Annotated in this window: 209 protein-coding genes, 8 pseudogenes and 1 riboswitch (2 of these 218 only partly in view); of the genes and pseudogenes, 107 read left to right on the top strand and 110 right to left on the bottom strand. The window is 70.9% G+C overall.

Annotated features, from left to right (window positions below; all coding sequences use genetic code 11):
* A protein-coding gene (locus tag BLV72_RS39550) for an AMP-binding protein (protein WP_093468469.1) crosses the window boundary here: on the top strand, positions 1-100 show its end. 1,583 nt of this gene lie to the left of the window's left edge; only the last 100 of its 1,683 coding nucleotides appear in the window; its start codon lies off the left edge, out of view; the stop codon is at positions 98-100.
* 11 nt (positions 101-111) lie between these two features.
* Positions 112-2,493, top strand: coding sequence for a bifunctional salicylyl-CoA 5-hydroxylase/oxidoreductase (locus BLV72_RS39545; protein WP_093468468.1), 2,382 nt, complete (start codon positions 112-114; stop codon positions 2,491-2,493).
* A gap of 35 nt (positions 2,494-2,528) precedes the next feature.
* Here BLV72_RS39545 and BLV72_RS39540 read toward each other — a convergent pair whose 3' ends face one another.
* The 12 genes from BLV72_RS39540 to BLV72_RS39480 all read right to left on the bottom strand — a co-directional run bounded on the left by BLV72_RS39540 (position 2,529) and on the right by BLV72_RS39480 (position 15,932).
* Positions 2,529-3,704, bottom strand: a complete 1,176-nt coding sequence (locus tag BLV72_RS39540) for an epoxide hydrolase family protein (RefSeq protein ID WP_093468466.1) — start codon at positions 3,702-3,704, stop codon at positions 2,529-2,531.
* A 75-nt stretch (positions 3,705-3,779) separates the two neighbouring features.
* On the bottom strand, positions 3,780-5,930 hold the full coding sequence (locus BLV72_RS39535; RefSeq protein ID WP_093468465.1) for an acyltransferase family protein: 2,151 nt from the start codon (positions 5,928-5,930) through the stop codon (positions 3,780-3,782).
* A gap of 153 nt (positions 5,931-6,083) precedes the next feature.
* Positions 6,084-7,316: an acyl-CoA dehydrogenase family protein gene (locus tag BLV72_RS39530; protein ID WP_093468463.1), complete on the bottom strand. Its 1,233-nt coding sequence runs from the start codon at positions 7,314-7,316 to the stop codon at positions 6,084-6,086.
* 355 nt (positions 7,317-7,671) lie between these two features.
* On the bottom strand, positions 7,672-8,442 hold the full coding sequence (locus BLV72_RS39520; protein WP_093468462.1) for a crotonase/enoyl-CoA hydratase family protein: 771 nt from the start codon (positions 8,440-8,442) through the stop codon (positions 7,672-7,674).
* Positions 8,443-8,540: 98 nt separating this feature from the next.
* Positions 8,541-9,707, bottom strand: coding sequence for a CaiB/BaiF CoA transferase family protein (locus BLV72_RS39515; RefSeq protein ID WP_167746659.1), 1,167 nt, complete (start codon positions 9,705-9,707; stop codon positions 8,541-8,543).
* Positions 9,708-9,856: 149 nt separating this feature from the next.
* Positions 9,857-10,762, bottom strand: coding sequence for a LysR family transcriptional regulator (locus tag BLV72_RS39510; RefSeq protein ID WP_244321494.1), 906 nt, complete (start codon positions 10,760-10,762; stop codon positions 9,857-9,859).
* A complete protein-coding gene (locus BLV72_RS52245) occupies positions 10,672-11,031 on the bottom strand; it encodes a CGNR zinc finger domain-containing protein (RefSeq protein ID WP_425288558.1) in 360 nt (119 codons plus the stop codon). The genes BLV72_RS39510 and BLV72_RS52245 overlap by 91 nt, the downstream gene beginning before the upstream one ends.
* A gap of 252 nt (positions 11,032-11,283) precedes the next feature.
* Positions 11,284-12,093, bottom strand: a complete 810-nt coding sequence (locus tag BLV72_RS39500) for an ABC transporter ATP-binding protein (RefSeq protein WP_093468457.1) — start codon at positions 12,091-12,093, stop codon at positions 11,284-11,286.
* Positions 12,090-13,103 carry a FecCD family ABC transporter permease gene (locus tag BLV72_RS39495; protein WP_093468456.1) on the bottom strand — a complete coding sequence of 338 codons (1,014 nt, stop codon included), beginning with the start codon at positions 13,101-13,103 and terminating at the stop codon, positions 12,090-12,092. Before BLV72_RS39495 ends, BLV72_RS39500 begins: the two co-directional genes overlap by 4 nt.
* A complete protein-coding gene (locus BLV72_RS39490; protein WP_093470814.1) occupies positions 13,100-14,140 on the bottom strand; it encodes an ABC transporter substrate-binding protein in 1,041 nt (346 codons plus the stop codon). Before BLV72_RS39490 ends, BLV72_RS39495 begins: the two co-directional genes overlap by 4 nt.
* A 63-nt stretch (positions 14,141-14,203) precedes the next feature.
* A riboswitch (cobalamin riboswitch) is annotated at positions 14,204-14,431 on the bottom strand.
* A gap of 45 nt (positions 14,432-14,476) precedes the next feature.
* Positions 14,477-15,400 carry an RNA polymerase sigma-70 factor gene (locus BLV72_RS39485; protein ID WP_093468454.1) on the bottom strand — a complete coding sequence of 308 codons (924 nt, stop codon included), beginning with the start codon at positions 15,398-15,400 and terminating at the stop codon, positions 14,477-14,479.
* A 55-nt stretch (positions 15,401-15,455) separates the two neighbouring features.
* Complete coding sequence (locus BLV72_RS39480; RefSeq protein WP_093468452.1) at positions 15,456-15,932, bottom strand: carboxymuconolactone decarboxylase family protein; 477 nt, start codon at positions 15,930-15,932, stop codon at positions 15,456-15,458.
* Positions 15,933-16,190: 258 nt separating this feature from the next.
* On the opposite strand from BLV72_RS39480, the gene BLV72_RS39475 reads away from it, so the two are divergent.
* From BLV72_RS39475 to BLV72_RS39465, 3 genes are all read left to right on the top strand, one after another.
* Complete coding sequence (locus BLV72_RS39475; protein ID WP_093468451.1) at positions 16,191-16,688, top strand: DUF2165 domain-containing protein; 498 nt, start codon at positions 16,191-16,193, stop codon at positions 16,686-16,688.
* Positions 16,689-16,928: 240 nt separating this feature from the next.
* Entirely contained in the window at positions 16,929-17,879 is a 951-nt protein-coding gene (locus tag BLV72_RS39470; RefSeq protein ID WP_093468449.1) for a DUF1996 domain-containing protein, read from the top strand.
* Between the two features lie 107 nt (positions 17,880-17,986).
* Entirely contained in the window at positions 17,987-18,592 is a 606-nt protein-coding gene (locus BLV72_RS39465) for a DUF305 domain-containing protein (protein WP_093468448.1), read from the top strand.
* A gap of 40 nt (positions 18,593-18,632) precedes the next feature.
* Here BLV72_RS39465 and BLV72_RS39460 read toward each other — a convergent pair whose 3' ends face one another.
* The 3 genes from BLV72_RS39460 to BLV72_RS39450 form a co-directional block, all read right to left on the bottom strand.
* Positions 18,633-20,519, bottom strand: a complete 1,887-nt coding sequence (locus BLV72_RS39460) for a serine/threonine-protein kinase (RefSeq protein WP_093468446.1) — start codon at positions 20,517-20,519, stop codon at positions 18,633-18,635.
* Positions 20,520-20,861: 342 nt separating this feature from the next.
* Positions 20,862-21,644: a polysaccharide lyase family 7 protein gene (locus BLV72_RS39455; RefSeq protein WP_093468444.1), complete on the bottom strand. Its 783-nt coding sequence runs from the start codon at positions 21,642-21,644 to the stop codon at positions 20,862-20,864.
* A 179-nt stretch (positions 21,645-21,823) separates the two neighbouring features.
* The gene (locus BLV72_RS39450; RefSeq protein WP_093468442.1) at positions 21,824-22,618 is read right to left on the bottom strand and encodes an FHA domain-containing protein; all 795 of its coding nucleotides are present in this window, start codon (positions 22,616-22,618) and stop codon (positions 21,824-21,826) included.
* Between the two features lie 279 nt (positions 22,619-22,897).
* Between BLV72_RS39450 and BLV72_RS39445 the strand changes: the two genes are divergently transcribed.
* Entirely contained in the window at positions 22,898-23,323 is a 426-nt protein-coding gene (locus BLV72_RS39445) for a hypothetical protein (RefSeq protein ID WP_093468441.1), read from the top strand.
* A gap of 34 nt (positions 23,324-23,357) precedes the next feature.
* Here the strand turns inward: BLV72_RS39445 and BLV72_RS39440 are convergent.
* Positions 23,358-24,250 (bottom strand): annotated as a pseudogene (locus tag BLV72_RS39440) (helix-turn-helix transcriptional regulator).
* 232 nt (positions 24,251-24,482) lie between these two features.
* Here BLV72_RS39440 and BLV72_RS39435 point away from each other — a divergent pair.
* Positions 24,483-25,517, top strand: coding sequence for a zinc-binding dehydrogenase (locus tag BLV72_RS39435; protein WP_093468439.1), 1,035 nt, complete (start codon positions 24,483-24,485; stop codon positions 25,515-25,517).
* Positions 25,518-25,561: 44 nt separating this feature from the next.
* Entirely contained in the window at positions 25,562-26,539 is a 978-nt protein-coding gene (locus BLV72_RS39430; RefSeq protein WP_093468437.1) for an aldo/keto reductase, read from the top strand.
* Positions 26,540-26,600: 61 nt separating this feature from the next.
* On the opposite strand, the gene BLV72_RS39425 is transcribed toward BLV72_RS39430, so the two are convergent.
* Positions 26,601-27,374: an IclR family transcriptional regulator gene (locus tag BLV72_RS39425; protein ID WP_208905882.1), complete on the bottom strand. Its 774-nt coding sequence runs from the start codon at positions 27,372-27,374 to the stop codon at positions 26,601-26,603.
* A 77-nt stretch (positions 27,375-27,451) separates the two neighbouring features.
* Positions 27,452-28,117, bottom strand: a complete 666-nt coding sequence (locus BLV72_RS39420; protein ID WP_093468435.1) for a TetR/AcrR family transcriptional regulator — start codon at positions 28,115-28,117, stop codon at positions 27,452-27,454.
* Between the two features lie 187 nt (positions 28,118-28,304).
* Here BLV72_RS39420 and BLV72_RS39415 point away from each other — a divergent pair, with 187 nt between their 5' ends.
* Entirely contained in the window at positions 28,305-29,075 is a 771-nt protein-coding gene (locus tag BLV72_RS39415) for an NADPH-dependent F420 reductase (protein WP_093468433.1), read from the top strand.
* 544 nt (positions 29,076-29,619) lie between these two features.
* Here BLV72_RS39415 and BLV72_RS39410 read toward each other — a convergent pair.
* Complete coding sequence (locus BLV72_RS39410) at positions 29,620-30,411, bottom strand: 2-keto-4-pentenoate hydratase (RefSeq protein WP_093468431.1); 792 nt, start codon at positions 30,409-30,411, stop codon at positions 29,620-29,622.
* Between the two features lie 37 nt (positions 30,412-30,448).
* Positions 30,449-31,558 carry an alcohol dehydrogenase catalytic domain-containing protein gene (locus BLV72_RS39405; protein WP_093468429.1) on the bottom strand — a complete coding sequence of 370 codons (1,110 nt, stop codon included), beginning with the start codon at positions 31,556-31,558 and terminating at the stop codon, positions 30,449-30,451.
* A 194-nt stretch (positions 31,559-31,752) separates the two neighbouring features.
* Here BLV72_RS39405 and BLV72_RS39400 point away from each other — a divergent pair, with 194 nt between their 5' ends.
* Entirely contained in the window at positions 31,753-33,189 is a 1,437-nt protein-coding gene (locus BLV72_RS39400) for an aldehyde dehydrogenase (NADP(+)) (RefSeq protein WP_093468427.1), read from the top strand.
* Between the two features lie 132 nt (positions 33,190-33,321).
* Here the strand turns inward: BLV72_RS39400 and BLV72_RS39395 are convergent, their stop codons facing one another.
* On the bottom strand, positions 33,322-34,641 hold the full coding sequence (locus BLV72_RS39395; RefSeq protein ID WP_093468425.1) for an alpha-hydroxy-acid oxidizing protein: 1,320 nt from the start codon (positions 34,639-34,641) through the stop codon (positions 33,322-33,324).
* 184 nt (positions 34,642-34,825) lie between these two features.
* Between BLV72_RS39395 and BLV72_RS39390 the strand changes: the two genes are divergently transcribed.
* The 6 genes from BLV72_RS39390 to BLV72_RS39365 all read left to right on the top strand — a co-directional run bounded on the left by BLV72_RS39390 (position 34,826) and on the right by BLV72_RS39365 (position 40,197).
* On the top strand, positions 34,826-35,599 hold the full coding sequence (locus BLV72_RS39390; RefSeq protein WP_093468423.1) for an SDR family oxidoreductase: 774 nt from the start codon (positions 34,826-34,828) through the stop codon (positions 35,597-35,599).
* 50 nt (positions 35,600-35,649) lie between these two features.
* Positions 35,650-37,047 carry an MFS transporter gene (locus BLV72_RS39385; protein ID WP_093468421.1) on the top strand — a complete coding sequence of 466 codons (1,398 nt, stop codon included), beginning with the start codon at positions 35,650-35,652 and terminating at the stop codon, positions 37,045-37,047.
* 32 nt (positions 37,048-37,079) lie between these two features.
* A complete protein-coding gene (locus BLV72_RS39380; RefSeq protein ID WP_093468419.1) occupies positions 37,080-37,889 on the top strand; it encodes an N-acyl homoserine lactonase family protein in 810 nt (269 codons plus the stop codon).
* Between the two features lie 78 nt (positions 37,890-37,967).
* Positions 37,968-39,245: a hydroxyacid-oxoacid transhydrogenase gene (locus tag BLV72_RS39375; protein WP_244321238.1), complete on the top strand. Its 1,278-nt coding sequence runs from the start codon at positions 37,968-37,970 to the stop codon at positions 39,243-39,245.
* Positions 39,246-39,269: 24 nt separating this feature from the next.
* On the top strand, positions 39,270-39,758 hold the full coding sequence (locus BLV72_RS39370; RefSeq protein ID WP_093468418.1) for an FmdB family zinc ribbon protein: 489 nt from the start codon (positions 39,270-39,272) through the stop codon (positions 39,756-39,758).
* A gap of 88 nt (positions 39,759-39,846) precedes the next feature.
* Entirely contained in the window at positions 39,847-40,197 is a 351-nt protein-coding gene (locus tag BLV72_RS39365; protein WP_208905880.1) for a helix-turn-helix domain-containing protein, read from the top strand.
* A gap of 114 nt (positions 40,198-40,311) precedes the next feature.
* Here BLV72_RS39365 and BLV72_RS39360 read toward each other — a convergent pair whose 3' ends face one another.
* Positions 40,312-41,094, bottom strand: a complete 783-nt coding sequence (locus BLV72_RS39360) for an MFS transporter (protein ID WP_342030706.1) — start codon at positions 41,092-41,094, stop codon at positions 40,312-40,314.
* Positions 41,095-41,333: 239 nt separating this feature from the next.
* Between BLV72_RS39360 and BLV72_RS39355 the strand changes: the two genes are divergently transcribed.
* Genes BLV72_RS39355 through BLV72_RS39335 form a run of 5 tightly spaced genes read left to right on the top strand, consistent with a single transcriptional unit; the run spans position 41,334 to position 46,841 of the window.
* On the top strand, positions 41,334-42,824 hold the full coding sequence (locus tag BLV72_RS39355) for an MFS transporter (RefSeq protein ID WP_167746492.1): 1,491 nt from the start codon (positions 41,334-41,336) through the stop codon (positions 42,822-42,824).
* Entirely contained in the window at positions 42,824-43,768 is a 945-nt protein-coding gene (locus BLV72_RS39350; RefSeq protein WP_093468416.1) for an ABC transporter ATP-binding protein, read from the top strand. Before BLV72_RS39355 ends, BLV72_RS39350 begins: the two co-directional genes overlap by 1 nt.
* Positions 43,765-44,580, top strand: a complete 816-nt coding sequence (locus BLV72_RS39345) for an ABC transporter permease (protein WP_093468414.1) — start codon at positions 43,765-43,767, stop codon at positions 44,578-44,580. Before BLV72_RS39350 ends, BLV72_RS39345 begins: the two co-directional genes overlap by 4 nt.
* Positions 44,581-44,628: 48 nt before the next feature.
* Positions 44,629-45,333 (top strand): response regulator transcription factor, encoded by a 705-nt coding sequence (locus tag BLV72_RS39340; RefSeq protein WP_093468412.1) that lies wholly within the window; start codon positions 44,629-44,631, stop codon positions 45,331-45,333.
* Positions 45,330-46,841, top strand: coding sequence for a HAMP domain-containing sensor histidine kinase (locus tag BLV72_RS39335; RefSeq protein WP_093468410.1), 1,512 nt, complete (start codon positions 45,330-45,332; stop codon positions 46,839-46,841). The genes BLV72_RS39340 and BLV72_RS39335 overlap by 4 nt, the downstream gene beginning before the upstream one ends.
* 47 nt (positions 46,842-46,888) lie before the next feature.
* On the opposite strand, the gene BLV72_RS39330 is transcribed toward BLV72_RS39335, so the two are convergent.
* Positions 46,889-47,803, bottom strand: coding sequence for a VOC family protein (locus tag BLV72_RS39330; RefSeq protein ID WP_093468409.1), 915 nt, complete (start codon positions 47,801-47,803; stop codon positions 46,889-46,891).
* Between the two features lie 237 nt (positions 47,804-48,040).
* On the opposite strand from BLV72_RS39330, the gene BLV72_RS39325 reads away from it, so the two are divergent.
* Positions 48,041-49,168, top strand: coding sequence for an FAD-dependent monooxygenase (locus BLV72_RS39325; RefSeq protein ID WP_244321237.1), 1,128 nt, complete (start codon positions 48,041-48,043; stop codon positions 49,166-49,168).
* 230 nt (positions 49,169-49,398) lie between these two features.
* On the top strand, positions 49,399-49,830 hold the full coding sequence (locus tag BLV72_RS39320; protein WP_244321236.1) for an SDR family NAD(P)-dependent oxidoreductase: 432 nt from the start codon (positions 49,399-49,401) through the stop codon (positions 49,828-49,830).
* A gap of 114 nt (positions 49,831-49,944) precedes the next feature.
* Here the strand turns inward: BLV72_RS39320 and BLV72_RS39315 are convergent, their stop codons facing one another.
* The gene (locus BLV72_RS39315) at positions 49,945-50,475 is read right to left on the bottom strand and encodes a hypothetical protein (protein ID WP_093468407.1); all 531 of its coding nucleotides are present in this window, start codon (positions 50,473-50,475) and stop codon (positions 49,945-49,947) included.
* Between the two features lie 290 nt (positions 50,476-50,765).
* On the opposite strand from BLV72_RS39315, the gene BLV72_RS39310 reads away from it, so the two are divergent.
* Positions 50,766-51,647 (top strand): NAD(P)H-binding protein, encoded by an 882-nt coding sequence (locus BLV72_RS39310; RefSeq protein WP_093468406.1) that lies wholly within the window; start codon positions 50,766-50,768, stop codon positions 51,645-51,647.
* A gap of 70 nt (positions 51,648-51,717) precedes the next feature.
* On the opposite strand, the gene BLV72_RS39305 is transcribed toward BLV72_RS39310, so the two are convergent.
* Positions 51,718-52,065 (bottom strand): RidA family protein, encoded by a 348-nt coding sequence (locus BLV72_RS39305; protein ID WP_093468404.1) that lies wholly within the window; start codon positions 52,063-52,065, stop codon positions 51,718-51,720.
* Between BLV72_RS39305 and BLV72_RS48425 the strand changes: the two genes are divergently transcribed.
* From BLV72_RS48425 to BLV72_RS39285, 4 genes and pseudogenes are all read left to right on the top strand, one after another.
* Positions 52,064-52,720: a hypothetical protein gene (locus BLV72_RS48425; RefSeq protein WP_167746491.1), complete on the top strand. Its 657-nt coding sequence runs from the start codon at positions 52,064-52,066 to the stop codon at positions 52,718-52,720. The two genes, BLV72_RS39305 and BLV72_RS48425, sit on opposite strands and share 2 nt — an antisense overlap.
* A gap of 619 nt (positions 52,721-53,339) precedes the next feature.
* Positions 53,340-54,299 carry a WD40 repeat domain-containing protein gene (locus tag BLV72_RS39295; protein ID WP_093468401.1) on the top strand — a complete coding sequence of 320 codons (960 nt, stop codon included), beginning with the start codon at positions 53,340-53,342 and terminating at the stop codon, positions 54,297-54,299.
* 91 nt (positions 54,300-54,390) lie between these two features.
* On the top strand, positions 54,391-55,803 hold the full coding sequence (locus BLV72_RS39290) for a WD40 repeat domain-containing protein (protein ID WP_143059850.1): 1,413 nt from the start codon (positions 54,391-54,393) through the stop codon (positions 55,801-55,803).
* 323 nt (positions 55,804-56,126) lie between these two features.
* A pseudogene (locus BLV72_RS39285) lies at positions 56,127-57,203 on the top strand (chitinase); the annotation flags it as partial.
* Between the two features lie 64 nt (positions 57,204-57,267).
* Here the strand turns inward: BLV72_RS39285 and BLV72_RS39280 are convergent.
* Complete coding sequence (locus BLV72_RS39280) at positions 57,268-58,218, bottom strand: phosphotransferase (protein ID WP_093468396.1); 951 nt, start codon at positions 58,216-58,218, stop codon at positions 57,268-57,270.
* Between the two features lie 142 nt (positions 58,219-58,360).
* Between BLV72_RS39280 and BLV72_RS39275 the strand changes: the two genes are divergently transcribed.
* The 3 genes from BLV72_RS39275 to BLV72_RS39265 all read left to right on the top strand — a co-directional run bounded on the left by BLV72_RS39275 (position 58,361) and on the right by BLV72_RS39265 (position 60,393).
* A complete protein-coding gene (locus tag BLV72_RS39275) occupies positions 58,361-59,044 on the top strand; it encodes a hypothetical protein (RefSeq protein ID WP_093468395.1) in 684 nt (227 codons plus the stop codon).
* A 205-nt stretch (positions 59,045-59,249) separates the two neighbouring features.
* A complete protein-coding gene (locus BLV72_RS39270; RefSeq protein ID WP_093468393.1) occupies positions 59,250-60,071 on the top strand; it encodes a SigB/SigF/SigG family RNA polymerase sigma factor in 822 nt (273 codons plus the stop codon).
* Positions 60,072-60,162: 91 nt separating this feature from the next.
* Positions 60,163-60,393: a DUF5133 domain-containing protein gene (locus tag BLV72_RS39265; RefSeq protein WP_093468392.1), complete on the top strand. Its 231-nt coding sequence runs from the start codon at positions 60,163-60,165 to the stop codon at positions 60,391-60,393.
* Between the two features lie 114 nt (positions 60,394-60,507).
* On the opposite strand, the gene BLV72_RS39260 is transcribed toward BLV72_RS39265, so the two are convergent.
* Positions 60,508-61,191, bottom strand: coding sequence for a TetR/AcrR family transcriptional regulator (locus BLV72_RS39260; RefSeq protein ID WP_093468390.1), 684 nt, complete (start codon positions 61,189-61,191; stop codon positions 60,508-60,510).
* A 69-nt stretch (positions 61,192-61,260) separates the two neighbouring features.
* Here BLV72_RS39260 and BLV72_RS39255 point away from each other — a divergent pair, with 69 nt between their 5' ends.
* The gene (locus tag BLV72_RS39255; RefSeq protein WP_093468389.1) at positions 61,261-62,133 is read left to right on the top strand and encodes an SDR family NAD(P)-dependent oxidoreductase; all 873 of its coding nucleotides are present in this window, start codon (positions 61,261-61,263) and stop codon (positions 62,131-62,133) included.
* A 70-nt stretch (positions 62,134-62,203) separates the two neighbouring features.
* On the opposite strand, the gene BLV72_RS39250 is transcribed toward BLV72_RS39255, so the two are convergent.
* The 3 genes from BLV72_RS39250 to BLV72_RS39240 form a co-directional block, all read right to left on the bottom strand.
* Positions 62,204-62,773: a TetR/AcrR family transcriptional regulator gene (locus tag BLV72_RS39250; RefSeq protein ID WP_093468387.1), complete on the bottom strand. Its 570-nt coding sequence runs from the start codon at positions 62,771-62,773 to the stop codon at positions 62,204-62,206.
* An 81-nt stretch (positions 62,774-62,854) separates the two neighbouring features.
* On the bottom strand, positions 62,855-64,246 hold the full coding sequence (locus BLV72_RS39245; protein WP_093468386.1) for an amidase: 1,392 nt from the start codon (positions 64,244-64,246) through the stop codon (positions 62,855-62,857).
* Positions 64,233-64,442: a hypothetical protein gene (locus BLV72_RS39240; protein ID WP_014059066.1), complete on the bottom strand. Its 210-nt coding sequence runs from the start codon at positions 64,440-64,442 to the stop codon at positions 64,233-64,235. Before BLV72_RS39240 ends, BLV72_RS39245 begins: the two co-directional genes overlap by 14 nt.
* A 158-nt stretch (positions 64,443-64,600) precedes the next feature.
* Here BLV72_RS39240 and BLV72_RS50625 point away from each other — a divergent pair, with 158 nt between their 5' ends.
* Genes BLV72_RS50625 through BLV72_RS39230 form a run of 3 tightly spaced genes read left to right on the top strand, consistent with a single transcriptional unit; the run spans position 64,601 to position 66,810 of the window.
* The gene (locus tag BLV72_RS50625) at positions 64,601-65,332 is read left to right on the top strand and encodes an MFS transporter (RefSeq protein WP_244321234.1); all 732 of its coding nucleotides are present in this window, start codon (positions 64,601-64,603) and stop codon (positions 65,330-65,332) included.
* Entirely contained in the window at positions 65,215-65,883 is a 669-nt protein-coding gene (locus tag BLV72_RS50620) for an MFS transporter (protein WP_244321532.1), read from the top strand. Before BLV72_RS50625 ends, BLV72_RS50620 begins: the two co-directional genes overlap by 118 nt.
* A gap of 21 nt (positions 65,884-65,904) precedes the next feature.
* Positions 65,905-66,810 (top strand): MBL fold metallo-hydrolase, encoded by a 906-nt coding sequence (locus tag BLV72_RS39230; protein WP_093468384.1) that lies wholly within the window; start codon positions 65,905-65,907, stop codon positions 66,808-66,810.
* A 33-nt stretch (positions 66,811-66,843) separates the two neighbouring features.
* On the opposite strand, the gene BLV72_RS39225 is transcribed toward BLV72_RS39230, so the two are convergent.
* Genes BLV72_RS39225 through glyA form a run of 5 tightly spaced genes read right to left on the bottom strand, consistent with a single transcriptional unit; the run spans position 66,844 to position 73,299 of the window.
* On the bottom strand, positions 66,844-67,500 hold the full coding sequence (locus BLV72_RS39225; protein ID WP_093468383.1) for a sarcosine oxidase subunit gamma: 657 nt from the start codon (positions 67,498-67,500) through the stop codon (positions 66,844-66,846).
* On the bottom strand, positions 67,493-70,408 hold the full coding sequence (locus BLV72_RS39220) for a sarcosine oxidase subunit alpha family protein (RefSeq protein WP_093468382.1): 2,916 nt from the start codon (positions 70,406-70,408) through the stop codon (positions 67,493-67,495). The genes BLV72_RS39225 and BLV72_RS39220 overlap by 8 nt, the downstream gene beginning before the upstream one ends.
* The gene (locus BLV72_RS39215; protein WP_014059071.1) at positions 70,405-70,731 is read right to left on the bottom strand and encodes a sarcosine oxidase subunit delta; all 327 of its coding nucleotides are present in this window, start codon (positions 70,729-70,731) and stop codon (positions 70,405-70,407) included. Before BLV72_RS39215 ends, BLV72_RS39220 begins: the two co-directional genes overlap by 4 nt.
* 10 nt (positions 70,732-70,741) lie before the next feature.
* Positions 70,742-71,962, bottom strand: a complete 1,221-nt coding sequence (locus tag BLV72_RS39210) for a sarcosine oxidase subunit beta family protein (RefSeq protein ID WP_093468380.1) — start codon at positions 71,960-71,962, stop codon at positions 70,742-70,744.
* Positions 71,959-73,299: a serine hydroxymethyltransferase gene (gene glyA / locus BLV72_RS39205; RefSeq protein ID WP_093468379.1), complete on the bottom strand. Its 1,341-nt coding sequence runs from the start codon at positions 73,297-73,299 to the stop codon at positions 71,959-71,961. Before glyA ends, BLV72_RS39210 begins: the two co-directional genes overlap by 4 nt.
* 105 nt (positions 73,300-73,404) lie before the next feature.
* Between glyA and BLV72_RS39200 the strand changes: the two genes are divergently transcribed.
* Positions 73,405-74,073 carry a GntR family transcriptional regulator gene (locus BLV72_RS39200; RefSeq protein ID WP_093468377.1) on the top strand — a complete coding sequence of 223 codons (669 nt, stop codon included), beginning with the start codon at positions 73,405-73,407 and terminating at the stop codon, positions 74,071-74,073.
* 125 nt (positions 74,074-74,198) lie between these two features.
* Here BLV72_RS39200 and BLV72_RS39195 read toward each other — a convergent pair whose 3' ends face one another.
* On the bottom strand, positions 74,199-76,430 hold the full coding sequence (locus tag BLV72_RS39195) for an MMPL family transporter (RefSeq protein ID WP_093468376.1): 2,232 nt from the start codon (positions 76,428-76,430) through the stop codon (positions 74,199-74,201).
* A gap of 243 nt (positions 76,431-76,673) precedes the next feature.
* Here BLV72_RS39195 and BLV72_RS39190 point away from each other — a divergent pair, with 243 nt between their 5' ends.
* The 4 genes from BLV72_RS39190 to BLV72_RS39175 all read left to right on the top strand — a co-directional run bounded on the left by BLV72_RS39190 (position 76,674) and on the right by BLV72_RS39175 (position 81,848).
* Positions 76,674-77,432: a TetR/AcrR family transcriptional regulator gene (locus BLV72_RS39190; protein WP_093468374.1), complete on the top strand. Its 759-nt coding sequence runs from the start codon at positions 76,674-76,676 to the stop codon at positions 77,430-77,432.
* Positions 77,433-77,657: 225 nt separating this feature from the next.
* On the top strand, positions 77,658-78,689 hold the full coding sequence (locus tag BLV72_RS39185) for a chitinase (protein ID WP_093468372.1): 1,032 nt from the start codon (positions 77,658-77,660) through the stop codon (positions 78,687-78,689).
* A gap of 15 nt (positions 78,690-78,704) precedes the next feature.
* Entirely contained in the window at positions 78,705-80,471 is a 1,767-nt protein-coding gene (locus BLV72_RS39180; RefSeq protein WP_093468371.1) for a coagulation factor 5/8 type domain-containing protein, read from the top strand.
* 153 nt (positions 80,472-80,624) lie between these two features.
* Complete coding sequence (locus BLV72_RS39175) at positions 80,625-81,848, top strand: glycoside hydrolase family 88 protein (protein WP_093468369.1); 1,224 nt, start codon at positions 80,625-80,627, stop codon at positions 81,846-81,848.
* Positions 81,849-81,984: 136 nt separating this feature from the next.
* Here the strand turns inward: BLV72_RS39175 and BLV72_RS39170 are convergent, their stop codons facing one another.
* Complete coding sequence (locus BLV72_RS39170) at positions 81,985-82,551, bottom strand: TetR/AcrR family transcriptional regulator (RefSeq protein ID WP_093468368.1); 567 nt, start codon at positions 82,549-82,551, stop codon at positions 81,985-81,987.
* Between the two features lie 84 nt (positions 82,552-82,635).
* On the opposite strand from BLV72_RS39170, the gene BLV72_RS39165 reads away from it, so the two are divergent.
* Positions 82,636-83,565: an SDR family oxidoreductase gene (locus BLV72_RS39165; protein ID WP_093468366.1), complete on the top strand. Its 930-nt coding sequence runs from the start codon at positions 82,636-82,638 to the stop codon at positions 83,563-83,565.
* 228 nt (positions 83,566-83,793) lie between these two features.
* Positions 83,794-85,671 (top strand): propionyl-CoA synthetase, encoded by a 1,878-nt coding sequence (locus BLV72_RS39160; RefSeq protein WP_093468365.1) that lies wholly within the window; start codon positions 83,794-83,796, stop codon positions 85,669-85,671.
* Positions 85,672-85,815: 144 nt separating this feature from the next.
* On the opposite strand, the gene BLV72_RS39155 is transcribed toward BLV72_RS39160, so the two are convergent.
* From BLV72_RS39155 to BLV72_RS39145, 3 genes are all read right to left on the bottom strand, one after another.
* On the bottom strand, positions 85,816-86,574 hold the full coding sequence (locus BLV72_RS39155; RefSeq protein ID WP_093468363.1) for an SDR family NAD(P)-dependent oxidoreductase: 759 nt from the start codon (positions 86,572-86,574) through the stop codon (positions 85,816-85,818).
* A gap of 187 nt (positions 86,575-86,761) precedes the next feature.
* Positions 86,762-87,664 carry an AraC family transcriptional regulator gene (locus BLV72_RS39150; RefSeq protein ID WP_093468362.1) on the bottom strand — a complete coding sequence of 301 codons (903 nt, stop codon included), beginning with the start codon at positions 87,662-87,664 and terminating at the stop codon, positions 86,762-86,764.
* A 354-nt stretch (positions 87,665-88,018) separates the two neighbouring features.
* A complete protein-coding gene (locus BLV72_RS39145; RefSeq protein ID WP_093468360.1) occupies positions 88,019-88,696 on the bottom strand; it encodes a TMEM175 family protein in 678 nt (225 codons plus the stop codon).
* Positions 88,697-88,877: 181 nt separating this feature from the next.
* Between BLV72_RS39145 and BLV72_RS39140 the strand changes: the two genes are divergently transcribed.
* Positions 88,878-89,594 carry a GntR family transcriptional regulator gene (locus BLV72_RS39140; RefSeq protein WP_093468359.1) on the top strand — a complete coding sequence of 239 codons (717 nt, stop codon included), beginning with the start codon at positions 88,878-88,880 and terminating at the stop codon, positions 89,592-89,594.
* Positions 89,595-89,725: 131 nt separating this feature from the next.
* On the opposite strand, the gene BLV72_RS39135 is transcribed toward BLV72_RS39140, so the two are convergent.
* From BLV72_RS39135 to BLV72_RS39105, 7 genes are all read right to left on the bottom strand, one after another.
* A complete protein-coding gene (locus tag BLV72_RS39135) occupies positions 89,726-91,270 on the bottom strand; it encodes a sugar ABC transporter ATP-binding protein (protein WP_093468357.1) in 1,545 nt (514 codons plus the stop codon).
* Positions 91,267-92,343 (bottom strand): ABC transporter permease, encoded by a 1,077-nt coding sequence (locus BLV72_RS39130; RefSeq protein WP_093468356.1) that lies wholly within the window; start codon positions 92,341-92,343, stop codon positions 91,267-91,269. The genes BLV72_RS39135 and BLV72_RS39130 overlap by 4 nt, the downstream gene beginning before the upstream one ends.
* Positions 92,340-93,419 (bottom strand): ABC transporter permease, encoded by a 1,080-nt coding sequence (locus BLV72_RS39125; RefSeq protein WP_093468354.1) that lies wholly within the window; start codon positions 93,417-93,419, stop codon positions 92,340-92,342. Before BLV72_RS39125 ends, BLV72_RS39130 begins: the two co-directional genes overlap by 4 nt.
* Entirely contained in the window at positions 93,416-94,504 is a 1,089-nt protein-coding gene (locus tag BLV72_RS39120; RefSeq protein ID WP_093468353.1) for a mandelate racemase/muconate lactonizing enzyme family protein, read from the bottom strand. Before BLV72_RS39120 ends, BLV72_RS39125 begins: the two co-directional genes overlap by 4 nt.
* A 51-nt stretch (positions 94,505-94,555) precedes the next feature.
* Positions 94,556-95,623, bottom strand: a complete 1,068-nt coding sequence (locus BLV72_RS39115; RefSeq protein WP_425288557.1) for a sugar ABC transporter substrate-binding protein — start codon at positions 95,621-95,623, stop codon at positions 94,556-94,558.
* A gap of 187 nt (positions 95,624-95,810) precedes the next feature.
* The gene (locus BLV72_RS39110; protein WP_093468351.1) at positions 95,811-97,199 is read right to left on the bottom strand and encodes a chitinase; all 1,389 of its coding nucleotides are present in this window, start codon (positions 97,197-97,199) and stop codon (positions 95,811-95,813) included.
* Entirely contained in the window at positions 97,196-98,473 is a 1,278-nt protein-coding gene (locus tag BLV72_RS39105) for a glycoside hydrolase family 16 protein (protein WP_093468350.1), read from the bottom strand. The genes BLV72_RS39110 and BLV72_RS39105 overlap by 4 nt, the downstream gene beginning before the upstream one ends.
* A gap of 312 nt (positions 98,474-98,785) precedes the next feature.
* Between BLV72_RS39105 and BLV72_RS48420 the strand changes: the two genes are divergently transcribed.
* From BLV72_RS48420 to BLV72_RS39095, 3 genes are all read left to right on the top strand, one after another.
* The gene (locus tag BLV72_RS48420; protein ID WP_167746278.1) at positions 98,786-99,022 is read left to right on the top strand and encodes a hypothetical protein; all 237 of its coding nucleotides are present in this window, start codon (positions 98,786-98,788) and stop codon (positions 99,020-99,022) included.
* A gap of 182 nt (positions 99,023-99,204) precedes the next feature.
* Positions 99,205-99,339, top strand: coding sequence for a hypothetical protein (locus tag BLV72_RS51260; protein ID WP_280143039.1), 135 nt, complete (start codon positions 99,205-99,207; stop codon positions 99,337-99,339).
* Between the two features lie 134 nt (positions 99,340-99,473).
* The gene (locus BLV72_RS39095; RefSeq protein WP_093468348.1) at positions 99,474-102,203 is read left to right on the top strand and encodes an FHA domain-containing protein; all 2,730 of its coding nucleotides are present in this window, start codon (positions 99,474-99,476) and stop codon (positions 102,201-102,203) included.
* Positions 102,204-102,210: 7 nt separating this feature from the next.
* Here BLV72_RS39095 and BLV72_RS39090 read toward each other — a convergent pair whose 3' ends face one another.
* Positions 102,211-103,074 carry an SCO6745 family protein gene (locus BLV72_RS39090; RefSeq protein WP_093470808.1) on the bottom strand — a complete coding sequence of 288 codons (864 nt, stop codon included), beginning with the start codon at positions 103,072-103,074 and terminating at the stop codon, positions 102,211-102,213.
* Between the two features lie 14 nt (positions 103,075-103,088).
* Entirely contained in the window at positions 103,089-103,793 is a 705-nt protein-coding gene (locus tag BLV72_RS39085; RefSeq protein WP_093468347.1) for a GntR family transcriptional regulator, read from the bottom strand.
* Positions 103,794-103,941: 148 nt separating this feature from the next.
* Here BLV72_RS39085 and BLV72_RS39080 point away from each other — a divergent pair, with 148 nt between their 5' ends.
* The 4 genes from BLV72_RS39080 to BLV72_RS39065 all read left to right on the top strand — a co-directional run bounded on the left by BLV72_RS39080 (position 103,942) and on the right by BLV72_RS39065 (position 107,059).
* Positions 103,942-104,481 (top strand): YbhB/YbcL family Raf kinase inhibitor-like protein, encoded by a 540-nt coding sequence (locus BLV72_RS39080; protein WP_093468345.1) that lies wholly within the window; start codon positions 103,942-103,944, stop codon positions 104,479-104,481.
* A gap of 111 nt (positions 104,482-104,592) precedes the next feature.
* Positions 104,593-104,937 carry a peptidase inhibitor family I36 protein gene (locus BLV72_RS39075; RefSeq protein WP_014059096.1) on the top strand — a complete coding sequence of 115 codons (345 nt, stop codon included), beginning with the start codon at positions 104,593-104,595 and terminating at the stop codon, positions 104,935-104,937.
* 154 nt (positions 104,938-105,091) lie between these two features.
* Positions 105,092-106,261 carry an aminotransferase gene (locus tag BLV72_RS39070; RefSeq protein ID WP_093468344.1) on the top strand — a complete coding sequence of 390 codons (1,170 nt, stop codon included), beginning with the start codon at positions 105,092-105,094 and terminating at the stop codon, positions 106,259-106,261.
* Positions 106,262-106,372: 111 nt separating this feature from the next.
* Positions 106,373-107,059 (top strand): class I SAM-dependent methyltransferase, encoded by a 687-nt coding sequence (locus BLV72_RS39065; protein ID WP_093468342.1) that lies wholly within the window; start codon positions 106,373-106,375, stop codon positions 107,057-107,059.
* Here the strand turns inward: BLV72_RS39065 and BLV72_RS39060 are convergent.
* The 4 genes from BLV72_RS39060 to BLV72_RS39045 all read right to left on the bottom strand — a co-directional run bounded on the left by BLV72_RS39060 (position 107,052) and on the right by BLV72_RS39045 (position 110,996).
* Positions 107,052-107,657: a hypothetical protein gene (locus BLV72_RS39060; RefSeq protein ID WP_208905871.1), complete on the bottom strand. Its 606-nt coding sequence runs from the start codon at positions 107,655-107,657 to the stop codon at positions 107,052-107,054. The two genes, BLV72_RS39065 and BLV72_RS39060, sit on opposite strands and share 8 nt — an antisense overlap.
* Before the next feature lie 6 nt (positions 107,658-107,663).
* Positions 107,664-108,821 carry a hypothetical protein gene (locus BLV72_RS39055; protein WP_093468341.1) on the bottom strand — a complete coding sequence of 386 codons (1,158 nt, stop codon included), beginning with the start codon at positions 108,819-108,821 and terminating at the stop codon, positions 107,664-107,666.
* A gap of 94 nt (positions 108,822-108,915) precedes the next feature.
* Positions 108,916-109,359, bottom strand: a complete 444-nt coding sequence (locus BLV72_RS39050; protein WP_093468339.1) for a hypothetical protein — start codon at positions 109,357-109,359, stop codon at positions 108,916-108,918.
* On the bottom strand, positions 109,356-110,996 hold the full coding sequence (locus BLV72_RS39045) for a hypothetical protein (protein WP_093470806.1): 1,641 nt from the start codon (positions 110,994-110,996) through the stop codon (positions 109,356-109,358). The genes BLV72_RS39050 and BLV72_RS39045 overlap by 4 nt, the downstream gene beginning before the upstream one ends.
* 341 nt (positions 110,997-111,337) lie before the next feature.
* Here BLV72_RS39045 and BLV72_RS39040 point away from each other — a divergent pair, with 341 nt between their 5' ends.
* The 3 genes from BLV72_RS39040 (at position 111,338) to BLV72_RS39030 (ending at position 113,747) form a co-directional block, all read left to right on the top strand.
* Positions 111,338-112,513: a sensor histidine kinase gene (locus BLV72_RS39040; protein ID WP_208905869.1), complete on the top strand. Its 1,176-nt coding sequence runs from the start codon at positions 111,338-111,340 to the stop codon at positions 112,511-112,513.
* The gene (locus BLV72_RS39035) at positions 112,510-113,232 is read left to right on the top strand and encodes a response regulator (protein WP_093468338.1); all 723 of its coding nucleotides are present in this window, start codon (positions 112,510-112,512) and stop codon (positions 113,230-113,232) included. Before BLV72_RS39040 ends, BLV72_RS39035 begins: the two co-directional genes overlap by 4 nt.
* A 176-nt stretch (positions 113,233-113,408) precedes the next feature.
* Positions 113,409-113,747, top strand: a complete 339-nt coding sequence (locus BLV72_RS39030; RefSeq protein WP_143059849.1) for an alpha/beta hydrolase family protein — start codon at positions 113,409-113,411, stop codon at positions 113,745-113,747.
* Positions 113,748-113,763: 16 nt separating this feature from the next.
* Here the strand turns inward: BLV72_RS39030 and BLV72_RS39025 are convergent, their stop codons facing one another.
* Entirely contained in the window at positions 113,764-114,390 is a 627-nt protein-coding gene (locus BLV72_RS39025) for an NADPH-dependent F420 reductase (RefSeq protein WP_093470804.1), read from the bottom strand.
* Between the two features lie 289 nt (positions 114,391-114,679).
* Here BLV72_RS39025 and BLV72_RS39020 point away from each other — a divergent pair, with 289 nt between their 5' ends.
* Entirely contained in the window at positions 114,680-115,198 is a 519-nt protein-coding gene (locus tag BLV72_RS39020) for a cupin domain-containing protein (protein ID WP_093468335.1), read from the top strand.
* Positions 115,199-115,607: 409 nt separating this feature from the next.
* Positions 115,608-116,576, top strand: coding sequence for a glycoside hydrolase family 16 protein (locus BLV72_RS39015; protein ID WP_093468333.1), 969 nt, complete (start codon positions 115,608-115,610; stop codon positions 116,574-116,576).
* Between the two features lie 86 nt (positions 116,577-116,662).
* On the opposite strand, the gene BLV72_RS39010 is transcribed toward BLV72_RS39015, so the two are convergent.
* The 5 genes from BLV72_RS39010 to BLV72_RS38990 are packed head-to-tail and all read right to left on the bottom strand — an operon-like array spanning position 116,663 to position 122,077.
* Entirely contained in the window at positions 116,663-117,127 is a 465-nt protein-coding gene (locus BLV72_RS39010) for a ribose-5-phosphate isomerase (protein WP_059142953.1), read from the bottom strand.
* On the bottom strand, positions 117,124-118,869 hold the full coding sequence (locus tag BLV72_RS39005) for a dihydroxyacetone kinase family protein (protein WP_093468332.1): 1,746 nt from the start codon (positions 118,867-118,869) through the stop codon (positions 117,124-117,126). Before BLV72_RS39005 ends, BLV72_RS39010 begins: the two co-directional genes overlap by 4 nt.
* Positions 118,866-120,335 (bottom strand): FGGY-family carbohydrate kinase, encoded by a 1,470-nt coding sequence (locus BLV72_RS39000; protein ID WP_093468330.1) that lies wholly within the window; start codon positions 120,333-120,335, stop codon positions 118,866-118,868. The genes BLV72_RS39005 and BLV72_RS39000 overlap by 4 nt, the downstream gene beginning before the upstream one ends.
* A complete protein-coding gene (locus BLV72_RS38995; RefSeq protein ID WP_093468329.1) occupies positions 120,332-121,402 on the bottom strand; it encodes a 2-hydroxyacid dehydrogenase in 1,071 nt (356 codons plus the stop codon). Before BLV72_RS38995 ends, BLV72_RS39000 begins: the two co-directional genes overlap by 4 nt.
* Positions 121,403-121,408: 6 nt before the next feature.
* On the bottom strand, positions 121,409-122,077 hold the full coding sequence (locus tag BLV72_RS38990) for an HAD family hydrolase (protein ID WP_093468327.1): 669 nt from the start codon (positions 122,075-122,077) through the stop codon (positions 121,409-121,411).
* A gap of 192 nt (positions 122,078-122,269) precedes the next feature.
* Between BLV72_RS38990 and BLV72_RS38985 the strand changes: the two genes are divergently transcribed.
* The 3 genes from BLV72_RS38985 (at position 122,270) to BLV72_RS38975 (ending at position 125,434) form a co-directional block, all read left to right on the top strand.
* Positions 122,270-123,058 (top strand): DeoR/GlpR family DNA-binding transcription regulator, encoded by a 789-nt coding sequence (locus BLV72_RS38985; RefSeq protein ID WP_093468326.1) that lies wholly within the window; start codon positions 122,270-122,272, stop codon positions 123,056-123,058.
* A gap of 107 nt (positions 123,059-123,165) precedes the next feature.
* Positions 123,166-124,449: an MFS transporter gene (locus tag BLV72_RS38980; RefSeq protein WP_093468324.1), complete on the top strand. Its 1,284-nt coding sequence runs from the start codon at positions 123,166-123,168 to the stop codon at positions 124,447-124,449.
* Between the two features lie 244 nt (positions 124,450-124,693).
* Positions 124,694-125,434, top strand: a complete 741-nt coding sequence (locus BLV72_RS38975) for an alpha/beta hydrolase (RefSeq protein WP_093468323.1) — start codon at positions 124,694-124,696, stop codon at positions 125,432-125,434.
* 390 nt (positions 125,435-125,824) lie between these two features.
* Here the strand turns inward: BLV72_RS38975 and BLV72_RS52515 are convergent, their stop codons facing one another.
* Positions 125,825-126,070: a DUF7848 domain-containing protein gene (locus BLV72_RS52515; protein ID WP_093468321.1), complete on the bottom strand. Its 246-nt coding sequence runs from the start codon at positions 126,068-126,070 to the stop codon at positions 125,825-125,827.
* Positions 126,071-126,586: 516 nt separating this feature from the next.
* On the opposite strand from BLV72_RS52515, the gene BLV72_RS38965 reads away from it, so the two are divergent.
* Positions 126,587-127,330 (top strand): flavodoxin family protein, encoded by a 744-nt coding sequence (locus tag BLV72_RS38965; RefSeq protein ID WP_093468320.1) that lies wholly within the window; start codon positions 126,587-126,589, stop codon positions 127,328-127,330.
* Positions 127,331-127,394: 64 nt separating this feature from the next.
* Here BLV72_RS38965 and BLV72_RS38960 read toward each other — a convergent pair whose 3' ends face one another.
* Positions 127,395-128,021 (bottom strand): RraA family protein, encoded by a 627-nt coding sequence (locus BLV72_RS38960; RefSeq protein ID WP_093468318.1) that lies wholly within the window; start codon positions 128,019-128,021, stop codon positions 127,395-127,397.
* 243 nt (positions 128,022-128,264) lie between these two features.
* Between BLV72_RS38960 and BLV72_RS38955 the strand changes: the two genes are divergently transcribed.
* From BLV72_RS38955 to BLV72_RS38945, 3 genes are all read left to right on the top strand, one after another.
* Positions 128,265-129,383, top strand: coding sequence for a CE1758 family FMN-dependent luciferase-like monooxygenase (locus BLV72_RS38955; RefSeq protein ID WP_093470803.1), 1,119 nt, complete (start codon positions 128,265-128,267; stop codon positions 129,381-129,383).
* Entirely contained in the window at positions 129,383-130,024 is a 642-nt protein-coding gene (locus BLV72_RS38950; RefSeq protein ID WP_093468317.1) for a CE1759 family FMN reductase, read from the top strand. The genes BLV72_RS38955 and BLV72_RS38950 overlap by 1 nt, the downstream gene beginning before the upstream one ends.
* A gap of 118 nt (positions 130,025-130,142) precedes the next feature.
* Positions 130,143-131,120 (top strand): quinone oxidoreductase family protein, encoded by a 978-nt coding sequence (locus BLV72_RS38945; RefSeq protein WP_093468315.1) that lies wholly within the window; start codon positions 130,143-130,145, stop codon positions 131,118-131,120.
* 198 nt (positions 131,121-131,318) lie between these two features.
* Here BLV72_RS38945 and BLV72_RS38940 read toward each other — a convergent pair whose 3' ends face one another.
* Together BLV72_RS38940 and BLV72_RS38935 are read right to left on the bottom strand one after the other, a co-directional pair.
* Positions 131,319-132,017, bottom strand: coding sequence for a TetR/AcrR family transcriptional regulator (locus BLV72_RS38940; RefSeq protein WP_093468314.1), 699 nt, complete (start codon positions 132,015-132,017; stop codon positions 131,319-131,321).
* Positions 132,018-132,226: 209 nt separating this feature from the next.
* Positions 132,227-132,850, bottom strand: coding sequence for a TetR/AcrR family transcriptional regulator (locus tag BLV72_RS38935; RefSeq protein WP_244321233.1), 624 nt, complete (start codon positions 132,848-132,850; stop codon positions 132,227-132,229).
* A 221-nt stretch (positions 132,851-133,071) separates the two neighbouring features.
* On the opposite strand from BLV72_RS38935, the gene BLV72_RS38930 reads away from it, so the two are divergent.
* Complete coding sequence (locus BLV72_RS38930) at positions 133,072-134,679, top strand: MFS transporter (protein ID WP_093468312.1); 1,608 nt, start codon at positions 133,072-133,074, stop codon at positions 134,677-134,679.
* A 106-nt stretch (positions 134,680-134,785) separates the two neighbouring features.
* On the opposite strand, the pseudogene BLV72_RS38925 reads toward BLV72_RS38930, so the two are convergent.
* Positions 134,786-135,884, bottom strand: a pseudogene (locus BLV72_RS38925) (FAD-dependent monooxygenase).
* 23 nt (positions 135,885-135,907) lie between these two features.
* Between BLV72_RS38925 and BLV72_RS50610 the strand changes: the two are divergent.
* Positions 135,908-136,367: pseudogene (locus BLV72_RS50610) on the top strand (TetR/AcrR family transcriptional regulator); the annotation flags it as partial.
* Positions 136,368-136,426: 59 nt separating this feature from the next.
* Here the strand turns inward: BLV72_RS50610 and BLV72_RS38910 are convergent.
* The 5 genes from BLV72_RS38910 to BLV72_RS38890 all read right to left on the bottom strand — a co-directional run bounded on the left by BLV72_RS38910 (position 136,427) and on the right by BLV72_RS38890 (position 142,678).
* Positions 136,427-137,260, bottom strand: coding sequence for an alpha/beta hydrolase (locus BLV72_RS38910; RefSeq protein ID WP_208905868.1), 834 nt, complete (start codon positions 137,258-137,260; stop codon positions 136,427-136,429).
* A 288-nt stretch (positions 137,261-137,548) separates the two neighbouring features.
* The gene (locus tag BLV72_RS38905; protein ID WP_093468307.1) at positions 137,549-139,471 is read right to left on the bottom strand and encodes an amylo-alpha-1,6-glucosidase; all 1,923 of its coding nucleotides are present in this window, start codon (positions 139,469-139,471) and stop codon (positions 137,549-137,551) included.
* Entirely contained in the window at positions 139,468-140,892 is a 1,425-nt protein-coding gene (locus tag BLV72_RS38900; protein ID WP_425288479.1) for an MGH1-like glycoside hydrolase domain-containing protein, read from the bottom strand. The genes BLV72_RS38905 and BLV72_RS38900 overlap by 4 nt, the downstream gene beginning before the upstream one ends.
* Positions 140,820-141,620: a sugar phosphate isomerase/epimerase family protein gene (locus BLV72_RS38895; RefSeq protein ID WP_093468304.1), complete on the bottom strand. Its 801-nt coding sequence runs from the start codon at positions 141,618-141,620 to the stop codon at positions 140,820-140,822. Before BLV72_RS38895 ends, BLV72_RS38900 begins: the two co-directional genes overlap by 73 nt.
* An 11-nt stretch (positions 141,621-141,631) precedes the next feature.
* A complete protein-coding gene (locus tag BLV72_RS38890; RefSeq protein WP_093468303.1) occupies positions 141,632-142,678 on the bottom strand; it encodes a zinc-dependent alcohol dehydrogenase in 1,047 nt (348 codons plus the stop codon).
* A gap of 125 nt (positions 142,679-142,803) precedes the next feature.
* Between BLV72_RS38890 and BLV72_RS38885 the strand changes: the two genes are divergently transcribed.
* The 5 genes from BLV72_RS38885 to BLV72_RS38865 all read left to right on the top strand — a co-directional run bounded on the left by BLV72_RS38885 (position 142,804) and on the right by BLV72_RS38865 (position 148,369).
* The gene (locus tag BLV72_RS38885; protein WP_093468301.1) at positions 142,804-144,207 is read left to right on the top strand and encodes an ABC transporter substrate-binding protein; all 1,404 of its coding nucleotides are present in this window, start codon (positions 142,804-142,806) and stop codon (positions 144,205-144,207) included.
* Positions 144,208-144,328: 121 nt separating this feature from the next.
* The gene (locus BLV72_RS38880; protein WP_093468300.1) at positions 144,329-145,261 is read left to right on the top strand and encodes a carbohydrate ABC transporter permease; all 933 of its coding nucleotides are present in this window, start codon (positions 144,329-144,331) and stop codon (positions 145,259-145,261) included.
* Complete coding sequence (locus tag BLV72_RS38875) at positions 145,258-146,142, top strand: carbohydrate ABC transporter permease (protein ID WP_093468298.1); 885 nt, start codon at positions 145,258-145,260, stop codon at positions 146,140-146,142. The genes BLV72_RS38880 and BLV72_RS38875 overlap by 4 nt, the downstream gene beginning before the upstream one ends.
* Positions 146,143-146,159: 17 nt before the next feature.
* The gene (locus tag BLV72_RS38870; RefSeq protein ID WP_167746490.1) at positions 146,160-147,359 is read left to right on the top strand and encodes an ROK family transcriptional regulator; all 1,200 of its coding nucleotides are present in this window, start codon (positions 146,160-146,162) and stop codon (positions 147,357-147,359) included.
* A 152-nt stretch (positions 147,360-147,511) separates the two neighbouring features.
* Positions 147,512-148,369 carry a Gfo/Idh/MocA family protein gene (locus tag BLV72_RS38865; protein ID WP_093470801.1) on the top strand — a complete coding sequence of 286 codons (858 nt, stop codon included), beginning with the start codon at positions 147,512-147,514 and terminating at the stop codon, positions 148,367-148,369.
* 41 nt (positions 148,370-148,410) lie between these two features.
* On the opposite strand, the gene BLV72_RS38860 is transcribed toward BLV72_RS38865, so the two are convergent.
* Together BLV72_RS38860 and BLV72_RS38855 are read right to left on the bottom strand one after the other, a co-directional pair.
* Positions 148,411-149,076 (bottom strand): DUF4232 domain-containing protein, encoded by a 666-nt coding sequence (locus tag BLV72_RS38860; RefSeq protein WP_093468295.1) that lies wholly within the window; start codon positions 149,074-149,076, stop codon positions 148,411-148,413.
* Positions 149,077-149,245: 169 nt separating this feature from the next.
* The gene (locus BLV72_RS38855; RefSeq protein WP_093468294.1) at positions 149,246-150,778 is read right to left on the bottom strand and encodes a helix-turn-helix domain-containing protein; all 1,533 of its coding nucleotides are present in this window, start codon (positions 150,776-150,778) and stop codon (positions 149,246-149,248) included.
* 197 nt (positions 150,779-150,975) lie between these two features.
* On the opposite strand from BLV72_RS38855, the gene BLV72_RS38850 reads away from it, so the two are divergent.
* The gene (locus BLV72_RS38850) at positions 150,976-151,659 is read left to right on the top strand and encodes a DUF4232 domain-containing protein (RefSeq protein WP_093468292.1); all 684 of its coding nucleotides are present in this window, start codon (positions 150,976-150,978) and stop codon (positions 151,657-151,659) included.
* Positions 151,660-151,667: 8 nt separating this feature from the next.
* On the opposite strand, the gene BLV72_RS38845 is transcribed toward BLV72_RS38850, so the two are convergent.
* On the bottom strand, positions 151,668-152,360 hold the full coding sequence (locus tag BLV72_RS38845) for a hypothetical protein (protein ID WP_093468291.1): 693 nt from the start codon (positions 152,358-152,360) through the stop codon (positions 151,668-151,670).
* Positions 152,361-152,503: 143 nt separating this feature from the next.
* Between BLV72_RS38845 and BLV72_RS38840 the strand changes: the two genes are divergently transcribed.
* Entirely contained in the window at positions 152,504-153,190 is a 687-nt protein-coding gene (locus BLV72_RS38840; protein ID WP_093468289.1) for a DUF899 domain-containing protein, read from the top strand.
* A gap of 220 nt (positions 153,191-153,410) precedes the next feature.
* On the opposite strand, the gene BLV72_RS38835 is transcribed toward BLV72_RS38840, so the two are convergent.
* Both BLV72_RS38835 and BLV72_RS38830 read right to left on the bottom strand, forming a co-directional pair.
* Positions 153,411-153,893, bottom strand: a complete 483-nt coding sequence (locus BLV72_RS38835) for a hypothetical protein (protein ID WP_208905867.1) — start codon at positions 153,891-153,893, stop codon at positions 153,411-153,413.
* 20 nt (positions 153,894-153,913) lie between these two features.
* Positions 153,914-154,567: a TetR/AcrR family transcriptional regulator gene (locus tag BLV72_RS38830; RefSeq protein WP_093470800.1), complete on the bottom strand. Its 654-nt coding sequence runs from the start codon at positions 154,565-154,567 to the stop codon at positions 153,914-153,916.
* A gap of 224 nt (positions 154,568-154,791) precedes the next feature.
* Here BLV72_RS38830 and BLV72_RS38825 point away from each other — a divergent pair.
* Both BLV72_RS38825 and BLV72_RS38820 read left to right on the top strand, forming a co-directional pair.
* A pseudogene (locus BLV72_RS38825) lies at positions 154,792-156,085 on the top strand (sensor histidine kinase); the annotation flags it as partial.
* Between the two features lie 96 nt (positions 156,086-156,181).
* A complete protein-coding gene (locus BLV72_RS38820) occupies positions 156,182-156,448 on the top strand; it encodes a methyltransferase (protein WP_093468288.1) in 267 nt (88 codons plus the stop codon).
* A gap of 114 nt (positions 156,449-156,562) precedes the next feature.
* On the opposite strand, the gene rph is transcribed toward BLV72_RS38820, so the two are convergent.
* Together rph and BLV72_RS38810 are read right to left on the bottom strand one after the other, a co-directional pair.
* Positions 156,563-159,169: a rifamycin-inactivating phosphotransferase gene (gene rph, locus BLV72_RS38815; RefSeq protein WP_093468286.1), complete on the bottom strand. Its 2,607-nt coding sequence runs from the start codon at positions 159,167-159,169 to the stop codon at positions 156,563-156,565.
* A 352-nt stretch (positions 159,170-159,521) separates the two neighbouring features.
* Positions 159,522-160,043 (bottom strand): hypothetical protein, encoded by a 522-nt coding sequence (locus BLV72_RS38810; RefSeq protein ID WP_244321232.1) that lies wholly within the window; start codon positions 160,041-160,043, stop codon positions 159,522-159,524.
* A 112-nt stretch (positions 160,044-160,155) separates the two neighbouring features.
* Between BLV72_RS38810 and BLV72_RS38805 the strand changes: the two genes are divergently transcribed.
* Positions 160,156-161,676 carry an FAD-dependent oxidoreductase gene (locus tag BLV72_RS38805; protein WP_093468285.1) on the top strand — a complete coding sequence of 507 codons (1,521 nt, stop codon included), beginning with the start codon at positions 160,156-160,158 and terminating at the stop codon, positions 161,674-161,676.
* Positions 161,677-161,728: 52 nt separating this feature from the next.
* On the opposite strand, the gene BLV72_RS38800 is transcribed toward BLV72_RS38805, so the two are convergent.
* From BLV72_RS38800 to BLV72_RS38785, 4 genes are all read right to left on the bottom strand, one after another.
* A complete protein-coding gene (locus BLV72_RS38800) occupies positions 161,729-162,892 on the bottom strand; it encodes an oxygenase MpaB family protein (RefSeq protein WP_093468283.1) in 1,164 nt (387 codons plus the stop codon).
* A gap of 73 nt (positions 162,893-162,965) precedes the next feature.
* Positions 162,966-164,063 (bottom strand): polyprenyl synthetase family protein, encoded by a 1,098-nt coding sequence (locus tag BLV72_RS38795; RefSeq protein ID WP_093468282.1) that lies wholly within the window; start codon positions 164,061-164,063, stop codon positions 162,966-162,968.
* Positions 164,056-164,337, bottom strand: a complete 282-nt coding sequence (locus BLV72_RS38790; RefSeq protein ID WP_093468280.1) for a polyprenyl synthetase — start codon at positions 164,335-164,337, stop codon at positions 164,056-164,058. The genes BLV72_RS38795 and BLV72_RS38790 overlap by 8 nt, the downstream gene beginning before the upstream one ends.
* 171 nt (positions 164,338-164,508) lie before the next feature.
* Positions 164,509-164,874: a PPOX class F420-dependent oxidoreductase gene (locus BLV72_RS38785; RefSeq protein WP_093470799.1), complete on the bottom strand. Its 366-nt coding sequence runs from the start codon at positions 164,872-164,874 to the stop codon at positions 164,509-164,511.
* 10 nt (positions 164,875-164,884) lie between these two features.
* On the opposite strand from BLV72_RS38785, the gene BLV72_RS48415 reads away from it, so the two are divergent.
* Positions 164,885-165,028, top strand: coding sequence for a hypothetical protein (locus tag BLV72_RS48415; RefSeq protein ID WP_167746487.1), 144 nt, complete (start codon positions 164,885-164,887; stop codon positions 165,026-165,028).
* Positions 165,029-165,132: 104 nt separating this feature from the next.
* On the opposite strand, the gene BLV72_RS38780 is transcribed toward BLV72_RS48415, so the two are convergent.
* Together BLV72_RS38780 and BLV72_RS38775 are read right to left on the bottom strand one after the other, a co-directional pair.
* Positions 165,133-166,494 carry an alpha/beta hydrolase family protein gene (locus tag BLV72_RS38780; protein ID WP_425288556.1) on the bottom strand — a complete coding sequence of 454 codons (1,362 nt, stop codon included), beginning with the start codon at positions 166,492-166,494 and terminating at the stop codon, positions 165,133-165,135.
* A 241-nt stretch (positions 166,495-166,735) separates the two neighbouring features.
* The gene (locus tag BLV72_RS38775; protein WP_093470798.1) at positions 166,736-167,740 is read right to left on the bottom strand and encodes a LacI family DNA-binding transcriptional regulator; all 1,005 of its coding nucleotides are present in this window, start codon (positions 167,738-167,740) and stop codon (positions 166,736-166,738) included.
* A 220-nt stretch (positions 167,741-167,960) separates the two neighbouring features.
* Between BLV72_RS38775 and BLV72_RS38770 the strand changes: the two genes are divergently transcribed.
* Positions 167,961-170,945 (top strand): alpha-L-fucosidase, encoded by a 2,985-nt coding sequence (locus BLV72_RS38770; RefSeq protein WP_093468277.1) that lies wholly within the window; start codon positions 167,961-167,963, stop codon positions 170,943-170,945.
* An 11-nt stretch (positions 170,946-170,956) separates the two neighbouring features.
* A complete protein-coding gene (locus BLV72_RS38765; RefSeq protein ID WP_093468276.1) occupies positions 170,957-172,411 on the top strand; it encodes a glycoside hydrolase family 28 protein in 1,455 nt (484 codons plus the stop codon).
* 30 nt (positions 172,412-172,441) lie between these two features.
* Here BLV72_RS38765 and BLV72_RS38760 read toward each other — a convergent pair whose 3' ends face one another.
* Together BLV72_RS38760 and BLV72_RS50605 are read right to left on the bottom strand one after the other, a co-directional pair.
* Entirely contained in the window at positions 172,442-173,062 is a 621-nt protein-coding gene (locus BLV72_RS38760) for an L-threonylcarbamoyladenylate synthase (RefSeq protein WP_093468274.1), read from the bottom strand.
* On the bottom strand, positions 173,031-173,603 hold the full coding sequence (locus BLV72_RS50605; protein ID WP_244321231.1) for a hypothetical protein: 573 nt from the start codon (positions 173,601-173,603) through the stop codon (positions 173,031-173,033). The genes BLV72_RS38760 and BLV72_RS50605 overlap by 32 nt, the downstream gene beginning before the upstream one ends.
* A 209-nt stretch (positions 173,604-173,812) precedes the next feature.
* On the opposite strand from BLV72_RS50605, the gene BLV72_RS38750 reads away from it, so the two are divergent.
* Positions 173,813-174,538 carry an amidohydrolase family protein gene (locus BLV72_RS38750; protein WP_342030705.1) on the top strand — a complete coding sequence of 242 codons (726 nt, stop codon included), beginning with the start codon at positions 173,813-173,815 and terminating at the stop codon, positions 174,536-174,538.
* A gap of 19 nt (positions 174,539-174,557) precedes the next feature.
* Here BLV72_RS38750 and BLV72_RS38745 read toward each other — a convergent pair whose 3' ends face one another.
* Both BLV72_RS38745 and BLV72_RS38740 read right to left on the bottom strand, forming a co-directional pair.
* A complete protein-coding gene (locus tag BLV72_RS38745) occupies positions 174,558-175,622 on the bottom strand; it encodes a threonine ammonia-lyase (RefSeq protein WP_093468273.1) in 1,065 nt (354 codons plus the stop codon).
* Positions 175,623-175,737: 115 nt separating this feature from the next.
* The gene (locus tag BLV72_RS38740) at positions 175,738-176,346 is read right to left on the bottom strand and encodes a TetR/AcrR family transcriptional regulator (RefSeq protein WP_093468271.1); all 609 of its coding nucleotides are present in this window, start codon (positions 176,344-176,346) and stop codon (positions 175,738-175,740) included.
* A 94-nt stretch (positions 176,347-176,440) separates the two neighbouring features.
* On the opposite strand from BLV72_RS38740, the gene BLV72_RS38735 reads away from it, so the two are divergent.
* A complete protein-coding gene (locus BLV72_RS38735) occupies positions 176,441-177,190 on the top strand; it encodes an SDR family NAD(P)-dependent oxidoreductase (protein WP_093468270.1) in 750 nt (249 codons plus the stop codon).
* A gap of 30 nt (positions 177,191-177,220) precedes the next feature.
* On the opposite strand, the gene BLV72_RS47535 is transcribed toward BLV72_RS38735, so the two are convergent.
* Both BLV72_RS47535 and BLV72_RS38725 read right to left on the bottom strand, forming a co-directional pair.
* On the bottom strand, positions 177,221-177,622 hold the full coding sequence (locus tag BLV72_RS47535; RefSeq protein ID WP_143059848.1) for a DUF6328 family protein: 402 nt from the start codon (positions 177,620-177,622) through the stop codon (positions 177,221-177,223).
* Positions 177,623-177,641: 19 nt separating this feature from the next.
* Entirely contained in the window at positions 177,642-178,649 is a 1,008-nt protein-coding gene (locus BLV72_RS38725; RefSeq protein ID WP_093470797.1) for a GlxA family transcriptional regulator, read from the bottom strand.
* A gap of 364 nt (positions 178,650-179,013) precedes the next feature.
* On the opposite strand from BLV72_RS38725, the gene BLV72_RS38720 reads away from it, so the two are divergent.
* The 3 genes from BLV72_RS38720 (at position 179,014) to BLV72_RS38710 (ending at position 181,968) form a co-directional block, all read left to right on the top strand.
* Entirely contained in the window at positions 179,014-179,943 is a 930-nt protein-coding gene (locus BLV72_RS38720) for an NADP-dependent oxidoreductase (protein WP_093470796.1), read from the top strand.
* 130 nt (positions 179,944-180,073) lie between these two features.
* Complete coding sequence (locus tag BLV72_RS38715) at positions 180,074-180,940, top strand: helix-turn-helix transcriptional regulator (RefSeq protein WP_093468267.1); 867 nt, start codon at positions 180,074-180,076, stop codon at positions 180,938-180,940.
* Positions 180,941-180,984: 44 nt separating this feature from the next.
* Positions 180,985-181,968 carry a quinone oxidoreductase family protein gene (locus BLV72_RS38710; protein WP_093468265.1) on the top strand — a complete coding sequence of 328 codons (984 nt, stop codon included), beginning with the start codon at positions 180,985-180,987 and terminating at the stop codon, positions 181,966-181,968.
* Here the strand turns inward: BLV72_RS38710 and BLV72_RS38705 are convergent.
* Entirely contained in the window at positions 181,963-182,955 is a 993-nt protein-coding gene (locus tag BLV72_RS38705; RefSeq protein WP_093468264.1) for an AraC family transcriptional regulator, read from the bottom strand. The genes BLV72_RS38710 and BLV72_RS38705 overlap by 6 nt on opposite strands.
* Before the next feature lie 82 nt (positions 182,956-183,037).
* Here BLV72_RS38705 and BLV72_RS38700 point away from each other — a divergent pair, with 82 nt between their 5' ends.
* From BLV72_RS38700 to BLV72_RS38665, 7 genes and pseudogenes are all read left to right on the top strand, one after another.
* Positions 183,038-183,874 (top strand): NAD(P)H-binding protein, encoded by an 837-nt coding sequence (locus BLV72_RS38700; protein ID WP_093468262.1) that lies wholly within the window; start codon positions 183,038-183,040, stop codon positions 183,872-183,874.
* A 109-nt stretch (positions 183,875-183,983) separates the two neighbouring features.
* Positions 183,984-184,415, top strand: coding sequence for a pyridoxamine 5'-phosphate oxidase family protein (locus BLV72_RS38695; protein WP_093468261.1), 432 nt, complete (start codon positions 183,984-183,986; stop codon positions 184,413-184,415).
* Positions 184,416-184,690: 275 nt separating this feature from the next.
* Positions 184,691-186,037, top strand: coding sequence for an NADP-specific glutamate dehydrogenase (gdhA, locus tag BLV72_RS38685; RefSeq protein ID WP_093468259.1), 1,347 nt, complete (start codon positions 184,691-184,693; stop codon positions 186,035-186,037).
* 100 nt (positions 186,038-186,137) lie between these two features.
* A complete protein-coding gene (locus BLV72_RS38680) occupies positions 186,138-187,133 on the top strand; it encodes an aldo/keto reductase (protein WP_093468258.1) in 996 nt (331 codons plus the stop codon).
* Positions 187,134-187,401: 268 nt separating this feature from the next.
* Positions 187,402-188,289 (top strand): annotated as a pseudogene (locus tag BLV72_RS38675) (ThuA domain-containing protein); the annotation flags it as partial.
* A 320-nt stretch (positions 188,290-188,609) separates the two neighbouring features.
* Positions 188,610-189,395 (top strand): cyclase family protein, encoded by a 786-nt coding sequence (locus BLV72_RS38670; RefSeq protein WP_093468255.1) that lies wholly within the window; start codon positions 188,610-188,612, stop codon positions 189,393-189,395.
* A complete protein-coding gene (locus BLV72_RS38665; protein WP_093468253.1) occupies positions 189,392-191,032 on the top strand; it encodes a thiamine pyrophosphate-binding protein in 1,641 nt (546 codons plus the stop codon). The genes BLV72_RS38670 and BLV72_RS38665 overlap by 4 nt, the downstream gene beginning before the upstream one ends.
* 23 nt (positions 191,033-191,055) lie before the next feature.
* On the opposite strand, the gene BLV72_RS38660 is transcribed toward BLV72_RS38665, so the two are convergent.
* The 6 genes from BLV72_RS38660 to BLV72_RS38635 all read right to left on the bottom strand — a co-directional run bounded on the left by BLV72_RS38660 (position 191,056) and on the right by BLV72_RS38635 (position 195,082).
* Complete coding sequence (locus tag BLV72_RS38660) at positions 191,056-191,295, bottom strand: DUF6411 family protein (RefSeq protein ID WP_093468252.1); 240 nt, start codon at positions 191,293-191,295, stop codon at positions 191,056-191,058.
* 135 nt (positions 191,296-191,430) lie between these two features.
* On the bottom strand, positions 191,431-192,534 hold the full coding sequence (locus tag BLV72_RS38655) for an AI-2E family transporter (RefSeq protein WP_093468250.1): 1,104 nt from the start codon (positions 192,532-192,534) through the stop codon (positions 191,431-191,433).
* A 205-nt stretch (positions 192,535-192,739) separates the two neighbouring features.
* Entirely contained in the window at positions 192,740-193,171 is a 432-nt protein-coding gene (locus BLV72_RS38650) for an SHOCT-like domain-containing protein (protein ID WP_093468249.1), read from the bottom strand.
* Between the two features lie 20 nt (positions 193,172-193,191).
* Positions 193,192-193,452, bottom strand: a complete 261-nt coding sequence (locus BLV72_RS38645; protein WP_093468247.1) for a hypothetical protein — start codon at positions 193,450-193,452, stop codon at positions 193,192-193,194.
* Positions 193,449-193,811 carry a DUF2089 domain-containing protein gene (locus BLV72_RS38640; RefSeq protein ID WP_208905865.1) on the bottom strand — a complete coding sequence of 121 codons (363 nt, stop codon included), beginning with the start codon at positions 193,809-193,811 and terminating at the stop codon, positions 193,449-193,451. The genes BLV72_RS38645 and BLV72_RS38640 overlap by 4 nt, the downstream gene beginning before the upstream one ends.
* Positions 193,812-193,960: 149 nt before the next feature.
* The gene (locus BLV72_RS38635; RefSeq protein WP_093468244.1) at positions 193,961-195,082 is read right to left on the bottom strand and encodes an ABC transporter substrate-binding protein; all 1,122 of its coding nucleotides are present in this window, start codon (positions 195,080-195,082) and stop codon (positions 193,961-193,963) included.
* Positions 195,083-195,255: 173 nt separating this feature from the next.
* Here BLV72_RS38635 and BLV72_RS38630 point away from each other — a divergent pair, with 173 nt between their 5' ends.
* A complete protein-coding gene (locus BLV72_RS38630) occupies positions 195,256-195,870 on the top strand; it encodes a dihydrofolate reductase family protein (RefSeq protein ID WP_093468242.1) in 615 nt (204 codons plus the stop codon).
* Positions 195,871-196,644: 774 nt separating this feature from the next.
* Here BLV72_RS38630 and BLV72_RS38620 read toward each other — a convergent pair.
* Positions 196,645-197,325, bottom strand: a complete 681-nt coding sequence (locus BLV72_RS38620) for a helix-turn-helix domain-containing protein (protein ID WP_208905864.1) — start codon at positions 197,323-197,325, stop codon at positions 196,645-196,647.
* 156 nt (positions 197,326-197,481) lie between these two features.
* Here BLV72_RS38620 and BLV72_RS51660 point away from each other — a divergent pair.
* Positions 197,482-197,610 (top strand): annotated as a pseudogene (locus tag BLV72_RS51660) (NAD(P)-binding domain-containing protein); the annotation flags it as partial.
* A 536-nt stretch (positions 197,611-198,146) separates the two neighbouring features.
* The gene (locus tag BLV72_RS38610) at positions 198,147-198,899 is read left to right on the top strand and encodes a dienelactone hydrolase family protein (protein WP_093468241.1); all 753 of its coding nucleotides are present in this window, start codon (positions 198,147-198,149) and stop codon (positions 198,897-198,899) included.
* Positions 198,900-198,917: 18 nt separating this feature from the next.
* On the opposite strand, the gene BLV72_RS38605 is transcribed toward BLV72_RS38610, so the two are convergent.
* On the bottom strand, positions 198,918-199,139 hold the full coding sequence (locus BLV72_RS38605) for a hypothetical protein (RefSeq protein WP_208905863.1): 222 nt from the start codon (positions 199,137-199,139) through the stop codon (positions 198,918-198,920).
* A gap of 151 nt (positions 199,140-199,290) precedes the next feature.
* Between BLV72_RS38605 and BLV72_RS38600 the strand changes: the two genes are divergently transcribed.
* Complete coding sequence (locus BLV72_RS38600) at positions 199,291-201,438, top strand: hypothetical protein (RefSeq protein ID WP_093468239.1); 2,148 nt, start codon at positions 199,291-199,293, stop codon at positions 201,436-201,438.
* Positions 201,439-201,604: 166 nt separating this feature from the next.
* Here the strand turns inward: BLV72_RS38600 and BLV72_RS38595 are convergent, their stop codons facing one another.
* From BLV72_RS38595 to BLV72_RS38585, 3 genes are all read right to left on the bottom strand, one after another.
* Positions 201,605-203,509, bottom strand: coding sequence for a multicopper oxidase family protein (locus BLV72_RS38595; protein WP_093468238.1), 1,905 nt, complete (start codon positions 203,507-203,509; stop codon positions 201,605-201,607).
* 228 nt (positions 203,510-203,737) lie between these two features.
* Positions 203,738-204,139 carry a VOC family protein gene (locus BLV72_RS38590; RefSeq protein ID WP_093468236.1) on the bottom strand — a complete coding sequence of 134 codons (402 nt, stop codon included), beginning with the start codon at positions 204,137-204,139 and terminating at the stop codon, positions 203,738-203,740.
* Positions 204,140-204,325: 186 nt separating this feature from the next.
* Positions 204,326-205,258: an NADP-dependent oxidoreductase gene (locus BLV72_RS38585; protein WP_093468235.1), complete on the bottom strand. Its 933-nt coding sequence runs from the start codon at positions 205,256-205,258 to the stop codon at positions 204,326-204,328.
* Between the two features lie 231 nt (positions 205,259-205,489).
* Between BLV72_RS38585 and BLV72_RS38580 the strand changes: the two genes are divergently transcribed.
* The 5 genes from BLV72_RS38580 (at position 205,490) to BLV72_RS38560 (ending at position 209,497) form a co-directional block, all read left to right on the top strand.
* Positions 205,490-205,963, top strand: coding sequence for a MarR family winged helix-turn-helix transcriptional regulator (locus BLV72_RS38580; protein ID WP_093468233.1), 474 nt, complete (start codon positions 205,490-205,492; stop codon positions 205,961-205,963).
* 153 nt (positions 205,964-206,116) lie between these two features.
* Positions 206,117-206,965 carry a cupin domain-containing protein gene (locus tag BLV72_RS38575; RefSeq protein WP_093468232.1) on the top strand — a complete coding sequence of 283 codons (849 nt, stop codon included), beginning with the start codon at positions 206,117-206,119 and terminating at the stop codon, positions 206,963-206,965.
* A complete protein-coding gene (locus BLV72_RS38570; RefSeq protein ID WP_280143037.1) occupies positions 206,962-207,714 on the top strand; it encodes an HpcH/HpaI aldolase family protein in 753 nt (250 codons plus the stop codon). Before BLV72_RS38575 ends, BLV72_RS38570 begins: the two co-directional genes overlap by 4 nt.
* Positions 207,711-208,169 carry a nuclear transport factor 2 family protein gene (locus BLV72_RS38565; RefSeq protein ID WP_093468229.1) on the top strand — a complete coding sequence of 153 codons (459 nt, stop codon included), beginning with the start codon at positions 207,711-207,713 and terminating at the stop codon, positions 208,167-208,169. Before BLV72_RS38570 ends, BLV72_RS38565 begins: the two co-directional genes overlap by 4 nt.
* An 89-nt stretch (positions 208,170-208,258) precedes the next feature.
* The gene (locus BLV72_RS38560; protein WP_167746485.1) at positions 208,259-209,497 is read left to right on the top strand and encodes a DUF3500 domain-containing protein; all 1,239 of its coding nucleotides are present in this window, start codon (positions 208,259-208,261) and stop codon (positions 209,495-209,497) included.
* 98 nt (positions 209,498-209,595) lie between these two features.
* Here BLV72_RS38560 and BLV72_RS38555 read toward each other — a convergent pair whose 3' ends face one another.
* The 4 genes from BLV72_RS38555 to BLV72_RS38545 form a co-directional block, all read right to left on the bottom strand.
* Positions 209,596-210,819 carry an acyl-CoA dehydrogenase family protein gene (locus tag BLV72_RS38555; RefSeq protein ID WP_244321230.1) on the bottom strand — a complete coding sequence of 408 codons (1,224 nt, stop codon included), beginning with the start codon at positions 210,817-210,819 and terminating at the stop codon, positions 209,596-209,598.
* 30 nt (positions 210,820-210,849) lie between these two features.
* Complete coding sequence (locus BLV72_RS38550; RefSeq protein WP_093468224.1) at positions 210,850-211,341, bottom strand: flavin reductase family protein; 492 nt, start codon at positions 211,339-211,341, stop codon at positions 210,850-210,852.
* Positions 211,342-211,455: 114 nt separating this feature from the next.
* Positions 211,456-211,593: a hypothetical protein gene (locus BLV72_RS48410; protein WP_167746484.1), complete on the bottom strand. Its 138-nt coding sequence runs from the start codon at positions 211,591-211,593 to the stop codon at positions 211,456-211,458.
* Between the two features lie 51 nt (positions 211,594-211,644).
* Complete coding sequence (locus tag BLV72_RS38545; protein WP_093468223.1) at positions 211,645-212,994, bottom strand: PucR family transcriptional regulator; 1,350 nt, start codon at positions 212,992-212,994, stop codon at positions 211,645-211,647.
* A gap of 219 nt (positions 212,995-213,213) precedes the next feature.
* Between BLV72_RS38545 and BLV72_RS38540 the strand changes: the two genes are divergently transcribed.
* From BLV72_RS38540 to BLV72_RS38530, 3 genes are all read left to right on the top strand, one after another.
* Positions 213,214-214,137: a LysR family transcriptional regulator gene (locus BLV72_RS38540; RefSeq protein ID WP_143059846.1), complete on the top strand. Its 924-nt coding sequence runs from the start codon at positions 213,214-213,216 to the stop codon at positions 214,135-214,137.
* A gap of 155 nt (positions 214,138-214,292) precedes the next feature.
* On the top strand, positions 214,293-214,883 hold the full coding sequence (locus BLV72_RS38535) for a hypothetical protein (protein WP_093468220.1): 591 nt from the start codon (positions 214,293-214,295) through the stop codon (positions 214,881-214,883).
* A gap of 99 nt (positions 214,884-214,982) precedes the next feature.
* Entirely contained in the window at positions 214,983-216,446 is a 1,464-nt protein-coding gene (locus BLV72_RS38530) for an alpha/beta hydrolase (protein WP_093468218.1), read from the top strand.
* Positions 216,447-216,564: 118 nt separating this feature from the next.
* On the opposite strand, the gene BLV72_RS38525 is transcribed toward BLV72_RS38530, so the two are convergent.
* Positions 216,565-217,338: an oxidoreductase gene (locus BLV72_RS38525; RefSeq protein ID WP_093468217.1), complete on the bottom strand. Its 774-nt coding sequence runs from the start codon at positions 217,336-217,338 to the stop codon at positions 216,565-216,567.
* An 80-nt stretch (positions 217,339-217,418) separates the two neighbouring features.
* On the opposite strand from BLV72_RS38525, the pseudogene BLV72_RS38520 reads away from it, so the two are divergent.
* Positions 217,419-217,996, top strand: a pseudogene (locus BLV72_RS38520) (TetR/AcrR family transcriptional regulator).
* Between the two features lie 55 nt (positions 217,997-218,051).
* Here BLV72_RS38520 and BLV72_RS38515 read toward each other — a convergent pair.
* The gene (locus BLV72_RS38515; RefSeq protein ID WP_093468215.1) at positions 218,052-218,864 is read right to left on the bottom strand and encodes a sulfite exporter TauE/SafE family protein; all 813 of its coding nucleotides are present in this window, start codon (positions 218,862-218,864) and stop codon (positions 218,052-218,054) included.
* Positions 218,865-218,966: 102 nt separating this feature from the next.
* On the opposite strand from BLV72_RS38515, the gene BLV72_RS38510 reads away from it, so the two are divergent.
* A complete protein-coding gene (locus BLV72_RS38510) occupies positions 218,967-219,758 on the top strand; it encodes an AraC family transcriptional regulator (RefSeq protein ID WP_093468214.1) in 792 nt (263 codons plus the stop codon).
* 38 nt (positions 219,759-219,796) lie between these two features.
* Here BLV72_RS38510 and BLV72_RS49020 read toward each other — a convergent pair whose 3' ends face one another.
* Both BLV72_RS49020 and BLV72_RS38500 read right to left on the bottom strand, forming a co-directional pair.
* Positions 219,797-219,949, bottom strand: a complete 153-nt coding sequence (locus BLV72_RS49020) for a hypothetical protein (protein ID WP_208905862.1) — start codon at positions 219,947-219,949, stop codon at positions 219,797-219,799.
* Between the two features lie 127 nt (positions 219,950-220,076).
* Entirely contained in the window at positions 220,077-220,907 is an 831-nt protein-coding gene (locus tag BLV72_RS38500; RefSeq protein WP_093468212.1) for an oxidoreductase, read from the bottom strand.
* An 84-nt stretch (positions 220,908-220,991) separates the two neighbouring features.
* Between BLV72_RS38500 and BLV72_RS38495 the strand changes: the two genes are divergently transcribed.
* Positions 220,992-221,519, top strand: a complete 528-nt coding sequence (locus BLV72_RS38495; protein ID WP_244321229.1) for a TetR/AcrR family transcriptional regulator — start codon at positions 220,992-220,994, stop codon at positions 221,517-221,519.
* A gap of 45 nt (positions 221,520-221,564) precedes the next feature.
* Here BLV72_RS38495 and BLV72_RS38490 read toward each other — a convergent pair whose 3' ends face one another.
* Complete coding sequence (locus BLV72_RS38490) at positions 221,565-222,239, bottom strand: GntR family transcriptional regulator (RefSeq protein ID WP_093468209.1); 675 nt, start codon at positions 222,237-222,239, stop codon at positions 221,565-221,567.
* Positions 222,240-222,308: 69 nt separating this feature from the next.
* Here BLV72_RS38490 and BLV72_RS38485 point away from each other — a divergent pair, with 69 nt between their 5' ends.
* Together BLV72_RS38485 and BLV72_RS38480 are read left to right on the top strand one after the other, a co-directional pair.
* Positions 222,309-222,731, top strand: coding sequence for a VOC family protein (locus BLV72_RS38485; RefSeq protein ID WP_093468208.1), 423 nt, complete (start codon positions 222,309-222,311; stop codon positions 222,729-222,731).
* Positions 222,728-223,489 carry an SDR family NAD(P)-dependent oxidoreductase gene (locus tag BLV72_RS38480; protein WP_093468206.1) on the top strand — a complete coding sequence of 254 codons (762 nt, stop codon included), beginning with the start codon at positions 222,728-222,730 and terminating at the stop codon, positions 223,487-223,489. The genes BLV72_RS38485 and BLV72_RS38480 overlap by 4 nt, the downstream gene beginning before the upstream one ends.
* Before the next feature lie 13 nt (positions 223,490-223,502).
* Here BLV72_RS38480 and BLV72_RS38475 read toward each other — a convergent pair whose 3' ends face one another.
* Positions 223,503-223,958 (bottom strand): anthrone oxygenase family protein, encoded by a 456-nt coding sequence (locus BLV72_RS38475; protein WP_093468205.1) that lies wholly within the window; start codon positions 223,956-223,958, stop codon positions 223,503-223,505.
* A 104-nt stretch (positions 223,959-224,062) separates the two neighbouring features.
* On the opposite strand from BLV72_RS38475, the gene BLV72_RS38470 reads away from it, so the two are divergent.
* On the top strand, positions 224,063-224,446 hold the 5' portion of the coding sequence (locus BLV72_RS38470) for a TetR/AcrR family transcriptional regulator (protein WP_093468203.1). It continues 192 nt past the right edge of the window; only the first 384 of its 576 coding nucleotides appear in the window; its start codon is at positions 224,063-224,065; its stop codon lies beyond the right edge, outside the window.

Raw genomic sequence — 224,446 nt, 5'->3', positions numbered from 1 at the left:
GCGCAACACCAGCGGCAAACTGCAGCGTTTCAAGCTGCTGCGCCAGGTGCGCCCGGCCCATGACGACGAGCGGGCCACCGAGGCCGTCGCCGAGAGTTAAGAGGAACCCCCGTGAACATCGCGATCATCGGCGGCGGTCCCGGCGGGCTGTACTTCGCGGCCCTGATGAAACAGCTCGACCCCGCCCACCAGATCACCGTCTGGGAACGCAACGCCCCCGACGACACGTTCGGCTTCGGCGTCGTCTTCTCCGACGAGACGCTCGGCGGCATCGAGAACGCCGACACCACCATCGCCGAGGCCATGGCCCGGCGCTTCGCCCGCTGGACCGACATCGACATCCACTACCGGGGCGAGAGCCACACCGTCGGCGGCCAGGGCTTCGCCGCCATGAGCCGCAAGGAACTGCTCCGCCTGCTCCAGGAGCGCTGCCGCGAGCTCGGCGTCACCCTGCACTTCTCGACCGTCGCGCCGGACACCGAGTGGCTGCGCACGTCGTACGACCTGGTGGTGGGGGCCGACGGGGTCAACTCCTCGGTACGGGCGGCCCACGCGGATGTCTTCCGCCCCTCGCTGGACCGCCGGCACAGCAGGTACATGTGGCTCGGCACGGACCGGGTCTTCGAGGCCTTCCAGTTCTTCGTCGAGCAGACGGAATGGGGGGTCATGCAGGTGCACGGCTACCCCTACTCCGACACCGGCTCCACCTTCATCATCGAGATGCACGAGGACGTCTGGCGGCGGGCCGGCTTCGACGCCACCGACCGGGCCGATGCCGCACCGGGCGCCTCCGACGAGCGGGCCGTCGCGCGCGTCCGCGAGCTCTTCGCCGACGCGCTCGACGGCCACCGGCTGTTCGCCAACAACTCCAAGTGGCTGAACTTCACGACCGTACGCAACGAGCGCTGGCACCACGGCAACCTCGTGCTCATCGGGGACGCCGCCCACACCGCGCACTTCTCCATCGGCTCGGGCACCAAACTGGCGATGGAGGACGCGCTCGCCCTCGCGGCCTGCCTGCACGAACACCCGGACGCCGAAGGGGCGTTGACCGCCTATGAGAGCGAGCGGCGCCCGGTCGTGGAGTCCACCCAGCGGGCGGCGCAGGGCTCACTGGAGTGGTTCGAGAACATCGGGATGTACGCCCACCAGGAACCCACCCAGTTCTGCTTCAACCTGCTCACCCGCTCCCGCCGCATCACCTACGACAACCTGCGCGCCCGCGACCCCGACTTCGCCGACCAGGTCGACACCGCCTTCGCCGCCGCGCAGGGCCTCGACACGGTGGCACCGGCGATGTTCCAGCCCTACCGGCTGGGGCGGCTGGAGCTCAAGAACCGGGTGATCGTCTCGCCGATGGACATGTACTCCGCGGTCGACGGCGTACCCGGCGACTTCCACCTCGTCCACCTCGGGTCCAAGGCCATGGGCGGCGCCGGACTGGTGATGACCGAGATGGTGTGCGTCTCGCCCGAGGGCCGCATCACGCCCGGCTGCACGGGCCTGTGGAACGGTGAGCAGCGCGATTCCTGGCGGCGGATCGTGTCCTACGTCCATGAGCGGAGCACCGCCCGCATCGGCCTCCAGCTCGGCCACTCGGGCCGCAAGGGCTCGACCCGGCTGATGTGGGAGGGCATGGACGAACCGCTGCCGGAGGGCAACTGGGAGACCGTAGGCCCGTCCGCGCTGCCGTACGGCCCCGGCTGCGCGGTGCCGCGCGAGGTCACCCGCGCCGAGATGGACCGGATCGCCGCGGAGTTCGTCGCCGCCGCCCGCCGGGGCGCCGAGGCCGGGTTCGACCTGCTCGAACTGCACTGCGCCCACGGCTACTTGCTGTCCTCCTTCCTCTCGCCGGTCGCCAACCACCGCACCGACGCATACGGCGGCCCGCTGGAGAACCGGCTGCGTTTCCCCCTGGAGGTCTTCGACGCCGTGCGGGAGTCGTGGCCCGAGGAGCGGCCGATGATCGTGCGCATCTCCGCCACCGACTGGGTCCCGGACGGCAACACCGAGCATGACGCCGTCGAGATCGCCCGCGCGTTCATCGCCCACGGGGCGGACGCCATCGACGTGTCCTCCGGGCAGGTCACCAAGGACGAGCGCCCCGCCTTCGGCCGCTCCTACCAGACGCCGTTCGCCGACCGCATCCGCCATGAGGTCGCCGCCGCCACCGGCACCGCCGTCATCGCGGTGGGCGCAATCGCCTCGTACGACGACGTCAACTCCCTGCTGCTGGCGGGCCGCGCCGATCTGTGCGCCGTGGGGCGCACCCATCTGTACGACCCGCACTGGACGCTGCACGCGGCGGCCGAGCAGGAGTACCGGGGGCCGGGCGCCGAGTGGCCGGTGCCGTTCGGCGCGGGCCGCCGCAAGCCCCCCACCGCGCGCACCGACGCCGTACGGCCCCGGCTGTCCCTGCTCCGGTCCGACCCCGCCGACCAGCCCGTCCACCTGCGCTGGATCCCGGCCCCGGAACCGGTGCCCGTCCCCTGACGCGTGGCGTGGCCGGGCGCGGCGACGGAATCCGGTCAGTTCGTCGCCGCCGCCCGGTAGGGGCGGAAGAAGGCGCGCAGCTCCTCCGCGTAGAGCTCGGGCTCCTCGAACGGCGCGAAGTGTCCGCCGCGCTCGGGCTCGGTCACCCGCACGGCGTTCGTCATCCGCTCCAGCCACTCCCGCGGCGGGCGCACGATGTCGCCGCGGAAGAGCGAGAAGCCGGACGGCACCTCGACCCGGCGGGCGAGCTGCGCGGGCGGGATCGCGGCGTTGGCGTGGTACATGCGCATCGACGAGCCGATCGTGCCCGTGAGCCAGTACAGCGTGACGTTCGTGAGGATCTCGTCCTTGGTGAAGCACCGCTCGATATCACCGTCGCAGTCGCTCCACGAACGGAGCTTCTCGACGATCCACGCGGCGAGCCCGACCGGTGAATCGGTGAGCCCGAAGGCGGCGGTCTGCGGCTTGGTGCGGTGCATGGCGGCGTAGGCGCCCTCGGCCGCGCCCCAGGAGGTGATCTCCTCGAACCAGGCGCGCTCCTCGGGCATGAGGTCCGCCGGGTCGCCGGTGAAGACGGGCAGGCCGCCGTCCATGCGGTGCACGGCCACGACCCGGTCGGGGTGGTCGAGCCCGAGGTAGCGGCTCACATGGCTGCCGATGTCCCCGCCCGCCGCGCCGAACCGCTCATAGCCGAGGACGTGCATGAGCTCGGCCCACAGCCCGGCGACGGCGATCGAGTTCAGCGGCGGGCCGGTGGGCCGGTCGGAGTAGCCGAAGCCCGGGATGTCGGGGACGACCACGTCGAACGCGTCGGCGGGGTCGGCGCCGTGCGCGCCGGGGTCGGTGAGCAGCGGGATGACCTTCGCATAGCGCCAGAACGAGTCCGGCCAGCCGTGGCTGAGGACCAGCGGCAGGGCGGGCCCGGCCGGGGCGGTGGCCCGGACGTGTGCGAAGTGGATACCGAGGCCGCCGAGCCGGACGCGGAAGCGGGGCAGCCGGGCGAGCGCCGCCTCCTGCGCCGGCCAGTCGAACTCCTCCGCCCAGTAGGCGACCAGCTCTCGGAGGTAGTCGAGGTCGCTCCCCAGCGACCACCCGGCGTCCTCGGGCGCGTCCGGCCAGCGGGTCGCGCGCAGCCGCGCGCGGAGGTCCTCGAGCTCCGCGGGTGCGGTCTGCGGGGTGAACGGCTCGGGGCGGGGCGGGGCATCCGGCATGGCACGTACCCTACAAGCCGCGCCACGCCCCTCCGCCGACACGCTGAGTAGCTGGTCGCCGGTCACGCTGAGTACCTAGTCGCCGGTCACCCCCAGTTTCCGCAACTCCTGCCGCAGCACCGGAGCCAGCGCCTCGACGTAGGACTCCGCCAGGTGGCTCTCGTCGCGGTAGACGAAGGTGTCGCCCACGGCCACCGGACACCCGCCCGACGGGGGGCACAGCCATGGCTTCGGATCGACCACGGCGGCGCCGGCGCGGCGGGCGCCCTGCCGGTTGGCCTCCCGGCGGGTGGGGTCCTTGATGGCGTCGCGCTGGTCCGGCTCGCAGCCCCGCAGCCGCAGGGGGCGGCTCGCCGCGCACTCGACGGGATCGTCCTTGGGCCACGGGTTGTCGAGCAGTACGGCCACATGGTCCGCGGCGCGGGCCAGTTGCCGGTAGACGCGTTCGTATCCCGCGGCCCACTCCCGCAGCGGGTCCCGCGTCGGCCGCACCGATGTGCCCGCCTCGGAGGAGGAGGCCACGACCAGCATCGGATGCAGCCGCTCGACGCGCTTCAGCGCCTCCTTGCGCCAGGTGTCGCACGCCTCGTACGGCCGGTGGCTGTTGACGATGGTGATGTCCGCGGTCTTGCAGGACGACTTGGTCAGCGACACCAGCTTCCAGCCGTACCGGCGGCTCAGCTTCTCCAGCGCCGGGAACCACTGCGCGGCGTGGGAGTCCCCGTAGAGGACGACGACCTTGTCGGAGGTCCGGTCCCCGTAGACGCAGTCGGGCGACCGGGCGGCGGTGTAGTTGACATGGCAGCTGTCGCGGTAGACGGCCGACCGCTTCTTCTTGATGTCGGTGAGTGGCGGCGTCAGATTGCGCGGCAGGCCGGTGGCGGCCGTGGCGATGAGTCCGGTGAGCCGGGACCGCGGGTCCTGTGCGGTGGCGAGGGTCTCGTTCAGCCCTTGGGCGCGGACGGCGGAGCTGATCGGTGGCGGGAAGGACGTCGCGACGAGGGCGGCGGACACGACGGTGGCCGACAGGCCGAGGCCGAAGGCCACCGCCGCCGCGGGTTTTCGGCGCAGCGGGCCGCGGAACCGGACCGGGTTCTCCACGAGGTGCAGGCTCACCCATGCCGACAACAGGGCGGCGGCGCACAGCGCGAGGTTCAGCCAGGTCCCGGCGGGCCGTCCGAGCGCCGCGGGGCCGATCAGCAGCAGCGGCCAGTGCCACAGATACCAGCCGTACGACAGGTCGCCCACCCATGTCGCGGGGCGCACGGCGAGCAGCCGGGAGGCGGCGGACGCAGACGGGTGGCACCCGTCCGCGATCACCAGCGCCGCGCCCAGCACGGGCAGCAGCGCGAAGTGGCCGGGGAACGGGGTGTCGTCGTCGTACAGCACCGCCGACGCGGCGATGCCGGACAGCCCCAGCCAGGCGCCGACGGCGGACACGCCGCGGGGAAGCCGTGCCAGTGCCCCGGCGCCGAAGGCCAGCAGGCTTCCGGCGCCCAGTTCCCACTGCCGGGTATGCGGGCCGAAGTAGGCCCACGAGGGCGAGGTCTCGGCCACCTGGACGCCCTGGGCGTACGAGACCAGGCACAGGGCGCCCAGCGGCAGCGCGCGCAGCGCAGGCCGCCGGATGAACGTCCAGCTTGCGAGCAGGAGGAGGGGCCACAGGAGGTAGAACTGCTCCTCCACGGACAGCGACCAGAAGTGCTGGAAGGGCGATGGCGCGCTGCCCTCGTTCAGATAGTCGGTGCCCGAGACCGCCAGGTCGATGTTCATCACGTACAGGGCGCCGGCCAGCGCGTCGTGCATGAACTCGGTGTAGCGGATCTTCGAGGCGAAGAGCCGGCAGCCCACCATGGTGACCAGCGCGACCAGGGTCGCGAGCGGGAGGATGCGCACCGCGCGCCGGGCGTAGAAGCGCCGCAGGGACAGCGATCCGGTGTGCTCGGCCTCCTTGAGCAGGCCCGATGTGATGAGGAATCCGGAGATCACGAAGAAGACATCGACCCCGGTGTATCCGCCGGTGACGTACGGGACTCCCGCGTGCGCGAGCACGACCAGCGTGACGGCCAGTCCGCGCAGCCCCTGGATGTCGCGCCGGAGCGCGGCCTTCGGCGTACGGCCGGAGCGGGATACGCGGTGGCCGCGCAGGCGCTGCGGCAGCCCGGTGGCCTGTCGGCCCGGCGCCGTGTCCCGCTGGGGGCGGGAGGCCGTGGGAGTGTGCGTCATACCGTGAACTGTCCGCAGCACAGGGGGTGTTTCTGTGATGCGGAGCACACGCGGCCAGGATGACGGCAGAGCCGTGCGCGGGGAGCACGCCGCGCCGGGCCCCTGTCGAGGGGTCCGGCGCGTGCGGTGGCTCGTCCCGGGCTCGGCCCCGGATCATACGAAGGCGCTCTGCCCGGTGATGGCCTTGCCCACGATGAGCGTGTTCATCTCGCGGGTGCCCTCGAAGGAGTAGATCGCCTCGGCATCGGCGAAGAACCGCGCGATGTCGTAGTCCAGCACGATGCCGTTGCCACCGAAGATCTCCCGGCACCAGGCCACGACCTCGCGCATCCGTGAGGTGACGAACGCCTTCGCGAGCGCGGAGTGTTCATCGCGGAAGATCCCGGCGTCCTGCCGGCGGGCGAGCTGTACCAGCATGCCCCAGCACGCGGTGATGTTGCCGAGGCTTTTCACCAGCAGATCCTGGACCAGCTGGAAACCGGCGATCGGCCGCCCGAACTGCCGACGCTCGGTGGCGTACGCCAGCGCCAGCTCATAGGCGCCGATCATCACGCCCAGGGCCTGCCAGGCCACGCCGCTGCGGGTGGCGCGGAGGATCTCCGCCACATCGCGGAAGGAGTTGACGCGCTGGAGCCGGTTGGCCTCGGGGACCTTGACGTCGGTCAGGGTGATCTCGGCGTTCTCCACGATCCGGAACGCGAGCTTGTTCTCGATCTTGACCGGAGTGAAGCCGGGGCTGCCCTTCTCCACCACGAAGCCCTTGACCTGGTTGTCGGCCTCGTCGCGGGCCCAGACGACCACCAGATCGGCGAAGGTGGCATTGCCGATCCACCGCTTGGCGCCGTTGAGCACCCAGTGCTCACCGTCCCAGCGGGCGGTGGTGCGCATGCCGCCGGCCACGTCGGAGCCGCCGAGCGGCTCGGTCATGGCGAAGGCGCCGATGGTGTCCATCGAGGCCATCGCGGGCAGCCAGCGGTCCCGCTGCCGCTGGTCGCCACCGCGGAAGATGCTGTACATGGCCAGTCCGCTGTGGACGCCGAAGAAGGTGGCGGACGACGCGTCGGTGCGGGTGCACTCCATGGACACCATGCCGACCAGCAGATTGCTGGTGGCGGACAGCGGGTCGCCGTAGCCCTCGTAGGGCAGGCCCGCGAGCCCCAGGCGGCGGAAGACATCGATGAGTTCGCGGGGGAACTCGCCCTTGGCCCAGTACTCGTTGACCAGGGGCTTCACCTCGTCGCGCAGGGCGGCCCTGGCCTTCAGCAGCAGCGTGCGCTCCTCCTCGGGCAGCAGGTTCTCGTAGCCGTAGAAGTCGGCCGTGAGCAGCTCGTCGGGGCGGTCCTCCCCCGGCGGGGCGGGTGTCGGGGCGGGCAGTGTGGTGGTCATCGCGGATTCTCCTCGGTGGTCGGGGGCGCAGTGCGGACAGCACGGCGATCTGCTTGTGTACCTCGGTGACATCGGCGGCGAGCCGGACCCGGTCGGCGAGGCCCCGGACGTCCAGACCCTGCGCGCGGCCAACCGCGTTGCTGCGACCGCCAGTCATGGACGGGCGTGGCCGGGGCCGGCGTCAGATCGGTGATGGGGTGGCTCGCGGAAATCACCTCGCGCACCGGCAGATCCGCCGGCGGGGCCGGCACATGTTCGAAGAGCTGCGGCCGGGCGGGGCCGCTCCGGGCGCGTGCAGGTACTCGCCCCACTCGCCGTCGTAGCGGACCTGGATCGCCAGTCCTCTCTCCGGCCGCTACTTGCCCTGCCAGCGCGGGGCGCGGCGCTCGGCGAAGGCCGTCATGCCCTCCCGCACATCGGCGGACGACTTCAGGGCCGCCATCTCCCACTCCTGCGCGCGGAAGGCATCCGGCTCGGGGACACCGTCGGCGGCGCGGGTGATGCGCTTGACGGCGGCGAGCGCGAGCGGGGCGTTCGCGGCGAGCCGCTCGGCGAGGTGCACGGCGGTGTCGACGGCCGTGCCCGCGGGCACCACCCGGTTGGCGATGCCGAGTGCACCGGCCCGCTCACCGGAGATGGTCTCCCCGGTCAGCAGCAGCTCCATGGCCAGGTGGTACGGGATCCGCTTGGGCAGCCGGATCACACCGCCACCGGCCGCGACCAGGCCCCGGGTGACCTCCGGCAGGCCGAAGGTGGCGTCCTCGGCCGCCACGATGAGGTCGCAGCCGAGCGCGAGCTCGAAGCCACCGCCCAGCGCCCAGCCCTCCACGGCGGCGATCAGGGGCTTGCTGGTCGCGGCCTGGGTCAGCCCGCCGAAGCCACGCCCCGGCACCTCGGGGGACTCACCGGCCAGCGCGGCCTTGAGGTCCATTCCGGCGCTGAAGGTGCCCTCGGCGCCGGTCAGCACCCCGGCGCGCAGCTCGCTCCCGTCCTCCAGCGCGTCGAGGGCGGCGGCGAGTCCGGCGGCGACGGCGGCGTTGACGGCATTGCGCGCCGTGGGCCGGTCGATGGTGATGAGCAGGGTCGAACCGATTCTCTCGGTCCGCACCGGGGGGCGGTTGTCCATGGTGAATGTCCTTGCGTGGTGTCCGACGGGGGTGCGCGGGCGCGACGGGGTGTTGCGGCGCGGATTCGCGTCCGGCGGGGTGTTCCGGCGCGGTGCGCTCAGGAGCGGTCGGCGAGCTCGCGCAGGACCTCGTCCGTGTGCTCGCCGGGCAGCGGGGCGAGCCGCCGTACGGAAGCGGGAGTGGCGGCGAAGCGCACCGGGATGCCGATCGAGCGGGTCGCGCCCTCGCTGGGGTGGTCCACCACATCGAGCAGATGCCCGTCGCGGACGTACGGGTCCTCGGCGGCCCGGTCCAGTTCCAGCACCGCCGCCATGGGGATGCTGTGCTTGGCGCAGACCCGCTCCCACTCGGCGGTGGTCAGGCTCGGCGCGCACTCCTCGATGAGCTCGGTCAGCGGGTCGATGTCGGCGTCGTGGATGGTGTCGCCGTTCACCCGCGGGTCCTCGGCGAGATCGGGGCGGCCCGCGGCGGCGAAGAAGTCCCGGAAGTTGCGCGGGTTGTACGGCATCACGCAGGCGAGGCCGTCCCGGGTGGGCACCGCGCGGTGTCCCCTGGTCATCGACAGCGGGAAGCCGGTGGGGCCGATGGGCGGCTCGAAGGAGTGGCCCGCCAGGTGCTCGACCAGGTTGAAGGCGAGCAGGGTGTCGGTCATCGGGATCTCGATGTACTGCCCGGTCCCGGCCTTGTCACGGTGCACCAGCGCGGCGAGCACCGAGTAGACGATGGTGAGTGCGGAGACCTTGTCGGCGATGATCGTCGGCAGGTAGGCGGGGCTGCCGACGGCCCGGTTCGCCATGTCCACCAGCCCGGACGCCGCCTGCACGGTCTCGTCGTAGGCGGCGTTGCCAGCCCGGTCGGAGTCACTGCGAAAGCCCTGGCCATGGGCGTAGACGAGGCGCGGGTTGCGCGCGGCGATCTGCTCATGGTCCAGGCCGAGGCGGGCCAGCGCACCGGGGCGCATGTTGGTGATCAGCACATCGGCGGTGTCGATGAGCTCCAGCGCCCGCTCGCGGCCGTCGTCCTGCTTGAGGTCCAGCGTGACGCTGCGCTTGTTGCGGTTGACATTGAGGGCGAGCGGCGTCATGCCCGGTGTGGTGCGGTACGGCCCGACCCGTACCCCATCGGCCGGGGACTCGATCTTGATGACATCCGCACCGAGATCACCGAGGATCTGGGCCGCGTACGGCCCCATCACCACGGTGGACAGATCGATCACCCGCACGCCGTCCAACGGACCGGCCGCGTTCTTGGCCGTCATGTCCATCACCACTCCTGTCTCGCGTTCTTCCGTTTCCACCACCGAAACCTAATGGCAGATACACGGAGAGGGAATGATCATGTGACGAAAAGCGGTATGACCACAGCGGTCATACCGTTTTCCTGGATTTTCCGGAAAGGAATTCAAGGAGAATGCTACGCGGACATCGGGTCGGCGAAGATGGCACGTGCCCGGCTGACGAGACCCGCGAGATCAGCCCCGTCCGCCGCCCGGTCCCTGCGGAACAGCAGCCCCGTGACCAGGGAAGGCTCAAAGTCCTCGACGGGCAGGACGACCACGTTGTCCAGCCGGTAGCGGTGCATCGGGCTCTTTTCGGAAAGCATGGTCATCGAAAAGGCGATACCGGTGGAGATCACCTCGGCCGCACCGGAAAAGTCCGCGGCCTTGATCCGAATTCTCTTCTTGACTCCCGCATGATTCAGCCGGGCATCGATTTCCTCGAAATACGCGGGCAGTGCGTCATACGGGGTGGCCGTATAGGACAAGTCCTTGAGATCGTCCAGGGTGATCGAGGTCCGGTCGGCGAACCGGTCGGCCGGCACCGCGGCGCCCAGCCGCTCCCTCATCACCTGGATGACCTCCAGCGCCGGATCGGCCACCGGCAGCCGGGCCAGCGCCAGTGCCAGCCGTCCATCGCGCACCCCGGTGACCAGGTCGGCCGAGGTGCCGGGCCAGCGCCGCAGCTCGAAGACCTCATCGCAGTCCTCTTCGAGCAGCCGGACACGCTCGCGCAGATCCGGGTGGACTCCGGCGGGGATGCCGATCAGCTCCGTGGTGCGACACCGCCGCACGGCCTCGCTCAGCCGCCAGGGAATCGAATTGACGCTGTCGAGCACCTCGCGGGCCATCGGCAGCAGGGCCGTCCCCGCGGGCGTCAGCTCGACCCGGTGAGTCGTCCGCTCGAAGAGCACCTGACCCAGCTCGCGCTCGAGATCCTTGATCCGCTGGCTCAGTGGGGAGGTCGCCATATGGAGCCTGCGCGCCGCCCGGGAGAAGTTGAGTTCTTCCGCGACGGCCACGAAATAGCGCAGGTGCAGCATGTCCACACCCTCAATCTACCTCGCGGTACGGCGCCCTCCGCGCCCTCGCGGCTCCGCCGAGGATCAGGGTCGCGGGCCCTGATCCACCGGACGCGCGTGGCGCCTCCCCGGCATACCGGCGCAGCGTGACAACGGCTTGGTTCAGCCCGATCGGCGGGGCGATAGGCCTGTGTCTTCGTGCGGTTGCCGCATAGCTGTGGCGAGCACCATCTGGCCCGGCCCGGGCGGGAGTTGTCGTAGTGAACCCATTGGCAGTCGGGGGGGCACATCCTGAGCCGGTGCCAGGTCCGGTTCGCCGTGGCGGTCAGGGCGGCCATCACGAGGTGCGCGAGGGCGGTGTGCACGGGATCGGCGGAGACGGTCAGCCGGGCGCCGTGCGCCGCGGTCATGGTGACGTCGAGGAGTAGCCGACCGGGGCAGCGCCGCCGTCCTGGTCATCCTGGCCGTCCTCGTCACCCTGGCGCAGCGCGGCACGGCCGCCGTCGTTCACGCAACCGCTCGGCAGAATACCGTCCGCCGCCTCACGGCTTCGGGGTGCGGCGCAGAAAGCGGATGACCGGGTGGCCCGGATCGTGGGTGACATCGGCCTGGACGTCGTAGACCTGCTTGATCAGGGACGGGGTCAGCACCTGGCCGGGGGTGCCTTCGGCCACGACGTGTCCCTCACGGAGGACGAGCAGGCGGTCGCAGTACATCGCGGCGAGGTTGAGGTCGTGGAGGGCGATCACGGTGGCGATCGGCAGACCGACGACGAGGTCGAGCAGGTCGAGTTGGTGCTGGATGTCGAGGTGGTTGGTCGGCTCGTCGAGCAGCAGCTCGTACGGTTCCTGGGCGAGGGCCCGGGCGATCTGGGCGCGCTGGCGCTCGCCACCGGAGAGGGTGTGCCACGACTGACCGGCCCGGTCGGTCAGTGCGGTGCGCTCCAGGGCGGCGTCGACGGCCCGGATGTCCGTGGCGGTGGACGACGACCAGGCGCGCCGGTGCGGGATCCGGCCCAGCGCCACGACCTCGCGGACAGTCAGTTCGGTCTGGGTGTGGGCGTGCTGTTCGACGGTGGCGATACGGCGGGCCGTGGCGCGTCGGCCGACCCGCGGCAGTGCGCGGCCGTCCAGGGTGACGACTCCGGCGGAGGGGGCGAGGATGCCGGCGAGCAGCCGCAGCAGGGTGGATTTCCCGGAGCCGTTGGGGCCGAGCAGGCCCAGGGTCTCGCCGGGGCGCAGGGCGAGGGTGACGTCGTCGACGATGAGCCGGCCGTCGGCGCGGCGGCTGACGCGGTCCGCGCGGAGTCCGGGTGCCGCGTCCGCGGTGGCGGGGGGAAGGGGGTCGGTCATGTCTTCCTCCGGCCGCGGTAGAGCACGGCGACGAAGGCCGGTACGCCGATGAGGGACGTCACCACGCCCACCGGGACCTCCTGGGGGTCGATCACGGTGCGGGCGGCGGTGTCCACCCACACCAGGAAGATGGCTCCGGCCAGCGCGGTGACCGGCAGGAGGCGGGCGTGGCCGGACCCGGTGAGGGCGCGGGTGGCGTGCGGGAGGACCAATCCGACGAAGCCGATGGCCCCGGCGGAGCTGACCAGGGTCGCGGTGAGCAGCGCGGTCGCGCACAGCAGGACCAGGCGGGTGCGGGCCACGCGGACGCCGAGCGCCGCCGCGGCCTCCTCACCGAAGGCGAACGCGTCCAGGGTGCGGGCGTGTCCGAGACAGACCAGGAGGACGGCGGCCAGGACGACGGCGCACAGCAGCACATCGCTCCAGCCGGCGCCGGTGAGCGAGCCGAGGAGCCAGAACAGCACGGCGCGGGTGGTGTCGGCGTCCGCGGAGGTCAGGACGGTGAACGAGGTCAGCGCGGAGAACAGTTGCATGGCCGCCACCCCGGAGAGCACCACGCGGTCGGTGCTGCCGCCGAGGCTGTGGCTGAGCGCCAGGACCAGCCCGAAGGAGAGCAGCGCGCCGATGAACGCGCCCGCCGACAGCGACACCGCCCCGCCGCCCACGCCGAGGACGACCACGGTGACGGCACCTGTGGAGGCGCCGGAGGACACCCCGAGGACGAAGGGGTCGGCCAGCGGGTTGCGCAGCAGGGACTGCATCACGGCCCCGCAGAGGGCCAGCCCCGCCCCGCACACCGCGGCGAGCAGGGTGCGGGGCATGCGCAGGTTCCACACGATGCCGTCCCGGAGCGGTGGCAACGTGCTCTCGCCCAGGCCGAGATGGGCGGTGACCGCTGCCCAGACGTCGGCCGTGGAGATGTCGGCGGGGCCGATGGTCACGGCGAAGGCGATCGACGCGAAGAGCGCGGCCAGCCCTCCCGCGATCAGCAGCAGGAGGCGGGTGCTCACTTGGCGAGTCCGAAGTGGCGCAGCCCGGCGGCGACCTGCTCGACCCCTTCGACGGTGCGGATGGACGGGTTCATGGCCTGCCCGCTCAGCAGGACGTACCGCTTCTTCTTCACGGCGGTGAGATTGCGGGTGGCGGCGTTGGTCTCCAGGAAACGCATCTTGGCCCTGGCGGTCTCCGCGGTCTGCTGCTTACGCGTGAGATCGCCGAGGACGATGACGTCCGGATCGCGGTCGGCCACGGTCTCCCAGTTGATCTGTGGCCACTCGTCGTGGGTGTCGGAGAAGGCGTTCTTCGCTCCGACGGCCCGGGTGATGGCGCCCGGCGCGCCGCAGCAGCCGCCGAGGTAGGGCGACTGGGAGTTGGCGAACCAGTACATGAGGGAGACGCCGGGGGCGTCCAGCCCCTCGGTGGCCGTACGCACCCGCTGCTTCAACCGCGCGATGAGCTTCTCGCCGCGCTCGTCGACGCCGAACGCGTGGGCCAGGTCGCGTATCTCGGCGTAGACGGTGTCCAGGGTCAGTGGCGTGCTGCGGGAGCCATCGCCACCGCTGTCGGGGTCCCGGCCCGCCGAGCAGTCGGACGGCGAGACATACGTGGGCACGCCCAGCTTCTCGAACTGGTCGCGGGTGGCCACGCCGCCCTTGCCGAGGGTGGAGACGAACGAGGCGGTGACGAAGTCGGGTTCGATGTCCAGTGCCTTCTCGAAGGACGGCGCGTTGTCCGCCAGGCGCGGCACCGTCGCGTTCGCCTTCTCCAGGCCCTTCATCACCGGGTCGGTCCAGGTGGCGGTGCCCACCATGCGGTCGGCGAGGCCGAGGGAGAGCAGGATCTCCGTGGTGCCCTGGTTGAGCGAGAGGGCCCGCTTCGGGGCGGACTTCACCGTGACCTTGTGGCCGCAGTTGTCGATGGTGCGCGGATAGCCCGCACCGGCGGGCTGGGTGGCGTCCGCGCCGTCGTGGCCGGAGCCACCGCACGCGGTGAGCAGGAGGGCGGGGGCGAGCAGGAGGGCCGCGGTACGGCGGGCAGAGCAGAGCACGGGCATGCCTCGGTTGTCGGGGCTCGTACGCGGAGCCTGGCCTACGGACGTCCTCCCCGCCCACGGGGCGCGGAGGTGCCAGCAGGTCTTCGGACTCGGGCTCGTCCGGACGGGGTCCCTTCCCGGTGCTCGTTCGCGGCGGCCTCGCGGCCGTCACGGACTCCTCCCAGTGGTGTCACATGCCCCGCCCGTCCCCCTCACCGCTGCGCGTCAGCTCCGGATTCCCACCGGATTCCCTGGCCTCGGATGTGGCACGACTGGCTCCCCGAGACTATCAAGATCGTCGAACGATCAGGGTGTCGGACCGGTCACGGAGTGGAAGGCCACGTCCCGGGGTCAGTTCGGCCGCCGACGGGCCTGCCTCACCTCGCGGTCGACGGCCCAGGCGTCGCCGACCGGCCCGAGGTGGCCGAGCTTGTCGGGATTGATCACCGCCCGGATGGCCTGAATCCGCCCGTCGAGCACATCGAGGACCAGAGCCTGGAGCACCTTGCCGTCCCGCTCGCGGAAGACCGCGCCGGGCTGGCCGTTGACCTCATGGAGCTCGAAGGACACGTCGATCCGCAGCAGCCAGGGGAAGACCGTGCCCAGCAGCCGGGCCACGTTCTCCGCGCCCATGACGGCCTTGGCCAGCTGCGGGGCCTTGCCGCCGCCGTCCCCGACCAGTTGCACATCGGCGGCCAGCAGATTGCGCAGCGCGCCCACGTCGCCGTCCTTCAGCGCGTCGAAGAACCGCGTGGCCAACTCCTGCCGCTCCCGCCGGTCCGCCTCGAACCGCGGCCGACCGGCCTCCATATGCCGCCGCGCCCGCACCAGCAGCTGGCGGCAGGCCGCCTCCGACCGGCCCACCGCCGTGGCGACCTCGTCGAACCCGAAGGCGAACACCTCCCGCAGTACGAACACCGCCCGCTCCAGCGGGCTGAGCCGCTCCAGCAGCAACAGCGCCGCCATCGACACCGAGTCGGCCAGCTCCACAGCCCGGGCCGGGTCCTGATACGGATCGCTGAGCAGCGGCTCGGGGAACCACGGGCCCACGTACTCCTCCCGTCGCACGCGCGCGGAGCGCAGCACATCGATCGAGATGCGCGTCACCGTGGCCGACAGATAGGCCTTGGTCGACGTGGGCCGGGTCGTCGAGCCGTCGAAGCGCAGCCAGGTCTCCTGCACCGCGTCCTCGGCCTCACTCACACTGCCCAGGATCCGATAGGCGATCGAGAACAGCAGCGGCCGCAGCTCCTCGAACTCCTCGACCTTGTTCACGCCGACTCCCCTCCCCAGGGCCCGTTGCCGATGCGGTTGCCGTCACCGATGCCGGTCAGTGGAACTGCCCGGCCTCGTAGTCACCGGCCGCCGGCTGCTGGGTGATGACGTTCAGCCGGTTCACCATATTCATGAAGGAGACGAGGATCACCAGGGCGGTGAGCTGCTCCTCGTCATAGTGCTTGGCGGCATTCGCCCACGCCTCGTCGCCGACCCCACCGGCCGCGTCCGCGATCCGGGTCCCCTCCTCCGCCAGCGCCAGCGCGGCCCGCTCGGCATCGGTGAAGACGGTGGCCTCCCGCCATACCGCGACCAGGTTCAGCCGCACCGGAGTCTCACCGGCCGCGGTGGCTTCCTTGGTGTGCATGTCGATGCAGACGGCGCAGCCGTTGATCTGACTCACCCGAATCGCCACCAGCTCCTGCGTCGCCGCCGGCAGCGGCGATTCCTTGACCGCCCTGCCCGCCGCCATGACGGGCCTCAGGACCTTGCCGGCGGTCTGGCTGGCGGAGTAGTTCAGTCGCGCGTCCATGGTGTGCTCCTCCGAAGTCGTTCAGTGGCTACACCTCTGAGACGAGGTGGCCCGACCCCCTGTGACATGGACGCATGTGACCCACGTCTCCCCGCCGTCGGCTCAGCTCGGCAGCCGTACGGCGTCCACCACTCGCCCTGATCCGGTCAGTTGTACGCTACGGCTCCCGCACGCTTCATGGTCAGCGGGATCCAACGGGAGACAGAGGTCATCGTGACAGAGCGCACCGGCAGAATACGTTCACCCCGTATCTACGCGATGACCTCGGGGGTGCTCACCGGGACGATCGCGCTGTACATCGCGCTCGTCGCCTTCGGGAACATCACCGACTTCGACAGCAACCAGCAGTTCGTGCGGCATGTCCTGGCGATGGACACCACGTTCAAGGACGAGGACTTGATGTGGCGGGCCATCGATTCCACCGCGCTCCAGGACACCGCCTATGTCGCCATCATCGCCTGGGAGACCCTCGCCGCTCTCGTCCTCCTCGCCGCGACGGCCCTGTGGTTCGCGGGTCCGTCCGCAGACCGCGTCCGCCGCGCCCGGCAGGCCAGCACCGTGGGGCTCTTGATGCTGATGCTGCTGTTCGGCGCCGGGTTCATCGGCATCGGCGGCGAGTGGTTCGCCATGTGGCAGTCGGAGAAGTGGAACGGTCTGGAGGCCGCCACGCGCGTGTTCATGATTTCCGGGATCGTTCTGCTGCTCATTCACCTGCTGCCCTCGGCCGAGCGGACCGATCCAGGCTCCGAGGACTGACCGAGCGGGCGCCGCGGACAAGCTGCCGCGGGCTCTTGCCCTCCTTGCCGCGGACTCCGAGCCCTCTTTGCAGAGGGCTCATGACCGTCCTTGCCGCGGACTCTTGACAGTGACGTGGGCCACCTCTAGCGTCCGCAGCATCGCTCCGAGAGAGCGCTCTCTCGGCCGCCCCGCGTGACCACACCGCTGGGCTCTCTCCCACTCTTTTCGCTCTTCCGTGCGTGCACGGAAAGGAGAGTCATGTCCCCTACACCCCCGCGCTTCCCACCCTTACGGCGTGTCCTCGGCCGCCGGCGAGGTCCCGGCGTCGTCCTCGCCGCCCTCGGCCTCGCCCTGTCCCTGCTCTCCATCGGCCCGGCCAGTGCGCGTGCCGATCTGCGCGCCACCGACACGGCGGGCGCGACGTCGAGCCCGCGGAGCGCCCAGGCGCCGGTGCGCGTCGCGGAGTTCGTCGCCGAGTGCCCGTTCACCCACCGGCTGCCGGACGACCCGATCGTGTTCCCGGGGCTCCCCGGCGCGTCCCATATGCACAGCTTCTTCGGGAACGACTCGACCAACGCGCGCACCGATCTGGCCGCCCTGCAGAGGGGACGGACCAGTTGCAGCCCGACCGTCGACCTGTCGTCGTACTGGACCCCGACCCTCTACGACAACGGCAAAGAGGTCGAGCCCACCGGCACCACCTTCTACTACCTCGGTGAAGGCGTGCGCGACGACGTGATCGCCACCATCAAGCCGCTCCCCCTGGGGCTGCGGATCGTGGCGGGCAACGCCAAGGCCACCGGGGTCGGCGACCCCACGTCCATCGCACGCTGGTCCTGTCTGCACCACGGAGAGGTCAACCCCTCCAAGGACTTCGTGAACTGCCCGGCCGGCTCGATGCTGGAGTCCTACCTCGACTTCCCGCAGTGCTGGAACGGCAAGGACCTGGACTCCCCCGATCACAAGAGTCACATGGCCTACCCGGTCGGCGGCCAGTGCCCGGCGACGCACCCGGTCGCCGTGCCGAAGCTGCGTCAGGTGCTCCGCTATCCGGTCAGCGGCGACCCCGGGCGCTTCAAGCTGGCGTCGGGTGCCGGGTACACCATGCACGGTGACTTCTTCAACGCCTGGCCCGAGGACGAGATGGCCCGGCGGGTGCGTGACTGCATCAACGTGATCATCAAGTGCGGTGCGGACGGCCGTCCCTGACGGAGGCGGAAAGGGCAGGCCAGGCGGCCCGGCAGGGCGACACCGCCGTGCCGGTGGGCGGAGTCCCGTCACCGGGGCTCCGCCCATGCGAGACGAGGGGAGTCGACATGACAGCGGCAACCGTCACACGGCGCACGGTGTCCGTGGCGGCGCTGCTCGCCGCCGCCACGCTGCTCACCGCTGGATGCGGCGACGGGGAACCGCCACGCGAGGCGCGGTCGACGTCGGCCGCGCGGCACCCCGCCACCCGGTCCCCGAGCGGGCAGGCGACATCGGGGACCTTCAACTCCACCGATATCGGCTGGATCCAGCTGATGATCGCGATGGACGACCAGGCGACCCTCCTGCTGAACCTCGTCCCGGGCCACTCTTCCGACGCCGGGGTGGAGAAGTGGGCGAAACCGGTGGCCACCGCCTACCGCGGCGAACTCGTCCAGCTACGAGAACTACTCGCCCGCGCGGGCGTCCCCGACACCAACCCGCACCAGGGGCACGACATGCCCGGCATGGTGACCGAGGACGAACTGCGCATCCTCAAGGGCACCAAGGGCGCCGCCTTCGACGCGCTCTTCCTCGCGGCGATGCGCGAACACCTCGACCAGGCGTCGAAGATCGCCCACGCACAGCGCTCGGCAGGTGCCGATCCGGCCGCCGAGAAGCTGGCCATGAGCGTGGAGAAGACATCGCTCATCTGGCGCGCCCGTCTTCCCTAGGCGCCGTCCGCTTGCTGCTCCCGCCGTGGCCGGTCGCGGTTCAGGCGGGTGGCAGCGCGGCGGCGGCCGAGCCGGCGAGATCGGTGGCCAGTTCGCAGGGGCGGCCCTTGGCGCCCGCCCCCTTGATGACCAGGGCCACCCGCTCGGTCCCCTTCACCCGGTCCAAGCCGGTGTAGTCACGATGGACCACCTCGACGCGACAGCTCCCCCGGCCCTCGTTCTCCGGCAGAACGATGGCCTGGCGATGGCGATCTCCCAGCTTGGTCGACCGGGCGCTCTTGTCGCGCGGCAGGTCGCCCTGGTCGAAGCGCAAGTCCACCTCGTACTCGCTGGTGGTGCTCTTCCACTGGCAGTCCCAGCGGCCGAATCCGACGTCCGGCTCCCGGGCGTCGATTCCGGGCACCTTCTCCAGCGCCTTGACGTCGAGCAACGTACATGCGTCCAGGTGCGCCAGCGAATTGGCCGGGAAATCGGGGGAACGCCGGGGAATCTCACCGCGGTTGAGCACCTTGATCGCGAGTCCCGTGGCGCGATCGGCGGTTTCGCACAGCGGCTCCTTGACGTCGGCGGGCTGTCTCGCGGCCGCGGTGACTCGGAGGCTGTTGTCGCGAGCGCCGGTCACCGCCACGACCCGCTCGCACTGATCGCCCTCGGCGGCGCGCTCCACGACGGTCACCCGGCCCGTGGTCTTCCGTGTTACGCCCTCCGGCAGCGAATCGGCGTCGAGCTCCACCCTGACGTCCACGACCTCCTCGCTTCGGTCCTTCAGGACCACGTCGCAGCGGTTGAAATTGCCGAGATCACGGTCCAGTTGGGCCTCCCCGTACCGCTGGAACACACTGGTGTTCAGCAAGGCGCAGGGGTCGGCCGTGCGGGGTTCGCCGATGAAGCCCGCGCTGGTCGGCCTGGCCGGCGACGGGTCGGCTTTGTCCTCGGATTCGCCGCCCAGGCTCATCACGATGAACGGAACGGAGATGGCCAATGCCGTGACGGCGGCGGCGCCGGCCGTGAGTAACGGGCGGCGCCGGACGAGGGCGGCCGCGGTGGTCGTCGTACGGCGCCACTGTCCTCCCGCCGGGTCCTCGCTGTGCGCCATGGTGGCCGTATAGCGCGTGGTCGCCGGGGCCAGCGGGAGCGTCGGGAACTGCTCCGGCGGTCCCGCGATCTCCGTGAGGGCGCCGAGCGCCTCGGCGGCGGTGGGCCGGGCCCCGGGGTCGCGCTGGAGCATCGCGGTGAGCACCCCGCCGAGCGGCCCGACGCGGGGGCTGAGGGCCTCCATCCGGACCACCCGCCCGGCGCCGCGCAGTGGCGGAGTGCCCGTCACCAGCCAGTACATCGTGGCGCCGAGGGAGAACACGTCGGACGCGCGCTCGGGTGCGCCGCGGAACGCCTCGGGGGCGGCGAAGAACGGGGTCAGGCTGACCGGTCCGTTGGGCGTGATCGTCTCACTGCCGTCCACCCGGTACGCGGCGCCGAAGTCGGTCAGCTTGGCCACCCTGTCGTGGGTGATCACGATATTGCCGGGCTTGACGTCACAGTGCACGATGCCCTTGTCGTGCAGGGCCGCCAGCGCGCCCGCGATCTGCGCGCCGATATGCGCCGCGAGCTCCGGGGCCATCTTCACCGGGAGGTCCAGACTGCCGCCGGTCACATGCTCCATCACCAGCCAGAACGTGGTCTTCTTGCCCTTGCCCGCCCGGACGGCGTCGTAGAGGGTGACCACGTTCGGATGGCTGAACTTCGCCAGGGCGCGGGCCTCGGCCAGCAGCTCGTCGAAGTCTGCCTGGCTGTTGTCCTCGAGCAAGGCCCGCTTGAGGACGACGGACCGGCCCAGCTCCGTGTCGACGGCGAACCAGACCGCGCCCCGCCCTCCCTCGACGGGCCCCTCTGTGAGCCGGTACTTGCCCACTCGCTCCCCCCGCCGCACGACACACTCCCCCCATACGAGACCAGAACTCCAGCCGTTACGGACACGCAGATCGAACTTACTGCGTACACGTGGAGACACGTACCGTTTGCGGCGCTCGTGAGGACGACACGGGGCGCCGCGCGGGCCCGCGACGGACGGGACCTGGCCGGTTGAGAAGGGAATTCACCTACCACTCCAGAAATCTTCACCGTTGTGGAGGTTGCGGTGCCCGGAAGCGCAGGCGACGGGGGCAGACGCCTCTGCCATATGCCACCGGCCCACCGCTCGCACCGGAGTCGTCGCGGTGCCGGGCCTCCCGCCACGGGAAGACCCGGCACCGCGCCCCCGGTCCGGAAGTGGCTAGGAGTGGGTGACCTTGATGCTGGATATGTGGACCTCGCCGAAGTTGTCGCCGTCGCACGGGTCCGAGTTCTCGCAGTTGGCCTGCGTATAGGCCCCTGCCTTGAAGTAGTTGCTGTCGTCGTCGGAGGAGATCGTGGTCTCCCGCTCCCCGTTGTAATAGGCGACGATCTTCCCGTCCCGCGCCACGAACTTGGCCTCGAACTCGGTGCCCAGCTCGTAGTCGTCGGTGACGAGATGGTGGTGGGTGTCGTCGCCGTCGGTGATGTAGAGCTTGCTGCCTTCGAGACGGAAGACCGTGACGTCGTCGTCCCCGCCGTGGATCTGGGCACCGACGAGATGCGGCTTGTCGTTGGGGAGCGCGGTGAACGCCTCCTTGACCACGAGCGTGTGGGTGCCCTCGGTGGTCGACCAGCTCGCCTCGTCCTCCCCGCCGTCCGTCATCTCCCGCAGCTCGGCGCGCGGGTAGCTGGAGCCACCCGTCGTCACGCCGTCGACGGGGGAACGGAACTGGACCGCGTCGCAGTCCTCATCCGCCTGGAACCAGGGCTCGGCGGAGAAGGTGGCGAGATCGGGCTGGGTGATGTCGGTCGGGTCCTCGTCCTCGCCGGTGGGCAGGGTCAGCTTCCAGTTGCTGAGGTCGAGGACGTCGGCGGGGTACTCGCACTCGGCGGCCGTGCGGCCGTGGCGGGTGGCGATGTCGGCCTGCGCCGGGAGCGCGAGGGCGGCCGTCGACGCGGCCGCGGTGATGCCCGCGAGAACGACGATGCGCATGCGCCTCATGGGGATTCCTTCCGTTTCGGAGGACAGGCGGCTGCCATCCCCACAGATCATGGAGACGTCGTGATGCCACTTCGGTGCCCTGCTGAGTGCGGGCGGGCCCGTCCTGTGGATGGTCATGGTCGGCCGCCGCTTCCGGGACGGGTCCCGTAAGCGGGCACGGTGGCAGTCCGGCTCCGGTGCTACGACTCGGGCGCGGGATCGGGCCAGAGGTCGTCGTCCTCGATCAGGTCCAGGTCGGGCGGTACGAGCGTGGTGGACTCCACCAATCCCTTGAGCAGGTTGTGCAGCAGACCGTTGTCCGCGGGGCGGCCCTGCGACTTGTCGTGCATCAGCGGGTATCGGAAGCCGGTGTTGCGCAGACGGCGGCGTACGGCCTCGATCCGGTACTCGATCTTGCGCTCGTTCCAGCCCGCGCCCGGGCGGAGGTAGCTGAGCTGCTTGGCCGCCGTGGCGTACGTCAGAGGTCTCGGATCCTCCTCGTACAGCAGATACCGCTGACCGAGGACGACCAGCAGCAGCCGTTCGTCGTCGTCCAGCGCCCAGATCTCCGGCCGGAGGGTCTCGGCGCGCCGCCGCGACACCGGCCCCTGGTCGTCATGGCCCGCCACATACAGCTCGACCAGGTGCTCGCGGTAGCCGGAGCCCTTGACGAACAGCGGGGTGTAGCCGGTGTCGAGCGGGATCGGCTCGGTGCTGAGATGCATCATCGTGCCGCGCGGCAGCCGGACGAGCTGCCGTCCGGTGTTCCGCAGCCACCACTGCCCCTGGCGGTAGGTCAGCTCGCCGTGACGCCGGCTCACCCGGAGATCGTCCACGCCCACGCCCAGGTCCACGTCCGGCTTCTCGCCGCGCCCGAAGCAGACCGTCAGCCCCGGCCGGGGCGGGGCACTGAGGTCGCCGGTCACGGTGCGGGCGTGCAGAGTGCCGGGGGTGGTGGGCGCGACTCCGCGCGCGAGGCTGGCGGAGAGGGGCATCGGCGGTCTCCTCGGTTCGGGCGATTCTCGCCGCGTGCAGGGGCACCCACCAGGATCCACCCCCTCCGCCGGGACCCGTCCCAAAAGCGAGCCCGCGCAAGCGGGAGCATGCCCGGGCGGCGCTGCTCATCGGCCTTGGCAAGGGTATGAGTTGAGTGGCGTGTCCGGTCCGGGACGGGTCCCGAAACCCCGGACGGACGATGCCCGAACGACCCCGGCCTGGCCGACCACCGGCCACCGGACCGGCGGATCAGTGGACCCGCGGACCAGGAGGGCACGATGACCGGCTCACCGGATGAGGACAACTGGCTGGAACCGGACCCGGCTCAGCGCCCCGGCCAGATCACCGCGGCCGCCGTGCTCCTGGTCGTCTCGGCCTTCATCGGTACCACGATCGCCGTGAACGACCCGGAGCTGACGCAGTTCGTGTATCTGCTGCTCTTCGTCACCATCGGTGCGGCCATCCGCATCCGCAGGGGCGGACGCACGGCCTGTATCACGGCATCGGTGACGGCCGTGCTGTTCTTCCTCTATCTGGGTCCGCATGCGATACGAGGGCTGTCGGACCCGGGCGGGGTGTACCAGCCGGAGTACGCGGTGCGGGCCATCATCGCCATCGTCGCCTCCGGCACCGGCGTGGGCCTGCTCTACTCAGCGCCCAGCCGCGCGTACGTTCGCGCACGCCGCCATCAGACTGTCCGGTGACCCCTCGCCGCCCGGCACCGCCGGGCTCGGCCGGTCAGCGCTTGTGTTCGGAGGCGGAGGGCCGTGGCTCGGTGGGCGTGGCGGTCATGTCGAGCAGGAGCATGGCGTCGTGGTCCGGGGTGCCGGGTTCGGCCGTGTAGACGCCCATGCGGTGACCGGGAGTGCCTTCGAGGGCCATGCCCTGAAAGTCGAGGGTGATCTTGCCGACGTGGGGGTGCTGGAAGGTCTTGGCGGTGTGCTTGCGGCCGGTGACCTCGTAGCGCTCCCACAGGCCCGCGAAGTCGGAGCTCTTGAGGAGCAGTTCCCCGACGAGGGTGGTGAGGTCGGGGGCGTCGGGGTCGGTGCCGGCCAGGGCGCGCAGGCGGGCGACGCAGCCGCGGATCTGGTTCTCCCAGTCGGGGAAGACCTCGTGGGCGGCGGGGTGGAGGAAGAGGTAGCGGGCGAGGTTGCGCTGCTTGACGGGCCAGTCGGTGATGCCGGCGTAGAGGGCGAGGCCCCGGGGTTGTGGGCGAGGATGTCCATACTGCGGCTGAGGATGTACGCGGGGCTCGGGCGCACCGTCTCCAGCAGCAGCTTCAGGTGGGGGCGCACGGTACGGCTGGGGGCCGGGGCGGGCTTGGGCGCGTAGCGGGCGGCGCGGACGGCCAGGTCGCGCAGGTGCTGGTGCTCGGCGTCGTCGAGCCGCAGGGCACGCCCGAGGGCATCGACCACGGCGGGGCTGGGGCGGGTTTCCTTGCCGCGCTCCAGGCGGGTGTAGTAGTCGATGCTGACCCCGGCGAGGGTGGCCAGCTCCTCGCGCCGCAGGCCGGGGGTACGGCGGATCCCGGGCCCCGGGGTGAGGCCGGCGGCCTGGGGACTGGTCTGGGTGCGGCGGGCGCGCAGGAAGCGCCCCAGTTCCTCGCCGCCGCTGTGCTGCTCGGGTGCCATAGGTCCAGTCTCTCCCCGGCTCCGCCGGAACACGCCCGGTGAGGGGGGCCCTGTCACACCCCCGCCGGCCGCTCCCCCGCACACCTCGGCCTGCCTGACGCGGGCGCGAGGCGGCAGGCTCGATGGTGTCGCGCCGGCCGGCCTCCCGGGCCCGGAGAACGGCCGAGCGGCCCGGCGCCGCCACTGGCGGCTCCCCTCCACCATCCCGCCCACACATCGAGGAGCTGCGCCCATGCGCGCCACCCTGCTGTACGCGGCCGACGACGTACGCGTCGAGGACGTCGCCGACCCGAAGATCCAGAACCCCACCGACGCGGTCGTGCGGATCGTGCTGTCCTGCATCTGCGGCAGCGACCTGTGGCCCTTCAAGTCGCTGCCGCACACCGACACCCCACGCCAGATGGGCCATGAGTTCCTGGGTGTCGTCGAGGAGACCGGCTCCGAGGTGCGCGGGCTTGTCCCCGGTGACGTGGTGGTGGCCCCGTTCATGTGGGCCGACAACACCTGTGCGTACTGCCGCGACGGTTTGCAGACCTCCTGTGTGCACGGCGGGCAATGGGGCGTGAACGGTGTCGACGGCGGCCAGGGGCAGATCGCGCGCGTCCCGTACGCCGACGGCACGCTGGTGAGGCTGCCGGTAGGCGAGGACTCCGAGCTGCTGCCGGATCTGCTGACCCTGTCCGACATCCTGTGCACCGGCTACCACGCGGCCCGTACCGCCGGTGTCGAGCGCGGCGACAGCGTCACCGTCGTCGGCGACGGCGCCGTGGGCCTGGCGGCCGTGATCGCCGCCAAGCTGCAGGGCGCCGAGCGGATCATCCTGATGGGCCGGCACACCGGGCGCACCGATCTGGGCCGTGACTTCGGCGCCACCGATGTGGTGGTCGAGCGCGGCGAGGAGGGCATCGCCCGGGTGCGTGATCTGACCGGCGGCGAGGGCACCCGTAAGGTCCTGGAATGCGTGGGCCTGAGGGACGCGCTGGTGCAGAGCTTCGGCGTGGTCCGCGACGGCGGCACGATCAGCCGGGTCGGCGCACCGCAGTACAGCGATGTCGCGTTCGGGTTCGGCGACTTCATGCGCAACATCACCCTCACCGGCGGCGTCGCCCCGGCCCGCGCCTATATCGAGGAGCTGATGCCGCACATCCTCGACGGCTCCATCCGGCCGGGCCGTGTCTTCGACCGCACGCTGGGCCTGGAGGACATCGCCGACGGCTACCGCGCGATGAACGACCGCGAGGCCCTGAAGGTCCTCATCCGCCCGTGAACCGGCGCCGAATCGACCACACCTATCGGGAGAAGTGACCACCGATGAAGTACATCGACCTGGGTGACCTGGAGGTTTCCCGTATCGGTCTGGGTGCGATGGGCATGTCCCATGGCCTCACCGGCGCCGGAACGGACGACGCGGAGTCCATCCGCACCGTCCACCGGGCGCTGGAGCTGGGTGTCACCCTCATCGACACCGCGGAGATCTACGGCCCCTACATCAACGAGGAACTCCTCGGCCAGGCCCTGAAGGGCCGACGCGATCAGGTGGTGCTGGCCACCAAGTTCGGCATGATCGCCCACTCCGGGGCGGGGCCGTGGAACCTCGACTCCAGCCCCGCCAACATCCGCACCGCCGTGGAAGGGTCGCTGAAACGGCTGGGCACCGACCACATCGACCTGTACTACCAGCACCGCGTCGACCCGGGCACCCCCATCGAGGAGACCGTCGGAGCCGTCGCGGAACTGGTCGCCGAGGGCAAGGTGCGGCATATCGGCCTGTCCGAGGCCGGGCCGGACACGATCCGCCGCGCCCACGCCGTCCACCCCATCACCGCGGTGCAGTCCGAGTACTCGCTGTGGACCCGCGGACTGGAGGAGCGCGTCCTGCCGGTGCTGCGTGAGCTGGGTATCGGCCTGGTCCCGTTCTCACCGCTGGGACACGGCTTCCTCACCGGCACCGTCCGCGACGAGGCCGACTTCGAGGAAGGCGACTTCCGGCGTGGCAACCCGCGCTTCACCGGCGAGAACTTCCAGCGCAATCTGCGTCTCGCGGACGAGGTCCAGGCCATCGCCGCCGAGGCGGGCGCCACACCGGCCCAGGTCGCCCTCGCCTGGCTGCTCGCCCAGGGCGATGACATCGCGCCCATCCCCGGCACCAAGCGCGCGGCCCGCGTGGAGGAGAACACCGCCGCCGACCGCCTCCAGCTCAGCGCGGAGGTCCTGGCCAGGCTCTCCAGTCTGCCCCCTGCCGTCGGCGACACCCACACCGAGGCCGGGATGCGGATGCTGGAACGCTGAGCCCCCCACCGGGGCGGCTACCGGTGCGTGACGAGTCAGTGCCGTGCCATCTCGGGGGTACTCACGAGGGCACGCTCGCTCCGAGGCGCTGGGCCATCGCCCGTGCCCCATCGAGGACCAACTCGACGTAGCGCTCCTTCTCGGCGTCGCCCCACCGCGGGGTGGGCACCGAGATGCTCATGGCCGCCACGCAGTTGCCGAGCCGGTCGTACACCGGCGCGGCGACACAGGCCGCGTGGTCATTGGACTCGCAGTACTCCTCGGTCCAGCCGCGCTCGCGGGCCTCTTCGACCTCGGCCAGCAGCCGTTTCCGCGTGGAGATGCTGTTCGATGTCATCTGCTGCAGCGCCTTGTCGTTCGGGAACAGCTCATCGAGCTCCCGGGCCGGCAGGGCGCTCAGCAGCGCCTTTCCGCCCGCGGTGCAGGATGCGAGCAGCCGGCTGCCCACCTGTGACACCAGCCGGACCGAGTATTTGCTGTCGATGCGCACGATGAACACCGCGAATCTGCCGTCCCGTACCACCACCTGGACCGTTTCGCCGCAGGCCCGGGCCACCTCGCCGGCACACTCCCGGCCCACGGTGGCGAGGTCGAGCCCGCGCTCGTATCCGGCGCCGAGCCGCAGGGCGTTGAGCCCTATGGCGACGCGTCCGGTCTCCTTGGAGACGGTCACATAGCCTCGGTCGGCCAGTGTGTTGACGAGTTCGTGCGTGGTGGCACGGGGCAGGCCGAGGTGCTGGGTGATCTCCGGAACCCGCAGCCCCTCATCCTGGTCGACGAGCAGTTCCAGGATGTCCAGGCCCCGGCGCAGAGCCGGAGCGGTGAGTCGCGCCACGATGTCCTCCCAGCACACCAACCAACAGACGACGTCCAAAATATCAGACGTCAAGGTCCGCGCGACAAGGCGGCCGGTCAGTCGTTCGCGGCTGCGTCCGCGTGCCGTACCGACTCGGGCCCGGGATCGGACTCGGGCAGCGGCTCGGTGTTGCGGGCGCGGAGGCCGTCGAGGGAGATACGGAGCAGGCGGCGCCACTGGCCGGGGTGGCTGTCGTCGGTCGCCTGGACGATCTGGCTCAGGGATGTGCTGAGCAGGACCAGGTCGGCGGTGGTGACACCGGCGCGCAGGAGACCCGCGTTCAGGCAGCGGGTGCGCAGCTCGTCGATGAAGGCGTCGCGGTACTGGGCACACGCGCGCGAGGGGGCGCCGGTGGCGGCGTAGCTCTCGACCATGGCGCGGTTGCGGGCCTGATGGGTCAGGGTCTGCTCGAAGAAGCCGGTCAGGGCCTGCCAGGGGTCTTCGGTCGCCTCCGCCGCCTGGTGGGCGGCGGTGAGCCAGCAGGTGAACTCCCGCTCCAGGACGGTGGCGAGCAGGTCGTCCTTGGTCGGGAAGTGGCGGTAGAGCGTGCCCATGCCGACGCCGCTGCGCCGGGCGATCTCCCGGACGTCGACCGTGCCGCCCCGCTCGGCGAAGACCACCCCGGCCGCCTCGATGATCGCGGCGCGGTTGCGCTCGGCGTCCGCGCGGCGGGCGCGTTTGGCCGGGGGCTGCGTGGGCGTGGACTGGTCGGCGCTGGTCACGGCATTCAGAGTACAAGCGGCCTTTGCGGAGCACTCGCTCCGGTTGTGTTACCTTCAAGAGGAGCACTCGCTCCGGTTTGCTGGCGCGCAAGGCCCCGGCCTCCGCACGCCTGCTCCCGCCCGAGCCCGGCTCCCGGACAGAACCGCCGGCGGACCATCGGTCCGCCAGATGAGGAGACCTCCTTCCATGGCAACACTTGGCTTCATCGGCAGCGGTCGGATCGGCACGAAGGTCGCCCGGCTCGCGATCGCGGCGGGTATCGACGTCGTCCTGTCCAATTCCCGCGGGCCCGAGACCCTGACCGAGACGGTCGCGGAACTCGGGGAGCGCGCCCGGGCCGCGACGCCCGAGGAGGCGGCCCGAGCGGGCGACTGGGTGGTGGTGAGCATCCCGCTCACCCCCTACCAGCAGCTTCCGGCGGCCGCGCTGGCGGGCAAGGTCGTGCTCGACACGATCAACTACTACCCGTTCCGCGACGGGGACTTCGAGGTGCTCGACTCGGGCGAGACCACCACGAGCGAACTCATTCAAAAGCACCTGACCGGCGCGAAGCTCGTCAAGGCGTTCAACAACATCAACGACGCGCACATCCCGGCGCTCGCCCGCCCCACGGGAGCCGCCGACCGCTCCGCCCTGCCGATCGCCGGCGACGACCCGGAGGCGAAGGCGAGCGCCGCCGCCCTCATCGACCAACTGGGCTTCGACACCGTCGACGCGGGTCCCCTGGCCGAGAGCTGGCGCTTCGAGCCGGAGACCCCCGCCTACGTGGCGCCCTACTACGCCGACAAGGACGCGCTGAAGGACTTCGTGGCCACGATGAGCGAGGAGATCAGGTCCGGCCACCCGCTGCAGACCATGCCTCCCGAGGACCCGGGCACCCCGCTGTCCGCGCACCAACTGCGCGCCCTGCTGGCCGAGACGCCCCGCGTCCTGCCCGCCGACCGCGCGGTGCGCTGAGCCCGGCGGCGCTGACGGTACGTCGCACGGCGGCAACCGCACGGACCGGTCGGCTCCGAGGTGCCGCGGGGTGCCCGGCGGATCTCTCCCCTCCCCGCCCCTTCCCGACACCAGGGGGGCTCCGCCCCTGGGCCCCCGGGCCTGGGGCGGGCTCGGACGCGGAGGGAAGCGGCCCGCCCGCCCGCGCACCTGGCCGGGGGTCTCGCCCCCGGGCCCCGGAGGCCAGGGCAGAACCCCGCCACGCGGCGGAGCCGCACGGCGATGCCGCGGGACGAGGCGGGGAAGCGGGCAGCCTGCCCGCGCCCGGTACCGGGGGCCGCGCCCCTGAACCCCCGCAGCCCTGCCAAGCGGCGGAGCCGCATATCGATGCCGCGGGACGAGGCGGGGAGGCAGGCAGCTGTACGCCTTTGCCTGCTGCCAGGGGCTCCGGGGGCCGGGGCGGAGTCCCGGTTTCGGGAAGGGGCGGGGAGGGGAGCAGCCCGCCGCAGGCGGTCCTGGAGCCGACCGGCCTGGGCGCTCCGGCCATCCGCCCAGGCGGCCCTCGTCAGTTGACGTCGAGGGCGATCCGGCCCAGTTCGCCGAGGTCGGCGATCAGGCGGTCCCCGGCGCTGATCGCCGTCGGGGCGCACAGGGTGCCGCTCAGGACGATGTCCCCGGCTTCCAGACGCCGTCCGCCGCGCAGCAGGTGGCGGGCCAGCCACGCGACCGCCTCGGCGGGGTCGCCCATGACGGCGGCCGCGCTCCCCGGCACCGTCCGGGAGCCGATCGACAGCGTGGCGGTGATCTTCGCCAGGTCCGCTGAGGCCGGTGGGGTAACCAGGGACCCCAGCAGCGCGCGGGCGGAGTTGGTGTTGTCGGCGACGAGCATGGGGAGTGTCCGCGCGCCGCCGCGCCACCTGCTGTCGACGATCTCGAAGGCCGGTGCGACGGCGGCGGTGGCGTTGCGGACGTCCTGCGCGGTGACCTGCGGGCCGGGCAGCGGCTCGCCCAGGATGAACGCGATCTCCACCTCTGCCATGGGCGTGAACAGCCCGGCCGTGGCGAGGGGTTCGCCGTCCTCCAGCAGCCGGTGGGCGAGCAGGTGGCCGGCGGCGGGCTCGGCGGCGCCGAAGGTGTCCCGCACGGGCTGTGCCGTGAGGCCGACCTTGTAGCCGATCACCCGACCACCGGCCGCCACCGCCAGATCGCGGGTCGCGCTCTCGACGGCATAGGCCATGTCGAGGTCATCGAGCTGATCGGCCGCGGTGGCGTCGACCGCGGTGGCGTCGTCCGCGGTGGCTGCGTTGGCGGCCTGCCACAGCCGTCGGCCCAGCTCCGCGATCAGGTCTTTCTTCATCGATCTCTCCCTACGAGCCCTATGAGCCCTACGAGCCCTACGAGCGCTGGTGACCAGGGATGATCACAGCACGGCCGGTGGCGCCCTGCGACAGCGCGGCGTACGCCTCGTTGATCGCCGACAGTTCGTATTGTTCCCCGAGCAGCTTGTCGAGGGGCAGGCGGCCGGTCTTGAACAGTTCGACGAGCTTGGGGATGTCGACCGGTGTGTTGGCCGAGCCGTAGAGACTGCCGATCAGCCGCTTCTCCTGCTGCACCAAGGGGTTGATGGGCACGGCCGCGGTGGCGCCCACCTTGCCGAGGCCGAGGGCGACGGCGGTCCCGCCGGTGCCCACGACCTCGACCGCCTGGGCGAGTGTCCGGGGCGTGCCGACCGCGTCCAGCGACCAGGCCATCGGCTTGGGCGAGATCCTGGTGAGTTCCTCGGCGAGGCTGTGCGTACGGGCGTTGACCGCATGGGTGGCGCCCAGCTCGAGTGCCTTCTCCAGCTTGGCGTCCACCGTGTCGACCGCGACGATCGGATCGGCGCCGACGAGGCGCAGTCCCATGACCGCACTGAGCCCGACGCCGCCGGCGCCGATGACCACGACGCCCTCTCCGGTGGCGTCCTTCATGACGTTCAGCGCCGCGCCGGCCCCGGTCACCACGGCGCATCCGGCGACCGCCGCGATCTCCGGCGGGATGTCCGGGTCGATCGCGAGGACCGACCGTTCCGAGACGACGCATTGCTCGGCGAAGCAGGAGACCCCCATGAGGTGGTGGACCTTCTCGCCGTTCAGATTCAGCCGCTGCGTCCCGTCGAGCAGGCCGTTGGAGGCCGCCTGCACCCGGCCGAGCGGGCACAGGGCGGGACGGCCGGTCGTACAGAACTCGCAGTCGCCGCAGCGCGGACGCCACAAGGTGATGACGGTGTCGCCCGGGCGGACCCGGGTCACCCCCTCGCCCACCCGCTCCACGATGCCGGTCCCCTCGTGCCCGAGCACCGCGGGCAGGCGGACGTTGAGGTCGCCCTTCATGTAGTGCAGATCGCTGTGGCATACGCCGGCGGCGAGCACGCGCAGGGTGACCTCGCCCGGTCCGGGGTCGTCGAGGTCGACGTCCTCGACGGTCAACGGCGCACCGGGCCGGTGCAGTACTGCTGCCTTCATTGAGCCACGCCTCACTGTGTACGGATCACCGTGTACGAAACTTCAGACGTTGTCTTACAGGTTGTCTAGCGGGTTGAGTATGTGAGCCCGTCTCAGCCGCCGTCAAGCACGTTGACGAGGACGCCGACACATGCAACCGTGTCTTGAGATTGAGATCATGTCTCATATTTAAGACGATTAAGGGAGCGTGCTCGATGACCGATGCGACAAACGCGCAGGCCCTGGCGCATAAACTCGACACCGCCGCAGGCGCGTTCGAGCAGTGGAGCCGCCTCCAGCCGGCCGACCGTGCCCCGTTTCTCGAAGCCATCGCCTCCGCGCTCGAAGAGGCCGCGCCGAAGCTCGTGGCCATCGCGGACGAGGAGACGTCCCTCGGGCAGACCCGGCTGGAGAACGAAATGGTCCGCACGGTCTTCCAGCTGCGGCTCTTCGCCGAAGTGGTGACGCGGGGGGAGTATCTCGGGGCCACGATCGACCGCGCCGACCCCGCGTGGCCGATGGGCCCGCGGCCCGATCTGCGCCGGGTGCTCGAACCACTCGGTCCCGTGGTCGTCTTCGCCGCGAGCAACTTCCCGTTCGCGTTCAGCGTGGCGGGCGGGGACACCGCCTCCGCGCTCGCCGCGGGCTGCCCGGTCGTGGTCAAGGCCCACTCCGGCCACCCCAGGCTCTCGGCCGCCACGGCGGAGGTCGCGCACCACGCACTGCGGTCCGCGGGCGCACCCGAGGGGCTCTTCGACGTGATCTTCGGTACGGAGGCAGGCCGGGCCGCCATCGTGGACCCGCGGGTGAAGGCGGGCGCGTTCACCGGATCGATCGAGGCGGGCCGAGCGCTTTTCGACCTCGCCACGGGCCGTCCGGAGCCCATACCGTTCTTCGGTGAACTCGGCAGCGTCAACCCGGTGTTCGTGACGGAGGCCGCCGCCGAGCGGCGCGGGCCCGAGATCGTCTCGGAGTTCGTCGGCTCGTTCACCCTCGGCGCCGGACAGTTCTGCACCAAGCCCGGCATCCTGCTGGTCCCGGCCTCGGCCGAGCTGGTGGACCGGCTTCCCGGCGCGGTTCCGGGCCATGCGTTGACGTTGCTCAACGAGCGCATCCGGACCTCCTATGCGAGTTCGGTACGGGAGTTGCGCGACACGGCCGGGGTGCGCGTCGTGGTGAGTGGCGACCACGCCGCCACCGATCCGTCGCCGACGGTGCTGTGCACCACCTCGGCCGAACTGCTCGCCGACCCCGAGGCGCTCATCCGGGAGGTGTTCGGACCGGCCGCGCTGGTCGTCGAGTACACGGAGGAGAGCGAACTGCTCGACGTGGCCAAGGTCATCGACGGACAGCTGACCGCGTCCATCCAGGGCGAGGACGACGATGCCATCGCGGCGGAGTTGATCAGGCTCCTGGCCGCCAAGGCCGGGCGTGTGCTCTGGAACCAGTGGCCCACCGGCGTATCGGTCACCTATGCCCAGCAGCACGGCGGCCCCTACCCGGCCACCACCGCGCCGGGTACGACCTCGGTGGGGACCGAGGCCATCTCCCGGTTCCTGCGGCCGGTCGCCTATCAGGGCGTGCCACAGCATCTGCTGCCCCCGGCCCTGCGCGACGCGAACCCACTGGGGGTTCCCCAGCGGGCCTCCTGAGGCCGGACCGCCGCGCACGCGGGAAAGGGGCCGTGCGCACGGGAAAGGGCCCGCTTCCCGCGGCGGGCCCTTTCCCGTCCCCGGACCGCTCGACGAACGCGGCCACTCACGGCATGCGGGGGGTCAGGCCGCTCACGGCCTGCGGAGATGATGCCGCGCGATGGCTTCGCTCGCGTTCAGGCCGAGCAGTTGCAGGCTCCGGGCGTACTCCTCGCGCAGGATCGTGACGGCGCGCTCCACGCCCCGCTCGCCACCGGCCATCAGGCCGTACAGATAGGCACGGCCGATCATGACCGCGTCCGCCCCGAGCGCCCGCGCGGCGAGGATGTCCTGACCGTGTGTGACACCGCTGTCGAGGATCACGGTGGCGTCAGGGCCGAGCTCCTCGCGTATCTCGGGCAGCACTGTGAGGGTGGCCGGCGTGCGGTCGAGCTGCCGCCCGCCGTGGTTGGACACGATCACACCGTCCGCGCCCGCCTCGACGACCCGGCGCGCGTCGTGTGGGCTGAGGATCCCCTTGACCAGCAACCGGTGCGGCCAGTGGGCGCGCAGCCATGCCAGGTGCTCGTAGCTCAGCGTCGGTTCGAAGACGACGTCGGCGACCCGTACGGCGTCGATCGTGTCGCCGGTCACGCCACTCACGCCACTCATGCCGCTCTTGCCGCTCTTGCCGCTCATACCGCTCAGCGAGGCGAAGGTGATCGGGGCCGTGGTCAGCTTGTTCAGCGACCAGGACGGGTAGCGGGCCATCCCGAACAGCGTCCGCAGGGTGAGCGAGGGCGGAATGGTGAGTCCGTTGCGCATGTCCTTGGGGTGCCGGCCCGCCACCGGCGTGTCGACGGTGAGGACCACGGTGGTGAACCCGGCCGCGAGCGCGCGGTCGAGAAGCTCCGTGTTGAGGCGCTCGTTCCGGGTCAGGTAGAGCTGGAACCAGTGTTCGCCGCCGGGAGCCGCCGCGGCGACGTCCTCGACGGTCGAGGTGCCCACGGTGGACAGGGTGTAGGGCAGGCCGTGGCGGGCGGCCACGCGCGCGACCGCCGCCTCGCCCTCGTGGTGCATCATCCGGGTGTAACCGGTCGGCGCGAAGATCAGCGGCATCGCGATCTCCCGGCCGAACAGCCGCGTGGACAAGTCCGGATGGTCGACCGGCGACAGGTACTCCGGTACGAGTTCGACCGCCGCGAACGCCGCCCTGTTGCGCCGCGCGGTCAGCTCCGCGTCGGCCGCGCCGTCGACGTAGTCGAACACCGCACGGGGAGTCGTGCGCACCGCCACCGCGCGGAGATCGCGGATGGTCAGTGCGGCCCCGAGCCGCCGCTCGACCGGGTTGAGGGTCGGCCGGCGCAGTCGCAGAACCTCCCGGAGCTCGGTCCATCGGGGTCGCTGCCGCGCCACACGAGGCCGCTCGGGGGCTGCGGATGCCGCTTGGGGCTGGGTGCCGGTCACTGTCATGCCTCTCGATGTGCGGGTGTCGAAGGCCGTTCGACGAACGACGAGATATCAGACGCTGTCTGAGAAATCGGAGTCTCGCTCGTCGTTTCGGCGGGCGTCAAGCCTTGACGTGCGCCGCACTCGTGGGCACCATCTGGTTTGCATATAAGACAGCGTCTTATATTTCATACACAGGAAGGATGCCATGCAACTCGGTCTGGCAGGCAAAACCGCTCTCATCTGCGCATCCACCTCCGGTCTCGGCCGGGCGACCGCCCGGGCCCTGGCGGAGGAAGGCGCCACCGTCGTCGTCACCGGCCGCTCCGGCGAGCGAGCCAAGGAGGTGGCGAGCGAGCTGCCGGGCGCGGTCGGCGTGGGCTGTGACCTGGTCGCGGACGGCGGCGCGGAACAGCTCCTCACGGCGGCCCGCGAGGCCGTCGGCGATCTCGACATCCTCGTACTGAACGGGCCGGGCCCCGCCCCCGGACCGGCCCGCGCCATCGACACCGCCGGGGTCGAGCAGGCCATCGCCACGCTGGTCACCCCCCAGCAGATCCTGGTGCAGGGCGCCCTGCCCGCCATGGTCGAGAAGGGGTGGGGCCGCATCCTGAGCATCAGCTCGACGAGCGTGCAGGCGCCCCTGCCGAACCTTTCGCTGTCCAACCTCGGGCGGGCCGCGCTCGCCGGATACCTGAAAACCCTCGCCGCCGAAGTCGCCACCCACGGCGTGACCGTCAACTCCCTGCTTCCCGGCCGCATCGCCACCCCGCGCGCCCGGCAGATCGACGAGGCCGCCGCCCAGCGCACCGGCCAGTCGCTCGACGAGGTCGAGGCCGCGTCCAAGGCCGCCATCCCGGCCGGGCGCTACGGCGACCCCGCTGAGTTCGGCGCCGTCGCCGCGTTTCTGTGCAGCACCCAGGCCGCGTACGTCACGGGCAGTGCCCTGCGGTGTGACGGCGGCATGGTGCCAACTCTCTGACGCGGTCAGTGAGTTCACCCGAGTCCCCCGGACGAGAGCAGCGCAGCCGCATGAGCCATATTCCCGTCACCGACACAGCAACCGACGCCAGAGCCGGCCAGTCCCCCGAGGCGCCCCGGGCCGCCATCCGCCGAACGGCCCTGGCCGGCATGATCGGCACCACGATCGAGTGGTACGACTTCTACATCTACGGCCTCGCCGCGGCCCTGGTCTTCGGCACGGAGTTCTTTCCCGACTTCTCACCCGCGGCCGGCACGCTGGCCGCGTTCGCCACCTTCGCGGTCGGCTTCATCGCCCGTCCGCTCGGCGGAGTGATCTTCGGTCACTTCGGGGACCGCGTGGGGCGCAAAAACGCGCTCATGCTCACGCTGTTCCTGATGGGCGCCGCGACCGTCATCGTCGGCCTGCTGCCGGGCTACCAGACCATCGGCATCTGGGCGCCCATCCTGCTGGTCACGCTGCGCTTCCTCCAGGGCTTCGCCGTCGGCGGCGAATGGGGCGGCGCGGTCACCATGGTCGTGGAGTCCTCGCCACGGGACCGGCGCGGCTTCTACGGGAGCCTGCCGCAGATGGGTGTGCCACTGGGGCTGGTGCTCTCGTCGACCGTGTTCGCGGCGGTCTCCACACTGCCCGATGACGAGCTCCTCGCCTGGGGCTGGCGCATCCCCTTCCTGCTCAGCATCGTGCTGATCGCGGTCGGGCTGTTCCTCCGCTCGCGCATCACCGAGACACGGACGTTCGCCCAGGTGAAGGCGTCGGGGCGGGCGCGCAAGATGCCGGCCATGGAGGCGTTCCGCCGCCACGGGAAGGCGATCGCCCTCACCGTCGGCATGTACGTCTCGGCCGGTGTCCCCTTCTACATCGTCTCGGTCTTCGTGCTGTCCTACGGCTCGTCCCACCTCGGGCTGTCGCGGAGTGTGCTGCTGACCGGGATGCTCATCGCGGCGGTGGCCGAGGCGCTGACGGTGCCCTGCTTCGGCGCGCTGTCGGACCAGCGGGGCCGACGGCCCGTGTTCCTGGGCGCCGCCGCGTTCACGGCCGTTCTCGCCTTCCCGTTCTTCTGGCTGCTGGCGACCGGGCAGACGGGGCTCGCCTGGCTGGCCATGCTGCTCGCGCTCGCCGTGGCGCACGCGGGGATGTACGCACCCACCGCGGCGCTGTACGCGGAGCTGTTCCCCGCGAACGTCCGCTACACCGGTACGTCGATCGGCTATCAGCTCGGCGGTGTCGTGGCCGGGTTCGTGCCGCTCGTGGCGGGCGCACTCGTGGGCGCGGCCGACGGGGCCTGGTGGCCGATCGCCTCCATCTGGGCGGGAGCGGCGCTGATCGGGCTGGTCTGCGCGCTGATCGTCCGGGAATCCCGGGGCCGCGATCTGCACCCCCGGCACGACGTCCGAGCCGGGGAATTCCCCCTGCCCCGCACAACCACCGACCTGCCCGACGACTGACCCAAGTGTTTCCTGACCGGAGGTGAAGCTCCATGACCGCCAACAAAGTCCACGTACTGAGCTGCGGAGCGATGAGCTGCGATCTGACGTGGCTGCTGCTCAAGGCCGGCCGTACGATGCGGACGCGCACCGAGCACCGGCGGCCGCCCGAGTGGTACTCCTGCACCACCCACTGCGTGCTCGTGGAAACCCCTGGGGGAACCCTGCTGTGGGACACCAGCTGTCCCCGCGACTGGGAGACCCGCTGGGCCCCGACCGGTCTGCAGGAGTACTTCCCCTACGACCAGGTGAGCGACGAGGAGTATCTCGACGCGCGGCTCGGCCAGCTCGGCGTCCAACCGCAGGACATCGACTACCTGGTCCTGTCCCATCTGCACTTCGACCACGCCGGGAACATCGGCATGTTCACCGGCACCGGTGCGAAGCTGGTGTGCCACGAGAAGGAGAAGGAGTTCGCCTTCGGCTTCGACGGCGCCTTCAACGGTGCCCACCTCAAGGCGGACTACGCGGCGTGTGATTTCGACACCGTCAGCGGTGACACCGAGATCCTGCCCGGTGTCACCCTCATCGAGGCTCCCGGACACACCCCCGGCACCATGGCGATGAAGGTCGAGCTGCCGGAGACCGGGACCATGCTCTTCACCTCGGACGCCGTCTATATGGGTGACTCCTACGGCCCGCCGGCCACCCCCGCCGCCATCGTCAACGATCTGACCGCCTGGTACGGCTCGGTGGAGAAGATCCGCGGCATCGCCGAGCAGTCGGACGCCACCGTCGTCTTCGGCCACGACGCCGAGCAGCTCCGCTCGATGCGGCTCGCCCCCAGCGGCTTCTACGCCTGATCGTCCGGGTCCCGGCCGGCGCTCCGGTACCGTTTCGCCGCGTCGCTGGGACCCAACCGATCCCCAGGAGGGACGCGTATGAGCACCACCGCTCCGGCCGGACCCGAATCCGTTTTCACCTACGGCGCCCCGGCGCTGAAGTTCGGGCCGGGAGCATCCGACGAGATCGGCTACGACCTCGCCCAGCACGGGGCCCGCCGGGTCCTCGTGATCACCGACGCCGGGGTGGCCGCCACCGGCGCGCCGCACCGCATCGCCGAGCGGATGACCGCGTTCGGCATCGAAGCCCACGTCTTCGACGGCGTCCACGTGGAGCCCACCGACGTCAGCCTGCGGGAGGCGGTGGACCATGCGCTGGCGTCCGGCCCGTGGGACGCCTTCGTCGCGGTGGGCGGCGGCTCCAGCATCGACACCGCCAAGGCCGTCAACCTGCTGAGCACCAACCCCGGCGAGCTGATGGACTACATCAACGCGCCGGTGGGCAGGGCGCTGGCGCCCGCGAACCCGCTGGGGCCGCTGGTCGCGGTCCCCACCACCACCGGAACCGGCGCGGAGAGCACCACCATCTGCGTGCTCGACGTCCTGGAGCTGAAGGTCAAGACCGGCATCAGCCACGCCCGCCTGCGGCCCACGCTCGCGGTCATCGACCCGGACCTGACCTTCACCCAGCCCGCCGGGGTGACCGCCGCCAGCGGCATGGACATCCTGTGCCACGCGCTGGAGAGCTACACGGCCCGCCCGTACGACACCTACCCGCACAAGCGCCCCGAGCAGCGCGTGCCGTACTGCGGCGCCAATCCCATCTCCGACGCGTGGTCGGAGCGGGCGCTGCACCTGCTCTCGCGGTCCTTCCGCACCGCGGTCCGCGACGGCGACAACCCCCAGGCGCGGTCCGACATGGCGCTGGCGGCCACCTTCGCCGGTCTCGGATTCGGCAACGCGGGCGTCCACATCCCGCATGCCAACGCCTACCCGATCGCCGGACGGGTCAAGGACTTCCACCCCGCGGGCTACCCCGCACACGAGCCGATGGTGCCCCACGGCATGGCGGTCTCGCTCACCGCGCCGGAGGCGTTCCGCTTCACCTTCTCCGCCCGGCCCGAGCGGCATCTGCGGGCCGCGGAACTCCTCGCCCCGGGGATGGAACGACCCGCCGACCCCGCCGAGTATCTGCCCACCGCCATCGAGCAGTTGATGCGCGACATCGGCATGCCCAATGGCATCGGGGGTGTCGGCTACGGCGAGGGAGACATCCCGGCGCTGGTGGAGGGCGCCATGAAGCAGCAACGACTGTTGTCCACCGCCCGCGCACGGTCACCGAGGACGACGTGGCCGGCATCCTCGACCGCTCTTTGACGCTCTGGTGATGTGAGGGACCCCATGGCCATCTATGAACTCGCCTGCGAGACCGGACACCGCTTCGAGGTGATCCAGTCGTATACCGCCCCGCTGCCGAGCTGCCCGGAGTGCGGCGGCGCCACCCGCAAGATACCCAGCAGCTTCGCCCTGGGTGGCACCGCCGCCGTGCCACCGCCGCCGGAGCGAATGCCGCAGACCTGGAAGGGGACGTATCGCGGCGACCGTGACTACGTGACCGATCTGCGGCGCACGGCGGAGTCCCGGCAGAAGCTGGAGGACAAGTACCCCGAACTCGCCGGCGACCGGCGGCCGATCGTCGCCCACGAAGGCAGATACGAGGCAGCGCCGCTGCGCGCGGGCGACGCGGTGCCCGCTGCCTCGGAAGGGGCCGGACACGGACACTCTCATGGCCACTCCCACGGGCACTCGCACGCACACGGGCACGGGCACGGGCACGGGCATGGCCACGATCACGGGAGCGCCAAGAGCCGCCCCGCCGCGGACGACTGAGCCCTCGGCGGACCGATCCGGAGAGCCGGCACGGATATATGGTCAGGGTCACCTGACTTCGACCCGTGCCGGGTTCGATGGAGGTCTCATGGGCAGCGGGAACGACGGGCCGACGCCGATCCGTGACGTGGCCGACCACTTCGGCCTGCCGCTCTCGACGCTCCACTACTGGGAGCGGCGGGAGTTGGTCGCGCCGACCCGGCGGGCCGGGCAGCGGTGGTACGACACCGAGCAGCTCTACCGGGTCGCGCTGATCAAGCTGCGGCGTACGACCGGGCTGATCGGCGTGGCGCCCATCGCCGAGATGCTCGGCGACGGGCCGGGCCGGGCCGGGCCGGCGGGAGGCCGTGCCCGAGTTGATCGCCGCATGCGAGCGGCGGCGGGCGGAACTGGACGAGGCGCTCGACTATCTGAACCGTCTGCGCGGCTGCCGGTATGAGGGTGGCCCCGGGCGCTGCCCGGGGTTCCGCGCCCTCGTCAGCCTGCCCGGCGAGGACTCCCCGCCGGGCGATGCCACCTCCGGCAGTGGTGCGGTCGGCGGCCGTGTGGAGGGTCAGGGCCCGCGCGGGATCAAAAGCGGTGGTGCGGCGGCCACCGCGGCCGCCAGGCAGCCGGCCGACACGGCGAACACGGCGAACACGGCGAACACGGCGGTGTAGCCGACCGCCGGCGCCAGTGTGCTCAGCACGGCCGGCCCGAGCGCCCCACTGGTCCGCCCTACGGTGTTCAGGAGCCCGGCGGCCAGACCGGTGCGGTCGGGCGGCAGGCCGCCGGTGGCCGCCGCCGTGATCGGGGTGAACGCCGCGGCCGTCCCGAAGCCGAAGACGGCGCCCGGGAGCAGCACCGAGACCGGGTACGAGGCGTGCAGCCCCGTACCCAGGGCCACCCCGGCGAAGCCCGAGGCGCCCAGCGCGCAGCACAACAGGGCGGCGCGGCGGGCTCCGATCCGTATCGACAGGGGCCCGCCGCTCTGGGCGCCGGCGAACGTCGCCACCCCGACCGGCAGATACCCCAGCCCGGCGCGCGGCGGCGAGTAGCCGTGCACATCCAGCACGCCGACCGGGACGGTGATGAGGAAGGCCCGGCGCCAGCCGGCCCATTGGGTGAGCAGCCCGCCGATCACCGGCTCCGACGCTGCGCCGACGGCGCCGACCGCGCTCCAGGTGCCGAGCGCGCGGGCGCGCCGGGCAGGAGGAGGAAGCCGGCGAAGGCGAGCGTGCAGGCGTTCGCCACCCAGCTCAGCGAGGACGGCGCGAAGCCGAGGTCGGCGCGGATGGCGGAGAGGGCGACGGACACGATCAGCGTGCTGGCTCGATCGCGGTTGACGGCAGGCCACTCCACAGGGCGCCGGTGGGCCGCTTTCTGTGAGTTTTCTGAGAGTTCCCGGCCGGCCGGCTGCCGCGGCCTGCCGGTTCTCGTCGTACGGGGCTTCCGGTTCACATAGCGCACTCACACTCGCGCAGATCCGGCCCACAAGGGCGGATCACTGTGAGGTGGTGCGCGCCACCACGGCGCGCACGCCCGCCCCCGTACGAGTCCAGAAAGTACGAGCCCAGAAAGGGCGAAGAGTGCTTCATGCAGAACAGCGGCATTGGCAGTACCAGCACCGGGCTGCTCGGCAGCACACCGCATACGCGGTGGAACAGACGGCTCATCGGCCAGGTGGCCATCCTGATTTTGGTGAACACCATGGTGGACACGGTGGTCACGGCGCCGCTCCTCGTCCTCCCCGAGATGCTCGACCACTTCGGCACCGATCAGTCGGCGTGGATTGACGCCAGCTCGCTGCTGGCGGGTGCGATGTGGGCGCCACTGCTCGGAAAGGGCGCCGACATCCACGGCAAGCGCAGGGTGCTGATCATGACGTTGATCACTGCCTTGGTCGGCGCCCTGGTGTGCCTCGTCGCGCCCAGCCTGTGGGTGTTCATCCTCGGGCGCCTGCTGCAGGGAGCGGCCGTGGGAGCCGTCTTCCTCACCGTCGCCCTCATCCGTGACATGTGCGCACCCGATATGGCGATGATCGCAACAGGCATCGTGACCTCCGGTTCCGCGCTCCTGAGCATCGTCATGCCGTCCCTCTTCGAGGTAACGGCGGCGGAGTTCGGCTGGCGCAGTGTGTTTGTGGCATCGGCGGTGTTCGCGGCCATCGCCGGGGTCCTCGTGCGCGGCCTCGTTCCCCCGTCCACGCTCAAGACACCGGGCAGCCTCGACATCGCCGGGGCCGTTCTCCTCGGCGGAGGGCTGGCGGCGGTGCTCAGCTATGTGAGCCTCGGGTCGGAGTTCGGCTGGTTCGCCGTGGGCCCGCTCGCCCTCCTCGTGGGCGGCGCCGCGGCGCTGGCCAGGTGGTTCCTGGTGGCGAGCCGGGTGCCCGAGCCCGTGATCGACATCAGGAACCTCGGCAGGCCCCTGGCGCTCACGCTCCTGGTGGTCGCCTTCGGAACCGGCGCGTACCAGAGCATGCTGACGCTCTTCGGCGTCATCGCCAAGGTCTCGCCGGATCAGCAGCTCGGGTACGGAGTCGCGGCCCCGGGGGCGCTGGCCATGCTGTACGGCATACCGGCGATCGGCATCGTGCTCGGCGGCACCCTGGCCGGGGCGCTCGGGACACGCCTCGGGCCGGCCGCGACACTGGCCGGTGGAATAGCGCTCGGAACGGTGGGCACCGTCGGGATGTTCTTCGGGGACTCCGTGCTCCCGCTCGCGGTCGTGTGCTCCTTCCTGCTGAGTCTCACCGCGGGAACGCTCGTGACCTCCGGCTTCAACATGGCGGCGACGCTCGCGCCGCCGGAACGGCAGGGCGTCGTGTCCAGCATGGTCATGGTGATGGTCGCGGCGGGGGCGGTGATTCTGAAGTTCGTGGGGTCGGCCGTACTCCAGTCCACCAACACGGTCGTCGACGGAAAGACCCTGAACTCGGCCACGGGCGTGCACGGTTACACCGCCATGGCGACCACCGCGTTCCTGGCCGCCACCGTCGTGGCCGTCATTCTGCTGCGCACGCAGGGCGGCCATGGCCGTCCGCGACGACGGAGCGCATCCCGCACACCATCGGTTCTGGAGTCATGATGTTCGAAGTCCACGGACTCACCAAGCGCTACGGCGACGTCCTGGCCGTCGACGATCTGACGTTCGCCGTCCGCCCGGGGGAAGTGACCGGGTTCCTCGGTCCCAACGGCGCGGGGAAGTCGACCACGCTGCGGATGATGCTGGGCCTGGACGCCCCCAGTTCGGGGACCGCCACCATCGGCGGGCGCCCGTACGCGGCGCAGCCCGCGCCGCTGAAGGCCGTCGGCGCGCTGCTGGACGCGGGCGCGGTGCTGCCCAGCCGTACGGCCCACCACCATCTGCTGGCCCTCGCGGCGAGCAACGGAATCCCGCGCGGCCGGGTGGCGAAGGTGCTCGCGGAGGTGGGTCTCGAGAACGTGGCCCGCCGCAGAACCGGGACGTTCTCGCTCGGCATGCGGCAGCGGCTCGGCATCGCCGCGGCGCTGCTGGGCGATCCACCGGCGCTGGTATTCGACGAGCCGCTCAACGGTCTCGACCCGGAGGGAATCGTCTGGATCCGCGGGCTCATGCGGCGGATGGCCGCCGAGGGGCGCGCGGTGCTGATGTCCAGCCATCTGATGAGCGAGATGGAGCTCACCGCCGACCACCTCATCGTCATCGGCCGCGGACGGCTGATCGCGGACACCGCCATGGCGACGTTCATCGACGCGCACTCCGGCCGTGAGGTCCTGGTGCGCGGTCCGCGGACGGACTCGCTGCGCCGCATGCTGTCCCCGGCGGCGGGGGTGCGCGCGGACGGCGCGGACGGTCTGGTGGTGACCGGGATGGACGCGGCCGAGATCGGCACACTGGCCGCGGCGGCCGGGCTGGAGCTGCACGAACTGACGCCTCGCCACCCGTCGTTGGAGCAAGCATTCATGGACCTGACCCGCGACGCCCTCGAATACCACGCGGAGAACACGGGGTCCGCGGCTGACACCGAGAAGAAGGAGACGAGCCGATGAGCGGGAGCGCCACGGACACCGCACCGGCGGGCCGTGCAACGTTCCCGCACGGCCTGCGCGCCGAGTGGATCAAAATCCGTACCATGCGGTCGACCATCCATGTCATCCTCGGCACCCTGGCGTTCTGTGTGGGTCTCGCCTCGCTGAACGGCACCTCCGCCGGGGGCGAATACGGCGACATGACGGCCGCCGACCAGGCCTCCTTCGACCCACTGGCCACCAGCCTGCGCGGCTATCTGCTGGCCCAGATCGCCCTGGGCCTGCTGGGCGCTCTGGTGATCACCTCCGAGTACGGTGCCCGCACCATCGTCAGCACGCTGACGGCCGTACCGCACCGGGCCCGCGTACTGGCCGCCAAAGCCACGGTCCTGGTCGCGGTCGTGCTGCCGGTCGGGCTGCTGGTGTCGTTCAGCGGCTTTCTCGTCGGGCAGGCGGCGCTGGCGGGTGCGGACGCTCCGCACCTCGGCCTGTCCGATCCCCAGGCGCTGCGCGGGATTCTGGGCGGTGGGCTCTATCTGACGCTCGCGGGCCTGTTCGGGCTGGCGATCGGCGCGGTGGTCCGCAGTACGACGGCGACGGTGACGACCCTGTTCGGCGCGCTGCTGATCGTGCAGGCGTTCGCGCCCGCTCTGCCCGGGGCACTCGGCGACCGGGTGGCGAAGTACTGGCCGCCCCTCGCGGGCGGACAGATCATCACCGGCTACCGGGATCCGGCGCTGCTGGCGCCCTGGTCCGGGCTCGCCGTCATGGCAGGGTGTGTCGCGGCCCTGCTGACCGCGGCGTTCATCGTCTTCCGCAAGCGCGATGCGTAGCGGGCCGGGAGACTGAAGGACGGACGATCGGCGGGGACGGGACGGCGGATGACGGCATCGGAACGACTGCTGGTGGTGGAAGACGAGCCGACGCTGCGCGAGTTGCTCTCCGCGAGCCTGCGGCTGGCGGGCTTCGCCGTGGTCCCGGTCGCGACCGGTGCGGAGGCGCTGGCCGCGGTGCGGGAGCGGCGTCCCGATCTGATCGTGCTGGATGTGATGCTGCCCGACTTCGACGGCTTCGAGGTCGTCCGCCGGTTGCGCGGGCAGCATCCCCCTGCCACGGCGGGGCATCCACCGGTGCTGTTCCTCACCGCCCGCGACGCACCCGAGGACAGGATCAGCGGGCTGCGGGCGGGCGGCGACGACTATGTCACCAAACCGTTCAACCTGGAGGAGCTGGTCCTGCGCATCCGGGCCATTCTGCGCCGCACCAACGGACGGCAGGCGGACGGCCGGCTGATCGTCGGTGATCTGGAACTGGACCCCGACAGCCATCAGGTGGCCCGGGACGGGCAACCCGTGCAGCTCTCCCCGACCGAGTTCAGCCTGCTGCGCGTGCTGATGGAGAACGCCGGGCAGGTGCTGTCGAAGTCGCACCTCCTGGAGCTGGTCTGGCAGTACGACTTCGGGGGCGACGACAGCATTGTCACCTCCTATATCAGCTATCTGCGGCGCAAGGTGGACCTGGCCGAACCGAAGCTGATCCATACGGTGCGCGGCACCGGCTATGTGCTGCGCAGGCCCCGGCGGTGAGCGGAAGGACAGCGCGCGGGGCGCGCGGCAAGACTTCGCTGCTCGGCCGGTTCTCGCTGCGCGGCCGTCTGCTGGCGATCTCCCTGTTGCTGCTCGTGGTCGCCCTGCTCGGCAGCAACGCCCTGCTCATCGCGCTGTTCCAGCGCGACCTGGTGCATCAGCTGGACGAGCGGCTCCGCACCGCAGCCACGGCCACCGCGCGCCTGACCGACCTCTCCCACATGGCGGGCGATCGGAGTCCGCAGGTGCGCGACACCGTGGAGCAGCATCTGACCGGCGATGTCCATCTCGCCTACCTCGGCTCGAACGGCCGTGTGCGGCAGGTCATCCGGCACGCCGCGCACAGTGCTCCGGCCCTGCCCCGCCTCGACGCGACAGCGGTCGGTGAGCGCGACCGCCACCCCTTCGAGGTCCCGGCCGTCGACAGCGGCGAGGCATGGCGGGTGATCGCCGTACCCCTCGACGTACCGCTCAAGGCGCCGCGCAACGCGCCCGGCGGCAGCGTCGTCGTCGCCACTTCGCTCTCCCAGGTCAACGGGACGATCAGACAGCTCGGCACCCGCATGTTGCTGATCGACTCCCTGGTGCTGGCGCTGCTCGGCGTGGCCGGGTGGTTCGCCGTGCGCGGCGGGCTGCGCCCGCTGCGCCGGATCGAGACCACCGCGGCGGCCATCGCGGGCGGCGATCTGTCCAGCCGTGTCCCGGAGTTGGCCGCCTCCCGCACCGAGCTCGGCCGTCTGGCCGCGGCGCTCAACGGCATGCTGGACCGGATCGAGGCGAGCGACGCCGCGCGGGCGGCCGCCGCGGAGCGGATGCGCCGCTTCATCGCGGACGCCAGCCATGAGCTGCGTACGCCCCTCTTCGGCATCAAGGGATTCACCGAGCTGTACGGGATGGGCGGCATGCCCGAGCGCACCGATGTCGACGCCGCGATGGGCCGCATCGAGCGGGAGGCGGCACGGCTGGTCCGGCTGGTCGAGGACCTGCTGCTGCTCGCCCGCCTCGACGAGTCCGCCGCCGCGGACCTCCCGCTCCGTCTCACCCCGATGGATCTGCGCACCCTGGCCGCCGACGCTTTGCACGACCTGCGCGCGCTCGATCCCGGCCGCCCCGTCACCCTCACCGGTCCCGGTGGCGGCCCGCCGGGGCCGGGGCCGGTTCTCGGCGACGAGGCGAGGCTGCGGCAGGTGACCTCCAACCTCGTCGGCAACGCGGTGGCCCACACCCCGCCGGGCACCCCGGTCCGGATCGGCGTCGGCACCCAGGACGGCCTGGCGGTGCTGGAACTCCACGACGAGGGCCCGGGGATGTCCCAGGAGCAGGCCGCCCGCGCCTTCGACCGCTTCTACCGCGCGGACGACGCCCGTGGCCGCACCGAGAGCGGCGGCGCGGGCCTCGGCCTCGCGATCGTCGACTCGCTGGTGACGGCCCACCACGGCCGGGTGGAGGTCCGTACGGCCCCGGACGAGGGCGCCACTTTCCGCATGCTGCTCCCCCTGCACACCTGAGCGCGCGTCCCGCCGGTGTCCCAACAAGGACTCCCTCTACACCGAGGTCAGGAGGGCTTCTCCTCCTGGTTGACGATGAAGTCGGCCGGCATCTCGGGGCTCCAGACAGCGGGCGGGCAGTCCCAGTCGCCCGCCTTCCAGTTCTCGGTGATGCAGTCCATATCGCTGGAGTATTCGATCCAACTGCCCCACGGGTCCTGGATGTAGTGGAAGAAGTTGGAGCCCAGTGTGTGCCGGCCGAGGCCCCAGCCATGGCTGTGGCCCGCGGCGGCCATGGTCCGCGCGCCCAAGGCGATCTGGTCGATGTCGGCGACCTCCCAGCTGGAGTGGTGCAGGCCGGGGTGGGTGCCGGAGACAAAGCCGAAGACGTGGTGATCGCCGGGGCCCGAGTTCATGAAGGTCGCCATGGACCGGACGCGGTCCGAGAGCCGCAGGCCCAGGGTGCGGGCGTAGAAGGCCTCGGACGCCTCCAGATCCGTACTGAAGATCAGCATGTGGCCAAGGCGTCGGGGGCGGGGCTTCTCGTCGGCGGTGAGCCAGCGCGCCTGGTCGACGCGGCGGACGCGATCGCCGAAGTTCGGCTCGTGCGCGTCCGTGGTGCCGAAGTCCCGCCAGGAGCTGATCTCCTCGTCCCGCAGATTCAGCAGATTGCCCTCGTGGTCACGGAACCACAGGCCACCGGGCAGCTCGGCGGGGGCGTCGAGCAGGCGGACACCGAGGCCCTCCAGGTGGCGCTGCCATTCGGGCAGCGACCCCGGCTCCACGGCGAACGCCACGTGATGCAGTCGCTTGACCGGCCCTTCCACCAGCACCGTCTGATCCTGCTCACGGCCGTCACAGCGGATGGCCACGGCATTGCCCCGCTCGGCCGTACGCAGGCCGAACGCGTCGTAGAAGCTCTGCCCCGTGTCCAGGGAAGGCACCTGGAGTCCGTAGTGCAGAAGGGCTCGGACACGCAACATAGGGTGTTCTCCTCACTTCGGGTGCACCGTGCAATCGTCCCCGATGTCCGGCCCCGAGGCACGAAATGTGGTCACACGACGGCCCTCGGGATGAACAGCAGTGCCGAGGACCCCGGTTCAGACCTTCCGCCTCCGGCCAACCGATTGCCGGGAGCGGATGGCCACCGCCTGATCCGGATGGAGCAAGCGCCCGGCCGCTTTTACCGTTCCGGTGAAATCAGCTCGCAGGAGGCGTATATGGACAGCTGTCGCGGTGCGCGGACGGCCGTGATCGTGGGCGCGGGGGTGGCCGGCCTGACCGTGGCCATCGCCCTGGCACGCGAGGGGTGGCGGGTCGACGTCGCCGAGATCGATCCGCGGGGAGCCACGGCCGGGTGGGGGCTGTGCCTGACCGGGCCGTCGCTGCGGGCGCTGGACGCGTTGGGGCTGACAGACGCATGCCTGGCCGAGGGCTATGGCATGAACGTCATCACGCATGTCGACGTGGGCGGCCGGATCGCGGACGAGGTGCGGCTGCCCCGCCTGCTCGGGGCGCACCGGCCGGCGATGGTCGGCATCGCACGCCCTGGGCTGCATCGCATCCTGTCCGAGGAGGCCGAACGGAGTGGCGCGGTGGTGCGCAACGGCCTGACCGTCACGGCCGTGGACGAAGAGGGCGACCTGGTACGCGTACGGCTGTCGGACGGGACCGCCCGGACGGCCACGCTCGTCGTGGGAGCGGACGGGATCCGCTCGTCGGTCCGGAGACTGGCCGGCCTGGAGACCACACTCGACTACCACGGGCAGATGGCGTGGCGGGTGCTGGTGCCGCGCCCGGCCTGGGTCACCGGAATCCATCAGTTCGCGGGCAAGGTCAACACGGCCGGGATCGTGCCGATTTCGGCCGGCCAGGCGTATGTGTTCCTGACGGAGAACGGAGTGGAGCCGAACGCCCTGCCCGACGCCGAGCTCGCCCCGCGCATGCGGCAACTGCTGGAGGTCTTCCCAGGACGCGTGGCGGAGATCCGCCCTCTGGTGTCGGAGTCGGAGTCGGTGGTGCGCCGCCCCGTCCGGACGGCGCTCCTGGCGGGAGCCTGGAGCCGCGGAAACTGCGTGGTCATCGGCGACGCCGCGCACGCTCCGGCACCACAGATGGCCAGCGGCGCCGCCCTGGCCATCGAGGACGGGCTCGTGCTGGCCCAGGAGCTGGAGCGGCACGAGCAGGTCCGCGCGGGCCTGGAGGCGTTCACCGCCCGGCGCGCGAAGCGGTGCCGCACGCTCGTCGAGACCTCGGTGACGATCGTCGGCCTGGAGCAGGCACGCCGCCACCAGGACGCATATCCGCTGACCGACGCGTGCCACCGGCAGATGGCCGAGCCCGCATAGCCATCTGGCCGCGCGCACGGACGCACCGTCCCGCGCGATCGGTGGCGGCTGGCCCGGATCCGTGAGGACATCCTCACCTCCACCGACCCCATCGGGGTGATCGCCTACCGATGGGGCATCACCCATCTGGGCCGCTTGGCCGGCGAGTACCCGACCGCTTCGGCGAACTACCCTCGGCCACCGCGGCCCGTAGGTAGCCGCGAACGGCCGCTGCGCGGTATCGACGAACGGTGTCGGCGGACGCCGCTGCATCCATCGGCGGGATGTTCGCGCTGCCCGGCCTCGGGCTCTACCACGCCTCCAAGTTCGCCCTGGAGGGCCTCACCGAATCGCTCGCCGCCGAGGTCGCCGGCTTCGGCATCGAGGGGACCCTCGTGGAACCCGCCGGATACGCCACGGACTGGGCCGGATCCTCCGCCGCGCACGCGGAACGGCTGCCCGCCCACGACGACTTCCGCGCCACGATGCGCCGCGCCGCGGCCGTACGCCAGGTCCCCGCGGCCACCCGGAAGCCGATCCTCGCACTCGCCGACGCCGACGAGCCACCGCTGCGGTTCTTCCTCGGAACGGGACCGCTCGACCTGATGCGCCAGGTCTACCCGGCGCGGCTCGCGGAGCGGGAGCGCTGGGAGGCGGTTTCCACCGGAACCGCGGGGGACTGACTCTGCGGGTACCGAGCGGCGACCTTGATTCCCGGCATCGCGCGTTCGCGGCGGGTCCGAACACTTGGGTCCGACCGCCCCAGTACACCGGTTGTCCTTCGCGCAACGCGCGGCTCAGCCCTGTGTGCGCCGCCGGTAGTAGTGCACGGTGACGACGGCCAGCAGCGGCCCCCACGCGACCAACGGCACGTAGCAGAGGTTCATCAGCCACTCTCCCCACCGCGTGATCTCCATGTCGGCGTGCAGCGTGGTCCAGGTGAACAGCACACCGTAGATCGTGCAGGCGAGTGCGCCCAGCGCCGCGGGTACGACCGCGGCGTATACGGGGATACGGCGGCCGCTCAGACCCGGGATCCAGCGCGGCCACACCTCGCCCCATGGCCGCACCAGCCCCAGCGTCAGGAAGGCCAGGGCCTCCTGGAACACGGACAGCAACGGCACCACGAGATACCCCCAGCCGGGGATGAGCATCGAGTCGTACTCGGATTCGGCGAGCCCCAGCGGGACGCCGAGCACCACGGCGAGCCACCAGAGTGCGGACGGCGCGGATGCCCATAAGGTCGCGGCCGCCACGCGCCCGGCCCACGAGCGGACGGGCGCGGCGGTCAGGGATGAGGGGGCGGGCGGCGACGCACTGATGGACATGGCGGTGGCTCCCCTATGCGTGTTCACTCCGATATCCCGGAGATTGCCACGCACCGTCCCACGGCCACATCCACCCGCAGAACGCGACGGCGTCCACCTCGGGGCGCACGGGCGAAGGCGGGAGTCAGACCCTGGGACCACTGTCTGTGGTGAGTCAGTGTCAGTGAGGCCGGGCGGTGGCGATTCACCCGGCCGCCTGGGAAGGAGGACAGGTTTCGGCCGCATTGGCTCCTAATCTGCAGTCGAGCCACCGCTGAGAGCCGAGAGCCGAGAGCTGAGAGGGAGAAACGATGCGGATCGCTGTCACCACCCCGACCGGAAACGTCGGCCGCCACGTCGTCGCCACGCTGGTCCGTGCCGGGGTCCGGCCGCGCGCCTTGCTGCGCGACCCCGCCCGGCTGGCGCCGGAGGTGCGAGACGCGGTGGATGCCGTGCCGGTCGACCAATACGACGCCGATGCGGTGGTGGCCGCGACCGCCGATATCGACGCGCTGTTCTGGGTGAACCCGGCCAGCGGCGGCGGGGACCCACTCGCCGAATACGACCGAGCCACCAGGAGCGTGGTCCGCGCCGTCACCGAGAACCGGATCGGCCGCGTCGTCTTCCAAAGCAGCGTAGGCGCCGAGAAACGTCATGGTGCCGGTGAGATCGACGGCCTGGCACAGACCGAGACCACTTTGGACGGCATGGGCGTCGATGTCACCCACCTCCGCTGCGGCTATTTCTTCACCAATCTCGAACTTCAACTCGGCGCCCTACGAACCGGCACCCTCCAGGTGATCCTTCCGCTCGACCAACCCATGGCCTGGGTGGCGCCGCGCGACATCGCCGAGGTCGCCGCCACCCGTCTCCTCTCCCCCACCTGGGCGGGACGCTGCGTACAGGCCGTTCATGGGCCCGCCGACCTCACCTGGCGCGAGGTCAGCGACATCCTCACCGCTGCCACCGGTCGGCGGATCGCCGTCGAACAGATCACGGACGACGCCATGCGCACCCAGCTCCACCAGGCGGGGATGACCGAGAGCCTGATCGAGGCCGTGATGGGAATGTCGACCGGCCTGCGCGAAGACTTCGTACCCGAACAGCGCCGCAGCCTCCGGACCACCACCCCGACCACCCTCGCCGCTTGGGCCTACGACCACCTCCGGCACCGGCTCGCCGACGCGTCGTAAGTCATCCCGAGTCCCCGGAGTCGCAGTCATCCCGAATCATCCGCAGCCATCCGGAGTCGCAGCCATCCGGTCACTCGGCCACCACCGCGAGTGCCTCGACCTCCATGAGGAACTCCGGCCGCACCAGCGAGACGACCTGCACCGCCGAGGCGGCCGGCAGCCGGTCGTCGGGCATGTGGAGGGCGCGGGCCTCGCGGATAGCGGGCATGTGGGCCATGTCCGTGACGAAGTAGGTCAGCTTGGTCACGTCGTCGAACGTGGCACCGGCGGCGCCGAGGCAGCGCCGCAGATTCTCGAAGACCTGGCGGGCCTGGGCTGCCGGCGGGTCCCCACGATGTATGCGCCACCGTGAGCGCGAGCGTGAACTCAGTACCACGCCCGGGACCGGTCCCGACGCGGGTCCATACGGTGGCGGCATGGTTCGAACGACGCGCCGCGGCGTGCTGGTCGGTGTGGCGGCTCTGGTGCTGGCGCTGGCCGGTTTCGGCGCGTACTTGTTGTGGCCCGCCCCCACTCTCGACGCCGCCGACGTTGACGCTGCGCTGCCCACCAAACGTGACCTGCCCGGGTTCATCCCACACGACGGGCTCACCGGATCCCTGTCGGTGCCGACCGGCAACAAGGACGGCAGATCCGTGCTGACCGGCACCGACCTGGACAAGCAGTGCCGGAAGTGGCGCAAGGAAGGCGACGGCTGGGCGTGCCGACACCTGCACGGGGCGGGCATGGTCGTGCTCGAGCGGTCGGAGAACGTGTTCTTCCGGGTCAAGTCCGATGTTCTCGCCTACGACGACGAGGACGCGGCGAAGGCGGCCTGGAACGGACTGGTGGCCGACAACCGCGGCAAGATCGATAAGATCCCAGCCGCCAAGGAGCACTCGTCCGACCTGGGGGATGCGGGCCTGACCTTCGAGGCCCCGGGCGTCACGGTCCTGGCGATCCGGGTCGAGACGGTGGTCCTGGAGGCCATCATCTGGGACGGGAGCGACCAGGTGAGCGAGGAGGACGAGGACGCGATGGTGAAGAAGTGGCCCGCGCTGCAGCTCTCGAAGATCGAGGAGCAGCTCGGCTGATGGTCGGCGGTGCAGCATGCCGCGGCGGCGGTATCGGCCGTCGGCACGGCCGACGGCCTTGACGGGAAGAGTGGCGACATGGACGAGCGGACGGCCCACCCTCCGGGCGAGAACGTCCCCTCCGGCGACGGTTCGGGCGACGGCTCCCGCTCCCGCTCCGGCTCCGGCTCCGGCTCCGGCTCCGGCTCCGGCTCCGGGGAGCATGAGGGCGAGCGGCTGAAGGCCGAGCGTGACCGCCTCCGGGAGGAGGTCGCCCAGCTCAGGCTCCAAGTGGAGGAGCAACGGGCCGCCGCCGCGACCGACGTGCCCGGCACCGTCCCCGAGGGGTCGGCGGCCGGGGGCGCGGGGAAACCAGCGGATGGCGTACCCGTCGCCCCCGCGCCCCAGGAGCCGCCGCCCGCGGCCGCTCCGTACGCCCCCTCGGCCCCTCCGCCCCGTCCGCCCCTCCGGGTTCGGCCCCTTCCCCGCGCATCCGCGCGATGCGCGGATCTCCCGCCGTGGCCTGCTCATCGCCGGCGGGGCCGCCGTGGTCGCCGCTGGCGGAACCGCCGCACTCCTCGCCCTTGGCGACGACTCGTCCTCTTCTCCCCGCGCCCGCTCCAGCCCCCGCCCCCGGCCCGTGACGAGCATCCCCGCCCACCCCACGATCCGCCGCATCGCCACCCTCAGGGGCCACACCGGCACCGTCGGCGGGGTGTGGTTCAGCCCGGACGGGCAGACGCTGGCCTCCAGCGAGGCCGACGTGGGGAACCTCCAGCTGTGGGACGTGCGTACTCACCGGCGGATCCGTGCGCCGCTGACCTCGGCCGTCCTCGTCTTCCAGTCCGCGGCGATCAGCCCGGACGGCGAGACGCTCATCACCGGCGGTGCGGACAGGGCGCAGTTCTGGCAGCTCCCGTCCCTGCGCCAAAGCGGCAGGTCACTGGAGCTGTCGGACCATACGCTACGGCCGTTCGACGTGGTCGCCCTCAGCCCGGACGGCAGGACGCTGGCCACGGGCGGCAACGACGGCGAGGACCTGTGGCTGTGGGACGTGGCATCGCGCAGACAGCGGGGCAAGGTGCTGACCGGACACGAGGGTGGTGTCGATGGCCTGCTGTTCAGCCCGGACGGCAGGACCCTGGCCGTGAGCAGCCATATCGGCGACGGGGTCGTGCGGTTGTGGGACGTGGAGTCCCGCAGGCAGCGGGGCGAGGCGCTGACCGGACACCAGGGTGGTGTCGGTGCCATGGTGTTCAGCCCGGACGGCTCGACGTTGGCGGTGAGCGCGAGTGTGGGCGCCGATGGCCTCGTACGGTTGTGGGACACGGCCACCGGAACCCAGCGCGGTGAGCCGCTGCGCGCCCGCACCGTCGGTGTCAGCGCGCTGGCCTACAGCGGGGACGGCAAGACCATCGTCACACTCGGCTTCTACAGCGGGCTCGTCTTGCGCTTCTGGGACGCGGCCACGCACAAGGAACGCGCGAAGCCCCTGGAGCTCGCCCGCCTGTCCCAGCCCATTGCCTTCACGGCGGATGGTCTGACGCTGGCGACCGGCAGCTACGAGGACCATGGCATCCGGCTCTGGCGGATCGAGTAGACGCCCCGTCGCCCGGTCGGCCGGTCGCCGGATCGCCCGGTCTCGCGGCAGCACATCACACGGAGTGGAACAGGGAATGGCGGGAGCGGGCATGGACGAGCGAGAACCCTCGCCAGAGGGCGGACACGGAGCCACGTCCGGTACGGGGCGAACCGGGCCGGACGGGAAGACGACGGAAGCGGACGCCGGGGCCGGGGACGGGGCCGCGGCCGGGGAACTCAGCCAACTCCGCGCCGAACGCGACCGTTTGCTGGCCGAACGCGAACGCCTCCGCCACGAGCTGAACGGACCGCCCTCGCACCCACCGCGGATCCCCCCGGAGCCCCCGCCCCTCCCGCCATCCCACTCCCCCGCCACTCCCGACGCCTCGCTCCAGGAGGCAGGCGCCCCGTCCCCCTCCTCCCGGCGCCGTCTGCTCATCGGCGCGGGCGCGGCCGTCCTCATAGCCGCCGTGGCCGTACCCACCGGCATCGCGCTCCTCGACGGCGACACGGACGACGCGAAGGACACGGCACGCGCCAAGCCCGGCACGCGCGCCTTTGACACCCCGCCTCCCACACCCCCTCCCCTCGCCATCCCCGCCGATCCCCAACTGCGCCCGCTGGCGACCCTCAAGGGGCACAAGGGCGACATCGGCACGCTGCGCTTCAGCCCGGACGGGAAGACCCTCGCCTCCAGCGAAGCCCACGACGGCGTGCTCCGGCTGTGGGACATGACCACCCACAGGCAGCGGGCGAAAGCCCTGCTCTCCTCGCTCGTCGTCTTCAAGGGCGTGGCCTTCAGCCCGGACGGCCGGACCGTGGCCACCGGCCACGAGAGCAGGGCGCAGTTCTGGGACGCGACCACTCTGCGCCCGCGCGGCAAGGAGATCGCGAAACACGACGACCCTTTCCTGTCCTTTGAGACGATCGCCTTCAGCCCGGACGGCACGATCTTTGCCACCAGCGGCTTCATCGACCAGGAGATCCGGTTCTACGACGCGGCCACCCATCGGCAGAAGGGCACGCCCCTGGAGTCGAAGGGCGCCGACAAGCTGGTGTTCAGCCCGGACGGGAAGACCCTCGCCAGCGTGGACGAGTCCGGCATGGACGGCGTGCGGCTATGGGACGTGGCCAACCGCACTCAACGCCCGCAACCGCCGAACGACGTCTTCGGCGGCTCCAACCACATGGCCTTCAGCCCGGACAGCACGGCCCTGGCCGTTGCCGGCAGCTCCACCGACGTCCGCTTCGTCGACCCGCTCACCGGCAAGGAGCGCGGCAGGCCCCTCGACAGCCACGTCGGCTCCGTGACCGGTCTGGCCTACGCCACGGACGGCAAGAGCGTCCTCACCGCCGACTACAGGGGCCTGCACCTGTGGGACGCCGCCACCCACAAGCACCGAGCCACCCTCACCGTCCCCGGAGACACGTCCATCGCCCAACTCGCCCTCAGCCCGGACGGCCGCACCCTGGCCACCCTCGGCTTCCAGGACAAGACGATCCACCTGTGGCGTCTGGAGTAGCCCGGCGCGCTGCGGGCCCCGCCATCGACGGTCGGCGGCGACCGCCGGGCCCTGCCTCGCCGACCGCCACCAATTCGCGTCTCGCGAACGCGTCACCCTAGTGCGGGGCCTCGAAATTGGACCGGACCATTGACACTCACTGGTCTAGTCCTGTTTTCTCGTGGGCGCGCAGCCTCCCCCCACGCCGTCCGATCACCCCGTCCCACCTCGGTCGGCTCCGCCTTCCCCCACACCAAGGAGCGGTCCCCATGAGCCTCCGTTTCCCCTTGAGCAAAAGGGTTCTGACCGGCATGTGCGTCTCTGTCGCCACGGCCGGACTGCTCGCCACGGTCTCGGCGACGACCGCCGACGCGGGTACCACCTCCGCCACCGCGAAGGCGGCACTCCCCGAGCACGCGCTCGTGGGCTATCTGCACTCGAGCTTCGCCAACGGCTCCGGATACACCCGCATGGCCGATGTCCCCGACAGCTGGGACATCATCGACCTGGCCTTCGGCGAACCCACCTCCACCACCTCCGGCGACATCCGCTTCAGCCTCTGTCCGCAGACCGAATGCCCGAACGTCGAGTCGGAGGACGAGTTCAAGGCCGCCATCAAGGCCAAGCAGGCCGCGGGCAAGAAGGTGCTGATATCCATCGGCGGACAGAACGGCCAGGTGCAGCTCACCACCACCGCCGCCCGTGACAAGTTCGTCGAGTCGGTCGGCGCGATCATCGACACGTACGGACTGGACGGCCTCGACATCGACTTCGAGGGCCACTCGCTGTCGCTGGACGACGGCGACACCGACTTCAAGAACCCGAAGACCCCCGCGATCGTCAATCTCATCTCGGCCGTGAAGTCGCTCAAGGCGAAGTACGGATCCGACTTCACCCTCACCATGGCCCCGGAAACCTTCTTCGTGCAGCTGGGCTACCAGTTCTACGGTTCGGGCCCCTTCGGCGGCCAGGACCCGCGCGCCGGGGCGTATCTTCCGGTCATTCACGCACTGCGGGACGACCTCACCCTGCTGCACGTCCAGGACTACAACTCCGGACCGATCATGGGGCTCGACAACCAGTTCCACACCATGGGCAGCGCCGACTTCCACATCGCGATGACCGACATGCTGCTCACCGGCTTCCCCGTCGCGGGCGACACCAACAACGTCTTCCCGGCGCTGGACCCGTCCCAAGTGGCGATCGGCCTGCCCGCGAGCCCCAACGCGGGCAACGGCCACACCCAGCCCAGTGAAGTGACCAAGACCCTGAACTGCCTGACGGAGAAGACCGACTGCGGCGGCTATCAGCCCCACGGCAGCTGGCCCGCCCTGCGCGGGCTGATGGCCTGGTCGATCAACTGGGACAGCTTCAACGGCGGCGAGTTCGCGAAGAACTTCGACGCCTACTACGGCGGCTGAAGCCGCGTCGGACACGCGTCGCCGGCCTCACCGGGCGGTCCCGGTGAGGCGTCCCGTGTCGAGGTCAGCCGGCCATGCCGCCGGCGAACGGCATCGTCCGCCATTGGTCGACGGCCGGCTTCAAGTACTCCAGCAGTGGCGGCAGTTGCGGCACGAGCGAGAGGGAGGCGATGGCCCGCAGCATCCCCACAGCGTTCACAAAGCCCAGGACGTCCTGGTTCAACGGCCTCATGCCGTTGCGCTGCGCGCCGCGGTTGTAGGCGGATTCGAGGGTCGGCCCGAGAGCGGCCAGGTCCCACTCGACGGGGCCCAGCGTGACCAGCTCGAAGTCGGCGTAGAGGTCCCCGTCCGCCCCGGAGAAGATGTTCGCGGGCGGGGAGTCGCCGTGGATGGGCTGGAGGTCGATCCCCGGGAACGCCGCTTCGAACGCCTCGCGTGAGCGCACGAGAGGTTCCAGGACCTGCCACTCGCGGCGTGCGCGCTCCAGATCGGCCGGGCCGATGAGGTCGGCGCGCGTTTCGAGCAGGTCAAGGCTGTCCACGATGAACCGCGGTTCGGCCGCGGACAGAAACGACAGTGGGCCCGGGTATGCGCGCATCGCGGCGTGCAGGTCAGCGGTGATCTCGGAGTTCGCCGCATAGTCGGGCTCGGTGTCCCGGCGCTCCTCGACGAACTGCCAGAAGGTCATCGAGAATCCGTCGCGCTGAACGGGCTCCAACGGCACGAGAGGACTGGGCGGGATCACGGGGGTTCCCCGGTCCGCGAGCCACCGTGTCACATCCAGTTCCGCCTGCTGGCGGCGTGCCTGGGAATCGAGGTCCACGTAACGCGGCAGGACGGTGGGAACCCGCGCCACGACAGGTGCGGGCGCGAGGTGGACGACCACGGAGAACAGGTCATGGAGCACCTTGGCATCGGTCACGGTGAGTCCAAGAGCACGCGCTGCTCCGACAGCCGCGTCGACCGCGGCGGAGGTGCGGCGGGCGATGTGTTGTGGTGTCGCGGAATCCGTCACGGCCCGATCGTCGCATGTCCGCGGAGTAGGTGGCGCGGAGCGGGCGAAAGAGCCGGGCCGGTTCTCCCTCCCGGGCAACGCCGTACCCGGCTGATCGGGTAGGGGCCGGGCACCCCGTGCCGTAGGCACGTTTCCGGGGGCGATGGGCGGGGACCCACCCGGTGTGAGCCGAGAACGCGGCAGGGCCACCGACCCCGCGCGGCTGCGCTTCGACGGATGGATCGCGGGCACGGGCACCTCCTCCGGAACGCGCATCGTGCTGGGGCACTGGGCGCGGTCGCCGTTCGGGCCGTTCAGCGATGTGATGGTCGATCGCGCTGACGGTGAACGGCTGCTGCTCGCTCCCACGCCGGAGACGGCGGACTTCATCGCCCTCACCTACGCCTTCGACGCGGTGCGCATCGTGCCGGTCCGCGTGAGCGTCGAGGCGGGCACCTGGACCGTCCGGGCCGGGGCCCTGGACATGCGCTTCACCACGGGCCGGCGAGGGCCTCTGGGGCTTGTGCTGCGTGCCGTGCCCGGCGCGCTCGCCCGCCGTCCGGCCTGGAGCGCGCTGCTGGACGTCCCCGCCCGCCTGCTGCCGACCGGTGTGCGCACGCGCGGCAGCGCCGGGAGCGGTCGCCGTGAGTGGTACGGCGCGCGGGATCTGAGGCCGATCGTCACGGTGTCGGCGGTCTTCGAGGGCGACGACCTCGGTGTGATGGCGCCCGTCGAACCCCCGGTGCGCTTCGGGTTCGGTTCGGTGCCCCGGAGGCCGAGCGTCACCCGGGTCACCACGACGGTGGCACTGGGCCGGGGCCACACGCCCTTCAGGTCCCGGGCCTGAGCCGGGCCCGAGCCGGGGGCCTGAGCACGCGCCGGCCAAATGGGTTTGAGGTCCGCGACCTTGGCTAGAAGAGTGACTGACCGAGGTGCTTCGGAAAGCAGGCACACCTGGCGGGAGCCGCGCGCCACGCGCTGCGAGCCCCAGACCGTGCCGTGCCGGCCTCCCGCTCTGCTGTACAGCGACAAGCAGGGAGGAGAGAACCTCGATGAGCGCGACGTGTGCAGGCGCCCGCCGCCGTCACGATGACACTCCTGACACCGCGGCCGACTTCGAGCGGCTTGCCGCCATGTCTGAAGGACCCGAGCGGGAGGCACTGGCCGAGAAGCTGGTCGAAGCGTGGCTGCCGATGGCCCACCGCCTCGCCCGCCGCTACCGCAACCGCGGAGAGAACCTGGAGGACCTGGAGCAGGTCGCCGCCCTGGGCCTGGTCAAGGCCGTCGACCGCTACGACCCGCAGCGCGGAGGCGCCTTCCAGCCGTACGCGATCCCCACGATCGTCGGGGAGCTCAAGCGCTACTTCCGCGACTGCGCTTGGGACGTGCACGTGCCCCGGCGGGTGCAGGAGCTGCGCAACAAGGTCCGCGCCACCATTCAGGAGCTGGCCACCGCGGAGGGCACCGACCGCTCCCCCACCGTGGCCCAGGTCGCCGAAGCCGCCGGCATGAGCGAAGAGGACGTACTCACCGGGATGGAGGCCATCGACAGCTTCCGCTCCCTGTCCCTGGATGCCGAGCTCGCCGGCGCGGACGACGGCTACTCCCTGGCCGACACCCTCGGCCGACCCGAGGCCCGCTACGAGACGGTCATCGCCCGGGAGTCGGTCAAGCCCTGTCTGCACCGGCTGCCGGAGCGGGAGCAGCGCATCCTCTATCTGCGGTTCTTCCGCGATATGACCCAAGCCGGTATCGCCGAGGAGCTGGGCATCTCCCAGATGCATGTCTCCCGTCTCATCTCCCGCAGCTGCCACAAGATCCGCAAGCAGGTCGAGGCCGAGCCGCAGCGCGAAAACGCACCGGTGCCCGTCTGACGCCCTGTGGATGAAGAGACTCCCCGTACGTGAGGCGACAACGCCGTCACCGCACGTATCACGCCGCACGATGAAGAAGAAGGAGCCTGCCATGCTCATGGCCCACCCCGCGGTTCTGACCGGCCTCATCCGACAGTACGAGACCCTGCGAACCCTGCACGCCGAGGACGGCGGCCCGGAGGCGCGGCAGCGGCTCGACGACGTCGCCTACACGCTGTGCGTCGTCACCGGCACCCGCGATGTGGACGCCGCTCTGATCGCCGCCCGGCATCAGCTCCCCGGCGCCCACACCGAGGACGACTCCCTTCTCCCCTCCGCCTGAGACACACCCCCGCGTGCCCCGGCCGCCGGCCGGGGCACGCGGCATCCCGTCGCGGTCGCACCGCACCTCACCGGCCCGTACCGCCTGCCCGCGTGCGCGGTTCGGGCCGGTCGGCTACGGGGTGTCGGCCGAGGCCGTCGCGGAGGGTCCCGCGTCGAGTCCGGTGAGGAAGGCGGCGAGGACGCGGCGCAGGCGGGGTTCCACCTCGACGACCGCGTGGCCGAGCCGGGGGTCGGTCTCGTAGAGCTCCCGCAGGCGCGGGCCGGGGGTGGCCATCTGCCACAGGGCCCCGGCCATGCTGGTCGCCGCGGCCACCAGGTCGACGGTCTGCAACTCGGTCAGTCCGAGCAGTCGTCGCAGTTCGCCGTCGATCAGCTCGATCTCCTTGAGCGTCACCAGTTTGAAGGCGCGCACCGAGTCGATCGACACATTGCGCTCGAGGTTCAACGGCGCCTGGGCCAGCAGATCGCAGAACATCGGCCGAGCCGCCAGCGTGGCGGCGACGACCTCGGCAACCTCCGTGGGCGTGGCATGTGCCCTCCGTGCGAGATCGCCGCGCAGGTCCGCGGACCACTGCCGCCAGCCTTCCGCGGTGAGCCGCAGGAAGATCTGCTCCCTCGTTTCGAAGTAGCGAAGCAGGGCGGACTTGTGCATCCCCACGGCCGCGGCGATGTCGGTGAGGGTGACGTCCCGGACCCCGCGCTGGTGGCCGAGCGTACGGGCCGCGTCCAGGATCGCCTCTTCCCGCGCCTGCTTGGCCTGGGTACTGCGGGCGCGTTGGAAGGCAGGCGTCGTCATGTCCCACATCATAGGAACCCGTAAGGCAACGGCGTTGCATTATTAAGAGAACGGTGTTGTACTAACAGCATGAAGCAACAGGTCTGGTTCATCACCGGTTCATCGCGCGGCCTCGGCCGCGCCCTGGTCACCGCCGCCCTCGAGGCCGGCGATCATGTCGTGGCCACCGCCCGCGACCCCAAGGCCCTCGCGGAGGCATTCGGCGAGTACGGCGACCGCGTCCATCCCGTCGCGCTGGACGTCACTCGTCCACAGGCGGCACACGAGGCCGTCGAGGCGGCGCTCGCCCGCTTCGGGCGCATCGACGTGCTCGTGAACAACGCGGGATACGCGAATGTGTCGCCCATCGAGACATCGGACGACGACGACTTCCGCGCCCAGTTCGAGACGAACTTCTGGGGCGTCTACAACGTCACCAAGGCCGCGCTCCCCATCCTGCGCCGCCAGGGAGCCGGCACCGTCGTGCAGATCTCATCGATCGGCGGCCGGGTCGGCGGATCGCCGGGCATCGCCTCCTACCAGGCGGCCAAGTTCGCGGTCGACGGCTTCAGCCGGGTCCTCGCCGTGGAGACCGCACCGTTCGGCGTGCGCGTCATGGTGGTCGAACCGAGCGGCTTCGCCACCGACTGGGCCGGTTCCTCCATGACGGTCCACCCCATCCCCGACGCCTACGACGAGACCGTCGGGGCGATGAACCGGCTGGTCCGGCAGAGCACCACGGGAGCGGCCGGGGACCCTCGGCGCGCTGCCGAGATCATCGTGCGCACCGTCCACCGCGACCAGGTCCCGAGCCATCTCCCGCTGGGCGTGAACGCGACGACCATGGCGCGGGACTACTCCCAGCGCCAACTCGCCGAGGCGACCGCCTGGGAAGAGGTCAGCCGCTCGGCCGACTTCGGCGAGCCCTACCCCGTACAACTCCCCGAAGGCACGGCCGAGTAGGGCCTGCCGGGAGAGCGCCGGTCACACCACGCGTTGCGGGCTGCGACCGGCACGACGGTGTCCCTCGCGGTCACCCGTCCTCGCCGACCGGGCCGAGGAGCCCCGCCACGAGTCCGCGGGCGTAGGCGGCGTCGAGTCCGGCGGGGCGGAAGAGGATGCGGTACATCAGGGGGGCCACGACGCGGTCGATGACCGTCTCGACCTCGGGGATGTCGTCCCCGCGTTCGGTCGCGCGGGCCAGGATGAGGTCGACCTGGTCGGCGGCGTAGGCCGAGCACTGGCCGGCGTTGGTGCCGTCGGGGTCGCCGAGCAGGGCGTCGCGGATATAGGCACGGCCGGCGGGGGAGGCCATCTCGTCGAGGAACTGCTCGGCCCAGGCCGCCAGGTCGGACGCCAGGGCGCCGTGGTCCTTGGGTGCGGTGTCGGGCCGCAGCCGCTCGACCGCCACGTCCGAGAGCAGTTCCGTGAGGTCTCCCCAGCGGCGGTAGATCGTGGAGGGGGTGACCCCGGCGCGCTGGGCGACCAGCGGCACGGTCAGGGCGTCGCGGCCCACCTCCGCTTCGAGTTCGCGTACGGCGGTGTGCACCGATGCCTGGACCCGGGCGCTGCGCCCGCCGGGGCGCACCATCTGCTTGCTCATTCCTCCACCTTAAAGCAAATTTCTTGCTTCTAGACAGTGGTGCGCCCCAGGCCGCCGCCCCAGGCCGCCGTCAGGCCGCCGTCAGGCCGCCGGTGCGAGCAGGCGGGTCGGCTGGGACTGCTCGTAGGCGTGGCCGACCCGCAGGAGCACGTTCTCCCCGAGGGGCCGCCCCAGCAGTTGCATGCCGATCGGCAGGCCCGCCGTGTCGTGGCCGACCGGGACGGTCAGTGACGGCACTCCGGTGAGGTTGGCGGGGGCCGAGAGGCGTACGTAGGCGTCGGAGACGGCTTCCACGGTGCCGTCCGCCCAGGTGATCGTCTCCTGGTCGGCCTTGGCCGCGGTCGCCGGAACCGTCGGGGCGGCGATCACGTCGACATCGGCCAGCACGCGCGCCCACTCCTGGCGCATCAGCGTCCGGGAGCGCTGGGCTCGCAGATAGTCCCCGGCGGGCATCAGTTCCCCGGCTTCGAGCAGGGTGCGCACGTCCACCTGGTACAGCTCGGGCACCGCGCGCAGGGTGCGCTCGTGGTAGGCGGTCGCCTCCGGCACCATCAGGCCCCACTGAGTGGCCTGGATATAGCGGGTCATGGGGATCTCGACCTCGACCAGGCGTGCGCCGAGGGCCTGAAGCCGGTCGACGGCCTGCCGGACCGCGGCTTCCACCTCCGTATCGACGTGCTCGAAGTAGTAGTTGCGCGGCACGCCGACGCGCAGTCCGGTCAGGTCCTCGCCCGCACCGGGCCGGTAGTCCTGCGCGGGCGCGCCCAGGGAGGCGGGGTCGCGGGGGTCGTGCCCGGCCAGGGCCGCCAGGACCAGGGCCTGGTCCTCGACGGTGCGGGTGAGGGGCCCGACGTGATCCAGCGACCAGGACAGGGAGGTGACGCCGTGGCGGGGGACGAGGCCGTAGGTCGGCTTGAGGCCGACGACCCCGTTGAGCGCGGCGGGGACGCGGATGGATCCGCCGGTGTCGGTGCCCAGGGCGAAGGTCGCGGCGCCCGAGGCCACGGCCACGGCGGATCCGCCGCTGGAGCCGCCGGCGACCCGGCCGGTGTCCCAGGCGTTGCGGGTCTGCGGGGTGGTGAGCCCGTAGGCGAACTCATGGGTGTGGGTCTTGCCGACCAGGACCGCGCCGGCCGCGCCGAGGCGGGCGGCCACCGTACTGTCCGCCTGCGCCCGGTGGTCTGCGCGGACCCGGGAGCTGGCGGTGGTGGCCACGCCGGTGACGTCGATCAGATCCTTCAGCCCCATCGGGATGCCGTGCAGGGGGCCGCGTGAGCGGCCGACCGCGATGTCGTCCGCGGCCTTGCGCGCCACGTGGCGCGCCTGCTCGGCGGTCACCGTGGCGTAGGCGTTCAGATGGGGTTCCAGCCGCTCGACACGTTCCAGGACGGAGTCCACCAGCTCGACCGGGGACAGCCGCCCGGCCCGGATCGCGGCGGCGGCCGCGGTGAGGGACAGTTCATACGGCTGCATCGTGCTGCTCCTCTCGCGCACGGTAGGCGGGGGCGGGCGGGGTGTCACCGAAGTCGAGTTCGCGCAGGACGGCGACGACCGAGTGGATGTGATTGGCGGTGGCCGCCGCCGCGGCGTGGCGCTCGGGCGGCAGCGGGAGCCCGGCCCTGGCGGCCCAGCGGGCCGCTTCCGGAGGGGTGAGTTCAGCAGCGGACATGGTGTCTCCCTCATGGACCGGAGAGGCGGAGCGACCCCGCGAGGAGTGGCCCCGGCGATCCCCGGCAACTCGAACAAAAGCTAACGGTTTGCGTTAGTCGACTGTAGGGCCTACAGTCCCTTAAAGCAAATGCGTCGCTTTTAGCGGGAAGGAGTCCCATGTCCAGCGCCACCTCCGGCGCCCCCGCGCAGTGCCCCTGCACAGCCGTCCCCCTCCGCGAGGCCACGGCCGGCCGCACCGCGCCCCTCCGCCGGACCACGGCGAACCGCACCGCGCCCCTCGTCCTCTACGCGTCGGTCCTCACGACCCTCCTGGCCGCGTCCAGCGCCCCCACCCCGCTGTACCCGCTCTACCAGGACCAGTGGGGCCTGTCCGCGCTCACCATCACGGTGATCTTCAGCGCCTACTCCCTGACCCTGCTGCTGGCCCTGCTCACCGTCGGAGCCCTCTCCGACCACCTGGGACGGCGCCCGGTCCTGGTGGGCGCGCTGGCCCTGGAGTCCGTGTCCATGGTGCTGCTGGCCGCGGCGGACGGCGCCGGACCGCTGATCGCCGCCCGGGTCCTGCAAGGAGCGGCCACCGGCGCGGCCACCAGTGCCTCGGGAGCGGCGCTCCTCGACCTCGACGACTCGCTGCGCCCCGGCCGGTCGGCCCTGACCAACAGCATCACCCCGGTGGCCGGCATGGCCGGCGGCGTGCTCGTCTCGACCCTCCTCATCCCCCTCTCCCCGCGCCCACGGTCACCGTCTACCTGCTGCTGGCCGCGCTGTTCGTGGCGCAGGCGGCCGCGGTCACCTTCACCGCGGAGACCGGCCACCGGCGCCCCGGCGCGCTGCGGTCGCTGCTCCCGCGGCTCGGCGTCCCGCCCTCGGCCCGCCGCGCGCTGCTGACCGTGGGCACGGGCGTCGTCGCGGTCTGGGCGCTCGGCGGTCTCTACTCCTCCCTGGGGCCCGCGCTCGTACGCCTCGTGGCCCCCGGCACTCCCCGTACGGCGGGCGGGATGGTGTTCTTCACCGTCAGCGCCGCCGCCGCGCTCACCGTATGGACCCTGCGGCGCACGGCGCCGACCTCCGCCGCCACCGGCGGCTGTCTGGCCGTCATCCCGTCCGCCGCCCTGAGCCTGGGCGCCCTGCACGGCGCCGGACCGCTCGCCCTGTTCGGCGGCGCGGCCCTGGCGGGCATCGCCTTCGGCGCCGTCTCCCAAGGGGCGCTGCGCATGATGCTCGGCTCGCTCGACGAGCGGGACCGGGCCACCACGGTGGCCGCCTACTACGTCCTGAGCTATCTGGCGATGAGCCTGCCCGCCATCGCCGCGGGCGCCGCCACCCAGCACTACGGGCTCCGCACCGCCTCCTACGCCTACGCCGTCGGCGCCGCCGTCCTCGCGGCCGCGGCGGTGGCGGCACTCACCGCGTCACGGCGCGACGCACTCCCCCACTAGAGACCAAGGAAACGACGGACCATGCACACAGCACACAGCATCGAGACTCCCTTCTGGACCGTGGGCGACCTCACCGTCCACCGCATCGACGAGGTGCTCCTGCCGCCGCAGACCGGGCCGTGGCTGCTGCCCGACGCCACCACGGACGTGGTCACGCGACAGGACTGGCTGCGTCCGGACTTCGCCGACCAGGAGGGCATCCCGCGCCTCGACAGCCACAGCTTCGCCTTCGAGGTGAGCGGGCTGAAGGTGCTCGTCGACACCGGCATCGGCAACGGCAAGACACGGGCCAACCCCGCCTGGCACGATCTGCACACCGACTATCTGGAGCGTCTGGCCGCCGCCGGATTCCCCCCGGAATCCATCGACTTGGTGATCCTCACCCATCTGCACACCGACCACGTGGGCTGGAACACCCGCGAGGTGGACGGCTCATGGGTGCCCACCTTCCCCCATGCGCGCTACCTCACCTCCCGCGCCGAACGGGAGTTCTGGGCGGGCTACGACATGGACGAGCCGCGCGCGCAGATGTTCCGTGACTCCGTGACCCCGATCGAGGAAGCGGGACTGCTCGATCTGGTCGACGTCCTGGCCGAGGGCACCGAGGTCGCCCCCGGGCTGCGGCTGATCCCCACGCCCGGCCACACCCCCGGCCATATCGCCCTCCAGCTCACCAGCCGCGACCGGACGGCGCTGATCACCGGCGACTGCATCCACCACCCCGTCCAGCTCGCCCACCCCACCATCGGCTCATGCGTCGACATCGCCCCCGAGCAGTCCGAGGCCACCCGCCGCGAACTCCTCGGCTCCCTCGCCGATACGGACACGCTCCTGCTCGGCACCCATTTCCCGCCGCCCACCGCCGGCCGTGTGATCACCCACGAGAACACCTACCGGCTCTCGCCGGTACGCCCGGACGCGCGGTGACGACGGGACGTACATCGAGCGCGGCCCACCCCATCAGCCCAGCGCCGGCCCCCGGTACTCGCTCATCGCGTCGATGAGCCAGCGCGCCAGGTAGTCGGCGAACGAGGACCGAGGGAAGAGCCGGTACGTCGGGGCGCCGTCGACCTGCCAGAGCAGCACCGCGACGGGCCCCACCGTGGTCGACACCGCGTGGCCGGGGCCGAAGGCCCGGGGGTGCAGGTCCAGCGGGCAGCCCTTCTCCAGCACCTGCCGAGCGGCCGGGCCGCTCAGCTCCAGCGTGGTGCGGTTCGCCGAAACGTCCACGGCCGAACCCGGATCCGCCCCGAGTGCCGCCCGCAACGCGGCGACCACGGTGGTCCCATCGACCCCGTCGGCCCGGGAGAGCACGAGCCACTCGTCGGGTCCGAGCCAGAGAACCGTGTGCGAACCCGATGCGGTGGTGTGGCCGCACTGTCGCGGCAGTGGCGCCCCCAGGGACTTCTCGATGCGGACGGCCGCTGCGGAGGCGGGGTCGACGCGCAGGTTCACCATGGTGTGGAACGGCCACTCGGTCAGCGTGACGCCCCGGGGGCCGGTGACGGTGGCGGTGCGCATCCGCTCCGCCAGATGGGCCAGGGGGCTGGTGCGCAGCGCCACCGGGCCCGCGCCCTCGCCTGCCCCCGCGCCTGCGGCGTTCGTCGGCTCAGCCATCTCGCCTGGTCCCTTCGGGGTCGTAGAGGACGGTGTCGGCCACCAGGACGGGCACCAGGTCCTCGCCCACCGGGGCAAGGAGGGTCTCGCCGATCCGTGCCCGCCCGTCGGCGACGAGGGCGAGGGCGAAGGGGCGGCCGAGGGCCGGGCTGTGGTAGCTGGAGGTGACGTGGCCGAGCATCGGCACCGGCCCGGTCTCGGGGGTGAGGGGCACGTCCGGCGCGATGAGCTGGCTGCCCTCGGGCAGCCTGGTCCGCCGATCGCTCGGCAGCAGCCCGACCAGCTGCTTGCGGTCGGTGCGGGAGGTGTCGGCGCGGGAGTATGAGCGGTTGCCGATGAAGTCCTTGCGCTGGGAGACCACCCAGGACATGCCCGCGTCCTGCGGGGTGACGGTGCCGTCGGTGTCCTGGCCGACGATGATGTAACCCTTCTCGGCCCGTAGAACGTGCATGGTCTCGGTGCCGTACGGGGTGATGTCGTACGGCCGGCCGATCGCGTACACCTCCTCCCAGACCGCCGGGCCGTACCACGCGGATACGTTGATTTCGTAGGCGAGTTCGCCGGAGAAGGAGATGCGGCAGATGCGGGCGGGGATGCCGGAGGCCAGGGTGGTCTCGCGGAACGCCATGAACGGGAAGGTCTCGTTCGACAGGTCGACCTCGGGCGCGAGATGGGCCACGACCTCGCGCGACTGGGGGCCGACGACCGCGATCGTCGCCCACTGCTCGGTCACCGAGGTGCAGTGGACGTCGAGGTCGGGCCATTCGGTCTGCAGCCACTCCTCCAGCCACTCCAGGACGGCGGCGGCGCCACCGGTGGTGGTGGTCGTGAAGTAGCGGTTCTCGTCGAGGCGCAGCGTCACACCGTCGTCGAAGATCATCCCGTCGGGCTTGCACATCACGCCGTAGCGGGCCGTGCCGGGCTTCAGCTTCTTGAAGGCGTTGGTGTAGATGCGGTTGAGGAACTCCCCCGCGTCCGCGCCCCAGATCTCGATCTTGCCGAGGGTGGAGGCGTCCATGAACGCCACCCCCTCACGGGCCGCGCGGCACTCGCGGGCCACGGCCGTGTCCATGTCCTCGCCGGGCCGGGGGTAGTACCGGGGGCGCTTCCACTGCCCGACGTCCTCGAACACCGCCCCGTGGGCGACGTGCCATGGGTGGATGGAGGTCGTGCGCTCCGGATCGAACAGCTCGCCGCGCTCACGCCCGGCCAGCGCGGCGAAGGCCACCGGCGCGTACGGCGCCCGGTAGCCCGTGGTGCCGATCCGCCCGGGTGACGCGCCCGCGCCGAGCGCCTCGGCGATCACACCGATCGCGTTGACGTTGGAGGTCTTGCCCTGGTCGTTCGCCGTGCCGAGCGAGGTGTAGCGCTTGATGTGCTCGACGCTGCGCATACCGGCGCCGGTGGATCGCCAGACGTCGGCGACGGTGACATCGCGCTGCAGGTCGACGAAGTGGGTGTCCCAGTCGCCGGGTTCGCTGCCGGGATCGGGTGCGGGCACCAGCCACAGGGCGCGCACCGGGCCCGCCGCGACCCGGTGCCCGGCCGCGTCGCCGGACGGCGGTTCGGGCGCGGCCACCGCGAACCCGGCGTCCGTCGCGGCTCGCGCACCGGCCCGCGCCCCTTCGGCGAGACAGCCGTGGAGGTCGTACGTCCCCCGGGCCGCGCCGACGATGTGCTGGTTCCGTACGGTGCCGTCGGGGACGAAGGCGACCAGGTCCTCGTCCCAGCGCAGCGTGCCCTGGCGCTGGCTGTGCAGATGCACCACCGGGCTCCAGCCGCCCGAGACGGCGAGCAGGTCGCAGTCGAACGACTCGCTCTCACCGGTGAGTTGACCCTCGGCGTCGAGGGCCTGGACGGTGACACCGGTGAGCCGGTTCCCGCCCGCGGTGTCGACCACCGCACGGCCCGTCAGCACCCGCACCCCACTCGCCACGGCGACCTCGGCGGCCCGGCGGGACAGCTCGGGCCGCGCGTCCACGACGGCGGCGATGTCGATCCCGGCGGCGTGGAGATCGGCCACCGTGTCATAGGCGCTGTCATTCGTCGTGCCCACCACGGCCCGCGAACCCGGTGCCACGGCGTATCGGTTGAGGTACGAGCGCACGGCTCCGGCGAGCATCGCCCCGGGCCGGTCGTTGCCCGCGAAGACCAGCGGACGCTCGTGGGCGCCGGTGGCCAGGACCACCTGGCGGGCCCGGATGTGCCACAGCCGCTGCCGCGAGACGCCTGCGGACGGTTCGGGAGCGTCGGCGCCGAGGTGGTCGGTGCGCCGCTCCAGGGCCAGTACGTAGTTGTCGTCGTAACTGCCGAACGCCGTGGTGCGCCGCAGGACGACGACCTCCGGGGCGGCGTCGAGGGCCGCGCACACTTCGGCGACCCACTCCAGGGCGGTCTGCCCGCCGACCCTCTCGGTGCGCCCCGAGAGCAGCGAACCGCCGGGCTCGGGCTGGTCGTCGAGGAGGATCACCCGGGCGCCGGAGCCTGCCGCAGCGGCGGCGGCCGCGAGCCCGGCCGGTCCGGCGCCGACGACGAGGACATCGGTGTGGACGTACTTCTTGTCGTAGCCGACGGGGTCGGGGCCCGGATCGAGCCGCCCCATCCCGGACAGCGTGGTGGCGGACAGGCCGTCGTACAGCTCTGCCGTCGTGGCGGGCACCATGCCCTCGGAGCACGGCCCGTCGATCTGCAACAGGGCATTGGGCTCCTCGACACCCGCGGCGACGATGCCGCGGGGGCGGCCGCGGTAGATCGACGGGGCGGCCTCGACGCGCCCGTTCGCCAGCATCGCCGAGGCGACGGTGTCCCCGGGGTGCCCGGTCATCTCCCGGCCGTCGACGGTGAACCGCAGCACGGTGCCGCGGTCGACGCGGCCCCCTTCCGGGAGCCGGAAACGCTGGTCGGTCATCGGTTGCCTCCGGCCGGTTCGGCGGGCTGGTGGACATCCGCCCGGCCGGGCAGTTCGGGGCGGGGCTCATCGAGCCGGTAGGCGGCCAGCACTTCGTAACTCACCGTGTCGCGCAAGACGTTGAACCAGCGGCGGCAGCCGGTGCCGTGCATCCACCGCTCGGCGAAGGGCCCCTTGGGATTGTCACGGTAGAAGACGTACGCGGCCCACTCCTCGTCGGTGAGGTCCGCGGGGTTTCCGGGGTAGGGGACGTGGGCCTGTCCCCCGTAGTGGTACTCGGTCTCGTCGCGAGGACCGCACCATGGGCAACTGATCAGCAGCACGATGTCCTCCTCAGTGGGCCACGGCCGCGGCGCCGTGTTCGTCGATCAACGCGCCCGTCGTAAAGCGTTCGAGGGCGAAGGGGGCGTTCAGCGGATGCGGCTCGCCGGTGGCGATGGTGTGGGCGAAGGTCCAGCCGGCGGCCGGGGTGGCCTTGAAACCGCCGGTGCCCCAGCCGCAGTTGACGTAGAGGTTCTCGACGGGGGTGGTGCCGATGATCGGGGAGGCGTCCGGGGTGACATCGACGATGCCGCCCCAGGTCCGCAGCACATGCGCACGGGCGAAGACCGGGAACAGCTCGACGGCGGCGGCCATCTGACGCTCGATCACATGAAACGAGCCGCGCTGCCCATAGCCGTTGTAGGCGTCGACGCCCGCTCCCATCACCAGCTCGCCCTTGTGCGCCTGGGAGACGTACACGTGCACATGGTTGGACATGACCACGGTGGGGTGCACCGGTTCGTGCAGTTCGGAAACCAGCGCCTGGAGCGGATGGGACTGCACCGGCAGCCGGACGCCGGCCCGCTCGGCCAGCACGCTGCTGTGCCCGGCGGCCGCGAGACCGACCCGGCCGGCGAGGATACGGCCGCGGCTGGTCTCGACCCCCACGACCCGGTCGCCGTCCTTGAGGAAACCGGTGACCTCGCACCCCTGGATCAGATCCACGCCCATCTCATCGGCCCGGCGGGCCAGCGCCCAGGCGACGTGGTCGTGCTTGGCGATACCGGCCCGCGGCTGGAAGGTGGCGCCGAGGACCGGATAGCGGGTGCGGGGCGAGACATTGAGGATGGGGCAGACCTTGGCGACCTCGTCCGGCTCCAGCCACTGGGCGTCGACTCCGTTGAGGCGATTGGCGTTGACCCGGCGCACACCCTCGCGGACGTCCTGGAGGGTGTGCGCGAGGTTGAGGACGCCGCGCTGACTGAACAGGAAGTCGTAGTCCAGCTCCTCCGGAAGCCGCTCCCACAGCCCCAGCGCGTGCTCGTAGATCGCCGCGCTCTCGTCCCACAGGTAGTTCGAGCGGATGATCGTGGTGTTGCGTGCCATGTTGCCACCGGCCAGCCAGCCCTTCTCCAGAACGGCGACATTGGTGATGCCGTGGTTGCGGGCGAGGTAGTAGGCGGTGGCCAGGCCGTGGCCTCCCGCGCCGACGATGACGACGTCGTAGGAGGAGCGCGGCTCGGGGGTGCGCCAGAGGAAGTCCGGATGCTCCGGCAGCGGCGTGGCGGTCATGCCGCGTCTCCGTTCGGGCGGGGCGGATGGGGCGGGTGGGGCAGCCGGGGATAGAGGGGGAACGCGGTGGCGAGCTTTTCCACCCGGTCACGCAGCAGGCCGGTGCGCTCGTCGCCGGGCCGCTCGGCCATCAGGGCCTGCGCGACGATGTCGGCGACCTCCCGGAACTCCGCCGTGCCGAAGCCCCGGGTGGCCAGGGCCGGGGTGCCGATCCGCAGCCCGGAGGAGACCATCGGCGGACGGGGGTCGAACGGCACCGCGTTGCGGTTGACGGTGATGCCGACACGGTGCAGCCGGTCCTCGGCCTGCTGCCCGTCGAGCGCGGAGGCGCGCAGATCGACCAGGACCAGATGCACCTCGGTGCCGCCGGTCAGCACGGTGATCCCTGCCTCGGCCACATCGTCGGCCAGCAGCCGTCCGGCGAGGATGCGGGCGCCGTCCAGGGTGCGTCGCTGGCGCTCCGCGAACTCCTCCCCCGCCGCCACCTTGAAGGCCACCGCCTTGGCCGCGATGACATGCTCCAGCGGGCCGCCCTGCTGCCCCGGGAAGACCGCGGAGTTGATCTTCTTGGCCAGGTCGGCCCGGCTGAGGATCACCCCGCCGCGCGGGCCACCGAGGGTCTTGTGCGTGGTGGTCGTCACGACATCGGCGTACGGCACCGGGTTCGGGTGGAGGCCCGCGGCCACCAGCCCGGCGAAGTGTGCCATGTCCACCATCAGATACGCGCCCACCTCGTCGGCGATCCGGCGGAACGCGGCGAAGTCCAGCCGGCGGGGGTAGGCCGACCAACCGGCGACGATCATCTTGGGCCGGTGGGCGAGCGCGAGCCGCTCGACCTCGTCCATGTCGATGCGCAGATCGGACTCGCGCACGTGGTATGGCACGACCTTGTACAGCTTGCCGGAGAAGTTGATGCGCATGCCGTGGGTCAGATGCCCGCCGTGCGCCAGGTCGAGGCCGAGGATCGTGTCGCCGGGCTGCAACAGCGCGAACATCGCGGCCGCGTTGGCCTGGGCGCCCGAATGCGGCTGCACGTTCGCCGCCTCGGCGCCGAACAGCTCCTTCACCCGGGCGATGGCCAACCGCTCGATGACATCGACGTGTTCACAGCCGCCGTAGTAGCGGCGGCCGGGGTAGCCCTCGGCGTACTTGTTGGTCAGGACCGAGCCCTGGGCCTCCATGACGGCGGCCGGGGCGAAGTTCTCCGAGGCGATCATCTCGAGGGTCGACCGCTGACGGTGCAGCTCGGCGTCGACCGCGGCGGCGACCTCCGGGTCGAGCTCGCTGAGCGGGACGGAGTGAGGGGTGGTGACCTGGGTGGGCGGGTTCGCTGCCATGTGCGCACCATCCTGGGGGCGAACTACTGGACCACTGATCGGCAACTGATATATCAGCCTCTGCGGTAAGGTATGGGAGCTCGCCGGACAGGTCAAGGGGGCCTTATGCGGAACGTGGCGACCGAGCCCGGGGACGGTGAGGAGCTGTCCCTCGCCGAGCGCGCCTACCGCGCCATCCGGGACCATCTGGTCATGCTCGAGATCCGCCCGGGCGCGCCGATCAACGAGGACCAGTTGGCACAGTCCCTCGGCGTCGGGCGGACGCCGGTGCGCGAGGCGCTCAAGCGGCTCCAGTACGAGCGCCTCGTCACCACCTACCCCCGGCGCGGCACCTTCGCCACCGAGGTCAACATCACGGACCTGGCCTATATCTCGGAGGTGCGCCAGGAGCTGGAGCCCCTGGCCGCCGCCCGGGCCGCGCGGCGCGCCACCGCCACCGACCGCGCGACGCTGACGGCCCTGCGGCGGGAGCTGGAGAGCGTGGATCCGCGCGGGAACGCCGCCGCCGACCTCATGCATCTGGACCTTCAGGTGCACCGCGCCATCTACGCCGCCACGCACAACCCGTACTTGGAGGACACCCTCGTCCGCCACGACAATCTGGCCACGCGCATCTGGTGCCTGTTCATCGACCGCCTGTCCGACGTGGCCGGCCATGTCGAAGAGCACGGGCCGCTGATCGACGCGATCGTCGCCGGTGACCCCGACAAGGCGGCACAGCTCGCCGGCAACCATGTCGAGGGCTTCGAACGGGCCATTCGCGCGGCCATCTGAGACGCCGACTTCCTGGCCGCGGGCGGGAGTCCTACCGGTCAGCGCGCGGCATCGCGCTGCCTATGAACGTCCATGCCCGCCTCCCGTGGGGTGGAGGCGGGCACAGCGGGGCGCGGTCTGGCGGGTCAGACGCGCGTCGAGTGCTCCGCGTACGGCGGCTCCGCCGCGGCCCCCGGCGCGGGCGCGGGGCCGCCCTCGCCGAGGCCGAACCGTCCATGGACCGTGCGGAGGAAACCGGGCGCGTACCAGGCCGAGCGGCCGAGCAGGCGCATCGCGGCGGGGACGAGGACACCGCGTACGGCCACGGCGTCGATGAGGATGGCCAGCCCGCTGCCCAGGCCGAACATCTGCATGAAGCTGATCTTGGAGGTGCCGAAGGCGAAGAAGCTCACCGCGAGCAGGCAGGCCGCCGCGGTGACGATGCGTCCCGTGTGTCCGAGACCGTTGGCCACGGCGGACTCGTTGTCCTCGCCCAGGTCGTGGAGTTCCTTGATCCGGCTGGTGACGAACACCTCGTAGTCCATCGAGAGGCCGAAGGCGATGCAGAACATCAGCACGGTCATCGACACCTCCATCGGCTGCGCCGAGAAGCCGAGCAGCGAGGAGAAATGCCCGTCCTGGAAGATCCACGTCATGACGCCGAGAGTCGCTCCCAGGCTGATCACATTGAGGGCCAGGGCACGCAGCGGCTGCACGACACTGCCGGTGAACAGGAAGAGCAGGACGAAGGTGGTGAGGGCGACCAGGGCCACGGCGATCGGGAGCCGGCCGCTGATGGAGTCCTTGGAGTCGACCAGTTCGGCGTCGACCCCGCCCACCAGGGGCAGCGATCCGGCGGGCGGGGTGACCGCCCGCACCTCGTCGACCAGGCTCTGGGCCTGGTCCGACCGGGGTGGCAAGGAGCTCACCACACTGATCCGCTGCGCGTCGGGACGGCCGAGGGCGGCGTTGCCGGGGCCGTCTGCCGCGGACCCTCCCTCGGCGTAGGTTCCCGCGCTGGTTTCGACGCGGACGACGCCGTCGAGACGGGACAGTCGCGTGGCGTACGCCGCCAGCGGGGCCTGCTTCAGGGGCTGGTCGATGACCACGTGGAGGGCCGCGTCGTCGCTGCCGTTGAAGTTCTCCCGCAGCGCCGCGGCGACCTGCCGGCTCTCGGCGCCCTCGGGCAGGACACGTTCGTCCGGTGTGCCGAAGGTGATGCCCAGCAGTGGGATCGCCGCCAGCAGCAGGACCGCGAGCACGGGCAGCGCGGTGAGCGCGGGCCGCCGCATGACGGTGCGGGCCAGCCGTCCCCACAGGGATGCCCGGGTGCCGGTGTGCCCCGGCTTCACCCACGGCAGCCGTCCGCTGTTGACCCGGTGCCCCAGCACCTTGAGCAGGGCCGGCATCACGAACAGGGTGCCGATCGCCGCGAGGGCGACCACACCGACCCCCGCATAGCCGAACGAGCGCAGGAAGTACTGCGGGAAGACCAGGAGCGCCGCGAGCGCGGCGGCCACGGTCGCGGCGGAGAACGCGACGGTGCGGCCCGCGGTGTTGACCGTCTGCCGGACGGCGTCGTCCACGCCCGCCCCCGCCGCGAGCTGCTCCCGGAAGCGGCTGATCATCAGCAGGGCGTAGTCGATGCCCAGTCCGAGGCCCAGGGCCGTGGTGAGGTTGGTGGCGGAGACGGATACGTCGGTGACGCTGCCGAGGAAGGAGAGCTGGGCGAACGAGCCCATGATGGCGATGAGGGCGATGGCCAGCGGCAGCAGGGCCGCGACCACACTGCCGAAGACGAACAGGAGCAGCACGAGGGTCAGCGGCACCGCGACGGTCTCGGCCAGGACGAGGTCGTCGACCACCTGTTGCGACATGTCGCCACCCACGGCGGCGCCGCCACCGGCTTGCACGGTGAGGGTGTTCTTGTACGACCCGGTGTAGGTGTCGAGGAGGTCCCGGGCGTTCTCCTGCTGCTGTGTCTCGTCGCCCTTCACATGAGCGAGGACCATGGTTTGGCGGCCGTCCCGGGAGCGGAGGTCGGCGCTGCCCGTGTCCCAGTACGAGACGACGTTGGCGAGGTTCTTCTCCTCCTTGAGGTCGGCCACCAGGCTCCGGCCGCTCTCCTTGGCGGCCGGGGTGTCGATGCGGCCGTCGGCGGCACGGACCAGCAGGACCAGGTTGGTCTCACCGCCGAACTTCTCGTCGATGACCTTCCCGGCACGGGTGGACTGGGAGGCCGGGTCGTCGAAGCCGCCCCCCAGCAACTTGGTGAACGCGCCGGATCCCGCGGCGCCCATGAGGGCCACCGCCACGACGGCGACGACGAGTACCAGCCGGGACCGGCGAATCGCCAGTTCGGCTATGCGTTCAAACACGCACGATCTCCTTTGCGTCCTTGCGGTGAAAAACGACGTGAAGCGGCCCGGTGGCATGAGGGGGCCGGCGCGGTGCCGCGCGGAGGCTCCTCGCCCGTCAGAACCACGTGCGGGGTCGGTTTCGCACTCTTCGTCGCCGCGACGACGTTAAGTGAGCAGGCCCTGCCTTTGGCAGTGTGAGATTTCCCTAACAGTGCTCAATTTTCCGATGTCCCGCCGGAGTTGCCGTCGTACGGTCGCCGCATGCCCGTAGACGAGCCCACAACGGCCCCGCCGTCGCTGCGTCAGCGACGCCGGGCCGCCGCCACCCGGGAGATCCTGGACGCCGCCGAGCGCCACATCACCGAACACGGCCCCGCGGCCCTGTCCCTGCGCGCGGTCGCCCGCAGCCTCGGAATGACCGTGCAGGCGCTCTACCACTACTTTCCGAGCCGGGAGGCCCTGGTCACCGAGCTCATCACCAAGACCTACGACGATCTGGCCGATGCCGTGCAGGCGGCGATCGACACCGCCGCGGACCACCCGGGCCTGCCACGTCTGGTGGTCGCGACCGAGGGCTACCGCCGTTGGTCCGTCGCCCATCCCGAGCGGTTTCAGCTCCTCTACGGAACGCCCCTGCGGGACTACGCGGCCCCCGTTGAGGGCCCGACCACCCAGGCGACGCGCCGGATGAGCGCGATCTTCGAGCGCGAGTTGTTCGGTGGGTTCACCGCCGCGCAACTCGCCGCGGCCGACACCCCCGCCCTCTCGTCCTCGCTCCGGGCACATCTGGAACAGTTGCGAGGGGACGGTCCGGATGCCCTGCCGCCACCGGCGGCCGCTCTCCTGCTGAGCGCATGGGGACATATGCACGGCCTCGTCGTGCTGGAGGTGTTCGGGCACACCGCCTTCATCGGGGAGCACCAGGCCGAGATCTTCCGCATGGCCATGCTGAAGTTGCTCGACGACATCCACCGCCGGATCCCCGCGCCCGTGGACACGCCACGTTCGGCCGGCGGCTGAGGTGTTCGGCCGCGCAACGCGTCACGCGAGTTCGCTCCTTGAAGGCACGTCACTTCATTGGTGCGGACCTATTGACGGGACGCGTTCAACTCCCGAAATATATGGGCCGAGAGTCCGGCCGTGACCTTCCGGCCGAAAACCGCATGTCGCGGGCTGCGGCGGCGCCTGTCCGACGGACATGCCACTGCCGGGGCCCGTCCGCGTCTGAGGAAGGCATCCCCCCACATGAACCACCGCGAAGAATTCACCGCCCAGGATCGCGCACACCGCCGCCGCCGGCGGCGGACCGCCCTGGCCGTGGCCGCCGTGGCCGCCGTCGCGAGCACGACCGCGGCCGCCTGGGCCGCGAGCCCCGGTCAAGCCCCCACCGCGGCATCCGCCGCACCCGCCGCCGTGGCCCCCTACCTGTACAACGGATGGGGTAACCCGCCGGACCCGGGCGAGGTGATGGACGCCACCGGCGTCAGCTGGTTCACCCTCGCCTTCGTCCTCGACTCGGGCAACTGCTCCCCGCAGTGGGACGGCAGCCGCCCGCTGACCGGCGGGGCCGACGAGCAGACCGTGAAGGCCATACGGGCCAAGGGCGGCGATGTCGTGCCGTCCTTCGGCGGCGCGAGCGGCGCCAAGCTGGAGCAGTCCTGTGGCGACGCGGACGCTCTCGCCGGGGCCTACCAGAAGGTCATCGACGCCTACGGTCTCAAGGCCATCGACATCGACATCGAAGGCGATGCCTACAACGACCCGGCCGTCCAGCAGAAGACGATCGACGCCCTGAAGCAGGTGAAGGCCGACAACCCGGGGCTGCTCACCTACGTCACCTTCCCCAGCGATCAGAACGGCCCCGACGACAGCATGATCCGCCGGGCCGCCGAATCCGACTTCGAGGCCGACAGCTGGACCATCATGCCGTTCGACTTCGGCGGCGAGGGCCAGAACATGGGCGAGCTGACCAAGCAGGCCACCGACGGTCTGAAGAACGCCGTCAAGGGCGCCTACGGCTACAGCGACGACGACGCCTACCGGCACAGCGGGCTGTCCTCGATGAACGGCATCACCGACGTCAACGAGACCGTCTCCACCGACGACTTCGAGACGATCCTGGACTACGCCTCCCAGCACCACCTGTCGCGGCTCTCCTTCTGGTCCGTCAACCGGGACCGCCCCTGCCCCGGCGCCTACCCGAACGACGACACCTGCTCCGGAGTCACCCAGGAGCCCTGGCAGTTCACCGGAATATTCGCCCGGTACCAGGGCTGAGGGAGACCCACCACCATGACGAACGACACCACCAGGCGCGGGCATCGCGGACGCCGCCGCATCGCCGGCTGGACCGCCGCGTTCGCCGCGCTGGCCGGCGCCGCCGCGGCGGCGCTGACCGTACCGGCAGCGCACGGCGCGGACGCCGAACCGGACTTCGGTCCCAATGTGCAGGTCTTCGACCCGTCCATGTCCGCCCAGGACATCCAGGGCAAGCTCGACTCGGTCTTCGGCGAGCAGGAGAAGAACCAGTTCGGCCAGGCCCGGCACGCCCTGCTGTTCAAGCCCGGCTCCTATGACGTCAAGGCCAACGTCGGCTTCTACACCCAGGTGGCGGGCCTGGGCCTGTCGCCCGACGACACCACCATCAACGGCCAGGTGCACGCCGAGGCCGACTGGTTCGACGGCAACGCCACGCAGAACTTCTGGCGCGACGCCGAGAACCTGGCCGTCAACCCGGACGGTGGCGCGGACCGTTGGGCCGTATCGCAGGCCGCCCCGTACCGCCGCATGCATCTGAAGGGCGATCTGCAGCTCGACGACGGCGGCTGGTCCAGCGGCGGTCTGCTGGCCGACACCAAGGTCGACGGACAGGTGAAGTCCGGATCGCAGCAGCAGTGGCTCTCCCGCAACACCGAATGGGGCAGCTGGACCGGCTCCAACTGGAACATGGTGTTCGTCGGCGCGCAGAACGCCCCGGCCGGGAACTTCCCCAACCCGCCGTACACACGCGTCGACAAGACACCCGTGTCCCGTGAGAAGCCGTTCCTGTACGTCGACGACGACGGCGCCTACAAGGTGTTCGCGCCGGACGTGCGCAAGGACTCGACCGGCACGTCCTGGTCCTCCGGTGCGCCCAAGGGCACATCGATCCCACTGGACGACTTCTTCATCGTCAAGCCGGGTGACACGGCGGAGGAGATGAACGCGGCGCTCGACGCGGGCAAGCACCTGCTCGTCACCCCGGGTGTCTACCACCTGGACGCGCCGCTGAAGGTGACCCGGCCCGACACCGTCGTGCTGGGCCTGGGGCTGGCCACGCTGATTCCGGACAACGGGGTCTCGGCGATGACGGTGGCCGATGTCGACGGCGTCAAGCTCGCGGGCCTGCTCATCGACGCGGGCAGCGAGAACTCCGAGACGCTGATGGAGGTCGGCCCCGAGGACTCCTCCGCGAACCACGCCGACAACCCCACCTCGCTGCACGATGTGTTCTTCCGGGTCGGCGGCGCGGGCGTGGGCAAGGCGTCCACCAGTCTGGTGATCAACAGCTCGAACGTGATCGGCGACCACACCTGGATCTGGCGCGCCGACCACGGTGACGGCGTCGGCTGGGACTCCAACACGGCCGACCAGGGGCTCGTCGTCAACGGCGACGACGTGACCATGTACGGCCTGTTCGTGGAGCACTACCAGAAGCACCAGACCACCTGGAACGGCGAGGGCGGCCGCACGTACTTCTACCAGAACGAGATGCCCTACGACCCACCGAACCAGGACGCCTGGATGAACGGCTCCACCAAGGGATACGCCGCCTACAAGGTGGCCGACTCGGTCAAGCGCCATGAGGCATGGGGTCTGGGCAGCTACTGCTTCTTCAACACCAACAAGTCCGTCACCGCCGAGCACGCCTTCGAGGTTCCCGAGACCCCGGAGGTGAAGTTCCATGACATGGTCACCGTCTCGCTCGGCGGCACCGGCACGATCAACCACGTCATCAATGGCACAGGAGGCCCCTCGGACGCGGGCAGCAACGTCGCGAACGTGATCGACTACCCCTGATCTTCCGGCTTCCCCGACGCACTCCATCAGCTCCACCAGCTCCACAAGTTCGCCTGTGGGGCGCGGGTACCTCGCCCGCGCCCCACAGGCGGCTGAGCACACGTACGGACCGCATCTCGTTGTCGGATTCCCCTTCGTGAAGGACGGGCACTGATGAGCGTTTCCCGGCGAGCCCTGCTGACCACCGCGGCCGGTACGGCGGTGGCGGCCACCTCGATCGCTCCCCCGGCGCAGGCCGCGCAGAAGGTTCCCGGCCATGCCGCCGCCACGCTCGATGCGACGGCGGACTACGCGGTGGCCAAACTGCGCGCGGTGGCACCGGGGGTGAGTGGCTTTCCGGTCGGTACCAAGTTCGAGAAGTGGACGTACTCCCAAAACGGCGACTGGGTCGGCGGGTTCTGGCCCGGCACCCTGTGGATGGCCTGGCTCCACAGCGGCGAGGAGCGGTTCCGCACCCTGGCGCTCGCCTCCGCGGAAAAGCTCGCCCCGCGCCAGGACGACACCGGCACCCACGACCTCGGATTCCTCTTCTACCCCTCGTGGGTCACCGCGTGGCGGCTCACCGGCGACGACAAGTGGCGGACGGGCGCGATCCGGGCCGCCTCCTCACTGATCCGGCGGTACAACCCGAAGGGCCGGTTCATCCGGGCCTGGGGAGCGCTGAACGATCCGGCGAACGCGGGCCGGGTCATCATGGACACGATGATGAACCTCGATCTGCTGGCGTTCGCGAGCAGCCAGACCGGGGACGGAACGTACCTCGACATCGCCGTGGAGCACGCGAGAACCACCCAGCGGAACTTCCCCCGCCCGGACGGTTCGACCCCGCACGTCTACGACTTCGACCCGACATCCGGCGCTCCTCTCGGCCCGGGCACGGTGCAGGGCTACAGCCCGGCCTCCTGCTGGTCACGCGGACAGGCATGGGGGATCTACGGATTCACCACGATCTACCGCCGGACCGGCCGGCGGGAATTCCTCACCACCGCGCGGAAGCTCGCCGACTTCGCCCTGGGCGCGCTGAGCCCGGACCATGTGCCGGTGTGGGACTACCTCGCGCCGCAAGCGCCCCACGACATCAAGGACGCCTCCGCGGGGGCGGTCATGGCCTGCGGCCTGCTCGACCTGTCGCGGGCGACCGGCGAACCGCGCTACCGCGAGGAGGCGCTGAAGCTGCTCACCGCGCTGTCGGAGACCTGTCTGACCAGGAAGTCGACCCGCGCGGATGCGGTCGTGGCGCGCTGCACCCGCAATCGGCCGAGCGAGGACGGCGTCGAGATCTCGCTTCCGTACGCCGACTACTACCTGCTCGAAGGCATCCTGCGGGTGCTGCGGCCCGACGACATCGACCGGGCCATCGACCTGTCCACGGTCTGACCCGGCCCCGGTCGGCGAACTTCTCCACGGTCTGACCCGGCCCCGGCCACCGAACCTGTCCACGGTCTGACCCGGCCAAGGTCGCCGACCACCCCATCGCTCGCTCTCCAAGCCGCCGGGGCCGCCGGTGCGCCGCTCAGGCGCCCGCGGTCACGGCCTTGAGCTCGTCCAGCGATTCGCGCATCACCTGCGCCATCCCGCGTTCCTCGGACACCAGGACCCAGCGCTGGAAGCCGACCTTGAAGACGGCGAGCCCCGCCTCCGCGGCCAGGCTCGCGGCAGGCTCGGCGACACCGCGCCGGCGCAGCGTGTCGGCGAGCGCGGCCGACAGCGAGGCGAGTTTGATCAGCTCGCGCTCCAGGAGTTCCGCGTTCGCCGTGATCACGGCCTGGCGCTTGCGCGCGTACTCGCGACGGTCTTCGAACAGCTCGGAGACCGCGTCCAGGCCCACCCCCAGCGCGTCGATCGGCGCCGCGGACTCCGGGGCTTCGGCGACCGCCCGCACAAACAGTTCCTCCAGCTCACCGGAGCCGGCGAACAGCACCTCGCGCTTGTCCGCGTAGTGCCGGAAGAAGGTCCGCTCGGTGAGCCCCGCCCGTCTGGCGATCTCCGCCACGGTGGTCTGCTCGTACCCGCGCTCGCTGTACAGCTCGAGCGCCGCTTTCGCCATGCGTCCCCGCGCGTCCGGCTGCCACCTACCCATACGCGGATCTTACGCGATGACAGTCCATGACATCAGGTGTAGTGTCGATGACAGTAACTGACATCAACAGTCTGGGGCTCTCCCATGCGCATCTTTGTGACCGGCGCGTCCGGCTGGCTCGGCTCCGCCCTGGTTCCCGACCTCCTCGACGCGGGACACCGGGTCCTCGGCCTCGCCCGCTCCGACGCCTCCGCCGCCGCGCTCACCACGGCCGGGGCCGAGGTCGTCCGCGGCACCGTCGACGACCTCGACGTCCTGCGGGACGCGGCCATCGCCTCGGACGGGGTGATCCACCTCGCCTTCAAGCACGACATCGCCTTCACCGGCGACTTCCAGGGCGCCGCCGAGGCCGACCGCCGCGCCGTCGACACCTTCGGCGACGCGCTGGCCGGCACCGACCGCCCCTTCGTCCTCGCCGGCGGTCTGGCGGGCCTCGCGCCCGGCCGGGTGGCGACCGAGCGGACCACCCCCGCCATCGACGGTTCACCGACCTCGATCCGATCGGCCACCGCCCAGGCGGTGCTCGCCCTCGCCGCACGCGGCGTGCGCTCCTCCGTGGTGCGGCTCGCCCCGACCTGCCACGGTGAAGGGGACCAGGGCTTCATGGCGACTCTGGTCGCCACTGCCCGGGCCAAGGGCGTCTCCGGCTACCTCGGCGACGGCGCCAACCGCTGGCCGGCCGTCCACCGGCTCGACGCCGCACGGCTGTTCCGCCTGGCGGTGGAGAAGGCCCCGGCGGGATCGGTGCTGCACGGCACCGCGGAGGAGGGCATCACCATCCGCGACATCGCCGAGGTGATCGGCCGCCATCTCGGCGTCCCGGTCACCTCCGTGGCCCCCGAGGCCGCGGCCGAGCACTTCGGCTGGCTGGGCGCCTTCCTGGGCATGGACGCCCCGGCGACGAACACCCTGACCCGCGAACTGCTGGACTGGCAGCCGACCCACCCCGGCCTCCTCGAAGACCTCGACAAGGGCCACTACTTCCACACCCCCGCCGCCACCGCCACCGCCTGACGTACGGCTCGGGGACGCACACCGATCAGGACGAGGGCGACGGCCGGACAGCGCGTCAGCCGGGCAGGGTCTGCGCGATTTCCAGCGCCATGTGCAGTCCCAGCGGGTCGCCACGCCGATGACCTGTGGCGCCCGCGTGAAGGGCACCACACCGACGGGGCTGGCCGCCGCCCGGTCGATGGGCCACACTGCTCACAGTTCCAAGGCCGAGCGACGCAAGGGGCGCTGATGGGCGCGTACGACGAGACTTACCACCGCAGCCTCGAGGATGTCGAAGGGTTCTGGCTGGACGCGGCGGCGGCGATCGACTGGACCCGGCCACCGACCCAGGCCCTGGACGACTCCCGTGCGCCGCTGCTGCGGTGGTTCCCCGACGGTGAACTCAACACCTCGTACAACGCGTTGGACCGCCACGTCGAGAACGGCCACGGCGACCGGACCGCGCTGATCTACGACTCCCCGGTGACCGGTGCGGTCCGGCGCTTCAGCTACGCCGAGCTCCGTGACGAGGTCGCGCTCTTCGCCGGGGCGCTGCGCTCGCTGGGTGTGGCCAAGGGCGATCGGGTCATCGTCTACATGCCGATGGTGCCCGAGGCGGTCATCGCCATGCTGGCCTGCGCCAGGATCGGCGCGGTGCACTCGGTGGTCTTCGGCGGCTTCGCGCCCAAGGAGCTGGCCGCCCGTATCGAGGACGCCGAACCGGCCGTGATCGTCGCGGCGTCCTGCGGGATCGAGCCGACGCGGGTCGTGGAGTACCAGCCCATCGTCGAGGCGGCGCTCGGCCTGACCACCCATCAGCCGGACAAGGTCGTCATCCTGCAGCGCGACCGGGCGCGAGCGGAGCTCGGTGGGGTTTACGTGGACTGGGCGGATCTCGTCGCCCGCGCCGAGCCGGTCGGCCCGGTCCCGGTGGCGGCGACCGACCCGCTGTATGTGCTGTACACCTCCGGTACCACCGGCAGGCCGAAGGGCGTCGTCCGGGACAACGGCGGCCATGCGGTCGCGCTGGCGTGGTCGATGGCCGCGATCTACGACATCGGGCCGGGCGACGTGTGGTGGACCGCCTCCGACGTCGGCTGGGTGGTCGGTCACTCCTACATCGTCTACGCGCCGCTGCTGATCGGTGCGACCACCGTGCTGTACGAGGGCAAGCCGGTGGGCACCCCGGATGCCGGCGCGTTCTGGCGGGTGATCAGCGACCACGGGGTGAAGGCGCTGTTCACCGCCCCCACGGCGTTGCGGGCGATCAAAAGGCTCGACTCGGAGGCCGCCGAGCCGAAGAAGTACGACCTGTCGTCGTTCCGCACCCTCTTCATGGCCGGGGAGCGGCTCGACCCCGAGACCTACCACTGGGCGCACCGGCACCTCGGCACACCGGTCATCGACCATTGGTGGCAGACCGAGACCGGCTGGCCGATCGCCGCGAACCTCCACGGGCTGGAGCCGATGCCGGTCAAGCCCGGGTCGGCCACGGTGCCGGTTCCCGGCTGGGATGTGCGCGTCCTGGACCAGGGCGGTGCCGAACTGCCCGCGGGCCAGGAGGGCGTGATCGCGATCCGGCTTCCGCTGCCTCCCGGCGCGCTTCCCACGCTGTGGGGTGACGACCAGCGGTTCATCGACGCGTATCTGTCCCGGTACGACGGCTACTACCTGACCGGTGACTCCGGGTATCGCGACGCGGACGGCTACCTGTTTGTCATGGGACGCACCGACGACGTGATCAACGTCGCGGGGCACCGCTTGTCCACCGGGGCGATGGAAGCGGTGCTCGCGGCGCACCCGGCCGTTGCCGAATGTGCGGTGATCGGGGTGCGCGACGAGCTCAAGGGCCAGCTGCCCCGGGGCTTCGTGGTGCTCAAAGCGGGCGCCGAGGTCAGGGACGAAGACCTCCGTGAGGAGCTGGTCGCGGCGGTACGCCGGGAGATCGGCCCGGTCGCCGCGTTCCGGGCCGTCTCGGTCGTGGAGGCGCTGCCCAAGACCCGGTCGGGGAAGATCCTGCGCAAGACGATGCGCGGAATCGCCGACGGGCGCGACGAACCGGTGCCGTCGACGATCGAGGACCCGTCGGTGCTGGACGCGCTGCGGCCGGTGCTGCGCCCTGAGTGAGGGAGGCGCTTCGCGAGCGCCGCCACGCAGCTCTCCCTCAGCACCGTCCGGCGGCTCGCTCGCCGCCGCGCCAGGGGCCGTCCGCCAGGGCACGGTCGGCGCCGCCCCCGCCATCCGGCCCCGCGCATGGTCGACCGGACGGGCTCAGAGGTTCTGTCCGCCGGAGACCTCGATGTCCTGGGCGGTGATCCAGCGGCCTTCCTCGCCGACCAGGGTGGCGATCACCATGCCGATGTCGTCGGGTTCACCGATCCGCCCGAGTGCGAAGGTGCGCGCCAGGTCCGGGATGATCTCCGGGTGCCGCTCGAAGGCATCGTCGGCGAAACGGGTGCGGGTGGCGCCGGGAGCGACGGAGTTGACGCGGATGCCCCGGGCGCTGAACTCCTTGGCCATGTAGCGGGTCAGGACGGTCAGGGCGCCCTTCAAGGACGCGTAGACGGAGTACCCGGGCGCCGTCACGGCCGGCCGTGTGGAGTTGCTGGTGGTGTTGACGATCGCCCCGCCGTCGGCCATCAGCGGCAGCAGCGCCTGGGTGAGGAAGAAGGGCCCCTTGAACAAGCCACGGGTGAGCCTGTCGAAGAACTCCTCGGTGGTCTCCTCGATCATCGAATTCCCCGCGAAGCCCGCGTTGTTGACGAGGTGGTCGAAGGTGTCGCGCTGCCAGGTGGTGTGCAGCGCGTCGGCCACGGCGTCGCGGAACGCGGGAAAACCGGCCGTGTCACCGATGTCCAGAGGCAGGGCCACGGCGGTGCCGCCCCGCTTCTCGATCTCGGTGACGGCGTCCTGGGCGCCCTGCTGGTTGGAGCTGTAGGTGAGGATGACCCCGGCACCCCGTTCGGCGATCTGGATCGCCGCGCTGCGGCCGATACCGGAGCTGGCGCCCGTGACCACGGCTACCTTCATGATGTGCCTCCTGCGCACGCGGTGGAGCATGCGACCTCCACGCGGAATGTGACACTCCCAGGTAATCGGTCGGCGTCACACCGGCGAAAGAAAGATCCTCCCGCGTCCTTGCCCAATCCTGCCGCGCTGATGCGGGGGCCTCGGCCGCCACTCCCCGGCCGCCGGGACGGGCCCTGCGCCCTGTGCCCTACGGCAGAGCGGCGGCCCGGGCGCGTCCGGAAGGGCTCAGGTGGCCGGCGTCCTGGCTGGGCGGTGTGCCGAACTGCCGCCGGTACTCGCGGCTGAACTGCGACGGGCTCTCATAGCCGACGAGAAGGCCCACACCGGTGACGTCGGCGGATCGTGTCGTGAGCATCAGCCGCGCCTCTTGCAGGCGGATCCGCTTCTGGAACTGGATGGGGCTCATCGCCGTCACCGTTCGGAAGTTGCGGTGGAACGCGGAGACGCTCATCCCGGTGAGCCGGGCCAGATCCTCGACCCGGAACGGCTCGGCGTAGTGCTCCCGGATCCAGCGCACCGCTCGCGCGACATGGCTGAGGCTGCTGTCGGCGAGGCCGAGCTGGCGCACGATCTCGCCCTGGTCACCGGTGATCAGCCGCCACAGGATCTCGCGCTTGATCAGCGGGGCGAGCACCGCCTGGTCGCGGGGCCGGTCCAGCAGGCGCAGCAGCCGGACCACCGCGTCGAGCAGCTCCGCCGGGGCATCGCTGACGGCGATGGCCGAGCGCGGTCCGCCCGGGATGCGCCGGGCGTCCTCGGGCCCGGCGAGCAGCAGATCGGCGACGGCGGAGGGCTCCAGAGTCAGCCCGAACCCGAGGGCGGGCTGCTCCGGGCCGGCCTCGGTGAAGTTTCCGGTGATCGGCAGGTCCACCGACGCGACGAGGTACTGGCCGGCCCGGTACTCGTACACCCGCTCGCCCAGCGCCAGCCGCTTGGTCCCCTGGGCGATCAGGGCCAGCACCGTGCCGGATGTCGTCGGCGTGGGCGGGTAGGGGCTCTCGAACTTCGACAGGCGGACACCCTCGATATCGGTGCTCCAGTCCGGCCGCGCATGCCGGGTCAGCAGCTCGCGGAGTTCATCCAGGTGCATACGACGATTGCAGCACAGCACCTCCGGCCGCCACGGCGACGAGAGACCCACTCGGGGCGAGGCGTCACGGTGGCCGCGCGACAGCCGCCGGGGCGAGGCGTCACGGTGGCGCCCCGCCTCGCCCCGGGCACACCGTCCTCAGTCGTCGGCCGGGCCCATCGGGAAGATGGCCAGCTCGGTCCTGCCCTCGTGGAACCCTTCTTGGCGAGGGGTTCCAGGGCGGCGGCGAGCCAGCGGCTGTCCGGGGACCAGCTCAGCGCGGAGCCGCGAGGAGTCGCCGGAGAAGGCCGTGCACTGGATCAAATCCCACTCGCCGGCGTGGGACCGACGGCCGCCCCGCTGCCTACGCCGAGGTCACGCGGCGGCCTCATCGGACGTGTCCTGGCTTCCTGGCAGCCCTTCGCTGGTGGTGAAGTAGAAGACGGGGAGCAGGACGAACGCGCCCAGGGCGGCCAGCGGTGTGACGAGGACGCCCAGGACTCCGGCGAGGGCGTAGGCCAGCGCTCCGATCCACGAGCGAAGGGAGCCGTGGCGTACGTAGGTGGGCTCGATGGTGTTTTCCAGGAGCTCGGGGCGCCGGCGCAGGTGGTGGTAGAGGGCCGCCCAGCTCAGACACATCGCGGCGGCGAGGGCCGCGTAGAGCGCCACGGCCACCTTCGCGTCCGTGCCCCAGGCGTCGGCCTGCAGTTCGGTGGCGACAACCTCGGTGGGAAAGGCCAGCGCCGCCGTGGTGAAGAGCAAGAGGAGGTTCGCCGCGTGCAGACCCCGGTCCATGCTGCGGATCCGCAGGAAGGCCCGGTGATGGTTGAGCCAGATCACCGCGATGTAGCTGAAGGACGCGGCGTATCCCAGATAGGCGGGCCACTGGCGGGCCAGTGCGTCTCCCAGGCCGCCGGGCGGATGTGCGGGGGTGGTCAGGCCGAGCACCAGGAGGGTCAGTGCGATCGCGAAGACGCCGTCGCTGAACGCTTCGGCGCGAGCCGTGTCCGACAGAGCGAACCGCTGGGCGGGCACGCGGAAACGGGGCGGCATGCGAGGCTCCTTTTCCCGACTTGCCCAGACAGGCATATATGACGCATAACAACTATATCGGGTGCCACTTCGCCACGGCTCGGCACACGGTGGGGCGGACTCGGCTCACCCCTGAACCGCGTCCCTCACCTGGGTAAACTGTTGCAGTCCCGACAAGCCCCGAAGAGCACCAGGAGGCCGGATGCCGCCGCACGACACCTCCGCGCTCGGGGCACCGCGCGAAGGGCACGGCCGCGACCCGTCCCCCACCCGTCAGGCCCTGTCGGACAGCGTCTACGAGAACATCAAGGCCATGGTCATGGACCATGAGATCACCCCCGGCGCACGCGTCAGCATCGAGGCCCTGGCCCGCGCCCTGAGCGTCTCACCAACCCCCATCCGGGAAGCGCTGGCCCGGCTGGAGTCCGACGGCCTGGTGGTGAAGAGGCCGCTCTCGGGATACCGCACCACCGAGCTGCTGACCCGCCAGGGGCTGGAGGAGCTCTTCGAGATGCGGCAGTTGCTGGAGCCGAGGGCGGCCGCGCTCGCCGCCGGCAACGCCAGTGAGGCTCAGCTCGACGGCATCGAGCGGATCGCGGAGGAGATGCAGTCCCATTCGGGGACCGCCGGGCGCTATGCGGCCTACCGCGACTTCGCCGCCCTCGACCAGCGCTTCCATGACGCGATCGCGCAGGCGTCCGGGCGGCCGCTGCTCGCGGACGCGGTGGAGCGGCTCCATTCCCATCTGCACATCTTCAGGCTCAGCAGCGTTCTCGACGCCGAGGACCCCACCCTCGCCGAGCACCAGCGTGTGCTGCACGCGATATTGCGCCGCAATCCCGACCGCGCGGCCGAGGCGATGGCGGAGCACCTCGCCCGCAGCCTCCGGCGCCAGCTCAGCCAGGACGATGAGTCCTGACGGTGCGGCGTCCTGACGGCGCGGCGTCCTGACCGCGCGGCGTCCTGACCGCGCGGCGTCCTGACCGCGCGGCGTCCTGACCGCGCGGCGTCCTCCGTCCGCCCGGCCGGGGCGGGGTCATCGCGGCCCGGTCATGCCTCCACCGCCCGTGGGCGCACCGCCGAGGTCGCGCGGTCGTGGATGATGCGGATGATCCGGCCGCTCATCCGCTCGTAGTCGCGGTCATTGTCCACCTCACCGCGGATCCGATGGTCGGCCATCACGGCCACCCGGTCCGCGAGCGTGATCATCTCGGCGAGGTCGCTGCTGATCAGCAGGATGGGCAGGCCGCCGCGGGCCAGCTCCCAGATGAGTTCGTGGAAGGCGTGTTTGGTGCGCACATCGACCCCGACGGTCGGCTCGTCGACGATGAGCAGCCGCGTGTCCGCCGCAAGCCACTTCGCCAGGCTCACCTTCTGCTGGTTGCCACCGGACAGCTCACCGGCGTTCTGCCCGAGCCCGGAGATGCGGATGCCCAGACGTTCGACGAGGTCGTGGGCCACCGCCCGCTCCTCGCGCGCGGAGATGAAACCGAGCGCCTTCGCCAGTCGCTTCCACACCGTCACCGTGATGTTCCGGGCGATGGGCTGCTCCAGGAAGACCCCTTCCTCCTTGCGGTTCTCGGTCAGATAGCCGATGCCGAAGCGGTGCAGGGCCTGCCGGGGAGAGGTGATGCGCACCGGCTCGCCGTGCACCCGGATCTCGCCGCCGGTGACGCGGTCGAGGCCGAGCATGGCCTTGACCAGTTCGCTGCGTCCCGCGCCGACCAGTCCGTACAGACCGACGATCTCGCCGGGCCGGATGTCCAGGCTGATGTCCCGGTGCCCGGCGGCGGTGGAGACGTCGTCGAACGAGAGCACCGGCGCCGCGGAGGTGTCCACCTCCCGCGGACGCATCTCGGTGGCCGAGTGGGCGCGGCCCACCATCAGATTGACCACGTCGTCGTGGGTGTGGTCGGCCAGTGGCGAGGATTCGAGCACGGACCTGCCGTCGCGCAGCACGGTGACGGTGTCGCAGAGGGCGAACACCTCCTCCAGCTTGTGACTGACGAAGACGACACATGTTCCCCGGTCCTTCAGCCGCCGGACGACCTCGAACAGGCGCTCCGCCTCCTGTGGGGAGAGGGAAGCGGTCGGCTCGTCCAGGAGCAGCACCCGGCTCTCGGTGTACAGGGCCTTCGCAATCTCCACCAACTGCTGTTGTGCCACGGACAGTTCACGGACCGGCTGGTCCGGGTCGAGGTCCAGACCCAGCTCACCGAGGCACCTCAGCGCGGGGGCCGTCATCGCCGCCCGGTCGATCAGGCCACGGTGCGAGGGAGGGCTCTGCAGCGTGATGTTCTCGGCCACCGAGAAGCCCGGAATCAGATTGCGCTCCTGGTGCACCACGCCGATACCCGTGCGGGTGGCCTCCTGCGGTGAACGCAGGTGGACCTCGCCGCCGCACCAGGCCAGGCGGCCGCCGCCCGGCGTGTGCACCCCGGTGAGGACCTTGATGAGGGTGGACTTCCCCGCGCCGTTCTCGCCGAGCAGCGCATGGATGGACCCCTCGGTCAGGCGCAGCCCGACGCCGTCCAGGGCCCGTACGCCGGGAAACACCTTGACGATGGCGTGGCATTCGAGAAGGACGTTGCTCATCCGGAACCTCCCGGGTGCGGCAGGACGGCGGTCGGTCGCGCGTCAGCCGGCGGTGGTGCGGGCGGTACGCGGCCGCGCGAACCGCCCCGCTTCTCCAGGTGGCTCTGGTGGATACGGCCGCCGACCACCGTGCCGAGCACGACCACGCCGATGAGGAAGTTCACCCAGCTCGGGTCGAGCGAGAACTGCGCGCGTGCGGCGTCGATGAGCCGCATCACGAAGGCCGCCAGCACCGTGCCGAGCACGGCGACCGACCCTCCGGTGAGCGCCACGCCGCCGATGATGGGGGCCGCGAAGCTGGGCAGCAGCCAGTCGCCGCCCACACTGCGGTTGACTCCGGGCAGCGACGCCGTCGCGGTCAGGGCGGCCACGCCGATCAAGAGCCCGGACAGCGTGTGGGCGAGCACGATCTGCCGGTCGGTGGAGATGCCCGAGAGCCTGGCCGCCAGCGGGTTGCCACCGGCCGCCAGCAGCCGCCGGCCGGCGGTGCCGCGGTACAGGAAGGCGGCGAGCAGGGCCGCGGCGGCCAGCGCCGTGACGAACACCAGCGGGACGTTCAGCGGGGCCGCCCTGCCGAGGTCCTTCAGGCCCGCGGAGTATCCGTCCACGGTGCGCGTGCCCACCAGCCAGTACTGCGCCCCCTGGAGAATGGTCATCGTCCCGAGGGTGACGATAAAACCGTTGATCTTCGTCGCCACGATGCACAGGCCGGTCACCAGGCCGATGGCGGTGGCCGCCAGCACACCGGCCGCCACCGCGACCCCGGCGGGCACGCCCTGGTCCGCCATCAGAACACCCATCAGGCAGGCGGTGAAGCCGCCGAGCGCGCCGACCGCGAGATTGAGCTGTCCGACGCACAGCGCGACCATCTGGGCCAGTCCGATGAGGACAGGGGTGGCCAGGTACCGCAGGAAGGTCCGCACCGAAGGGCCCTCGAGGAACGAGCCGGAGGAGGCCACCCCCAGGGCGAGGTAGCCGGCGAGCACCACGCACAGCAGGGTCATCGTCGTGGAGCGGGAGAAGCGGCGCAGCACCGCGGCGCCCCGCTCGCCCCGTTCGCGGATCGTGTTCATGTGGAGCGCACCACCTTGCGATGGGCCACCACGGTGCGCACCCGGTCGGCCGAGAGGGCCAGCAGGAGTACGCAGCCGAGGTAGATGTTCAGGCTTTCGAGACCGACACCGAGCAGATCGAGCCCCTTGCGGATGACGCCGACCAGGGACGTGCCCAGCGCAGCGCCCAGTACGGAGACGACGCCGCCGGTGAGCAGGGTGCCGCCGAGCACCGAGCCGAGGAAGGAGGGCAGCATGAAGTCGTCCCCGATGGAGGCGCGGAACGTGCCGGTGCCGACGGCGGCCATGAATCCGGCGAGCGCGGCGAGCAGCCCCGAGAGCGTGTGCGCCAGGATGAGGCGGCGGCCGGTGGGAATGCCGGACAGCTCGGCCGCCGCGGGGTTGGCCCCGGTGAGCAGCAGCTCCCGGCCGATGCGGGTACGGGCGTAGAGGAAACCGAGGCCGACCAGTGCCAGGACGGTGAACTGCGCCAACTGCGGGATGACCGGGGACCCGCACACGGGCCCGACGCAGACGTCGGCCAGCGAGTACGAGCGCAGTTCCGCGAGCCCGGACGGCTTGCTGGTGAAGGCGGCGTTCTCGGTCAGGGCCGAGTAGAGCAGGGAGACGAGTCCCAGCAGCGCGAAGTCCATCGCCAGGGTCACCACGAACGAACTGACCCCGGTACGGGTGATGACCCAGCCGGTGAGCGCGCCGATGGCGGCCCCGGCCAGCAGGCACAGCAGCAGGCCCAGGGGCAGTGGCAAGTCCAGCCGGTCGTAGCCGAATCCCGCGAACAGGGCTCCGAAGGCGGCCATCCGCCCGACGGCCAGGTTCATATGCCCCACCGAGAGGACGACCATCTGGGCGAGCGCCACCACCGTCAGCGTCGACACGTCCCGCATCAGCGGGAACAGCACGAGCCGTTCATCGAGGAACGCCGGCTGCAACACGCCGAACAGGGCACCGAGGCCGATGACGAGCACCAGCAGCCCGAGCCGCTGGTTGACCCAGAACGGCAGCCGGTGCACCGGACGCGGCGGCGTGGCCCCGGCGGAGCCGGTGTCGGTGCCCGGTGGGAGGACGGGCGTCGTCATGCCACCCTCCGGTCGTCGATGGCGTCCATGTCCCAGTCGATGCCGATCCCCGGAACGTCGGGCGCCACGGCCCGCCCGTCGCGGATCGTCAGCTCGCCGCGGGTGACGGCCCGCAGCTGCGGGATGTACTCGACGAACCTGCCGTTGGGCACCGCGGCCACGAGGCTGACATGCAGCTCCATCAGGAAGTGCGGGCACACCATCACGTTGTGGCTCTCCGCCGTGTGGGCGACCTTGAGCCACGGGGTGATCCCGCCGATGCGGGCGGCGTCGACCTGCACGATGGAAGCGGCGCCCGTCTCGAGATAGGTGCGGAACTGCTGGGGCGAGTACAGGGACTCGCCGACGGCGACGGGAATCCGTGTCGCACGCGCCAGCCGGGCATGGCCGCCGATGTCGTCCGCCGGGAGGGGCTCCTCGATCCAGTACGGGTCGTAGGGCTCCAGCGCGGCCGCCAGTTGGAGGGCCGAGGACATCGTCTGCGACTGGTTGGCGTCGGTCATGATGTGCAGCGAGGGGCCGACTGCCTCTCGTACGGCGCGCAGGCGCTCGGCGTCCTCGGCGGCATGCGGCTTGCCCACCTTGATCTTGACACCGTCCCACCCGGACTTCTGGGCCTGGAGCGCACCCTTCACCAGGTCGTCGGCGCTCAGATGGAGCCAGCCGCCCTCGGTGTCGTAGACGGGAACGTCCTGGCGGTGGCCGCCGGCCAGCCGCCACAGCGGCTCACCCGCGCGCTTGCAGCGCACGTCCCACAGCGCGGTGTCGACGGCGGCGAGCGCGAGCGAGGTGATGGCTCCGGTGGTGGTGGCGCGGGTCAGGGCGAACAGCCGCTGCCACAGCGCCTCGACGTTGCGCGCGTCCTGCCCGATGAGGGCGGGCAGCAGATGGTCCCGCAGCAGGGCCAGTACGGAGGTTCCACCGGTGCCGATGGTGTAGGCGTAGCCGGTCCCCGTGCTGCCGTCCACCGTGGTGATGTCGACCAGGACCGTCTCCTGCTTGACGAAGGACTGCACCGCGTCGGTACGGTCCGTCTCCACGGCGATGTCGGCCAGCTTTGCGGTGGCGGTCGTGATGATGCTCATCTCGTGATGCCCGGTTTCTCTAGAGCGTTCTGCAGTACAGGGACGGCGGGGTCAGCCGCACGCGAGGACGTCGTCGGCGAACTGCTTCTTCAGCCGATCGGTCTTCGCCTTCCGGGCACGGTCGTAGGTCGTGACGTTCTTCTTCGTGACGACGAACGAACCGGAGTCGACGGACTGGCCGGGCGTGCGCATGGTGCACTGCTTCGTCTGCAGCAGCGCGAGCGCCCAGGCCCCGACCTTCGCCTGTCCCACCGGGTTCTGTACGACGGTGGCGGTGACCGTGCCCTGCTTGATCGAGCCGAGGATCTTGGCGTCGTCGTCGATGGCGACGACCTTCGCCCGCGAACCGGAGCTCTTGACCGCGTCGGCGGCGGCGACGGCCGGGTTGTAGGCGGTGGAGACGATGCCCTGGATCTGCTTGCCCTTGGCCGTCAGCAGGTCGGACACCGCCTTCTGCGCGGTCTGCAGATCCTTGTCGATGTCGGTGACGGTCTGCAGCAGTTTCGCCTTGCCGCCCGACTCCTTGACGGCCCTGGCCACGCCCTTGATCCGTAGCTGGGTGTTGGCGTCCACGTTGTTGCCCGTCAGATGGACGATCGTGCCCTTGCCGCCCATCGCGTCGATGGCGGCCTTGGCCGCCTTGTACGCGGCGAGTTCGACATCCGTGGACAGACAGAAGTCGGCCTCGTTCCCGCCCGCCGGGCAGGAGCCGAGCGAGGCCACGGCGAGGCCCTGCGACTTCAGGTCGGCGAACGTGGTGTTGATGTCGGTGGGCGAGACCCCGAAGACACCGAACGCGTTGTAGCCGCGCGCGGCGAGCGTGGACAGCAGATTGTTCTGCTTCTGCTGGTCCCACTCCGCCGTCTCGTCGAACGTCACGCCCCCGAGCCGGTACGTCTTCTTCGCCTCGGCGCCCGCGGACTTCCAGGGCTGGAAGTAGGGGTGGGCGCCGCCGGGCACGAGCGCCACCTTGGTGGCCGATCCGTCCGCGAGCACGGCCGAGCCACCACCCGCCCGCGCGGACGCGGGGCCCTGCCCGCCTGTCGGCTCACCCGAGTTCTTGAGCGTGCAGGCTGCCGAACCCGCGGCCAGCACCACGACGGCGACCACTCCCGGCAGTACAGATCCAGTCCGGAGACCCACCTCCACACCCCCACGAATCAAATAGGAAATTGATGCCGCGATGGTGTGCCAGTCGAGCCGCTCCGTCAAGACCCCGGACAAACACGAGATCCGGCACCCCTGAGGATCAGGCGCCGGATCTCGTCCCGCAGATTCCTATAGGAAACGCGTGTCCTGAATCGGATCAGCCCGCGTACTGGGCGAAGACGCGGGTGAAGTCCCACGGCTGCTGGGAGACGCCCGAGCAGGTGTCGGCTCCGCCACCGGTGCAGGGCCGGTCACGGTTGACCGACCAGAAGGTCAGCCGCGCGAGGTGCCGCTGCTGGGCGTAGCCCAGGATGGTGCGGAAGTCGTTCACGGTCACGGTCTCGCCGTTGTCGGTGATGCCGTTCATCGAGGAGATGCCGGTGTGCCGGTACGCCTGGTCGTCGGTGTACCCGTAGGCGCTCTTGACCGTGTTCTTGAGCCCCTCGGCGGCGCGGAGGGTGAGCTGGCCCATGTTCTGGCCGGCTCCGCCGAAGTTGAACGGCATGATGGTCCAGCTGTCCACGGTCAGACCGGAGGCGGCGGCCTTGCTGATCAGGCTGTTGTCGGGGCCGTTCTGGCCAGTGCCGAAGGTGACGTACACCTTGATACCGGGGTTGTTGGCCTTGACGGTCTTCAGCGCGTCGACCGTGCGCTGCTGGACGGTCGGGCTGTCGTACGCGGCGGCCTCGATGTCGATGTCGATCGCCTTGAGACCGTAGGCGTTGATGACCTTCTGGTACGCGGCGGCCAGCTCGCCCGCGCTGCCGCAGGAGCTCTCCAGCTTGTTGCCGCTCCAGCCGCCGAAGGACGGGATGACATCGCCACCGGCGGACCGCACCGTGTTGATGGTCTGCTGGTCGACACCTCCGGTGAGCGGACGGCCACCGTCCCACTGCGGGTTGCAGTAGCCGTTGCTCAGGACGAAGGCGAGCGTGAACCACTTGACGCCGGTCGCGTTCATCACGGTGGTGGGACTCGGCGGGCTGCCCCAGCCGTTGTAGAGGTACGGGGCCACGGCCATGGCTCCCGGCCCGGTCGGCGGAGTGCTGCCTCCGTCCGGCGCCGTCCACTTCTGGTTGGCGGCACCGGTGCAGGTCCATATCTGCAGCCGGGTGCCGTTGGCCGAACTGCCACCGGTGGCATCCAGGCACTTATTGGCCTGCGGGTTGACGATGTCCCGCGCCGCCGGGAGGGACCACTGCTGCGCCGCGCTGCCATTGCAGTCGTAGAGCTGGACCAGGCTGCCATCGGCCGTACCGCCCGAGGCCACGTCCAGACACTTCCCCAGCGCTCGGACCGTGCCATCGCCACCAACGGTCCACTGCTGCGCGGCGGACCCGTTGCAGTCGTAGAGCTGGATCGGTGTGCCATTCGCGCTGTTGGCGCCCGCCACGTCCACACACTTGCCGCCGACACCGGTGATCTGTCCGGTGGCCGCCACGGCACCATTCGCGGGAACGCTGGTCAGGCCGGTGAGGAGGGCGGCGGCGGCCGCCACGCCCAGGATGCCGCGCACCGCGGGTCTGTGCAGGAGTCTCATGTTCATCTGGTCACCGTCCACTTCTGGTTGGCGGCGCCGGTGCAGGTCCATATCTGCAGCCGGGTGCCGTTGGCCGAACTGCCACCGGTGGCATCCAGGCACTTGTCGGCCTGTGGGTTGACGATGTCGCGGGCCGCGGGAACGGCCCATTGCTGCGCCGCGCTGCCGTTGCAGTCGTAGAGCTGGACCAGGCTGCCGTCGGCCGTGCCACCCGACGCCACGTCCAGACACTTCCCCAGCGCACGGATCGTGCCATCGCCACCAACGGTCCACTGCTGCGCGGCGGATCCATTGCAGTCGTAGAGCTGGATGGGTGTGCCATTCGCGCTGTTGGCGCCCGCCACGTCCATGCACTTGCCGCCGACGCCGGTGATAGCGCCGCCGCCCGGCTGTCCGCTGTCGGTGCTGACCCGGACGTAGTCGACGAGGAGCTGCTGGGGGAAGACCGTGCTGCCGTTGGGGTCTCCGGGCCAGTAGCCGCCGACCGCGAGGTTGAGGATCAGGAAGAAGGGCTTGTTGAACGCCCACTGCCGGCCACCGAGGTCGGCCGGTGTGCGCCGCTGATACACGGTGCCGTCCACGGACCAGGTGATCGCGTTGGGGCTCCAGTCGACGGCGAAGGTGTGGAAGGCGTCGGCGAACGCCTGGCCACCGGGCAGGGAGTACCCGGCGCCGATGCCGCCGGACCCCGAGTATCCGGGGCCGTGGAGGGTGCCGTGGACCGTGGACGGCTCGAAGCCCACGTTCTCCATGATGTCGATCTCACCCGAGTTGGGCCAGCCGACCTGTCCGATGTCATTGCCCAGCATCCAGAACGCCGGCCACATGCCCTGTCCGCGCGGAATCTTCATCCGGGCTTCCACCCGGCCGTAGGTGGTGGTGAACTTGCCGGACGTGTTCAGCCGGGCGGAGGTGTACTCACACCTTCCGTACCAGCACTGGTAGTTGCTCGGGTTCTCGCGGCGGGCGGTGATGGCCAGATGGCCCTGTCCGTCGAGGGCGGCGTTGCGGTTGCCCGCCGTGTAGTACTGCCGCTCATGGTTGTTGACGTTGTCGCCCGTCTCGATCTGCCACTTGCCACCGTCGACGGCGGAGCCCGCGGGCCCGTCGAACTCGTCGGAGAAGGTGACGGCGGCGGCCTTGGCGGCCGCGGCCGGTGGCGCGGCGGACCGCGCCGCGGAGGCGGGCGCGCCCTGCGCCAGTCCGGTGGACAGGGAGGCGAGGGCGAGGAAGGAGACGACGGAGAGCAGCAGTCGCCGGGGTAAGCGCGGGGAGTCCATGACTCTCCCTTCCAGAAACATGTGCATGACAGGTACGGAGAGACATGAGGCGCATGTGAAACCAACAGGTGGAACCAAGTGGTTACGGCGCCGACCGGGGTGCGATGAGCGATCCGAGAGGTACTTAGTTCACTACGTGATTTAAGAAGTGAAGGAAAATCCTGTCAAGAGCTTGGTATGGACCATATGTAGGGACAGAAAACGACGTGGAGGACGACCGCACGACGGGTGACGGCCCGCGGGGGGCATCCCCCATGCCGATCCTGGGGTACGCCGGATCGCGTCCGTTGGGGGCGAATCTGGCGTTCAGCCATGTCTCCCACACTGCGCAAGCACCTCGCCCTGGCACTCGCGGTCAGCGGTGTGCGGGCCCGCGTGGTCGCGCCGGACGGTCGGCACTCGGTCGCCACCAGCGGCACCGCCGACCTGAACACCGGCCGCCCGGTCTCAAGAAGGCCGCCGGCCACCCCGCCCAGCAGGAGATCGAAGACCGCATCCGCGCACTGCTCGTGGGCCGCCCGCTACCGAGGCGGCAGCCGGCCGAGATGAAGCGGACCGTCCCCGTGAACGCGGAGGTTTAACGGCTGTGGCCCGGCGGCCGACACGGGCTCGGCCTGGTCGAACGCCCGCTGAGCCGCGGAGGAAGGTACTGGAGCCGCGAGGGCGGGGACGGCGGCTACATCACCCTCGACGGCGTCGCCGACGACGGCAGGCGCAGCGCCGCGGTCTCCATGTCCGAGGCGCGCGGTGACACCGCGGAGCACATCCTGGACCAGGAGAACGCGGCCGGCGCCCTCATCGACCACGCGCTGTGCGCCGGGGGCCATCACGGGGACGTGGGCGAACCACCGCTGCCGGGACGGTAAGTTTGGACCCCGCACCATCACACGCAACCTCCGCACGCCCCGTGCCCTCTTCCAAGTCGGCTACGGCCGTACGCGTCGGCGTGCCCGGTCCGGGCCGCACGCCGACTGACCGACCCCATGAGGACACACCGCCCGTGCCGGAACTTGTACTGCATGCCAATGGACGCACCTGGACCCTGGACGCGTCCCGGAGCTACACCGTGGGGCGCGATCAGCAGGCCGACATCCCGACCATCGACCGCCGAGTCTCCCGGCGGCACATCACGATCCGCTGCGTCGGCGGGACGTGGATCGTCGAGGACCTCGGCAGCGCGAATGGCACGTTCGCGGACGGACACCGTGTCCAGCGGATCGAGATCGGCCACGGTTCGATCGTCCGGCTGGGGAACTTCTCCAGCGGTATGCGGCTGGACTTCACCGAGGCTGCGCCGACGCCGACGCCGACGAGTGGCGACCCGGCGCCCGCCGCCGCGCAGGGCCGCGCGGCGGCACACCAGGGCGAGGCCCGTCCCGAGCCCCGCCCCGAGGCCCGTCCCCAGGCTCATCCCGAGCCCCGTCCCCAGCCCCGCCCCGAGGCCCATCCCCAGCCCCCTCGTGGGGCGCGGGGTGACACGGGTTGGGGCACGGCGGCAGCCGCCGACTCACCCCCGATGGCGCCCCATCCCCGGGCGGCGGAGGTCCCGGGAGCCCCGGCGGGCGCGGCAGCCTCAGCGGGGCCAGCGGCGGCCCCGACCCGTACGGCAGGCCCGACCCGTACGGCAGACCCGGGCGTCGCCCGGGACCCGCACCGGCCCGCCGCCGGAGAGCCGGACGGGCCCCATGGAGCCGCCGCGAACCACTTCATCGACCGGAGCCCGTCCGGTGTCCACCGGCTCGTCCAGGGGCGGCCGATGCGCATCGGCCGGGCGCAGGACAACGAACTCGTGGTGGAGGGCCCGCACGTCTCCCGCCACCACGCGGAGTTCCGGCCGCTGCCCGGTGGCCGCTTCGAGATCGTCGACCTCGGCAGCCACAACGGCACCTATGTCAACGGGCAGCCCGTGGACCGCCGGCTCATCGGCCCGCACGACATCGTCGGGGTCGGCCACTCCACCTTTCGCCTCGCCGGGGACCGGCTGGAGGAGTTCGCCGACACCGGTGAAGTCTTCTTCGCCGCCCGGAACCTGACGGTGACCGTCGGGCGCGGCAAGACCATCCTGGACGACGTCTCCTTCGGGGTCCCGGAGAAGTCGCTGGTGGCGGTGGTCGGGCCGTCGGGCTCCGGGAAGTCCACCCTCCTGCGCGCGCTGACCGGCTACCGGCCCGCCGACCAGGGCCATGTCCTCTACGACCACCGCGATCTGTACACCCAGTTCGCCGAGTTGCGCCACCGTATCGGCCTGGTTCCGCAGGACGACATCCTGCACAAGGAGCTGACCGTCGACACCGCGCTGAAGTACGCCGCCAGGCTGCGCTTCCCCGGTGACACCAAGGCCGCCGAGCGCAAGGACCGTATCGACGAGGTGCTCCAGGAGCTGAAGCTCGACGTCCACCGGGACAAGAAGGTCGCCTCGCTCTCCGGCGGCCAGCGCAAGCGGGTGTCCGTCGCCCTGGAGCTGCTGACCAAGCCGTCCCTGCTCTTCCTGGACGAGCCCACCTCCGGGCTGGACCCGGGCCTGGACCGCGATGTCATGAAGTTGCTGCGGGGGCTCGCCGACGACGGCCGCACCGTGCTGGTGGTCACTCACTCCGTCGCCGAACTGTCGCTGTGCGACCGGGTGTTGGTCATGGCTCCCGGCGGCTCCGTGGCCTACTTCGGCGCCCCGGACGAGGCCCTGGAGTTCTTCGGCCACGAGAGCTGGGCCGATGTCTTCTCCGCCTTCGAGAACCATCGCGACAACGACTGGGGCGGGCACTGGCGGACTTCCCCGCAGTACGCCCGGCGGGTCGCGGAGGTCGGCTCGGCCGTACCGCCGCAGCAGCCGGGCGCCCTTCCGGCGCAGCCGCCCGCGCGAGCCCTGCAGCCCAAACGGCGGCACTGGGTCGCCCAGTTGTGGACCCTGATCCGCCGCTATCTGTCGGTCATCGCGTCCGACAAGGGCTTCATGGCGCTGATGCTGCTCCTCCCGGCCGTACTGGGCGGGGTGAGCTGTCTGGTTCCGGCGAAGTACGGACTCGTCCCGCCACCGCCCGACAGCGGTTTCCGCTACAACCAGGAGTCCGGAACCATTCTGCTGGTGCTCGTCATCGGCATGAGTTTCTCCGGCGCGGCCAACTCCGTACGCGAATTGATCAAGGAACGGGTGATCTACGAACGGGAGAGAGCCACGGGTCTGTCCCGGTCCGCGTATCTCATGTCGAAGGTGATCGTCCTCGGTCTGATCACCGCGATGCAGGGTGCCGTCCTCTGCGCGATCGGCTTCTCGGTCCGCCAACTGCCCGCCCAGGGGCTGCTCATGCCCACGGCCGTCGAGGTCTGCGTGGTGATCAGCGCGCTGGGCTTCACCTCCATGATGTTCGGCCTGGTCATCTCCGCGCTGGTGAGGACGGCCGAGAAGACCATGCCGCTGCTGGTGATGTTCGCCATCGTCCAGGTGGTCTTCACCGGCGTCCTCTTCAAGCTGTTCAGCTCTCCGGGCATCGAACAGGTCGGCTGGCTGATGCCCGCCCGCTGGGCGGTCGCGGGCGCCGGAACCACACTCGACCTCGCACACACCATGCCGCCCTGGAACCTCGACAAGCCGAACGAAGTCGACCCCCTGTGGGCGCACACCGTCTCCCAGTGGGGCATCGACCTCGGTGTGCTGGTGGCGATCGGGCTGGTCTGCGGCTTCGTCGTGGCCCGCCTGCTGCGCCGGCACGAGCCCGACGTCATGCGCGACTAGGTGGCGCCTAGCCCTTGCCGAAGTGGACCGCGGGGAAGGCGCCCGCGACCCTGAGGGTTTCGGTGAAGCCACCGGCCAGCTCGGTGAGGCGGGCGGTGGCGGCCGGGCCGAGGTGGTCGTACGGGGCGGCGTCGAGGCGGTCGGTGAGCGCCTCGACCTCACCGCGCAGGGCCGCGCCCGACTCCGTGAGATCCCCCGCCGCGTCCAGCAGTCCGCGCTCGCGCAACCGGTCCCGGGCGGCGGCCCACTGCGCGGCGGACCATCCGCGGGTCCGCATGAACGTCGCCGACGTCACCGTGGTGCCGGTGGCGTTGTGCAGGACCAGCGCCTCGATCCCGGACAGGCCGGCGACCGCCAGGGCGAAGAGGTGGCCGTCGCCCCGGTGCTCGCGCAGCAGCGTCGCGGCGTGCCACAGGGCCAGGTGCGGTTCCTCGGGCACCGGGAGGCCCGCGTTCGCGGCGTACAGCGGCCGCGCCTCCCGGTGGCACGCCTCGGTGGCGCGCAGCGCCAGCTCGGCCGCCTCGGCCATCTCCTCCGACGTCAGGGCCGCCTCCCCGAGCAGCCGCCGCAGCACCTTGTCCGCGCCGCGCAGCCGCGCCGCGAGCACCGCCTCCGGTGTGGCGATGGCCCACGCGGCGGGGATGAACCGCTCCACATGCGCGTGGTTGAAGTTGTAGAACGTCGCGGAGACGGTGCCCGCGCCGACCGGCCCGAGCGGGGCCGCGCGGTCCGCGAAGTAGGTCATCGCCCCGCGTTCCAGCCCGAGCGCCGCGAGCTCGTCCTGCCGCTCGGGCGCGAAGTACACGCATGAGTGCACCGGATTGACGACACCGTGGCAGCGGCGGCCCGCACTCGGCTCGGATGTGGTCAGGTCGGCGAGGCGCATCAGGCTTCCTTCACGGGGTCGTCGTGGGTGCGGCCGGTCAGTACGGCCGCGGTCAGGGTGAGGTGCTGGACCAGGACCTCGGCCGCGGTGTCGGCGTCGCGGGCCAGCGCCGCCTCCTCCAGCCGGCGGTGCTCGCGGACGCCGTCCCGGCCCGGGTTGCGCTGTGCCGACCAGCGGCGTGCCAGCTCGCTCGCGGTCCACATCCGGTCGAAGGTGTCCAGCAGGACGGGGTTGCCGCAGCCCTCCAGCAGGGCGCGGTGGAAGACCCGGTGGGCCTCGGCCCATGCGGCGCTGTAGTGCTCGCCCTCCCCCGGGACGTACGCCTGGGTCCGGGTCAGCCGGTGGTGGGCGGCGCGTACGCGGGACTCCCAGTCGACGTCGCCGCGCTCGATGGACATGCGCAGCACGACCGGTTCGATGGACCGGCGGGCCTCCGCGATCTCCTGCCAGCGGCGGTCGGAGTAGGCCGGGACGGCGAAGCCGCGGTTGTGCAGTCGGTCCGCGAGGCCCTCGCCGACCAGCCGTACGAGCGCCTCGCGGACAACGGCCAGGCTCACACCCTGTTCCTTGGCGAGGTCCTGCGGTTTGAGGGCGTCACCGGGGGCGTAGTCCCCGCGCATGATCGCGTCCCGCAGATGTGCGTAGACCTGCTCGGAGAGCATCTGCTTCCCCGGGGAGGCCGACGTGTGGGTCGTCTGGGTCATGCCGCCATCATAGATGATCCCGGAGATAATCGATTATTGCTGTTATGATCGATCGAGCGGTCCTGAGAGCGGTGCCTATGCGGCGCCGCGGCCTCCATCGGCCGCACATCACCGCCACTCCACAGCACGGCCCGAAAGGAACGACGCGATGAGCGCCAACGACCCCTTCGCCCGCCTCCCCGAGGCGGCCTCCTTCACCGTCACCAGCACTACCGTCACCGACGGCGCCGCCTGGTCCATCGAGCAGTTCTCCGGCATCTCCGGCGTCCCCGGCGGGAAGGACGTCTCCCCGCAGCTGTCCTGGAGCGGCGCCCCGGAAGGCACCAAGAGCTACGCCGTCACCGTCTACGACCCCGACGCCCCCACCGGGTCCGGGTTCTGGCACTGGGCGGTCGCCGACATCCCCGCCACCGTCACCGAGCTGCCCGAGGACGCCGGCGACGACACCGGCTCGGGCCTGCCCGAGGGTGCCTTCCAACTCCCCAACGACGCCCGCGCCGCCCGCTTCATCGGCGCCGCCCCACCGGCCGGACACGGCACGCACCGCTACTTCGTCGTGGTGCACGCCCTCGACGTCGAGTCCATCGGCGTCCCGGCCGACGCCACCCCGGCCGTCCTCGGCTTCACCATGGCCGGACACATCCTCGGCCGCGCGGTCCTGACCGCCACCGCCGAAACCCCCGCCTGACGCACAGCGGGTCCAGCCCTGCGGGCCCCCGTCGAACACAGGAGCTGTCTATCCGCCGCCCGTCCCGAGTTGAACAATCGTGGCGTTGACTTCCGCGTCGAGGAGGACGGGATGAACGCACGTTTCACACGCTTCGCGCTCGTTGCCGGGACCGTTGTGGTGACCACGCTGGGCCCCTCCGTACAGGCCCAGGCACTGCCCGCCTGCGCGAGCAACGCGATCTGCCTGTGGCGGTTCCAGGACGGGACGGGCGAGCTCTACACCTGGCGGGGTGGCTATGTGGACCTGCCCAGCCGGTTCACGGATCACGTGGGTTCCTTCCGGGCCAACAGGACCGGTGCCTTCATCGACTGGGCCTCGGGCAAGGAGTGCCACTCGGTCCGCAAGGGCGACTACGCCAGCAACTACAGCGGCCGGTTCGGCTCGAAGATCGACGCGGTCGGCGACAACTGCTGACCCCGGCCCCGGAAGCCTGCCGGTGCAGGTGGTGAGTGCCTTCCTCCGACTCCCTCGCGCGCGGCCCCGCCGCCATGGCTCGGCCGGCGCGCGGGGAGGTCGGTAGCATCGCGGTGAACCGACAGCGGCCCGCCACCCGTGAAGGAGCGCCGACGTGCGACTCAGCCCGCGCACCGTGCAGGAGATCGATTCGCCGATGGGCGCGACGTATGCCCTGCTGGCGGGCCGCAGCGGCGAGCGGGCGCTGCTCGATCTGGCCCAGGCCGCGCCGAGCTATCCGCCCGCGCCCGAGATGATCGAACACGTCACCAAGGTCGCCCACGAGCCGAACGGCGCCGCCTATGTGCCCAGCCCCGGACTGCCCCGGCTGCGGGACGCCTTCGCCGCCGACCTCAGCCGCGGCTACCAGAGCCCGGTAGGGGCTGACCAGATGGTCGTCACCGCAGGATGCAACCAGGCGTTCTGCCTGGTGGCACAGGCACTCACCGAGCCGGGCGACGAGGTCATCGAAGTCCTGCCCTACTACTTCAACTACGACATGTGGCTGCGCATGAACGGCGTGGTGCCGCGCTACCTGGAGCCCAGGCCCGATCTCGTGCCCGAGCCGGAAGCGGCCGAAGCGCTCATCACCCGGCGTACCAAGGCGATCGTGCTGGTCACCCCGGGCAACCCGAGCGGCGTCACCATTCCGCCGGATGTGATCGCGGACTTCTACGCACTGGCGAAGCGGCACGACATCGCGCTGATCGTGGACGAGACCTACCGCTCGTTCCGCGACACCGTGCGACCGGCGCACGACTTGTTCGCCGACCCGGACTGGGCGCGGACCCTGGTGAGCCTGCACAGCTTCTCCAAGGACCTCGCGATTCCCGGCTACCGGGTGGGCGCGGTCGTCGGCTCGCCCGAGCTGAACCGCGAGGTGATGAAGCTGCTCGACTGCGTGGCGATCTGCCCTCCGCGCGTCGGGCAGGAGGCCGCCTGGGCGGGGCTGACTTCGGCCCAGGAGTGGCGGCGTGCGCGCGCCGACGAGGCCACCGAGAAGCGGCGTTGGCTGGAGACCGTGCTGGCCGAGCGGCCGGGCGGTTTCGAGCTGCTGAGCTGCGGAGGGTTCTTCGGCTGGGTCCGCCACCCCTTCGCCGACCGGGGCACCGACGACGTCGTGCGCGACCTCATCACCCGCTACGACACGCTCGTCATTCCGGGCACCGCCTTCCTGCCCGACGACCGCCAGGTCTTCCGGGTCAGCTTCGGCAACGTCGACCGGGCCGGGCTCACCGAGTTCGCCGGGCGGCTCGAGCTGATGGCCAAGGATCTCCTCGGCTGACCCGGCGAGCCGCGGCCGACCTGACGCTTGACCTTGCCCGAAGGTCAAGGTCGAGGGTGCCGGTGGCGACCGAGCAGGGCGCTCGGCCGGTCGAACCGGGAGGTACCCGCAGTGGATGACGACGCTCTTCTGGCCGAGCAGATGGCCTACTACCGGGCGGGCGCGGCGGAATACGACCGGCCCTATGCGGAGCGCGAGGACCTGCGGGAGTTGTTGGCTGCCGTCGATGACCTCCCGATTGCCGGGGATGTGCTGGAGCTGGCGTGCGGGACGGGGCAGTGGACCTCGTCGCTCGCCGCGCGGGCGCGTTCGGTGACGGCCGTGGACGCGGCGGCTGAGGTGCTGGCCCTCGCTCGTGCGCGTACCGCGTCCGCCACCGTCCGGTTCGTCGAGGCCGACCTGTTCGCGTGGCAGCCGTCGCGGTGCTACGACACGGTGTTCTTCGCCTTCTGGCTCTCCCACATCCCACCGGCGCGGTTGCCCGGCTTCTGGAACACCGTCGCCTCCGCACTCGCACCGGGTGGCAGAGCGGTCTTCATCGATGACGGTCCCGCCGCGGCCGCCGAAGAGGAAGTCCTCTCCGGCCGACCGGCTCCGGTGGCCGTGCGCCGACTCGATGACGGCAGTCAGTACCGCATCGTGAAGGTGTTCCACGACCCCTCGTCACTCACCGCCGACCTCGCGGCGCTGGGCTGGTCGGCCCACATCCGGTCGGTGGCCGGGAAGTTCATCGGTGTCGCGGAACCGCCGGCCACCTCTGCCGGAGAAGCGGCCCGGGGTCCGGCGAGGGTCAGATGAGTGTGGCCACCTTCTCGGAGGGCTTGTTGCGCCGCCAGCCGACGGCGAGGTAGGCGAGCATCCCGACGGGTGGAATGGCGCAGACGGCCCAGCTGATGGCCAGGGGCGGGCCGGGCTGGTCGAGCACGCCGACGTTCCGCAGAGTGCCGCGGCCATGGCCGTCGGGGCCGTCGATGTCGAAGGTGAAGCTGAAGGTGCCGGGTTCCGGCAGGGCCTGGACATCCAGGCCCCAGACATCCCGTTTGCGCGGGTGCCTGCCCAGCGGGCTCTCCCGATCGTCGGCGTCCAGGCCGGGCCCGTCGAGAGTGAGCGTGCCCGACTTTCCCGCGACGCCATCGGCGGGTGCGAAGGTGAAGTCGAGTGACTGCATGGCCCGCAGCGGCCACTCGGAGAACCCGACGGTGATCGCGTAGGGCCCGGCCTGTACCCGCTCGGTATGGACGACGCCGACCGGGGCGTACGCCGCGGCCGGCGCGGTCGACACCGCCACCAGCGCGAATGCGGCAGCCGCGGCCAGGGCCAGTCGGCGTGCGTGGCCTCGGATACGCCGGGATGCCAAGGCCACGGCGAGCAGGAGCGGTGAACGTGAGGAGCGCATGGGTGGTCATCGGCCCTTCGGGAGGGATGCGGTGGAGTGTTCGCGCAGCAGGACGGCGAGCCGGGCGGCGAGGTAGCCCGCGAGGACGCCCGTGGCCAGACCGACGGCCGTCATCGTCAGCAGTTCGGCCGGGTCCGGGCCGGAGCCGCCGAACAGGGCGCTCTGGAGGGGCAGGGAGAGGCCGACCACGGCTCCCCCTCCGGCGCCCATGATCTGTGGCGCGATCCGGCCCGACCAGCCCCGCCTCCTGCTCAGCCACAGCAGTGCGGTGATGGCCGCTGCCGCGAAGAGCATGAACACCGGGATCTCGGAGGGCAGTTCGGGAGGGTTGTCGCCGAGGTTGTCGCGCAGCGGCAGACCGCTCGCATCCGCGTAGACCCGCGCCGCCCAGGGCGAGAACCACCACAGGAGGAGCTGCAGGACGCCGAGGGTCGCGGCGGTCGTCAGTGCGGTGGCGCGCCGTCCGATGGTGAGCGTCCCCGTGATCAGCAGGAGGGTGGAGAACAAGATGTTCCCGACGAGGTCGGGTTCGACGGGCAGCGGGAGGGCGCCGAATGCCTTGGTCGTGATGGGGCTGAAGATGATGAGCACGGGGATGCTGAGGATCACACCTGCCCGGCCCCACCGGGTGTCGCGCGCCGCGGCGAAGACGATGACGCTCCCCACCATGGAAAAGGAGATCGAGAGGAACAGCCCGATGTGGGGCGGTGAGTCGAGTACGGCATCAAAGCCGTACAGCGAATGCCACCACAGGTCCACAAGCCCGAAGAGCAGGAACAGGGCGGCTCCCGTACCGGTGATCAGATAGCCCAGCGGGGCCCGGAAGACCCCGCCGAAGACGCGTACGGGCTTGCCGCCGGGAAACTGGTCCACCGGCTGGCCGGCGCGCTGGGCAGCGGTCGCGATCAGGACCATGGCCAGGCTGGCGAGACCGGCGAGGGCGCTGCCGGAATACAGCATGAGGTGGGAGAGCGTGAAGAACGTGTCCGGGCCGACATCGACATGCCACTGGATGTCCCAGCTCAAGCCGAACAGGGACATCGTGGTCCCGGCGAGGACGGTGTTGGCGGCGATGGGGCCGGTGCGGCCGGCGCGGGAGATTCTGACGGCGGGGGACGGCTGGGATGCCGTGCCGGTACCGGTGATGGGCAGTGCTGTGCTCACGGGAATGCCTTTCTCGTGACGGCGTTCATGGCCGTTCTCATGGCCGTTCTCATGGCCGTGCCAGGGCGGTGACCGTCGCTGCGTGGCCGGTTGTTCAGCCGGAGATCGCCAGCGGGAAGTCGAACTGGTCGCTCCGTGCGCCGTAGTCGACGCTGATGTGGAAGGTCCAGCGCCCCGGCATCATCAAGTGGACGGCCGCGGAGTAGCTGCCCGGGCTCTCAACCTGCGTGTGTGCCGGGGGTGTTGCGTGTCCGTGGGTGGGCATGACGGCCTGCAAGGTGATGGTGGGCGGACGTCCGCTTCGCTCCCCGTGTCGCGGGGTCAGGCGGATGTCCACGTCCGTGGTGCCGGTGCGGGGCCGGGCCACGGTCAGTGTCACTTCGTCGGTGGCACTGCCCCCGGTCAGCGCGACGGTGCCATCCGTCCAGGCCGGAAGGCACCCGACCGCCACCAGGGCGAGGGACACCGTCAGCAGCGCCGCGCCGACTCCGTGGAGAAACCGGAGCATGGGGGTGCGGGAGACGCCGGGAGGGTTCATCTCGCTTCTCCCGTCGGCGCCACATGCAGGAGGTAGGGCATGGTCAGAACGGCACTGTCGCGCTCGGCCTGGATCCACACGCGGTAGTAGCCGGGCCGGGAGAAGGTGTACACGAAGGAGACGTCCGGGCCGTAGGCGGCCACGGTCTCGTCCGCGGGGCTGTCGCCGTTGAGGGGCATCAGCCCGCTCATCGAACCCGCACTCGTACTCGTACGCGGCTCGTTCCCGTGGTCCATGGCGGCCATGTCGTGGGCCGGAGCGTCCCCCATGCCATGCGCGGAGTGGCCGCTCATGTGGCCGCTCATATCGCCGCCCATGGAGTGCGCGTGTGCCCAGACGGGTGCGCCCTGCGCGGCCCGTCCCATGCGCGTCGGGCTGGTGGCGTCCGCCTTGTCGAGCGGCCCGACCACGATCATGTGGCCGACCATGCCGAGCCAGGGCTGGAGCGTCGGTGTGTCGCCGACGCGCGCGGTCAGGGTGCTCGCGGCTCCCGCTGTGAGCGAGGGCGCCGACAGGCGCACCGGTACACCGTCGACCGTCCGCTCTCCCGGCCCCCGCGGGGCGAGTTCGGCGGGAAGGACCGGGTCACCGCCGCGCGCGGAGCCGTCGGCGACGGTCAGACCGGTGGCCGAGCGCACCTGCTGGATCCCGCCACCGCGGCGGGCGAACTCCGCGGACACGGCGTAGTGGCCGGCCGCGGGCAGCCGTAGCTGGACCTCGTAGCTGCCGGGCGCGGTGCGAATGGGGTGCAGATGCCAGAGCTCACCGGTCGGCCCGATGACCAGCAGGTGCATCAGGGCACCGTCGTGGACGACGAGATCGTCCGCGGGCAGGCCGGTGGAGCCGTCGTGCACGCTCATCCGTAGCGTGCCCCGCTCTGCCGCCTTGGCGGGGTACGGCCCCGTCTCGAGTGAGACGGGCGGCCGGGAGTAGTCGTTGGTCACCGGCCGGACGACCGCGTAGGGATCGGCCACGTTGTCGTTGGTGGCATCCACCTGGCCGCCCGGCTCGGGCGGCATGGGCAGGGAGGCGGACAACAGCGCTGCGGTGACGGCTGTCGCGAGCGCGGCCACCACGCCTCCCGCCGGCACCAGCGCCCAGGCCCCGCGCCGGGCCCGGACGGCGACGAACAGGGTCACCAGCATGAGCACACCGGCGGCGACGAAACCGCCGAACACGGTGAGTTCCGGTGGCGACGTGGCCTGGCCCGGCACCACGAAGGGGATCCGCGCCGTACGGGATCCGTCGTCGACGACGAGCTCCCAGGGCCCGGCCCGGTCGATGTCCAGGGCGGCGCTGTAGGACCCCGGCGTACTGCCGAGCCGGACCGAGGCGCCGCTGGTGGTGGTCCCCGCCGAGGAGCCTGCTGCCCGGTCGTGTGACGCACCGGTGGGCACGGTGCCCAGGCGCAGGGTTCCCGCGGCGGTGCCCCGATGGGTGAAGACGTCCACGTGCAGGGGGCCGGGCAGCCCGGTGACGCGCCGCAACATGAAGGTCAGGTCGCGGTCGCCGAGCGTCTGGGCCACCTTCAGGTCGCCCCCGGCGGTGGCATCCGCCCAGGCGGAGGATGATCCCGCGCCGACGGACAGGCCCAGGGCGCAGAGCACGGCCACCACCACGCGTGCCACGCGCGACATGCGCGACATGCGCGACATGCGCGACATGCGCGACATGCCACGGGAGTTGCGATCGGCGGATCTGCCGCGAACCGATGCGGGGGGTGCGTTGTCGTTCACGCGGCAGACAGTAGAAACCGCCACCACGCGGTGTCGTCACGCACCCGGGGTACGGCCTGTCCCCCGCGCGGGGGACCGCCTCTCCCCCCGGCGCAGGAAACGTTTTCCGGCAGGACTCGTGCACTATGTGTGCATGCCTGGTGCAACTGGCCGCGTACAGAGCGGCGTTCCGGCTGTGTGTTCCGCCGTCCGACGTGCCCGCGGCGCGGGCCCGCGGACCCGCTGAGAGAGGGGCCGTCTCCGTGTCGATCAGGGGCGCGAGTGGGTCCCTGACCCGGCAGTCCCTCATGGTGGCGGGCTTCTGCCTGCTCGCGGACGCGCTCGCCTTCTCCTACGAGGGTGCGCGGGTGTATCCCGCGGTGTCCTTCTGGTGTCTGCTGGCCGGGATCGTGCTGGTGGACGCGGCGCTCGCGAGTGCGGCCCGTCTCTCGGGAGTCGTGGCGTTCGCCCAGGCGGCCTTGGCCGTGGCCGGTGCGCTGGCCCTGCCCGGTGGCGGTCCACTGCCGGACACCAACGACGCCGGGATGCTCATCGCCGCCTACCGGGCCGGGGCCTGGCTGAACGGCCGCCCGGCCGTGCTCGCCCTCCTGTACCTGGCCGCGGGGTCCATCGGGGCCAGGACACTCGGCGCGACGACCGATCTCACCGAGTGGCGCACCATTGTGCTGGGCGCGGTGAAGGAGGCCCTCCTCGCCTGGCTGGTGGGCCGCTACACCACCGCCCGGGGCGCGCACATCGCCGAACTGGAACAGCGGGCCGTACGGGAGCGGGAGAACGCCCGGCACGCCCTCGCGGATGCCATCGCCGGGGAGCGCAGTGCCATCGCCCGCGATCTGCACGATGTCATCGCCCATCACGTGAGCGCCATCGGCGTCCATGCCGGAGCCGCCCGTCTGGGGCTCTCCACCAAGGAGGCGTCACCGGTGTCGACGGCGCTCACGGCGGTGGAGACCTCCAGCCGCGCGGCCCTTCTCGACCTGCGCCGCCTGCTGGATTTCCTGCACGACAGCCCGGCGGAGGGCGCACGGCAACCCGGGTTGAGCGACCTCGACGAGCTGATGCACGTCGTGTCCGCGGCCGGTCTCGAGACGGACCTCGGCATCCGGGGCGCCCCGCAGAAACTGGACGGGTCCCTGGACATCGCCGTCTACCGCGTGGTCCAGGAGATGCTGACCAACGCCCTGCGCCACGGCGACGGCCATGTGGACATCACCCTGGACTACGGGCCCTCGTCCATCACGGTCACCGCGGTCAACCCGATAGCCGTCCCGAAGCGTCTGGTGGAGGATTCTCCGCACCGGGGCCTGGAGGGCATCAACAGCCGAGCCGGCATGTTCAACGGCTTCGCCTCGTACGGACCGGTCCACGGCGGATCCGACTGGAAGACCACCGTCACCTTCTCCATGGATGGCACATGACCCTGCGTATCCTCCTGGCCGACGACCACGCCATGTTCCGCTCGGGGCTGAAGGCGGTCCTGGGCACCCAGGACGACCTGTGCTGTGTCGCCGAAGTGGCCGACGGCCAGGCAGCCGTCGACGAGGCCGGCAGGCTGGCACCCGACGTCGCCATCCTGGACGTCCGCATGCCACGCCTGGATGGACTCCATGCCGCGGAGCGCATCCTCGGCAGGCCGGGCAACACCACGAAAATCATCGTGCTCACCACCTACGACGACGACAGCTACGTCTACCGCGCCCTCCACATGGGAGCCAGCGGCTTCCTCCTGAAGAGCGCCCCTCCCGAGGAGACGATCGCGGCCGTCCGCATCGCCGCCCGTGGTGATGCCCTCATCGATCCCTCGGTCACCCGCCGTCTCATCTCGCGTTTCGCCGGCAGCATCGCCCCGCCCGCGTCCTCCACCGCGCTCGAGCGGCTGACGGCCCGCGAGCACGAGGTCCTGATGCTGGTGGCCCAGGCGCACAGCAACACGGAGATCGCGCAGCGACTGGGCATCGGTGACGAGACGGTCAAGACACATGTCTCCCGGATCCTGGCGAAGCTGGGCCTGCGCGACCGCACCCAGGCCGTCATGTACGCGGCCTCGCATCGACTTGTGGCACCGCTTCCCGCTCCGCCGCCATCCGGTCCGGAACGCTTGGGGCGGCGCAGGGGAAGGGGCGGTCGCTGCAATTGACAGCGCACAGATGCCCCGAGCGAAAAGCGAGGGAGCCGTGGGCGCCAGGACGCATCACGCCATCGTGACCGGCGACGGAGTCGATCTCCATTATGTGGCGGCCGGGGCGGGGGAAACCCTTGTTCTCCTGCCGGGATTCTCCCAGTCCGCTGCCGGCTTCGCGCGCCGTGGTCGACATGCCGCACACCCCGGAATCGAGCGCCGAGGACGCGGAATGGATCCTGGGGCAGAATCCGCTGCTGCCGCGCGAGCACGCCGCCACGCTGCATCTCGACTACTGCGGCAACGACCGGCGGGACGTACTGCCCCGGATCACCGTGCCCACACTGGTCATCGGCGGGGCGTCCAGCTTGATCCCCGCCGATGTCGCGGAACGCGTCGCCGAGCGGATTCCGGAATCCGCCGTTGGTATTTTCTCGGCGGCCGAGAAAGGCAGCCACCTGATGTTCTGGGAGAATCCCGAGCTGTTCAATGCGGTGGTATCCGATTTCATCGACGCCGGTACCGTCACATGAACGAGCGGCCCCGGTCTCAGGCCACGTGCAACAGGGCGCTGGTCTCGGCGGACGACATCTCGGTGGCGTAGACGCGACTGCCCGGCTGGTGCTTGCGGCCGCCCTCGCCCAGGTGCCCGGCGTCCACGGCGTCGAAGCCGATGTCGCGGATCAGCCCGGCCACCGCGGCCTTGGCCTCCTCGTCGTTGCCCGACAGCGGGATGGCCACCCGGTCGGTGGCGCCCTGGGGGCGGGCGTGGTCGCGCAGGTTCTCCCAGTAGATCGCGTTGAACGCCTTGACCAGGTTGGCGCCGGTGTGGGCCTGGATCTTCTCGCTGGAGGTGGTGGCGTCGCCGTCGAGCTCCGGGTCGTGACCGTCCCGCTCGGGGTAGTAGTTGCAGGTGTCGATCACGACCTTGCCGCGCAGCGGCTCGGTCGGCAGCTCCTGGTAGCGGCCGTAGGGGATGGACACGACCACCGCCTCGCCGAACCGCGCCGCCTCCTCGGCGGTCACCGCGCGGATCGGGCCGCCGATGTCGGCCACCAGGTCGGCCAGGGTGTCCGGGCCGCGGGAGTTGGCGAGCGCCACGTCATAGCCGATCGCGGCGAAGTGGCGGGCCAGCGTCGAGCCGATGCGGCCCGCTCCGATGATTCCGATGCGCACGGTGTGCTCCCCTTCCTCGTCCACGGGTGGGCCACCCACCGGGTAACCCCCGCCCCGCGGGTCATGCAGCCACGTCCCCGCGCATACCGCGGACGGGAGCGGGAGCGGGGACGGGCGGGCCCGGCGCGCGTCGAGTCCCGCGGGGAGGGCGGGCCGCGGTCCCGGCTGACGAGACGGGCCTAGGTCTCCGGCCCCGTTTCAACGGCCACCAACGTCATCCGGACGCCCGATGCGGCCTTCTCGGGGCGAAGCCATCATGCCAATGGAGACCCGTCGAAAGGAGCACCTCATGTCCTACCCGGAAGACCTCGCATACCCGGAGCCTCGCTACCACGGCGACAGGGGCGAAGTGAACGCGACCTTCCGCCCGGCCGGCACCCCGCCGGAGCTCTCCTCACCCGGCGGCTCGACCCACTACCTCGCCACCGGCGAGTCGACCGGCGGCGAATTCGGCCTGTACAAGGTGGAGATGGGTCCGTGGTCCGGTGGGCCCAAGACCCATTTCCACAAGGCCATCTCCGAGTCGTTCTACATCCTCTCGGGCAAGCTGGAGCTCTACAACGGCGAGAAGTGGATCACGGGCCGTGAGGGCGACTTCCTGTACGTACCGGTCGGTGGCCTGCACGCGTTCAAGAACGTGTCGGACGAGCCCACGTCCATGCTCCTGCTCTTCGCCCCGGGCGCCCCGCGCGAGGAGTACTTCGAGCGGGTCGCGGAGATGACCCGGCGCGGCGGCGAGGAACTCAAGCGGTTTCGCATCCGGCACGACAGCTACTTCGTGGAGGACTTCGACCCCGGGACGGAGTAGTCCGGGACACCGTCGCTCACCACGTCGATCGGCGTGGCCACCGATGGCCGAGTGATGTTCGGCGAGGGCGGGGTTGCCGCCCTGGGGTGCCGTCAAGAGTTGGCGCGCGCGGGTGCCGGCACCCCGTGTATGTCTCCAATTCTGAAGTGGGGCGAGCGATACTTCCGTGAGGTCGTGGTCGAGCAACGGGCTTACGTTCAACTCGTGAACTCTGCGCGGCTCTTGACGGCAAGGGCAGGGTCCAAGACAGTCGTTCTGTGTGAGCGCTCTCTCGATCCGATGGCGCTCGCGCTGTCCCTGTGCCCGAGTCCCCGTAGCCCAGCCTCCACCACACCCCACGCCAGGAGCGGGCTACGGGGGCTCGCACACCCCGTCACCGACGTTCCTTCGGACGAAAGCAGCCCCCCACATGTTCAGGATCACCTCACGTACGACGGCGGAGGCCAAGCCCCGCCGACGACGCGCGCCGGCCTTCGTGGCCGCCCTGTCGCTTCCGCTGACCGGACTGCTGGCTCTCACCGTGTCCTCCCCTACCGCCGCCGCGGGCGAGCCCGCCGCCGCGGCCGAGTGGACCACCGTCTTCCAGGACGACTTCGACGGCGCGGCGGGCACCGGCCTGAACAAGAACGACTGGCTGTACGACATCGGCACCGGCTACCCGGGCGGCGCCCCGAACTGGGGCACCGGTGAGGTCGAGTCGGTCACGGACTCCACCGAGAACGTGTACCACGACGGCGAGGGTCACATGGTGATCAAGCCGATCCGCGACGGTTCCGGGAAGTGGACGTCCGGCCGGGTGGAGACCCAGCGCACCGACTTCGAGGCTCCGGCCGGTGGGCAGTTGGAGATCAGCGCTTCCCTCAAGCAGCCCAACCCGGAGAAGGCCCTCGGCATTTGGCCCGCCTTCTGGGCCATGGGCGCCGACGCCCGTCCGACCGGGGCCACCAACTGGCCGAGCATCGGCGAGCTGGACATCATGGAGGACGTCAACGGGCTGAGCAAGCACTCGAACACCTTCCACTGCGGGGAGTGGGCCGGTGAGTGCCACGACCCGGACGGCATCACCAGCGACCTGCTGCCGTGCGACGGCTGCCAGACCGACTACCACACGTACTCCGTGATCGTGGATCGCACCGACACCTCCGCCGAGCAACTGCGCTTCTACCGCGACGGCAAGGAAACGTTCACGGTGAAGCAGAATCAGGTGTCCGCCGAGACCTGGAAGAAGGCGGTCGACCACGGGTTCTTCGCCATCTTCAATGTCGCGGTCGGCGGCTCCTACCCGAACAAGGTCTGCGGCTGCACCTCGCCGGCGGCGGACACCACCTCCGGTGAGGGGATGAGCGTGGACTGGTTCTCCGTCAAGGTGAGCCAGTAGCGACCACACGGCTTCCCGTACGTCGGGCTCCACGATCCGGTTGTGGTCGTGGAGCCCGACGTTGTCGGTCTGTCCTGCCTCCCCGATCAGCCCTCGTAGCTCCGGATCGCGGCGACCTTCTCCGCCGACGGAGAGGTCTCGTCGAAGCTCTGCGCCAGCCAGTCGTCGGTGAGCGACCGGGCGAGTTCCAGCCCGATGACGCGCTGGCCGAAGCAGAGCACCTGGGCGTTGTTGCTGAGGACCGAGCGGCGCACGGAATAGCTGTCGTGGGCGGTGACCGCGCGGATGCCGGGGACCTTGTTGGCGCTGATGGCCACGCCGAGGCCGGTGCCGCACACCAGGAGGGCGCGGTCGGCGGTGCCCTCGGCGACACGGCGAGCCGCTTCCACCGCGACATGCGGGTAGGCGGTGTGCTCGTCACTGCCCACGCCGACGTCGATGACCTCGGCGACCCGGGGGTCGGCCAGCAGATCCCGCTTGAGGGCTTCCTTGTAGTCGTATCCGGCGTCGTCACAGCCGACGACGATCCGGAAGGCGTTCGCGGTGGTCATACGGAATCGCTTCCTGTCGTCGTGTGGAGGGTGGCCACCGCGGTCAGTACGGCGGCGAGTGAGGTGGCTCCGGGGTCGGGAGTGCCCACGCTGCGGTCGGCGAGGGGGCGGGCGCGGCCCAGGCGGGGGCGCAGCCCCGCGGTGTCCTCGGCGGCCGTACGGGCTTCGGCCACGGCGGACGCGTACGCCTCCGCCACCGGGTCTTCGGTCCGCAGCCGCGTCGCGAAGGCGGTGGCGAACGGTGCGAGAGCGTCGACCAGGGTCTTGTCGCCCACCTCGGCCCCGCCGAGCGAGGTGACGGCGGTGAGCGCGGCCGTGGCGGCGGACGCCAGCTCCTCGCGCCCCGGCGCCCGGTCGGCCGGCAGTGCGGCGCCGATGGCGCGCAGCGCCACGCCCCACAGCGCACCCGAGGTGCCCCCGGCCTCCGCCGCCCAGGCATCACCGGCGGCGGCCAGCACCGCCGCCGGGGCCAGCCGATCGGCGTGTGTCTTCTCGGCGGCCGCCAGTGCCGCGTCGACGCCCTTGCACATGCCACGGCCGTGATCGCCGTCGCCCGCCACCGCGTCCAGCCTGCCCAGGGCCTCCGCGTCCCGGTGCAGTACGTCGCGGGCGGCGCGCAGTGCGTGGACGGCCAGCTCCGCCACCTCGACGGCCGCGCCGGACGCCGTGGCGGCGGACCGCTCCGTTCGGCGCGGGGCGGCGGCGGGCCGTTCGGCGGCGGCGTCCACCTGGGGTTCCCGCGGTGTCCCCCGGCGGAAGGCCGGGGTGTCGGCCGGTGCGCGCCACAGGCGTTCCAGCTCGTCGTCCAGCCAGCTCAGGGTCAGGGAACAACCGGCCATGTCGAGACTGGTGACGAGTTCGCCGACCTCGGGGCGTACGGGCGTGAGCCCCGCCTCGTCCAGCAGCCGGGCCACGGCGCCCCACAGCACATACAGCTCCTCGTACTTCGTGGCGCCGAGGCCGTTGAGGACGACCGCCACCCGCCCCTCGCCGTCCGTGTCCGCGGGCCGGTCCGCCAGCAGCCCGCTCACCAGGGCGCGGGCCAGGTCCTCTGCGGTGCCCAGAGTGTCCTCGCTGACCCCCGGTTCGCCGTGGATGCCGAGGCCGAGGCCCAGGCGGCCCTCGGGAACGGTGAACAGGGGCGCGCCGGAGCCCGGCAGGGTGCAGCCGTCGAAGGCCACTCCGAGCGTGCGGGTACGGGCGTTGGTGTGCTCGGCCACACGGACGACCTCGTCCAGCGGGGCGCCTTCCTCGGCGGCCGCCGACGCGGCCTTGAAGACGACGAAGCCGCCCGCGATGCCCCGACGCCGCGCCGCCTGGTCCGCGGGAGCGGAGGCGATGTCATCGGTGACGGCGAAGCAGCGGGCGGGAATGCCGTCGTCCGTCAACTGCCGTGCCGCGAGGCCGAAGTTCATCACGTCCCCGGCGTAGTTGCCGAAGAGGAAGAGGACACCGCCGCCCGCCTGCGCCGCCTCGGCGACCGAGCGGGCGCGGGCGGCCGACGGCGAGGTGAACACATCGCCGATGACCGAGCCGTCGGCGAATCCGGGGCCGACGACACCGCAGAAGGCGGGATAGTGGCCGGAGCCGCCACCGGTGAGGACGGCCACCTTCCCGGTACGGGTGGCTCGGGCGCGCACCACACCGCCGGGCACGGCCCGGACGTGTTCCGGATGGGCGGCGGCGAATCCGGTGATCATGTCGTCGGTGAACCGGGCGGGGTCGTTGAAGAGCCTGGTCATCGGGTGCTCCAGCCTTCGCGTGCGATATCGAGGGCGTGGCGGTAGGCGGCGTAGCCCTCGGCGTAGTGGTCGATCAGCCCGCGCTCGGCGGTCACGGTACGGAGGCGGGCGCGCCAGGCGCCGGGGGCGGCGTCGTCGGCAGGTGTGCCCAGCGAGCGCCAGGCGACGTGGGCCGCACCGCGGATGCCCACGGCGTCGTCGCACACCTCCAGGTCGCCCCCGAGGGCACCGGCGAAGATCCGCGCCCACTCCCCGGAGCGCGCGCCACCGCCGCAGGCGGTGACGGTGCGGGTGACGCCGAGGGTTTCCATGCAGTGCCGGGCCGAGTAGGCGACGGCCTCGCACAGCGCCCGCACCAGGTCGGCACGGCCGGCCAGCGGGGACAGGCCGTCGAAGCGGCCACGGGCCCGCGGGTCGACAAACGGTGCGCGCTCGCCGCTGGCGGACAAGAACGGCAGTGCGGTGACGCCCGAGGCGCCGGGCGGGGACTGGACGAGCAGCGCGTCCAGCGCCTCGATCTTGACGTCGAGCAGTTTCAGCAGCCAGTCCAGACCCGCGGTGCCGATCATGGCGGGCATGACCCGCAGATAGCGGCCCTCGTACGGGGTCGCCAGCAGCATCCCGGCCGGGTCCTCGGCGAGGGCCGGGCGTGGCTCGGTGTCGAGGACCTGGGCGGCGAGGGTGGTGCCGATGATGAGGTTGCCCTCGCCCGGTTCGGCCACTCCCGAGCCGAAGGCGCAGGCCGGGATGTCGAACGGGCCGGCGGAGACCGGCAGCCCGGCGGGCAGGCCCAGCCGCCGGGCGGCGTCGGGCAGCAGCCGGTGCAGGGTGCCGGGCGGGGCCGGGTCCGGCAGCAGCCGGCGGTGTGCGGACAGTCCGCACAGCTCGAGCGCGGTCTCGTCGTACGTGCGAGTGGCGACGTCGAGGAACGGCTGCGAGGCGTCGGAGGCATCGACGGTCACGGCGCCGGTCAGCCGCTGTACGACGGCGTCCACGCAGTATCCGGCGACGTGGGCCGCCGCCAGCCGCTCCGGCTCGTGCTCGGCCAGATGCGCCAGCAGGGGTGCCGCGGAGCCGGGGAAGAGACCGACGCCGGTGCGCCGGTGCAGGGCGTGCAGGGTGCCGTCGGCGGTCCACCGGTCCAGCCGGTCGGCGGCCCGGCCGTCCATCCAGGACAGCGCCCGGCCGACCGGGGCGCCCGTGGCGTCGCGCAGCCACACGCCGTCGCCCTGCCCGGTGAGGGCCAGGGCCTCGGCCGGTTCGTCGCCCAGCTGCGCGGCGTCGGCGAGCGCCGCCCGTACGACGGTCTCCACGGTGCCCACGACCTCGTCCAGGTCCTGCTCGACGCGGTGTCCGGGCAGGGTGTAGACGGTGCTGCGGGCCTCGTGGGCGGGGGTGGTCCGGCCGTCGCGGGAGATCAGCTGGGCCTTGGTGACCGAGGTGCCGATGTCGACTCCGACGATCATGGCCGGCTCCCGGTCAGCACCTCCGGATTGGCCACGTGCCGCAGCGGTTCGCCGCGCAGGAAGCGGGCGGCCTCGGCGGCGGTGATCCGGGCGGCCCGGTCGGCGGTCTGCCGGGTGGATCCCGCCAGATGTGGCGTGGTGATGACATGGGGGGCCTTGTGCAGCGGCCAGTCGGCCGGGGGCGGCTCGATGTCGTAGACGTCCAGGGCGAGCGCGCCGAGCCGGCCGGACTCCAGCAGGCCGGGCAGCGGGGCGTAGTCGAGCAGCTCGCCGCGGGCCGAGTTGACGAGGACGGCGCCCTCGGGCAGGAGCGCGAGGTTGCCGGCGTTCAGCAGATGCCGGGTCTCGGGGGTGACACGGGCGTGCAGGCTCACGACGGAGCTGCGCCGCAGCAGGTCGTCCAGGCCGGTGAGCTCGACACCGTCGGCCTGCGCCCGGGCCGGGTCCGTGTACGGATCGGAGACCAGGACGTGTGCGCCGAAGGCACGCAGCACACGGGCCACGATGGAGCCGATGGCCCCGTACCCGACGAGGCCGACGGTGGCGCCGTCGAGCTCCAGCCCCGCGTTCTCGTACGCGTAGTAGTCACCGCGCCACGTGCCCTCGTTGAGGGCCGCGTCGGCGAAGGTGAGGTGGCGCATGGCGGCGAGCATCAGGCCGATGGTGAATTCGGCGGCAGCGGCGGCGTTGCGGCCCGGTGTGAAGGTGACGGGTATCCCGGCGGCGGTGGCGGCGGCCAGGTCCACGTTGACCGGGCCGCCACGGGCCACGCCGATGAACTTCAGCTGGGGCGACTCGCGGATGACACGAGAGGTGAAGGGGGCCATCTGGGTCAGGGCGACACTCGCGTCACCGAGCGCCTCCAGCACCTGCTCCTCGGTGCCGCTGGCCTCCTTCACACCGCCGTTTCCCTGCCCGTCGGCGCCCACCGGCCCGAAGGGTTCGTTCGGCCAGCGGGTGCGCAGTGTGCGGAAGCTCAGCCCGGCGGAGGGCAGGCTCTCGCTCAGAGCGGCGGAGAAGAGCTCGGGGGCGATGAAGTCGTCGCCGGAAACCAGGACCGCGGTCATGTCGGGTCACTCCCCTCGGGTGTCGAGCCTGCTGAGCAGGAAGTCACGTACGGCATGGTGGTCCGCAGAACGGTAGGCGGCGGCCGCGAGGGCGTCCTCGGCGGGTGGGTACTGCGGATTGGGAATGGCCACCACGGTCATCCCGGCGGCCGCGGCGGCGCGCAGTCCGTTGCTGGAGTCCTCCACCGCCAGACAGCGCTCCGGGGCCACGCCGAGGGCGTGGGCGGCGGCCAGATAGACGTCCGGGCTCGGCTTTCCGCGCTCCACCTCGGCGCTGGAGACGGTCGCCTTGAAGTGGTGGTCGACACCATGGTGGACGAGGACGGCGTCGATGACCCGGCGCGGCGCGGAGGAGGCGAGCGCGATGGGCGCGAGCTCGGCGGCGGCGGTGATCATCTCTCGCGCTCCGGGCAGCAGGCCGATGCGGCCGTCCGCCAGCGCCTGGACCATGCCGTCGACGACGACCTCCTCGGTGCTTGCCGCGGAGTCACCCGCCCCGCAGAACCGGGTGAGGTAGGCGGCCCACTCGGGGGCGCTCATCCCCTGGACGTCGCGCGTTTGTTCCGGGCCCCACTGACGGCCGCGTGCGGCGGCGTACGCGGCCCACAGCTCTTCCCACAGATGCTCGCTCTCCACCAGTACGCCGTCCATGTCGAAGACCACTGCGTCGGCCATGCGTACCCCTGATCTCCTGGCTGATGATCTCTGGCTGTGCCGGAACACCGAGGGGTGTCCGTTGCACCGGGGGTGTTCGTCGCACCTCGCGGTGCCCGTTGCACCCGGCGGTGTCCGGCACAGCGAAATTAACATTGGCTGCGTGAGTTGTCACTGGTTCTATGTGAGAAACAAACACGGCAGGATGGGGACATGACTACTCCCCCGTCGTCGCGCGGTGCGCGGCAGCAGCGGCACCAACTGATCGTCGACCACGTTCTGGCCCGGGGGGACGCCACCGTCGCCGAACTGGTCGAGCTGACCGGCGTCAGCCTGATGACGGTCCACCGGGACATCGCCGAGCTGGCGGACCGCGGCATCCTGCGCAAGTACCACGGCGGCGTCTCCGCGCAGCCCTCGATGGTCTTCGAGTCCAGTTCGGACTTCCGGCTGCACGCGCACACCGACGAGAAGCGGGCCCTGGCCCGCGCCGCCCTGCCGTTCGTGGCCCCGGGGATGTCGGTGATGCTGGACGACTCGACCTCGGCACTGGCCCTGGCGCGACTGTTGCCCGAGGTGGGGCCGCTGACCGTGGTGACCAACTACCGCCAGATCACCGAGGAGCTGAGGGGTGCCGAGGGCATCCGGCTGATCTGCGTGGGCGGCGAGTACTCGCGCACCCATGACTCATGGATCGGCCTGCCGACGATGGACATGATCGGCGGCATCTCCGTCGATCTGAGCGTGCTCTCCACCTCCGCGATGACCGCCGGCATGACGTTCCATCAGGAGCAGGAGATCGTCAGCATCAAGCGGGCGACCCGGCAGGCGGGCGCGACGAGCGTGCTGCTCATGGACCACAGCAAGGTGGGCCGTCGCGCGCTGCACCGGCTGGAGGGCGTGGACTCCTTCGACCATGTCCTGCTGACCGGCCCGGTCGACGAGGAGCTGGTGCGGGAGATGCGGGAGCTGACGGATGTGCGGGTCATCGAGGCGGAGTAGTTACCACTCGATCCCGTTATCTTTACCAAGACTCTTGATATTTCTCTCGGCGCACTTGAGTATCTGCGGTCGTACTCCTTACATCACCGCAGAGTGGAGGTCGAGCGATGCCGAAACCCTTGATCCTGGGCTATCTGGGCGTACTCCTGTTCATGATCGGCGATGGTGTCGAAGCCGGGTTCATCGCCCCGTACATGGCCGACCACGGTGCGTCGACGGACGTACGGGCCGGGTATGTCATCACGGTGTACGGCATCGCCGTCATGCTGGCGTCGTGGTTCTCCGGTGCGCTCTGCCAGGTGTGGGGGCCACGCCGGGTGATGTGGACAGGCCTGGCGATCTGGGCCGTCTTCGACGCCGCGTACCTGCTCTTCGCGCTGGGCACCGAGAACTACCCGCTGATGTTGCTCTTCTACGGCATCCGGGGCTTCGGCTACCCGCTCTTCGCGTTCGGCTTCCTGGTATGGATCACCAACACGGCGCCGAAGGCCCGGCTGGGCACCGCGGTCGGATGGTTCTACTTCGCCTTCACCGGCGGCCTGCCCACCCTCGGCTCGCTCTGGTCGAGCCTGACGATCCCCTCGTTCGGCCGTCTGGGCACGCTGTGGTCGGCGCTCGCCCTCATCCTCCTCGGCGGCGCCATCGCCCTGGTCGGCGCCCGCAGGCGGCCCGGCGGCGACCGGATGGCACCGCCGGAGGTCACCACCGGCCAGAGCCTGCTGAACTCCGTCTCCATCATCTGGACCCATCCGCGTGTGCTGGTGGGCTGCCTGGTCCGGGTCATCAACACCGCCCCGGAGTTCGGCATGCTGGTGTACCTGCCGCGGATCTTCTCCGACGACATCGGCTTCGGCGAGGACAAGTGGCTCCAGCTGCTGGCGATCATCTACGGCACCAACATCTTCTTCAACCTCATCTTCGGCGTCCTCTCCGACCGCATCGGCTGGCGCACGACCATCGCCGGCTTCGGCGCGCTGGGCTGCGCGATCAGCGTCACGACGCTGTACTTCGTACCGACCTGGCTCGGCGCGGACTACTACTGGGTCGCGGTGCTCGCGGGCATGTTCTACGGCGCCACCCTCGCGGGATTCGTGCCCATCTCGGCGCTCATCCCGTCGATGGCACCGGAGAACAAGGGCGGCTCGATGGCCCTGCTCAACCTGGGCGCGGGCGGCGCGGCCTTCGTCGGCCCGGCGATCGCCAGCCTCTTCTTCCCCCTCGTCGGCGCCGGCGGAGTCACCCTGATCTTCCTCGCCCTCTACCTGGTCGCCTTCGTGCTGACGCTCCTGCTGAAGCTCCCCGAGGAGCGGGGTGACAAGCCCCCGGCCGTGGACCCGACGACCGGGCAACAGCCCCGTACGGACCCGGCCTCGACCACCACATCCGCCTGAGCTCTGCTACGCGGGGTACCCGCATCGGCCCACCGCACCACGAGAGCGGCCGGGCCGGGCGGGGGTGGCAAAAAACCCGTTGGCGGACCACAGCGGCCAGTGCTAATTTTCTGGCGGCCGTGCGAGAGAACGAGGAGGTGGTACCCGTGAACACAGTATCGACATGGGTGCTCCCCTCCGGGGTCACGGTCGGGCGATAGTCGTCCGGGAGCGCCGTTTCAGAGCCCTCCCGAAAGGCACGACCATGCAATTCACTTCCGAACAGCGTCTCGACGACGGCGTCCTCGAGCGCGAATTCACCCTCGGCGACATCCCCGGCATCTTGTGGACGCCCGCATCCGCGTCCGCATCCACACCGGTGCCGCTGATCCTGCTCGGCCCCGCTCCCCTCGGGCTGCGCAAGATGTACCCCCGGCTGGTGGCCCGGGCCCAGCACTCCGCGGCGGAAGGCTTCGCCACGGCCACCATCGAGCTCCCCGGAAGCGGCGACCGGCCCCGTTGGCCCGCCGCCGAGCAGGCCCGCACCGACCTGCGCCGGGCGGTGGAGGCCGGCGAGACGGTCAGCGACGAGATCATCGACGCCTTCATCCTCCCGCTGGTCGAAAAGGCAGTCCCGGAATGGCAGTCCGCGCTGGACGCCCTCCTTGCGCTGCCCGAGATCGGCGGCCCGGTCGGGTACTCGGGAGGAGTGATCTCCATCGGCGTCCGACTGGCGGTAGTCGAGCCGCGCATCGTGGCCGCCGGTCTCTTCGCCGGGAGTTTCGTGCCTCGCGCCATGTTCGAGGAGGCCCGCCAGGTCACCATTCCCCTGCACATCCTGCTGCAGTGGGACGACGAAGGGAACGACCGGCAGGCGGCCCTGGACCTGTTCGACGCCTTCGGCTCCAAGGAGAAGTCCCTGCACGCCAACATGGGCGGGCACACCGGGGTCCCGCAGTTCGCGGGGGACGCCGCGGCCCAGTTCTTCACCCGACATCTGAAGTGAGGCCGGGCCGTCAGACCGGCAGCAGACGGTAGCTGATGTCGGCCGGCACACCGCTCATCGAGGACAGGCCCCGGCCCTCTTCCATGAGCGGTGGCCGGCACCTCCCACACCGGTCGCTTCACCAAGGTGCCCCGGCTCGCCATCTACTGCGCGTGCCGAAGTTCTTCCAGACGTGGGCGGCCCAGTTGCGGATCGCTGCCCTCGCCCTGACATCTTCTCCGCCGATCGGCCCCGGATGCCGACTCTGGAGTTGCCGGTCGACGCGGAGCCGTTCAAGCGTTGCGTCCTGCCCACGCATCGCGGCGCTGATCCAGTGGCACAGTTCCCGGCCCGTGCAACCCCGGGCCGGTGGTGTTCACCGACCGGGACTTCGTCACGTCTGCGGGTGGCTCAGACGCCGTGGCACCACGTGCGCCACAAACGGGTGATCCGCTCCCGGAAGGTGTGGTGGGACGGGTTCTTGCCGCAGTGCTTCAGCACCCAGGACTGCCCGTCGGCGAAGTCCTCATCCCCGTACCTCCCCGCCCAGCTCTGCCCATACCCGCTTGCCCCACGACAGCGGCTCGGTGCCCCAGTGCCTGGCCAGCGTCCCAGGAGGCGGGCCCACCCTGCCTCCGACGCGCCCCGGCACGACATCGGGCACGACGGCGGGCAGTCCGAGCGCCGGCGTGCAGTACAAGGTGGTGGGTGGGCCACCGGACGTCGAGCTGATCGCCTACGTCGTCGGCCCGCTGACGGCCGCTTTGGCGATTGCCGCCGTGGTCATGGCCTCGCTTCCGTCCACAGGACACTGGTGCCGTCGCGCGGCAGGGCACGGTGATGTCAGCGGGCGGTCGGGACGTAGGTGAGGCCGAGGACGCCGTTGCTGAGCCACGGTCACTGCTCCTTGCCGGTCGTTGTCGCGCGGTCTACGTGTCGTCGCGTGGTCTACGTGTCGTCGCGTGGTCGACGTGTCGAGAGTGCAGACCGGCCGGAGCGAGGGAACTCATCGGTTCGGCGACGCCGTTGGCAACCGTGGCGCCGGTCCCCCGGGGCGCCCGCCTTCCCTCCGGCTGTGCCCTGGTGTCGCTCCCTGCCAAACGGCGATCATCGCGAGATGCTGCTGAGCCTGGCCCGGCCCGCCGGGCCAGCAGTCCCGTATGAGGAGCCCCCATGGCAGCGTCGCCATCCACCGCCACCCCGACCGATGACGCGTACCGCTTCGACGACCTGACCGCCCTGTACATCAACTGCACCCTCAAACCGTCTCCGCAGCAGAGCAACACCCAGGGGCTGATCGACAGAAGTCGCGCGATCATGGATGCGCACGGGGTCACCACGGACGAGTTCCGGGCCGTCGACCACGACATCGCGACGGGCATCTACCCGGACATGACCGAACACGGATTCGCCACCGACGCCTGGCCGACGCTCTACGAGCGGGTGATGGCGGCGGACGTCCTGGTGCTGGCGGGGCCGATCTGGCTCGGTGACAACAGCTCGGTGACCAAGCGAGTGATCGAACGTCTCTACGCCTGCTCGAGTCTGCTCAACGACAAGGGCCAGTACGCCTTTTACGGACGCATCGGCGGCTGCCTGATCACAGGTAACGAGGACGGTGTGAAGCACTGCGCGATGAACGTCCTCTACAGCCTCCAGCACCTCGGCTACACCATCCCGCCGCAGGCCGACGCGGGCTGGATCGGCGCGGCGGGGCCGGGGCCGTCGTACCTGGACCCGAATTCGGGCGGCCCGGAGAACGACTTCACCAACCGCAACACCGCCTTCATGACCTGGAACCTGATGCATCTGGGGGCCATGCTCAAGCGTGCCGACGGCATCCCCGCCCACGGCAACCAGCGCTCCGAGTGGGAAGCGGGCTGCCGCTTCGACTACCCCAACCCCGACTACCGCTGAGGTTGCCGAGGACCTCTCCGAGAAGGCCGCCGACCGGCCCGGCCTCTCGACGAGAATCGGTGCCTCACGAGGGCGCCCGGTACTCGCCGAGGATCCCCTCCGCGGTGCGGGCATCCTCGGCCTCGACCCTCAGCGCTTCGTCGATCACCTGCCGCAGGCTTCCGCCCGGGATCACGACCGCGCCGCTGGCGTCGGCGTAGACATAGTCCCCGGGGACCACGCATACGCCACCCACTTCCACCGCGACGTTGACGGCATAGGGCATGGCGATGTCGCCACCCCACCGAGTCGCCTCTCCCCGGCACCAGGTCGCGAAGCCGTAGGCGCCCAGTTGCTCGAAGTCGCGCAGCCGCCCGTCCGCCAGGACGCCGGCGGCATGGGTGTGTTCGAGCCTGGAGAGCTTCGTTCCACCGCCGTGGGATACGTCGGCATAGCCTCCGCTGGACAGCACCAGCACGGTGCCCGCCGGACGGTCGCCCACCGCCTGGCCGAAGAGATCGCCGAACTCGGCGTGCGGGAGGTCGTCGCGGTAGGGCAGATAGGCAATCGTGGCGGCGGGGCCGAACAGCTTGCGTGGCGCGGGGCTGACGAGGCCGACGATATGCGCCCGGTGACCGTGGACCCGGCCCATGGCGTCGACCAGCGATGCGCAGGACACGCGGTCGGGCACGGGTTTCAGCTCGCTGGCCATCGTCGCTTCCTCCCTCTCATCGCAGCACCGGACGATCCCCCTGTACCGGACACACCATGTGGCCCATGCTAGCCACCCGGCCGCACCGTGGCAGCCCGGTGACCAGGCGCGGAACGCCAAGATCAGCCCCTCCCCCAGCAGGCACACGTTTTTGCACGGCGGTCGTAAGACTGGGAGAATTGCAAACAACCCGGACATCAGATCCGGAGGGAGTTCCGCATGGACTCGACCGAAGCGCCGGGGATGCACTTCGGCATCTTCACGGTCGGTGACGTCACGACCGACCCCACGACCGGGACCACCCCCACCGAGGCGGAGCGCATCCGGGCCACCGTGGCCATCGCGCGCAAGGCCGAGGAGGTCGGACTCGACGTCTTCGCCACCGGCGAGCACCACAACCCGCCCTTCGTACCCTCCTCGCCGACGACGCTGCTCGGCTATATCGCCGGGCAGACCGAGCGCATCATCCTGTCGACCTCGACCACGCTGATCACGACCAACGACCCGGTGAAGATTGCCGAGGACTTCAGCGTGCTCCAGCACCTGTCCGGCGGTCGTACGGACGTCATGCTGGGCCGAGGAAACACCGGGCCGGTCTACCCGTGGTTCGGGCAGGACATCCGCCAGGCCGTCCCCCTGACCGTCGAGTACTACGGTCTGCTGCGCCGCCTCTGGCGCGAGGAGGTGGTGGACTGGGAGGGCAAGCTGCGTTCCTCCCTGCAGGGCTTCACACTGGTGCCACGGCCGCTGGACGACGTCCCGCCCTTCGTCTGGCACGGCTCCATCCGCACCCCCGAAGTGGCGGAGCTGGCGGCCTATTTCGGCGATGGCTTCTTCGCCAACCACATCTTCTGGCCCACCTCCCATACGCAGTCGATGGTGCAGATGTACCGCCGGCGCTTCGCGCACTACGGTCACGGCGCCCCGGAACAGGCCATCGTCGGCCTGGGCGGGCAGGTGTTCATGCGTCGCAACAGCCAGGAGGCGGTCGACGAGTTCCGGCCGTACTTCGACAATGCCCCGGTCTACGGACACGGCCCCTCCCTGGAGGACTTCACGACGCTCACGCCGTTGACGGTCGGCTCACCGGCCCAGGTCATCGAGCGCACGCTGGGCTTCCGCGACTACACCGGCGACTACCAGCGCCAGCTCTTCCTCATCGACCACGCCGGTCTCCCGCTCAAGACGGTGCTCGAACAGCTCGATCTGCTCGGTGAGGAAGTGGTGCCGGTGCTCCGCAAGGAGTTCGCCGTCGGCAGGCCGGCCGACGTCCCGCCGGCCCCGACGCACGAGTCCCTGCTCCGCGCCCGTAGAGCCGAGGAAAGGCCGCCGTCCGACGAGGAAGAGGGTCCGGAGGCGTGATGAAATTGGCGATCGTCACCGGGGGTCTGCGCGAGCCGTCCTCGACGCGGCTCCTCGCGGACCGGCTGGTGACGGCTGTGACCAAGGAACTCGAACAACACGGCGAACGGGTCGAGGCGTCAATCGTGGAGCTCCGTCCCCTGGGCCACCTCATCATGGACGCGATGCTGACGGGTTTCACCAAGGACGAACTGGAATCCGCCTTCCGCACGGTCGCCGACGCCGATGGCATCATCGCCGTCACACCCGCCTTCAACGCCTCTTTCAGCGGGCTGTTCAAGTCCTTCTTCGACGTACTGCCGGAACAGACGCTCTCGGACCTGCCCGTCCTCATCGGCGCGACCGGCGGCACCGAGCGGCACTCGCTGGTCCTCGAACACGCGCTGCGCCCGATGCTCACCTATCTGCACGCGATCGTCTCCCCCCGTGCCGTCTACGCCGCCACCGGCGATTTCGGCTCCCAGTCCGGAGCAGCCCTGGCGGAACGCATCACCGACGCCGCGGCCGACTTCTCCCGTCTGCTGCGCGCCTGCGGCCCACGGGTACGTCGTGAACCGGCGGACGACGACCTCGCCGCCATGCAGCGGCTGCTCGGCGACACGACCGGCGTGGGCACCGGCCGGCCGGCGGATCCGGCATGAAGCGCACACCGCCGCCCACCCGGATCCGATACCGCGCCACCGCACCACCTCGGGTAGGGCACCCGGGGGACATATCCCGAGCCCAGATAAGGGTTCGTCAGCTCAGAAAGGGTTCGTCATGCGCGCTCTGCGTTTCGATCGCTTCGGTGACCCCCATATCCTGCACCTCGCCGATATGCCCGACCCGGTGGCGGAGGGTGGCGAGGCCGTCATCGCCGTCAAGGCCGCGTCGGTGGATCCCTCGGACCTGATGAATGTCGCCGGCCAGATGGGGGAAACCCCGCTCCCCCACACTCCGGGGCGCGACTTCTCCGGCGTCGTGCTCGACGGACCGGAGAACTGGGTCGGTGCGGAGGTCTGGGGTACCGGAGGAGATGTCGGCTTCGCACGCGATGGCTCGCACGCGGAATTGCTCGCGATTCCGGCAGCGGCACTGGCCCGCAAGCCCGAACGGCTGAGCTTCGAGGAGGCTTCGGTCGTAGGAATCAGCTTCATCACCGGCTGGCTCGGCGCCATCGAGGCCGCGCAACTGGCCAAGGGCGAGAACATCGCCGTGTTCGGCGTTTCGGGGAGTGTGGGCGGCGCCGTCTCGCAGATCGCCCACGCGATCGGCGCCCGGGTGATCGGCGTGGACCGGGTCCGGCCCGCGGACGATACCCCCGCCGCGTCGATCATCGAGGAGTTTGTCGCGCTCGACGGCAGTGCGCAGGACATCGGCTCCACGATCAAGCGGCTGACCGCGGGCCGTGGGGTCGAGGTGGTGTACGACGCGGTCGGTGGCGTGACGACGCAGGCGGCACTGGCCTCGCTCGCCCCCCGCGGCCGTCTCGTGGTGATCAGTGCCATCGGCACCCGGACCGTGGAGATCGACCTCGTCGACCTGTACCGCAACGAAACCCACATCCTGGGATGTAACAGCCTCCACTTCGATGTCGTCGAGTCGGGCGCCCGGCTCAACCGGCTCACGCCGTTCTTCGAGTCCGGAGAGTTCCGTCCCCTCCCCATCGCCGACCGCTACAGCCTGGAGGACGGCCAGGATGCCTACTTGGCGGTGGAGAACCGCCGGGTACGGGGCCGCGTCGTCATCTGTCCCTGAATCCGAGCTTTCGCTGGACACGCCTCCGGTCCCGTTGCTGGGGACCACGACCGGGGGTTCGGTCCATCCGGCCCACCAGTTCGGGCCGGCGATCGCCTCCGGCCAACTCGGCTTTCTCTGGGTCTGCCTGCTCGCCCTCATGGTGGGGGCTGTGGCGGCGACCTCACTCGGTAACAGGTTCCTGAAGCGACGCGCGGTTCAGTCGGCGGTGGACTCCGCGGCGTCCGCTTCCTCTGTGACCTCCGCGACCTCCGTGGCCTCCGCGGCCTCCGCGGCTTCCGCGGTGGCGACGTCCCCGACCACGGCACATGCCTGCTTCTCGGGCACACCGGCAGCGATGAGCATGGCGACGGCGCTTCGGGCGCCGTCGTCCTCCAGTGCCCCCGTGTTGACCTGCTCCAGCAGAGCGAGCGTCAGCGATTCCAGGCCCGCGCTCAGCACCGCGGGCGGCAGATGGGTGTGGAAGACGCCGTCCCGCTGTCCGCGCTCCAGGATGGACGTGACCTCGTCGCGCGCGGGCTTGATGATCTCGGCGACGCGTTCCGCGCCCAGGTCGTGCCGGGCCAGCGCCAAGAGCATCCGGTAGCGGTCGCCTACGGGCCACATCGACAACGCGAAGTGTGCGAGCGCCCGCTCGGCAGGGCCCGTGGACTCCGCTCCGGCCACCGCCGCGTCCTGGAGGGCCTCGGAGGCTTCCTCGGCCAGCGCCTCGAGCAGCGCGACGCGTCCGGGGAAGTGGCCGAAGAGGGTGCGCCGCACGACGCCGGAGGCGCGGGCCAGTTCCTCCAGTGTGATGTCCGGGTTCCGGCCGAGTTCCCTGCGGGCCGTGGCCAGGATGCGCGCCCGGTTGGAGCGCGCGTTGCGTCGCTGCGGGACGCGGGCAGCGGGCTTGGTCACGGACAACCTCGGGGCGGTACGGCGAATACGGCGGACAGGAGCGGCACGTCCATTCTGACACGGGGCATTCCTCGCGATCCGGGATCGCTTCCGGCATGTGGACCGCCGCCACCGCACCGGGCCTGCTTCGACGATGCCGGTCGTGCGGCGTTTCGGTGTCCCGCCGGGCCGCCGCTTCCGCCGGCCGAATCCGCCCGGCAGCAGGCGATTCATGCCGGGTGGCGTAACCGGCGGACATGGGCGGCGGCGAGGTCGCCGTCGACCCCCACGGCGATCAGGGCGGCGGCGGCCGTGCGCGTGCCGTCGTCGGTCCAAGTGCCGGTGTTCACGCAGTCCAGGAGCGCCAGAACGTGTGCCTCGACGGCGCGGCTGAGCACGGGCGGCGGAAGGCTGGTGTGGAAGACGCCCTGCCGCCGGCCTTCGGCGATGATCGCCGTGGCCAGGTCGCGGGCGGGGGCGAGGACGTCGGCCCGTTCGGCGCCCAGGTTCTGGGGGGCGAGCCGAAGCAGCATGCGGTAGCGGTCGCCGACCGGCCACAGGGTGAGGACGAAGCGCGCCAGGGCGGTGGCGGCGTCGGGGGCCGGGAGCGCGACCGCGGTGAGCGCCTCCCGTAGGGCCTGCGCGGCGTCGTCCACGAGCCCCTCGACCAGCGCGGACCGCCCGGCGAAGTGGCCGTAGACGGTACGGCGCGACACCCCGGCGGCCTCGGCGATGTCACCCAGGCTGCTGTCGGGATCACGATCCAGTTCCCGGCGGGCCGCTTCGAGGATGCGGGTCCGTGTGCTGCGCGTCCGGCGGCACCCGGGGGCCGGCAGGACTCGTGGGCTGGGCACGGCGGAACCTCCTTCACCAGGGCCGCTGCGCGGGGTCCCAAGGCCGCTGCACGGGGTCGCCCTACTTGCACAACGGCGAGCAATTAATATTTGCACATCCATGGGCAATAAACTAGCCTGCACATCCATGGGCAAGTAACTGTCCTCGGTGCCAAGGCAGCAGCCCGCACCGCTCCTGCCGACCCCCGAAGCCGACCGCTTCGCCCCCCAAGGAGCTTCCGATGCCGCTCGTCGCGAACACCCCGGTCGAGAAGATGACCGGGCCGTACCCACGGCGCTGGTGGGCACTGATCGTGTTGTGCCTGAGCCTGCTGATCGTGGTCATGGCCAACACATCCCTGATCGTCGCCGCGCCCGATATGACCACGGACCTGCACCTCAGCAGCAGCGACCTGCAGTGGGTCGTCGACGGCTACACCGTCCCCTACGCCGCGCTGATGCTGGTGCTCGGCGCGATCGGCGACAAGTACAGCCGCCGCGGCGCCCTCATCACGGGCCTGCTGATCTTCGCGGGCGGTTCGGTGATGGGCAGCCAGGTCGACGAGACCAACCTGGTCATCACCGCCCGGGCGATCATGGGCGTGGGCGCCGCCGTGGTCATGCCGGCCACGCTGTCCCTGCTGGTGGCGATCTTCCCGAAGCGTGAGCGGGCACGGGCCATCACGGCCTGGACCGCGACCTCCGGCCTCGCCATCGCCGTCGGGCCCGTGGTCGCCGGCTGGCTGCTGCGGGACCACGCCTGGGGTTCCACGTTCCTGATCAACGTGCCCATCGCGGTCGTCGGCGTCATCGCCGCGCTCTTCCTGGTGCCGCCGTCCAAGGCGAAGGACATGGGCCGGATCGACTACATCGGCGGTCTGCTCTCGATCGTCTCCGTCGGCTCGCTCGTCTACGCCATCATCGAGGGCCCGCACTTCGGCTGGGGCGCCGGCCCGCTCACCGCGGCCGTGGTCGCGGGCGTGGGCTTCCTGGCCTTCACCCTGTGGGAGCTTCAGCACCCCCACCCCATGCTGGACGTCCGCAAGTTCACGTTGCGCGCCTTCAGCGGCTCCATGCTCGCGGTGCTGTTCTTCTTCTTCGGCACCTTCGGCTCGATCTACTACGCCACCCAGTACCTGCAGTTCGTCCTCGGCTACGACGCCCTGGAGACCGGAATTCGTCTGCTGCCGCTGGCCGGTGGCGTGTTCGTCGGTGCCGCGGTCACCGGGAAACTGGCCCCGAAGCTCGGGGTGAAGGCCATGGTCGTGCCCGGCATGGTCATCGGCGCCGTGGGCGTGTTCCTGCTCACGCAGATCGGCAAGGGCTCGGACTACACCGACTTCCTGCCGTCGCTGCTGCTGCTCGGCTTCGCGATCGGCCTGAGCGTGTCCCCGGCGACCGACACCATCATGGGCTCCTTCCCCGAGGCCGAACTGGGCGTCGGCGGCGGCGCCAACGACACCTCGCTGGAACTCGGCGGTTCCCTCGGCATCGCCCTCCTGGGCTCGCTGCTCAGCACGTCCTACCAGGACAAGCTGGGTGACCTGGTGGGCAACCAGCTTCCGCACAACGCCATGGACGTCGCCAAGGAGTCGGTGGGCGGTGGCCTCGCGGTCTCCGAGCAGATCGCGAAGAGCCCGAGCGGCGGCCCCCAGAAGGCCCAGGCGCTGGTGGACGCGGTGCACGAGTCCTTCGCCCACGCTGTCGCGCACACCAGCCTCATCGGCGGCATCATCATGGCCGCCGGCGCCCTGATCGTCCTGGGCGTCCTGCCCGGCCGCAAGGCGGCTCCCCAGCACGGCCAGGAGCAGGCTGAAGAGGACGTGAAGGAGCCCGCGGAGGTCGGCTGACCCTCGGACGGGCCGTGTGGTGAGCGGCACACGGCCCTGGACGGTGCCGGGAGGGGACGCCCGGCACCGTCCTTTTGTTCGTCCCCCTTTTGTGCCTCCGGGTTGGCTACGCGCGGCTCGCCTCGCCCGCCGGAGCACTCCGCGCCGCCCGGCGCTCGGCACCCAGGGCGGCGAAGTGGTCGATCAGGCCGGGGTTGTCGACCGCGCCGGGGTTCACGACCTGCTCGACGGACGCGCCCTGCAGCAGCACCCGGGCGAGCTTCCAGGAGAGGTTGTGGGCGTCGCGCAGCCCCGCGCACAGGCCCCGATGAATGGCGGGGTCAGGTGCGCGGCGTTCCCGAGCAGGAAGACGCGGCCCCGGCGCCAGCGGTCGGCGAGGCGGGCCCGGAAGGTGTACCGCGCCTGCCGTATCACCTCGAAGCCATCACCGTCGGCCGGGACGTCCACCCAGGGCGCCACCAGCTCACGCAGGTCCTCGGAGCCCGGCCGCAGCCGGAATTCCCAGCGGTAGCGGTCCTCGCCGATGCGCATGAAGGTCGCCGCTCGGGCCGGGTCGCGGACCTGGTCGACCGCTTCCCAAGTCCGCACCGGCAGATCGGTGCGGATGTCGACGACCGTCCACGTCTCCTCGAAGTGCAGGTCCTCCCCTACGGCGCCGATCGCGTCGCGGGTGAGACTGCCCGCGCCGTCGCAGCCCAGGACGGCGTCCGCCCACAGGTGCTCCGCCACGCCCGTGGTCTCGTCGCGCAGCGTGACGCGTACCCGGCCCGGCCTGTCACCGGGCATGTCCCGTTTCCCGCCCCGTTCGCTGTCCTGCTCGACCGCGACGACCTCCACCCCCGCCCGCAGCTCGCACTCCGGGTGGCGGGCCAGGGCGTTCCTCAGCAGCCGTTCCAGTCCGGGCTGGTCGTAGAGGGTGGTCTGCGGAAGCCGTGGTGACCGTACGGGTCGTCCCGGCGGAACTCGGCCATCACGCGGTGCCGGGCGTCCAGCAGCCTGAGGCCGTTGGCGGGGCGGGCGATGGCCGTGAACGCGTCGTGGACACCGATGGCCTGGAGGATCCGGCGGACCTCGTCGTCCATCGCGACGGCGCGCGGCATCGGGTACACGTCGCGGTGGCGTTCCAGCAGGATGCTGCGCACTCCACGGCGGGCGAGCAGGATCGCCGTGGTGACACCGACCGGGCCCGCCCCGACGATGACCACCGGCGCCGTCCGGGCGGCGCGGCGAGTCCAAGGCCGCCCTCTTCGACGAGGCGGTGTTCGACGCTCTCGACGAGTACGGCCGGGCGATCGACGAACGGCTGGAGGGCATCGACGACCCCGCCGAGCGGGTCGCGTTCGGCGTGCGGCTCAGCGCCAGGATGGCCCGGACCCATCCCGAGATCATGCGGATCCTGCGCCACCGCGGGCTCGGGCACATCCACTCCGACCGCGGCCTGTCCCCCGCGCCTTGGGCGATCTGAAGACCGGCGCGGCCTCCGGCCGCTTCACCTTCCCCAGCCCCGAGATCGCCCTCTCCGCCCTGGGCGGCAGCCTGCCGGCGCTCCTGGATCTGCACCTCGCCCAGCCGGACGCCAACGGCGACGAAGCCGCCGCGGCCATGGCGGAGATGATGCTGCGCATGCTGGGCGTCCCCACGACGAGGCCCTGGACATCGCCGACCGCCCCCTTCCCGCGCACGGCTGAAGCCACGGCGGGAGCTCGGACTTCCGTACGGCGATGCCCGGGTGAGCCCCGTCCGTGAACTACCCGGTCCGGTCCGGCAGATAGGCGCGGAGCCAGAGATCGAGCTCGGCGAAGATGCGCTCGCGCACCTCGGGGATCGACAGCACCAGGTCGTGCACCCCGTCCCGGATGCGCACGGTGGTGACCCGCGGGCCCAGCCGGGGGGCGAGGCGGGCGATGTCGTCGGCGCGCAGTACGCCGTCGGTGCGGAGCAGGGCGTCGTCCCATTCGGTGGTGGCGGTGCTGGCGGTCGAAGCCATCACCATGACCGGACAGTCGATGCCCAGTCCGCGGCGCACCCGCCGGTGACCCCGTTGGATCGCCGCCAGCCACCCGGCGTAGAGGGGGAAGCCCTCGGCCGGTTTGAGGGTCAGGTCGAACTCCCAACTGCCCCGGAAGTCACGGTGGAGACTGTGGACGTAGTGCGGGTTGAGCGGGGCCGGGAGCTTGCGGGTGGCCGCCAGACGCCCGAGGAGGTCGACGACGGGGGCGCCGAGCGCGCGGATCAGCAAGGGAGCTGGCAGGGACAGGAACGGGCTGTTGAGGAAGAGCGCGTCGATCGTCCCCTGCCCGGCCCGCCGGTCGGCGTACAGGGCGCTGATCAGGCCGCCCGTTGAGTGGCCGTTGAGCAGCAGGGTGTCGTGTCCGTCGACCTCGCGGATGATGCGGACCGCCTCGTCGAGTTCCTCGTCGTAGGCGTCGAGGTCGTGAATGTAGTTCGGCGAGTGGTGCGGGCGCAGTGAGCGGCCGTACTTGCGCAGGTCCAGTGCGTAGAAGTCGTAGCCGCGCTCGGTGTAGAAGTCGGCCAGGTGGGTCTGGAAGAAGTAGTCGACGAAACCGTGCACATAGAGCACCGCTCGGCGGGAGCCTCCGGCCGCGGCGCCAGGTTCTGCGGACGGCGGCGGACCAGGGTCGCGACGACATCTCCCTCGTCGTCGGCGGTGAGCGGCAGGTCGATCGACTGGTAGGGCTCGCCCAGGATGTCGGTGAGGAAGTCCACGGCGCCGACTGTAACGGCCGGGCTCGCGCCAACACCCCCGGAACCCGGTGGGCTTGGTCACTGCCGACGGGGGCACCGATCCCCGGCCCGGGCGGGGGCTGCCGCCCGGGCGGGGGCCACGGGACTACGGGACGGGCGGGGGCTACGGGACGGCGACCTGCCGCGACGCCGTGAGCAGTGCCAACGGTGCCGCGGCGGCCCACGCCTGCGGCGAGCAGGAATGGGGATAGGGCACCGGTGTGGCGGTGGCGGAGCGGTCGTAACCGGCGATGACCTCGGGAAGGCGGTATCCGTGGTGGGCCGCCGCCGCGACCAGGCCCTCGGTGACGGTGCCGACCTCGTCGGTGAGTCCGTGGCGGGCCAGGCCCAGCACGATGACGGCGTTGTCGTGCGGCCAGGCGCTGCCACGGTGGTACGACAACGGGTGGTACGGCTGCTGCCCGGCGGCCAGGGTGCGGATCGCCCAGCCGGAGAAGAAGTCCGGCTCCAGCAGACGCCGCCCCACCCGGCGGGCGCGTTCCGCGTCGAGGATGCCGGACCACAGCAGATGACCGGCGTCCGAGGCGAGGGCGTCGGCCTGTCGGCCGTCGCCGTCCAGTGCCAGCGCCGGAAAGTCGGCGTCCGGCATCCAGAAGTCCGAGGTGAAGCGGGTGCGCAGCCCGGCCGCGGCGGTACGGAGCCGTTGTGCGTAGGGCTCGTCCTTCCACAGCTCCTCGGCCAGTCGCGCGGTGCGCACGAGCGCGTCGTAGGCGTATCCCTGAGCCTCGGACACCGCCACGGGGCCCGCGGCCTGGGTGCCGTCGGCGAAGCAGATCGCGCCCGCCGAGTCCTTCCAGTTCTGGTTGACCAGGCCGCCCGTGTCGGGGCTGTAGACGAGGTAGCCGTGGCGGTCGAGGCCGCCGTCGGTGAACATCCAGTCGACGGCCCGCCGGGCGTGCTCCTCCAGCCGCAGGGCGAGCGCGCCGTCGCCGGTCGTCTCGTAGTGGGCGTGGAGCAGGACGAGGAAGAGCGGAGTGGCGTCGACGGCACCGTAGTAGCGGCCGTAGGGGACTTGGCGGAAGTGGGCCAGCTCTCCGTGACGGGTCTCGTGGACGATGCGGCCGGGCTGTTCGCCGCTGAAGGTGTCGTACCGCCGCCCCTGGGTGGCGGCGAGTGCGCTGAGCGTGGCGGCGGCCGTTCCGGGTCGGTACGGCAGCAGGAAGTAGGAGGTCAGCAGGGAGTCGCGGCCGAACAGGGTGAGGAACCAGGGGATGCCCGCGGCGGGGACGTACACCTCCTCGCCGTCCACGCCGGTGGCCGCGATGGTCAGCAGATCCACGTCGGCGAGGCCCCGCTCGCAGGTGCGGGTCAGGTCGTCCACCGGTGCCGGCGCCGGTGCCCGCCGTGGCGCGGGGGGCGCGGCGGACGGGTGGGACGGCGCTCCGTGCGGGTGGGCGTGGGCGGTGAGGTGGAGTTGGGCTTCGCCGTGTCCGTCCAGTCGCAGATCCCAGGTGAGGGCGCGCGCGGTGGGCCGCGGCGCGTCCTGCGGGCTGTCGACGGTGTCGGGGGCGGGGTTGCAGACGAGGGTGGTCCGGGCGTGCCAGTCGGCGCGCCGGTAGTCGAAGAGGAGCCCGTCGTCCGTGGTGTGGGTCTCGTGCCGGCCGTCGGGCTTGGCGTAGTGGCGGTCGTCGGCGCGCAGCTCGAACAGGTCGGCGAAGTCGGCGTCGACGGTGAGCTCGATGCGGGCGGTGACCGGGCCCGGGCGGTTGTTGACCAGCCGCAGGTGTTCGGTGAAGGTGCCCGCGGTGACGCTCTGCCGGCGGAAGACGGTGTAGGCGGGCGGCTGGTCCCGGGTGCCCTGCGGGGTCAGGACACATGCGGCGGTGTGGTCCGCCTCGGCCGCGGCGGGCACCAGGGTGGTGGGGCTGGTGCCGTCGACGGTGAGCTGCCAGCGGCTGAGGTGGCGGGCGTCGCGCAGGAACAGACCATCAGGTGTGGTGCCGCGGGTGCCGCTGATGCCCCCGTCGGCCTCCAGGTGGGCGAACGTGGCGTCGCGCACGAGCTGGACGCGGTGGTCCGCGGTCATGGCGTGGACTCCTCGGGGTCGGCGCACAGCAGGTCGAACGTGAGGGCCGCGGTCCACGAGAAGGGCCGCGCGCCACGGGCGGCGCCCGTGGTGGGGTCGACGTATTCGGCGAACCCCGACCGTCCCGCCTCCGTGAGGATGCCGTGCCGCAGGCGGTCGGCGTCCGCCCACAGGCGGTGGGTGCGCAGGCCGCGCTGGATCAGCCAGGCGGTGTTGAACCAGGCCGGGCCGCGCCAGTAGCGCTTGGCGTCGAAGGCCGGACCGGTCAGGTCGTAGCTGGGGACCAGTCGCGAGGACGGTGCCCTGAAGTGCGGTCCGCCGAGCGTGTCCCGAAGGCGCTCGACCAGGTCGGACGGCAGCTGCGGAACGATGAGCGGGACCAGACCGGTGACGGCGCGCTCGTCGACGAGGGTGTCGGTGGCCAGGTCGCGGACGCGGAACAGACCGGCGGTGTCGTCCCACAGCCGGGTGACGAGCTGCCGGGTGAGCTCGTCGGCGCGTGCGGTGTGCGGTGCGTCGGCCGTGCCCAGGTCGCGGGCCATCCCGGCGAGGGCCAGCTCGCTGGCGATCAGCAGGGCGTTGAAGCACGGGTCCTCGACGGCGAAGCGGTGCCGCGCTGTCCGGTCGTCGTAGTGGGCCTGCCGGTAGTCGGTCGCCAGCCGCACATAGCGCCCGTAGTCCAGGTCGGTCGGCCGGTCGGCGGGGTGGCCTTGGGCCAGGTCGGCGCGTTGGAAGGCGTCGGGCGCGGCCGGGTCGACACGTTGCAGGGCATCGTCCCAGCAGGGGCTGTTGTCCATGCCGGGCTCCCACGGGTGCACGATGGCCGCGAGTCCCGCCCCTGCGAGGTCGCGTCGGGTGCGGAGGTAGTCGTGCCAGGCGACGAGCCGCGGATAGACGCGGGGCAGGAAGCCCCGCCGCCGGGACTCGGCGGGATCCGCCCGGTGTACGAGCCAGGCCGCCAGGGCGTGCACCGGTGGCTGGACGATGCCCGAGGTCTCGGTTGCCGCCGGTGCGCCCGCCGACCGGCCGGCGTGGGAGGACTGCCAGAAGTCGGGGCTGGGGAAGTAGGCGTCGTGCGGCACGGCGGGGTTGAAGACGATGTGCGGGATGCGTCCGTCGGCCCACTGCCCGGCCAGCAGGGATTCGAGTTCCCGCTGGGCGCGGCGGGCCGAGAGGTGGCGCAGCCCGATGGCGATGAAGGCGGAGTCCCAGCTCCACTGGTGGGGGTAGAGGGTGCGGGAGGGAACGGTGGAGGTGCCGGTCCAGTTCTCGATGAGGACCCGCGCCGCACCGCGCCGCAGTGTCAGGGCTGCGGCCGCGGTGGGCGCGGGTCCGGCCAGGAGCGCGGTCACGCGCCGGACCCCCGCAGGAACGCGGGGATGGAGCGGACCGCTTCGAGGGGCTCGCCGGTGAGGCGGCATTCGGCGGCGAGATAGCCGTCGTACCCGATGGTGTGCAGGGCGCCGAGCCAGGCGGGCCAGTCGAGGTGGCCGGCGCCGGGCTGGAAGCGGTTGGAGTCGGAGACCTGGGCGTGGCCGATCAGATCGGCGTGGGCGAGGATCGCCGCGGCGGGGTCGGTCTCCTCGATGTTCATGTGGTAGCTGTCGATGCCGATCCTGATCGAGTCCAGACCGGTGGCGCGGATCAGCTCTGCGGCCTGTTCCAGCCGGTTGACCATGTGGTCCTCGTACCGGTTGAGCGGCTCCAGGAAGAGCGTGACGCCCTCCTTGCGCGCGTGCTCGCCGAGTTCGGCAAGGCCGGCCAGCAGGACCTCGCGGTCCTCCTCCTCGGTGCGCGGGGGCTCGAAGGGGGGCAGCCGGCGCGAGAACATGCCGTAGGAGGCGGGGGTCTGGGCGCCCAGGCCGCCGATCTCGGCGATCACGGTGAGCTGGGACTTCATCTGGGCGACGGCGTCGCGGCGCAGGTCCTCGTCGAAGGCGCCGAGGAAGTGGAGCATGTCGACGCAGACGGTCGGCATGACCACGCCGTCCTTGCGTGCCTGCCGCAGTTCGTCCAGGCGCGCGGCGAAGTGGAAGTCGCCCTTGGCGCGCAGTTCGATGGCGTCGTAGCCGGCCGCCTGGGCGACGTCCCACTTGGCCTGCAGGGTGTCCCCGGGCAGGAGTTGTTCCTGAACGGCGGTCTTGAGCATGCGGAGCCCTTTCAGAATTCCAGGACGATCTGCAGCGCCGCCGCGGGGCGCTCGTCCAGCAGCGCATAGGCGTCGGCGGCGTCGGCGGCGGGGATGGTGTGGCTCACCAGGGAGGTGACGTCCACCTGTCCCTCGGCGACCAGGCGCAGGAAGGTCTGCTGGAGGCGTTCGACGCTCCAGCGGTTGGACAGCTGCGGGGGGACGCCGCCGATCTGGGAGCAGATGAGCTGCACGCGGTTGTGGTGGAACTCGTCGCCCAGGCGCAGGCCGATGCCGTCGCCCTGGTAGAAGCCGGACGCCACCACGCGGCCGCCGGCGGCGACCGAGCGCAGGGCCTCGTGCAGGGCCGGGTAGGCGCCGCTGATCTCGATGGCGAGGTCGGCACCGAGGCCGGCGGTGGCGTCGCGGATGCTCTCGGCCACCTGGTCGGTGATGGCGTTGAGGGTGTGGTGGGCGCCGTAGGTCTTGGCGGTCTCCAGCCGGCTGTCCAGTGCGTCGACGGCGGTGACGCGTGCGCCGTTGAGCTGGGCGAGGCGGGTGGTGAGCAGTCCGATGACGCCCTGGCCGAAGACGGCGACGTCCTCGCCGAGGTGGATGTCGGCGGCCAGGACGGCGTTGTACGCGATGGCGCCGACGCGGGCGAAGGCACCGGCCAGGGGCTCCAGCCCGGCGGGCAGGGTGTGGCCGATCATGCGCTCGGCCGGGACGAGGCCCTCGCTGCGGTGTCCCCAGATGCCCCACACCAGGTCGCCGGGGTGCGGCAGGCCCGGGGTACCGGCCAGGTCCGGGGCGACCTCGACGACCTCGCCGACCTCGGAGTAGCCCCATCCGGCGACGGGGTACTGGATGCCGGCCGCACCCTCGCGGAACAGCCGCGCGTCGGGGTCCCAGGTCCGCGTCAGATACGGGTTGGTGCCGCGGTAGGCGGTGAGCTCGGTGCCGGCCGAGATGCCCGAGAAGCGGGTGCGGACCCTGAGGTGTCCGGGCGGAAGTTCGGCTCGGGGGTGCTCGGCGACCTCCACCTGGCGAGGGCCGGTGAATTGAACGACGCGTTCCACGGATGGCTCCGGAAGGGGGTGCGGATGTCGGTTGCGTCGACAATAGCCGCCACTTACGTCTTGTCAACAAGCAAAAGTGATGCTGAGATGCGTGCTCAGTAGACGTAAGTCGAGACGAGGACACCATGCACACCAGGACCCGGCGGTCGAGGATGACCGCGGTCGGCGTCACGGCAGCCCTGGGAATCGGGCTGCTCGCGGGCTGTGCCGGCAATACCGGACCGGGGAAACCGGACCGCGAGATCACGGTCTGGTCACAGGAGAACCTCCCTGACCGCGCCGCGGCGACCCAGAAGATCATCGACGGGTTCGAGAAGAAGACCGGGATCAAGGTCCATCTCGTCGGGGTGGACGAGGGCCAGATGCCCCAGCTGATCATGTCGGCCGCGGCCTCCGGCACCCTGCCGGACGTCATCGGCGCGGCCCCGATGGGCCAGGTCTGGCAGATGTACGACAACGGGCTGCTCAACACCGACATCCCGAAGAAGATCATCGCCGAGCTGGGCCGGAAGACCTTCAACCCGAACGCACTGAACCTCACCTCCGACGGCGGCACCGCCCTCGGCGTGCCCTCCGACGCCTGGCTCCAGCTCCTGGTCTACCGCAAGGACCAGTTCGCGCAGAAACACCTGGCGGCTCCCGACACCTACCAGCGGACCCTGGCCGCCGCCAAGGCCCTCACCACCAAGGGCCACGACGGCATCTCGGCCTCCACCGACCCCGCCGACGTGTTCACCTCGCAGAGCTTCGAGAACCTGGCGCTCGCCAACGACTGCCAGCTCGTCGACGGTCACCACGACGTCGCACTGGCCTCCCCGCCGTGCGAGACCGCCTTCCACACCTACGACCAGCTCGCCCGCGCCTACGGCCCGCCGGGCGCCCAGACCGTGGACTCCACCCGCGCCACCTACTTCGCGGACCGGTCATCCATGATCATCTGGTCCTCGTTCCTGCTGGACGAACTGGCCGGCCTGCGCAAGGACGCCCTGCCCAGCTGCCCCCAGTGCAAGAAGGACCCGCGGTACCTGGCGCACAACAGCGGCATCGTCACCGCGATGAAGGGCCCGGACGCCACGAAGGCGGCCCAGTTCGGCGAGATCACCTCATGGGTGACCACCAAGACGGCCGAGACGGCGGCCTCCCGCGAGTTCATCGAGTACATGATGGGCTCCGGCTATGAGTCCTGGTTCGGCATGGCGCCCGAGGGCAAGATCCCCGTCCGGCACGGCACGGCCGCGGAGCCCAACCGCTACCTCGCCGCCTGGCGCCACAGCCCCATCGGCGTCGACAGCCGTATCCCCTTCGACCAGGTCTATCCGACGCGCCTGCTCAACCAGCTCGCCGACGGCGTCAGCAACATGCGGCGCTGGGGCATCACCCAGGGCGAAGGAGCACTCGTCGGCGCCACCAACGGCGAGCTGCCCGTACCGAAGTCCATCGGCGCCATGACCAGCGGGCAGATCTCCTCCTCCGAGGCGGCCCGTGAAGCAGCCGACGAAGTCGCCGCCCTCAAGAAGTCCCTGCAGTAGCCGCCCGACATGCACCTCACAAAGGTCTCCTCATGACGACAGCCCCAACAGGCGCACCGCAGCGCCGGGAAACCAGCCCTCGGCCCACGGGCCGGCCCGCCGCCCCCGGGGCCGCCGCCCGATGACCGCCAGCCGCCGCGCCAACCGCGCGGGCCTCGCGTTCGTCTCCCCCACCTTCATCGTGGTCCTCGTGGTCGTCGTGCTGCCCATCGCGTGGACCGTACTGCTGGCGTTCCAGAAGGCCAAGCTGGTGGACATCCAGGGCATGGGGCTGTTCGGCAACTGGTCCCTGGACAACTTCGCCCAGGTCTTCGACTCCGCCGGCTTCTGGTCGAGCCTGACCACCACCCTGCTGTACACCGCGGGCGCCACCCTGGGCTCCGTCGCCCTCGGGCTCATCGCCGCGCTCGCGCTGCGCAAGCCCTTCCGCGGCCGCGGACTGCTGCGCGCGGCCATGCTGCTGCCCTACGTCGCCCCCGTCGTCGCCGTGGCTTTCGTCTGGGAGGTCGCGCTCAGCCCGCAGTACGGCGTCGTCAACGACTGGGGCCGGCGCCTGTTCGGCTGGGACGACCCCATCGCCTTCCTCTCCACCCGCGAGTACGAGGTCCACCTGCTCGGCATGCATGTCGACATCCCGCTGGCCCTGCTGACCGTCATCGCCTTCGAGTGCTGGCGCTACTTCCCCTTCGCCTTCCTGTTCATCCTCGCCCGGCTCCAGGCGGTCCCCAACGGCCTGGAAGAGGCCGCCCTGGTCGACGGCGCCACCGTCTCCCAGCGCTTCCGGCACATCCTGCTGCCCCAACTGATGCCCGTCATCGCCCTGTTGTGCGTCCTGCGGTTCATCATGACGTTCAACAAGTTCGACGACGTCTATCTGCTGACCGGAGGCGGCGCGGGCACCAACGTCGCCGCCGTGCGGGTCTACGACTTCCTCACCGCCCGCTACGACGTGGGAGCCGCCGCCGCCCAGGCCCTCGTGCTGGCCGCCGCTTTGATGATCCTGCTGGGCTTCTACTTCAAGCTCTTCGGCAACAAGGTCCAGGAGGAATCGTGACCCGTAAGGCCGCCCTGACCCGGGCCCACGTCGAGGAGAGGATCTTCGGCGTCCTGCGCTGGTGCGTCATCGCGTTCCTCGCCGTGATCACCCTGCTGCCCTTCTACTACATGCTGCTGCTGTCGGTGAAGCCCATCGACGCACTCCTGCTCGACCCGGGGTCCCTCCTGATCTCGGCCAAGGACTTCACGCTCTCCACCTACCGGGACGTGCTGCGGTCCACCGACGCCGGCGGGCAGGGCTTCCTGCGGTTCCTGCTCAACTCCGCCCTGGTGTCCCTGGGAACCGTCGTCCTCACCCTGCTGGCCGCCGTACCCGGCGCCTACGCCGTCAGCCGCCTGAAGTTCTTCGGCCACCGCCAGGTCAGCGCGCTCTTCCTGGCCGTCTATCTGTTCCCCGCGACCCTGCTGGCCGTCCCGCTCTTCGTCGTCTTCGCCAAGATGGGACTCTCCTCCAGCCTGGTCGGCCTCGCCATCGTCTACGTCGCCCAGACCGTGCCGGTGTCGATCTACATGCTGAAGAACTACCTCGTCACCATCCCCGCCTCCATCGAGGAGGCCGCGGCGCTCGACGGCTGCACCCGGCTGCAGACCGTCCGCAAGGTGATCCTGCCCCTCACCCTGCCCTCCCTCATGGCGACCGGCCTGTATGTCTTCATGATCGCCTGGAATGAATTCCTCTTCGCGCTGCTCTTCCTGGCCGCCGTCCCCGGCAAGTGGACCGTCTCCCTGGGCCTGGCCCAGCTTTCCAACGGCATCGAAGTGCCCAAGACCGTCCTCATGGCCGGGTCGGTGGTGCTGACCATCCCCGTGGTACTTCTGTTCTTCGCCGCCGAACGCCTCCTCACCGAGGGCCTCACCAGCGGCGCCGACAAGAGCTGACGCGTGGGGGAAGCATGATGACACCGAACCAGGTCAGCGCGGGCGAACTGCTGCAGCTGATCCGTAGTGGCCGCGCCAACACCCGAGCCGATCTGCAACGCGCCACCGGGCTGTCCCGCTCGACCGTCGGGCAGCGCCTGGACCTGCTCGACCGGGCCGGCTGGCTGCGCCACACCACCGGCACCTCCACCGGTGGCCGCCCGTCCGACCGGCTCGTCCTCGATCCCTCCCATGCCGCGGTCATCGCCGCCGACCTCGAAACCCGGCACGCCCGGGCCGCGGTCCTCGACCTGGCGGGCACCCTCCTGGCCGAGCACACCGGCCCGCTCCACATCGACCAGGGCCCGGACGAGGTCCTGGACCAACTGGCCGGCTGGTTCCCGGATCTGATCACCGCGGCGGGCATCGACGCCGCCGACGTCTGCGGCATCGGGCTCTCGGTGCCCGGCCCCGTCGACTGGGACACGGGACGGGTCGTCGAGCCGCCGATCATGCCCGGATGGGACCAGTACCCCATCCGGGAACGGCTGCAGAAGGCCTACGCCGACCATGTGGGCCCCAGCCTGGAAGGCGGCCCCGTCTCCGTCTTCGTCGACAACGACGCCAACCTCATGGCGCTGGCCGAGCACCAGGCCAACCACCGCGACTGCTCGGCCTTCGTCCTGGTCAAGGTCTCCACCGGCATCGGCGCCGGCGTCGTCGTGAGCGACAGCATCTACCGCGGCATCGACGGCGGCGCCGGCGACATCGGCCATATCCGCCTCCACGACCACTCCGACGCCCTGTGCATGTGCGGTGCCCACGGCTGTCTGGCCGCCGTGGCCAGCGGCGGGGCGCTGGCCCGGGAGCTGGCCGGCCTCGGCGCCGAAACCCGCTCGGGCTCCGACGTCAAAGCGCTGCTCGCCAAGGGCGATCCCGACGCGATCCGGCTGGCCAGGGAGGCCGGACGCCGCGCGGGCGAAGTCCTGGCGACCGTGGTCACCCTCCTCAACCCGGGGGTTCTGATGCTCGCCGGGGACCTCGCCGGAGCCCCGTTCATGACCGGCGTCCGCGAGCTGCTCTACCAGCGCACCATCCCCCGAACCACCGCCCACCTGCAGGTCGTGACGTCCCGGCTCGGCGACCACGCCGGTGTCATCGGCGCCGCGGCCATGGTGGTCGAATCCCTCTACGCACCCGCCTGCGCGGACGAGCGGCTCAACCGCATCGCGCAGTGACCCCGCGGGGGCCACCCCGAACCGACAGGAACACCGTGCCCACACACCCCACCGAACCCGCCCCCGCTCACCCCACCGCACCGGGTCCCCTTCCCCTCACCGAAGCCGACCCCTCTCCCTCCACCGAACCGGCCCCCTGGACGCACCGGCCCCTGGAGGTCGGCCTCGTGGGCGCCGGCCCCTGGGCCAGGGCGATGCACGCCCGCATGCTCGCCACCGGCCCCGAAACCCGGCTCGCCGCGGTCTGGGCCCGCCGCCCCGAAGCCGCCCGGCTGGCCGCCGCCCCCTACGGGGCGCACGTCGCCGCGGACTTCGAGGAACTCCTCGACCACTGCGAGGCGGTGGCCTTCGCCGTCCCGCCCGCCGTGCAGGCCGAGCTGGCCCCCCTGGCGGCCAAGCGTGGCAAGCCGCTCCTGCTGGAGAAGCCCCTCGGCCCCGACCTGGCCGCCGCACAGCGGCTCGCGGACGCCGTCGCCGAAGCCGGCGTGGTCTCCCAACTGGTCCTGACCAAGCGCTACCACCCCGCGACCCGCGCCTTCCTCGCCGCCGCCCGCACCCGCGACATCGCCGGGGCCCGCTCCTGCTACCTCCACGGCGCCTTCCTCGGCGGCGACTTCGCCACGAGCTGGCGCCTGGAACACGGCGCCCTGCTGGACCTCGGGCCCCACCTCCTCGACCTCCTGGACGCCGCCGTCGGCCCCATCACCGACATCCGCGCCACCGGCGACCCCCGCCGCTGGCTCGAGCTCACCTGCGAACACGCGAACGGCACCGTCAGCCAGGCCTCCCTGTCCGGCGCCGTCGACGTGCCGCGCGCGCTCACCCGCATCGAACTCTTCGGCGCCGAAGCCCCCTTGGTCTACGACACCGCCGAGATCGACCACGAGGAGTGCTGGCCGATCCTCCGCCGTGACTTCGCCACCGCCGTACGCACCCACACCCCCACCGAACTCGACGCCCACCGCGGCCTGTACCTACAGGCCCTCATCGACCGGGCCACGGAGCGCTGAACCAGCGGGCACCGACCGCAGCTCGGATGTCCGCCCCGCGCTCACTCCGCCGCGCTGACCGGACCCACGTAGGTCCCCGGGTGGGTGGCGCCCGACTGGTCCAGCAGGGCGCCGCCGTAGGGCCAGTCCAGTACGAGGTTCCCGCGCTCGTTCGGCGGGGTGATGACCACCTGGTTCGGCTCGAACTTCCGGTCGTCGTCGTGGGTCGACGCCAGGAGGGTGATGTCGAAGCCGACCCGGTCGCCCTCGCCGAGCCGGACGGGCTTCGGCTTCGCCTGGGTGCGCGGCAGGTCCCAGGTGTCGCCGTGGGCGGTCTGGAGCTGGACGCCGGGGAAGCCGGCCATGGCGCAGTCGGCGGTGCCGGTGTTCTTCAGTACGACCCGGGCGGTCTGCTGGCCGTCGTAGTCCATGTCCGGGCCGCCCTCGAAGTTCGACCAGGCGGCGTCCAGTTGGTCGCTGGTGCAGCGGCTCGCCGACGAGGAGCCGCCGGAGGCGTTGCCCGCCTTGGTGTCGGCGGCGTCGCTGGAGGTGTCGGAGGAACTCCCGGGCGTGGCCTTCGAGGCCTTTGAGGTGGCCGAGGACGCACTTCCCTTGGCGTCGGAGTCGGAGTCGCCGCCCTGGCAGGCGGTGAGCGAGAGGGCGGCAGCGGCGATCAGCGAGGCGGCGGCGATGGTGCGGGTGCGGCGGAGAGCGGTCCTGCGCAACATGGAATCCTCCGGGGGTGGTTGACGTGCGTCCGGGACGCGGTGCGGTATTGCTGTGGTGCGTTCCGCGTACTGGAGACCACCCTCGTCGCCGCCGCTGACGATCGACTAACCGATGGCTGACACGTGGCTGCCGCGCCCGAGGGCGGACAGCCGCGTTCGGCGTCCGTGGCTACTCCTCGCGCTTGGCCCACTCGCTGCTGCCCAGCGGGTAGTCGTAGCCGGGGCGGCCGGCGGCGGCGCTGGTGCGGAACGGGGCGCCGTTGTTGTCGAGGTGCACCGTGCCGTGGCGGTCGCCGCTGGACCAGTCCAGGGCGAGGTCCCAGCGGACGTCATGCGCCTTGGTGTGGGCGGTGACGTAGAAGACCTCCGGATCGGACTCGCTGACCTTGTACGGGAAGTCGCCCTGGCCGTTCTTGACGGTGGCGGTGGGGCTGCCGTTGTCGAGGTCGACGTCGAACGACTTGGTCTCGACGCCACCGCCGCAGCCGACGCCCATCGAGTAGTCGTTCCAGGCGAGCGGGGCGCCCTTCGCGACGACGCGTACGTGCAGCGCCTCCAGGACGACGGTGTCCTTCCCGGTGCCCTGCACGGTGAGGGCGACGCGCTGCTCCCCCGAGGAGACCGCGCCGTACGCGGCGGCCCAGCGGGGCGCGTCCGGCTCGCCGGCGGGCGGGCCGACCTGTTCGGGCTCGCTGTCGACGAGGAAGTGCTGGCTGCACGGGCTGTCGTAGACGTAGGGGCGGGTGGCGATGTTGACCGGTGCGCCGCCGGGGCGCTCGGGGGCGCCCCCGCCGTCGTGGGCGGCGGGCTCCGACGCCGGGGCGGAGGGTTTGTCGGTCTTCGCGCCCCGGGACGGGGAAGACGGGGAGGGGGAGGCCGACGCGGACGGCCGCTTGTCGTTGGCCCGGCCCCCGGTGCCGGGGCCAGTGGTCGGTGTGGCGGCCCCCGCCCCCGCGGCCTTCTCATCACCGCCGTCGGCTCCGGAGGACGGCAGATTCACGGCGAACGCGACGGCTCCCAGCACCGCGGCCGCGGCGACGGATGCGACGAGCGCGGTGCGGCGGCGCCGCGACCGCACGGGAGCGGCTGGGACGGCACCGCCGACAACCGGTTCATCCGTTCCACCGGTTTCGCGGAGCTGACCGCTCCCGGAAGCTGATCCCGTTCCACCGGTTTCGCGGAGCTGACCGCCCCCGGACACCGAACCCGTTCCACCCACCGCGTCGGGCCGCCCACCGCCGGAATCGGCAGGGCCCGTCGCCGCCTCGGGCAGTCCGCGGCCCTCGGCGCCGGGCGCCGAGTCATCCGGCGTCGGCCCACCCTCGGGCGCCCCGGCCCCGGCCCCGGCACCGGCCCCGGCACCGGCACCCGCAGCCGCACCCGCACCGCGCGCCGCGCCGCCCGGCTCCGGCCCCTTACGCGACCGCGCCGCACTCGCCAGAATCCACCGCCGGTGCAGCTCGACCAGTTCCTCGGGGGTCGCCCGGCACACCCGCGCGACCCGCTCGACCGCCGCGTAATCGGCCGGCACCACCGTGCCGTTGCAGTAGCGGTGCAGCGTGGACGTGCTCATATGCAGCCGCTTGGCGAGCGTCCCGTAGCTCAGCCCCGAGCGCTCCTTGAGCCCCCGCAGCTGCTCCGCGAACGCCTCCGCGTCCCCGGCAGCCCCCGTCGCTCCCGTGGCCCCTGTCGTCCCTGACACCGTTGCTCCTCTTCCCCTGTGGCCCGGCGCGTCCCATTCCCGCGTCCCAGGTCCCTTACGTTCCCCCTGGTCAAAGCCCGTTTCCGCGTTCCAGCGTCTCCGACTGCCCGGCTGGAGTGGCAGCTGGGACGGACCGCCCCACAAGCTCCGGTCATCCAAGCACCACATCCACCGCAGTACCGAAAGGGCTCACCCACATGTCCAGCATTCGTCCCTCCCGCACCCGTCTGCTGACCGCCGCCGCGACCGTCGCGGTCGCCGCCTTCTCCCTGACGGCGTGCAACGACGGAGAGGGCGTCCGCAATGAGGGCTCGTCGGCGGGCGCCTCCTCGACCGCGTCCGCCTCCGGCTCGTCCTCCCAGGAGGACGCGAAGACGGGCGCCGCCGGTTCGAAGTCGACCGCGGACGTGCCCGCGGCGTCGGGGAACGGCAAGTCCGACACCAGTGGCAAGAAGGGCGTCACCTGCCAGGGCTCCAACACCAAGACGGTCGCGGCTCCCCTGAACCGCCCCGTGAACCACATGCTGCTCACGGTCACCAACACCGGCAACAGCATCTGCTACCTCTACGGCTACCCGGCCGTCCGCTTCGGCGAGGCCCAGTCGGTGCCGCCGGTGATCGAGGACTCGAAGCCGCAGGCCGTCGTCACGCTCGCCCCGGGCGAGTCCGGCTACTCCTCCGTGAATCTGTCGGCCGCCGACGGCAGCGGTACGAACGGCCACACCGAGAAGTCCCTGGCCGTCTACTTCCAGGGCCGCACCGCCGACGAGGACGTCCCCTCCGCCGCCCACCCGTCACTGCCCGCCAAGGGCGCCTACATCGACGACTCCCTCAAGGTCACGTACTGGCAGCAGTCGATGGACGACGCCATCAGCTGGTAACGCCACCGTCAGCTGTTGACGGTGCGCAAGAAGTGGTCGGCGTCCTCGGGTTCGCCCAGCCGTCCCACCTCCAGCCAGGAGCCGTCGGTGAAGCGGAGCCGGAACGTGGCGAAACCGCGTGGCTGTCCCGTCTCGCCTTCGACGCGGACCTGATCGAGGGAAAACTCCGCGAAGGTCTGGAAGTCGTCGGCCCTGGTGGGCGACAGCCGACGGCGCGGGGACGTGGCGACGCAGACGCGATCGCGGGCCAGCATGACCAGGCGCTTGGGGTTGGGTGAATGCCCGTACCAGCGCAGCAGCAGCCGGCCCGCGGTCAGATTCCAGTCGCCGTCGAAGATGCCATGGGTCGGGTCCTGTCGGCGATCTCGGGCAGGGTCGCGGCCGGAGGAAGAGGGGCGGGCGTCCGGCGGAGTCTGCGGCTCCCCGGCCCGCGGTCCGCGGTTGCGTCGTGGCTGGGAACGCCGGTCACGTCGACCGCCCAGCTTGTCGATCAGCATCATCGGGATGACGACGAAGAAGAACACGACGGCCCCGACGTACAGCAGCCAGTGGTGGCCCGGCTTCAGCCGTCCCTTGCCCGCGGCCCGGTGCACCTCTTTGGGCGGTGTGGGAATCGGCCTGTGGATCTCGCACCAGACCAGGGCCACGGGCTCCTCGCCCAATATCTTCCGGGCCCGCCGATGTACCGCGCGCTTCGCCATGCCGAAGATCCTAGAACGAGCCTCCGCCTCACCGGCCGGGGCGGGAAACCAAGCGGTCGAATGGCCGACACCGATGAGTTCGACGACCGAGGGAGGTCTACACCTAGAGACAGCAGGCCACACACATGATCAGGGAGGGGACCATGAGCCCCAACGCACTACCGCCCGTCGTCGACGCCGACACCTGGCGGCGTCAGCTCGAAGCGCTGCGTATTCGGGAGAAGGCCGCGACCCGGGAGCTCGACGCGATCGCCGCCGAGCGCCGCCGCCTGCCGATGGTCGAGATGCCCGACTACACCCTCGAAGGCGAGGACGGGCCGGTCCGGCTGGCGGACCTCTTCGACGGCAAGAAGCAGCTGATCGTCTACAACCACATGTGGTTCCCGGGCGAGGAGTGGCAGTGCTCGGGCTGCACGGGGTTCACCTCGCAGTTCACACGGCTGGCTTTCCTGGACAACTACGATGCCCGGTTCGTCATCGTCACCCAGGGCCCGATCGACGAGGCACTCGCCTACAAGCGGCGGGTCGGGAACACGATGGCCTGGTATTCCACGGCGAACAGTCCGTTCGGTGCCGACGTCGGCGCACCGCCCGGCGGAGGGTTCGCCGTCAATGTGTTCCTGCGCGACGGCGACACCGTCTACCGCACCTGGCACACCAACGGCCGCGGCACCGAGCAGCTCAGTTACTCCTTCGCGCTGATCGACCTGTTGCCGTACGGGCGGCAGGAGGAGTGGCAGGACTCCCCCGACGGCTGGCCACAGTCGCCCACCTACAGCGGCTGGGCGGGCTCCGAGGACATCGCCGCGCTCTACGGCCGGGAGGCGTGAGGGTCCGCCTGCGGACGGACCAGTCCGCCGCATCGCGTAGGAGAACAGGCTCAGTTCATCGAGTCCGTCCCGCCCAGTGGCGACTCGGACCCGCCGTGATCACTTGCGCGCGGCGCCGGCGCTGCGCTTCGCCAGCGATCCTGACTACTGTGACGCATGGCGGCCCGAGGCTGCCCTCTTCGCGTCCGGACGACTCGTCCACGAAGCCTGACTGCGCTCGTCATGACGTGAACGCGTCGACGATCTCCTGCCGCACAGTCGGGTCTGCTTGGGCATGCGCCAGCCGAGCACGCGCCGTTCCGCGGTACCGCGCGACGAACCGGCCCTGCGCCATGTCCCCGTCCACGACGGTCACCTCGGCATCGGCCGACAGCACACCATGCACGTGGATCTTGACGTCGAACTGGTCGGTCCAGCCACCACTCCGTTGTCGACCTCGAGGCCGCTGCCCGCGAGCCAGTCCGTCGCCGGAACGACACCGAACGCCACCACGACCACGTCGGCGGGCAGCACCTCGCCGGTGGCCAGCTCCCCCGTGACACGTCCGTTCGGCCGGCCCGCTCCCTGCGGCGAGCACCCCGTCTCCGACCACCTCGACGCGCGTGGAGGTCATCGGCTCGGCCCGCAGCGCCAACGCGTCGTCGAGAGTACGCAGCACATGGACCCCGGCGGGACCGTCCTGCCCGGCGAAGGTGCGGGGCACTCCTTCAGGACGACCGCCGGTCACGGCACACGCGTGACCGGGGCCCGCCACAACGCGACGATCGCGTCGATGAGGCCGGTGGCGGCCTCATGCCATGTCGCACGGGAGGTTGGAGCGTTGTCGGCGAGAGCTCGCTCCCGCTCGACGGACATCTGCGTGATCAGGTGACGCGTCATGGCCGAGCGTTCGGCGTACACCTCGGCGGGCAGGTCCGGCAGGCACCGGTTCAGACCCTCCTTCAACACCCGCATCGACGGAGCGGTGACGGAGAATTCCTCGGTCACGATCGCGTAGAGCGCGGGGTCGGCCGTGACCTGGGCGATGAACCGGGCGTACCAGCTCGGGCGGCCCAGAGCTTCCAGATGTTCGGTGGTCGGACGGACCGCGCAGGCCACCCAGTCCCGCAGCTCGACGGAATCGCCGATTTCGGCCAGCAGCCGCGTCCGGATCCCCTCGATCTGCTCGGCATGCCGGCGCACGAGCGCGCGCACCAGGTCGACCTTGGTGCCGAAGTGGTAACTGACCGCGGCGTTGTTGCCCTGCCCGGCGGCCTCGCTGATCTGGCGATTGGCCACCGCGTACACCCCACGCTCGGCGAACAGCCGCTCCGCCGCGCTCAGCAACGCCTCCCGTGTCGCGGCGACCCGCTCGTCCTGCCTCATTCTGTCTGCCATCGTCACCGCCCCATCGGGACCTCACACGCTCCGCGACGGCTGGCCCCACATGCCGCCGCAGGTCCTCGCCCGAGCCGACGAGGTCAAACACCGGAAGCCTACGCAACGGCACGTCGCGGACGGCCTGCGGCGCTGCGCGCGCCACCCTTCACGACTCCTCACCTTGATCGAGTCACCTCCCCTCCCCGCCGGGGAGGCCGGGGAACGTGCCTGTCTCGGACGCGGACACGTCGGAGGCCGCGTGGTCGTCGCTGATCGGCTGTGAAGTGGTGACCCTGGCGGTCCTGGTGCTGCGACGGCGGCTGCCGGTCACGGCTTTCGTGGTGAGCCTCGGCGCGCTCGTGGTGGCGCTGGTGGGGAGTGCGGCTGAGGACGCCAAGCTGACCCCGCTGGCCTTCCTGCCACTCGCCGTGCTGATCTACCACTTGGGCATTCGCTGCACGAGTTGGATGCGTACGGTGCTGGCCATGTGTGCCGGTGGCGTGATGACCCTGGCCGGCTTGTGGGTGAACCGGACGACGGCCGGCGCCGGTGAGTTCCGGGGCGGCGCCGATGTCCTCGCCGTCCTGGCTCCGATGCCGCTGGCGTGGACGGTGGGTTTCGCCGCGCGGACCCGGCATGCGCTGCTCGTCGCGGCCGAGCGGCGGGCGGCCGACGCGGACCGGGCGCAACGCCTGCGGGCGGCGCAGGCCGCACAGCGGGAGCGGGCGCGGATCGCCCGCGAGATGCATGACGTTGTCGCGCACTCGCTCACCCTGCTCGTCGTGCACGCGGAAACCCTGCGCGCACGCGGGGATGAACTGCCCGGCTGGGCCCGCGCACAGGTCGACTCACTCGCCGCGGCGGGTCGGCAGACCGGCGGTGAGCTGCGTGATCTGCTACGGATACTGCGTGATCCCACGGACGCGGCCCCGTTGCAGCCGATGCCCGGGCTCGACGGGCTGGATGCGTTGTTGGACAGCCACCGGGCCGCGGGAGGAAGGGTCGAGGTGCGCATCAGGACCGAGCTGGAGTCGTTGCCGAGTCCGGTGCAGTTGGCGGGCTACCGGATCGTGCAGGAGTCATTGGCGAACGCCCGCCGCCACGCACCCGGGGCGCCGCTGGGGATGAAGGACACGTTCCTGTCCACGAACGCGGACTTCAGCGCCAAGAAGACGCACGCCACCGGCTACGAGCCGGACGCCCAACGCCTCCGCCGCATCCTCCCTCCCGAGCTGCACGTACCCAAGGGCACGGCGTTCGCGGGCCCCAAGCGCCCCCATGGCAACACCGACACCACCGCCGTCGACTCGAGCTGGTCCTGGGCGGCGGGGGGGCCTGGTCTCCACCGCGGCGGACTGGCAGCGGTTCCAGACCGCTTTGCTGTCCGGCAAGCTCCTGCCCGGGGCCCAGATGAAGATATACACGGACAAGAGCGGACGCCGAAGTGCCGCGGTCCTGACCGTCACCAACTTCGGCATCAAGGAACCAAAGGCCGCCGCCGCCAACAAGGCTCTGGTCGACGCCCCCGTCTGCTGAGGACGGGGCGAGCCCGCCGCTGCGCACTACCTCGGCAAGCCCTTCTTCGACTCGACTGGGTGTACGAGAACCCGGACCGCTCGCAGCAGTTCAGCAATGCGATGGCCTCGTTCACCACCGGACTGCGCACCGGCCTGTTCAGGTGGCCCGGGAGCGCGAGTGCTGATCGTCGAGACCATCGTGCCGGACGGCGGCGAACCGCATCTGGCCAAGATGGTGGAACTCACCATGCTCGGCATGCTCACCGGCATGGAACGGTCCCAGGCGGAGTACGAGTCGCTGCTGAACGCCGCCGGTATCAGCATCGACCCGGTCGTGCCGACACCGACGCCCTTCTCCATCATCGAAGCGACGATCAGCTGAGGCCGCCGCATTCCGGCACCCCTGCCAAGGACCAAGGACCAAGGGCCGGGAGGCTGTCCCCTTCGGCGCCTCCCGACCGATGGATGTGCTGGGGGAGCTGCTCGATATGGCCGGTCAGGGCAGGATCTCGACGTACCCGTCGGTTCCGTGCACGCGGATCCGCTGCCCGTCCCGGATCAGCCGGGTGGCCCGCTCCACGCCCACGACGGCCGGCAAGCCGTACTCCCGGGCGATCACCGCGCCATGGGTCATCAGGCCGCCCACCTCCGTCACCAGGCCCGCGATTCCGACGAACAGCGGCGACCAGCTCGGGTCCGTGAAGGCCGTGACCAGGATGTCGCCCGCCTCGAGATCGGCCTCCGCCATGTCGAGGATGACGCGGGCCCGTCCCTCGATGCTCCCGGCGGAAACCGGCAGGCCGATCAGGGCACCGGCCGGGGCGTCGTCGCGCCGGTACGCCCCGGTGACGGCCTCACCATCCGAGGTGAGCACCCGGGGCGGGGTGAGCGCGTGGTACGACCGGAACGCGTCCTTGCGCCGCTGGATGAGCCGGTCATCCACCTGGTGCGAGCGCACGATGTCGTGGAGTTCCTGGAACGTGAGGTAGAAGATGTCCTCCTGCTCAGGAAGCACACCTGCCTCCACGAGGCGCCCGGCCTCCGCCAGCAGTGCCCGCTTGTAGACGAAGTAGCGGCTGATGATCCCGTACTTGGGGTACTCCCGGTACCCGATGAAGGTTCTGACCCGGTCGATCATCCGCTTGGCCTCGTCGGCTTTCCGGTCCCCGTCCGGCAGGGCCCGCAAGCGGGACAGCACGTCCTGTTCCTTCTCCCGCGCCTTCTGCCGCCCTTGCTCGAAGCGCCGCTCGGCCGCGCCCGGCGCGAAGTTCCTGACGTTGTCGAGGATCACGGGCACGAGCGTGGTGGGGCGCTCGCGCCACCGTGGCCTCGTGATGTCGATCTCGCCGACGCAGCGCATGCCGTACCGGTCGAGGTAGGACTCGATGGCCTCGCGCGCTTCGGCCCCGCCCGCCAGCTTCGCCAGCTCGTCCAGGAAGGCGTCGTGCTCGAAGGACTCGACGCCCCGCAGGAACGCCACCACCTCCGGATGCGGACGGATCACATCCGCGACGTCGAGCAGCGCCAGTCCCATCTCCGACGTGATGTTGTCGGGGGCGGACAGCGTGAGCGTGTCGGCCGCGTTCTTCTCGCCCAGCCACTCCCGCAGCGTGTCGTTGAGCCACCACGTGGCCTCCATCCCCGCCATGATCGCCTGCATGCTCAGCGGATCCGTGAGGACGCGCTTGTGCTCCTCGAAGGCCTCCCGCAGGAAGTCGAACAGCGCCGATCCGGTCTTCGTCCGGATATCGCGCTCCAAGGCGGCGATGGATGTCCGGCTGCGCTCGATCAGCTCGGTGACGATGGCCGGATCGGTCTCGATAGGGGCGGACACGCCGCGGGCCGGCGGCCCGCCGGGGCCAGCGTCCGGGAGTGACGGGATGAAATCGCCGCGTTCGAGGACGGTCTCCAAAGCGTCCCTGATCAGTGGATCGCCTCTGCCTACGACGTCCAAGAGGGCGGCGCGGCTCGCGGGCGAGGCCAGGCGCCGGGTGGCGTCGACGAACAGCCTCCCACCGGCCTCGTGCATCGGCGCCATGGCCGTCAGCTGCCATACGGAGATCCCCAGGGGCTTCATCGGGTCGGTCATCATCTGCTGATGGCCCACGGAGAGGTAGACGTGATTGTCCTGGTCGCCGCTCTCGGGGATGGGGAACAGTGTCGTGATCGGCCGGCTCTGAACGATCTGGATGTCATCGTCGACCAGGCACCATTCGATGTCCTGGGGACGGCCGAAGTGTGCTTCGATCCGCCGCCCGAGCTCCACGAGCCGCACGACCTGCGCGTCCGTGAGCGCCGGCTGCTCCTGCCGCCGCGCGTCGATCGCCACTTCCCGCGTACCGCCGTCCGGCAGGGCGTGAACGGCACGCTGTTTGGCGGAGATCGTCCTGGCGACGATTTCGCCGTGTCGCACCGTGAAGACATCCGGGTTCACCAGGCCGGAGACCAGCGCCTCGCCGAGCCCGAAGCCGGCGTCCACGGTGGCGACCTTACGGTTGCCCGTGACGGGATCGGCCGTGAACAGGATGCCGGCCGCATCGGGGAAGACCATCCGCTGCACGACCACGGCCATGTGGACCGTACGGTGGTCGATGCCGCCGCGCCGGCGGTAGGTCACGGCCCGCTCGGTGAACAGCGAGGCCCAGCACCGGCTGATGTGCTGGAGGACCGCCGTCGGCCCCACGACGTTCAGGTACGTGTCCTGCTGGCCGGCGAAGGAGGCCGTCGGCAGGTCCTCCGCCGTCGCGCTGGACCGGACGGCCCAGGCGGCTTGCTCACCGTGCCGACCGAGCGCGCGGGTGATCGCCGCCGCGAGATCGCCCGGGATGGCAATCCCTTCGACAGTCCGACGAATCCGCGCGCTGAGCGTGCGGATCGCCTCCCGGTCGTCCGGATCCACGCGCGACAACTGATCGAGCTGATCGTCGATCGCCGGCGCTTCCGCCATGATCCGCCGGAAGGCGTCCGTCGTCACGCAAAAGCCACCCGGCACCCGGATGCCCGCGATCCGCGACAGCCCGCCCAGGTGCGCGCCCTTGCCGCCGACGAACGCGGCCTGCGTCTCGGCAACCTCGCGGAGATCCAACACGTACCGCTCACTCATCGCGAGACCTCCGAGGCAGCCGTGCTCGGCCGCACTGCGAGCCGGTCCCACCACTGGTCCGACGTCATCGCGTCCCCCATACGTCGACAACAACACACGTACGTCGCGCCCCCATTTCCGCAGGTTGTGGCATCGGCCGACGATTGTGCGCCGTGACCCGGGGCTTGCGGCAAGCCCCCCGGCGCGCTATACGTTGAAAGTGGCAAGGAGAGACAGTTCTCCTTGCCTTTGCCTTTGCCGTCCATGGGAACCGACCGGCTTCTGCGCGAAGTGGTGGCGCGCGGCGTAGACGTCACATCGCCACGGAGGCGTTGAAATACGGTGCCCCTCGGCCGGCCCACGTATGAGGAACTCACCACGCGCCCGGTCCACGTTCCCGCCCCCTACCCACAGGCCGGCCTCGCGCGTCGAGGAGCATCGCCATCTCGGGCGATGCCGAGCGCAACGCGCGCTCCCGGGTCGCAGCGATCATCTCGGTCGCCCGCGCGGTCTCACCGAGCCGCACCTGCAGATCGATCCATCGCAGGTCGATGAAGTTCTCGTCGCTGAGGCTGAGCGACCCGAACTCGCGGGCCAGCCGTTTGGCCTCGGTCAAGTCGGCCAGCGCGCCGTCGAGATCGCCGTCGTACTGCCGCAGCAGCGCGCGCAGCGGCAGTGCTCCGCCGAGCCAGTAGACCGCGTCGGAGTGGCGGCCCAGCATTTGCCAGTACCAGACGAGGTTCACCGCGAGCCCGATCGCGCCATCGGCGCCGCCGGTGAGGCCGGTGTCGCCGGTGTCGCCGGTGTCGCCGGTGTCGCCGCTGTCGCAGAGGTGGCGGCGCTGAGACGGTGCGGGACTGTGCGGGACCGCGCGGGACGGGAGTGGCAGCGCCACGTGCCCATGTCAGCGCCACGTGCCCCATGTCAGCGCCGTGTGTGCCCCGTGTGAGCGGCCCGCGTCAGTCTTCCCGTGCCTGAAGACCACAGGCTTCGGAAGGGGAGTTGCCGTGCATGACGTAGTGATCGTGGGCGCCGGCCCGGTCGGTCTGTTCCTCGCCTGCGAGCTTGGCCTCGCGGGCTGCTCGGTCCTGGTGCTCGAACGGGAGCCGGAGCCCGGCTCCCCGTGGCGGGCGGAGCCGCTGGGGACGCGGGGCCTGTCCGCCGCGTCGGTCGAGGCGTTCTACCGCCGCGGGATGCTGCATCCGCTGCTGACGGCCTCGGGCGTCCATGACGATCCCGGCGCGGACGCCGACACCGATGAGCCGTCACCCCCGCGCACCGTGGGCCACTTCGCCGGGATGACGCTCGATCCGGCCAAGGTCGACATCGCCGCCCTGCCGTTCCGGCTTCCCAGCCCGGCACCGGAGGGCGTGATGACGCACCTCGAAGCGGTCGAGGCGGTGCTGGCCGAGCGGGCGTCCGAGCTCGGCGTGGACATCAGGCGCGGCGTCACGGTCTCAGCCATCGCCCAGGACGAGGAGAGCGTGGTCGCGCAGGCGGGCGAGCACGAGTACGCGGCGCGCTGGCTCGTCGGCTGCGATGGCGGACGCAGCGCGGTGCGCGGGCTCGCGGGCTTCGCATTAGTCGGCACCGAGCCGCAGTTCACCGGCTACACCCTGCACGCCACCGTCGCCGATCCCGAGAAGCTGCGCCCCGGGTTCAACCTGACGCCGAGCGGCATGTACATCCGGATGCCCGCGGAGGGGCATATCGGCATGATGGACTTCGACGGTGCCGCGTTCGACCGCTCGCAACCGCCGACTCGCGACCACCTCCAGACGGTTCTGCGCCGAGTGTCCGGCACCGACGTGACACTGAGCGCCATCCATCTCGCCTCGACTTTCACCGATCGGGCGATGCAGACGACGACCTACCGGGCGGGACGCGTCCTGCTCGCGGGCGACGCCGCTCATATCCACTCCCCCCTCGGCGGGCAGGGGCTCAACACCGGCCTCGGCGACGCCATGAACCTGGGATGGAAACTCGCCGCCACCGTGCACGGACACGCGCCGGACGGGCTGCTCGACACCTACAACCGCGAGCGCCATCCGATCGGCGCGGCGGTGCTCGACTGGTCGCGCGCCCAGGTGGCGGCCATGCGGCCGGACGCGCACAGCCAGGCGATCCAAGGAGTGGTCCGCGACCTGCTCGGGACCCGTGACGGAACGACGTATGTGTTCCAGAAGGTGTCGGGATCGTCGATCCGCTACGACCTCGGCGGCGAGCATCCACTGGTCGGCCGCAACGCCCCGGACCTCCGCCTCGAGGACGGCACGCGCCTCGGCGACCTGATGCGGGACGGACGGGGCATCGTGCTCGATTTCAGCGTCGACCGACGCCTGCACGGGTCGGCGATGGGCTGGGAGAGCCGGCTGCGGTACGCGGCCGGACAGGCGAGAAACGACCTCGGGTCAGGCGCCGTGCTCGTCCGGCCGGACGGCGTCGTCGCCTGGGCAGGTGATCGCCACCCGGACCGTGAGGCGTTCGAGCGGGCCGCGGTCCAATGGTTCGGCAGCCCCGGAGCTTGAGGTAGCCACCCCCAACCCCTTCTCGCGCGCCGTCGAAGGTGGCGTGCGCGGGTCACGGGGAGACGGTGGCGGCAGGCGGGGTCCACCGGTGGGTGCGGGGCACCGTGCCGGGGATGCCGTAGTCCTTCTTGAGCTGCTCGGGGATGGCGTAGTGCATCACGCGTCCGCGCGTGAGGGAGGACAGTTCGAGGATGGTGGTGAGGTGGCCGAGGCGGTCCAGCGCCCAGGCCCCGAGCGGGGAGCGGTCCTCGATGGTCTCCAGTACGCCGAGGAGGTGGGGCACGGCCTTGACGACGGTGTCCCAGGGGGTGCGCGACACCTGGAGCCAGTCGGCGCAGGTGTCCCCGACGAGGTGGCGGATGAGTGCGGAGACGATCGGGTCGAAGAAGGTCCCGGGCACGACCTCCTCGTAGAGGTCGATGAGCTGCCGGGTCAGATGCGCGCCTTCCTCGGTCGGCCCCATGTGCCGGACCATGTACAGGTCGAGGAACCGGCGGGCGTCGTCGAGGGTCGTGGGGACGGCGTCCTGGTCGACGCCGAGCATGGCACCGACCACGCGCCACGCGTAGTAGTACGCCTCGGCGCCCTCCGTCGACATGTGGATGCCGAGGCGGTGCAGGCTGTCCAGGACCAGCAGGGAGAAGAACATCTGCCCGCCGATCATGTCCTCCTGGCAGATCGGCGTCCCCAGCACATCGGTGTCCCAGCGGTTCTCCCGCCTCAGGTGGTGGCGGATGGAGGCGTGCAGCAGGCGGACCTTCTGGGCGGCGGGGATGAAGCGGCTGCCGGACTCGAAGGCGCCGGGCTGCATCAGGTAGACCGTGAACTGGCCGGTCTCCGCCATCCGTTTGGAGGGGTACTTCAGCCCATGGGTGGCCGACAGCAGCTTCGCCACCTGCGGGACGACGTAGCACGCGGGCATGGAGGCGAAGGACAGCGCGGTGGAGATGTGCACATTGTTGTCGATGAAGAACAGCCGGGCCTTCTCCATCTCGCCCCAGTCCACCCAGTCCGGTGGGGCGCTGGTGGCCCGAAGGTACTCGCGGGCGACATCGGGCAGCCCGTCCGGCAAGGGAGCACCGACGGCGGAGACATAGCGCATCAGGGTGTTGAACTTGCCCACCTCCCCGCGCGCGAAGAGGGTGGCGACGGTGGCGTCGGCGAGTTCGTCACCCGCCTGCCGCAGGGCGTCCATCGATGCCTCGGTGTAGGTCATGACGTCACTCCTTGTCATTGACGGGTCGTCCACGGCACAGGCGGGGGCGGCGGCCGTCCCGCCGGTGCGGGGGTCAGGACAGGCGCACCGCCGCCGAACGCGCCAGCGCGGTCAGGGCAGCGGCGGCGTGCGGGGGTGTGTCCAGCTCGTACAGGACGTCGAGGGCCTCCTCGACCCGCGCCGTGATCATGGCTTCGATACGGTCCGGGGCCTTCAGCCGGCACATCACCGCGCGGACCGCGTCCAGGCCATCCGCGTCCAGATCACGTCGGCCGAGGAGGGCGCTCAGTTGCTCCCGTTCGTCGTCACCGGCGATGCGCCAGGTCTCCGCCAGCAGGGCCGTGGGCCGGTGGCCGCGCACATCGTCGGCGTTGGCCTTGCCGGTGCGTTCCGGGTCTCCGAACAGGCCGAGCAGGTCGTCCCGGAGCTGAAACGCCTCGCCCAGCGGCAACCCGTACGCGGAGTAGCCCTCGCACAGCCGCCGGCCGGCCCCGGCCAGGGCGCCACCGATCAACAGGGGCTGCTCCACGGTGTACTTGGCGGTCTTGTACCGGATCACCTTCAGCGACGCCGTGGTGTCCGGATCGACTCCGGTCCGCAGGATCTCCAGGCACTCCCCCGCGACCAGCTCGCGGGCCAGCACCGACCACAGCGGGCGGGCCCGTGCCAGGTAAGCGGCGGGCAGACCGCTGGTGGCGAACAGCTGCCCGGCCAGCGACATCAGCAGATCGCCCACCAGCATCGCCAGCGACCTGGCGGCGGCCACGGCACGCGGCCGACGGCGTACGGCGGCGCGCAGGGCGATATGCGCCGTGGGCCGACCATGCCGCAGCGGACTGTCGTCGATGAGATCGTCATGCACCACCGCGGCGGCATGCACCAGTTCCATCGAGGCCGCCGCCCGTACGAGCGCGTCGCTGTCCGGCTGCCCCACCGCGCGCCAGCCCCAGTAGCAGAACGCCGCCCGCAGCCGCTTGCCGTCCGCGACCGCCGCCTCCAACTGCCCGGCCACCGGGCCCAGGGCCGGGTCGATCGCCGATAACTGCTCGGCCTCCTGGGCGACGAAGCCGTGCAGCACCTCGTCGACGCGGGCCTTGAACGCGACCGAACCCCAGCGGTCGGACCCCCACCGATCAGGCCCCCGCCGATCAGATCCCCGCCGGTCAGACATCGCCGGTGGCCCGCCGGGCCAGGGCGTGCCGGGCGAGAATCTCCAGGTGGGCCGGGGGGACGGCCGCGGTGTGCCGGTCCAGCGCCAGGCGCCCGCGTGCCATCAGATCGTGCTCCGCCTCCGCCGCCAGCTCCGCGGCGTCCGAGCGGCGCAGCAACCCCCGCGTCGCCCCCAGCACCGAACCCAGCGTGCTCACCGCCAGATCGGCCAGCCCGGCCGCCAGCAGCACCGCCCGCTCGTCCGGTCCCCCGCGTCGTCCCGTGCCTTGCGCCATCCCATCCCCCACCCTCAGCCGTCCGGGCGGCGCCGGTCACACGCCGTGTCGGCCAGCGTGGCATCGCACCGGGCATATGAAGGGAACAACTCACGATCGAGTGACGACATCGCTCGTGCGTACGGATTACTCTTTCCATGGGGGCGGGCGATCACGACCCAGCGGACCCGCCTAGCCGCGGGGGCCGCTGATCCGTTCCGGCTGGATCACATAGAGCACCCGGACTTGATCGCGGCCGCCGGACCATGGGTAGGGCCCACCGAGGTACTTCTGCGCGAGCGCCTCGATGTGTTCGACCGCTCCCTCGGTGGTCACCCGCGCCACACGGCCGCGGATCTGGACGTAGGAGGCGGGTTGCGCGGGGTCGGCGACCGCGATGGCCACCCGCGGGTCGCGCGCGATGTTCCGGGTCTTCTGATGCGACTCCACACTGTTGATCAGGACGTGCTCGCCATCGGCGTCGACCCAGGTCTGGGTGAGTTGGGGCGAGCCGTCGGGCATCGTGGTGGCGACCCCGGGCCCGGTGGCGGAGCGCATCGTGGCGCGGATGGACGCATACGCCGAGCGCTGGCTTGCGCTGCCCGACGGCGGCAGCCTCACCGTCGGCTGGACCTGCGAGCCGGCGGCGTGGGCGAGAAGTGCCGGCCGTAAGCGGCCCGCACGGCGGGCGGCCGCCCCTCGCCGCCGCTGATCGTGGCGCGGCGAGGGGCACCACGCCCGAGTCACCGCGCTCTGGGGTCCAGCGGCCGGGGCCGGGGCCGGCCGCGGGGAGCCGGCCCCGGTGGGCGGGGCCCGTCAGGGGGCGATCCCCACACCGTCGATCCTGCTCCACGCCCGCTCCTGCGCCGCGGTCATGGCCGGCCAGCCGAGCCCGCCCGGCCGGGGACGGACCCGCGAGGCGTAGGGCGAGGGGTGGAAGGCGGAGTCGTAGAAGCAACCGCTGCCGTAGATGTCGTCGAAGGCACCGCAGGAGGCCGCGATCGAGGACGCGGTCGGCTTACGGCCGGAGCGCACCCATGTGTCCAGCGCCGAGATCGAGTTGGCGTACTCGGAGTCGCTCAGCGCACTGTGCTCGGTCTCCTCGGTGAACGTCTGGACGAGGTTGCCGCCCCGGCCGGCACCCCGGAGAGTGGCGCGGTAGGCCGCCTCGTGCTCCACGAAGGCCGTCGGGTCGTCGATCGCGTGCAGGGTGAGGACCGGAAGGGAAACCCTGCCGGTGAGGTCGCTGTCGTAGGAGAGGTCTCGGCGGGCGGCGGGATCGGCCGAGAACCGCTCGACACCCGCGTTGAGCGCCTTGTCGTCGTGTGAACCCGAGTACCGCACACCCCGGTTGCCGAACGGGTTACGGCCGCCGAGCCGGTTCCACACGACGTCCCGGAAGGTGAAGGTCGAGAACTGCAGATGCGATGCGAGTGAGCGCTCCGGGATGCGGGTGACGGCGAGGATGTCGTCGAGGTTGCGCTGCTGTGCCGCGGTCCGGTCCGCGGGGTCGGACGCGTAGCCGGTGCACTCCTGGAGGCGGGCGCGGAGCCCGGTGTTCGTCAGGGTGGAGTCCGGGCGCAGCCCCTGCCACAGGGGGTATTGCGGCTCGGTCGGCCGGGGGTGGTTGTGGCAGTAGTACTGGTAGACCACCCGCAGGTCGACGCGGTAGTCGTAGCCGCGCGAGCCGCCACCGAGGACACCGCTGGTCAGCAGCACCCCGTCGTAGGCCCCGGGCCGTGTGCCGTAGGTTTCCGCGACCTTCGCGGCGACGTTGCCGCCCCAGGACTGGCCGTGGATGTAGGTCCGCTTCGGCTTGCCGAACCGGGCGAGGAACAGGCGGCGTACGTTCTCGGTGTCGGCGGCGGCCATCCGGGTTCCGTAGCCACCGCGGCGGTAGGAGGAGCCGGCCCAGGCATATCCCTGGTCGACCATCACCGCCCAGCGCTCCAGGTCGTCGACACTGCGGGACGGGTCGGAGGAGTCGCCGAGGTCGGGCCCGCCGTGTGCGTGCACGACGAGGGATCCGTTCCAGTGCGTGGGCACGGCGATCGTGTAGTACGCGCCGTTGGTGTCCTGGCCGGTGTAACACGTCGCCTTCCCGGCCAGCTTGGCCGGGCAGGCGGCGGCCCCGGGCTGGGTGGTCCGGGCGTGGCCGGTGGGTGCGTTCCCGAGCATGCCGAGGGACACGGCCGCGAGCACGGCCGCCATTACCGCTGGACGGCGTCGGCGGTGGGAGGCCCACCAGGAGACATGCGTGGGCGCGTCAGATGTGTTCAAGGAGTGGCTCCTATCGTGCTCCGCGCGAAGCTGCGCTGCGCACGGGGATGCTAGGAACCGCAGGGGGCGAGCGCCATGCTGTCGATCATTGCGTTCATATTGTTCGCCGGGAGCGCCGATGACGGCGGCGGCGACGAGGTCAGGAGGACGCGCGGACCACGAGGCGTGGCTCGATCACCGTCTCGCCCGTTCCGGCCCCGGTCATCTGGGCCGCGACCTGCCCTACCGCGGCCCGGCCGAGGAGTTCCTTGTCGACCGTCAGGGTGGTCAGCGGTGGGTCCACGAGCCGGCTCAGCGTCAGCCCGTCGCAGCCGACGAACGCGCAGTCCTCCGGCACCCGCACCCCGCGGTCGCGGGCACGGCGCATGGCACCGATGGCGATCAGGTCGTTGTACGCGAGCACGGCCGTCGCGCCGAAGCCGGTGTCCAGCACGTCGTCCATGGCCGCCGCCCCGCCGTCGAGGGAGTTGGCCGCCGGGAAGACCCAGCTCTCGTCCGCGGGCAGCGCCAGTTCGGCGGCGGTGCCGAGGAACAGCGAGTGCCGGGTGCCGCGGTCGCCCGCGTCCGGGCGCCCGCGGTCGTCCAGCATCGCGATCCGGCGGTGGCCGCGCTCGACGAGGTGGCCGACCACCTGGCGCATCCCACTGGCGAAGTCGATCCGGCCCCCGCTCACCGCGGGTGGCCGGTGTTCGTTGTCCAGCAGGACGAAGGGCATCCCGGAGCGCCGGATGAGCTCGATGGCGCCGGGGTCCAGCAGAAAGGCGATACACGCGTCCACGTGGTTCACCACGGTCCCCGCCACCGCGGTCTCGCGTTCCAGGGCGGATCCGGTGCTGTAGACGGCGACCTGCCAGCCGCGCTCGTCGGCCGCCGCCAGCACACCGGAGACCACCTCGGGAAAGAAGGGGTTGAGCACGTCCGCGATGACCAGCCCCAGCGTGGTGAGCCCCGGGCCGACCATGCCACGGGCGAACCGGCTGGGCCGGTATCCCATGGACTCGGCCACCAGGAGCACCCGCTGGCGCGTGGCGGGGTCGATCTCCGGTTTGTCGTTGACCGCGCGGGACACGGTCTGCCGGGACACCCCGGCCGAGCGCGCCACGTCGTCGATGGTGATACGGCGCGACCTGCCGTTCGCGGGCATGGTCCCCACCCCTCTCCGCACCCGCGGACGTGGCATTCGGGCGCGCTCATGGATGCGGTACCCCGATCCACTCCCGCCTTGATAATCACCGCGGCGACGACGGGCGTCAACGGATCGCCACCGCATAACACCCAACCGTCGCACACATATTGACACGGCGGCCGGGTGGGCCGGACAGTGCTCCGTGAGCGCTCACGGGAACGTTCACGGAGGACAGGATATGCCCACGCCGAGGATCCCGCTCCGCCCCTTCCACATCTCTGCTGCCCGCACCACACATGCCATCCGCGCCACCCGCTCCCGGTGGCGCGCCGTGTGCGCGGCGGTCGTACTCGCCCTGGCCATCGGCCTCCTCGCCGCCCCCGCCGAGGCCGAGGTCCACCACCCCCGGCAGGAGTGGCTGCGCCAGTCCACCGCCGGTCTCTTCCTGCACTGGGGCATGTTCACCCACCCCCGGCACCGCGACTGCGCCGAGTGGGAGCGCGATGTCACCGAGGGCGGCTGGAGCGCCGACTACTGGGTGGACGAGGCACGCAAGTTGGGCGCCTCGTACATCGTGCTGGCCACCTTCCACAGCAGGCTGGGCTACGCCCGCCCGTGGCCGTCGAAGATTCCCGGTAGCTGCGCCACCGAGCGCGATCTGCTCGGCGAGCTGGTGGCCGCAGGCAAGGCCAAGGGTGTGCACATCGTCCTCTATATGACCGACGACCCGCAGTGGCACGACGCGGACGGCATCGAGACGCTGGATTCGGCCGCCTACTCGGCGTACAAGGGCGAGCAGGTCGACCTGACCACGCGCCAGGGCTTCGGCAGGTACAGCTACGACCTGTTCCTCGAGGCCATGGAGAAGTACCCGGATCTGTCGGGGTTCTGGATCGACAACGACAACGAGTACTGGGAGGAGCACGGCCTCTACGAGAAGATCCGCGAGCGCCGCCCGGACTGGCTGCTGAGCAACAACAACGAAGACACGCCGATCATGGACACGGTCAGCAATGAGCAGAAGACCGGCATGACCCCGGCGTACGACTACCCCGCCGCCGTGAGCGTTCCCATGCCCCGGCTGACCGAGGCCGACTACAAGCTGCCGACCACCGGCGACTGGTGGTACGACGGCGGTGACCACGAGGTCGACGCCCGGCTCAGCACCGGCCGCTACATCACCAACGCGGGCTCCTCCATCAAGTCGCTCATGGCCGAGACGCCCATGGTGAACGGCAAACTCCCGCCCCAGCAGGAGGAGTTCAACGACTTCATGGGCAAGTGGGTCGAGCCCATCGAGGAATCGGTGTACGGCGTCGAGGGCGGCGGCTATATGTACGGCGGTATGCGGCCGGGCTTCTGGAACGACGGCGCCCATGGCGTGGTCACCGTGGGCCGGGGCGAGAGCGGCGACCGGACCCAGTACGTGCACGTGGTCACCCGGCCCAGTACGGACATGGTGCGGCTGGGCGACAACGGCTACACCGTGCGCCGGGTCACCCATCTCCGCACCGGCGAGACGATGCGCTTCAGCCAGTCGGGCGGCCATCTTTCCATCCTCGGCATCCATGACTGGGATCCGTACGACACCGTCTTCAAGGTCGAGACCGACGGCCGCCGGCCCTTCTACCCGCAGTCCGGTGTCGGCGCCACCGCCACCTCCGCGCGGACCGGCCACCCGGCGGCCGACCTCGCCGACGGCGACTACGAGACCTACTGGGACAGCGACGGCAAGCTGCCCGTCTCCGTCACCCTCGACCTCGGCGCCCGCAAGCACACCACGGCGCTGGCGGTGAACCAGCGCGAGTGGTCACCGACCCACGCCCGGTCCTCCTTCGGGCGCCCGGAGGACTCCGCGCGCATCAAGGACTACCGCGTCTACGCCAGCGGCGACGGCAAGCGCTGGACACAGGTGCGCTCCGGCACCCTGCCCAGCGCCCGCGGGGTGCAGACCATCGACATCGGCGGCCGCGACGCCCGCTATCTGAAGCTGGAGGTGCGCAGCCTGTGGGGCGGCCCGCAGGCACCGGAGTTCTACAACCAGCTGCGCATCGACGAGATCCAGGTGGCCTACGGCCGCTCGAAGACCACCCGCACCCAGCTGCCGCTGGAGGCCGAGGCCCGGCAGAACACGTCGCCGGGGAAGGTCCATTCCGTGGCATGCGGCGCCTGCTCGGGCGGCCGGCGGGTGGACGGTCTCGGCGGCGGGGCGCGCAACTCCGTGACGTACCGCGAGGTCCGCGCCCCCGAAAGCGGTGACTACCGGCTCCAGTTGGACCACACCGCCGCGGCCGCCTCCTCGCTGTCCGTGAGCGTCAACGGCGCGGCGCCGGTCGAGGTCCCGGTCGTCGCGGGCAGCCCCGAGGTGCCGGAGAGCACGGCGGTGTCCGTACCGCTCAAGGCGGGCGCCAACACGGTGAAGGTCTTCAGCACCGCCCGCCGCGGCCCCGGGCTGGACCGGATCGCGGTCGCCCCGCTGCCCCCGGCCTCGTACACACCCAAGACCACGCTCACCGTCCGGCCGCACGGCCTGCAGTGGGTCGGCCCCGGCCGGCGGTCCCTCACCGTCACGGCGACTCTCCGGCTCGACGCCGACGAGCAGCTCGACAACATCAGCCTCGCCCCCCGGCTGCCGGCCGGCTGGACCGCGGACGGCGGCCCGGTCACGGCCCGGTCGCTGCGGCTCGGCCAGACGGTGCGGGCCACCTGGACGCTGACCTCCCCGCCCGGCCAGGACGCCGGTTCTGCCGACATCCCCGTCACGGCGGACTTCGGGCTGCTCGGCCGGCAGAAGTCGGTCTCGGACCAGGTCAAGGTGCGGCCGCTGCCCGCCGACCGGATCTGGGCGCGCGAGGCGGAGGACTCGGCCAACCAGTTCGGCAGCACGGGCCTCACCGGCTGCGGACCCTGCTCCGGGGCCGAGAAGGTGCGCAACATCGGCGGCAGCGAGCAGGCGGCCATGGTCTTCCCCGATGTCGTCGTCCCCGACGGCGGGCAGCACAGGCTCCACCTCGACTACACGGTCAACGGCACCCGCTCGTTCCAGGTGAGCGTCAACGGCGGCCCGGCCACCAAGGTGACCGTGACCGACACCGGGAACACCACCCCGCGCACGACCTCCATCCCCGTCACCCTCAAGCCCGGCGCCAACACCATCAAGATCTCCAACGACACCGAATCCGCCCCCGACCTCGACCGGCTCTCCCTCGGCCGGACCACCTGAGGAGTCAGGCGATGCATCCGAGACCTTCCCGCCGCTCGGCGCTGCGCACCGGCGGTCTGCTGGCGGCCGGCGCGCTGCTCCCCCAGCTCCCCGCGGGGCAGGCGTACACGGCCACGTCGCACACCGGCGCGGCCATCGACTACACCGGGGCGTGGCGCGCGGTGCCGGGGATCCTGGACCGGATCAGGCCGCCCGCCTTCCCGCGCCGGAGCTTCAGGGTCACCGACTACGGCGCGGTCGGCGACGGGCGGACGATGAACACCGCGGCGTTCCGGGCCGCCGTCGCCGCCTGCCACCGGGCGGGCGGCGGCCAGGTCGTCGTCCCCGAGGGCCGCTTCCTCACCGGCGCGATCCATCTGCGCAGCCGGGTGAACCTGCGTGTCACCGCGGGCGCCACCATCGCCTTCAGCCCCGATCCGCGCGACTTCCTGCCGGTGGTGCTCACCCGTTGGGAGGGCACCGAGTGCTACAACTACTCGCCCTTCATCTACGCGTACGGCGCACGGGATGTCGCGGTCACCGGGCCCGGCACCCTCGACGGGCAGGCGCGGCTGGGCCCGTGGGAGAGCTGGTACCGCGACAGCGGACCGCAGGGGGCCGATCAGAAACTGCTGCGCGAGATGGGCTCCGCGGGGGCGCCGGTGGCCAGGCGCGTCTTCGGCGACGGCCACTATCTGCGGCCGAAGATGGTGCAGTTCTATCGCTGTCGCAACGTCCTGGTCAGCGACCTGACCATCGTCGACCCGCCGATGTGGACCGTGCATCCGGTGCTCTCCAGCAACGTCACCGTGCGCGGTGTCACCGTGGACAGCACGCTCTACAACACCGATGGCTGCGACCCGGAGTGCTGCTCCGATGTGCTCATCACCCGCTGCCGCTTCAACACCAACGACGACTGCGTGGCCGTCAAGTCCGGCCGGGACGAGGACGGCCACCGCGTCGGCGTGCCGAGCAGGAACATCGTCGTGCGCGACTGCCAGTTCTCCGGCCGCTGGGGCGGGATGACCGTCGGCAGCGAGATGTCCGGCGGGGTGCGCGACATCTTCGCCGAGAACTGCGAGATCAACCCACCGGACTTCCCCGGCCGCTACCCCGTCAAGCACGCGCTGTACGTCAAGGCGAACAAGAAGCGCGGCAGCTACATCGACGGTGTGCACATCCGGAACTTCACCGGGCAGGACGTGGAGCGCGACATCGCGTTCGTGACCATGGCCTACAACGGCGGCGAGGACGGGAGGCTGCCGGTGTCCGTGCGGAACATCCATATGGACCGCATGGCCATCGACGGCGCCCAGACCGTGCTGCGGCTGGTCGGCCTGGACACCGACCACCTGCGCGGCGTGCACCTCTCCCGCTCCGCCTTCACCGGCATCCTCAACCCGGACAGCATCGCCTACACCGACGACCTGACCTTCCGGCGGGTCATCGTCAACGGCCAGGAGGTGCCACCCCTGCCACACCCCTGATCGGCGCGCGGCCGGGGGCCAACGGCGCGGCTACTCGAACCGTGCCGTGTCACCCGCCCCCCGGCGTACGATCTCGGCCTCGCCGCTGGAGAAGTCGATGACCGTGGTCGGCTCGGTGCCACAGTCGCCCGAGTCGACCACGGCGTCCACCACATGGTCGAGCCGTTCCTTGATCTCCCAGCCCTGCGTCATCGGCTCGTCCTCGTCGGGGAGCAGCAGGGTGCTGGAGAGCAGCGGCTCACCCAGCTCGGCGAGCAGCGCCTGGGTGACGACATGGTCGGGGATCCGGACCCCGACCGTCTTCTTCTTCGGATGCGGAAGCTGACGCGGTACCTCCTTCGTCGCCGGGAGGATGAAGGTGTAACTGCCGGGCGTCGCCGCCTTGATCGCGCGGAACACATCCTTGTCGATGTGCACGAACTGGCCCAGCTGCGCGAAGTTCTGGCACATCAGGGTGAAGTGGTGACGGTCGTCGAGATTGCGGATCGACCGGATTTGATTGATTCCGTCACGGTTGCCCATCTGGCATCCCAGCGCGAAGCAGGAGTCCGTCGGATAGGCGACCAGCCCACCGGAGCGGATCCTCTCGGCCACATTGCTGATGGTGCGCTGCTGAGGGTTATCGGGATGCACATCGAAATACTTCGCCATCCACCGAGCCTACGTGCACCGACGGTACGTCTCGACCTCGGTCGCCTGATCGGCGGCGCCGCGACGGCCGGGCGGCGCTCATGGCGACCGTGGCGACCGTGGCCCAGACCGTATGGACGTCGAGACCCGCGGCCAGACTGGTGTCGGAGGGGCCCGGGCCGTGCGGGTGCAGCAGCGGGACGATGCCCACCGAGCGGCCGTCCTCGTCCAGCAACCGGCCCATGTGTTTGACCGTGCGCAGGACCAGCGAACGGTCGTCGATGGTCAGAGGGGGCAGCCGCCGGGAGAGGTGCGCCTCGTAGGCGTGCACATCGCTCAGGCCGCGCAGCCAGACGTCGATCACCAGATTGTGCGGGCTCGCGATGATGGCGCACGCGCGGACCTCGCGGAAGCCGGACAGCACCCGGCTCGTCTCCTCCAGGTGCTGGGCCGGTACGGACGCGAAGTACACCGCGGACTGCGGCCACCCGAACGGGGAGCGGGCAAGGTCGCAGCGCAGGCTCACCTGTGACGGCAGCAGCGACTGGAGTCTGCGGCGCACCGTGGTGAGGCCCACCTCGGCGGCCGCCGCCAGATGGATATGTGCGCCCGGGTCGCCCGCACCCCGGGGGTCCCCTGGAACAGCCGTGTGGTGAGGCGGAGCAGCTCGTTCAGGTCCCGGACCTGGACCTCGGCGATCACATCGCGGCCCTCGACACGGAGCCCGGTGCGGGAATTGGCCAGCCACGGATGTGCGGTCACCCAGGCGAGGTGATTCCGCCCGCCAAGACGGATGCCACGACGCGCGAGACCGCCAGGACCGCCAGGACCGCACTGCGCGTGCACCATGACCGGCTCATCGACGGCACGGGTGCCTCGCCCGTGGACGACGCCGTCATCACCGTCGACGCCGAGGGGACCATCACCTACGCCGGACCCGCCGCGACCGTGCCTTCGGGGCCCACGGACGCGTCCCCGGTCCGGGACGTCGGCGCGGGCGGCCGGACCGTGCTGCCCGGCTTCTTCGACTGCCATGTCCATCTCGCGTACGCCCACCGGGCCCACCCCGGACGTCATGGCGCACTCGATCCCGTGCTGGTCACCTACGACACGGCCACGCGGCTGCGGCAGACCCTCGACGCGGGCACCACCACCGCCCGTGACCTGGCCGGGCTGGCGGCGGGCTACCGAACGGCGGTGGAGACCGGACGGATCGTGGGCCCGCGGCTGCACACGGCCGTGCGGGTCATCGGCCGCACCGGCGGCCACGCCGACTTCCGGCTGCTCGACGGCACCGACCTCACCGGCGGTGAGATGGCCCAACTCGCCGACACCGTGGACGAGGCTCGCCTGGCCGTACGCGAGGGGCTGCGCGCGGGCGCCGACGTGATCAAGATCTGCGCCACCGGCGGCATGGCCAGCCCGGCCGCGCAGCTGGAGGCGGAGCGCCCCTGGGCGTCACATCGGCCACAGGTCTTCCCGGCCGAGGGGATGTAGTACTCCCCGATGGGGCGGTTCAGTCCGCCAGGGCCCGGCGGTAGACCGCTGGATCGACGTTGCCACCCGATGCCACGAGCGCCACGGTTCTGCCCCGTACGTCCACCTTCCCGGACAGCAGTGCCGCCAGTGACGCGGCGCCGCCCGGCTCGACCACGATCTTGAGGAGGCGGTGGGCCGTGTCCATGGCGGCCAGGGCTTCCTCGTCGGTGACGGTCAGGCCGGTCACATCGTGGTGGCGCAGGACGGCCAGCGGGCGGATACCGGCCGCCGGGCCGGAGATGGCATCCATGAGGCCGCCGGGCGGGCGGGGGTTGGTGCATACGTGGCCGCTCTCCAGGGACCGGGCCATCTTGTCGAAGCCCGTCGGTTCGACGATGTGGTGCGCCATGCCGGGGAACGTGTGGTGGAGCGCGGTGATCACACCGGCGGCCAGCCCGCCGCCACTGCAGTTCACCAGGGCCACCTCCGGGGTCAGGCCCAGCTCGCGTGCCTGCTCGGCGATCTCCAGACCGACGGTGCCCTGCCCGGCCATGACACCGGGGTCGTCGAAGGGCGGGATCAGCGTCATGCCACGTTCCTGAAGGATCGTCCGGGCGATCTCTTCCCGGTCCTCGGTGAGCGGGTCGTACAGGACGGTCTCGGCGCCCCACCAGCGGCAGTTGTCGACCTTGATGCGCGGGGCGTTCTGCGGCATGACGATGACCGCGGGACAACCGGCGAGCCGAGCCGCGGCGGCCACGCCCTGCCCGTGGTTGCCGGCCGAGTAGGCCACGATCCCGGCGCGGCGCGTGTCCTCGTCCAGGGTGAGCAGGGCGTTGAGTGCCCCGCGCACCTTGAACGAGCCCGTCAGTTGCAGGCATTCGGCCTTGACCAGGACGCGGGCGCCCACGAGCTCGTCCAGCATCGGGGAGTTCAGCAACGGCGTCCGGACCACGTGGCCGGACAGGCGCCGCGCGGCCTCGTGGATGGCGTCCATGCCGAAGCCGGGCACGGGGCCGTCCGCGACGGCCGCCACGTTCACTTCCGAGGGCTCGGGCGGACGCGCCCCCTGCTCCCCGGGCCGGTGGTGGATCTCGGACAACGGTGGGTGTCCTCTCGCGTGGTCGGGGCGGGGTCCTGCACCGGCAGGGTACGCGCGCTGTCCGTCCGCCCGGTCGCCCGAGAGACGACCGGGCAAGGCCGGCCCGGCGGTTGTGTCAGGCGGGCGGCCAGTTGCGCAGGGCCAGGTCGGCCACCTGCTGCAGGTCGTCGCGGGTGGCGCCGCCGACGGCCTGGACGGCGATGCCGTTCGCCACGGTCATGAGGTAGCGGGCGAGCAGTTCGGGATCGGTGTCCGGGGACAGGTCGCCTTCGTCGACGGCCTGCTGGAACCGTTCACGGAGGTGGGCGACGCCCTCGTCGCGCCAGGCGACGAGGGCCTCGCGGGCGTTGCGCCCAGGGGCGCCGGCGGCGAGGGAGCCTTGGACTCCGAGGCATCCGGCGGGGCAGTCGGGGCGGGTGGTGGCCCGGACGGAGCCGCTCAGGAACGCGGTGGCCACCTGCCGGGCGGTCGGCTCCCGCAGGGCCCGGACCGCGTACGAGGCGGGGCCTTCGGTGTAGCGCTCCAACGCCCTGCGGAACAGGTCCTCCTTGTTGCCGAAGGCCGCGTACATGCTGGTGCGGGTGATGCCCATGGCGCTGGTCAGGTCGGTGAGGCTGGCGCCTTCGTAGCCCTGTTCCCAGAAGACCCGCATGGCGCGTTCGAGGGCCTCGTCGGCGTCGAATCCTCGCGGCCGGCCGATCGACGCCTTCTGGTGCGTATCCATGTTCCCCACTCTATCTCTTCCGCACCGATCGGTACAGAAGTGCTATGGTCTTATTCAGTACCGATCGGTACCGAAATCTTGAGAGGTCATTCTCATGGGACAGCTCGAAGGCAAGACCGCCGTCGTGACCGGAGGCGGCACCGGCATCGGCCTGGCCACCGCCGTACGGCTGGCGGACGAGGGCGCGCACGTGTTCATCACCGGCCGGCGCAAGACCCAGCTGGACGCGGCCGTGGAAACCATCGGCTCGGCGAGGGCCACCGCGGTGGCGGGTGACATCTCGAACCTCGCCGACCTGGACCGGCTGTACGACACCGTCCGCGCCCGGGGCCGGGGACTGGACGTGCTGTTCGCCAACGCCGCCGCCGCGTCGTTCGCCACACTGGAGCAGATCACCGAGGAACACTTCGACCAGACCTTCGACGTCAATGTGCGGGGCACGCTGTTCACCGTGCAGAAGGCACTGCCGCTGCTCAACGACGGCGCCTCGGTGATCCTCAACTCCTCGGTGCGCGCCGATGACGGTGTCGCGGCGTTCGGCACCTATGCGGCCTCCAAGGCGGCACTCCGGTCCTTCTCCCGGACCTGGGCCAACGAACTCAAGGACCGGAACATCCGGGTCAACGCGGTCTCCCCGGGCACCATCGACACTCCTGGGCTCGACGGCGTGGTTGCCACGGCGGACACGCCCGTCACCAAGTCGGACTTCGCCGCGGGTGTCCCGCTCGGCCGGATCGGACGCGCGGACGAGGTCGCCAACGCGGTGGCCTTCCTCGCCTCCGGGCAGAGCAGCTTCATCCTCGGCGCCAACCTGTACGTCGACGGGGGCGAGAACCAGTTCTGACCGCCGCGGGCCGCCCCCTGTCCCGCCATGTCAGCGGGCCCCCGCGGCAGCCGGTCCGGATGGCACGGACGTCGCGGCGGTGGGCACACCCTTCGGCCTGACCGGCCGTATACGCCTGCGGATGCGCATCGGCCCGAGCAGCCACAGCAGCGGAAACCAGAACAGCGCCGCCGCGCCGCTGATGAGAGCGGGGACACCCCCGATCGCCATATCATGATCGGCGTCATGGCGGTGCTGAGCGCCCGGCGCGAGAAACGCCATCCCGGCTATCAGGCAGCGATGGGCGGAATCGACCAGCGCGTCCCTGGCATGGTCGCCCCAAACGAGCCGGTGCAGGGCGGCGGGCGCGAGGAGCGTACCGGCCGCGCCGAGCGCGGCCGGTAGGTCCACTACTGAAACGCGGTCGGCTTTGCTGCCGAGTGCGTAGCGCACATCAGGAGACGACAGCCACTCAGCCCCCGGCCCGTGACGCTTCCCTGACGTCGCCCGCGGCCGGACCCGAGGCGCGGAAGGTGCGCCGGTACGCCGACGGGGCCACCCCCGCCTCCGCCGCCAGGTGCCGCCGCAGCGAGGTGGCGGTGGCGAAGCCGACCTCGTGGGCGATCCGTTCCACCGGCAGATCGCTGGACTCCAGCAGATGCCGCGCCCGCCGCAGCCGCTGCTGGGTCAGCCAGCGGCCGGGGCTCAGACCGGTCTCCTCCCGGAAGCGCCGGGCGAAGGTGCGGGTGCTCATCGCCGCGTGGGCGGCCAACTCGTCCAGCGACAAAGGCAGTTCCAGCCGCCGCAGCGCCCAGTCGCGGGTCGGACCGGTGCCGGTCTCGCTCGCCGGTGGCAGCGGCCGCTCGATGTACTGCGCCTGCCCGCCGTCCCGGTAGGGCGGCACGACGCAGCAGCGGGCGACGTGGTTGGCCACTTCGCTGCCGTGGTCCTGGCGCACCAGGTGCAGACAGACATCGACACCGCTCGCCGCCCCCGCGGAGGTCAGCACATCGCCGTGGTCGACGAAGAGCACACCGGCATCCAGCTCGACCTGGGGAAACAGCTCCTGGAAGTGGCCGGTGAGCGCCCAGTGGGTGGTGGCCCGGCGCCCGTCCAGGAGACCGGCGGCGGCCAGCAGGAAGGCGCCGGTGCAGATGGACACCAGCCGGGTGCCGGGGCGGACACGGGAGAGGGCGGCGAGGGCCTGCGGGTCCGGGTCGGCGGCCGAGGCGCGGGTGATCGCGTACGGAGGGATGACCACGGTGTCCGCCTCGGCCAGCACCTCGGGGCCATGCCCGGGGGTGACGGTCAGATCCGAGTCGGTGCGCACGGGCCGCCCGTCCACGCTCGCGGACAACACCTCGTAGCGGCCGTCGGCGGAGCCCAAAACCCGGTGCGGGATGCCGAGTTCGAAGGGATAGACGCCGTCGAGGGCGAGGACGACGACCTTGTGGGCGCCGGGCCGCGGCTCCGGGCGCATCCGGCGGTCCAGTTCGGCCGCGCGGTCGGCGAGCTCACGGGCCCGGGAGGGCGTGGCGGACGTGGCGGACGTGGGGCGGGCGGTGGGAGTGGTGCGGGCGCCGGGAACGCGGTGGGCGCCGGGAACGGAGCGGGCGGCAGGGTCGATGGGCATGGCAGAAATGTATCGGAGGCTGACCTTCTGGCCATCGCCCCGGGCCGGACCGTACGGCCAGGATCGAGCCATGACTTCGACGGACACGCCTACGACGGGTACCCCTTCGGCCGACACCCCTACGACGGGCACCCCCGAGCACCTCACCTCCCCGGCCCCGGCGGCCACCACGGGCACCCCGCACCCCGCGGCCCCGGACGGCGCCCCCGTGATGCTCGCCCTGCACCAGACGGCCCTCGGCGGCCCCGAGGTCCTGCGGCTGACCGAGCTGCCGCGGCCCGCGCCCGGCCCCGGCGAGATCCTCATCGCCGTGCACGCCGCCGGACTCAACCCCACGGACTTCAAGCACCGCGCCCTGAGCATCTTCCTGCCGCCCCCGCCGCTGACCCTCGGCTGGGACGTCTCCGGCACCGTGGTGGAGACCGGCTTCGGCGTCACCCTCTTCCAGCCCGGTGACGAGGTGTTCGGCATGCTGCCCTACCCGTACGGGGCGGGCTCCCACGCCGAGTATGTGACCGGCCCCACCCGCGCCTTCGCCGCCAAGCCCGCCGGGATCGACCACATCCAGGCGGCCGCCCTGCCGCTGGCCGCGCTCACCGCCTGGCAGGCCCTCGTCGAGACCGCGGACCTGCGGGCCGGGCAGCGGGTGCTGATCCACGCCGCGGCCGGCGGTGTCGGCCATCTCGCCGTACAGCTCGCCAAGGAGCGCGGCGCGCATGTCACCGGGACGGCGAGCGCACCCAAGCACGACTTCCTGCGCGCACTCGGCGCGGATGCCTGCGTCGACCACCGTTTCGAGGACTTCACCGACACCGAGGAGCGTTACGACGTCGTCCTCGACGCCCTCGGCGGGGAGACCGCCACCCGTTCCGTGGGCGTGCTGCGCCCCGGCGGCGTCCTCGTCTCCCTGCTGCCGGGCGCCGAGGACACCCGGGCCGCTGCGGAGAAGGCGCAGGTCCGCGCCGTCACCCTGCTCGTCGAGCACGACCGGGGCGGGATGCGCGCCATCGCCGAGCTCGTCGAGCGGGGCAGGCTCCGCGCCCATGTCTCCGGCACCTTCCCGCTCGCCGAGGGCGCCCGGGCCCATATCCAGGGGGAGACGGGCCGCACCACGGGCAAGTTGGTCATCACCGTGCGCTGAGAAGGGATGGCTCGCTCCTGACGCCCGGACATGTGCGGCAGCGCATCGTCCGACCCGGGCGCCTTTCCTCTCGTCGAGTACGCGGACGCACGCCCATCCGTGGCGGCGAAACAGCCTTAGGGTTTGTCTCATGGCCATTGCTCGCTCCTCCCTGTCCCGTGACCGCCGCCGCGCCGAGCTGCGGGAGTTCCTGCGCAGCCGCAGGGCGCGGGTCTCGCCGGCCGACGTCGGTATGCCGGAAGGCGGCCGGCGGCGCACCCCGGGGCTGCGGCGCGAGGAGGTCGCGGTGGTCTCCGGGGTCGGGGTGTCCTGGTACACGTGGCTGGAGCAGGGGCGCGACATCACGGTGTCCGAGGAGGTCGTCGACGCCATCGCCCGCGCGCTGTTGCTGAACGCGGCCGAACGCGGGCACCTGTACCGGCTGGCCGGGCTCAACCCGCCGCGGGACGTGCCCGCGCCCGCCGTGCCCACCTCGCCGGAGCTGCGACGGCTGCTCGACTCCTGGCTGCCGCGGCCCGGCTACGTACGCGACCGCCACTGGAATTTCACGGCGGTCAACGACATGGCCCGGGAGGTGTTCGGCTACGGCGAGACCGACCACAACTGCCTGGTCTCGTTCTTCACCAACACCCGCTACCGGGCGCTGCACCGGCACTGGGCCGAGACCGCGCCCCAGGTGGCCGCCGGCTTCCGGGCCGATGCGGCACACTACCCGGACGATCCGGAATTCGATCGCATCGCCGGCGACCTGGCCGCGGTCAGCCCGGAGTTCGCGGAGCTGTGGGCGCGCCACGACGTGGCCGAGCACACCAGTGCGGTGAAGGCGGTCGACCACGCCACGGCCGGGACCCTGGTCTTCGACGCCACGCTGCTGCCGCTGCCCGAGCACCCCGGACACCATCTGATCCTGCACAACCCCCGCCCGGGCACCGACACCCAGCAGCGGCTGGAGGATCTGATGCGGCGGCGCAGCCTGGTGGTGGCACACCCAGGATGAACGGACACTGCCCGGCCCCCTGACCAGGCGGCAGCATCACTGCCATGAACAGCGATGACACGCAGATGAAGGCAGTGACCATCCCCGAGTTCGGCGACGCCGGGGTGCTCCGCGTCGGCACGGTGCCGGTCCCTGTCCCGGGGCCGGGCCAGGTCGCCATCGACGTGGCGTACGCGGGTGCGAACTTCGCCGAGGTCCTCTACCGGCGCGGCGTGGTCGATGTGCCGCTGCCCTTCGTACCGGGCATCGAGGTCGCCGGATACATCCGCGCCGTTGGCGAGGGGGTCGAGGATCTGTGGCCCGGCCGGCCGGTGGCCGCCTTGACGATCGTCGATTCCGGCGGCTACGCCGAGGTGGCGGTCACCTCGGCGGACCTGGTCGCCCCGCTGGACGGCCTGGATATCGGAATGGGCACGGCCGCGGCTCTGCCGTCCAACAGCACCACCGCCTTCCTGGTGCTCGACCGGGTGGCCCGCATCGCCCCGGGCGAGAGCGTCCTGGTACACGCCGCCGCCGGCGGCGTGGGCAGCCAACTGGGCCAGGCGGCCCGTCTGTTGGGCGCGAGCCGCGTCGTGGGCACGGTCGGGAGCGCCGCCAAGATCGACACCGCCAAGGGCTTCGGCTACGACGAGGTGATCCTCCGCGACCGGCTCGCCGACGCCGGTCAGTTCGACATCGTCGTCGACATGGTCGGCGGCCCCGCCCGCCGGGCGAGCCTGGACCGACTGGCCGCCATGGGACGCCTGGTGATCATGGGCAATGCCTCGGGCGCCGAGGACGTCGGCGTCCCGGCCAACGAACTGTGGTTCAGCAACAAGACGGTCTCCGGCTTCAATCTGGCCGCCTTCGCCGCCACCCATCCCGACGAGGCGGGCCGGGCGCTGCGCCGTGCGGTGGAGGCCGCGGCCGAGGGAGAGCTGCGGGTACAGGTCGAGGCTCTGCCGCTGGAGCGGGTCGCCGAAGCGCACCGCCGGATCGAGGCGGGGGCGACCACGGGCAAGCTGGTGCTGGACGTCGCGGCGCTATGACGTGGTCGCGGTGCGCCGGAATTCGCTGGGGTTGGCGCCTCGGACCCGTTTGAACGCCGCGCTGAAGCCGAACGGGTCGGAGTAGCCCACGGTACGGGCGATGTCCGCGATGGTCGCGGCCTTCCGCTCGACCAGGAGGTCTGCCGCGAGCGTCATGCGCCAGCGGGTGAGGTAGGTCAGCGGGGGTTCGCCGACCAGGTCCGCGAACCGCTTGGCGAGTGTCGAACGCGACACTCCGGTCTGCTCGGCCAGCGCGGCGACCGTCCAGGGTGCCGCCGGTTCGGCGTGCAGCAGGCGCAGGGCGTCGCCGACCACCGGGTCCCGCTGGGCGGCCCACCAGGCCGGGGGCTCGCCGCCGGGCCGGTCGAACCACTCACGCAGCGTGCAGACCAGCATCCAGTCCAGCAGCCGGTCGAGTACGACCTGCTGGCCCGGTGTGTCGATGGCGACCTCGGCGGCGAGGTGGTCCAGCACGGGGTCGCCCGTGCCCCCCTCGTCCACGCGCAGCACGACGGGCAGCGCGTCCAGCAGCCGGCGGCTGATCTCGCCGCGCACGGGATAGGCACCGACGATCAGGGTCGTGGCATCGCGACCGTCGTCGGAGTTCCCGCCCGGGCCGTCACCGGTGCCCCCGCCGAGGCCATGACCGGTGTCCCCGCCCGGGTCGTTCCAGCCGCGCCGGTGCCGGGTCCCGCCCTGCTCGGGCGTCGCGCAGTGCTCGCCGCATGCGATCGGTTCGGCCCGGGTGCCGACCTCGTCGACGAAGGTGAACGTCGCGGGGCCGCGCACGACGATCGTCTCGCGGGCGCGCAGCGGCTCGGGCGGACCGTGCTCCGGCACGATCCAGCCCGCCCCGGTGAGGACGGTGCACAGGGTCAGCGGCGCGCCGTCCACGAAGTGCAGTGCCCAGGGCGGGGACAGGGTCGAGCTGCCGAACAACGAGCCGTGGGCTCGCACCCCGCGGATCAGGTCACTGAAGGCGTCCACCTCAGCGATCTTAGACGCATACACAGGCGATCCGGCTTCTTGCCCATGGGTTCGTCCGAGACGGCCGTGTTCAATCGGCCTTATGAGCAACGACACCACTCTCGTCCTCGGCGCGACCGGCAAGACGGGTCGGCGGATCCTCGCCCGGTTGCGGCTGCGCGGCACACCGGTGCGGGCCGCCTCCCGATCCAGCCGGACCCGGTTCGACTGGTCCGACCCCGGCGGCTGGGACGCGGCCGTGCGGGGTATCACCGTCGCCTATGTGGTGGCCCCGCGCGTACCGGGCCCGGTGCACGAGTTCGTGGCCCGGGCCGAGGCCGCCGGAGTGCGGCGGCTGGTCCTGCTCTCCGGGCGCGGCTCCGACACCTGGGGCGACTCCTCGTTCGGCCTCGACATGCGCTCGGCCGAGGACGCCGTACGTGGCTCGGCGCTGGAGTGGACCGTCCTGCGGCCGTCGAACTTCGCCCAGAACTTCGACGAGGACGTCTTCCACGCCCCGCTGGTCGCCGGGGAGCTGGCGCTCCCGGCCGGCACGGTTCCCGAGCCGTTCATCGACGCGGAGGACGTCGCCGACGCCGCGGCCGCGGTGCTGACCGAGACCGATCGGCACGCCGGAAAAATCTACGAGCTGACCGGACCGCGTGCGCTCACCTTCGGTGAGGCCGTCGAGCTGATCTCCCGGGCGTCCGGGCGGCCCATCACCTACCGGCAGGTCTCCCCCGCCGCGTACACCGCGGCACTGGTCGAGAAGGGCGTGGGCGAGGAGGACGCCCACCACGTCGCCGAGATGTTCGTACTGATGGAACGCGGGCTGCTGGCCGGGACGACGGATGACCTCGCCACCGTCCTGGGCCGGGCGCCCCGGACCTTTGAGGACTACGTCGTACGGGCCGCGGCGGCGGGAGCCTGGGGGCGATGACCGCCCGGCGGCGGCCGCCCGGCCATCGCCCTGGCCACATGATCAGAACGAGCCGACGCCTCGTTCCACGACCTCGACACCATTCCCCTCATCCATCGGAAGGGCCGTGATGAGCACCGACGCCACTTCGCTGACCACTGAGGACCTCGAGTTCCTCCGGCGCCCCCTGTACGGGTTTCTGTCCGTGGCCGGGGGGCCGCTTCCGCCACAGCCCCGGCCGGTGTGGTTCGAGGCCACCGCCGAGGGCACGATCCAGCTGTTCACGGGCCCGGACACGCTCAAGGTGCGGCGCCTGCGCCGCGACCCCCGCGCCTCGATCGTGGTCGCCGCCCCGGTGGGTGAACGCGAGCGCTGGCTGTCGGTCGCAGGCCGCACCACGGTGGAAACCGACGGAGCACACGACCTGGCCGCCCGCCTGGCCGCGCGCTACTGGGACCTGGACGATGACCCGGCCCGCGCCGACGACCTCGCCGGGATCCTGGCCGAGGACTGGGTCCGTGTCGTGATCCACCCGGAGACCGTGAGCCGCTACGCGTTCTGACCTCCGCGATACCTCTCGGCAGACCACCGAGGAACTCGGTCCAGGGGATCTCGGGGACGAGGCCCTGTATGTGTGGAACGCGCTGTTCGATCCGCGGGACATCCTCGACCTCATCAAGAGTGGACGTACCCGGACGAGGCGGCGACCCGCCTCGTGGCCGCCCTGCGCGGCGCCCTGATCGGCTGGTCCGCCCCCAGCCCCTAATCTGGGCGCGGCAACCACACGACCCGCGGATCCACACTCGGCTCGCCCACACCTGAACAGAGAGACACCACATGGACGTCAGTGCCCAGATCGAAGCCGTCTACGACACCCTCCGCCGCCGGAACCCCGGGGAAGCGGAATTCCACCAGGCGGCCCACGAAGTCCTGCACGCCATAGGCCCCGTGCTCAAGGCACACCCGCAGTACGCGGACGCCCGGATCGTGGAGCGGCTGTGCGAACCGGAGCGACAGCTCATGTTCCGGGTCCCATGGGTGGACGACCAGGGAACGGTGCAGGTCAACCGCGGCTTCCGGGTGGAGTTCAACAGCGCGCTGGGCCCTTACAAGGGCGGCCTGCGCTTCCACCCCAGCGTCAATCTGGGCATCGTGAAGTTCCTCGGCTTCGAGCAGATCTTCAAGAACGCGCTGACCGGCCTGGCCATCGGCGGCGGCAAGGGCGGGTCCGACTTCGACCCCAAGGGCCGCTCGGAAGCCGAGGTGATGCGGTTCTGCCAGTCCTTCATGACCGAGCTGTACCGCCACCTCGGCGAGCACACCGATGTGCCCGCCGGGGACATTGGTGTGGGCGGCCGTGAGATCGGCTATCTCTTCGGCCAGTACAAGCGGATCACCAACCGCTTCGAGGCCGGTGTGCTGACCGGCAAGCCGGTCGGCTGGGGCGGTTCACCCGCCCGTACCGAGGCCACCGGCTACGGCACGGTCTTCTTCGCCCAGGAGATGCTCGCCACCCGCGGTCAGGACTTCGACGGACGCCGGGTCGTGGTCTCCGGGTCGGGAAACGTCGCTGTCTACGCCATCGAGAAGGTCCACGCCCTGGGCGGCCTCGTGGTGGCCTGCTCCGACTCCTCCGGCTACCTGGTCGACGAGAACGGCATCGACCTGGCCCTGCTCAAGGAGATCAAGGAGGTGCGCCGGGAGCGGCTCTCCGCCTACGCCGAGGCGAAGCCGAGCGCGCGGTTCTCCGACCGGGGGTCGGTGTTCGACGTGCCGTGCGAGATCGCCCTGCCGTGCGCGACCCAGAACGAGCTGCACCAGCAGGACGCCGGCGCGCTGGTGAAGAACGGTGTGCTGGCCGTGGCCGAGGGCGCGAACATGCCGTGCACACCCGAGGCGGTCGAGGTGTTCCGCGGCGCGCGGGTCCTCTTCGGCCCGGGCAAGGCGGCCAACGCGGGCGGGGTCGCCACCTCCGCGCTGGAGATGCAGCAGAACGCCTCCCGCGACCGCTGGACCTTCGAGCGCACCGAGGACCAGCTCGCCGGCATCATGCGGCAGGTCCACGCCCAGTGCCGCGCCTCCGCCGAGATCTACGGAGGTGACGCCGACGACTATGTACTCGGCGCCAACACCGCTGGCTTCCGCCACGTCGCGGACGCGATGATGGCCCAGGGAGTCATCTGAGGCACGGGCGCACCCGACGGCGCACACGACGTTCGCACACGAAGGCAATTGTCATCAGGGCTTGCCTTCGTGTGCGCTCCAAATCCTACTGTCCCCGGGCATGGAGACCACGGCGCACAACAGAACACTGGGCCGCAGCGGCATCGAGGTGAGCGCTCTCGGCTTCGGCTGCTGGGCCATCGGCGGTGAGTGGCAGTCCGCCGACGGGCAGCCCCTGGGCTGGGGCAAGGTCGACGACGAGGAGTCCGTACGGGCGATTCGGCGCGCACTCGACCTCGGCGTCACCTTCTTCGACACCGCCGACGCGTACGGTACCGGCCACAGCGAACGCCTGCTCGGCCGCGCCCTCGGCAAGCACCGCACCGACATCGTCATCGCGACGAAATGGGGCAACCTCTTCGACGAGCGGACCGGCATCTGCGACGGGCAGGACGACTCCCCGGAACACCTGCGCCGCGCCCTGACCGCCTCACTGCGGCGCCTGAACACGGACCACGTCGACCTGTACCAGCTCCACATTTCCGACGCCGACCCCGAACGCGCCGCCCAACTCCGCGGCAGCTGCGAGGAGTTGGTGGGCGAGGGCCTGATCCGCGCGTACGCCTGGAGCACCGATGACCCCGCCCGGGCCGCCGTCTTCGCCCAGGGCCCGCACTGCGCGGCCGTCCAGCACCGCCTGAACATCCTCCAGGACGCGCCCGAACTCCTCGCCCTCTGCGCCGAGTCGGACCTCGCCAGCATCAACCGCAGCCCTCTCGCCATGGGACTGCTCACCGGCAAACACACCGCCGGGCGCGCCCTGGACAACGCGGACATCCGCAACACGCCCCCCGCCTGGCTGCCGGGCTTCCTCCCGAACACGGGTGCGGACCCGGCCTGGCTCCAGCGCGTCGACGCCCTGCGGTCCATCCTCACCAGCGACGGCCGCACGCTCGCCCAAGGCGCCCTCGCCTGGATCTGGGCCCGCAGCCCGCGGACGATCCCGATCCCCGGTTTCCGTACGGTCGCCCAGGCCGAGGAGAACGCGGGCGCCATCGCGAAGGGGCCACTCACCGCCGGGCAGCTGGCCGACGTCGACCGGATCCTGGGGCGCTGAGCGGGATCCCGGCCGGGCGGCGACAGAAGGCCCACGGCGCGACATAGGGTGCGTTCGACTTCTTCAGGCGAACCTCGCCGTGGCGCTCTTCTTGCTTCATCTCTTGACGTGTCTGGTTCAGACCTTTAGCTTCACCCATCGCCCGTCTGCGAAAAGCCGTGCCTCTGCGATGGTGGACAAACCCGCTCCGCAGCTGTGTCGGCGTTGGCCGTCGGTGTCCAGATCCCCCACCCGTGACAGCGGCAACACCCGTCAGCGAGGAGCGCACATGCAGGAGAGCAGAGACATCGGATCGCCCAGGACGGCATCCGTGGCCATACGGCTGCTGGTGCTGTTGGCCACGCTGCTGGGCCTGGCGATCGCCCCCGTCCACGCGACGGCGCGCAGCGCGGCCGCGCCGTTCAAGGTCTTGGCCTTGTACAACGGAACGTGGGACGCCGCCCACATCAACTTCGTCCATGAAGCGAACGAGTGGTTCCCCCAGCAGGCGGCACAGAACGGCTTCACCTACACGGCGAGCAACAACTGGAACCTGCTCGCCGACGGCGGGGTCGACGAGTACAAGGTGGTGCTGTTCCTCGACGATCTGCCGCAGACCTCCGCCCAACGTGCCGGTTTCGAGCGCTACATGCGCGGGGGCGGCGCCTGGATGGGGTTCCACGTGGCGGCCTTCACCACCGAGGCGCAGAGCTGGCCCTGGTACCACAATGAGTTCCTCGGCACCGGCAACTTCAAGTCCAACACCTGGGGACCGACGACGGCCACCCTGAAGGTCGAGGACCGTACACACCCGTCCACCAAGGCCCTGCCCGCCACCTTCACCTCGTCGGTCAGCGAGTGGTACAGCTGGTCCAACGACCTGCGGCAGAACCCTGACATCAAGATCCTGGCCTCCGTCGACCCGAGCAGCTTCCCGCTCGGCACCGACCCCAACCAGACCTGGTACAGCGGTTATTACCCGATCCTATGGACGAACAGCAAGTACAAGATGCTGTACGCGAACTTCGGCCACAACGCGATGGACTACGACACCAACACCCCCCTGTCGTCCACCTTCGCGAGCGAGACCCAGAACCGCTTCCTCCTCGACGGCCTGAAGTGGCTCGGCGGCGCGAGCGGCGCCCAGTCACCGGCCGCCTCCACCTCCGAGTCCGCCCGGACGGCCATGAGCCAGAAGTAGCCCCCCATCAAGAAACCGCGGGGACACCCCGGGAGCCCGACTCCCGCCCACCCCCGCCCAGGCCGCCCCGGAAATCCGGGGCGGCCCCCTTCGTTTCCGGCTGACACGACGGCACGTCAGCCACGCCAGAGCGCTGCCGATACGAGCAATCGACACCCTTCCGCGTCACCTGATACCCCAGTGATGATCACTCGGGTAGAGTCCCCGCACACCTGCGGACCCCGCCGGGCCCCTACGACCTGCAGTGACGCATTGATGCACGGCACACGATCAGCCCTCATGTGCAGGAGGCCGTCATGTCCCCCCAATCCGTCCTCGCCGCCCTGACCACCGGGTTGCGAAGTGGTGCGATCGAAGTCGTCGACCTCACCTCGCCCCTGTCGTCCTCCACGCCGGTGATCCAGCTGCCCTCCGAGTTCGGCCAGACCGCGGTGTTCGAGCTGGAGGAGATCAGCAGGTACGACAACCGGGGACCGGCCTGGTACTGGAACAACTTCCGCAGTGGTGAGCACACGGGCACGCACTTCGACGCGCCGAACCACTGGGTCACCGGGAAGGACCTCACCGACGTGGCGTCGGTGCCGGCAGGGCGGCTGATCGCACCGGCGGCCGTGCTGGATTTCTCCGCCGAGGCGGAGGCGGACCCCGACTTCCTGGTCGAGGTGGAGCATGTGAAGGCATGGGAGGCCGAGAACGGCCCGCTGCCCGAAGGTGGCTGGCTGCTGGTGCGGACCGGCTGGGACGCCCGCTCGTACGCGCAGGAGCCGTTCCTCAACTCCGACGCGAGCGGCCCGCACACGCCTGGCCTGTCGCCGGAATGCGCCCGGTGGGTGGCGGAGGAGTCGCCGGTGATCGGGCTCGGTGTCGAAACGGTGGGCACCGACGCCGGACAGGCGCCTTCGTTCGACCCGGCCTTCCCGTGTCACTCCTATCTCATGGGCAGTGACAAGTACGGGCTGACGCAGCTGCAGAACCTGTCGGCGCTGCCACCGACCGGCGCGGTCATCGTCGCGGGGCCGTTGCCCATCGTCACCGGGTCCGGGGCGCCCGCGCGGGTGCTCGCGCTGGTGGAGCGCTCATGAAGGTCGCGGAAGCCGTTGGCCGGGCGTTGTCCACGGCAGGTGTCGACCATGTATTCGGCGTGGTCGGCTCGGGCAACTTCCACCTGACCAATGCCATGGTGGCGGCGGGTACCCGGTTCGTCGCCGCACGCCATGAAGGTGGCGCGGCCACCATGGCCGATGCCTACGCACGGATGAGCGGCACGGTGGCCGCGCTGACCGTGCATCAGGGGTGCGGACTGACCAACGCCATCACCGGTATCGGCGAGGCGGCCAAGAGCCGTACGCCGCTCCTCGTGCTGGCGGCCGAAGCCACCGAGCCGAGGTCCAACTTCTCCGTCGGCCAAGAGGCGCTGGCGCACGCCGTGGGGGCGGTCACGGCGCGTGTGACGTCGGCGGAGGACGCGGTCGAGCAGGCATGCGCCGCGGTGCGGCGAGCCCTGCACGAACGGCGCACGGTGCTGCTCAACCTCCCGTTGGACGTGCAGGCCCTGGACACGCCCGACGATGCGCACACCGTGGCCGCGCCGTCGCCCGAACGGACCGCGGTCGAGCCGGTGACGGACGACGTGGCGGCGTTGGCGCAGGTGCTCGAGCAGGCACGACGTCCGGTCTTCGTGGCCGGTCGGGGATCGCGCACACCCGGCGCCCGAGATGCCCTGGCGGCGCTCGCCGAGCGCCACGGTGCGCTGCTGGCGACGTCGGCCGTCGCCCGTGGACTGTTCCACGACGATCCGTGGTCGCTCGACGTGTCCGGTGGCTTCTCGTCCCCCCTTACGGCAGAGCTGATCCAGGGGGCGGACGTGATCGTGGGCTGGGGCTGCGCGCTGAATATGTGGACGATGCGCCACGGTCGGCTGATCGGCCCGAACACGACCGTCGTACAGGTCGACGACGACACCTCGGCGCTCGGTGCGCACCGGGAGGTGCACCTCGGCGTCACCGGGGATGTGGAACTCACGGCGCGGCAGGTGCTCGATGCGCCCGGACGGCAACGGCAGGGCTACCGCACCGCCGACAATGGGGCGGCCATCGCCGCACGGGTGCGGTGGCGGGATGTGCCGTACGAGGACGAGAGCAGCCGTGAACGGATCGACCCGAGGACGCTGAGCATCGCGCTCGACGACATCCTCCCCGCCGAGCGGGTGATGGGCGTGGACTCCGGGAACTTCATGGGCTACCCGACCATGTACCTGGCCGTACCGGACCACAACAGCCTGTGTTTCACCCAGGCGTTCCAGTCGATCGGCCTGGGCCTTGCGACGGCCATCGGGGCGGCGCTGGCGCGGCCGGACCGGCTGCCCGTGGCCGCGCTCGGCGACGGCGGTGCGCTGATGAGCGCCGCGGAACTCGACACGGTGCGCCGCCTCGGGCTGCCGATGGTGGTCGTCGTCTACAACGACGACGCCTACGGAGCGGAGGTGCACCACTTCAAGCCCGGCGGATATCCGCTCGACACGGTCGAGTTCCCGCCGACGGACATCGCCGCCGTGGCGCGAGGGTACGGCTTCGAGGCGGTGACCGTACGCACGCCCGCGGACCTCAAGGCCGTCGAGGACTGGGTCGCCGGACCACGGTCCGCGCCGCTGCTCATCGACGCCAAGGTGGTCGGCGACCACGGGGCCTGGTGGCTGGAGGAGGCGTTCCGCGGCCACTGAGCCATCGGGACCCGGACTCCTGGCTAGAACGGCATGCGGCCCCGGGCCCGCCGCCCGGCGGAGCCGCTGCGGCCGACGGCCTTGGAGCTGCTGCGGAAGGGCTTGCTGAGGATCCGTCCCAGGACGCCGGGGGCCTTGCCGCCGGCGCGCGAGCCGACTCCCAGGGTGCGCTGGGTGCCCCGTTCGGGGTGCCGGGACAGGCGCGGGACCAGGAAGGCCAGCACGGCCAGGAGGACGCAGATGCCAACAATGCCGAAAATCATGGCGAAGTACTCCTCATACAAAGTGTGCCTGCCGAGTACCCCGCCCGTCTGCCCGCATGCGCCGCCGCCCGGACGACAGCGCCCGATGCGCTTTTCGGTGTCGGCGCCGACTGGGTCGGCGCCGACACCAACGACTTACGACACGACGGGCTGCTCGTCGCTCGCCAGCTCCTCCGGCGGGTGGCTGAGCTGCTCGCGCAGGTAGTTCCAGACCACCGCGATCAGCGCGGCAACCGGTACGGCGAGCAGACTGCCCACGATCCCGGCCAGGCTGCTGCCCAACGTCACCGCCAGCAGGATGACCGCCGCGTGCAGACCGAGCCCACGGCTTTGGATCATGGGCTGGAACACATTGCCCTCCAGCTGCTGCACCACGATGATGATCGCCAGCGCGATCAGTGCGTCCGTTGTGCCGTTGGACACCAACGCGATGAGCACCGCGACCGCACCCGCGAACAAGGCCCCCACAATGGGTACGAACGCGCAGATGAAGGTCAGGACCGCGAGCGGCAGCACCAGCGGCACTCCCAAGGCCCACAGGCCGAGTCCGATGAAGACGGCGTCGAGCAGGCCGACCAACGCCTGCGAGCGCACGAAGGCGCCCAGAGTGTCCCAACCGCGCGCGGCCACCACGGGGATGTCGGTGGCGAGCCGACCGGGGAGCTGACGGGTGAGCCACGGCAGGAACCGCGGGCCGTCCTTGAGGAAGAAGAACATCAAGAAGAGCGCGAGGACGGCGGTGACCAGGCCATCGATCACGGTGCTCACCCCCGTGACGACAGTGGTGACGAGGCTGCCGGCACTGCTCTGCAGCCGGTCGGCCGCGGTGTCGGTGGCCTTGGTGATCTGGGCATCGCTGATGTTCAGCGGTGGCCCGGCGGCCCATTCGCGCACCTGCTGGATGCCTTCGGTCACACGGTCGGTCAGTTCGCCGGACTGGGACGCCACCGGCACCGCGATCAGCGCCACGATGCCCGTGGCGACCAGGAGGAACAGCACGGTCACGACCGAGGCGGCCAGCGCGGGCGGCCACCCGTGCCCCCGCAGAAAGCGCGCCAGCGGCCAGGTCAGCGTCGTAAGAAGTAGGCCGACTACTAGTGGCCAGACCACCGACCACATCTGGCCCAGGACCCACAGGACCACCGTGGTCATGACGAGGACCAGAAGCAAATCAAGGGAAATACGCGCCGATCGGCGGAGCGCGACGCGGGTTTTCGTTGAACTCAACGTGGGAGGCATGGGCCACCCGTACCCCATGGCTATTGCCGCTGTCCAGGAGCGCCCTCGCCGGGGACGCACGCCGCACCGCGGTCCGCGAGGACTGACGGCCGGTGGTCTTCTCCGGGTCCGTGCCGCAGGCGACTTGGGCGATGGGCGGGGTGCCGTGGGCGGTGGTCGCGGTGTCGGGACGGCGGGACCGTCGACAATCCCGGCGCCCCGCAACTCACTCGCAGAACACCTGCACCTTGGCGTCGGGGTCGTCGACGTCGACGGTGACCTCGTCGAGCTGATCGATGAGCTCCTCGAGATGCTGCGGCTTGAGCTCGGCGAGGTCGATCGGCACCCCTGACCTGTTCAGCTCCGCGTTGACCCGGGTGAGCGCCTGCGGCGGGATGAGGCTTGTGAGCCGGACCCCGGCGCGCAGCAGCTGCAGCGGGACCCGGACGTTGACGCGGCCCGGCTCGTCACCGCCGGAGCCGTCCGACCAGCTCATCACCACGCGCAGATACTTGGGCCGGGTTTTCGGGCGGGGCGTGGCTCCCCGCGGCGTCTCGGGCTGTTCTCGTTCGAGGGCGTCGATCAGCCGCTCGGCCTCGTCCGCGGTGATCTTGCCCTCGGCCAGCATCTGCAGGATCTGGCGGCGCTGCTCGTTCATCGTTGTTCTCCCCCTCTGACTCATCTGATGCGTACCAGCACGGCCGTTCGGCCCTGCGCGATCTCGAACCGGGCGCCGGGCAGTGCCCACAGCAGCCGCCCCGTGCCGCGCAGCGCGCCCATCAGGCTCACCCGGAAGACGAGACACGCGACCAGTCCGCCCAGCACGGCGAGCAGCAGCAGCGGCGACAGCACCACCAACACCGGCAGGACGGGGACGTACAGCCGCAGCCGGCGGCCGTCGGGACGGCGATAGCGCACCGTCACCAGCTGCGGAATCACCGGGACCGCTCCAGCTCGGCCAGCGCCTCCTGGACGCTGATCTCCCCCCGCCGCAGACGGTCGACGACGTCGGCGCCGGTGGGCGCCGGGTCGGTGTCGACGAAGTCGAGGGCCTCGGCGATCCGGTTCAGCCGGGACTTGATCGTCGGGTAACTCACCCCGAAGGTCCGCTCCATCTCCTTGATCGAACCGTGCGATCGTATGAACGCGGCGACGAACACCTGGTCGTCGACGCTGAGCTGAGCCAGCTGCGGCGTCTCGAACTGCCCCTCGACCACGACACCGCTGCCGGCGAGGCGGACCCGCTCGACCACGAACGGCCGTCCTTGCGTCAGGTCCGTCAGCTCCTGCCAGTCCACCCTCGGCCCCCTTGCTCTCGGTGACGCGCCCGCCATTCATTTGTACCTTGAGTTTTTTAAGCTGCCAACCCGAGAACCTTGATTTTTCTTATGGGACCTTCAATAGTCCGGTGTGGGACAGCCGGGCCATGTCCTTGTTCCGTGCTCCCTCAGCCGGCGTGGAGGACCCGAAAGCGAGCGGGGTCCGCCGGATCCCGATCAACGACCTGGACGGGCGTCCAAGCCCATTGCCACACGCTGATGCCCGGCGTGCGGGAGAACTGGATCTGCCCGCGGGTGCCCTCGACCGCGACGCGCGGCCAGGCTTCGGCAGTGCGCGCCCGGTCCACGCCGTGCGAACGCAGCACCTCGGCGAGGACGGCGATCGTGTCGTAACCCTCGAAGGCGACGAAGGAGGGCGCCTCGGCCAGCCGCTCGCGGAGGGCCGTCTCGACTCGTGCACCGAGTGGGCCGAGGCGCTCGGGCAGATAGCGCAAGAACGGGATCGCGGCGCCGTCGTCGCCCAGCAACGTCGCCCATTCGGCGAACTCCGGTTGCCCGGCCGGAGCACCCATCATCACCTCGGCGAGGCGCTCGTCGCGGCGGACGGCCTTGACGATCGACACGGCCGGCTCCGGGTGGCCGACCAGAAGCAGGAGGGCCGTCGCGCCGTGTGCGACGAGCTCGTCGCACACCGCCGTGGGGGTGAGCGAGCTGATGTCGAGTTCGACGACAGTGCCGCCGCGTGGCGCGAGGTAGTCCCGCAGAATGCGGGTTCCGGATGCCCAGTAGACACTCGGCTGGGCCGCTATGGCGATTCGGCCGTGGCCCGCGCCGAGGAGGAAGTCCGCGTAGATCTGCCAGCCGTGGGACTGCGCCGGGGCGAGGCGCGCGACCCAGTCCGTCGGCTGTTCGGTGAGCGCGTCGAGAACCGCTGACGAGCAGAGGAACGGCAGGCCGAGGGCGTCGGCCCTGGCAGCGGCGGCGCGGGCGACGACGCTGTGGTACTCCCCCGCCAAGGCGGCCACGCCCAGACGAACCAATTCGTCGACGGCCGCCGCGGCTTTCCGTGGATCGGCCGCGGTGTCCCGGACCACCAGCTCAAGCGGTCTTCCGGCGATCCCGCCGCCGTCATTGACTTCGCGAACGGCCAACTCAAGCCCAGCGAGGAGGTGTTGGCCTGCCTCGGCCCAGCCAGGCCGAGTCAGCGGGACGAGAGCGCCGATCTGGACGGCTGACCCGTCAGTCCGCTCCGCTTCAAGCGGCGATAGTGGTGATGGTGGCGTATTCATGTGTTGGCGTCTCCCGCGCGACGATTCGGTTGCGATCGCCAGGATCGCAGAGTGATCGTCAGTGGCGCCGAGCGTGGCCCAGGAGCCTCACTACGCGGCCACGCAAGCGGCCCGTGAGAGGAGGCTCAACGCATGAGCGATGAATTCAGGCAGCCGATCGAGTCTGCCCTGACATGACTCGCATCATCGCTGACATCTCGGTCTCCCTCGACGGCTTCGTCACCGGGCCCGACCCCGGCCCGGACAACGGACTGGGCACCGGCGGCGAAGCCCTGCACACCTGGGCGTTCTCCGAGGACCCCGACGACCGCCGGATCCTGCGCGAGGCCACCGCCCGCTCGGGCGCCGTCATCCTCGGCCGCCGGCTCTTCGACATCGTCGACGGGCCGAACGGCTGGGACGACACGACCGGCTACGGCGCCGGCGAGGTCGGCAAGCCCGCGTTCATCGTCGTGACGAGCTCGCCGCCGAAGTCGGTACGGCTCACCGACCTCGACTGGACGTTCATCACCACCGGCCTGCCCGACGCCGTCACCGCCGCGCGCGAGCGCGCCGAGGCGGCGTCGTCCACCAGCGGCAAGGACCTCGACGCCTTCCTCATGGGCGGCGGCGCCACGATCGGCGCGGCGCTCGCCGCCGGGCTGGTCGACGAGCTGACACTCCACCTCGCACCCGTCGTACTGGGCACCGGAACGCCACTGTTCACCGGCGGCGCGCCACGCACACTCGTACAGCGGAGCGTGACGTCGACAACGACCGTGACACACCTGACCTACGACGTCCTCTGACGCCTAGGACCGGAGCTGACGGACAACGGGCGCTTCCCAGCCGAAGCCTTCGGCGATCAGTCGCACCGGCCGCACGGGTATCCACGCCGCATAGCGGACTGAGAGTTGGCCAACCCCGGCACAGGCGCCCACCGGCCGCGGTGTGTCCGGTGCGGCGGCGGGCCGTACGGCGACTGCCAGGCCGGCCGATCGGTTCGGCCCGAGCCGCCCACCGCGCGGCGCCGTACGACCGGGCCCGGGAGCAGCCCGGTCACCGGACCGGGGTCGTTGTTGTGCGGCACGGTCAGGAGCTCGGGTTGTACGGAACGCAACAGCGCGGGGAGCCAGGGGCTGAGGAACTCGTGGTTCGCATGGACGCAAAACGTGCCGTTCGCACTGAAGTACCCGGAGGCACACCTGTGGCAACGGCGGAGAACGATCGGCAGGCAGGTGGGCACGACAGCCCAGTTCTTGGACACAGAGTGACACCGCTTCCAGTGAGAAGACCGCAGCGAAAAGGAGCACGGCGCACAGGTGCGACGCGCGACGGATCAGCGCTTGGGGGGTCTCACTTGGTGTACAACGGCATGTCCTTGACAGAGTGACTGCGGGCGGGAGCACCGTAACGGCACACGGGAGTGCGGCTCCACTGATTTTCGGGCGGATGGCGATGCCTGGCGGCGCGCGCCCGCTGCCGTCAACGCCGTAGGCGCGCTTGTTGAAGCGGGTCGCTACCGCGCGGACCACCTTGGGCCGGCTGATCCCTCGAGCAGGGGAAACCGTTGAGGAGCTGCTTCAGGTGCATGACCTGCCGAGGGATGAACTCGGCGATCGTGAGGCCGACAACGTCGGCGGCATGGCCGGCGTCGGCGACGATGCGCCGCATTTCGCCGCGGGTGAGCCCGCCCGGCACGAAGCCGATCCCGAGCCCGATCTCGTTGCCGGCGCCCTGCCACTGGGGCCAGACGAGACGCAGGTGCCCGCCTGAGTCGCGGGAGCCGTCGGCGGGGTGAGCCATCGCGTGCTCTCGTCCCAGTCGGTGATCAGGGCGCGGGCCAGCGGGTTGGCGGCCAGCACGTCCTGGCGGTGGTTGGCGATGAAGGCCGGGGTGACGGCGCCCAGGACCTCCAGCATCTGATGGACCTCGGGTCGCACGCGCTGCACGCGTTCCGGGCGGCGGCGCTGGGTGCGGGAGGTGCGGGGCCGGGCGAGGTCGAAGAGGTGGCCGCGTTCGTCGTCGTCCAGGCGCAGGGCCCGGGCCACGGCCTCCAGGACCGTCTCGGAGACGTTGGGGTGGCGGCCCTGTTCGAGGCGGGTGTAATAGTCCGTACTCACACCGGCCAGGCGCGCCACCTCCTCGCGGCGCAGCCCCGGCACCCGGCGGGGGCCATGGCCCGGCGCCAGGCCCGCCTCGGACGGGCTCAGCCGGGCCCGGCGAGTGCGCAGGAAGTCTGCCAGCTCAGCGTTCTGCTCCATATCTCCAGTATTCGCCCCGGGCGGGCCGATCACCTTGGGCGAGGGTGGCCCAGCCGGACCCAGGCTCGGCTGGGCCCCCCGTACCGCCCGCGCCACCGACACACCCATCGCACCGATAGGACATGCGCATGAGCGAGCACCATCGGACCGAGCACCATCGGACTGATCGGCAGCGGGCTGATCGGCGGCACCGTCGCACGCCTCGCCGTCGCCGCCGGACACGATGTCGTCCTGAGCAACCGCACAGGGCCCGAGCCCCTGTCCGACCTGGTGGCGGAGCTGGGCCGTCATCGACACCAACAACTACTACCCGACCGCGATGGCCACACCGCCGCACTCGACGCCGAGACCACCACCAGCGAGCTGCTCCAGACCCACCTGCCCGCCTCGACGCGACACCGCCGCCTACAGCGAGCCGTACTTCAGCCAGGGCCACAGTCTGACCGCGACCGTGCGGGGCGCCGACCCCGGTCCGGGACAGCCCGTCAGCGCAGCCACGCTGCGATCCGCGCTGGCGGCGGCGAAGCGGTACCGGGACATGTAGGCCCACCCGCCAAGGGCCGCTGATGGCCGAGGTCATTCTCGCGAACCGCACTGTGGACTCAGGGCGCTGGCGTCGGCTTCGTTCCGTGGACTACGTTGTGGCCATGAATCCCGGGACGGCATCGCGCCACGCACGGATTGGTGACCCGGTGCCCCTCTGAGCGCCGTACGGGCCGGTGCGGGCCCGCTCTTCGATCGAGGATGTTGCGCTGCCGCGCGGGCTCCGCCTCCGTCGTGTTGATCACAGGTTTCACCCATCAACCACGACAGGAGAATTCATGCCCACCAAGACGCTGCGGATTCCCACCGCGGACGGCCGGGCCGACGCTTTCGCCGCCTTCCCCGACCGGGGCGGGCGGCACCCGGGGGTGCTGATGTACTCGGACGCCTTCGGAGTACGCCCCGCACTGCAGGAGATGGCCCGCGAGCTGGCCGGGCACGGGTACTACGTGCTCGTCCCCAACTTCTACTACCGGCACGGCCCGGCACCGGTGATCGAACTTCCCGAGCACATCGGAGAAGAGGTCCGGCCCGCGGTCATCGGCCGGCTGATGCCCCTGCTCGAGGCACACATCACCACCGAACGTGTCCTGCGCGACGCCGACGCCTACCTCACGTTCCTCACCACCCAGCCCGAGGTCAGCGCCGGACCGGTGGCCGTGACGGGCTACTGCATCGGCGCCCTCTTGGCGCTGCGCACCGCCGCGGCCCACCCCGACCAGGTGGCCGCCGTCGCCGGATTCCACCCCGGCTTCGTGGTCACCGACGCGCCCGACAGCCCGCACCGCCTCGTGCCCGAGCTGGCCGCCGAGGTCCATCTCGGCCTCGCCGAGGGCGACTTGTCGCCCGACATCATCAGCGAGCTCAACGAGGCCCTGGATGCCGCAGGTGTCGGCCACACCTGCGAGATCTATCCCGACACGATCCACGGCTTCACCTTGTCCGACACCGATGCGTTCAGCACCGCCGGGCTGAAACGCCACTGGGACCGACTGCTCCCCCTCCTGGACCGCACACTGGCCACCGGCTGAGGCTCCGGCGGGCACGTGTCAGTCGGCCTGGGCGAGTTGATTCAGGGGTTGGGATCCGCCCAGAAGAGCGCGCGGAGTCGTGACGATGGGCAGCCGCTCCACGGTCGCGCGGTCCAGCAGGCCGACCTGGGCGAGCACGGCGGCTTGATCCCAGTAAACGTGTTCGTACGCCACCGCGGTGCCCTCGAATCCCACGACAGCGATCACCGGGATGTCGACCTTCCTCCCCGTCGCGGCCACGCCGGGGAGGATCCAGGGGACCTCGATGTCGTGGGAGATCGCGGAGTGTCGCGATCTGGTCGCCGTGGTGGATGACGCCCTGTAGGGAAAATGCGGGGACACGGGCCGGACGGCTCTGCCAGCCTGCAGAGATGATGAAGAAGGAGGTCTCGTGAGCGACGGCGAGAAGTCCCGCCTCGGCGAGTTCAGCGCCCGGCTGGAGAGCGACGACATCGACGTCGTCCGCGGGGCTCTGGACGATTACCAGTCGGCGCAGGCGGACACCCGGTGGGGGGTGGACAACCCCTACTGGCCGCTGGCCGGCGAGGTGCGTTTCGCCGCCCGGGACCTCCTCAGGCAACCTCCGTCCGGCCACAGCCACGCGAGCGCTCTCACCATGATGTGGCATCTCGCCGAGGACGAGGACGCGGCCGTGATCGCCGACGCCCTGGAAGGCGCTCCGGACGCCGAGGTGCGGGAGATGGCGCTTCTCGCGGCCGGCGCCGCCCTCGCGCGGGGCGAGGAGCCAAACCGGCGGCTGCTGACGCTGATCACCGCCATGGTGTTGGACGAGGGCCTCGGTGTGCGGGATCGCAGGTACGCCATGCAGGCCGTGGACGATCTGGAGCTCCCGGAGGTCGAGGACCTCCTCGTCCGTCTCACCGAGTCGTCCGAACGGGAACTCCAGGTGTACGCGACGGGCTGTCTCGCGGCGCCCCTGCGGCTCCGCGCCCACCGCGACCGCGTCACGCGGCTCGCGAAGTCCTGGCCCGAGGACGCGGGTTGGGAGGCCGAGCACATTCGTCGCCAAGCGCTCGAAGGCTTCCACAGCACCTACTGGAAGGACACCGAGCTGGCCGATCCGGTGCTCCGGACGGCTCATGACGAGCTGATGTTCCCGCTCAGCGACGAGGGATGCCTGCGGGCGTTCGCCACCCTGCTCCGCAGCGAGGACCCGGTCGCCGTGGGCATCGCGCTCGACCATTACGAGTCCTCGGAGGGACTGCGCCACGTCCTGGAGGACGAGGAACGTGTCGAGACCTACCTGCCCGAGGTGCTGGCCCGCGCTCGTGAGGTGCTCCGGCGGCCGATGTCCCCCGCCGAGGTGAGCGCCCTGAACATGATCGGGGCGCGGCACACCGAGCCCGGCGACGCCGACCTCCTGCTGGACGTTCTGCTGCGCACGGACTCGGACGCGGTGCGCGCGGAGGCCATCTGGATGGCCTACGGCGTGCTCGACGAGGCCGAGGTGAAGGACGAGAGGCTCGTCGCCGCCCTGGGCGATCTGATCTTCGCCCCTTCCCTCGACTTCTACGGCACGAAGGAGACCGCGATCCGCGTCCTGGCCGACAGCCTCGGCGCGGACGCGGACGACGTTCTCCTCCGGGCGCTCCGCGAAGGTGAGCCGAAGGTCCAGGCCCACGCGGCGTATTACCTGGTCAGGACGGGAGGCATGGATCGGCACCGCGCCATCCTGGAGGAGGTCGCCGAGAGCTGGGGCGACCGGCCTCCCCACCGTCCCTGGGGCCAGGACCCCGTTGAGCTGATCTTCGGCAAGCCGCACAGCGTTCACTGGGAAGGACACCGGCTGGCGGACCCGGAGCTGCATCGCGCCCACAGGAGGCTGCGGGCTGCCACGGTGGACGAGTCGTATCACCGGGCGCTGCGCACATTGCTCGAAAGCGACGACCAGGCCGCCGTGGGCATCGCCCTCGACCACTGGTGGAGTCCCCACGGCACCGTGAAGCGGGGCGGCGAGGAAGCGCGTGAACCGGAGCGGGCACTCGTCCTCGATCGCATCCGGGAGGTGCTGCGGCAGCCTCCCTCACCGGCCGAACTCAGCGGCATGTACGGGCCCGAGGCCAAGCACCTCAGCGCACTGTCGGCGCTGCACCTCGTGGCGGCAGAAGAGCCGTCCCTGCTGGCCGAGGTCGTGGCAGCCGCAGCGAGCGATCACGTTCGCGAGCGGATATTCGATGTGGTGGAAGCGGTGTTCAACGACGCGGAGGACACTGACCTACGGCTCGTCGAGGCGCTGGGGAAGGTCGCCTGCGACGCGAACACGCCGTTGCATGGCCGCGTCAGGGCACTGGCGTTGCTGGACGAGTCCCCGGGGACCAACTCCGTGGATGCGCTCGTCCGGGCGACGCGCTGCCCCGAGATAGAGGTTCAAGCGGCCGCGGCGTGGGGGCTGATGTGGGACGAGGTCATCGAGGACCATCGCCCCCTGCTCGAGGAGTTGAGCGCGAGCTGGCCCGTGGAGGACGCCCCGTGGGAGGTCATCCGGGTGCGGGAGATGCTCGACGCCGCTGAGGAGTGAGGCGGGCCGCCCGGGTGCGGGTGACGCATGGCGCGGGAGGCTTGTGGTGAGGTCGCGCGCCTTGAGGTACTCGTCGCGGGACGGCGGCGGGCCTTTGCCCGAGGCCCGCCGCTGAGGCCCAGATGAGCCGCGGGTGCTCGCCTGTGCCGCGGGTCGATCGATCCCGTCAGTGGCCGTGGCCACCACCGTGGGCGGCACCACCGTGGCCGCCACCGCCGTGGTCGTCGTGGTCGACGATCGTCCACGGGCGCATCAGGTCGTCGTCTTCGTGTTCGAGAATGTGGCAGTGGTGGACGTACGTCGCCGGGTATTCGGTGCCGCTGCCCGGAATCGACGCGATCGTGCCCGTCGGCGGGGTGAATTCCTCAATGACGATTCTGGTCACCGTCTCCGGATAGGACTTGACCGTGTCCTTGTAGGACCGTGCTTCGTCCGGGTCCGCCGGAATCGGTGGGCCGGTGAGATAGTTCGCCAACACCGGTAGGTCCTCCGATGTGCGGCCACCGTCGATCCACCTTTCGTAAGCCGCCTGGTAGCCGGCCGCGTCGATCGGCTGCCTGTTCAGCACCTGGAAGTTGACGAGGTGGACATGCATCGGGTGCGCGTCGTGGTTGGGGTTGATGTACTCCCAGATTTCGGTCGAGCCCGCCTTGATGAAGTCCTGGGACGGCTCCATGAATGGCACGGCGTCGAACGTCATGGTGCCGAAGAGCTGGTGCTGGTACAGGACCCATTCCCGCCGACGGGTGTGCGGCTTCAGCTCGATGGGGGCGACCTGCGGCAGATTGAGTTTCTTGGGCGGCGTCGTCTTGTCCGCGCCTCCGGACAAGCGCTTGGTGACCTGGAATTGCATGATTTCCGAGATCTCCGGTCCACCGCCGCCGGGGAAGTGGACCGGCGCGTTGTAGTTCGTCAATGTGACGTTCGTGCCCATGGGCAGCTGGCTGAAGTCGACGATCAGGTCGTACCGCTCGGCCGGCGAGATCAGGAAGTTCAGCATGGGCAAAGGCTCACGGAGGCCGCCGTCGGTGCCGATCAGCCAGAACGGCAATGTGGGCTGCGGCAGTACGTCCCTGGGAACGTCGAACTTCAGCCGCCAGAAGCGCTCGTTCGACGCGTTGAGAACACGCAGCCGGTAGCGTCGCGGCTCGACGGCCAGGAAGGGGTACGCCTTCCCGTTGACGACCGGAGTGTCCTCGCCTTCCCGCTGGGTCATGGTGTAGGCGAGCGAGCCGTCCCGGCCGAAGGTCCGGTCCTGCAGGATGAGGGGGACCTCGAATTCGCCTTCCGGCAGCCCGAGCCGCTCGTCGGCGGGGTCCCGGACGAGGTAGAGACCGGCAAGGCCCGCATAGACGTTGACGCTGGTCATACCCATGCCGTGGTCGTGATACCAGAGCATGGACGAACGCTCGTGGTTGGTGTAGCCGGAGATCGCTTCATTGGGCTTGACCCGGCTCGGGTCCAGAGTGGAATAGGACTCGGCATGGAAGCCGTCCGGGCTGAACGACTGCAGCGGCATTCCGTCGGACTGTGGCGCGGTGAAACCGCCGTGCTGATGCACGACGTTCCACACATTGATATGCGGGGGAAAGGGCGGTTTGCTCTTGTAGGGAGGCGGAGCGATCGGAGTGAGCTGCGGGTCCCCGCTGCGAATGGCGTCGATCACGAATTGGAACAGGTGGGTGGTCGGCAACTCGTTGCAGTACTTGACGACCGTCGGGTGGTCCTTGAGCACGCTGATCGTCGGCCCGAGATAGCCCATGCCGATCGCCCTATGCGCATGGTGCGGATTCTTGGCCCAGTAGCCCCACACGGTCGCCGGCCCGAGATCCCGGTGGAAGCGCCATGAGCCCTGCCGCATCGTGATTTCGTAGTAGTCGGCACCCGGATAGACGGAAGGATCCGGGATGGCTGTCATCGGCCTGGGCAGCGGGTCAACGTACTTCCGCAGCGGAGGAGTCTGCGTCACCGGGGTATCCGTAGACCCTGTTCCATGAGCCGGCGACGCACACGCCCGCTCTCCCAGAACACCCTGCGGAATCATGGTCGCACCCCCCATGGCACCGGCCATGAGGAAATTCCTTCGCCCAACCATTGTCTCCATCCTTTCCCTCGCCTCAGGTAACGCCCAAAGGGATACAGGGCTGGTTCAGGACGTTGATGCAGCACGCCGGTCCGGTCCCGGATAGCCACTCATTGAGCCGAACTCAACGGAAATTCGGCAGGCATCGGAAGGGGAATCGAATGATTACCGCCAGCCAACGGGCTAAAGGACGTCGAGGCGAAGGCGTGTCGGCTGTCAGGAGGTCGGCAGGCTGCTGCCGCCACTGGGTGCATGGCTCAGGTCGACGACGCAGAAGATATTGCCGTCCGGGTCGGCGAGGACGACGAAGTCGGGTTCGGGCGGGTAGAGGTCCCAGTCGACGGCCTGAGCTCCAAGACCGATCAGCCGCCGGACCTCAGCCTGTTGTTCCTCCGCCGTCTCGGTGAAGAGGTCCAGGTGAACGCGAGGGTGCGGCTCCGCCGGCGACTCGCTGAGGAGCAGGCCGAGAGCCCGACCGGAACCGTCGGCGTGGTTGAGCGTGCGCCATGTCTCGCTCTGCCACTCCTCGGCGGCAACCAGGTCCAAAGCCTCCGTCCAGAAGCCCACCGCGCGGGGAAGGTCCGTGACGCCGATTACGGGGATTCCGAGCCTCAACATGGAAGACAAGGCTAGAGCGCGCCGTCAAAGCTGATCAAGCGATGAGGGGAACACGCCATGAGCTGGGACCTCCAGCGCTATCACTCGCCAACGCGGGCCGCGCGGCTGTCATTTCGGAAAGGTCGGCATGAGGGCCGGGACACCGGTCGGACGGAGAACGAGCGGCGGGCGTCCCGGCCGGTGCCATCAGGGGGCGATCAGGACGGTCTTGCCGGGCAGTCGCCCGGCGGCGGAGTCGTCATGCACGGCACGCGACTCGGCCACCGGGCGGCGGTCGGCGATGTGGAGGCGGAGTCGAGCGTCGTCGACCCTGGCCACCAGCTCGGTCAGCTGGGTGGCGTCGCCGCGGACCCACAGGCTGGCGCTGCGTACGGAGCGGGCGGGGTCTTCCGGTATCGGGCCCGCTGTGCTGGCGGCCACGCCGCCGTCGGCGACATAGCGCGACAGCCGCGCGGCCTCGTCCTCGGTGCCGCGCACATGGTTCAGCAGAACCTCGAAGGGACCACCGACCGCGGCGGGGCCGGCGGCGAGATCGAGGCGGTCGACGACCCGGGCGCCGTAGCTCTGAAGGCGCTCGGCGTGCCGCGGGCCGGCGGCCGCCGTCACCTGCGCTCCCGCGTCCACGGCGATCTGGACCGCGAGACTGCCCACCGCGCCCCCTGCCCCGTTGACCAGGACGGTCTGCCCGGGCTTCAGTTCGGCGAGCTCGAACAACACCTGCCAGGCCGACAGGCCGGTCAGGGGCAGCGCCGCGGCGTCGGCCAGGTCGATCGACCGGGGTGCCGCGACCAGGGCCTCGGCCGGGGCGAGCACATACTCGGCGGCCGCGCCCACGGCGTCGAGGGGCAGCATGGCCACGATCCGGTCGCCCACCTCCACGCCCGACACCTCCGCGCCGAGTTCGGCGACCGTGCCCGCCAGGTCGATCCCGGGCACGTGCGGGAGTGCGATGGGGAGCATCGCGTTCAGGGCTCCGGCGCGGATGTGGTCATCGACCGGATTGAACGACGTGGCCGCCACCCGCACCAGCACCTGCCCGGCGGCGGGGACCGGACGCTCGATGTCCTCATAGCGCAGGACCTCGCTGCTGCCGAAGTCGTGGTAACGCACTGCCTTCATGGCATTTCCTCTTGTGTGTGTCGGTGTGTCGGTGTGTCGGTGTGCCGGTGTTGGACGAGAGCGTCCACGGCCCATTCGTCGAATGCCGCGGTCTCGGCGGCGAGTTCAGGGAAAGCCAGCCGTCACCGGTTCCGAAGTCGTCCGTTGACTTGCCCAGGCAAGTCAAACGTAACCCCGATTGAGTTGCCTGGGCAAGTCATCTGAGTTGCCCAGGCAAGTAGGATGTGGGGTATGGACACCTCATCACCCTGGCTCGACGACGATCAGCAAGAGCTGTGGCAGGCCCTGCTCACCGTCGTCATCGCACTTCCGGCGGCCCTCGACCGTCAGCTACAACGCGATGCTGGCATCTCCAACTTCGAGTACGGCGTGCTGGCCCGGCTGTCCATGTCCGACGAGGCCACCATGCGACTCAGCGACCTGGCCCGGGACTGCGACAGCACACAGCCTCGCCTGTCGAAGGTGATGGACCGCTTTGAATCCCGCGACTGGGTCGTTCGCCGACCCGACCCCACCGACGGCCGGTACACCCTCGCCACACTGACCGACACCGGTCGGCAGAAGGTCGTGGCGAGCGCACCGGAACACGTCGCGCAGGTGAAGCGGCTCGTCTTCGATCCGCTCAGCGCCGCTCAACGCCGCCACCTCAGCGCCGCGCTCACCCGCATCGCCGCCACCGTGCGCCAAGAAGTCGAAGGAGGGTGAGCCTCGTCCGACGCCCTGACGCTGTCGTTCCGACGCCGTCGTTCCATGGATGGTTCGGCTCAGCCGATCGGTGCGCTCGGAAACTCGCGATTGTTCCGCCACAGGGCCGGCAGGAAGCTGATGGCATCCGAGCGGTTCCCCAGGAGAGGCCCGATGACCATCGCCGCAATCGTTGGAACTTCCCTCGTCGACGAGATCTCGGAGCGTGATCCGGACCTGATCTCCGCCGGTGGCAGCCGTACGTGGTCGGTGTGCGGCCGCAACTTCGTGGTAGCGATCACCGAGCTCGAGGCGGGTGACCGCCTCACCGAGCACCATCTGCCCGACGAATACATGCTGCTCGTCCAGGACGACGCGGTGGTGAGCGTGGAGCATGACGGCCGGGCCTCTGCCTCCGTGTCCGAGCCCGCACTCGTCGTCGTACCGGCCGGCACGAGCACGGTGCATGCGGCGGCGTCGACCACGGTGGCGCGGGTGTTCACCGCCCGCTGCGACGAGCAGATGAGGCGGGCCGTCAACCATGCTGCCGGGGCCGACCCGCGAGCCGCACCGCTGCCGGAGCCCACCGAGACCGGCGGCGACGGGATCCGGATACATCGCCTGCGGGACATCCCCGACGAGGAGGGACGGCTCGGCCGGATCTTCCGGACGGCGTCGCTGATGGTGAACTGGTTTCCGGTGCACGAGGGGCCACGCGACACCGAACGGCTCTCACCGCACTCCCACGAGGACTTCGAGCAGATGTCGGTGACCCTCGTCGGGGACTACGCCCACCACCTCCGGGTCCCGTGGACCCCCCGGATGAGTGAGTGGCGCGACGATGAGCACGTCCAGGTCGGCAGTCCCTCGATGACACTGATCCCGCCGACCGTCGTGCACACCACCCGCGCCGTGGGCGCGGGCCCGCACACGCTCATCGACGTGTTCGCGCCACCGCGCGAGGACTTCCTCGCGCGGGGCTGGGTGCTCAACGCCGCCGGATACCAGGGGATCCGGCGGTGACGGGCGATGCGTTTCCCCGGCTCGGAGCCTGGGTGAAGCTCCCCGCACCGGAGAGCGTCGAGCTGCTCGCACTCGCCGGGTTCGACTTCGTGGTGATCGACGCCGAGCACGGCGCGATCGACACCCGCACGACATCGACCATGATCGGGCTGGCCCGTGGCTGCGGGCTCGCGCCCTTCGTCCGGGTGGCCGGCACCGCGCCACGCGATGTCCAGGTCCCGCTCGACGCGGGTGCGGCCGGACTGTTCGTCCCGCAGGTCGACGACGCCACCCGGGCGCGGGACGCCGTACGGGCGACACGGTTCCCTCCGCTCGGACGGCGCGGGGCCAGCACCTCCGGACGAGCCGGCCGATGGGGGCTCGAAGCCCTCGGTGACTATGTGCGGTCCGGCAACGACGAGGTCCGTCTCGTGGTCCAGGCCGAGAGTGCCGGAGCCCTCTCGGCGATCGTCGAGATCGGTGAGGTCTCCGGTGTCGACGCGGTCTTCATCGGCCCGACCGATCTCGCGGTCTCCGGCCAGTTCCCCGAGGGTGACGGCAGGCCGGCAGAACTCGTCGCGGCGGCCGAACGACGCTGCGCCGACCACCGCATCACACTCGGCACCACGGCCTCCGGCAACGCGTCGGAATTGCTGGATCGCCGTGGGTACGACTTCCTCGTCCTGGGGGCCGACACCACGATGCTGCGCCAGGGCGCACACGCGCTGGTCCGCGGTGCACGTACGGCCGCGCCGGGAGCGGGCCGATGACCCTAGCCCTCCTGCACACCGAACTGTCCATGCTGGTGACGGCGCTGTGGTACGAGATCGATCACGGCGACGGCTCGGCGGCCGCCGGTTACTTCACCGCCGACGCCGAGCTGACGTTCTCGCGCCGGACCTTCCGCGGCACCGACGAGATCAACGGCGTGTACCGCGACCGCACCGCACGGGGACCGCGGGTGTCGCGTCATCTGATGTCCAACTTCCATGTCCTGCGGCACGAGAGCGATCGCGTCGAGGCCGTGTCCGCCCTGGTGCTCTACGCGCAGGACGGAACGCCACCCGTACCGACGACCGTTCCGGTGCTGGTCGCCGACGTGCACGACCGCTTCGTCCGGGTCGGCGGAGCGGGTGGCGAAGCTCGCGGATGGCTCATCGCCTCCCGGCGGATCGAGAACCGCTTCCTCATGCCGGGCGACGTCCTCGCCGTCCCTACCGAATAAGACCCCCTCGCCGTCCCCACCGAATAAGACCCCCTCGCCCTTCCCACGGAATAAGACCTCCTCGCCGTTTCCACCGAGTAAGGAGCCCGATGTCCCACCAGCGACATCCGGAAGACTTTCCCCTGCCGACCAACCGGGGCAACCTGCCCATCGTCGACTCCCACCTCTTCGACGATCTGCTCCCCCCGGAGGCAGCCTTCGAGCTGACCGCCGGTCTACGCCGCCACCGCGAGCCCTTCGTCGGCATCACCGAGGACGGCACCCCGCGCCCGGGCCTCTACCGGCTGAATGACGCGGGGACATCCCCGAAGGCCGCCGTCGTGGCGGCCCGGGCCTACCTCGACGGGCTGGCGCCCCACCAGAGGGTGGTCGCCGCCCTGCCCATGGACGCCCCGGAGTGGCGGCTGTGGACGAACGCGATCCCGACATGGCACCCGAAGGGCATGCGGCTGGAACGGCTCGCCACCGGCGACCGCGACCGCGCACTCGCCGTCATCGAGGCCAGTCTCAGCCCTGTCGGCTACGCCCAGGTGCGAGCGGTGATGGCGCTCAACGAGAACCTGGGCGAGCTCATCGACGACTACCGGGACACCCTCACGGAGTTCGCCTACTGGTTCACCGTCTTCGGGACCCCTTCGGGCGACGCCCCATGGGGATGGCAACTGATGGGCCATCACGTGGATCTGCACTGCGTCTTCGTCGGAGGGCAGGTGATGCTCGCCCCGGTGTTTCTCGGTGCCGAGCCGACGACCGGGACGGGGCGGTTCGAGGGCGTCCACGCCCTGGGCGACGAGACCGAGGTCGCCCTGGCGTTCCGCCGCACGCTGGACACCAACCGCCAGGAGGAGTTCCTGATGGGGCCGTCGCTGCGCGCGGAGGCCCTTCCGCCCGAACTCGCCGGCCCGTGGAACGGACGGCATCTCGCCGGCGCGGGCAGTGACAACCTCATTCTGCCTCCCGAGGGGATCGTCGCGGCGAGCCTGCCGGCCGACCAGCGTGACGGTCTGGTGGAGCTGATCCGGGTCTATCTCGACCGCCTGCCACCGCCACAGGCCGAGCGCACCTTGGCGCTCGTCCGTGAACACTTCGACGAGACGCGGTTCGCCTGGCGTGGCGGCCACGACGACGAGTGCGCCTTCTACTACCGGATCCACTCCCCCGTGCTCCTGGTCGAGTACGACAACCATCCCGGTGTCTTCCTCACCAATCCCGAGCCAGCCCGCTACCACGTCCACACCATCGTGCGGGCGCCCAACGGCAACGACTACGGGCGTGACCTCCTCGCCCAGCACTACCGGCTTCACCACGGAGGTCACGGATCCGGTTGACCTCGCCCCTCGTGCCAGAGCGGCGTTGGCCAGCTCGTCCTCATCGCTGCCGCCCTCCACCACCAGCGCCATCGTCACCAGGATCGGCCAGCGTCGTCCTACACCATCACGGACACCGTGCCCCGGATGCCGAACAGCGACTTCCCGTAGATCTCCGCGGCCACTTCGGGGTTGAGGACGGCGTGCCGGCTCCCGGTCTCGATGTCGCGCCAGATGCGCTGCAGCGGGTTGGACTCGCCGAAGCTCGAAGCCCCCTGGGCCGAGCACACGATGCGGACCGCCTCCCGCGCGTGGACCGCCGCCATTCCCGCGTCCATCCGCATCCGTGCCCGGGCATCGTAATCGGGGAACGCCCCGGCCCGTGCGGCCTCGTCGATGTCGGCGGCCGCGCGGTAGGCGTGCAGCTGGGCGGAGTCGGCGAGCGAGGCCGCCTTCGCGGCGGCGAGTTGGATGGTGGGTGCCTCGGCCTGGGAGGCGTAGCTCGTCAGGGTCAGCGCTCGTCGCGGGGCCTTCTCCAGCAGGAGATCGACAGCGGCCGCGGCCAGTCCGAGCTGGGGCCCGGTCAACACGAGCGCGGCGGTCGGCACGAACGGTGCCCGGTAGAGCGCCTCGTCGGTGAAGGGTGTGGCATAGCGGCCCTCGACGGCGTCGGGGACGGAGTGGAAGCGGTGTGCGGGTACGAAGAGGTCCTCGCCGACGAGCGTGTTCGACGCGGTTCCGCGCATGCCCGCCACGAACCAGGTGTCCTCGATGGTCAGCTCCGACATCGGCGCGAGCACGATGCCGACGGCGTCCGGCGTGCCCTCGGCGTCCGGCCGGGTGACCCCGAGGACCGCCCAGTCGGCGTGGGCGCACCCGGATGCGGGCGCCCAGCGCCCGCTCACCCGGTACCCGCCCTCGACCACGCGCGCGGTGCCCGAGGGGGTCACGACGCCGGCGACTCGGGCGTGGGGGGTGTGGGCCCATACGTCGTCCTGGGCCCGGGCCGGGAAGAGCCCGACGAACCACGCGTTGGCGTTGAGCAGTGAGGTCAGCCAGGCGGTGGAGCCACAGGCCCGCCCGACCTCGCGGCTGACCTCCAGCAGGGTGCGGTAGTCGGTCTGCAGCCCGCCGTAACGGGCGGGTTGCATCAGCGAGAGCAGACCGGCCTCGGCCAGGGCGGCGATGTTCTCGGCGGGAACCATGCGTTCGCGGTCGGTCCGATCGGCGCCCGCTGCGATGAGCGGTCCGAGGGTGGCGGCGCGCTCGACGAGTTCGGACCGCAGGGCGCGCGCGGGATCGGTGGTGCGGGGAATGTCCAGGGTGATGGTCATCGTCGTCATTTCGGTGTCGAAGATCAGGTGGGGTACGGGTCAGCTCGCGACGGCGAGAGGGGTGTGGGTGCCGAAGACCCGGCGCGCGTAGGTCAGGGGGGCCGCGGGGGTCGGCTCGGCCTCCTCGACACCGACGACGAGCAGGATGTGGTCACCGCCGCCCACGTGGCGTTCGACGCGTCCCGCCGTCCAGCCTGCGGACTCGGGCAGGTAGGGCAGTCCGGCGCGGAGGGTCCAGCTGACGCCGTCGAACTTCGAGCCCGATCCACTCCGGCGGGCGAACGTCGATGCCAGTTCCCGCTGGTGGGCGCCGAGGATGTTCACTCCCACCCGGTCCCCCGGCTGGAGGTGGGGCAGCAGCCGCGAGGCGCGGTCCAGGGCGAAGCTCACCAGCGGAGGGTCGAGCGAGAGCGAGGCCAGACTCGACACGGTGGTGCCGTGCGGTCGCCCGTCGGGGGTCGTCGCCGTCACCACGGTGACCGGCGAGCACACCCCGCTCATCAGCTCGACAAAGGTCTCTCGGTTGATCATCGTGCGCCTCCCGTGGGCATGGGTTGGTCTGTCGGGATGCGTGGTGTTGTGTGGCCTCGCGTCCGACATCACACAGTGAACTCCGGCTCTCGGGCGGGCGCTTGGTCTGGCGGGTCAGGATTCCGGCCGCCCGTTGAGCTGCCACACCGGTCTGTCGGTCCGCCACACCGGTCTGTTGATGTGCCGCACCGGTCCGTTGGCCTGCCACACGGGTCCGTTGATGTGCCGCACCGGTCCGTTGGTCTGCCGCACGAGTCTGTTGGTCTGCCACACCGGTCCCGGCCGCGACCGGCCACTCCGGGCTCACCGCTCTGCGACGTCGCGGGGCAGGAGGACCGCGTCCCCCAGTTCCTCGGCGAGTGCCAGTGCGGTGTGGAGGGTGAAGAGGCGGTCGTCGAGGCCGTGTCCCAGCACCTCTTGGGCCCGCTTCACGCGGTAGGTCACGGTTCCCCTGGCCACGTGCAGACGTCGGGCGACATCCACGAGGCTGCGCTCGGCGCCGATGTAGTGGTACAGCGTGGTCCGCAGCGCCTCCATCGACGCGCTGCGGGTGGCGAGCCCGCCGAGTTCACGTCGTACGAAGTCTCCGGCCGCGTCGAGATCGGTGGCCAACAGCGCGATGGCGGCCACGTCGGCGTAGGCGGTCGCATGCCGCGGCATCCGCCCGGCCTCGCGCCGCAATCGCTCGACCCGCTCCCCGCGCAGGGCCTCGCGGTGGGAGCGGCGGAAGCCCTCGACACCGCCGCCCGGGGCCCCGAAGGCCGCCTGCGTCTGCTGCCGGGACAGTGCGTCCGCGATGCTCTCCCACGAACCGGGGCGGCGCGTGCCGTCCGAGGGCACCGTGCCCCACGCCCACAACCGCCCTGAGGCCACGGGAATGACCAGCGTCGTGGTGGCGCCCCGGGCCCGGAGCGCCTCGGTGGCCGCCGCCTGCAGCGTAGAGCTGCCGTTCGACGTGTCCGACCACACCACCACCGCCTCGTGGGTGCGCCGCAGGTCGTAGCCGAGCACACGCGACGCCTCGCCGATATCGGTCGTCGTGGCATCGCTCAGCAGGGAGCGCACGATGTCGGCCCGTGCCGCGGCCGCGCTGGTGCTCCACACCTCGTGCTCCACGAGGTAGGCGCGGATCATGGTGTCGGAGAGGTCATCGACGTAGGAGAACAGTTCCCGGGAGATCGCCGTGACCTCATCGACCGCCACCTCCGGGTCGACCAACTCGGCACAGGCCCGCAGGAACGCCTCGGTCGTTGCCGCATGCCCGACCCGGACGCCGTGCAACACCCGCTCGAGCGGCACGGCCCGATGGACGAACTCGCGGATGCCCTCCAGGATCGCCTCATCGGTGGGCGGGGCGGCTGCCGAGCCTTCCACCAGGGTGAACAGCGCCCGCAAGGTGGTCGCTTCATTGCCTCGGCGGAGCAGCTCGACCGCGGCCGGGCTCCCGCCGAGGGCCGGTACCTCGTCCACGATCCGCCGCACGACCACGGAATTCAGCTCGATCGCCCAGCGCACGGGGTCCGCGCCGACTCGCGCGACGGCGTCCTCGACGACCGCGTACGGGCTCGCCGCTCGGTCCACGTCGACCTCACCCCGCGGGCCCAGCCGCGCGATCCAGGCCCGTCGCGGCCGCGGCCCACCGGTCTCGGTCACACTGTCTCCCTGGGGCTACGACGCCGCGACGGGGTCATCGATCCCGGTCGCGGTAATCGGATATGACGCCATACTCGGACCGACACGAGGAACTGATCAACTGCGGGTTGCCGAAGCCATCGTTCGGCAAAACCGAACGATGTGGTAGAAGAGTCTGGCTGCTCGTCGCGGTGCGAACACTATGGAGTTCGCACCCTGCGGAGTGACGGGAGGACGGCAGTGAACCTACGCCAGATGGAGTGCTTCCTCGCTGTCGCGGACGAACTCCACTTCCGGCGCGCCGCCGACCGTCTGCGACTGGCCCCGCCCAGTGTCAGCGAGGCCGTCGCCAGTCTGGAACGCAGCCTCGGCAGCCGGCTCGTCGAGCGTACGAGTCGGCGGGTGCAACTGACCCCCTTCGGCGCCGAGTTCGCGGCCGCGATCCGGGGGCCCATCGAGGCGTTGCACCAGGCCCACCGGACCGCCCGCCTGCGCTCGGCGCGCCATCGTGACCTCGTCGTCGCCCACACCCCGGAGCTGGGACAGCTGATCCTGCCCGGACTGGTCGACGCCTGGCCCGGCGCCACCGCCGCCGACGACGAGGCCCGGGGCCGGTGGCGTCCGGTCCCCATGCACACCCCCGAGCAACTGGCCGCCGTGGCGAACGGCGAGGTGGACGTGGGCCTGTGCTGGTCGGTCCCCGAGCAACCCGGGATCGCCAGTGCCGTGCTCGGCGAGTTCCCGCTGGTCGCCGTGGTGCAGGCGGCGGACCCGCTGGCGAGCCGCCGCGAGGTGGCGCTCACCGACCTCCGCACCCGTCAGATCCTGATCACCCCGCGTGGCGACAACCCCTACCTCGAGAGCCGGCTGCAGGCGGACATCATCCGGGCCGGTATTCCCCGTACTCACATCGAGGAGGTGGGGCGCTACGACGAGCTTGCCGTGCACGTGGCCACGCGCGGACACGTGGGGGTCCACCCCGGGCCGATCGCGTTCACCAATCCCCTGTCCACGGTCGTCTTCCGGCCGATCGCCGACGCCTCCGACCGTGTCCGGATCTGCGCGATCAGCCACGCCGAGGCTCGCGACGGTTCCATCGCGGCGCTCATCGCGAGCTTGCGGTCGATCGTCGGCTCGCTCGACATCGATGACAAACTCATGTGACCCACCCGGCGTGTGCGGGGGCGGTCGTCCGCGCCCCTGAAACGGGGCTCCTGGCCACCGGGCCCGGCGCACTCCCCCGGGGGGCTATCCCCCGTTGCCTCCCTGGGGCGGGCCGGATTGTCGGGACCGTCGGGGAAACGGGAGTGTGCTGAGGCATGGCGAAACCTCACAGAACACTCAGGAACACCATCCTGCCCTCCGCGTTATCGCCTCCCGCGCCGCTGTCCGCCACCCGGCGCGGTTTCCTCCGCGAAGTCGACTTCGTCAACGCCTCCGTGCTGGGCGCGGCAGGGGCGCTCGTCTCCGCGGGGCAACATCTCACCGCGTATTTCTCGGCCCAGTTGGCCGGTGAGTTGCTGCCGCCCGGGGCGCTCGCGCAGATGCGGGCGACCGTGCCGCGCGACCTCGCCCGGGGCGTCGAGTACCGCCTCGGGCTGGCCCGGTACCCGATCAGCGGGAATGCCGGGGGCGGCTGGTACTGGGGTCACGGTGGCACCGTCGAGGGAACGCGCACCCGCGGCGGCGTCACGGAGGACGGCCGGGCGGTGCTCGTCGCGGTCAACGAGATCTCCCCGAACCCCGAGGGATCGCAAGCCGTCGTCGACAACGTCGACCGGATCTTCCAGGCCGTCCCCCGCAGGGACCACCGGACGAAAGCGCACCAGTCGATAGTGCACCAGACGGGAACGCACCAGACGGAAAAGCACCAGAGCGAAACGCGGACGAAGGGCGGCTCTCCGTCATGAACCCACGCATCACGCGCACCGCCGCCATCACCACACTGGGCCGCGGCGCTGGCCTTCACCGGGAGCCCCACCCTCGCCCAGGCCACCGCCGCACCGAGCGTGAACCACGCGACGACCGAGGCGGATGGGCCCGACTCGCTTCGCCCCTTCGTCGAACAGCGCCCCCACTGGACGGCGTGCGACCACAAGGAGCTGGACGCGGCCGGTGCCCGCTGCGCCACCATCCGTGTGCCGCTGGACTACCGGAACCCTCAGGGAGCCACCCTGACCATCGGCTTCTCCCGCATCAAGGCCACCGACACCGCGCACCGCATCGGGGTGATGATGCACAACTCCGGTGGCCCCGGCGGGAACACCCTCGACATGCCGCTGTACGACGCGCCCGCCATGGGCAGGCGACTGGCCGCCCGCTACGACCTGATCGGCATGGACCCACGCGGTGTGGTCCGCAGCAGCCCGCTGCGCTGCGGCACCGCCGGCCACTGGCTGCGCTCGGCCGGATACGACGACACGGGGTTCCGGGCCCAGGCCCGGTACGAAGCGGACCTGGTGAAGAGCTGCCAACGTGTGTACGGGAAGGGCATGTCGTATCTGCGGCACTTCACCACCCGTAACACCGCGCGGGACATGGATGTGCTCCGGGCGGTCCTGGGTGAGCGGAAGACCTCGTACTTCGGGATCTCGTACGGCACCTACCTCGGGGCCGCCTACGCGGCGATGTTCCCGGGCCGTACCGACCGGCTGCTGCTGGACAGCGCGATCGACCCGGCCCGGTGGAACGTCCGGGCGTTCCGCGACGCGGCGGCGGCGAACGAGGCGTTCCTCGACACCTGGGCGGCGTGGGCCGCCCGCCGCCACACCCTCTACGGGTTCGGCGACACTCCGGCGAAGGTCCGGGCGACCGTCGAGGGGATCGCCCGGCAGGCGGCCCGCACACCTCTGCGAGTGGGCCCGTACACCGCCGACGGCCAGCAGGTGCCGGCCGTACTGGCGGATGTGATGGCCGACGACCGGGAGTTCGCCCGCGCGGCGAAGAACATCCGGGTGCTCCACGACGCGGCCCGGGGTCGCACCGTCGAGCCGACCGAGGAACTGCGCGCCGCGCTCGGCCCTCCGGACGACACCTCGGACATCCAGAACTCCCTCCAGCTCGCCCTGCTGTGCGGGGACCGCGCCGCGCCACGGGACCTGTCCTGGTACCGGCGCAACGTCGAACGCAGCCGGGCGACGATGCCGGTGTACGGACCGCTGTTCAACGGCGTGCACCCGTGTGCGCTCTGGCCCAACACACCGCTGGAGCCGCCCGTGACCGGTGGCAACGACGCACCGGGCCTGATCGTCCAGGCCACCGGCGACCCGCGCACCAGTTATGGCAACGGGCAGGGTCTCCACCGGAAGATGCCGAACTCCCGGCTGATCACCCTGAGGGCACAGGTGCACGGCGTCTACACCGTCTACCCGAACCGATGCGTCTACCGCCAGGTCAACGACTATCTGCGAACCGGCGAACTGCCCGCGCGGAACACGGTCTGTGACAAGGACCCGGGGAACGGCACGCGCTGAGGACCCGCCGGATCGGCGTGGCGGGTAACACTCCCTGACCGGGCGTTCAGGCCACTGCCCGAACGGCCGGTCAGGGATCCGGCGTAAGGGAAGACGACGGGCGGGCCCGGCCCTGGGCCTACGCCACGGGGATGATGCCGCCGTCGACCCGGAACTGGGCTCCCGTGAGCCACTTCGCGCGGCCGGATGCGAGGAAGGCGATCATCTCCGCCACGTCCTCGGGATCGCCGGGCCGGCCCATCGGCACCTTGAGGTGATCCACGATCTGCTGCTGGACCTCCGCCACGCCGACGCCCTGCCGGTCGGCGATGTGCTGGAGGTGCTGGACGGCGCCCTCGGTGGCCACAAAGCCCGGCAGCACACACACCACCCGCACTCCGTGCTCTCCCACTTCGGTCGCCAGCTCGCGGCTGTAGGCGTTGAGCGCCGCCTTGGCCGCCGCGTAGGACGCCTCCGTGCGCTGCGGCAGACGGCTCGCGATCGACGAGACGTGCACGACGACGCCGGAACCCCGCTCAACCATCCCGGGAACCAGGGCCCGGTCGAGCCGGACGGCACTGAGCAGGTTCATCTCGAGGTCCGCACGCCACGACGCGTCGGACCGCTTCAGGGTCGGCATCGGCGCGCTCGCGGCGGCCGCGTTGTTGACCAGCACATCCACCCCGCCCACGCTGTCGATGACCCGTCGGCCGAGCTCCGCCGCGCCTTGATCCGTGGCGAGGTCCGCGGGGATGAAAGTGGCCGGCAGATCCTCCGGAGGCGCGCTGCGCGAGGCGGTCAGCACCGTCGCGCCCGCGGCGGCGAATCGACGGGCGGTGGCCTCGCCCAGACCACGGCTGCCGCCGGTGACCAGCACACGAAGGCCGCTGAGCTCCTCATCCGGAACTGTCATGGGAGTGCCCCTCCAGTAAGGTGAACCCGACTCCGGAAACTATACATAAGCGGAACCCGACTCACTTTACGGAGGCACTGTTGCCGTCGTCACGTCCGATGCGCGCCGATGCGCGCCGCAACCGCGAGGCGTTGCTGGCCACGGCGCGGGAGGCGTTCCTCACCGGCGAGGCCGACGCCCACGTGGAGGAGATCGCCCGGCGGGCCGGAGTGGCGGTCGGGACGCTCTACCGCCACTTCGAGACACGCGAAGCCCTCATCGAGGAGGTCTACCGCCAGGAGGTCGACGAGCTGTGCGCCGCACCCGCGGAGCTCCTTGACCTGCATGCCCCGGACGAGGCCCTGCGCCACTTCCTGCTGCTGCTCGTGGACCACGCCGCCGTGGGCAAGGGAATGGCCGTCGCGCTGGAGAGCATCATGGCGACGGACTCACCGATCTTCGATGACGCCCGCACGCGGATGGCACAGGCCCTCACTCAGCTGCTCGAAGCGGGCACAGCGGCCGGCACCATCCGTGGCGGCGTCAGCGGACGCACACTGCTGCGCGCTCTGGGGGCATCTGCGGCATGCACACCACGGAGGGCTGGCAGGACGAGGCCGTGCAGATCACGGCGATCCTCTTCGACGGCCTGCGGTTCGGCGCGCAGAACGCGGGCTGAGTCGCCGCGCCTCACCCCGACGAGACCTGTCCGGGAGACCGGCGCATCGGGCGCGTCAGACTCCGATGGCCACCATCACGACCAGCACGATCAGGAGGAGGACGACGTAGGCGACGGAGTGGACCCGGTCCGGGACCCGGCCGGTGACGCGCCTCGCCACGGCGATAGTGGGCAGGGATCCGATGAGCAGGGCGGCGCCCGCGGTGAGATCGACGTAGCCAAGCTGTCCCGGGCCGGCGGATGTGGCGGGGGCGAGGGCGTAGACGAGGGTTCCGGCCAAGGCGACGGGGACGCTGAGGGGGTTGGCCATGGCGGTCGCCTCGGCCATGGGAAGACCCCGGCGGCGCAGCAACGGAACCGTCATGACGCTGCCGCCCACCCCCAGGCCCGCGGCCACCAGGCCGATGCCTACGCCGCCGAGGGTGGTGGTGCGCCGCCCCAGGAGCTCCGGACGGGTGTGGTGCGCCACGGAGAGGAAGCCCTTCCTCAGCAGACTGTCGGCGATCGTCACCAGCAGATAGGCGGCGAACAGCAGGCGCAGCGCCGTGCCGCCGATCAAGGTGGCCGCGAAGGATCCGGCGACGGCGCCGACCGCGATGAACGCCGCCAGCGGCCAGACGTAGGCGCGGCGCAGTCGGCCCTGCCGCCACTGGGCCAGCGCCGCCGCCGCGGCATTGACGACCATGACCGCCGCCGAGGTGGCCACGGCGATGTGCATGGCGTCCGCGTCCTTTCCGGGAGCCGCCGTCACGGTCAGGACGCCGTAGACGACGGGGACCGTGATGAAACCGCCGCCGAAGCCGAAGAGCACCGTCGTGATGCCGGTCAGGCACCCGAGGAAGAGAAGAGTGGAGAACGAGGTCAGCACTGGTCAGACGCTATTGACCGGCAGGCGTGGCGGGCAATCGACGGATTGCCATGTTCCTACGCGCAGCAGACAGGGACGGACGGTCCCGCGTAGCCTCGCGATATGCGCAACATCCGGGTCGCGGAGGTGGACGACCTCGATCGTGCCGTGCTGGCCATCGGCACCGATTACCCCCAGGACCATCTGCTCGTCTGGCATGAGCACCGCCGCGCCCAGGTGCTGTACGCGGCCACCGGTGTGATGCGGGTCGAGACGGCGGACGGCAGCTGGACGATACCCACCGCCCGCGCCGTGCTGATCCCGTCCATGACCGGGCATCAGGTCACGATGACGGGCATCAGCACCCGCAGCCTCTACATCGAGCCCGCCGCCGTTCCGTGGTTTCCCGCCCGGTGTCAGGCCGTCGATGTCTCCGTGCTGCTGCGGGCGCTGATCCTGGAGGCCGTCGAGATGGAGCCGCGCTACCCGGAGCACAGCCGTGACGCGGCGGTGGCGGCCCTCATCCTCCACGAGCTCAAGAACCTCACCCCGCTGCCGCTCGATGTGCCGCTGCCCTCCGATCGGCGGCTGCGCGGCCTGTGCGAGGCGTTCCTGCGGAAGCCGGACATCCATGACCCGCCCGCCCGGTGGTGCGCTGCCCTCAACATCAGCGAACGCACCCTCGCCCGCCTGTTCCAGCGCGGCACCGGTCTGAGCTTCTCGCAGTGGCGGCAGCGCGCCTGCGTCCTGCACTCCCTTCAGCATCTCGCCGCGGGCCTGCCCGTCACCCGCATCGCGGCCCAGCTCGGCTACGACAACCCCGCCGCCTACACGGCCGCGTTCAAGAAGCTCCTCGGCCAACCGCCCACGGCGTACCGGAGCCCCGACGCCACGGGCCTCGGCGACCGAAGCTGACGCGACCGGGGCTGACGCCCGGCGAGACCCCGGGCGCGTCAGCCGGACTGGACATCGCCCGGCTGGACATCGGCGGACTGGACATCGGCGGAACTACCGAGGCTGACGAAGGCGACGATGCCCTGGTATGCCTCGTACGCCTTCTTGCCGGCTTCATACACCGCCAGTGCGGTGACGATGGGCGTGGCCATATCCGGTGTTCCCCCCTCGGCCGGTGGCCCCCGCGGGCACGCCTGAGCCAAGTGGACCACCGGACAAGGACATATATGGTGGAAATATCCTTGAGCGCCCCCTGCGCGGGGGCCAGCGCCGGTCGGGCTACACCTGGGCGAGGATGCCTCCATCGACGCGGAACTGCGATCCGGTGAGCCAGCGCGCCCGCTCCGACACCAGGAACGCGACCAACTCGGCGGCGTCCTCAGGGGTTCCGGGGTGGTTCATCGGCACGTTCAGCCGCTCCGCGAGGCCGCGCTGCGCCTCCTGCAGCGAAACTCCCTGGCTGTCGGCGATCTTCTGATGGTGCGCGACCGCCCCCGGGGTGGCGATGAAGCCCGGCAGAACGCACACCACCCGCACCCCGGCCGGGCCGACCTCGGCCGCGAGCGAGCGGCTGTAGCTGTTCAGCGCGGCCTTGGCCGCCGCGTAGGCGGCCTGGCCCGGCTGCGGCAGATGGCTCGCGATGGACGAGACATGCACCACGACCCCCGAGCCGCGCTCCACCATGCCCGGGACCAGTTCCTGGTCCAGCCGGACCGCGGACAGCAGATTGCTCTCGAGGTCCGCCTGCCAGGTTGCCGGTGGCCGGGTCAGCGTGTCCTCCGGGGCGCTGCCGGCGCCGGCGTTGTCGACAAGGATGTCCACACCTCCGGCGGCCTCGCGCACCCGCTCCGCCAACTGCCGCGCTCCGTCGGGGTCCGCGAGGTCCGCGGTGAAGAACCGCGCGGGCAGCGAGCCCTCGGACGGCGCCGTTCTGGCTGCCGCGAACACGGTCGCGCCCGCCGCGGCGAGTCGCCGCACGATCGCCGCGCCGAGCCCGCGGCTCCCGCCCGTGACCAGCGCACGCCGCCCCGCAAGCCCTTCGTCGAGGATCGGCAAGGACCCGTCGATCCCGCTCCCACCAGCGGGTAGGTTGCTCTCTGTACCGTTCATGCGCTCAGAATACCTGACTTACCAGTAAGGCAGTTTCCTATGCCGGAGCAAGCCGATCGAAGGCGTACCGACACCCGTCGGCGCGTGCGGGCCATCGCGCTGAAAATGTTCACCGAGCAGGGCTACGAGCTGACCTCGTTGACCCAGGTCGCCCAGCAGGCGGGGGTCACCAGGCAGGCCGTCCTGCACCACTTCGCGAACAAGGAGGAGTTGCTCACCAGTTCCTACGAAGAACTGCTCCCGGCGCTCGACGCCGTCATCGAGTCCGCACGCGCCCACCCGCCGTCCGCCGCGACCCGTATGCGAGCCGTTGAGGAGTTCGACGCCCTGGTCCGTGGCGAGCACGGTGCCTCGCTGGTGTGCGCCCAGGTCAACGAGCACGCTCTACGGGGCCTGGCCGCCGCGCGCACTCTCCAGCAGCGACTGGGCGACCTCACCCGCGCACTGGCCACCGGCGAAGGGCCCGAGGGCATGATGCGCGGACGGCTGGCCCTGTCCGCTGTGATCATGGCCGCGGCACGCGGACGCGAACTGGGCGGCCGACAGGCGGAGCGCCACACAGCGGCGCTCGCGGTGGCCCGCTCACTGATCGCACCCGAGACCGGGTCCTAGAAAGAGTCCCCCCGCCGCCGCCCGGCGGAGCACGGTCCGGGTCGTTCAGGGGCGCAGTCCGGTGAGGAGACTGCGGCGGGCCGAGTCGACATGTTCTTCAGCGCGCCGGGCCAGGGTCTCGCGGTCGCCGGAGCGCAGGAGCCTCACCAGTTCATGGTGTTCGTCCACCACCCGGGCACGGTAGTGCTCGTAGCCGAGGGCGATACGGCGGAGCTGGAACAGATAGATCTGGGAGCGTACGGCGTGCCATGCCGCGCCGAGTCTGCGGTTGTTCGAGGCCGCGTAGATCAGGTCGTGGAAGGCGATGTCGAGGGCGAGCAGCCGCGTGCCGGACGCCTCGCCGTCGATCTCCTCCGCCATCGCCCGGACCAGGGTGTCCAACTCGGTCAGCTGATCGGCGGTCGCGTTGCCCTGCGCGCTCGTCGCCGCGAGGCGGTCGAGTGCGGCGCGCACGGCGTAGACCTCCTCGACGTCCTGCTCGGTGACGTCGATGACGGTGGTGCCACGGTGCCAGGCGCTCCGGACCAGCCCTTCGCGTTCGAGGAAGGCGAGTCCTTCGCGCACCGATCCGCGGCTGACCCCCAATGAGGCGGCGAGTTCGACCTCGCGCAGCGGCGATCCGGGCGGGAAGTGGCCGGCGAAGATCGCCTCGCGAATGAGGTCGGCGGCCTCTTGTGCCAGTCCGCGGCGGCCGGCTTTGGGGAGCGGTGCGATGGTCATGTCGAATGTTGACATTGGGATGTGCGGTGCTGCAAGGTCTGAAGCCATCCGAGCCGAGGGAGCCGCTCCATGTCAGTGCGTCCTGCCGTGCATCTGGCCATACCCGTGGATGATCTGGATGCCGCACGCCGGTTCTACGGAGGCGTCCTCGGGCTTGCCGAGGGGCGTTCGACCGGCCAATGGGTCGATTGGGATCTGCACGGCCATCAACTGGTGACCCATGTGGTCCCCGGCGGCCCCGTGTCCACCGGGACCAGCTCGGTCGACGGGCAGGAGGTGCCGATTCCGCACTTCGGGCTGCTGCTGTCGACCGGCGACTTCCACGCGCTCGCCGACCGGCTCCGTGCGGCGGGCACCGACTTCGTCATCGAGCCCTGCCTTCGCTTCCGGGACGAGCCGGCGGAGCAGTGGACGATGTTCCTGCACGATCCGGCCGGCAACGCGCTGGAGTTCAAGGCGTTCCGTGACGAGTCGAAGGTGTTCGCGCGATGAGGCGGGTGCTGGTCACAGGGGCGTCGCGGGGCATCGGCCGTGCCGTGGCCCACGCCTTCGCCGAGCGCGGCGACCGCGTGGGGGTGCACTACGCGACCGGCCTCGCGGACGCCGAGGACACCTTGCGGGGCTTGCCCGGCTCCGGCCATGGTCTGCTCGGCGGCGATCTCGGTGAGCCACAAGCGGCGCAGAACGTCGTCGAGCAGGCCGTGCGGACGCTGGGCGGGGTCGATGTGCTGGTCAACAACGCCGCCATCGCGCCGTCCACCGACAACCGGCACTCCGTGGCCGACGTGTCCTACGCGGACTGGCAGCGGATCTGGCACCGCATGATCGACGTCAATCTGCTCGGTGCGGCGAACATGACCTACTGCGTCGCCCGGCATCTCATCGACCGCGGCGCGACCGGAAGCATCGTCAACGTCGGTTCCCGCGGCGCCTTCCGGGGCGAGCCCGACTTCCCGGCGTACGGCGCGAGCAAGGCCGCGCTGCACGCGTTCGGGCAGTCGATGGCCGTCACGCTGGCGCCGCACGGGATCGCGGTGGCGTCCGTGGCCCCCGGGTTCGTCGCGACCGAACGGCAGGCCGCCAAGATGGCCGGTCCCGCCGGGGACGAGCTACGGGGCCAGAGCCCGTTCGGGCGGGTCGGGACGCCCGAGGAGGTCGCCGCCGCCGTGCTGTACCTGGCCTCACCGGAGGCCGCGTGGTCCTCCGGAGCCGTGCTCGACCTCAACGGCGCGTCCTACCTCCGGACCTGAGACAGCCCCTTGGTCATCCGGCCCGGACGAGGGCGACGGCGAGCAGCGTGAAGGCGAGCACGATCACGCCCACGCGAACGCAGTGAAACCGGTCCCACCGTCCCACCTGCTGCTTCCAGTCCGCGGGCACGCCCTCGCGCGACCAGGTCGCGACGCGCGAATTGATCGGCACGAGCAGGAGGATCGACATCACCACGCTCAGCACGAGCAGGAGCGCGCCCGCGGTGACGAACGACGCGCCCGCGTCACCCCACGTCACCGCGGCCCACACCGCGCCGAGGACGACCGAGCCGATGTACCAGAACGGCATGACCCTGCCCAGGACGCGCGCCCCGTCGCTGCGAGCGTCGAGTCCGCCGTCGTTCGGGAGCCGGTCGAGGATCGGGTTGACGAACGCCGCGACCGCGAACTCCACGCCCACCATCACCCCGACCACGACGACCGTGACAACTGCCAGTACGTCCCGCATGTCCCCTCCAAGGTTTTCCCAGCCCTGACTCCTAGCACCGCTAGAATCCGATGCGACGATAGACCTGTCGACGCACTATTGTCTAGCGATGCTAGGATCGGGTCATGTCGGTACACGAACGCAAGGCACGTGAGCGGGCCGACCGCCATAAACTGATCGTCTCAACGGCCCGCGAACTCGCCGGGACCCACGGCTGGGAGGCCGTCACCACGCGCCGGCTCGCCGAGCGGATCGAGTACAGCCAGCCCGTGCTCTACAGCCACTTCCGGAGCAGGAACGAGATCGTGGGAGCGGTCGCGCTGGAGGGATTCGCCGAGCTGACGGCCGCGCTGCGCGCCGCGGTGCCGGAGGGGCCGGTCGACCGGGAGGCGGTGACCGCGCTGGCCCACGCCTACACCGACTTCGCCGAGCGCAACCACGCCTTGTACGACGCGATGTTCAGCCTCGACAACGGCCTGCCCTTCGCCGACGAGGCCACGCCCGCCCCC

The organism is Streptomyces melanosporofaciens, from assembly GCF_900105695.1.
Lineage (GTDB): Bacteria > Actinomycetota > Actinomycetes > Streptomycetales > Streptomycetaceae > Streptomyces > Streptomyces antimycoticus.
Note: the sequence above shows the minus strand (reverse complement) of the source record. Positions and strands in the feature narration are given on the sequence as shown.

What these genes read in the sequence shown, in the direction of transcription:
- BLV72_RS39540 (WP_093468466.1), bottom strand. Translation starts at nt 3,704, where the DNA reads ATGCCGGATGCCCCGCCCCGCCCCGAGCCGTTCACCCCGCAGACCGCA.
- BLV72_RS39535 (WP_093468465.1), bottom strand. Translation starts at nt 5,930, where the DNA reads ATGACGCACACTCCCACGGCCTCCCGCCCCCAGCGGGACACGGCGCCG.
- BLV72_RS39530 (WP_093468463.1), bottom strand. Translation starts at nt 7,316, where the DNA reads ATGACCACCACACTGCCCGCCCCGACACCCGCCCCGCCGGGGGAGGAC.
- BLV72_RS39520 (WP_093468462.1), bottom strand. Translation starts at nt 8,442, where the DNA reads ATGGACAACCGCCCCCCGGTGCGGACCGAGAGAATCGGTTCGACCCTG.
- BLV72_RS39515 (WP_167746659.1), bottom strand. Translation starts at nt 9,707, where the DNA reads ATGGACATGACGGCCAAGAACGCGGCCGGTCCGTTGGACGGCGTGCGG.
- BLV72_RS39510 (WP_244321494.1), bottom strand. Translation starts at nt 10,762, where the DNA reads ATGCTGCACCTGCGCTATTTCGTGGCCGTCGCGGAAGAACTCAACTTC.
- BLV72_RS52245 (WP_425288558.1), bottom strand. Translation starts at nt 11,031, where the DNA reads ATGTGCCCCCCCGACTGCCAATGGGTTCACTACGACAACTCCCGCCCG.
- BLV72_RS39500 (WP_093468457.1), bottom strand. Translation starts at nt 12,093, where the DNA reads ATGACCGACCCCCTTCCCCCCGCCACCGCGGACGCGGCACCCGGACTC.
- BLV72_RS39480 (WP_093468452.1), bottom strand. Translation starts at nt 15,932, where the DNA reads ATGGACGCGCGACTGAACTACTCCGCCAGCCAGACCGCCGGCAAGGTC.
- BLV72_RS39475 (WP_093468451.1), top strand. Translation starts at nt 16,191, where the DNA reads ATGACCTCGGGGGTGCTCACCGGGACGATCGCGCTGTACATCGCGCTC.
- BLV72_RS39470 (WP_093468449.1), top strand. Translation starts at nt 16,929, where the DNA reads ATGTCCCCTACACCCCCGCGCTTCCCACCCTTACGGCGTGTCCTCGGC.
- BLV72_RS39465 (WP_093468448.1), top strand. Translation starts at nt 17,987, where the DNA reads ATGACAGCGGCAACCGTCACACGGCGCACGGTGTCCGTGGCGGCGCTG.
- BLV72_RS39455 (WP_093468444.1), bottom strand. Translation starts at nt 21,644, where the DNA reads ATGAGGCGCATGCGCATCGTCGTTCTCGCGGGCATCACCGCGGCCGCG.
- BLV72_RS39450 (WP_093468442.1), bottom strand. Translation starts at nt 22,618, where the DNA reads ATGCCCCTCTCCGCCAGCCTCGCGCGCGGAGTCGCGCCCACCACCCCC.
- BLV72_RS39445 (WP_093468441.1), top strand. Translation starts at nt 22,898, where the DNA reads ATGACCGGCTCACCGGATGAGGACAACTGGCTGGAACCGGACCCGGCT.
- BLV72_RS39435 (WP_093468439.1), top strand. Translation starts at nt 24,483, where the DNA reads ATGCGCGCCACCCTGCTGTACGCGGCCGACGACGTACGCGTCGAGGAC.
- BLV72_RS39430 (WP_093468437.1), top strand. Translation starts at nt 25,562, where the DNA reads ATGAAGTACATCGACCTGGGTGACCTGGAGGTTTCCCGTATCGGTCTG.
- BLV72_RS39415 (WP_093468433.1), top strand. Translation starts at nt 28,305, where the DNA reads ATGGCAACACTTGGCTTCATCGGCAGCGGTCGGATCGGCACGAAGGTC.
- BLV72_RS39410 (WP_093468431.1), bottom strand. Translation starts at nt 30,411, where the DNA reads ATGAAGAAAGACCTGATCGCGGAGCTGGGCCGACGGCTGTGGCAGGCC.
- BLV72_RS39405 (WP_093468429.1), bottom strand. Translation starts at nt 31,558, where the DNA reads ATGAAGGCAGCAGTACTGCACCGGCCCGGTGCGCCGTTGACCGTCGAG.
- BLV72_RS39400 (WP_093468427.1), top strand. Translation starts at nt 31,753, where the DNA reads ATGACCGATGCGACAAACGCGCAGGCCCTGGCGCATAAACTCGACACC.
- BLV72_RS39395 (WP_093468425.1), bottom strand. Translation starts at nt 34,641, where the DNA reads ATGACAGTGACCGGCACCCAGCCCCAAGCGGCATCCGCAGCCCCCGAG.
- BLV72_RS39390 (WP_093468423.1), top strand. Translation starts at nt 34,826, where the DNA reads ATGCAACTCGGTCTGGCAGGCAAAACCGCTCTCATCTGCGCATCCACC.
- BLV72_RS39385 (WP_093468421.1), top strand. Translation starts at nt 35,650, where the DNA reads ATGAGCCATATTCCCGTCACCGACACAGCAACCGACGCCAGAGCCGGC.
- BLV72_RS39380 (WP_093468419.1), top strand. Translation starts at nt 37,080, where the DNA reads ATGACCGCCAACAAAGTCCACGTACTGAGCTGCGGAGCGATGAGCTGC.
- BLV72_RS39375 (WP_244321238.1), top strand. Translation starts at nt 37,968, where the DNA reads ATGAGCACCACCGCTCCGGCCGGACCCGAATCCGTTTTCACCTACGGC.
- BLV72_RS39370 (WP_093468418.1), top strand. Translation starts at nt 39,270, where the DNA reads ATGGCCATCTATGAACTCGCCTGCGAGACCGGACACCGCTTCGAGGTG.
- BLV72_RS39365 (WP_208905880.1), top strand. Translation starts at nt 39,847, where the DNA reads ATGGGCAGCGGGAACGACGGGCCGACGCCGATCCGTGACGTGGCCGAC.
- BLV72_RS39355 (WP_167746492.1), top strand. Translation starts at nt 41,334, where the DNA reads ATGCAGAACAGCGGCATTGGCAGTACCAGCACCGGGCTGCTCGGCAGC.
- BLV72_RS39350 (WP_093468416.1), top strand. Translation starts at nt 42,824, where the DNA reads ATGTTCGAAGTCCACGGACTCACCAAGCGCTACGGCGACGTCCTGGCC.
- BLV72_RS39345 (WP_093468414.1), top strand. Translation starts at nt 43,765, where the DNA reads ATGAGCGGGAGCGCCACGGACACCGCACCGGCGGGCCGTGCAACGTTC.
- BLV72_RS39340 (WP_093468412.1), top strand. Translation starts at nt 44,629, where the DNA reads ATGACGGCATCGGAACGACTGCTGGTGGTGGAAGACGAGCCGACGCTG.
- BLV72_RS39330 (WP_093468409.1), bottom strand. Translation starts at nt 47,803, where the DNA reads ATGTTGCGTGTCCGAGCCCTTCTGCACTACGGACTCCAGGTGCCTTCC.
- BLV72_RS39325 (WP_244321237.1), top strand. Translation starts at nt 48,041, where the DNA reads ATGGACAGCTGTCGCGGTGCGCGGACGGCCGTGATCGTGGGCGCGGGG.
- BLV72_RS39315 (WP_093468407.1), bottom strand. Translation starts at nt 50,475, where the DNA reads ATGTCCATCAGTGCGTCGCCGCCCGCCCCCTCATCCCTGACCGCCGCG.
- BLV72_RS39310 (WP_093468406.1), top strand. Translation starts at nt 50,766, where the DNA reads ATGCGGATCGCTGTCACCACCCCGACCGGAAACGTCGGCCGCCACGTC.
- BLV72_RS48425 (WP_167746491.1), top strand. Translation starts at nt 52,064, where the DNA reads ATGGTTCGAACGACGCGCCGCGGCGTGCTGGTCGGTGTGGCGGCTCTG.
- BLV72_RS39305 (WP_093468404.1), bottom strand. Translation starts at nt 52,065, where the DNA reads ATGCCGCCACCGTATGGACCCGCGTCGGGACCGGTCCCGGGCGTGGTA.
- BLV72_RS39290 (WP_143059850.1), top strand. Translation starts at nt 54,391, where the DNA reads ATGGACGAGCGAGAACCCTCGCCAGAGGGCGGACACGGAGCCACGTCC.
- BLV72_RS39275 (WP_093468395.1), top strand. Translation starts at nt 58,361, where the DNA reads ATGGGCGGGGACCCACCCGGTGTGAGCCGAGAACGCGGCAGGGCCACC.
- BLV72_RS39270 (WP_093468393.1), top strand. Translation starts at nt 59,250, where the DNA reads ATGAGCGCGACGTGTGCAGGCGCCCGCCGCCGTCACGATGACACTCCT.
- BLV72_RS39265 (WP_093468392.1), top strand. Translation starts at nt 60,163, where the DNA reads ATGCTCATGGCCCACCCCGCGGTTCTGACCGGCCTCATCCGACAGTAC.
- BLV72_RS39260 (WP_093468390.1), bottom strand. Translation starts at nt 61,191, where the DNA reads ATGACGACGCCTGCCTTCCAACGCGCCCGCAGTACCCAGGCCAAGCAG.
- BLV72_RS39255 (WP_093468389.1), top strand. Translation starts at nt 61,261, where the DNA reads ATGAAGCAACAGGTCTGGTTCATCACCGGTTCATCGCGCGGCCTCGGC.
- BLV72_RS39250 (WP_093468387.1), bottom strand. Translation starts at nt 62,773, where the DNA reads ATGAGCAAGCAGATGGTGCGCCCCGGCGGGCGCAGCGCCCGGGTCCAG.
- BLV72_RS39245 (WP_093468386.1), bottom strand. Translation starts at nt 64,246, where the DNA reads ATGCAGCCGTATGAACTGTCCCTCACCGCGGCCGCCGCCGCGATCCGG.
- BLV72_RS39240 (WP_014059066.1), bottom strand. Translation starts at nt 64,442, where the DNA reads ATGTCCGCTGCTGAACTCACCCCTCCGGAAGCGGCCCGCTGGGCCGCC.
- BLV72_RS50625 (WP_244321234.1), top strand. Translation starts at nt 64,601, where the DNA reads ATGTCCAGCGCCACCTCCGGCGCCCCCGCGCAGTGCCCCTGCACAGCC.
- BLV72_RS39230 (WP_093468384.1), top strand. Translation starts at nt 65,905, where the DNA reads ATGCACACAGCACACAGCATCGAGACTCCCTTCTGGACCGTGGGCGAC.
- BLV72_RS39225 (WP_093468383.1), bottom strand. Translation starts at nt 67,500, where the DNA reads ATGGCTGAGCCGACGAACGCCGCAGGCGCGGGGGCAGGCGAGGGCGCG.
- BLV72_RS39220 (WP_093468382.1), bottom strand. Translation starts at nt 70,408, where the DNA reads ATGACCGACCAGCGTTTCCGGCTCCCGGAAGGGGGCCGCGTCGACCGC.
- BLV72_RS39210 (WP_093468380.1), bottom strand. Translation starts at nt 71,962, where the DNA reads ATGACCGCCACGCCGCTGCCGGAGCATCCGGACTTCCTCTGGCGCACC.
- glyA (WP_093468379.1), bottom strand. Translation starts at nt 73,299, where the DNA reads ATGGCAGCGAACCCGCCCACCCAGGTCACCACCCCTCACTCCGTCCCG.
- BLV72_RS39200 (WP_093468377.1), top strand. Translation starts at nt 73,405, where the DNA reads ATGCGGAACGTGGCGACCGAGCCCGGGGACGGTGAGGAGCTGTCCCTC.
- BLV72_RS39190 (WP_093468374.1), top strand. Translation starts at nt 76,674, where the DNA reads ATGCCCGTAGACGAGCCCACAACGGCCCCGCCGTCGCTGCGTCAGCGA.
- BLV72_RS39185 (WP_093468372.1), top strand. Translation starts at nt 77,658, where the DNA reads ATGAACCACCGCGAAGAATTCACCGCCCAGGATCGCGCACACCGCCGC.
- BLV72_RS39180 (WP_093468371.1), top strand. Translation starts at nt 78,705, where the DNA reads ATGACGAACGACACCACCAGGCGCGGGCATCGCGGACGCCGCCGCATC.
- BLV72_RS39175 (WP_093468369.1), top strand. Translation starts at nt 80,625, where the DNA reads ATGAGCGTTTCCCGGCGAGCCCTGCTGACCACCGCGGCCGGTACGGCG.
- BLV72_RS39170 (WP_093468368.1), bottom strand. Translation starts at nt 82,551, where the DNA reads ATGGGTAGGTGGCAGCCGGACGCGCGGGGACGCATGGCGAAAGCGGCG.
- BLV72_RS39165 (WP_093468366.1), top strand. Translation starts at nt 82,636, where the DNA reads ATGCGCATCTTTGTGACCGGCGCGTCCGGCTGGCTCGGCTCCGCCCTG.
- BLV72_RS39160 (WP_093468365.1), top strand. Translation starts at nt 83,794, where the DNA reads ATGGGCGCGTACGACGAGACTTACCACCGCAGCCTCGAGGATGTCGAA.
- BLV72_RS39155 (WP_093468363.1), bottom strand. Translation starts at nt 86,574, where the DNA reads ATGAAGGTAGCCGTGGTCACGGGCGCCAGCTCCGGTATCGGCCGCAGC.
- BLV72_RS39150 (WP_093468362.1), bottom strand. Translation starts at nt 87,664, where the DNA reads ATGCACCTGGATGAACTCCGCGAGCTGCTGACCCGGCATGCGCGGCCG.
- BLV72_RS39145 (WP_093468360.1), bottom strand. Translation starts at nt 88,696, where the DNA reads ATGCCGCCCCGTTTCCGCGTGCCCGCCCAGCGGTTCGCTCTGTCGGAC.
- BLV72_RS39140 (WP_093468359.1), top strand. Translation starts at nt 88,878, where the DNA reads ATGCCGCCGCACGACACCTCCGCGCTCGGGGCACCGCGCGAAGGGCAC.
- BLV72_RS39135 (WP_093468357.1), bottom strand. Translation starts at nt 91,270, where the DNA reads ATGAGCAACGTCCTTCTCGAATGCCACGCCATCGTCAAGGTGTTTCCC.
- BLV72_RS39130 (WP_093468356.1), bottom strand. Translation starts at nt 92,343, where the DNA reads ATGAACACGATCCGCGAACGGGGCGAGCGGGGCGCCGCGGTGCTGCGC.
- BLV72_RS39125 (WP_093468354.1), bottom strand. Translation starts at nt 93,419, where the DNA reads ATGACGACGCCCGTCCTCCCACCGGGCACCGACACCGGCTCCGCCGGG.
- BLV72_RS39120 (WP_093468353.1), bottom strand. Translation starts at nt 94,504, where the DNA reads ATGAGCATCATCACGACCGCCACCGCAAAGCTGGCCGACATCGCCGTG.
- BLV72_RS39110 (WP_093468351.1), bottom strand. Translation starts at nt 97,199, where the DNA reads ATGAACATGAGACTCCTGCACAGACCCGCGGTGCGCGGCATCCTGGGC.
- BLV72_RS39105 (WP_093468350.1), bottom strand. Translation starts at nt 98,473, where the DNA reads ATGGACTCCCCGCGCTTACCCCGGCGACTGCTGCTCTCCGTCGTCTCC.
- BLV72_RS48420 (WP_167746278.1), top strand. Translation starts at nt 98,786, where the DNA reads ATGTCTCCCACACTGCGCAAGCACCTCGCCCTGGCACTCGCGGTCAGC.
- BLV72_RS51260 (WP_280143039.1), top strand. Translation starts at nt 99,205, where the DNA reads ATGTCCGAGGCGCGCGGTGACACCGCGGAGCACATCCTGGACCAGGAG.
- BLV72_RS39085 (WP_093468347.1), bottom strand. Translation starts at nt 103,793, where the DNA reads ATGACCCAGACGACCCACACGTCGGCCTCCCCGGGGAAGCAGATGCTC.
- BLV72_RS39080 (WP_093468345.1), top strand. Translation starts at nt 103,942, where the DNA reads ATGAGCGCCAACGACCCCTTCGCCCGCCTCCCCGAGGCGGCCTCCTTC.
- BLV72_RS39075 (WP_014059096.1), top strand. Translation starts at nt 104,593, where the DNA reads ATGAACGCACGTTTCACACGCTTCGCGCTCGTTGCCGGGACCGTTGTG.
- BLV72_RS39060 (WP_208905871.1), bottom strand. Translation starts at nt 107,657, where the DNA reads ATGCGCTCCTCACGTTCACCGCTCCTGCTCGCCGTGGCCTTGGCATCC.
- BLV72_RS39050 (WP_093468339.1), bottom strand. Translation starts at nt 109,359, where the DNA reads ATGAACCCTCCCGGCGTCTCCCGCACCCCCATGCTCCGGTTTCTCCAC.
- BLV72_RS39045 (WP_093470806.1), bottom strand. Translation starts at nt 110,996, where the DNA reads ATGTCGCGCGTGGCACGCGTGGTGGTGGCCGTGCTCTGCGCCCTGGGC.
- BLV72_RS39035 (WP_093468338.1), top strand. Translation starts at nt 112,510, where the DNA reads ATGACCCTGCGTATCCTCCTGGCCGACGACCACGCCATGTTCCGCTCG.
- BLV72_RS39030 (WP_143059849.1), top strand. Translation starts at nt 113,409, where the DNA reads ATGCCGCACACCCCGGAATCGAGCGCCGAGGACGCGGAATGGATCCTG.
- BLV72_RS39020 (WP_093468335.1), top strand. Translation starts at nt 114,680, where the DNA reads ATGTCCTACCCGGAAGACCTCGCATACCCGGAGCCTCGCTACCACGGC.
- BLV72_RS39015 (WP_093468333.1), top strand. Translation starts at nt 115,608, where the DNA reads ATGTTCAGGATCACCTCACGTACGACGGCGGAGGCCAAGCCCCGCCGA.
- BLV72_RS39010 (WP_059142953.1), bottom strand. Translation starts at nt 117,127, where the DNA reads ATGACCACCGCGAACGCCTTCCGGATCGTCGTCGGCTGTGACGACGCC.
- BLV72_RS39005 (WP_093468332.1), bottom strand. Translation starts at nt 118,869, where the DNA reads ATGACCAGGCTCTTCAACGACCCCGCCCGGTTCACCGACGACATGATC.
- BLV72_RS39000 (WP_093468330.1), bottom strand. Translation starts at nt 120,335, where the DNA reads ATGATCGTCGGAGTCGACATCGGCACCTCGGTCACCAAGGCCCAGCTG.
- BLV72_RS38995 (WP_093468329.1), bottom strand. Translation starts at nt 121,402, where the DNA reads ATGACCGCGGTCCTGGTTTCCGGCGACGACTTCATCGCCCCCGAGCTC.
- BLV72_RS38990 (WP_093468327.1), bottom strand. Translation starts at nt 122,077, where the DNA reads ATGGCCGACGCAGTGGTCTTCGACATGGACGGCGTACTGGTGGAGAGC.
- BLV72_RS38985 (WP_093468326.1), top strand. Translation starts at nt 122,270, where the DNA reads ATGACTACTCCCCCGTCGTCGCGCGGTGCGCGGCAGCAGCGGCACCAA.
- BLV72_RS38980 (WP_093468324.1), top strand. Translation starts at nt 123,166, where the DNA reads ATGCCGAAACCCTTGATCCTGGGCTATCTGGGCGTACTCCTGTTCATG.
- BLV72_RS38975 (WP_093468323.1), top strand. Translation starts at nt 124,694, where the DNA reads ATGCAATTCACTTCCGAACAGCGTCTCGACGACGGCGTCCTCGAGCGC.
- BLV72_RS52515 (WP_093468321.1), bottom strand. Translation starts at nt 126,070, where the DNA reads ATGTCGTGCCGGGGCGCGTCGGAGGCAGGGTGGGCCCGCCTCCTGGGA.
- BLV72_RS38965 (WP_093468320.1), top strand. Translation starts at nt 126,587, where the DNA reads ATGGCAGCGTCGCCATCCACCGCCACCCCGACCGATGACGCGTACCGC.
- BLV72_RS38960 (WP_093468318.1), bottom strand. Translation starts at nt 128,021, where the DNA reads ATGGCCAGCGAGCTGAAACCCGTGCCCGACCGCGTGTCCTGCGCATCG.
- BLV72_RS38955 (WP_093470803.1), top strand. Translation starts at nt 128,265, where the DNA reads ATGCACTTCGGCATCTTCACGGTCGGTGACGTCACGACCGACCCCACG.
- BLV72_RS38950 (WP_093468317.1), top strand. Translation starts at nt 129,383, where the DNA reads ATGAAATTGGCGATCGTCACCGGGGGTCTGCGCGAGCCGTCCTCGACG.
- BLV72_RS38945 (WP_093468315.1), top strand. Translation starts at nt 130,143, where the DNA reads ATGCGCGCTCTGCGTTTCGATCGCTTCGGTGACCCCCATATCCTGCAC.
- BLV72_RS38930 (WP_093468312.1), top strand. Translation starts at nt 133,072, where the DNA reads ATGCCGCTCGTCGCGAACACCCCGGTCGAGAAGATGACCGGGCCGTAC.
- BLV72_RS38905 (WP_093468307.1), bottom strand. Translation starts at nt 139,471, where the DNA reads ATGACCGCGGACCACCGCGTCCAGCTCGTGCGCGACGCCACGTTCGCC.
- BLV72_RS38900 (WP_425288479.1), bottom strand. Translation starts at nt 140,892, where the DNA reads ATGCCGCCTCACCGGCGAGCCCCTCGAAGCGGTCCGCTCCATCCCCGC.
- BLV72_RS38895 (WP_093468304.1), bottom strand. Translation starts at nt 141,620, where the DNA reads ATGCTCAAGACCGCCGTTCAGGAACAACTCCTGCCCGGGGACACCCTG.
- BLV72_RS38885 (WP_093468301.1), top strand. Translation starts at nt 142,804, where the DNA reads ATGCACACCAGGACCCGGCGGTCGAGGATGACCGCGGTCGGCGTCACG.
- BLV72_RS38880 (WP_093468300.1), top strand. Translation starts at nt 144,329, where the DNA reads ATGACCGCCAGCCGCCGCGCCAACCGCGCGGGCCTCGCGTTCGTCTCC.
- BLV72_RS38870 (WP_167746490.1), top strand. Translation starts at nt 146,160, where the DNA reads ATGACACCGAACCAGGTCAGCGCGGGCGAACTGCTGCAGCTGATCCGT.
- BLV72_RS38860 (WP_093468295.1), bottom strand. Translation starts at nt 149,076, where the DNA reads ATGTTGCGCAGGACCGCTCTCCGCCGCACCCGCACCATCGCCGCCGCC.
- BLV72_RS38850 (WP_093468292.1), top strand. Translation starts at nt 150,976, where the DNA reads ATGTCCAGCATTCGTCCCTCCCGCACCCGTCTGCTGACCGCCGCCGCG.
- BLV72_RS38845 (WP_093468291.1), bottom strand. Translation starts at nt 152,360, where the DNA reads ATGGCGAAGCGCGCGGTACATCGGCGGGCCCGGAAGATATTGGGCGAG.
- BLV72_RS38840 (WP_093468289.1), top strand. Translation starts at nt 152,504, where the DNA reads ATGAGCCCCAACGCACTACCGCCCGTCGTCGACGCCGACACCTGGCGG.
- BLV72_RS38830 (WP_093470800.1), bottom strand. Translation starts at nt 154,567, where the DNA reads ATGGCAGACAGAATGAGGCAGGACGAGCGGGTCGCCGCGACACGGGAG.
- BLV72_RS38820 (WP_093468288.1), top strand. Translation starts at nt 156,182, where the DNA reads ATGCGATGGCCTCGTTCACCACCGGACTGCGCACCGGCCTGTTCAGGT.
- rph (WP_093468286.1), bottom strand. Translation starts at nt 159,169, where the DNA reads ATGAGTGAGCGGTACGTGTTGGATCTCCGCGAGGTTGCCGAGACGCAG.
- BLV72_RS38800 (WP_093468283.1), bottom strand. Translation starts at nt 162,892, where the DNA reads ATGACCTACACCGAGGCATCGATGGACGCCCTGCGGCAGGCGGGTGAC.
- BLV72_RS38795 (WP_093468282.1), bottom strand. Translation starts at nt 164,063, where the DNA reads ATGTCTGACCGGCGGGGATCTGATCGGCGGGGGCCTGATCGGTGGGGG.
- BLV72_RS38790 (WP_093468280.1), bottom strand. Translation starts at nt 164,337, where the DNA reads ATGGCGCAAGGCACGGGACGACGCGGGGGACCGGACGAGCGGGCGGTG.
- BLV72_RS38785 (WP_093470799.1), bottom strand. Translation starts at nt 164,874, where the DNA reads ATGCGCTCCGCCACCGGGCCCGGGGTCGCCACCACGATGCCCGACGGC.
- BLV72_RS48415 (WP_167746487.1), top strand. Translation starts at nt 164,885, where the DNA reads ATGGACGCATACGCCGAGCGCTGGCTTGCGCTGCCCGACGGCGGCAGC.
- BLV72_RS38780 (WP_425288556.1), bottom strand. Translation starts at nt 166,494, where the DNA reads ATGCTCGGGAACGCACCCACCGGCCACGCCCGGACCACCCAGCCCGGG.
- BLV72_RS38775 (WP_093470798.1), bottom strand. Translation starts at nt 167,740, where the DNA reads ATGCCCGCGAACGGCAGGTCGCGCCGTATCACCATCGACGACGTGGCG.
- BLV72_RS38770 (WP_093468277.1), top strand. Translation starts at nt 167,961, where the DNA reads ATGCCCACGCCGAGGATCCCGCTCCGCCCCTTCCACATCTCTGCTGCC.
- BLV72_RS38765 (WP_093468276.1), top strand. Translation starts at nt 170,957, where the DNA reads ATGCATCCGAGACCTTCCCGCCGCTCGGCGCTGCGCACCGGCGGTCTG.
- BLV72_RS38760 (WP_093468274.1), bottom strand. Translation starts at nt 173,062, where the DNA reads ATGGCGAAGTATTTCGATGTGCATCCCGATAACCCTCAGCAGCGCACC.
- BLV72_RS38740 (WP_093468271.1), bottom strand. Translation starts at nt 176,346, where the DNA reads ATGGATACGCACCAGAAGGCGTCGATCGGCCGGCCGCGAGGATTCGAC.
- BLV72_RS38735 (WP_093468270.1), top strand. Translation starts at nt 176,441, where the DNA reads ATGGGACAGCTCGAAGGCAAGACCGCCGTCGTGACCGGAGGCGGCACC.
- BLV72_RS38725 (WP_093470797.1), bottom strand. Translation starts at nt 178,649, where the DNA reads ATGCGCCCGGAGCCGCGGCCCGGCGCCCACAAGGTCGTCGTCCTCGCC.
- BLV72_RS38720 (WP_093470796.1), top strand. Translation starts at nt 179,014, where the DNA reads ATGCTCGCCCTGCACCAGACGGCCCTCGGCGGCCCCGAGGTCCTGCGG.
- BLV72_RS38715 (WP_093468267.1), top strand. Translation starts at nt 180,074, where the DNA reads ATGGCCATTGCTCGCTCCTCCCTGTCCCGTGACCGCCGCCGCGCCGAG.
- BLV72_RS38710 (WP_093468265.1), top strand. Translation starts at nt 180,985, where the DNA reads ATGAACAGCGATGACACGCAGATGAAGGCAGTGACCATCCCCGAGTTC.
- BLV72_RS38700 (WP_093468262.1), top strand. Translation starts at nt 183,038, where the DNA reads ATGAGCAACGACACCACTCTCGTCCTCGGCGCGACCGGCAAGACGGGT.
- BLV72_RS38695 (WP_093468261.1), top strand. Translation starts at nt 183,984, where the DNA reads ATGAGCACCGACGCCACTTCGCTGACCACTGAGGACCTCGAGTTCCTC.
- gdhA (WP_093468259.1), top strand. Translation starts at nt 184,691, where the DNA reads ATGGACGTCAGTGCCCAGATCGAAGCCGTCTACGACACCCTCCGCCGC.
- BLV72_RS38680 (WP_093468258.1), top strand. Translation starts at nt 186,138, where the DNA reads ATGGAGACCACGGCGCACAACAGAACACTGGGCCGCAGCGGCATCGAG.
- BLV72_RS38670 (WP_093468255.1), top strand. Translation starts at nt 188,610, where the DNA reads ATGTCCCCCCAATCCGTCCTCGCCGCCCTGACCACCGGGTTGCGAAGT.
- BLV72_RS38665 (WP_093468253.1), top strand. Translation starts at nt 189,392, where the DNA reads ATGAAGGTCGCGGAAGCCGTTGGCCGGGCGTTGTCCACGGCAGGTGTC.
- BLV72_RS38660 (WP_093468252.1), bottom strand. Translation starts at nt 191,295, where the DNA reads ATGATTTTCGGCATTGTTGGCATCTGCGTCCTCCTGGCCGTGCTGGCC.
- BLV72_RS38655 (WP_093468250.1), bottom strand. Translation starts at nt 192,534, where the DNA reads ATGCCTCCCACGTTGAGTTCAACGAAAACCCGCGTCGCGCTCCGCCGA.
- BLV72_RS38650 (WP_093468249.1), bottom strand. Translation starts at nt 193,171, where the DNA reads ATGAACGAGCAGCGCCGCCAGATCCTGCAGATGCTGGCCGAGGGCAAG.
- BLV72_RS38635 (WP_093468244.1), bottom strand. Translation starts at nt 195,082, where the DNA reads ATGAATACGCCACCATCACCACTATCGCCGCTTGAAGCGGAGCGGACT.
- BLV72_RS38630 (WP_093468242.1), top strand. Translation starts at nt 195,256, where the DNA reads ATGACTCGCATCATCGCTGACATCTCGGTCTCCCTCGACGGCTTCGTC.
- BLV72_RS38620 (WP_208905864.1), bottom strand. Translation starts at nt 197,325, where the DNA reads ATGGAGCAGAACGCTGAGCTGGCAGACTTCCTGCGCACTCGCCGGGCC.
- BLV72_RS38610 (WP_093468241.1), top strand. Translation starts at nt 198,147, where the DNA reads ATGCCCACCAAGACGCTGCGGATTCCCACCGCGGACGGCCGGGCCGAC.
- BLV72_RS38595 (WP_093468238.1), bottom strand. Translation starts at nt 203,509, where the DNA reads ATGGCCGGTGCCATGGGGGGTGCGACCATGATTCCGCAGGGTGTTCTG.
- BLV72_RS38590 (WP_093468236.1), bottom strand. Translation starts at nt 204,139, where the DNA reads ATGTTGAGGCTCGGAATCCCCGTAATCGGCGTCACGGACCTTCCCCGC.
- BLV72_RS38585 (WP_093468235.1), bottom strand. Translation starts at nt 205,258, where the DNA reads ATGAAGGCAGTGCGTTACCACGACTTCGGCAGCAGCGAGGTCCTGCGC.
- BLV72_RS38580 (WP_093468233.1), top strand. Translation starts at nt 205,490, where the DNA reads ATGGACACCTCATCACCCTGGCTCGACGACGATCAGCAAGAGCTGTGG.
- BLV72_RS38575 (WP_093468232.1), top strand. Translation starts at nt 206,117, where the DNA reads ATGACCATCGCCGCAATCGTTGGAACTTCCCTCGTCGACGAGATCTCG.
- BLV72_RS38565 (WP_093468229.1), top strand. Translation starts at nt 207,711, where the DNA reads ATGACCCTAGCCCTCCTGCACACCGAACTGTCCATGCTGGTGACGGCG.
- BLV72_RS38560 (WP_167746485.1), top strand. Translation starts at nt 208,259, where the DNA reads ATGTCCCACCAGCGACATCCGGAAGACTTTCCCCTGCCGACCAACCGG.
- BLV72_RS38555 (WP_244321230.1), bottom strand. Translation starts at nt 210,819, where the DNA reads ATGACGACGATGACCATCACCCTGGACATTCCCCGCACCACCGATCCC.
- BLV72_RS38550 (WP_093468224.1), bottom strand. Translation starts at nt 211,341, where the DNA reads ATGATCAACCGAGAGACCTTTGTCGAGCTGATGAGCGGGGTGTGCTCG.
- BLV72_RS38535 (WP_093468220.1), top strand. Translation starts at nt 214,293, where the DNA reads ATGGCGAAACCTCACAGAACACTCAGGAACACCATCCTGCCCTCCGCG.
- BLV72_RS38525 (WP_093468217.1), bottom strand. Translation starts at nt 217,338, where the DNA reads ATGACAGTTCCGGATGAGGAGCTCAGCGGCCTTCGTGTGCTGGTCACC.
- BLV72_RS38510 (WP_093468214.1), top strand. Translation starts at nt 218,967, where the DNA reads ATGCGCAACATCCGGGTCGCGGAGGTGGACGACCTCGATCGTGCCGTG.
- BLV72_RS49020 (WP_208905862.1), bottom strand. Translation starts at nt 219,949, where the DNA reads ATGGCCACGCCCATCGTCACCGCACTGGCGGTGTATGAAGCCGGCAAG.
- BLV72_RS38500 (WP_093468212.1), bottom strand. Translation starts at nt 220,907, where the DNA reads ATGAACGGTACAGAGAGCAACCTACCCGCTGGTGGGAGCGGGATCGAC.
- BLV72_RS38490 (WP_093468209.1), bottom strand. Translation starts at nt 222,239, where the DNA reads ATGACCATCGCACCGCTCCCCAAAGCCGGCCGCCGCGGACTGGCACAA.
- BLV72_RS38485 (WP_093468208.1), top strand. Translation starts at nt 222,309, where the DNA reads ATGTCAGTGCGTCCTGCCGTGCATCTGGCCATACCCGTGGATGATCTG.
- BLV72_RS38480 (WP_093468206.1), top strand. Translation starts at nt 222,728, where the DNA reads ATGAGGCGGGTGCTGGTCACAGGGGCGTCGCGGGGCATCGGCCGTGCC.
- BLV72_RS38475 (WP_093468205.1), bottom strand. Translation starts at nt 223,958, where the DNA reads ATGCGGGACGTACTGGCAGTTGTCACGGTCGTCGTGGTCGGGGTGATG.